General features: G+C 35.8%; 189 protein-coding genes and 4 tRNA genes (2 of these 193 running past the window's edge). 128 read left to right on the top strand and 65 right to left on the bottom strand.

From position 1 onward, the window contains the following. The 3 genes from rpoB to GQR60_RS01535 all read left to right on the top strand — a co-directional run. Nucleotides 1–1,296, top strand: the 3' portion of a protein-coding gene (rpoB, locus tag GQR60_RS01545) for a DNA-directed RNA polymerase subunit beta (RefSeq protein ID WP_124991240.1). The gene continues 2,517 nt to the left of window position 1, outside the view; only the last 1,296 of its 3,813 coding nucleotides appear in the window; its start codon lies off the left edge, out of view; its stop codon occupies nt 1,294–1,296. A gap of 81 nt (nt 1,297–1,377) precedes the next feature. Continuing rightward, nucleotides 1,378–5,643, top strand: a complete 4,266-nt coding sequence (gene rpoC / locus GQR60_RS01540; protein ID WP_124991239.1) for a DNA-directed RNA polymerase subunit beta' — start codon at nt 1,378–1,380, stop codon at nt 5,641–5,643. A 130-nt stretch (nt 5,644–5,773) separates the two neighbouring features. Further along, the gene (locus GQR60_RS01535) at nt 5,774–6,097 is read left to right on the top strand and encodes a DUF3467 domain-containing protein (RefSeq protein ID WP_124991238.1); all 324 of its coding nucleotides are present in this window, start codon (nt 5,774–5,776) and stop codon (nt 6,095–6,097) included. A gap of 51 nt (nt 6,098–6,148) precedes the next feature. On the opposite strand, the gene GQR60_RS01530 is transcribed toward GQR60_RS01535, so the two are convergent. Next, nucleotides 6,149–7,624, bottom strand: a complete 1,476-nt coding sequence (locus GQR60_RS01530) for a carbon starvation CstA family protein (RefSeq protein ID WP_124991237.1) — start codon at nt 7,622–7,624, stop codon at nt 6,149–6,151. Nucleotides 7,625–8,151: 527 nt separating this feature from the next. On the opposite strand from GQR60_RS01530, the gene GQR60_RS01525 reads away from it, so the two are divergent. The 12 genes from GQR60_RS01525 to GQR60_RS01470 all read left to right on the top strand — a co-directional run bounded on the left by GQR60_RS01525 (nt 8,152) and on the right by GQR60_RS01470 (nt 21,276). Continuing rightward, entirely contained in the window at nt 8,152–9,027 is an 876-nt protein-coding gene (locus tag GQR60_RS01525; protein ID WP_101308764.1) for an electron transfer flavoprotein subunit beta/FixA family protein, read from the top strand. 109 nt (nt 9,028–9,136) lie between these two features. Then, nucleotides 9,137–10,156 carry an electron transfer flavoprotein subunit alpha/FixB family protein gene (locus tag GQR60_RS20260; RefSeq protein ID WP_101308763.1) on the top strand — a complete coding sequence of 340 codons (1,020 nt, stop codon included), beginning with the start codon at nt 9,137–9,139 and terminating at the stop codon, nt 10,154–10,156. Between the two features lie 65 nt (nt 10,157–10,221). Then, nucleotides 10,222–11,937, top strand: coding sequence for an acyl-CoA dehydrogenase family protein (locus GQR60_RS01515; protein ID WP_124991236.1), 1,716 nt, complete (start codon nt 10,222–10,224; stop codon nt 11,935–11,937). A 259-nt stretch (nt 11,938–12,196) separates the two neighbouring features. Continuing rightward, nucleotides 12,197–13,231, top strand: coding sequence for an outer membrane beta-barrel protein (locus GQR60_RS01510; RefSeq protein WP_124991235.1), 1,035 nt, complete (start codon nt 12,197–12,199; stop codon nt 13,229–13,231). 159 nt (nt 13,232–13,390) lie between these two features. After that, a complete protein-coding gene (locus GQR60_RS01505) occupies nt 13,391–14,605 on the top strand; it encodes an OprO/OprP family phosphate-selective porin (protein WP_124991234.1) in 1,215 nt (404 codons plus the stop codon). 404 nt (nt 14,606–15,009) lie between these two features. Beyond that, complete coding sequence (locus tag GQR60_RS01500; protein WP_124991233.1) at nt 15,010–15,510, top strand: hypothetical protein; 501 nt, start codon at nt 15,010–15,012, stop codon at nt 15,508–15,510. A gap of 10 nt (nt 15,511–15,520) precedes the next feature. Continuing rightward, on the top strand, nt 15,521–16,297 hold the full coding sequence (locus tag GQR60_RS01495) for a Rossmann-like and DUF2520 domain-containing protein (RefSeq protein WP_191991577.1): 777 nt from the start codon (nt 15,521–15,523) through the stop codon (nt 16,295–16,297). An 86-nt stretch (nt 16,298–16,383) separates the two neighbouring features. Beyond that, nucleotides 16,384–16,911 carry a KdsC family phosphatase gene (locus tag GQR60_RS01490; RefSeq protein WP_124991232.1) on the top strand — a complete coding sequence of 176 codons (528 nt, stop codon included), beginning with the start codon at nt 16,384–16,386 and terminating at the stop codon, nt 16,909–16,911. Nucleotides 16,912–16,936: 25 nt separating this feature from the next. Continuing rightward, nucleotides 16,937–17,890 carry a UbiA family prenyltransferase gene (locus GQR60_RS01485; protein ID WP_124991231.1) on the top strand — a complete coding sequence of 318 codons (954 nt, stop codon included), beginning with the start codon at nt 16,937–16,939 and terminating at the stop codon, nt 17,888–17,890. Nucleotides 17,891–18,069: 179 nt separating this feature from the next. Beyond that, complete coding sequence (locus GQR60_RS01480) at nt 18,070–18,648, top strand: Maf-like protein (RefSeq protein WP_124991230.1); 579 nt, start codon at nt 18,070–18,072, stop codon at nt 18,646–18,648. 39 nt (nt 18,649–18,687) lie between these two features. Beyond that, nucleotides 18,688–19,047, top strand: a complete 360-nt coding sequence (locus GQR60_RS01475; RefSeq protein WP_101308754.1) for a four helix bundle protein — start codon at nt 18,688–18,690, stop codon at nt 19,045–19,047. A gap of 45 nt (nt 19,048–19,092) precedes the next feature. After that, entirely contained in the window at nt 19,093–21,276 is a 2,184-nt protein-coding gene (locus GQR60_RS01470; RefSeq protein WP_191991576.1) for a S46 family peptidase, read from the top strand. Between the two features lie 398 nt (nt 21,277–21,674). Here the strand turns inward: GQR60_RS01470 and GQR60_RS01465 are convergent, their stop codons facing one another. After that, nucleotides 21,675–22,409: an adenine nucleotide alpha hydrolase family protein gene (locus GQR60_RS01465; protein ID WP_124991229.1), complete on the bottom strand. Its 735-nt coding sequence runs from the start codon at nt 22,407–22,409 to the stop codon at nt 21,675–21,677. Nucleotides 22,410–22,819: 410 nt separating this feature from the next. Here GQR60_RS01465 and GQR60_RS01460 point away from each other — a divergent pair, with 410 nt between their 5' ends. The 10 genes from GQR60_RS01460 (at nt 22,820) to GQR60_RS01415 (ending at nt 31,206) form a co-directional block, all read left to right on the top strand. Then, complete coding sequence (locus GQR60_RS01460; RefSeq protein WP_156194338.1) at nt 22,820–23,167, top strand: DRTGG domain-containing protein; 348 nt, start codon at nt 22,820–22,822, stop codon at nt 23,165–23,167. Between the two features lie 5 nt (nt 23,168–23,172). Continuing rightward, the gene (locus GQR60_RS01455) at nt 23,173–23,586 is read left to right on the top strand and encodes an ATP-binding protein (protein ID WP_124991228.1); all 414 of its coding nucleotides are present in this window, start codon (nt 23,173–23,175) and stop codon (nt 23,584–23,586) included. 7 nt (nt 23,587–23,593) lie between these two features. Beyond that, nucleotides 23,594–24,961, top strand: coding sequence for a [Fe-Fe] hydrogenase large subunit C-terminal domain-containing protein (locus GQR60_RS01450; RefSeq protein WP_124991227.1), 1,368 nt, complete (start codon nt 23,594–23,596; stop codon nt 24,959–24,961). Next, the gene (locus GQR60_RS01445; protein ID WP_225441298.1) at nt 24,962–25,300 is read left to right on the top strand and encodes a serine kinase; all 339 of its coding nucleotides are present in this window, start codon (nt 24,962–24,964) and stop codon (nt 25,298–25,300) included. A 10-nt stretch (nt 25,301–25,310) separates the two neighbouring features. After that, complete coding sequence (locus GQR60_RS01440; protein WP_124991226.1) at nt 25,311–26,057, top strand: PHP domain-containing protein; 747 nt, start codon at nt 25,311–25,313, stop codon at nt 26,055–26,057. Beyond that, a complete protein-coding gene (locus GQR60_RS01435; protein WP_124991225.1) occupies nt 26,054–26,593 on the top strand; it encodes an ATP-binding protein in 540 nt (179 codons plus the stop codon). Before GQR60_RS01440 ends, GQR60_RS01435 begins: the two co-directional genes overlap by 4 nt. Before the next feature lie 26 nt (nt 26,594–26,619). Then, on the top strand, nt 26,620–27,012 hold the full coding sequence (locus GQR60_RS01430) for a (2Fe-2S) ferredoxin domain-containing protein (RefSeq protein WP_101308746.1): 393 nt from the start codon (nt 26,620–26,622) through the stop codon (nt 27,010–27,012). Nucleotides 27,013–27,032: 20 nt separating this feature from the next. Next, complete coding sequence (locus GQR60_RS01425) at nt 27,033–28,826, top strand: NADH-quinone oxidoreductase subunit NuoF (RefSeq protein WP_124991224.1); 1,794 nt, start codon at nt 27,033–27,035, stop codon at nt 28,824–28,826. Between the two features lie 23 nt (nt 28,827–28,849). Beyond that, nucleotides 28,850–30,613, top strand: a complete 1,764-nt coding sequence (locus tag GQR60_RS01420) for an NADH-dependent [FeFe] hydrogenase, group A6 (RefSeq protein WP_124991223.1) — start codon at nt 28,850–28,852, stop codon at nt 30,611–30,613. Between the two features lie 113 nt (nt 30,614–30,726). Beyond that, a complete protein-coding gene (locus tag GQR60_RS01415) occupies nt 30,727–31,206 on the top strand; it encodes an NADH-quinone oxidoreductase subunit NuoE family protein (RefSeq protein WP_101308744.1) in 480 nt (159 codons plus the stop codon). 151 nt (nt 31,207–31,357) lie between these two features. Here GQR60_RS01415 and GQR60_RS01410 read toward each other — a convergent pair whose 3' ends face one another. Further along, complete coding sequence (locus tag GQR60_RS01410; protein WP_124991222.1) at nt 31,358–32,362, bottom strand: Kelch repeat-containing protein; 1,005 nt, start codon at nt 32,360–32,362, stop codon at nt 31,358–31,360. A 278-nt stretch (nt 32,363–32,640) separates the two neighbouring features. Here GQR60_RS01410 and GQR60_RS01405 point away from each other — a divergent pair, with 278 nt between their 5' ends. The 4 genes from GQR60_RS01405 (at nt 32,641) to GQR60_RS01390 (ending at nt 37,387) form a co-directional block, all read left to right on the top strand. Beyond that, nucleotides 32,641–34,077 (top strand): DUF4270 family protein, encoded by a 1,437-nt coding sequence (locus GQR60_RS01405; protein WP_160463383.1) that lies wholly within the window; start codon nt 32,641–32,643, stop codon nt 34,075–34,077. A 34-nt stretch (nt 34,078–34,111) separates the two neighbouring features. Further along, nucleotides 34,112–35,395 carry a hypothetical protein gene (locus GQR60_RS01400; RefSeq protein ID WP_124991220.1) on the top strand — a complete coding sequence of 428 codons (1,284 nt, stop codon included), beginning with the start codon at nt 34,112–34,114 and terminating at the stop codon, nt 35,393–35,395. A gap of 208 nt (nt 35,396–35,603) precedes the next feature. Beyond that, nucleotides 35,604–37,037: a [FeFe] hydrogenase H-cluster radical SAM maturase HydG gene (gene hydG, locus GQR60_RS01395; protein ID WP_124991340.1), complete on the top strand. Its 1,434-nt coding sequence runs from the start codon at nt 35,604–35,606 to the stop codon at nt 37,035–37,037. A gap of 86 nt (nt 37,038–37,123) precedes the next feature. Continuing rightward, complete coding sequence (locus tag GQR60_RS01390) at nt 37,124–37,387, top strand: hypothetical protein (protein WP_124991219.1); 264 nt, start codon at nt 37,124–37,126, stop codon at nt 37,385–37,387. Nucleotides 37,388–37,421: 34 nt separating this feature from the next. On the opposite strand, the gene GQR60_RS01385 is transcribed toward GQR60_RS01390, so the two are convergent. After that, nucleotides 37,422–41,219: a sensor histidine kinase gene (locus GQR60_RS01385; protein ID WP_124991218.1), complete on the bottom strand. Its 3,798-nt coding sequence runs from the start codon at nt 41,217–41,219 to the stop codon at nt 37,422–37,424. Nucleotides 41,220–41,354: 135 nt separating this feature from the next. Further along, complete coding sequence (gene hydE, locus GQR60_RS01380) at nt 41,355–42,443, bottom strand: [FeFe] hydrogenase H-cluster radical SAM maturase HydE (RefSeq protein WP_124991217.1); 1,089 nt, start codon at nt 42,441–42,443, stop codon at nt 41,355–41,357. A 272-nt stretch (nt 42,444–42,715) separates the two neighbouring features. Between hydE and GQR60_RS01375 the strand changes: the two genes are divergently transcribed. The 9 genes from GQR60_RS01375 to GQR60_RS01335 all read left to right on the top strand — a co-directional run bounded on the left by GQR60_RS01375 (nt 42,716) and on the right by GQR60_RS01335 (nt 50,913). Then, nucleotides 42,716–44,773 (top strand): acetate--CoA ligase family protein, encoded by a 2,058-nt coding sequence (locus GQR60_RS01375; protein WP_124991216.1) that lies wholly within the window; start codon nt 42,716–42,718, stop codon nt 44,771–44,773. Between the two features lie 38 nt (nt 44,774–44,811). Beyond that, on the top strand, nt 44,812–44,961 hold the full coding sequence (locus GQR60_RS01370) for a hypothetical protein (RefSeq protein ID WP_154675792.1): 150 nt from the start codon (nt 44,812–44,814) through the stop codon (nt 44,959–44,961). Nucleotides 44,962–45,012: 51 nt separating this feature from the next. Further along, nucleotides 45,013–45,705, top strand: coding sequence for a hypothetical protein (locus GQR60_RS01365; protein ID WP_124991215.1), 693 nt, complete (start codon nt 45,013–45,015; stop codon nt 45,703–45,705). A gap of 62 nt (nt 45,706–45,767) precedes the next feature. Then, nucleotides 45,768–46,289: a flavodoxin gene (locus GQR60_RS01360; protein WP_124991214.1), complete on the top strand. Its 522-nt coding sequence runs from the start codon at nt 45,768–45,770 to the stop codon at nt 46,287–46,289. Between the two features lie 206 nt (nt 46,290–46,495). Continuing rightward, entirely contained in the window at nt 46,496–47,812 is a 1,317-nt protein-coding gene (locus tag GQR60_RS01355) for an aminotransferase class I/II-fold pyridoxal phosphate-dependent enzyme (protein ID WP_197092576.1), read from the top strand. 378 nt (nt 47,813–48,190) lie between these two features. Next, a complete protein-coding gene (locus GQR60_RS01350; protein ID WP_101308731.1) occupies nt 48,191–48,418 on the top strand; it encodes a 4Fe-4S dicluster domain-containing protein in 228 nt (75 codons plus the stop codon). A gap of 48 nt (nt 48,419–48,466) precedes the next feature. Further along, on the top strand, nt 48,467–49,552 hold the full coding sequence (locus tag GQR60_RS01345) for a 3-methyl-2-oxobutanoate dehydrogenase subunit VorB (RefSeq protein ID WP_101308730.1): 1,086 nt from the start codon (nt 48,467–48,469) through the stop codon (nt 49,550–49,552). Between the two features lie 3 nt (nt 49,553–49,555). Then, nucleotides 49,556–50,329: a thiamine pyrophosphate-dependent enzyme gene (locus GQR60_RS01340; RefSeq protein WP_124991212.1), complete on the top strand. Its 774-nt coding sequence runs from the start codon at nt 49,556–49,558 to the stop codon at nt 50,327–50,329. A 32-nt stretch (nt 50,330–50,361) separates the two neighbouring features. Beyond that, complete coding sequence (locus GQR60_RS01335; protein ID WP_101308728.1) at nt 50,362–50,913, top strand: 2-oxoacid:acceptor oxidoreductase family protein; 552 nt, start codon at nt 50,362–50,364, stop codon at nt 50,911–50,913. A 619-nt stretch (nt 50,914–51,532) separates the two neighbouring features. Here GQR60_RS01335 and nadD read toward each other — a convergent pair. The 6 genes from nadD to GQR60_RS01305 form a co-directional block, all read right to left on the bottom strand. Beyond that, nucleotides 51,533–52,108 carry a nicotinate (nicotinamide) nucleotide adenylyltransferase gene (nadD, locus tag GQR60_RS01330; protein ID WP_124991211.1) on the bottom strand — a complete coding sequence of 192 codons (576 nt, stop codon included), beginning with the start codon at nt 52,106–52,108 and terminating at the stop codon, nt 51,533–51,535. 21 nt (nt 52,109–52,129) lie between these two features. Further along, nucleotides 52,130–52,696 carry a guanylate kinase gene (gene gmk / locus GQR60_RS01325; RefSeq protein ID WP_124991210.1) on the bottom strand — a complete coding sequence of 189 codons (567 nt, stop codon included), beginning with the start codon at nt 52,694–52,696 and terminating at the stop codon, nt 52,130–52,132. Nucleotides 52,697–52,778: 82 nt separating this feature from the next. After that, nucleotides 52,779–53,657 (bottom strand): YicC/YloC family endoribonuclease, encoded by an 879-nt coding sequence (locus GQR60_RS01320; protein WP_191991575.1) that lies wholly within the window; start codon nt 53,655–53,657, stop codon nt 52,779–52,781. Between the two features lie 121 nt (nt 53,658–53,778). Further along, nucleotides 53,779–55,125, bottom strand: a complete 1,347-nt coding sequence (locus tag GQR60_RS01315; protein WP_124991209.1) for an MATE family efflux transporter — start codon at nt 55,123–55,125, stop codon at nt 53,779–53,781. A 53-nt stretch (nt 55,126–55,178) separates the two neighbouring features. Next, the gene (locus tag GQR60_RS01310; RefSeq protein ID WP_124991208.1) at nt 55,179–57,041 is read right to left on the bottom strand and encodes an ABC-F family ATP-binding cassette domain-containing protein; all 1,863 of its coding nucleotides are present in this window, start codon (nt 57,039–57,041) and stop codon (nt 55,179–55,181) included. Nucleotides 57,042–57,243: 202 nt separating this feature from the next. Then, the gene (locus tag GQR60_RS01305) at nt 57,244–58,101 is read right to left on the bottom strand and encodes a C1 family peptidase (protein ID WP_124991207.1); all 858 of its coding nucleotides are present in this window, start codon (nt 58,099–58,101) and stop codon (nt 57,244–57,246) included. A 464-nt stretch (nt 58,102–58,565) separates the two neighbouring features. On the opposite strand from GQR60_RS01305, the gene nth reads away from it, so the two are divergent. Then, entirely contained in the window at nt 58,566–59,228 is a 663-nt protein-coding gene (gene nth / locus GQR60_RS01300) for an endonuclease III (protein ID WP_124991206.1), read from the top strand. Between the two features lie 16 nt (nt 59,229–59,244). Here nth and zupT read toward each other — a convergent pair whose 3' ends face one another. Continuing rightward, nucleotides 59,245–60,063 carry a zinc transporter ZupT gene (zupT, locus tag GQR60_RS01295; RefSeq protein ID WP_124991205.1) on the bottom strand — a complete coding sequence of 273 codons (819 nt, stop codon included), beginning with the start codon at nt 60,061–60,063 and terminating at the stop codon, nt 59,245–59,247. A 176-nt stretch (nt 60,064–60,239) separates the two neighbouring features. On the opposite strand from zupT, the gene GQR60_RS01290 reads away from it, so the two are divergent. The 3 genes from GQR60_RS01290 (at nt 60,240) to GQR60_RS01280 (ending at nt 65,656) form a co-directional block, all read left to right on the top strand. Next, nucleotides 60,240–60,410, top strand: a complete 171-nt coding sequence (locus GQR60_RS01290) for a DUF362 domain-containing protein (protein ID WP_124991204.1) — start codon at nt 60,240–60,242, stop codon at nt 60,408–60,410. A 728-nt stretch (nt 60,411–61,138) separates the two neighbouring features. Continuing rightward, on the top strand, nt 61,139–64,237 hold the full coding sequence (locus tag GQR60_RS01285) for a SusC/RagA family TonB-linked outer membrane protein (RefSeq protein WP_124991203.1): 3,099 nt from the start codon (nt 61,139–61,141) through the stop codon (nt 64,235–64,237). Nucleotides 64,238–64,261: 24 nt separating this feature from the next. Then, nucleotides 64,262–65,656: a RagB/SusD family nutrient uptake outer membrane protein gene (locus GQR60_RS01280; protein WP_124991202.1), complete on the top strand. Its 1,395-nt coding sequence runs from the start codon at nt 64,262–64,264 to the stop codon at nt 65,654–65,656. Between the two features lie 122 nt (nt 65,657–65,778). On the opposite strand, the gene GQR60_RS01275 is transcribed toward GQR60_RS01280, so the two are convergent. Then, nucleotides 65,779–67,374, bottom strand: coding sequence for a YfcC family protein (locus GQR60_RS01275; protein WP_124991201.1), 1,596 nt, complete (start codon nt 67,372–67,374; stop codon nt 65,779–65,781). A gap of 401 nt (nt 67,375–67,775) precedes the next feature. Here GQR60_RS01275 and hutI point away from each other — a divergent pair, with 401 nt between their 5' ends. Both hutI and ftcD read left to right on the top strand, forming a co-directional pair. Then, complete coding sequence (hutI, locus tag GQR60_RS01270) at nt 67,776–69,029, top strand: imidazolonepropionase (protein ID WP_124991200.1); 1,254 nt, start codon at nt 67,776–67,778, stop codon at nt 69,027–69,029. Nucleotides 69,030–69,362: 333 nt separating this feature from the next. Continuing rightward, nucleotides 69,363–71,054 (top strand): glutamate formimidoyltransferase, encoded by a 1,692-nt coding sequence (gene ftcD, locus GQR60_RS01265; protein WP_191991574.1) that lies wholly within the window; start codon nt 69,363–69,365, stop codon nt 71,052–71,054. Nucleotides 71,055–71,698: 644 nt separating this feature from the next. Here the strand turns inward: ftcD and GQR60_RS01260 are convergent. After that, a tRNA-Pro gene (locus GQR60_RS01260) sits at nt 71,699–71,774 on the bottom strand. A gap of 180 nt (nt 71,775–71,954) precedes the next feature. Between GQR60_RS01260 and trxB the strand changes: the two genes are divergently transcribed. Further along, nucleotides 71,955–72,947, top strand: coding sequence for a thioredoxin-disulfide reductase (gene trxB, locus GQR60_RS01255; RefSeq protein ID WP_225441297.1), 993 nt, complete (start codon nt 71,955–71,957; stop codon nt 72,945–72,947). A gap of 112 nt (nt 72,948–73,059) precedes the next feature. Here the strand turns inward: trxB and GQR60_RS01250 are convergent, their stop codons facing one another. Beyond that, nucleotides 73,060–74,310, bottom strand: a complete 1,251-nt coding sequence (locus tag GQR60_RS01250) for an aminotransferase class I/II-fold pyridoxal phosphate-dependent enzyme (RefSeq protein WP_124991198.1) — start codon at nt 74,308–74,310, stop codon at nt 73,060–73,062. 167 nt (nt 74,311–74,477) lie between these two features. Between GQR60_RS01250 and GQR60_RS01245 the strand changes: the two genes are divergently transcribed. From GQR60_RS01245 to GQR60_RS01205, 10 genes are all read left to right on the top strand, one after another. Beyond that, complete coding sequence (locus tag GQR60_RS01245) at nt 74,478–75,281, top strand: outer membrane protein assembly factor BamD (protein ID WP_124991197.1); 804 nt, start codon at nt 74,478–74,480, stop codon at nt 75,279–75,281. Nucleotides 75,282–75,304: 23 nt separating this feature from the next. Further along, the gene (locus tag GQR60_RS01240) at nt 75,305–75,640 is read left to right on the top strand and encodes a DNA-directed RNA polymerase subunit omega (RefSeq protein WP_124991196.1); all 336 of its coding nucleotides are present in this window, start codon (nt 75,305–75,307) and stop codon (nt 75,638–75,640) included. 64 nt (nt 75,641–75,704) lie between these two features. After that, entirely contained in the window at nt 75,705–76,262 is a 558-nt protein-coding gene (locus tag GQR60_RS20025; protein WP_225441296.1) for a flavoprotein, read from the top strand. A gap of 53 nt (nt 76,263–76,315) precedes the next feature. Next, nucleotides 76,316–76,909: a phosphopantothenoylcysteine decarboxylase gene (locus GQR60_RS20020; protein WP_306597675.1), complete on the top strand. Its 594-nt coding sequence runs from the start codon at nt 76,316–76,318 to the stop codon at nt 76,907–76,909. A 59-nt stretch (nt 76,910–76,968) separates the two neighbouring features. Further along, nucleotides 76,969–77,874: a type IX secretion system protein PorD gene (gene porD / locus GQR60_RS01230; protein ID WP_124991195.1), complete on the top strand. Its 906-nt coding sequence runs from the start codon at nt 76,969–76,971 to the stop codon at nt 77,872–77,874. Between the two features lie 58 nt (nt 77,875–77,932). After that, complete coding sequence (gene recN / locus GQR60_RS01225) at nt 77,933–79,588, top strand: DNA repair protein RecN (protein ID WP_124991194.1); 1,656 nt, start codon at nt 77,933–77,935, stop codon at nt 79,586–79,588. 118 nt (nt 79,589–79,706) lie between these two features. After that, on the top strand, nt 79,707–80,546 hold the full coding sequence (locus GQR60_RS01220; RefSeq protein WP_101310539.1) for an enoyl-ACP reductase FabI: 840 nt from the start codon (nt 79,707–79,709) through the stop codon (nt 80,544–80,546). A gap of 173 nt (nt 80,547–80,719) precedes the next feature. Continuing rightward, complete coding sequence (gene cysC / locus GQR60_RS01215; protein WP_124991193.1) at nt 80,720–81,328, top strand: adenylyl-sulfate kinase; 609 nt, start codon at nt 80,720–80,722, stop codon at nt 81,326–81,328. Nucleotides 81,329–81,410: 82 nt separating this feature from the next. Beyond that, the gene (gene cysD / locus GQR60_RS01210) at nt 81,411–82,316 is read left to right on the top strand and encodes a sulfate adenylyltransferase subunit CysD (protein ID WP_101310541.1); all 906 of its coding nucleotides are present in this window, start codon (nt 81,411–81,413) and stop codon (nt 82,314–82,316) included. A gap of 55 nt (nt 82,317–82,371) precedes the next feature. Next, complete coding sequence (locus GQR60_RS01205; RefSeq protein ID WP_124991192.1) at nt 82,372–83,646, top strand: sulfate adenylyltransferase subunit 1; 1,275 nt, start codon at nt 82,372–82,374, stop codon at nt 83,644–83,646. 112 nt (nt 83,647–83,758) lie between these two features. Here the strand turns inward: GQR60_RS01205 and GQR60_RS01200 are convergent, their stop codons facing one another. Together GQR60_RS01200 and GQR60_RS01195 are read right to left on the bottom strand one after the other, a co-directional pair. Then, nucleotides 83,759–85,216 (bottom strand): OmpP1/FadL family transporter, encoded by a 1,458-nt coding sequence (locus GQR60_RS01200; protein ID WP_124991191.1) that lies wholly within the window; start codon nt 85,214–85,216, stop codon nt 83,759–83,761. Nucleotides 85,217–85,386: 170 nt separating this feature from the next. Further along, nucleotides 85,387–86,907: a hypothetical protein gene (locus GQR60_RS01195; protein ID WP_124991190.1), complete on the bottom strand. Its 1,521-nt coding sequence runs from the start codon at nt 86,905–86,907 to the stop codon at nt 85,387–85,389. A 101-nt stretch (nt 86,908–87,008) separates the two neighbouring features. On the opposite strand from GQR60_RS01195, the gene proS reads away from it, so the two are divergent. The 3 genes from proS to pepT all read left to right on the top strand — a co-directional run bounded on the left by proS (nt 87,009) and on the right by pepT (nt 90,621). Then, nucleotides 87,009–88,484, top strand: a complete 1,476-nt coding sequence (gene proS / locus GQR60_RS01190; RefSeq protein ID WP_124991189.1) for a proline--tRNA ligase — start codon at nt 87,009–87,011, stop codon at nt 88,482–88,484. 96 nt (nt 88,485–88,580) lie between these two features. Then, complete coding sequence (locus tag GQR60_RS01185; protein ID WP_124991188.1) at nt 88,581–89,264, top strand: hypothetical protein; 684 nt, start codon at nt 88,581–88,583, stop codon at nt 89,262–89,264. A 130-nt stretch (nt 89,265–89,394) separates the two neighbouring features. Then, entirely contained in the window at nt 89,395–90,621 is a 1,227-nt protein-coding gene (gene pepT / locus GQR60_RS01180; RefSeq protein ID WP_124991187.1) for a peptidase T, read from the top strand. Between the two features lie 46 nt (nt 90,622–90,667). On the opposite strand, the gene GQR60_RS01175 is transcribed toward pepT, so the two are convergent. Then, a complete protein-coding gene (locus GQR60_RS01175; RefSeq protein ID WP_124991186.1) occupies nt 90,668–90,982 on the bottom strand; it encodes a winged helix-turn-helix transcriptional regulator in 315 nt (104 codons plus the stop codon). A 136-nt stretch (nt 90,983–91,118) separates the two neighbouring features. Between GQR60_RS01175 and GQR60_RS01170 the strand changes: the two genes are divergently transcribed. The 6 genes from GQR60_RS01170 to tilS all read left to right on the top strand — a co-directional run bounded on the left by GQR60_RS01170 (nt 91,119) and on the right by tilS (nt 97,725). Beyond that, nucleotides 91,119–92,117: a YhdH/YhfP family quinone oxidoreductase gene (locus tag GQR60_RS01170; protein ID WP_124991185.1), complete on the top strand. Its 999-nt coding sequence runs from the start codon at nt 91,119–91,121 to the stop codon at nt 92,115–92,117. 276 nt (nt 92,118–92,393) lie between these two features. Next, complete coding sequence (gene dcm, locus GQR60_RS01165; protein ID WP_124991184.1) at nt 92,394–93,620, top strand: DNA cytosine methyltransferase; 1,227 nt, start codon at nt 92,394–92,396, stop codon at nt 93,618–93,620. Between the two features lie 57 nt (nt 93,621–93,677). Further along, nucleotides 93,678–94,196 (top strand): hypothetical protein, encoded by a 519-nt coding sequence (locus GQR60_RS01160; protein ID WP_124991183.1) that lies wholly within the window; start codon nt 93,678–93,680, stop codon nt 94,194–94,196. A gap of 86 nt (nt 94,197–94,282) precedes the next feature. Next, nucleotides 94,283–94,738 (top strand): cupin domain-containing protein, encoded by a 456-nt coding sequence (locus GQR60_RS01155; RefSeq protein WP_124991182.1) that lies wholly within the window; start codon nt 94,283–94,285, stop codon nt 94,736–94,738. Between the two features lie 293 nt (nt 94,739–95,031). Next, nucleotides 95,032–96,342, top strand: coding sequence for an aminodeoxychorismate synthase component I (gene pabB, locus GQR60_RS01150; protein ID WP_124991181.1), 1,311 nt, complete (start codon nt 95,032–95,034; stop codon nt 96,340–96,342). 60 nt (nt 96,343–96,402) lie between these two features. Beyond that, the gene (gene tilS, locus GQR60_RS01145; protein WP_124991180.1) at nt 96,403–97,725 is read left to right on the top strand and encodes a tRNA lysidine(34) synthetase TilS; all 1,323 of its coding nucleotides are present in this window, start codon (nt 96,403–96,405) and stop codon (nt 97,723–97,725) included. Nucleotides 97,726–97,779: 54 nt separating this feature from the next. On the opposite strand, the gene GQR60_RS01140 is transcribed toward tilS, so the two are convergent. The 5 genes from GQR60_RS01140 to GQR60_RS01120 form a co-directional block, all read right to left on the bottom strand. After that, a complete protein-coding gene (locus GQR60_RS01140; RefSeq protein ID WP_101310556.1) occupies nt 97,780–98,052 on the bottom strand; it encodes a hypothetical protein in 273 nt (90 codons plus the stop codon). A 288-nt stretch (nt 98,053–98,340) separates the two neighbouring features. Continuing rightward, complete coding sequence (locus GQR60_RS01135) at nt 98,341–99,876, bottom strand: acyl-CoA carboxylase subunit beta (protein ID WP_124991179.1); 1,536 nt, start codon at nt 99,874–99,876, stop codon at nt 98,341–98,343. 99 nt (nt 99,877–99,975) lie between these two features. Then, a complete protein-coding gene (locus GQR60_RS01130; protein WP_124991178.1) occupies nt 99,976–100,485 on the bottom strand; it encodes a biotin/lipoyl-containing protein in 510 nt (169 codons plus the stop codon). 23 nt (nt 100,486–100,508) lie between these two features. Then, the gene (accC, locus tag GQR60_RS01125) at nt 100,509–102,032 is read right to left on the bottom strand and encodes an acetyl-CoA carboxylase biotin carboxylase subunit (RefSeq protein ID WP_124991177.1); all 1,524 of its coding nucleotides are present in this window, start codon (nt 102,030–102,032) and stop codon (nt 100,509–100,511) included. Nucleotides 102,033–102,474: 442 nt separating this feature from the next. Then, nucleotides 102,475–103,806: an SO_0444 family Cu/Zn efflux transporter gene (locus GQR60_RS01120; protein WP_124991176.1), complete on the bottom strand. Its 1,332-nt coding sequence runs from the start codon at nt 103,804–103,806 to the stop codon at nt 102,475–102,477. Between the two features lie 240 nt (nt 103,807–104,046). Between GQR60_RS01120 and GQR60_RS01115 the strand changes: the two genes are divergently transcribed. Then, entirely contained in the window at nt 104,047–105,219 is a 1,173-nt protein-coding gene (locus tag GQR60_RS01115) for a hypothetical protein (RefSeq protein ID WP_124991175.1), read from the top strand. A gap of 85 nt (nt 105,220–105,304) precedes the next feature. Beyond that, on the top strand, nt 105,305–105,853 hold the full coding sequence (locus GQR60_RS01110; protein WP_124991174.1) for an FMN-binding protein: 549 nt from the start codon (nt 105,305–105,307) through the stop codon (nt 105,851–105,853). Here the strand turns inward: GQR60_RS01110 and GQR60_RS01105 are convergent. From GQR60_RS01105 to GQR60_RS01085, 5 genes are all read right to left on the bottom strand, one after another. Next, complete coding sequence (locus tag GQR60_RS01105; protein WP_124991173.1) at nt 105,850–106,416, bottom strand: manganese efflux pump MntP; 567 nt, start codon at nt 106,414–106,416, stop codon at nt 105,850–105,852. The genes GQR60_RS01110 and GQR60_RS01105 overlap by 4 nt on opposite strands. Nucleotides 106,417–106,521: 105 nt before the next feature. After that, nucleotides 106,522–108,654: a tetratricopeptide repeat-containing sensor histidine kinase gene (locus tag GQR60_RS01100; protein WP_124991172.1), complete on the bottom strand. Its 2,133-nt coding sequence runs from the start codon at nt 108,652–108,654 to the stop codon at nt 106,522–106,524. A 580-nt stretch (nt 108,655–109,234) separates the two neighbouring features. Further along, nucleotides 109,235–110,083 (bottom strand): carboxylating nicotinate-nucleotide diphosphorylase, encoded by an 849-nt coding sequence (gene nadC, locus GQR60_RS01095; protein ID WP_124991171.1) that lies wholly within the window; start codon nt 110,081–110,083, stop codon nt 109,235–109,237. 10 nt (nt 110,084–110,093) lie between these two features. Next, nucleotides 110,094–111,677 (bottom strand): L-aspartate oxidase, encoded by a 1,584-nt coding sequence (gene nadB / locus GQR60_RS01090; RefSeq protein WP_124991170.1) that lies wholly within the window; start codon nt 111,675–111,677, stop codon nt 110,094–110,096. 182 nt (nt 111,678–111,859) lie between these two features. Then, nucleotides 111,860–114,067, bottom strand: coding sequence for a bifunctional alpha,alpha-trehalose-phosphate synthase (UDP-forming)/trehalose-phosphatase (locus tag GQR60_RS01085; RefSeq protein WP_124991169.1), 2,208 nt, complete (start codon nt 114,065–114,067; stop codon nt 111,860–111,862). Nucleotides 114,068–114,169: 102 nt separating this feature from the next. Here GQR60_RS01085 and GQR60_RS01080 point away from each other — a divergent pair, with 102 nt between their 5' ends. Next, complete coding sequence (locus GQR60_RS01080; protein WP_124991168.1) at nt 114,170–115,981, top strand: glycoside hydrolase family 15 protein; 1,812 nt, start codon at nt 114,170–114,172, stop codon at nt 115,979–115,981. 72 nt (nt 115,982–116,053) lie between these two features. Here GQR60_RS01080 and GQR60_RS01075 read toward each other — a convergent pair whose 3' ends face one another. From GQR60_RS01075 to purL, 4 genes are all read right to left on the bottom strand, one after another. Then, nucleotides 116,054–116,425, bottom strand: coding sequence for a hypothetical protein (locus GQR60_RS01075; RefSeq protein ID WP_101310568.1), 372 nt, complete (start codon nt 116,423–116,425; stop codon nt 116,054–116,056). A gap of 450 nt (nt 116,426–116,875) precedes the next feature. Further along, nucleotides 116,876–121,069: a PKD domain-containing protein gene (locus GQR60_RS01070; RefSeq protein ID WP_124991167.1), complete on the bottom strand. Its 4,194-nt coding sequence runs from the start codon at nt 121,067–121,069 to the stop codon at nt 116,876–116,878. Between the two features lie 197 nt (nt 121,070–121,266). Beyond that, nucleotides 121,267–121,680, bottom strand: a complete 414-nt coding sequence (locus tag GQR60_RS01065; protein ID WP_124991166.1) for a hypothetical protein — start codon at nt 121,678–121,680, stop codon at nt 121,267–121,269. A 120-nt stretch (nt 121,681–121,800) separates the two neighbouring features. After that, the gene (gene purL, locus GQR60_RS01060; RefSeq protein ID WP_124991165.1) at nt 121,801–125,490 is read right to left on the bottom strand and encodes a phosphoribosylformylglycinamidine synthase; all 3,690 of its coding nucleotides are present in this window, start codon (nt 125,488–125,490) and stop codon (nt 121,801–121,803) included. Nucleotides 125,491–126,022: 532 nt separating this feature from the next. On the opposite strand from purL, the gene mce reads away from it, so the two are divergent. The 7 genes from mce (at nt 126,023) to GQR60_RS01025 (ending at nt 133,475) form a co-directional block, all read left to right on the top strand. Continuing rightward, a complete protein-coding gene (gene mce / locus GQR60_RS01055; RefSeq protein ID WP_101261400.1) occupies nt 126,023–126,427 on the top strand; it encodes a methylmalonyl-CoA epimerase in 405 nt (134 codons plus the stop codon). A gap of 35 nt (nt 126,428–126,462) precedes the next feature. Further along, entirely contained in the window at nt 126,463–128,019 is a 1,557-nt protein-coding gene (locus GQR60_RS01050) for an acyl-CoA carboxylase subunit beta (protein WP_124991164.1), read from the top strand. Nucleotides 128,020–128,031: 12 nt separating this feature from the next. Beyond that, nucleotides 128,032–128,382, top strand: a complete 351-nt coding sequence (locus GQR60_RS01045) for an OadG family protein (protein WP_124991163.1) — start codon at nt 128,032–128,034, stop codon at nt 128,380–128,382. A 5-nt stretch (nt 128,383–128,387) separates the two neighbouring features. Beyond that, nucleotides 128,388–128,810, top strand: a complete 423-nt coding sequence (locus GQR60_RS01040) for a biotin/lipoyl-containing protein (RefSeq protein WP_101310576.1) — start codon at nt 128,388–128,390, stop codon at nt 128,808–128,810. Between the two features lie 31 nt (nt 128,811–128,841). Then, nucleotides 128,842–130,476 carry a sodium ion-translocating decarboxylase subunit beta gene (locus GQR60_RS01035; RefSeq protein ID WP_225441295.1) on the top strand — a complete coding sequence of 545 codons (1,635 nt, stop codon included), beginning with the start codon at nt 128,842–128,844 and terminating at the stop codon, nt 130,474–130,476. A gap of 229 nt (nt 130,477–130,705) precedes the next feature. After that, nucleotides 130,706–131,932 (top strand): aldolase/citrate lyase family protein, encoded by a 1,227-nt coding sequence (locus tag GQR60_RS01030; RefSeq protein ID WP_124991162.1) that lies wholly within the window; start codon nt 130,706–130,708, stop codon nt 131,930–131,932. Next, nucleotides 131,889–133,475, top strand: a complete 1,587-nt coding sequence (locus GQR60_RS01025) for a citrate lyase subunit alpha (protein WP_225441294.1) — start codon at nt 131,889–131,891, stop codon at nt 133,473–133,475. Before GQR60_RS01030 ends, GQR60_RS01025 begins: the two co-directional genes overlap by 44 nt. A 53-nt stretch (nt 133,476–133,528) precedes the next feature. Here GQR60_RS01025 and GQR60_RS01020 read toward each other — a convergent pair whose 3' ends face one another. The 4 genes from GQR60_RS01020 to GQR60_RS01005 form a co-directional block, all read right to left on the bottom strand. Continuing rightward, complete coding sequence (locus tag GQR60_RS01020) at nt 133,529–133,753, bottom strand: (2Fe-2S)-binding protein (RefSeq protein ID WP_124991161.1); 225 nt, start codon at nt 133,751–133,753, stop codon at nt 133,529–133,531. A gap of 118 nt (nt 133,754–133,871) precedes the next feature. Next, complete coding sequence (locus GQR60_RS01015; RefSeq protein ID WP_124991160.1) at nt 133,872–134,651, bottom strand: HD domain-containing protein; 780 nt, start codon at nt 134,649–134,651, stop codon at nt 133,872–133,874. Between the two features lie 143 nt (nt 134,652–134,794). After that, nucleotides 134,795–135,592, bottom strand: coding sequence for a sulfite exporter TauE/SafE family protein (locus GQR60_RS01010; protein WP_124991159.1), 798 nt, complete (start codon nt 135,590–135,592; stop codon nt 134,795–134,797). 106 nt (nt 135,593–135,698) lie between these two features. Next, nucleotides 135,699–137,162: an aminoacyl-histidine dipeptidase gene (locus tag GQR60_RS01005; protein WP_124991158.1), complete on the bottom strand. Its 1,464-nt coding sequence runs from the start codon at nt 137,160–137,162 to the stop codon at nt 135,699–135,701. A 488-nt stretch (nt 137,163–137,650) separates the two neighbouring features. Between GQR60_RS01005 and GQR60_RS01000 the strand changes: the two genes are divergently transcribed. Further along, a complete protein-coding gene (locus tag GQR60_RS01000) occupies nt 137,651–140,866 on the top strand; it encodes a SusC/RagA family TonB-linked outer membrane protein (RefSeq protein ID WP_124991157.1) in 3,216 nt (1,071 codons plus the stop codon). A 23-nt stretch (nt 140,867–140,889) separates the two neighbouring features. Next, nucleotides 140,890–142,341: a SusD/RagB family nutrient-binding outer membrane lipoprotein gene (locus GQR60_RS00995; RefSeq protein ID WP_160463382.1), complete on the top strand. Its 1,452-nt coding sequence runs from the start codon at nt 140,890–140,892 to the stop codon at nt 142,339–142,341. Between the two features lie 243 nt (nt 142,342–142,584). Here the strand turns inward: GQR60_RS00995 and GQR60_RS00990 are convergent, their stop codons facing one another. The 3 genes from GQR60_RS00990 to GQR60_RS00980 form a co-directional block, all read right to left on the bottom strand. Beyond that, nucleotides 142,585–144,978: a TonB-dependent receptor gene (locus GQR60_RS00990; RefSeq protein ID WP_124991155.1), complete on the bottom strand. Its 2,394-nt coding sequence runs from the start codon at nt 144,976–144,978 to the stop codon at nt 142,585–142,587. Between the two features lie 118 nt (nt 144,979–145,096). Further along, nucleotides 145,097–146,749: a Zn-dependent hydrolase gene (locus GQR60_RS00985; RefSeq protein ID WP_124991154.1), complete on the bottom strand. Its 1,653-nt coding sequence runs from the start codon at nt 146,747–146,749 to the stop codon at nt 145,097–145,099. A 303-nt stretch (nt 146,750–147,052) separates the two neighbouring features. After that, a complete protein-coding gene (locus GQR60_RS00980) occupies nt 147,053–149,176 on the bottom strand; it encodes an HD family phosphohydrolase (protein ID WP_124991153.1) in 2,124 nt (707 codons plus the stop codon). A 189-nt stretch (nt 149,177–149,365) separates the two neighbouring features. On the opposite strand from GQR60_RS00980, the gene GQR60_RS00975 reads away from it, so the two are divergent. Then, a complete protein-coding gene (locus GQR60_RS00975) occupies nt 149,366–150,160 on the top strand; it encodes a C40 family peptidase (protein ID WP_101308880.1) in 795 nt (264 codons plus the stop codon). Between the two features lie 35 nt (nt 150,161–150,195). Then, entirely contained in the window at nt 150,196–150,630 is a 435-nt protein-coding gene (locus GQR60_RS00970) for an NUDIX domain-containing protein (RefSeq protein ID WP_124991152.1), read from the top strand. On the opposite strand, the gene GQR60_RS00965 is transcribed toward GQR60_RS00970, so the two are convergent. From GQR60_RS00965 to thrS, 7 genes are all read right to left on the bottom strand, one after another. Next, entirely contained in the window at nt 150,619–151,266 is a 648-nt protein-coding gene (locus GQR60_RS00965) for a WbqC family protein (protein WP_124991151.1), read from the bottom strand. The two genes, GQR60_RS00970 and GQR60_RS00965, sit on opposite strands and share 12 nt — an antisense overlap. A 104-nt stretch (nt 151,267–151,370) precedes the next feature. Then, nucleotides 151,371–152,759 (bottom strand): signal peptidase I, encoded by a 1,389-nt coding sequence (gene lepB / locus GQR60_RS00960; protein WP_124991150.1) that lies wholly within the window; start codon nt 152,757–152,759, stop codon nt 151,371–151,373. A 55-nt stretch (nt 152,760–152,814) separates the two neighbouring features. Next, nucleotides 152,815–153,528 carry a 4-hydroxy-tetrahydrodipicolinate reductase gene (gene dapB, locus GQR60_RS00955; protein WP_124991149.1) on the bottom strand — a complete coding sequence of 238 codons (714 nt, stop codon included), beginning with the start codon at nt 153,526–153,528 and terminating at the stop codon, nt 152,815–152,817. 232 nt (nt 153,529–153,760) lie between these two features. Beyond that, nucleotides 153,761–154,114 (bottom strand): 50S ribosomal protein L20, encoded by a 354-nt coding sequence (gene rplT / locus GQR60_RS00950; RefSeq protein WP_101308885.1) that lies wholly within the window; start codon nt 154,112–154,114, stop codon nt 153,761–153,763. 93 nt (nt 154,115–154,207) lie between these two features. Further along, nucleotides 154,208–154,396, bottom strand: a complete 189-nt coding sequence (rpmI, locus tag GQR60_RS00945; RefSeq protein WP_442358280.1) for a 50S ribosomal protein L35 — start codon at nt 154,394–154,396, stop codon at nt 154,208–154,210. A gap of 43 nt (nt 154,397–154,439) precedes the next feature. Beyond that, nucleotides 154,440–154,994 (bottom strand): translation initiation factor IF-3, encoded by a 555-nt coding sequence (gene infC, locus GQR60_RS00940; protein ID WP_124991148.1) that lies wholly within the window; start codon nt 154,992–154,994, stop codon nt 154,440–154,442. A gap of 21 nt (nt 154,995–155,015) precedes the next feature. Beyond that, nucleotides 155,016–156,968: a threonine--tRNA ligase gene (thrS, locus tag GQR60_RS00935; RefSeq protein ID WP_124991147.1), complete on the bottom strand. Its 1,953-nt coding sequence runs from the start codon at nt 156,966–156,968 to the stop codon at nt 155,016–155,018. 307 nt (nt 156,969–157,275) lie between these two features. On the opposite strand from thrS, the gene GQR60_RS00930 reads away from it, so the two are divergent. The 3 genes from GQR60_RS00930 (at nt 157,276) to GQR60_RS00920 (ending at nt 159,890) form a co-directional block, all read left to right on the top strand. Next, on the top strand, nt 157,276–159,489 hold the full coding sequence (locus GQR60_RS00930; RefSeq protein WP_124991146.1) for a S9 family peptidase: 2,214 nt from the start codon (nt 157,276–157,278) through the stop codon (nt 159,487–159,489). A 196-nt stretch (nt 159,490–159,685) separates the two neighbouring features. Further along, nucleotides 159,686–159,758: transfer RNA gene (locus GQR60_RS00925), tRNA-Gly, on the top strand. A 59-nt stretch (nt 159,759–159,817) separates the two neighbouring features. Next, nucleotides 159,818–159,890 (top strand) — tRNA-Gly (locus tag GQR60_RS00920). A 122-nt stretch (nt 159,891–160,012) separates the two neighbouring features. Here the strand turns inward: GQR60_RS00920 and GQR60_RS00915 are convergent. The 5 genes from GQR60_RS00915 to GQR60_RS00895 all read right to left on the bottom strand — a co-directional run bounded on the left by GQR60_RS00915 (nt 160,013) and on the right by GQR60_RS00895 (nt 163,716). Beyond that, nucleotides 160,013–161,302, bottom strand: coding sequence for a DUF3570 domain-containing protein (locus GQR60_RS00915; RefSeq protein ID WP_124991145.1), 1,290 nt, complete (start codon nt 161,300–161,302; stop codon nt 160,013–160,015). Continuing rightward, the gene (locus GQR60_RS00910; protein WP_124991144.1) at nt 161,287–161,514 is read right to left on the bottom strand and encodes a DUF4266 domain-containing protein; all 228 of its coding nucleotides are present in this window, start codon (nt 161,512–161,514) and stop codon (nt 161,287–161,289) included. The genes GQR60_RS00915 and GQR60_RS00910 overlap by 16 nt, the downstream gene beginning before the upstream one ends. Further along, nucleotides 161,492–162,550 carry an FAD:protein FMN transferase gene (locus GQR60_RS00905; protein ID WP_124991143.1) on the bottom strand — a complete coding sequence of 353 codons (1,059 nt, stop codon included), beginning with the start codon at nt 162,548–162,550 and terminating at the stop codon, nt 161,492–161,494. The genes GQR60_RS00910 and GQR60_RS00905 overlap by 23 nt, the downstream gene beginning before the upstream one ends. A 3-nt stretch (nt 162,551–162,553) precedes the next feature. Further along, nucleotides 162,554–163,000, bottom strand: coding sequence for a thioredoxin family protein (locus GQR60_RS00900; protein WP_225441293.1), 447 nt, complete (start codon nt 162,998–163,000; stop codon nt 162,554–162,556). A 167-nt stretch (nt 163,001–163,167) separates the two neighbouring features. Beyond that, on the bottom strand, nt 163,168–163,716 hold the full coding sequence (locus GQR60_RS00895; protein ID WP_124991142.1) for a hypothetical protein: 549 nt from the start codon (nt 163,714–163,716) through the stop codon (nt 163,168–163,170). 148 nt (nt 163,717–163,864) lie between these two features. Between GQR60_RS00895 and GQR60_RS00890 the strand changes: the two genes are divergently transcribed. From GQR60_RS00890 to kwaB, 14 genes are all read left to right on the top strand, one after another. Further along, nucleotides 163,865–163,948: transfer RNA gene (locus tag GQR60_RS00890), tRNA-Leu, on the top strand. A 286-nt stretch (nt 163,949–164,234) separates the two neighbouring features. Then, nucleotides 164,235–165,470 carry a site-specific integrase gene (locus tag GQR60_RS00885; RefSeq protein WP_124991141.1) on the top strand — a complete coding sequence of 412 codons (1,236 nt, stop codon included), beginning with the start codon at nt 164,235–164,237 and terminating at the stop codon, nt 165,468–165,470. Between the two features lie 279 nt (nt 165,471–165,749). Further along, the gene (locus GQR60_RS00880; protein ID WP_124991140.1) at nt 165,750–166,157 is read left to right on the top strand and encodes a hypothetical protein; all 408 of its coding nucleotides are present in this window, start codon (nt 165,750–165,752) and stop codon (nt 166,155–166,157) included. A 166-nt stretch (nt 166,158–166,323) separates the two neighbouring features. After that, nucleotides 166,324–168,648: an EcoAI/FtnUII family type I restriction enzme subunit R gene (hsdR, locus tag GQR60_RS00875; protein ID WP_124991139.1), complete on the top strand. Its 2,325-nt coding sequence runs from the start codon at nt 166,324–166,326 to the stop codon at nt 168,646–168,648. Nucleotides 168,649–168,936: 288 nt separating this feature from the next. Then, on the top strand, nt 168,937–170,574 hold the full coding sequence (locus tag GQR60_RS00870; protein ID WP_160463381.1) for an AAA family ATPase: 1,638 nt from the start codon (nt 168,937–168,939) through the stop codon (nt 170,572–170,574). A gap of 32 nt (nt 170,575–170,606) precedes the next feature. Beyond that, nucleotides 170,607–170,852 (top strand): hypothetical protein, encoded by a 246-nt coding sequence (locus GQR60_RS00865; RefSeq protein WP_124991137.1) that lies wholly within the window; start codon nt 170,607–170,609, stop codon nt 170,850–170,852. Nucleotides 170,853–170,857: 5 nt separating this feature from the next. Further along, nucleotides 170,858–172,342: a type I restriction-modification system subunit M gene (locus tag GQR60_RS00860; RefSeq protein WP_124991136.1), complete on the top strand. Its 1,485-nt coding sequence runs from the start codon at nt 170,858–170,860 to the stop codon at nt 172,340–172,342. Then, nucleotides 172,335–173,540, top strand: a complete 1,206-nt coding sequence (locus GQR60_RS00855; RefSeq protein WP_124991135.1) for a restriction endonuclease subunit S — start codon at nt 172,335–172,337, stop codon at nt 173,538–173,540. Before GQR60_RS00860 ends, GQR60_RS00855 begins: the two co-directional genes overlap by 8 nt. Before the next feature lie 9 nt (nt 173,541–173,549). Continuing rightward, a complete protein-coding gene (locus GQR60_RS00850) occupies nt 173,550–174,434 on the top strand; it encodes an ATP-binding protein (RefSeq protein ID WP_124991134.1) in 885 nt (294 codons plus the stop codon). Nucleotides 174,435–174,445: 11 nt separating this feature from the next. Beyond that, entirely contained in the window at nt 174,446–174,784 is a 339-nt protein-coding gene (locus tag GQR60_RS00845; protein ID WP_160463380.1) for an STAS-like domain-containing protein, read from the top strand. Next, nucleotides 174,777–175,316: a PIN domain-containing protein gene (locus tag GQR60_RS00840; RefSeq protein ID WP_124991132.1), complete on the top strand. Its 540-nt coding sequence runs from the start codon at nt 174,777–174,779 to the stop codon at nt 175,314–175,316. The genes GQR60_RS00845 and GQR60_RS00840 overlap by 8 nt, the downstream gene beginning before the upstream one ends. A 578-nt stretch (nt 175,317–175,894) precedes the next feature. Continuing rightward, nucleotides 175,895–176,773: a DUF3800 domain-containing protein gene (locus GQR60_RS00835; protein ID WP_124991131.1), complete on the top strand. Its 879-nt coding sequence runs from the start codon at nt 175,895–175,897 to the stop codon at nt 176,771–176,773. Between the two features lie 1,098 nt (nt 176,774–177,871). Beyond that, entirely contained in the window at nt 177,872–178,447 is a 576-nt protein-coding gene (kwaA, locus tag GQR60_RS00830; protein ID WP_124991130.1) for an anti-phage protein KwaA, read from the top strand. Next, a complete protein-coding gene (gene kwaB, locus GQR60_RS00825; RefSeq protein ID WP_124991129.1) occupies nt 178,447–179,406 on the top strand; it encodes an anti-phage protein KwaB in 960 nt (319 codons plus the stop codon). Before kwaA ends, kwaB begins: the two co-directional genes overlap by 1 nt. A gap of 46 nt (nt 179,407–179,452) precedes the next feature. Here kwaB and GQR60_RS00820 read toward each other — a convergent pair whose 3' ends face one another. The 11 genes from GQR60_RS00820 to GQR60_RS00775 all read right to left on the bottom strand — a co-directional run bounded on the left by GQR60_RS00820 (nt 179,453) and on the right by GQR60_RS00775 (nt 190,892). Next, nucleotides 179,453–179,776 carry a YegP family protein gene (locus GQR60_RS00820; protein WP_124991128.1) on the bottom strand — a complete coding sequence of 108 codons (324 nt, stop codon included), beginning with the start codon at nt 179,774–179,776 and terminating at the stop codon, nt 179,453–179,455. A gap of 112 nt (nt 179,777–179,888) precedes the next feature. After that, nucleotides 179,889–180,023, bottom strand: a complete 135-nt coding sequence (locus GQR60_RS00815) for a zinc ribbon-containing protein (RefSeq protein ID WP_124991127.1) — start codon at nt 180,021–180,023, stop codon at nt 179,889–179,891. A gap of 525 nt (nt 180,024–180,548) precedes the next feature. After that, nucleotides 180,549–180,827 carry a hypothetical protein gene (locus GQR60_RS00810; RefSeq protein WP_124991126.1) on the bottom strand — a complete coding sequence of 93 codons (279 nt, stop codon included), beginning with the start codon at nt 180,825–180,827 and terminating at the stop codon, nt 180,549–180,551. Between the two features lie 789 nt (nt 180,828–181,616). Continuing rightward, on the bottom strand, nt 181,617–182,414 hold the full coding sequence (locus tag GQR60_RS00805; RefSeq protein ID WP_124991125.1) for a cation transporter: 798 nt from the start codon (nt 182,412–182,414) through the stop codon (nt 181,617–181,619). Then, nucleotides 182,408–183,301: a cation diffusion facilitator family transporter gene (locus GQR60_RS00800; RefSeq protein WP_124991124.1), complete on the bottom strand. Its 894-nt coding sequence runs from the start codon at nt 183,299–183,301 to the stop codon at nt 182,408–182,410. The genes GQR60_RS00805 and GQR60_RS00800 overlap by 7 nt, the downstream gene beginning before the upstream one ends. Before the next feature lie 116 nt (nt 183,302–183,417). Beyond that, entirely contained in the window at nt 183,418–183,747 is a 330-nt protein-coding gene (locus tag GQR60_RS00795) for a P-II family nitrogen regulator (protein ID WP_124991123.1), read from the bottom strand. A gap of 10 nt (nt 183,748–183,757) precedes the next feature. Then, nucleotides 183,758–185,047: an efflux RND transporter periplasmic adaptor subunit gene (locus tag GQR60_RS00790; RefSeq protein ID WP_124991122.1), complete on the bottom strand. Its 1,290-nt coding sequence runs from the start codon at nt 185,045–185,047 to the stop codon at nt 183,758–183,760. A gap of 19 nt (nt 185,048–185,066) precedes the next feature. Then, nucleotides 185,067–189,407 carry a CusA/CzcA family heavy metal efflux RND transporter gene (locus GQR60_RS00785; protein ID WP_124991121.1) on the bottom strand — a complete coding sequence of 1,447 codons (4,341 nt, stop codon included), beginning with the start codon at nt 189,405–189,407 and terminating at the stop codon, nt 185,067–185,069. Next, complete coding sequence (locus GQR60_RS00780; RefSeq protein WP_124991120.1) at nt 189,404–189,889, bottom strand: hypothetical protein; 486 nt, start codon at nt 189,887–189,889, stop codon at nt 189,404–189,406. Before GQR60_RS00780 ends, GQR60_RS00785 begins: the two co-directional genes overlap by 4 nt. A 213-nt stretch (nt 189,890–190,102) precedes the next feature. Next, on the bottom strand, nt 190,103–190,405 hold the full coding sequence (locus tag GQR60_RS20310) for a DUF6660 family protein (RefSeq protein ID WP_370877215.1): 303 nt from the start codon (nt 190,403–190,405) through the stop codon (nt 190,103–190,105). Nucleotides 190,406–190,478: 73 nt separating this feature from the next. Continuing rightward, nucleotides 190,479–190,892 carry a Fur family transcriptional regulator gene (locus GQR60_RS00775; protein ID WP_124991119.1) on the bottom strand — a complete coding sequence of 138 codons (414 nt, stop codon included), beginning with the start codon at nt 190,890–190,892 and terminating at the stop codon, nt 190,479–190,481. 740 nt (nt 190,893–191,632) lie between these two features. Between GQR60_RS00775 and GQR60_RS00770 the strand changes: the two genes are divergently transcribed. From GQR60_RS00770 to GQR60_RS00690, 17 genes are all read left to right on the top strand, one after another. Further along, a complete protein-coding gene (locus GQR60_RS00770) occupies nt 191,633–192,205 on the top strand; it encodes an AraC family transcriptional regulator (protein ID WP_124991118.1) in 573 nt (190 codons plus the stop codon). Between the two features lie 95 nt (nt 192,206–192,300). Beyond that, nucleotides 192,301–192,669 (top strand): HYC_CC_PP family protein, encoded by a 369-nt coding sequence (locus tag GQR60_RS00765; RefSeq protein ID WP_124991117.1) that lies wholly within the window; start codon nt 192,301–192,303, stop codon nt 192,667–192,669. A 101-nt stretch (nt 192,670–192,770) separates the two neighbouring features. After that, complete coding sequence (locus GQR60_RS00760) at nt 192,771–196,577, top strand: efflux RND transporter permease subunit (protein WP_124991116.1); 3,807 nt, start codon at nt 192,771–192,773, stop codon at nt 196,575–196,577. 4 nt (nt 196,578–196,581) lie between these two features. After that, the gene (locus GQR60_RS00755; protein WP_124991115.1) at nt 196,582–197,814 is read left to right on the top strand and encodes a TolC family protein; all 1,233 of its coding nucleotides are present in this window, start codon (nt 196,582–196,584) and stop codon (nt 197,812–197,814) included. A gap of 11 nt (nt 197,815–197,825) precedes the next feature. Next, nucleotides 197,826–199,643, top strand: a complete 1,818-nt coding sequence (locus GQR60_RS00750; protein WP_124991114.1) for an efflux RND transporter periplasmic adaptor subunit — start codon at nt 197,826–197,828, stop codon at nt 199,641–199,643. A gap of 63 nt (nt 199,644–199,706) precedes the next feature. Next, nucleotides 199,707–200,525 carry an AlbA family DNA-binding domain-containing protein gene (locus GQR60_RS00745; protein ID WP_124991113.1) on the top strand — a complete coding sequence of 273 codons (819 nt, stop codon included), beginning with the start codon at nt 199,707–199,709 and terminating at the stop codon, nt 200,523–200,525. 4 nt (nt 200,526–200,529) lie between these two features. Next, nucleotides 200,530–201,057 (top strand): hypothetical protein, encoded by a 528-nt coding sequence (locus GQR60_RS00740; RefSeq protein ID WP_124991112.1) that lies wholly within the window; start codon nt 200,530–200,532, stop codon nt 201,055–201,057. 451 nt (nt 201,058–201,508) lie between these two features. Then, on the top strand, nt 201,509–202,015 hold the full coding sequence (locus GQR60_RS00735; protein WP_096432710.1) for a hypothetical protein: 507 nt from the start codon (nt 201,509–201,511) through the stop codon (nt 202,013–202,015). A 48-nt stretch (nt 202,016–202,063) separates the two neighbouring features. Then, nucleotides 202,064–204,403, top strand: coding sequence for a copper-transporting P-type ATPase (locus GQR60_RS00730; RefSeq protein WP_124991111.1), 2,340 nt, complete (start codon nt 202,064–202,066; stop codon nt 204,401–204,403). A gap of 24 nt (nt 204,404–204,427) precedes the next feature. Next, nucleotides 204,428–204,820 carry a DUF302 domain-containing protein gene (locus GQR60_RS00725; protein WP_124991110.1) on the top strand — a complete coding sequence of 131 codons (393 nt, stop codon included), beginning with the start codon at nt 204,428–204,430 and terminating at the stop codon, nt 204,818–204,820. Nucleotides 204,821–204,860: 40 nt separating this feature from the next. Continuing rightward, complete coding sequence (locus tag GQR60_RS00720) at nt 204,861–205,325, top strand: hypothetical protein (protein WP_124991109.1); 465 nt, start codon at nt 204,861–204,863, stop codon at nt 205,323–205,325. A gap of 182 nt (nt 205,326–205,507) precedes the next feature. Then, nucleotides 205,508–205,933, top strand: a complete 426-nt coding sequence (locus GQR60_RS00715; RefSeq protein ID WP_225441292.1) for a heavy-metal-associated domain-containing protein — start codon at nt 205,508–205,510, stop codon at nt 205,931–205,933. Nucleotides 205,934–205,967: 34 nt separating this feature from the next. Further along, the gene (locus GQR60_RS00710) at nt 205,968–206,339 is read left to right on the top strand and encodes a heavy-metal-associated domain-containing protein (RefSeq protein ID WP_124991107.1); all 372 of its coding nucleotides are present in this window, start codon (nt 205,968–205,970) and stop codon (nt 206,337–206,339) included. Between the two features lie 32 nt (nt 206,340–206,371). Further along, entirely contained in the window at nt 206,372–206,689 is a 318-nt protein-coding gene (locus GQR60_RS20305; protein ID WP_124991106.1) for a helix-turn-helix domain-containing protein, read from the top strand. A gap of 311 nt (nt 206,690–207,000) precedes the next feature. Next, nucleotides 207,001–208,821 (top strand): HAD-IIIC family phosphatase, encoded by a 1,821-nt coding sequence (locus GQR60_RS00700; RefSeq protein ID WP_124991105.1) that lies wholly within the window; start codon nt 207,001–207,003, stop codon nt 208,819–208,821. A 65-nt stretch (nt 208,822–208,886) separates the two neighbouring features. Next, nucleotides 208,887–209,078, top strand: a complete 192-nt coding sequence (locus GQR60_RS00695) for a hypothetical protein (RefSeq protein WP_317163666.1) — start codon at nt 208,887–208,889, stop codon at nt 209,076–209,078. 12 nt (nt 209,079–209,090) lie between these two features. Then, a complete protein-coding gene (locus GQR60_RS00690) occupies nt 209,091–209,318 on the top strand; it encodes a hypothetical protein (RefSeq protein WP_124991104.1) in 228 nt (75 codons plus the stop codon). Between the two features lie 469 nt (nt 209,319–209,787). On the opposite strand, the gene GQR60_RS00685 is transcribed toward GQR60_RS00690, so the two are convergent. Next, nucleotides 209,788–210,750, bottom strand: coding sequence for a glycosyltransferase family 2 protein (locus tag GQR60_RS00685; RefSeq protein WP_124991103.1), 963 nt, complete (start codon nt 210,748–210,750; stop codon nt 209,788–209,790). Between the two features lie 4 nt (nt 210,751–210,754). Beyond that, nucleotides 210,755–212,338 carry an ArnT family glycosyltransferase gene (locus GQR60_RS00680; protein ID WP_124991102.1) on the bottom strand — a complete coding sequence of 528 codons (1,584 nt, stop codon included), beginning with the start codon at nt 212,336–212,338 and terminating at the stop codon, nt 210,755–210,757. Nucleotides 212,339–212,729: 391 nt separating this feature from the next. On the opposite strand from GQR60_RS00680, the gene GQR60_RS00675 reads away from it, so the two are divergent. The 8 genes from GQR60_RS00675 (at nt 212,730) to GQR60_RS00640 (ending at nt 222,163) form a co-directional block, all read left to right on the top strand. Next, a complete protein-coding gene (locus GQR60_RS00675) occupies nt 212,730–213,482 on the top strand; it encodes a phosphatase PAP2 family protein (protein WP_124991101.1) in 753 nt (250 codons plus the stop codon). A 94-nt stretch (nt 213,483–213,576) separates the two neighbouring features. Then, a complete protein-coding gene (locus GQR60_RS00670) occupies nt 213,577–214,320 on the top strand; it encodes a phosphatase PAP2 family protein (RefSeq protein ID WP_124991100.1) in 744 nt (247 codons plus the stop codon). A 129-nt stretch (nt 214,321–214,449) separates the two neighbouring features. Continuing rightward, nucleotides 214,450–215,127 (top strand): response regulator transcription factor, encoded by a 678-nt coding sequence (locus GQR60_RS00665; protein WP_124991099.1) that lies wholly within the window; start codon nt 214,450–214,452, stop codon nt 215,125–215,127. Next, on the top strand, nt 215,124–216,374 hold the full coding sequence (locus tag GQR60_RS00660; RefSeq protein WP_124991098.1) for a sensor histidine kinase: 1,251 nt from the start codon (nt 215,124–215,126) through the stop codon (nt 216,372–216,374). Before GQR60_RS00665 ends, GQR60_RS00660 begins: the two co-directional genes overlap by 4 nt. Next, nucleotides 216,367–217,653 (top strand): TolC family protein, encoded by a 1,287-nt coding sequence (locus GQR60_RS00655; protein WP_124991097.1) that lies wholly within the window; start codon nt 216,367–216,369, stop codon nt 217,651–217,653. Before GQR60_RS00660 ends, GQR60_RS00655 begins: the two co-directional genes overlap by 8 nt. A gap of 52 nt (nt 217,654–217,705) precedes the next feature. Next, nucleotides 217,706–218,596, top strand: coding sequence for an efflux RND transporter periplasmic adaptor subunit (locus GQR60_RS00650; protein WP_160463378.1), 891 nt, complete (start codon nt 217,706–217,708; stop codon nt 218,594–218,596). Nucleotide 218,597: 1 nt separating this feature from the next. Continuing rightward, nucleotides 218,598–221,615, top strand: a complete 3,018-nt coding sequence (locus tag GQR60_RS00645; protein WP_124991095.1) for an efflux RND transporter permease subunit — start codon at nt 218,598–218,600, stop codon at nt 221,613–221,615. 86 nt (nt 221,616–221,701) lie between these two features. Continuing rightward, nucleotides 221,702–222,163: a PepSY-like domain-containing protein gene (locus tag GQR60_RS00640; RefSeq protein WP_124991094.1), complete on the top strand. Its 462-nt coding sequence runs from the start codon at nt 221,702–221,704 to the stop codon at nt 222,161–222,163. 182 nt (nt 222,164–222,345) lie between these two features. On the opposite strand, the gene GQR60_RS00635 is transcribed toward GQR60_RS00640, so the two are convergent. Then, nucleotides 222,346–222,975 (bottom strand): lipid-A-disaccharide synthase N-terminal domain-containing protein, encoded by a 630-nt coding sequence (locus GQR60_RS00635; protein ID WP_124991093.1) that lies wholly within the window; start codon nt 222,973–222,975, stop codon nt 222,346–222,348. Nucleotides 222,976–224,383: 1,408 nt separating this feature from the next. On the opposite strand from GQR60_RS00635, the gene GQR60_RS00630 reads away from it, so the two are divergent. From GQR60_RS00630 to GQR60_RS00595, 8 genes are all read left to right on the top strand, one after another. Beyond that, nucleotides 224,384–225,541: an RteC domain-containing protein gene (locus GQR60_RS00630; RefSeq protein ID WP_124991092.1), complete on the top strand. Its 1,158-nt coding sequence runs from the start codon at nt 224,384–224,386 to the stop codon at nt 225,539–225,541. 137 nt (nt 225,542–225,678) lie between these two features. Continuing rightward, nucleotides 225,679–225,972 carry a helix-turn-helix domain-containing protein gene (locus GQR60_RS00625; RefSeq protein ID WP_124991091.1) on the top strand — a complete coding sequence of 98 codons (294 nt, stop codon included), beginning with the start codon at nt 225,679–225,681 and terminating at the stop codon, nt 225,970–225,972. Further along, nucleotides 225,972–226,454, top strand: coding sequence for a hypothetical protein (locus tag GQR60_RS00620; RefSeq protein ID WP_124991090.1), 483 nt, complete (start codon nt 225,972–225,974; stop codon nt 226,452–226,454). Before GQR60_RS00625 ends, GQR60_RS00620 begins: the two co-directional genes overlap by 1 nt. Beyond that, nucleotides 226,417–227,103 (top strand): P-loop NTPase family protein, encoded by a 687-nt coding sequence (locus tag GQR60_RS00615; protein WP_124991089.1) that lies wholly within the window; start codon nt 226,417–226,419, stop codon nt 227,101–227,103. Before GQR60_RS00620 ends, GQR60_RS00615 begins: the two co-directional genes overlap by 38 nt. A gap of 1,195 nt (nt 227,104–228,298) precedes the next feature. Continuing rightward, nucleotides 228,299–228,661, top strand: a complete 363-nt coding sequence (locus GQR60_RS00610) for a hypothetical protein (RefSeq protein WP_124991088.1) — start codon at nt 228,299–228,301, stop codon at nt 228,659–228,661. Between the two features lie 19 nt (nt 228,662–228,680). Continuing rightward, nucleotides 228,681–228,995, top strand: coding sequence for a DUF4134 domain-containing protein (locus GQR60_RS00605; RefSeq protein ID WP_124991087.1), 315 nt, complete (start codon nt 228,681–228,683; stop codon nt 228,993–228,995). Next, nucleotides 228,995–229,291 carry a DUF4133 domain-containing protein gene (locus tag GQR60_RS00600; RefSeq protein ID WP_160463377.1) on the top strand — a complete coding sequence of 99 codons (297 nt, stop codon included), beginning with the start codon at nt 228,995–228,997 and terminating at the stop codon, nt 229,289–229,291. Before GQR60_RS00605 ends, GQR60_RS00600 begins: the two co-directional genes overlap by 1 nt. A 3-nt stretch (nt 229,292–229,294) precedes the next feature. Then, nucleotides 229,295–230,686, top strand: partial view of a TraG family conjugative transposon ATPase gene (locus tag GQR60_RS00595; RefSeq protein ID WP_124991085.1) — the 5' portion only. Its footprint extends 1,020 nt past the window's final position; the window shows 1,392 of its 2,412 coding nt (coding positions 1–1,392); its start codon is at nt 229,295–229,297; its stop codon lies off the right edge, out of view.

Here is a 230,686-nt window from a genome sequence, read left to right as displayed (position 1 = left end):
ATTGGAGCTACAGTTGAGCCTGGAGATATATTAATTGGTAAGATTACTCCAAAAGGTGAGTCTGACCCTTCTCCGGAAGAAAAATTACTTCGTGCTATTTTTGGTGATAAGGCTGGTGATGTAAAAGATGCTTCATTGAAAGCTTCTCCTTCATTACGAGGTGTAATTATCAACAAGAAGTTGTTTTCCCGTTCAATGCGAGATCGTAAATCCAAGCAATCCGATAAGCCGTTAATTGCTAAATTGGATGAAGAACTTGCTAATCAGATTCATGAGTTAAAGATTCGATTGGTAGATAAATTGTTTGTTCTGGTAAATGGAAAAACGTCTCAAGGGGTTAAGGATTACTTAAACGTTGATGTAATTACTAAGGGAGTTAAGTTTACTCAGAAGCTTTTGATGGATATCAACTACTTGGAAATTAATCCTAGTAAGTGGACTACCGATAAAGATAAGAACGATACAATTAAGAAATTACTGCACAATTACATCATTAAGTACAAAGAACTTCAGGGTGCTAATAAGCGTAAGAAATATAATGTTACCATTGGAGATGAAATGCCTGCTGGTATTATTCAGATGGCTAAAGTTTATGTAGCTAAGAAGCGTAAACTCCAAATTGGTGATAAAATGGCAGGTCGACATGGAAATAAAGGTATTGTGTCACGTGTAGTACGTGAAGAAGATATGCCTTTCCTTGAAGACGGAACTACGGTGGATATTTGTTTAAATCCATTAGGTGTGCCATCTCGTATGAACCTTGGTCAGGTGTTTGAAACTGTACTAGGTTGGGCAGGTAAAGAACTTGGATTGAAATTTGCTACTCCTATTTTTGACGGGGCAACTCTGGATGAAATAACTGAATATACTGATAGAGCTGGAGTTCCAGCCTTTGGTAAAGCTTATTTACACGATGGTGGTACCGGACTTAGATTTGACCAGCCGGCAACAGTAGGTATTATTTACATGCTGAAACTGGGTCACATGGTTGATGATAAGATGCATGCACGTTCTATCGGACCTTATTCATTGATTACCCAGCAACCTCTAGGAGGTAAGGCACAGTTTGGGGGTCAGCGTTTTGGAGAGATGGAGGTTTGGGCTCTGGAGGCCTTTGGTGCGGCTCATATCTTACAGGAAATCCTTACCGTTAAGTCGGATGATGTAGTGGGTAGAGCGAAAGCTTATGAAGCTATTGTTAAGGGTGATCCAATGCCTAGTCCTGGAATACCGGAATCTCTTAATGTATTATTACATGAACTAAGAGGTTTAGGGTTGAGCGTTAAATTAGTATAAGCCTTATTATAAAGCGAATGTTGGGTTTCCCGGCATTCGCCTTGCTTGAAACAAAATTGTTAATTTCCTAATTTTCAACATATGGCATTCAGAAGAGATAACAAAGTAAAGAGTAGTTTTACAAAAATCTCTATCAGTCTCGCTTCTCCGGAAGAGATCTTAGAAAGATCCAGCGGTGAAGTTTTAAAGCCTGAAACCATCAACTATCGTACTTATAAGCCAGAACGCGACGGATTATTCTGTGAAAGAATTTTCGGTCCTGTAAAAGATTATGAGTGCCATTGTGGTAAATACAAACGAATCCGATACAGAGGAATTGTTTGTGACCGATGTGGTGTTGAGGTAACCGAGAAAAAGGTTAGACGTGAGCGAATGGGACACATTCAATTGGTCGTACCTGTTGCCCACATTTGGTATTTTAAGTCGTTGCCAAATAAAATAGGTTACCTTTTGGGTTTACCTACTAAAAAGCTTGATTCTATTATTTACTACGAAAGATACGTAGTAATTAATGCCGGAATTAAAGCGGCTGACGGAATTAAATACCTTGATTTCCTTACAGAAGAGGAATATCTTGATATTATTGATGAACTACCTGCAGATCAACAGCATCTTGATGATGATGATCCAAATAAATTCATTGCTCAAATGGGTGCTAACGCTTTATTTAGCCTTTTAGCCCGTTTGGATCTAGACGCTCTTTCTTATGATTTGCGTCATAAAGCAAATACTGAAACTTCTCAGCAACGTAAAAATGAAGCTTTAAAAAGACTTCAGGTTACTGAGTCTTTCCGAGAATCACAAGGAGTAAATCGTCCTGAATGGATGATTGTTAAAGTTGTTCCTGTAATTCCACCGGAATTGCGTCCTTTGGTTCCATTGGATGGTGGTCGTTTTGCAACTTCCGATTTGAATGATTTGTACAGAAGAGTTATCATCCGTAACAATCGTTTAAAAAGACTTATCGAAATCAAAGCACCCGAAGTAATTCTTCGAAATGAGAAGCGTATGCTTCAGGAAGCTGTTGATTCATTATTTGATAATTCACGTAAATCAAATGCAGTTAAGACTGAAAACAACCGTCCGCTTAAATCACTTTCAGATTCATTGAAAGGTAAGCAAGGTCGTTTCCGTCAAAACTTATTGGGTAAGCGTGTAGATTACTCTGCACGTTCGGTAATTGTTGTTGGACCTGATTTGAAAATGCACGAATGCGGTTTGCCTAAAGATATGGCGGCTGAGCTTTATAAGCCATTTGTTATTCGAAAATTGATCGAACGCGGTATCGTAAAAACAGTAAAGTCGGCGAAGAAGATTGTTGATCGTAAAGATCCTGTTGTTTGGGACATTCTGGAGAATGTACTAAAAGGACATCCGGTTCTTCTTAACCGTGCTCCTACTCTTCACCGTTTAGGTATTCAATCATTTCAGCCTAAGCTGATTGAAGGGAAAGCAATTCGTTTGCATCCTTTAGCGTGTACTGGTTTTAATGCGGATTTTGATGGTGACCAGATGGCGGTTCATTTGCCTTTAGGTAATGAAGCTATTTTGGAAGCCCAAATGCTGATGTTGTGTTCTCACAATATTTTGAACCCTGCTAATGGTGCACCGGTAACTGTTCCTTCTCAGGATATGGTACTTGGATTGTATTACATTACCAAGGCACGAAAAGGTGGCAAAGGGGAAGGATTAAGTTTTTACTCAGCAGAAGAAGCGATGATTGCTTACAATGAAAAAGCAGTTGATCTTCACAGTCAGATTAAAGTAAAAGTTAAAGATCTAAATGAGAACGATGAATTAGTTGATACAACAGTTGAAACAACCATCGGTAGAATCATTTTGAATGAAGCAACTCCTCTTGGAGCAGGTTTTATTAATCAATTGATTACTAAAAAAGCACTAAGAGATATTATTGGATTTATTTTCAAGAAATGTGGTGTACATGCTTGTGCCAACTTCCTTGATGATATTAAAGATCTGGGATATCTTAAAGCTTTTGAAGGAGGATTATCATTTAACCTTTCTGATGTTACGGTACCTGAAGAAAAAGAGGCTTTAGTAGCTGATGGTTATGCTCAGGTAGAAGAGGTGTTGAGTAACTACAACATGGGTTTTATTACGAATAATGAACGTTACAATCAGATTATTGATATTTGGACGCATGTTAATGCGAACCTTACTCAAACTTTGATGACTCAGTTGGCTGATGATAATCAGGGATTCAACTCTGTTTATATGATGCTTGACTCAGGAGCTCGTGGATCTAGAGAACAGATTCGTCAGCTTGGTGGTATGAGGGGATTGATGGCTAAGCCACAAAAATCCGGTGCTACAGGAGGTCAGATTATTGAGAATCCAATTCTTTCTAACTTTAAGGAAGGTTTGTCAGTTCTTGAATACTTTATTTCAACTCACGGTGCTCGTAAAGGTTTGGCGGATACGGCTCTAAAAACTGCGGATGCTGGATACTTAACCCGTCGTTTGGTTGATGTAGCACAAGATGTTATTATCAATGAAGAGGATTGTGGAACCTTACGTGGTTTGACTACTTCTGCGATTATGAATCAAGAAGAAGTTGTAGCTTCATTAACTGAGAGAATTCTTGGTCGGACTACAGTTCATGATATTTTCAATCCTATTTCAGGAGAATTAATTGTTGGGGCAGGTGTTGAAATTACTGAAGAGATTGCTCAAGTAATTGAAAATTCTCCAATTGAAAAAGTTGAGATTCGTTCAGTTTTAACATGTGAATCTAAACGAGGTGCATGTGCGAAATGTTATGGGCGTAATTTAGCTACAGGTATAGCCGTTCAAAAAGGTGAAGCTGTTGGTGTTATTGCAGCTCAGTCTATTGGAGAACCGGGAACACAGCTTACGCTTCGTACTTTCCACGTTGGGGGTACAGCAGGTAACACTTCCGCAGAGAATTCTGTTGTATCTAAATACAATGGTTACGCTGTGTTTGATGAGTTACGTACTGTTGAGTACAAAAGTGAAGACAATAAAAAGTACGATGTCGTTATCGGTCGTTTGGCTGAATTACGTATTGTTGATAGAAGTACCAATATTACATTAACTACACATACAATACCATACGGATCTAAATTGTACATTAAAGATGGTCAGGATGTTAAGATAGACGATCTTCTTTGTGAGTGGGATCCATACAATGCAATGATCATTACTGAGTTTTCAGGAAAAGTTTCATTTGATAATTTGATTGAAGGGATTACTTTCAGTCAGGAATCTGATGAGGCAACAGGTTTTGCTGAAAAAGTAGTAATAGAATCAAAAGATAAAACGAAAAATGCCGGGGTTAAGATTTTAAATTCCAAAGGGGATGTTTTAAAATCGTACAATTTACCAGTAGGTGCTCACGTTTCTGTTTCTGAAGGTGAAATGGTTTTGGCAGGTCAGTCGTTGGTTAAAATTCCAAGAGCTGTTGGTAAAGCTGGTGATATCACCGGTGGACTTCCAAGGGTGACTGAGTTGTTCGAGGCACGTAATCCTTCTAATCCTGCTGTAGTTTCAGAGGTTGATGGAGAGATTAGTTTTGGAAAAATTAAGCGTGGTAATCGTGAAGTTATCGTTACAACCAAAGGAGAAGATGTTAGAAAGTATTTAGTACCACTTTCAAGACAAATTCTTGTGCAGGAGAACGATTATGTAAGAGCTGGAACTCCATTATCTGATGGTGCAACAACTCCTGCCGATATTCTTGCGATTAAAGGACCAACCAAAGTACAGGAATATATCGTGAATGAAGTTCAGGATGTATACCGTATGCAGGGTGTGAAGATTAACGACAAGCACTTTGAAATTATCGTTCGTCAGATGATGCGTAAGGTAATTATCGATGACCAAGGGGATACAAGATTCCTTGAAAAACAAATTATCGATAAAATGGCTATCATGGAAGAAAATGATGAAATTTTCGGTAAGAAAGTTGTTGTTGATGGAGGGGATTCTGAAGAATTGAAACCAGGAATGATTGTTACTTCCAGGAAACTGAGAGATGTTAACTCAGTATTGAGAAGAAGAGATTTGAAACTTGTTGACGCTCGTGATGCAATTCCTGCAACTTCTACTCAGATTCTGCAAGGTATTACCCGTGCTGCTCTTCAGACTAAGAGTTTTATCTCAGCTGCTTCTTTCCAGGAAACAACTAAAGTTCTTAATGAAGCTGCAATTAGCGGTAAAATTGATAATCTTGAAGGTTTGAAAGAGAATGTTATTTGTGGTCATCTTATTCCTGCAGGTACTGGTTTACGAGAGTACAGGGATATTGTTGTTGGCGCAAAAGCTGAATACGAAAAACTGTTAGATTCTAAGTCTAGAGAATATTAAGAGTTACTCTAAGTTATATAAAGGGTGTTTTCAATTTGAAAACACCCTTTTTGTTTATCTATTTAATCGGAATAGGGAATATTTTCATAATTTAGCAGGAAGACAAATTTTTTAATTATAAAAAACAATCATGAACGATAAAAAACAATCTAATCAAATAGATATTCAATTGAAGGAAGATGTTGCTCAGGGAACTTATTCAAACCTTGCCGTAATAACTCATTCCAGTTCAGAATTTGTTGTAGATTTTGTGAGAATTATGCCGGGAATTCCAAAAGCTGATGTTAAATCACGAATTATACTTACACCAGAACATGCAAAGAGACTGATGCTGGCTTTACAAGATAATATTCGAAAATTTGAATCGCTTCATGGAGCGATAAAAATTGAAGAAAACCACGGATCACAAGGTACTGTAATGCCTATGGGGTTTGGTCCTACAGGTGAGGCCTAGAAGTGATAAATTAATTTGAACCGGAAAACAGCTGCTGTTTTCCGGTTTTTGTCATTTGATTTGGCTTGTAGTAACACTAGTTGTTTTATTTTTTATTGATTTTTGATTGCTGTGAACAAGAAACCAGATAAATATTGAACTTGCTATGAATATTCCTAGCAGAATTCCTAATTGTGAGTCTATTGCAAGGCCTCCATTTTTGTTTGGTGCAACTAATAAATAGGTAAAGCATATTGCAGTCATAAATAAGGCTGGAATACTAAGGAGTAGATGATTTTTGCCTTTTTTAGCCAAATATACAGCGGCTGTCCATAACATAACCATAGAAAGAATTTGGTTGGATAAACCCAGATATTTCCAAATGGTAGAAAACTCAAGTTGAGACAGTATAAATCCAAGAGTGAATAGAGGTATCGATACTAACAATCTGTTTTTTATCGATTTTTGATTGTAGTTAAAGATATCAGCTATTGTAAGCCGGGCACTTCGAAATGCGGTGTCACCGGTTGTAATAGGGCAAGCAATTACTCCAATAATTGCAAATATTGCTCCCGTTTTTCCCAGCCAGGTATTGCATATTTCATTAACAATCCAGGCAGGATTGTGGCCGGAAGAGATTGTATAATTTAATTCACCGGTATTACCAAAGAAGTTCATGGCCGCAGTAGCCCAAATAATAGCAACGATTCCTTCTGCAATCATCGCTCCATAAAATACAGGTCGCCCAAAACTTTCCTTTTTCATACAGCGGGCCATCATTGGTGATTGGGTGGAATGAAATCCTGAAATGGCACCACAGGAAATTACGATAAACATCATTGGATATAGTATATTCTGTGTGGGATTTACATGAAGATTTTTTAATTCTCCAAATGATATCTCATTCAATATTAAAGCTCCTGTTGCACTTTTGAAAATCATTATACCAGCTATACTTACTGCCATCAGCAACAATGCGAATCCAAAAAGAGGATAAATTTTACCGATAATTTTATTAATTGGCAGTAGAGTAGCAAGAAGATAATATGCGAATATTCCATAAAGCCACCAGTTTAGACCACCTCCGGTAAAATCAGTGAGTAATCCTGCAGGACCGGTTACGAAAGCCACACCAACAAATAAGAGTAGTAAGATTGTGAAAATCCGTATAAAATTTTGAATGCCGGAGCCTAAATGTTTACCAACAATCTCAGGAAGGCTGGCTCCTTCGCTCCGAATGGAAAGCATACCTGAAAAATAATCATGGCTGGCTCCCATAAATATACATCCTAAAACAATCCAAATATATGCAATGGGTCCATACATGGCTCCTAAAATAGCTCCAAAAATTGGCCCCAAACCTGCAATGTTTAGAAATTGAATGGTAAACATTTTCCAGGTTGGCATGGGGATAAAATCAACACCGTCTTCCAGTCTAACAGCTGGAGTTTTAATTGTGTCATCAGCACCGAAAACTTGTTCGATAAATTTACCATAGAAAATGTATCCAAGTATTAATGCCAAGATTGCGCTTAAAAATGTAATCATGTTTTTGAATCTTATTTTTTAAACAAAATTAAAATGAAATACTATTTCATCGATAATAAAGTGTCATAAGTTGTAAATTTTTTTTTCCGGATATCCGAAAGGCGGATTGACAAAAGAAATTTGGATTCGAAGAGTTTTGGTTAAAATTGGTAATGAAATGAAATGTTATCATTGGTAAAATATAAAAAAATGTTGAATTATTTGTCATCGTAATGTTTGTGATGTGTGCTTAATGATTAATATATCAATGTGTTGCGACGATCCTAATTGTCACTAAGACTTGTTTTTTTTTGACGAATAGCACCTGTTGTGTAACTCGCAATCTAGATTTGTTTTAAGTACTCTAATCTTTATATTTGCTAATCTCTGATTTTGAGAAATTCAATCATTTTGGAGCAAACCTGAATAAGGAAATATTAATTAGTGATTTAATGATTTATTTAACTTGGAGAATTACGTATAGGTAGTTTGAAAATAAGTTTTTGTATAAATCTGAATTAGTTACAGATATTAAAATAGATATTACAATGAAAGGATTAAAAATTGTTGTTCTTGCTAAGCAGGTTCCCGATACCAGAAATGTTGGGAAGGATGCTATGAAAGCTGATGGAACTGTGAATAGAGCTGTATTACCAGCTATCTTCAATCCTGAAGATTTAAATGCACTTGAGCAAGCGTTGCGTTTGAAAGATAAGTACCCTGGGACAGAAATTACACTTTTAACTATGGGACCTGGCAGAGCCGCCGAGATTATTCGTGAAGGTCTTTACCGTGGTGCTGATAATGGAATACTTTTATCGGATCGTGCTTTTGCGGGTTCTGATACATTGGCAACTTCTTATGCTCTTTCTTGTACCCTAAAAAAAATGGGTAAAATTGATATTATTATTGCAGGTCGTCAGGCAATCGATGGAGATACCGCTCAGGTAGGTCCTCAGGTAGCCGAGAAACTGGGATTTCCTCAAATTACTTATGCTGAAGAAGTGGTATCAGCAGAAAAAGGGAAAATTGTAATTAAACGCCGTTTAGAGCGTGGTGTTGAGACTGTAGAGGGAACTTTACCTATGGTGGTAACAGTAAACGCCTCAGCTCCTGAGTGTCGTCCGCGAAATGCTAAATATGTAATGAAATACAAGCATGCAAGAGCTGTTTCCGAAATGCAGAATGCTGATGAAGATTACATCTTGTTGCATAACAACCGCCCTTATCTGAATATTGGCGAATGGAGTGTAAACGATATTGAAACTAAAGCAGAAGAGCTTGGTTTAACTGGATCTCCTACAAAGGTAAAAGCTATTGAAAATGTAGTTTTTCAAGCTAAAGAGGCTAAAGTTCTTGAGCCAACTGATGCTGATATGGGTGAATTAATGAAAGAATTAATCGCTAACCATACCATCGGATAGCAGTTAACAAGGTTACAGTTACCGGTTTCCAGTCGTCAGTTATTTTTGCACTGTACACTGTTTACTGATTACTGTTCTCTGTAAAAGTGGAATTTAAAAATTTGAAACCGTGAACAACGTATTTGTATATTGTGAAATAGAAGAGGGACAGGTTGCAGATGTAAGCCTTGAACTTTTAACCAAAGGTCGAAAACTAGCTGACGATTTAAAATGTGAGTTGGAAGCTATCGTAATTGGAGCTGACCTTAAGGGTGTTGAGAAGCAGATTATGCCTTATGGTGTGGATACCGTTTGGATTGCCAGTGATAAGCGTTTGTATCCTTACACTACATTGCCTCACACATCAATTATTGTGAAATTATTCGGGGAAGAAAAACCGCAGATTGCCTTGATGGGTGCTACAAGCATTGGTCGTGATTTGGGACCTCGTGTATCTTCAGCTCTTCATTCAGGTTTAACTGCTGATTGTACCAGTTTGATTATTGGTGATCATGAAGACAAGAAGAACAACAAAGTATATAAGGATTTATTGTATCAGATTCGTCCTGCTTTTGGAGGAAATATTGTAGCTACAATTGTCAATCCTGACTGTCGTCCGCAGATGGCTACTGTTCGTGAAGGAGTCATGAAGAAAGAAATTCTTTCGGATGCTTACAAAGGAAAAGTGAAACAGCTCGATGTTGAGAAGTATGTAAATGCTGAAGATTTTATAGTGAAAGTTATTGAGCGTCATATGGAAGCTTCAAAAGTAAACATCAAAAATGCAGGTATTATTATCGCAGGTGGTTACGGTGTAGGTTCCAAAGATAACTTCGATAAACTGTATGAATTAGCTGATGTTATTGGTGCAGAAGTTGGTGCTTCCCGTGCTGCTGTTGATGCTGGTTATGCATCTCATGAGCGTCAAATTGGACAAACAGGTGTTACTGTTCGTCCTAAACTATATATTGCCTGCGGTATTTCGGGGCAGATTCAGCATACTGCAGGTATGGAGGAATCCTCAATGGTTATTGCAATTAATACTGATAAGAATGCACCAATAAACAATTTCGCCGATTATATTATTACCGGTGATATTGCTGATGTGATTCCAAAAATGATTAAGCAGTACAAAGAAAACACTAAGTAAGAAACCTATTTAAGGTAATGGTGTTCGCTAATCGCTTTAATTTTTAACAAAAAACATCCAAAGAAATGGCTAATTTCTATAATGATAATGATGATTTGAAGTTCCACTTGGATCATCCTTTAATGAAAAAAATTGTTGCTCTTAAAGAGCGCAACTTCGAAGATAAAGAAACATATGACTATGCTCCTCTTGATTTTGAGGATGCAATGGATTCTTACGATCGAACACTGGAAATTGTAGGTGAGATTTGTGGTGATATTATCGATCCAAATGCTGAAAGTGTTGATCAGGAAGGACCAAGAGTTGAAAACGATCGTGTAATTTATGCAAGAGGAACTCAAGAGAATCATGATGCTTTAACAAAAGCGGGTTTGATTGGAATGAGTTTGCCTCGTGAGTATGATGGTTTGAATTTCCCGTTGGTACCTTACGTAATGGCTGCGGAATTGGTATCTCGTGCAGATGCTGGTTTTGCTAATATTTGGGGGCTTCAGGATTGTGCTGAAACAATTCATGAATTTGCTTCAAAAGAGCAAAAAATGAATTATTTGCCGCGTTTTGCCAAAGGAGCAACTGCAGCTATGGATTTAACTGAGCCGGATGCAGGTTCCGATTTGCAGGCTGTTCAATTAAAAGCTACTTATAATGCCAAAGAGGATCAGTGGTATTTAGATGGTGTGAAACGATTCATTACCAATGGTGATGGTGAGGTTGCATTGGTTTTGGCTCGTTCTGAAGAAGGAACCAATGATGGTCGTGGTTTGTCTATGTTTATTTACGACAAAAAGCACATGGCTGTTAAAGTTCGCCGTATCGAGCACAAAATGGGTATTATCGGATCTCCTACTTGTGAGTTGGTATTTACTCATGCTCCTGCCGAATTGGTAGGAGACCGTAAAATGGGATTGATCAAATACGTAATGTCATTAATGAATGGCGCGCGTTTAGGTGTTGGTGCTCAATCGGTAGGTATTGCAGAAGCTGCATATCGTGAAGGTTTGGCATATGCTAAGGAACGTCGTCAGTTTGGAAAGGCAATTATTAAATTTCCAGCTGTTTACGAAATGTTGACTAATATGGAGGCGAAGTTGAATGCTTCCCGTTCCATGTTGTATGAAACATGTCGTATGGTTGATGTTTACAAGTGTTACTACCATATCTCTCAGGATCGTTCTTTGGATAAGGATGAGAGAAATGAGATGAAGAAATACCAAAAAATAGCTGATGTACTGACTCCAATGTTGAAATTATTTGCATCGGAGTATTGTAATCAAATTGCTTACGATTCATTACAGATTCATGCTGGTTCGGGTTACATGAAAGATTACCCAATTGAGCGTTTGGTGCGTGATGCCCGTATTACGAATATCTATGAAGGAACGTCTCAGTTGCAGGTTGTTGCAGCTGTTCGCGGAGTTACAACTGGTCAGTATCTGGCTCAGATCAAAGATTACGAAGCTTCTGATTTAAACCCACAATTGGAGTATATCAGAACCATGCTTAAAGGAATGACTGAGCAGTACGAAATGGCAGTAGCCAAGGTTAGTGAGATTAATGCAACAGCAGATCATAACGATTTTATGGATTTCCATGCTCGTCGTTTGGTTGAAATGGCTGGTTATATTATAATGGGATATCTTACTTTATTGGATACAACCCGTGACGATAAATACCATGAGTCATGTGAAGTTTATGTGAAAATGGGTAAGTCGGTTTGTGCTGGTCACCTTGATTACATTCAAAACTCAGATTTGAAAGACTTAGGTATTTTCAAAAAATAAAACCTAAACAAATTATAGATAGCGGAAGTTCCTTAAGTGGGAGCTTCCGTTTTTTTTGTGTTTATCTACGCGAAGTAAAAGAATTACCCGTATTTACAAAAGTGTTTCAATCATGTTAATTTTTCGTTAAGCCGAATTAACGTTTATTTAAAACATTTAAGAGTGTGACTTCTTAGAAAGGAATTAGTTTTGCCGTCAGTTATTAAGAAAATGTGTCGACTTAATTGCAAAAAAATTACATACTACTAAAACAAACCAAATGAAAAGGAAAAAATTATTAATTGGTGCTATAGCATTATTCTTAGGATTTACTGCTACAGCACAGGATAAGGCAGATTTTACGCCATCAGGAGAAGTGAATGGTAAAGTGTTCTTTAACTATCATTACAATATGACTAAAGGAACAGAAAAAGAAAGCAGCTTCGAAATTAAAAGAGCTTACTTCGGATACGATTACAGTATTGCAAAAGGATTGAAGGCAAGTATTACTCTTGATGTTGATAAAAATGACGGCGGTAGTGATTATACAGCATTTCTTAAGAAAGCTCAATTAGAGTGGAAAGCTTCTTCAGCAGTAAAAGTTTCTTTAGGTATGATTGGTACCGTTCAGTTTTCAGATCAGGAAAGTTTTTGGGGATATCGTTACATCATGAAATCATTTAATGATGAATATGGTTTTGGATCGAGCGCTGACCTGGGGATTAAAGCAAATTTTAAATTAAGTGATTCTTTTTCTGCAAATGCATTTGTTATTAATGGTGAAGGATATAAGAAAGTGCAGGACGATGATGGAAAACAAAGAGTGGGAGCAAGTCTGATTTATCAGAATAAGGGTTTGATTGCAAAAGTATATGGTGATGTAAATTCAGCCAAAACAACAGTTGCCGGAGGAACAGAAAAAGATGTTACCGCTTCGGCTTTAGCAACATTTATTGGATATAAATTTTCAGATAAATTTAGATTGGCTGCAGAATATAACTTGTTGACCAATGGAACTAAGTATTCAAAGGTTTCAGATAATCATGATTTAGAAGGTATGTCGTTTTATTCAACCTATACTTTTGATAAGAAATGGGAAGTATTTGGAAGATATGATTACCTAACTTCTAATACTTTGGAGGGAGAAACTGAAAAATGGAATCTTTCTAATAATGGTAACGCTATTACAACAGGTGTTCAGTATGCGCCGGTAAAAGGTGTTAAAATGGCTCTAAACTATCAGGGATTTATGAAAAAGGATTCTGCTTCGGAAGACAACTCAATGGTATATGTAAATTTGGAGTTCAAATTCTAAGAGAAGAGATAGATATTATGATATTGAAAGACTGCCCTTGGGTGGTCTTTTTTGTTTTTGATTTAAACTCATCAGGTATTATTTATTATTAGTCTAATAAATCTATTTGTTAAATTTACATTCTGAAAAATACTGTACTAATCTTTACCAATACCTAAAATGAAAAAACACTATTTATTAATTTTTTGCCTGTTGCTTGTTGCAGGGAGTTTGTTTTCACAGGATGTTAATGATTTAAAGTTAAGAGTCGAAAAAGGATCCATACAAATGGCCACTGATGACGGACAGTTTAAATTTGGAATAGGAGGTCGTATATTTATGGATGCTGCAGCTTATTTTGATGATAAAACAGATTTGGGAAGTGGAAGTGAAATTCGGGATGCTCGTTTGCTTTTTAAGGCTACTGTTTGGAAAAACTGGGATGCAAAAATAAACATTGGTTTCGATGGAGGCAATGCTTCTCTTAAGGATGTATTTCTGCAATACAATATCAACACGAATAGTTTTTTTAGAGCAGGACATTTTTTGGAACCATTTGGAATCGAACAAACAGAGAGTTCCAAAACAATTAAGTTTATGAATTTTTCAAGTACTGTTGAAGCATTCAGGCCGGGGCGAAATTTAGGTGTTTCGTATGACAGATGGGGCAAAAATTATTATTGGGCTCTTGGATTGTTTGGAAGCGATACGGATAATTGGTCGGAAGGTGATGAAGGTTTTGGTTTGACTTCCAGATTCGTATTTGCTCCTATAAATGAAGATGGAACTATTTTTCATATCGGGATTTCGGGTAGCTATCGCAGTACAGATGAGGATGAATATTTAGGACGTGGGTATAATAAAACTGTAAAGTATAAATCGAGGGGTGCAACTCATATCGAAAGACGATCTTTTATTGATGCGGAAATTGAGCACGCTAAGGATCAATTCAAATATGGAATTGAATTGATTACATCTGGCGGACCTGTTGTTTTACAAGCTGAGTATATTAAAACTAAAGTGAATATTGATATGCCTGAATCGTGGGGAAATTATAATTTTATAGAAGAGTATAAGGCAAATGGTTATTATGCGCAATTGGGTTGGCTCATAAAAGGTGGTAATTATAAGTACAAAATGAAATCTGCTCGTTTGGCAAACCCAAAGCCAGGATCTATAGAATTACTTGCGCGTTATAATAAAACCAATTTAAATGATTCGGATTCGAATATCATGGGAGGAGAGCAAAAGGATATTTCTTTAGGATGTACTTGGTATGTAAATCACAATGTGTTGATGAAATTAAATTTTACGAATGTTGATTTAGATGAGAACGCATTGAATGGAGAAGAGAATTTTAATATGATTCAAACTCGCCTGCAGTTTTCATTCTAAACAAAGTTATTTCGAATTCTTAAGAACAAAAGCATAAGCCTGATTCACAATCAGGTTTTTTTGTTTCTTCATCCGGTTAAAGCTTGGTAAGATTTTATATGTTTTTTATTTGCTTTCTGGTTGTCATACCAATTTAATTTCAAAATAGACTTTAATTAAAATGAATTAATTTTTAGCTGTATCGAGGCAAAAAAGTAAAGCACAGCCATGTTACGATGCATCTTTTTTAACGAAGATATAGCTGAAAAGAAACATTTTATAAGGCATGTTTTGATGTTAATTTGGTATTATATAGCCTGTCTTTAATTTGTTTCGGAAGGACTTACCATGTTGGAATAATCTCTCTTTGTATGTGAAAATATCCTTGTCATGGACGTTTCATATTATCTATATATCTTTGCCGTATGGACAAAGAAAAAGCTGAGGAAGAAAAGCTGTTTATTCGCAAGATTTTCATTGATGAAATTGGTCGATTGCAAAAAGAAGGATTTTATTTCTTCTCATTTATAATGATGGGGCAGGCAATAGAGGCATTGGGATGTTTTCTGGATGATAAGCCTTTAAAAGCCAAAGCTCAATCCTCCAAGCGTTTTTCAAAATCTTTGAATATATTGATGGGAAACGATTATCGTGCTGTAAATAATGATCACTGGCTGTACGATAAGCTGCGCAATCAGTTAACTCACTCTTTTGTTCCAAGCAAATCCTTACTGCTTTGTTCGCGTAAAAATCAACCCGAAGGAGTTGAGCACCTGGAGCAATTAAACGATAGACTGGTTTTGGTTGCCGAAGATATGTATGAAGATTTGGTGAAAGGCTGTGAAAAGCTGTTTGGTATGATTGACAGGGGAAAAGTGCCCTTGAAACGTATTGCTGCATCACCGGAGGAATTGGGCATAATATAAAATCAGAAAAATGATTCGAAAAGTAGTAATGATTGGTGCAGGTAATTTGGCAACACAGCTGTCTCTTGCTCTTCATGAACATGGAATTGAGATTTTGCAGGTTTACAGTAAAACTGTTGAATCTGCGAAAGCTTTGGCCGGGAAATTGGACTGTTCGTTTACTATATCAGTAAAGAAAATAGAAAAGAATGCTGACTTGTATGTTTTTGCTGTAAGCGATAAGGCTTTACCGTCTGTACTTGATGAAATTTTGGTTCCCATAGGAAATGTTGTTCATACTGCGGGCAGTTTACCTGCGGATATTTTTGAGAACTATGCTGAAAATTATGGGGTTTTTTACCCTCTGCAGACTTTCTCGAAGGAGCGTAAGGTCGAATTTTCAAACATACCTATTTGTATTGAGTCAAATAGTTTGAAATTACGAACAGATTTAATTGAGCTTGCCGGACAGATATCAAAAAGTGTTCATCTAATTAATTCGGAACAACGAAAACAACTTCATTTGGCAGCGGTTTTTACTTGTAATTTCACCAATCATATGTATAGCATCGGACAAAAACTACTGGCAGAAAAAGATGTTGATTATGAATTGTTAAAACCTTTAATTCTTGAGACAGCTCAAAAGGCTTTGCAATTAGATCCGGTATCTGCGCAAACAGGTCCTGCAGTGCGTTTCGATGAAGAAATAATGTGTGCGCACGAGAAGGCGCTAAAACATTCTCCGGTGTTTCAAAAATTGTATAGATTTGTGAGCGAAAGCATCTATAAGATGCACAAAGGAAAATAAATTTGTTGTATTTGGAAGAAGAAAATGGGAAGTAGAATCGAATGTTTTTCTCACATCTCATATCTTGTTTCTCAATTTTAAATAAAATGGCGTTTTTTAAGGAAGATTTAATGAAAGTTTCTGCATTCATTTTTGATGTGGATGGTGTTCTTTCCAATGAGTGTATTGTTATCGATTCATCGGGAGAAATGTTGCGCACGGCAAATACAAAAGATGGATATGCTATTCAGTATGCAGTAAAAAAAGGCTATCCGGTTGCAATTATAACCGGTGGTGTTTCCGATGCTGTCGAAAAACGTTACAAAGGTCTTGGAGTTGCAGACATTTACATGGGATCGAAAAATAAGATTAAAGATTTTGAAGATTTTATCGCGAAATATGATTTGAATCCTGATCATATAATGTATATGGGCGATGATTTACCTGATTATGAGGTGATGAAAAGAATCGGAGTGCCGACTTGTCCGTGTAATGCTGTGGAGCAAATAAAGGCTATTTCCAACTATATTTCGGATAAAGAGGGCGGTTACGGTTGTGTTCGTGATGTAATTGAACAAGTATTACGCGCACATAGTAAATGGCTCGAAGCCGATACAAATATCCAAAGTATATAAAAGCAACCTTAACACAAACAGCCCAATGAACAGTTATCTGAAATTGATCCGATTACCTAATCTGATTATTATTGCACTGACCCAATATGTGATGCGCTATTTTATTATTCAACCTATTTTGGGAATTAATAGAATTAAGCTTCAATTAGCCGATTTGGATTTTGCAATATTGGTTTTTGCAACTGTTTGTATGGCTGCGGCAGGCTACGTTATTAATGATTATTTTGATACGAAAGCAGATCGAATCAATAAGAAAGATGTTATTGTAGGTAGAAAAGTTACGCGAAGAGTGGCCCTGTTTCTGCAACAGATAATTGCTGCAATATCAGTTTTACTGGGAGGGTATGTGTCTTATAAAATTGGTCACTGGCAATTTGTGTTCATCTTTTTTATGGGAGGAGGCTTGCTTTGGTTTTATTCAACATCCTACAAATATTACTTTTTATTGGGTAGCTTTTTAATTGCTTTTATTGTTGCCATTATTCCTTTTTTGGTTGTTATTTACGAGATTCCTCCGCTTATGAAAACTTATGCGGAAGTGTTAGTTGCCTCAAAAACCAATTTTAATTATCTATTGTATTGGGTAGGAGCCTTTTCTTTTTTCTCCTTTGTTGGTGTTCTAATTGCACAATTCATCAGAGATTTACTTTCCATAAAAGGAGACCGGGAAATTAACCGCAAAAGCCTGCCTATTGTAGTTGGTTTAAAGTGGTCTAAAATTATAATTATACTGCTTATACTATTTTTATCCGTATCTGTTTTTGGAGTTTGGTACCAGTTTTTAAATGCTCCAATGGATCAGATTACACCTTGGTATTTTGGCATTTTAATCATTTTGCCATTATTTTTATTGGCTTATCGGGTTTATCAGTTTTCGGAAGGAGACAAATTTAAGACTGGAATTTTTCTAATACGATTTGCCATTCTTGCTGGTATTTCCTATGCTTTTGTGGTAAACTATATAGTTCATAAATTATGAGTCTTGAATGATAAGTTATGAACGAAAACACTATTAAAGATAAATCTTTTCACTTTGCAGTTCGGGTAGTCAAGCTATACAAACATCTCTATAATAACAAGTGATTGGTATATGCATGGAAATCATAATGGCTGCATCCCATTTTATAATTTATAACTCATTATTTAGAATTAACAAGCATGCTGAATAATCTCAAAGATTATCAATTAATATTAGCCTCTCAATCGCCTCGAAGACACCAAATGTTGAAGGAATTGGGTTTGATTTTTGAAATAAGAACAAAAGAAGTAGAGGAGATTTATCCTGAAGGATTAATACCAGATCAAATTCCGGTTTACCTGGCCGAATTAAAAGCAAAAGCATTCGGGGCGGATTTTAAATCCAATGAGTTGGTGATCACAGCAGACACAATTGTTTGTGTTGATGATTGGATTCTTGGAAAACCAAACGACAGAGATGATGCTGTTAAAATGCTTAATGCATTGTCCGATAGATCGCACCAGGTAATAAGTGGAGTTTGCCTAATGAGTAAAGACAAGAAAATAAGCTTTTCTACAACTACCAATGTTCATTTTAAAGCCTTGTCGGAAGAAGAGATTGATTATTACATAGATAATTACAAACCTTTCGATAAAGCGGGTGCATATGGAATTCAGGAATGGATTGGTTTTATTGGGATTGACGGCATTGAAGGATCTTATTTTAATGTAGTGGGTTTACCTATTCAACGTCTTTATCAGGAATTGTTAAAATTTTAAACAGCACAACTATTACGAATTACGAAATTTAAATTACGAATGAAAAAAGATAATATCGTACAACAAAAAAGTTATCAATTTGCAGTTCGAATAGTGAAAACCTGTAAGTATTTACAACAAGAAAAAAAGGAATATATATTATCCAAACAGTTGTTACGATCCGGAACTTCAATTGGAGCTAATATTGAAGAAGCAATTGGAGGACAAAGTGAGAAAGATTTTTTTGCCAAGCTAACAATATCGTATAAAGAAGCAAGAGAAACACATTATTGGATCAGATTGCTTGGTGATACGGGTTATCTTACAAAAGAAGAATGTCAAAGTCTTCTAAGTGATACTGATGAATTGCTTAGAATAATTGGAAGCATCCAGAAAACGATAAGGGTACGTAATTCGTAATTGAAAATTCGTCATTAATAAACAACAACACAAAATATATTTATCATGATTAAAAAATTAAGTCTACTTCTCATGGCAGTTTTACTGTTTATGGGAACTCAGGTAAAAGCAGATGAGGGGATGTGGATTCCTATGCTTTTGGAAAAATACAATATCGAAGACATGCAAAAAGCCGGATTTAAGCTTTCTGCAGCTGATATTTATGATATTAATAAGGCATGTTTGAAAGATGCAGTAGTTGGTCTGGGACGTGAAGGAAGTCCGTTTCATCATTTCTGTACCGGAGAGCTGATCTCTGATAAAGGACTGATTGTAACAAATCATCACTGTGGTTACGGAGCCATTCAAGCTCATTCTACTTTAGAGCATGACTATTTAAAAGATGGTTTTTGGGCCATGAGTCAAGACGAAGAATTAGTTAATGAAGGAATAACAGCTTCATTTTTAATTCGTATGGAAGATGTAACTGCGCAGGTTTTGGATAGTATTACCGATGATACCAAGGAGGAGGTTCGTCAGAAAATGATTACCAGGCATATTAAGAAAATTCAGGATGCAACAGAAAAAGATTCGGACTATCGTGCGAGTGTTAAAGCCTTTTTTAATGGGAATCAATATTTTCTATCGGTATATGAGATATATAAAGATGTACGTTTGGTAGGTGCTCCTCCATCGGCAATTGGGAAATTTGGCGGTGATACAGATAACTGGATGTGGCCTCGTCATACGGGTGATTTTTCGATGTTTCGGATTTATGCCGATAAAGACAATAAGCCTGCTTCTTATTCAAAGGAGAATGTTCCAATGAAACCAAAGCAGTCATTCAAAATTTCTCTTAAAGGTGTACATGAAGGTGATTTTACGATGGTTTTTGGATATCCGGGAACTACAACAGAATACCTAACATCTGATGCATTGGATTTAATGACAAAGGTTGATAATCCACATAAAATCAAAATCAGAACAAAGAAATTGGATTTGATGAGAGCAGATATGGATGCTTCACCAATGGTTCGAATTCAATATTCAGCAAAATATGCAGGTGTTGCCAATTCATGGAAAAGATGGCAGGGTGAAATCACAGGTCTAAAGCGATTGAATGCAATTTCAAAGAAAAAAGAATTGGAAGAAAAATTTGAAACCTGGGCAAATAGCAGTGACGATTTGAAGAAAAAATATGCTGGAATTGTAGCAGAAATGGGAGCCTTGTACAAAGAGTTGACTCCAATTAGTCTGGCCCGCGATTATGCCATTGAGGCTGGTATTCGTGGCTCAGAAGCTGTGACTTTTGCTGTTAAATTTAAGAAACTGGCAAGTCTGGCCAAAAAAGATCAGGATCAGCTTGCTGGTCTTGTTGCTGAATTGAAAAAGTCGGGTGAGGAGTTTTTTAAGAATTATAACAATCCAACAGATAAAAAGCTTTTGGCTGCTTTGCTGAAAATGTATAGCGGGAACCTGACGGATGAATATCTGCCAAAAGAGATTGTAAATATCCGGGAGAAATACAATGGCGATTTCGAAGCTTATGCAGAGAAGGCAATGTCTAAATCGGTATTTGCTGACGAGAATAAATTGAATAATTTACTGGATAATTATAAATTGTCATTTGGTAAGCGTTTGACTAAAGATCCTATTTTTGTTTTAGCAAACAGCATTTACTTCTTTTACGAATCGGAAATTTATCCGGTTTACAGCAAAATCATTACAAAAACGACAAAGCTGCAACGCACCTATATGGCAGGTTTAATGGAAATGCAAAAAGATAGAACTTTTTATCCTGATGCTAACTCCACATTCAGAGTTCATTATGGAAAAGTAGCCGGATACAAAGCCCGAAACGCTGTAACTTACGATTATTATACCACATTGGATGGAATTATTGAGAAAGATAATCCTGAGATTTTTGATTATGATGTTCCTCAAAAGCTAAGAGACCTTTATCATGCAAAAGATTTTGGAAATTACGCAAATGCAAAGGGCGAAATGCCGGTTTGTTTTGCAGCAACCAATCATACTACCGGAGGAAATTCGGGCAGTCCGGTTTTAAATGCCAATGGTGAGTTAATCGGTTTAAATTTCGACCGCGCTTGGGAAGGCGTAATGTCTGATTTAATGTACGATCCTGAGATTTGCAGAAACGTATCACTGGATATTCGCTACGTATTATTTCTTGTCGATAAATTTGCCGGAGCAGGATATTTATTGGATGAGATGAATATTGTGGAGTAATTATTTCCTGAGGGATACAAGAAAAATGTATTTCTCTTGTTGTTTTATAAGAATTTCCTTGTACAGTACAAAGGGGTTTCCTTGCATTAGGGAGCCCCTTTCCCTTGTACAAGGAAGAGGTTGAGCGCAGTGCAAGGGAAGTCTTGAGTCTGGTGCAAGGGAGAACATGAGTCTCGTGCAAGGGAAAACTTGAATCTCGTGCAAGGGAAAAAATAATCGTTGCAGTAGAAAAATATTTGTGACAATACCAGAAGTATAACAAACAAAATAAAAGAGATTGCTTCAACAAAAAGTTCTATTTTATTGTGATACTGTACTTTTAAAATGGCCTCTTTTTTATTAGTCAGAATTCAAGTTTCGGAAATGAAATAAAGGGGGCATATCTGCAATGTATTTTATTAATTACAAGGCAAATAGTAGTCTTTCAATGGATTGATAAATAGGATCGGATTATCTTCTTTCTTGAGGATGCTTTTTAGTTGATTGGGGCCGGACCAGGACGCAATCCAGCCAGGATTACGATTCGACATGAGTACAATTAAATCTGAATTTAGATTTTTTGAAAATTGAATTGCCTTCCGGTTGATGTTTCTGCTTTTGCACTCCGTTTTAACAATTTTGTATTCGAACTTAAACTGTTCAAACATTTTTTTAGTGAAGAGCAATGTAGCCTTTATGGTGCGATGATAAGCTTCGGATTTTTCATTGGGAGCAATCAGATGAATGATTGCATTGTTGAATCTTCCAAAATAACTGGCCCAGATCATTTTCTCTTTACTTTCTTTTTTGTAATCTATGGGAACGATTATATTCTTGTATTCACAATCTGTATTTGTTTGCTCTGTTACCAGTATAGAGGGAATTTTTGCTTTCAGTATCCATTTGAAAATGGCATTTCGTTTCAGAAAATGAGTTAGTGATCCTATAGGGAATTGGGTTACAATAAAAATTGCATCCAATTCTTGAATGCTGAGATTGGGTTCCCGCTTGCTGTTTTTTAGTTCTATTATTTTGTAAGGGATTGACTGAAGATTAAATTTTTCAATCTGATAATGACTTATGGGGGGATGAGTTTTCCCCTTTAGTGTAGGGAAATTAGCAAAGGCAGCTTCCGCTTTAAAAAGTTTTGCCAAAGTGAAAGCATGTTTAATCGCGGCGTCAGAGCATTCAGGATCTTGAATTAAAACGAGTATATGTTGCTTCTTAATGCTCATAAATAGAGAAAAAAATAAGTAATTGAGTTCTTGTATTCTGCACTTGTATGCGAATATAACCAAAAAAAACTTGTCAGTTTGATTCTAAGACCTACAAGAATTTTGAACAATGGTATTGACATAAAATGCTTGCTGATTTATGATTGTATTGAAGTGTTGAAATTGAAATTTATCAAGATCTGTTTTGTCATTATGAAGTTATTTAGATTTAATATGTATTTTATTTTTTTGTGTCTATTCCGTTATATATCATTTATTAATCCTGCTCAAATACTTATCTTAGCACAGTCGGAATAGAATAAATGATAAACATAAGTTAGTACTGCGATATGGTGAAAGTGGCTGATCTGGTTGATAAACTTAATGCAAGTGTTATTTGTGGAAAAGATGATCTGAATCAGGACATAAGTTTTGGTTTTGCATCAGACTTGATGAGTGATGTACTAACTTTAGATACAGATAACCTACTCTTAATAACAGGGTTAAATAATCTTCAGACAATTAGGACATCGGAAATGTCTGACATTTCTTACATTTTATTTGTGAGGGATAAGAAGGTCTCACAGGAAATGAAAGACTTGGCTTGTGAGAATAATATTACGCTGATTGAATGCAGTTATTCAATGTTTAAAGCATGTTCTATTTTGTGTGAAATGGGTTTAGAACCAGTATATTAAAGGGGATGGTATTTACATTTTGTATTGAGGGTGGCAATTTTTCTAAAGCAGGATCAGCTTCCAGTGAAGTGAAAAAAATATTGAAGCAGTTGAATGTTGATTCGAAGATAATTAAACGAACTGTGGTTTCATTGTATGAGGCTGAAGTAAACGTGGTCGCACACGCTTTCGACGGAGACATGATTGTGGAAATATTTCCGGATAAAATTGCAGTGAGAATTGAAGATAAAGGACCAGGGATACCTGATATTGATAAGGCAATGGAAAAAGGCTTTTCAACAGCAACTCCTAAAGTCAGGGAAATGGGTTTTGGTGCCGGTATGGGATTGCCGAATATAAAAAAGAATTCAGATGAAATGAATATTAGTAGTAAAGTTAATGTTGGAACAAAATTAGAAATCGTTAACTATCTGAAATAAAAAGAAGATGGAGAAGGCTCATTTTTATCATGCTCTTAAAGTGGTTGAGAAGGCTTGCATTGGTTGTACGCATTGTATGAATGTGTGTCCAACTTCGGCAATCCGTGTGAAAAATGGAATTGCTGATATTAATAAAAATGCCTGTGTTGATTGTGGCGAGTGTTTAAATTCGTGTCCGGTTAATGCAATTATCGTTGAGCAGGATGACTTTTCTCAAATTTTCCATTATAAACAACGGGTTGCTCTTCTTCCAACCGTTCTTTTAGGGCAATTCCCTGATGACATTTCCGAAAAGCAAATCTACTCTGTTATCCTTGAGTTAGGTTTTACTCATGTATATGAGGTGGACGAAACTGCCGATATTCTTACGGAAGTTACTAAAACTTACATGCAGAAGCATCATCAGGAACGTCCGTTTATTTCCAGCTTTTGTCCTGCAATCGTTCGCTTAATTCAGGTTAAGTTTCCTGCCTTGGTTGAGCATATTATTCACTTAAAGCCGGTTATTGATATTTCAGCAATATTTTATCGTGAAAAACTAAAAAATGAAGGGTTTAGTGATGATGAAGTGGGGATTTTCTACGTGACTCCATGTGCGGCAAAAATTGCGGCAGTGAAAAGTCCTGTTGGTGAAGATAAATCTTTTATAGATGGTGTTATCAATATGGATTTCATATACAATAAAGTATTGCTCAGTATTAAGCAAAACAAATCGAAAGAGCTAAAATATGAGTTGAACAAACACATATCCAGAAGAAGCATTGGCTGGACATTAACCAATGGAGAAGCATCACAATATTCCGGCAGATGCTTGGCTATAGATGAAATTCATAATGTGATTGAGGTGTTGGAGAAGCTGGAAAATGAGGAGATAACTGATGTTGATTTCGTGGAACTACGGGCTTGCGACCATTCTTGTGCAGGTGGTGTTTTAACTACAGAAAATAGATTTTTAGCCATAGAGAGATTACGGAAAAGAGCAGATTGGTATCATCGCAATAAACCGATAATACTTGAGCCGAAGGAAATTGAAGAGTATAGACCATATCTGTTGGAGAACATTTCCATTAAGAGCATTGAACCCCGTTCAATTTTAAGTTTGGATACTGATATGATGGAGGCGATGAAAAAAATGGAGAAGATCAATCGCATTCTAAAAGTTTTACCAAGTATCGATTGTGGTGCTTGTGGTGCTCCGCGTTGTCAGGCTTTAGCAGAGGATGTGGTACAAGGAAAAGCCAAGATGACACAATGTGTTTTTTTACAGAAGATGCTGACAAAAGAAGGTTTGATTACTCCTCAGGAGTCTTTTGATATCTCAGAAAATACCTGGGGGGTAAAAAGATTCGAAAAGAAAAACATAAACGATCATTAAATGATGAAAGTACAAGACATAGTTGATAAGCTGGGATTAAAAGTGTGCAGTGGATCTGCGGGTTTGAATCGCGAAATTGAAGGAGGATATACTTCTGATCTTTTAAGTGATGTGATGGGAAACGCAGATGAAAATCAGGTTTGGGTTACTTTGCAAACTCATAAAAATATCATGGCAATTGCCTCTTTAAAGGAGTTGGCGGCAATAATTCTTGTGAAAGGATACGAACCGGAAACTGATGCTGCTGAACAAAGTAATTTAGAGGGAATCCCTATTCTTTCATCAGAGGAGGAGGCTTTTGAATTAACTGGGAAATTGTTTGAGATGTTGAAGAAGTAAATGAATTGAAATGAAAGTTTTTCGAGCTGATTTGCATACTCATACTGTCCTGTCTCCATGTGGAGATTTGGAAATGAGTCCTGTGAATATCGTTCGGATTGCAAAAGAACGTGGTGTTGACATTTTGGGAATAACAGACCACAATTCAACCTTGCATGCTGCATTAATCAGGCAGTTGGCAGAAAAAGAAGGAATTATGGTGATGATGGGAGCAGAGGTTACCACCAAAGAAGAAGTTCATTGTTTGTGCTTTTTTGAAACTGAGCACTTGCTTTCTGATTTTCAAATTTACCTTGATCAACATTTGCCTAAGATTCCAAATGATACAAAATACTTTGGATATCAGGTTGTGGTGAATGAAGAGGAGGAGATTGTACAGGAAATAGAAAATTTGTTGATATCAGGCTTGAATCAGGGAATCAATGAGGTGGAACAAAAAGTTCATGAACTTCAAGGTTTGTTTATTCCAGCTCATATCAATAAAGCACAAAATAGTATTATTAGTCAACTGGGTTTTTTGCCGCCGGATTTAAAAGTGGATGCTTTGGAAATTTCAATGCATATCACGAAAGATGAGTTTTTAAGTAAGAATGAATATCTGAAAGGCTATACTTTTATCCAAAGTTCCGATGCGCATTATGTCGATAATATTGGTAATGTTTGCACGAATTTCTTTATGGAAGAGTTGAGTTTTGCAGAAATAAGGAAGGCTTTGAGCTTGAAAGATGGTCGGAAAATTGAATTAGAGAAGGAATGAAAGACTTGTCATTGCATATACTGGATATCATCCAAAATTCGGTGAGAGCTGAAGCGTCCAATGTTGAGTTGGAGATCAGGGAGGATTTGGAAAAAGACATCTATTCAATTTTAATTAAAGATGATGGATGTGGAATGTCGGATGAAGTTCTGAGCAAAGTATTGGATCCCTTTTTCACTACCCGAACCACACGTAAAGTTGGATTGGGTTTATCGCTGTTAAAGCAAAGTGCGGAGCAAACAGGAGGTAAGTTGGAAATTCATTCTAAAGAGGGAGTTGGAACAGAACTTCAGGTTTTGTTTTCTCATAAAAATATTGACAGACCCGTGATCGGGGATATTGCCGGAGTTATAGTGTTGTTGGTGAGTGCAAATCCAAATATGGATTTTGTATATAAGCATCATACAATGAAGGGCGAATATATTTTTGACACAAAAGAAGTAAAAGAAATACTGGAAGATGTTTCGGTAACAGATCCAAATATTATGCAGTATTTGAAGGAATTAATAAACGAGAACCTAAACACAATAATATAAATTTTAACCTTTAATAATTTGAGATTATGGCAAAAGTTAAATCCCTTGCAGATCTGAAGAGAATGAAAGAAGAGCTTCAGTCGAAGATGGATCTTAGGGAGAAAAGCAACGATCCGGAAGGCCTTGTGCAGATTAAAGTTGCAATGGCTACATGCGGAATTGCCTCAGGAGCTAAAGAGGTAATGGAATTCCTTATTGAAGAAACAGCAAAAAGAGGAATTCGGACTGTAGTTACCCAAACCGGATGTATGGGATATTGCTATGCAGAACCTACAATTGAGGTTCAGATTCCTGGGAAAGAGCCCATCGTTTTTGGCGATGTAGATATTAAAAAAGCTGACCAAATTGTTGAAAAATACATTAAAAATGGTGAATTGGTCGACGGAATAATACCTGTAAACTACAAAACTCTAGACTAAATCTAAACGAAACAACAATTATGGAAAAGTACAAAATGCATATTCTTATTTGTGGAGGTACCGGCTGCCGGGCTTCTGCCAGTGAGGCTATTCAAAATAATTTGCAAGATGCAATTAAAGCCAAAGGACTTGAAGATGAAGTACAGGTTGTAATGACCGGTTGCTTCGGATTTTGTGAAAAAGGCCCTATTGTGAAAATTCTTCCGGATAATACTTTCTATGTGGAAGTAAAACCTGAAGATGCAGAAGAGCTGATTGAAGAGCATATTATTAAAGGTCGTAAGGTGATGAGATTGCTTTATGTTGATCCTGAGAATAAAGAAACGATTAGTGATTCGAAACACATGGGATTTTATAAAAAGCAAATTCGAATTGCGCTTCGAAATTGCGGTTTTATAAATCCTGAAAATGTTGATGAATACATTGCAAGAGATGGTTATGCAGCCTTAGGTAAGTGTTTGGCTGAAATGACTCCGCAGACGGTAATCGATGAGATTAAGGAATCAGGATTACGCGGACGAGGAGGAGGAGGATTCCCAACTGGTTTAAAATGGGAATTTGCAGCAAAAAATGAAGCTGATCAAAAATATGTAGTTTGTAATGCTGACGAGGGAGACCCCGGAGCGTTTATGGATCGTTCTATTCTGGAAGGTGATCCGCACTCGGTTCTGGAGGCTATGGCTATTTGCGGATACACCATGGGAGCTGATAAAGGTGTGATTTATATTCGTGCTGAGTATCCTTTGGCGATTACCCGATTAAAAGTTGCGATTAAGCAAGCTCGTGAATACGGTTTGTTAGGCAACGATATTTTAGGTTCCGGATTTAATTTCGATGTTGAAATGCGTTACGGAGCCGGAGCATTTGTTTGTGGTGAAGAAACTGCTCTGATTCACTCGATGGAAGGTCTTCGTGGTGAACCTACCGTTAAACCTCCGTTTCCTGCTGAATCTGGGTACAACGGAAAACCAACGAACGTAAATAATGTTGAAACCTTTGCAAATATTCCTGTTATCATTAACAAAGGAGCAAGTTGGTTCAATAAAATTGGAAGTGAAAAATCAAAAGGTACCAAAGTATTCGCATTGGCCGGAAAAATCAACAATGTTGGTTTAATTGAAGTGCCAATGGGAACTACTCTTCGCGAAGTAATTTACGAAATCGGCGGAGGTATTAAAGATGGTAAAAAATTCAAGGCTGTTCAGACAGGTGGTCCTTCAGGAGGATGTTTAACAGAAAAACATTTAGATACTCCTATCGATTTTGATAATTTGATTGCTGCAGGTTCTATGATGGGATCGGGTGGTATGATTGTTATGGATGAGGATGATTGTATGGTGTCGATGGCTAAATTTTATTTGGAATTTACTGTTGAAGAATCTTGTGGTAAATGTACACCATGTCGTGTAGGCAACAAGCGTCTTCACGAATTGTTGGATAAAATCACCCTGGGGAATGGAACTAGAGAAGATCTGGATCTATTAAGAAATTTGAGTACTGTAATTAAAGATACTTCTCTTTGCGGATTGGGACAAACATCCCCAAATCCGGTTCTTTCAACACTTGAGAATTTTTATGACGAGTATATTTCTCACGTAGAAGATCACAAGTGTGCAGCAGGGCAATGTAAGGCTTTAATGCAATATGTAATTGATCCTGAATTGTGTGTAGGTTGTACTCTATGCTCACGTAATTGCCCTGTTGATTGTATCGCAGGTGAACGTAAAGAAGCTCATGTCATTGATGCATCGAAATGTATTAAGTGTGGTGCGTGTATGGAGAAGTGTAAGTTTAATGCAATAAGCATACAGTAAGGAGGATCTTGAATATGGAAAAAATGATCAAATTAACCATTGATAAAAAACAAGTAGAAGTACCTCAGGGAACTACTATTTTGGAAGCCGCCAAAGGAATAGGTGTTGATATCCCAACTCTTTGCTATATGCACCTTGGTGATATGGGAATTGAACACAAGCCAGGCGGATGTCGAATTTGTGTTGTTGAAGTAGAGGGGCGTCGTAATTTGGCACCATCTTGTAATTCGAAGTGTGAGCAGGGTATGGTAATTCATACTCATAACATGAGAGTGCTAAATGCACGTAAAACTGTAATGGAGCTGATGCTTTCGGATCATCCATTCGATTGTTTGGTGTGTGCAAAATCAGGAAACTGTGATTTGCAGTCAACAGCTCAACAATTAGGTGTTCGTGAATTGCATTATAAAGGTGAGCAATCAACCTATAAAGTTGATTATTCTCCATCAATTATTCGCGATATGGACAAATGCATTATGTGTCGCAGATGTGAAACCATGTGTAACGATGTACAGACTGTTGGAGCTCTTTCTGCTGTAAACAGAGGTTTCCAATCTGTTGTTGCTCCGGCATTCGAAATGGATTTAGAGAAATCAACCTGTACTTACTGCGGACAGTGTGTTGCAGTTTGTCCTACAGGAGCTCTTACCGAAAAAGACCACACCAATCAGCTGATTAGAGATCTTGCAGATCCTAAGAAAACTGTTGTTGTTCAAACGGCTCCCGCTGTGCGTGCAGCTCTTGGTGAAGAATTTGGAATGGAACCGGGAACTTTGGTTACCGGAAAAATGGTTTCAGCTTTACGTCAGTTAGGTTTTAACAGTGTTTTTGATACCGATTTTGCTGCCGATCTTACCATTATGGAAGAAGGAACAGAATTATTGGATCGCTTAAAAAGACATTTAGATGGAGATAAAGATGTTAAACTACCAATTTTAACCTCTTGTTGTCCGGGATGGGTGAACTTCTTTGAGCATCATTTTCCTGAAATGAAAGATATTCCATCAACCGCACGTTCTCCTCAGCAAATGTTTGGCCCTATAGCTAAAAATTATTTAGCGAAAGAAATGGGAATTAAACGTGAAGACATGATTGTTGTTTCTATTATGCCATGCTTGGCTAAGAAATATGAATGTCAGCGTGATGAGTTTAAAGTTGACGGCGATCCTGATGTTAATTATTCGATATCAACCCGTGAGTTGGCTAACTTGATTAAGCAGGCTAATATGGATTTAAAAACTCTTCCTGATGAAGAATTTGATAATCCACTGGGTGAATCTACTGGTGCTGGTGTAATTTTTGGTGCTACGGGTGGTGTAATTGAGGCTGCTGCCCGTACTGCTTATGAAGTTTATACCGGAAAAACATTAGAGAATGTGAATTTTGAGGCATTGCGTGGTATGGAAGGCATTCGAAGTGCTACAGTCGATTTTGACGGACTGGATGTTAATATTGGTATTGCTCATGGTTTGGGGAATGCCCGTAAACTTCTTGAAGATATCCGCGATGGTAAATCGCAATATCATGCAATTGAGATCATGGCTTGTCCTGGAGGTTGTATTGGTGGTGGTGGTCAGCCATTGCACCATGGTGATTCTTCAATCTTGAAAAAACGTGCAGCAGCTCTTTATCGTGAGGATGAAGGAAAAGCTATCCGTAAGTCTCACGAGAATCCATACATTATTAAATTGTATGAAGAGTTCCTGGGTAAGCCATGCGGTGAATTATCTCATAAATTATTGCATACTCATTACTTCGATAAGAGTAAAGATATTGAGATTGAATAGTTTTAAATAGAAATGAGATTATAGTCCCGATAACTATCGGGATGAGTAATGAGAGAAAAGAAAAAACCTGAATCTCAAATCTTAAGTCTCACATCTAAAATCTTTAAAATATTATGGCAAAAATTAAATTAGCAAAATCCAAAGTGGATAAACTTGTGGAGATTTGCAAATCATTTGATAATGAAGGAAGCGAGTTGATTAATGTGCTTCATAAAGCTCAGGAGACCTTTGGGTATCTTCCAGCTGAAGTTCAGGAAATCATTGCCCGCGAATTGAACGTTTCTGTTGCTCATGTGTATGGTGTAGTTACATTCTATTCATTTTTCTCGATGGTACCCAAAGGTGAATTCCCAATTTCTATTTGTATGGGAACAGCTTGTTATGTTAGAGGTGCTGAGAAGGTGTTGGAAGAATTCAAACGTCAGTTGAGTGTTCCTGTTGGCGAAACTACCGAAGATGGTAAGTTCTCAATAAGCTGTTTGCGTTGCGTAGGAGCTTGTGGATTAGCACCGGTTGTTACTATCGGAGAACGCGTTTACGGACGTGTTTCTGCTGGTGACGTAGCTGATATTATTAAAGAATATCAAAAATAGAACCGGATTATAATTTTAAGCCTTCGGCCAATGGTCGGAGGTTTTTTATTATTGCAGATTTTTATTGTCAATTTAAATTATATCTGATCTTGAAGCAAAAAAAAACACTGCATTTTTTGCAGTGTTTTTAAATTAAATATTTTAAGATGATTTAGAAATTATCATCATCAGTTTCTTTCATAGTTGGATTGAATTCCCACATGTTGCTAAGGTAACCGTTACCGTAGCCAGTTACAATAAATCCTCTGTTGTTTAAAGAGAAACCAACAGCACCTTCTCTTACGCCAACTTCATATTCTAAAGATGTTTTTTCGTTCCAATCATCAGTTGCAGGGTTGTATTCCCATACCTCATTTGTATAAGATCCAGTTTTACCTGTAGCCACATAACCTTTGTTGTTAATCACAAAAGAAACAGCCTCAGAACGTTGTACATCTTCCCATTTGTTATCTTTATTCAAACTTTTTTTGGCTGTAAACCCTACTGCCGGATCAAATTCCCATACGTCATTGGCACTGCCTTCCCCTGAGATAATATAGGCTTTTCCATTAATAACAAAGCTGGTTGTATTTTTACATTTTTCGCCGTTGAAGTTAATTTTAGACCAAACTCCGTTCTCAAATTTGTAAAAATCTTTAAGAAGGCTTCTGTCTTCTCCTTCAAGGAAACCGTACCCTGTTCCAACATATCCAACGTTATTGATTGAGAATGCTACAGCATCTTGTCTTTTACTGCCAGGAAATTCGTTTGTTACTAAAGCCCAGGTTCCAATTTCGTTACCTTCAGCATCAACAGCTGGAGTATATTCATAAAAATCAGATAACCGCTGGTCTTCGTCATCTCTACCTGTACCTACGTAACCTTTACCGTTAGCTTCAAATGCAACAGCTTTCATTCTTGCTGTACCTGGGAAATCTGCAATTTTCTCCCAATCTCTTTCAATTGTATATTTGTAGAATGAAGTTAATGCATCTTTACCATTAAAACCTGTTCCAACATAAACAGCATTATCGATAACAAAGCTAACAGCTCCACTACGCTCAATACCTGGAAAAGTTGAGCTTTTAATCCAGTTTCCATCTAGGTTGTCACTGCTGCCACAGCTGGTTATAAATAGAGATAATGCGAAAAATGCAAATAGTAATCTTAGTTTCATTTGTTATGAGTTTATCAATAAATATTGTAATTATTTAACTTTAAAAAAGAAGAGAAAAAAGCATTCTCATCCGTATTGAGGACAAATATAAATAAAATTCAATAGGATTGTTTTTCTGTTCCTGAAAATATTAGGTTGTTTAGAAAAATTAACATTTAGAATAACGATATTTTATATACATTTGCGGGTTGTCTGACAATTTTAGTTACTTGTTGGCATATTTTTTTGTTCATGACTTATCTTTTTCCTATATGATTAGTAAACCGTATTTATTAAAAATGAGAAAACTTATTAGTATACTATTTGTTTCTGCTCTTTGGTTTTTTACCAGTTGCAATTCAGATACTTTTCAGGAACACGAGATTGGTGACAATTTAATTGATAAATCGACCGAAGTGCATTTAATAGACACATTTACTGTGCGAAGTGCAACTGTGAAATTAGATTCGTTACTAACTTCAGGTTATAGTAATGTTTTATTTGGAGGATACCATGATGAATTTTTTGGTGAGGTTAGCTCTGAATTTTATACTACATTAGGGTTGGGGGGTGCTTTTGAAATGGGAGCTGATGCAAATGGGAAGAAAAATGTAAAATTGCAATTTGACTCTTTGGTCTTTATAGGTTTTCCGGATACACGTTATTATGGAGATACCTTACAGGAACAAACAATTAGCTTTCATAAACTAAAGGAAGAAATCGATTTGCCGAATGGTCAGATTGGATTCTACGGGCATCATACTATTGCACATGATGAAGTTGCATTTGGAAGCGCGTCATTTTATCTTAAACCTAGAAAGCAGTCGGTAGAAATTAAGACAATCGGTGATAAAACGATACCTGAGATAGAGAGGGAAAGAGACGGTTTGCGTTTGAGGATAGATGATGCATTTGGTTGGGATATTATAAACCGGGTTAATGCGGATGATGATACGTTACAGAATATTTTCAAGTGGAGAAATTTTTTTAATGGAATGGTTTTGAAGCCAGGTTCAGAGAATTCAGCATTGTTTTCGTTTAAATTAGGGGCGCCGGGTATGAATTTACGTCTATATTTTACTTATGAAGGAGGTGATAGAGGTTATCATGATTTCCCGGTTATACTAGCTGCGCCCAGACAAGGAGAAAATGGTTTAGCATATTATAATTTTTCCAATTTTGTCTCCGATAAAAGTTCTACACCTCAAGATTTGGGACGAATTGTTGAAGAAACGGAAGAATTGAAATCGGAAGAGACTGATGACCTTGCATTTATTCAGGGAGGAATTGGATTTTATGCAAAAGTGAAAATTCCTTACGTTGAAAATTTAAATAACCTTGGTGTTACAGGTGGTGTGTTGAAATCTGAGTTGATTTTTTATCCTTTAGAGGGAAGTTTTGATAACTCCATTTTCAGGTTGCCATCATCTGCGATTAGTGTGTATGTTACAAACAGAGATAACAATAGAGTTATGGCGTTAACAGATTCAAGAGGTGCAGCTTTAAGGGCTGTATATAATAATTACACCGAACATAAAAATGAATCTTATTATTCTATCGATTTAACAAGCTATGTTAATGATATTCTTACTAATGGTCAGGACTATGAAGATGCTTTATTAATAGGTTTTCCTTATGAAAGTATTGGAAATACAATCGATCGGATGATTATTGAAAATGATCCTAATTCTGACTTTAGAATTCGCCTTAAAACAACTTACGTTGTACAAAATTAATTACCAAACGTTGAATAATATTAATTGCAATTATATGTGGAACGTAAGAATGAATACTAACTTTTTTAATTCTACCGGAAAAATTACAGCACTGCTTATTTTAGGTCTGTTACTAATAACTTCGAATGTTTTTTCTCAAAATAATACAAGCTCTCCTTATTCTTATTTTGGATTGGGTGAGCGAATGCAAAATATGAATGGAAATAGTGCTGCAATGGGCGGTGTTAGCTATGGTTATAAGAGAGGTGATGTTCTTAACTTAAGTAATCCGGCATCCTTGAGTAGTATTGACAGCTTAAAATTCCATTTTAATATTGGTACAACTTTTAAGTTTAGCAAATTAAATCAAGGGGATAAGAGTGATCACTTTAATGATTTTAATTTGTCGAGAATAGCATTTGGTTTTAAAGTTTCTCATAGATATGGAACAGCTTTATCTATTTCGCCTTATTCCAGTTTAGGTTATGATATCACCAAACGTGATAAAATACTTGGAGATTCAAGAAGTGTGATTAGATCCCTGTTAGGAACCGGAGGGCTAAATCAGTTTGTGTGGTCGAACGGAGTTCAGTTAAGTAAAGATTTATCATTGGGGGTAAATGGTATTTATTTATTTGGAAACAATACCCGAAGCGAAGATGTCGTAATTGAAGGTGGGGCTTCTACGGTTTATAGTGGAAAAACAGAATTAATATCTAAGGGCTTATATTTTAATTTGGCTTTGCAATACGAAAGAACCTTTGGAGATTATAAAATTAATTTTGGAGGTATGTATCAGCCGAACATTAGTGTGGATGCTAAAAAGATTACAAGTGTCTATGTTTCAAATAGTTCTGCAAGTAGATTTGAAGATGAGGATCGTGGAACTTTTGATGTTCCGGAAAGTTTTGGTGTGGGTTTTGGATTAAATAAGGGAAAACACCTTTGGTTTGGCGGCGATTATACTCATGAAAAATGGAGTGGAACAAGAATTTTTGATGAAGCTACGGATCTGGTTAATCGTGACAAGTTTAGTCTTGGAATGGAGTATAATGCCAATGATGGTTATGCAAGGAAATTCATAAAGAAAATGACTTATCGGATGGGCGGATTTTACGATAACGGCTATATAAAAGTTGGAGGTAATAATATTGACTCTTATGGGCTTAGTTTGGGACTTGGAATTCCGATGGCACAACAGAAAGGAATGTTGAATATAGCAGTAGAATTTGGTAGTACAGGAACCTTAAATAATAATATGGTTCGTGAAGATTACACGCGGGTAACAATCGATTTTAATTTGTTTGAAACTTGGTTTGTGAAGCGGAAGTATCAATAAAAAAAATGTATTAAATTATAGATAACCCAAGGTATTAACGACCTTGGGTTTTTTTATGGATTGAGAAAAGGAACAGAATAAATCTTAAACTCTAAATTATTATTGAATCAGAATAATAATGTTTAATTTTGATCTGGAAACTAACAAAATACATGAAAATACAGGGTCGTATATACTATCCGTTTTTCGTGACAATACAGCGCAAAACATGAAAATGATCTACAAACCTCAGGAGTATCGGATTAAAGATGAAAGGATGAAACCTTTTATTGATGAATCTGAAATTTGGGAGATTTTGGAAGAAGCCCAGCCAACCGAAGAAAATGTTCGTCGGATTATTCAAAAATCATTGGATAAGAATCGATTAAGCTTGCAGGAGACTGCCGTTTTGTTAAAGGTTGAAGATGAAAAATTAATCGAAGAGATTAAAGCTGGAGCAAGAACACTTAAGGAAAAGGTATATGGTGACCGTATCGTTATTTTTGCTCCTTTGTATATTGGGAATAAGTGTGTAAACAATTGTACATATTGTGGTTTTAGAGCCTCAAATATCAAACAAAAAAGGACAACCCTTGCGCACGAGCAAATTAAATCGGAAGTTAAAGCCTTAGAGGATTCTGGTCAAAAAAGACTGATTCTGGTTTATGGTGAACACCCAATGTACGATGCTGATTTTATTGCTGATTCAGTAAAAACAGTCTATGATGTGAAATCGGGTAATGGTGAAATACGGAGAGTAAACATCAATGCAGCTCCTCTTGATATTGAAGGGTTTAAAATAGTTAAGGAATCTGGGATTGGAACCTATCAGATTTTTCAGGAAACCTATCACCGGGAGGCATATGCTAAATATCACTTAAGTGGCAAAAAGAGAGATTTTAATTGGCGCTTAACTGGTCTTGACAGAGCGCAGGAGGCATTAATTGATGATGTTGGTATTGGTGCATTGTTTGGCTTGTATGATTGGAAATATGAAGTGTTGGGTTTGCTTCGTCATGTGAATCATTTCGAGGCTTGTTATAATGTTGGACCACACACGATCTCTTTCCCACGAATTAAAGCCGCTTCCGATTCTAATATTGATCCTGAATTTGAAGTTAGCGACAAGGATTTTGTTAGACTTGTTGCGATTCTTAGACTGGCAGTTCCTTATACTGGAATGATTCTTACAGCCAGAGAGTCAAAGGAAATCAGGCAAGAGGTAATTAAGCTTGGTGTTTCTCAGATTGATGCGGGTACTAATATTCAATTAGGAGGATATTCCGAAGATAATGCTAAAGAGCAAAAATTAGAACAGGAACAATTCGAAATTGGAGATCCCCGTAGTTTATCGGAAGTGATTGATGAGCTTCTGGAGAAAAAGTATTTGCCTTCATTCTGTACTGCTTGTTACCGGAAAGGTAGAACGGGGGAGCATTTTATGGAGTTTTCGGTTCCTGGTTTTATAAAACGGTTTTGTTCTCAAAATGCCATTTTAACTTTAGCTGAGTACTTGGAGGATTATGCCACACCAGAAATGAAAAAGAAAGGATATGATTTAATTGATGTGAAAATAGACGAATTGAAAGATTTCCAGAAAACTGAAGATTTGCACAAGCGCTTAGAGCTGGTTAAGCAGGGTGAGCGTGATCTTTATTATTAGCAAACTGAAAAGGATTTTGATTTTTGGAGATGAGATGTTTTTTGTAACTTGTTACTAATCCGTCTGATAACTCTAAATTCGTTCTTATGGAAACATCATCTATTTGGATATTTGGTATTCTTATCCGCGACAAGGAAAAAGAAGATGGTTGTGTACAGAAAATTCTTGTTCAATACGCAGATTCTATTAAAACCCGCTTGGGTTTATTCGATGTGGAACATCGGAAGAGTCATCCTCAAGGGTTGCTGTTGATTCAGGTGATTGGATCAGAAAAAGAAATGGAACGATTCGAAAAAGAAATTTATATGATTGAAGGAGTTGAAATTCAGCATATGATGTTTGAGTCGTAACGATTAAAAAAAGTCCGGTAATGCCGGACTTTTTTTAATTCGCTTTCTCCAGATCAATATAAAAATGAGCACCCTTGCCAGTCTCACTCTCACACCAAACTTTTCCTTTCATAGCTTCTATATATTTTTTCACAATGGATAATCCCAGGCCGGTTGATTTCTCTCCTGCAGTTGGTTTTGTACTTAAAATCTGGAATTTTCCAAATAGTTTTTTCTGATCTTCTATTGGAATTCCCGGTCCTTCATCACTAATAACCGATCTTACCATTTGTCCCTCTTCCCAAATTCGGATATTTATATTTTTATTAGAGGGAGAAAATTTTATCGCATTCGAAATTAAGTTTTCATATACTTGAGTCATATAGTTTCGGTCTACCATGGCATAGGCATCATAAACATCAAGCTTTAGCGTTAACTGTTTTCTTTTAAGATGATCTTTAAAGTTGAAATTTACAGCTTCTATTAATTTTTTAAGATTAGTTTTTTCCAATTGTAAATTGATATTTTTTGATTCAATCATTCCAATATCAAGTATTTTAGTAATCATGTTATTCATGCGTTGAAGGGCTTTTAGCATGAAATTGACATTCTCTAAATTTTCAGGATGATTGCTTTCCTCCATCTGCGATTTTAAATATTCTGTAATAGAAATGGTTGATGTTAAAGGATTTTTTAAATCATGAGCTATGATTCCAATCAAGTGATTCTTTTCATTATTTAGCTCTGTTAGTTCATTGTTTTTTTGTTCAATTTCCTCTTTTTTGATTTTAACCTCCTTGTTGGCTTTCTGCAATCTTCTGCTTTGAATTTCGATGTTTCGATACGATTGAGCATTTTCAATTGCGATGCTCGCATATACAGCAATATTTTGCAGCAAGGAAAGATGATATTCCTGAAATGCATTTTTAGCAAAACTTTGAACAGTAATAACTCCTGTAATTTTGTTTTTTATTTTTAAAGGCAAATAAATAACCGATTGAGGAGTACCGGTTTTTTCGATAGGTATAATTTTAGTAATGTATTTTCGGTATTCCTTTTCAAGATCAGATATGAATAATTCTTTGTCGTTTTTAAAACAATAAACAGCTAACCGAGTGTCATCTTCAAGAGCAAATTCTACCGAATCAAGATCTTTTCCCACTTCTTTAATTCTTGGGAAAATAAGGCAATTATTCGCTGCTTGGTAAATACCTATCCCAAAAATTGAAGCATCCATTAATTCATTTACCGACTCGTAAACCGTGTCAATTATTTTCTCAACAGATAAGCTGGCTGTAACAGCTTTACCTATATCATTCAAATGAATTAGATTCATATAGGATTTTTGAAGGTGTTGAGATTGTATCAGTATTTCATCTTTCTGGTTTTGTAAAACCTTATTTTTTGATTCAATTTCTGAGTTTTGAAGACTTATCTCTTGCGTTTTTTCTTTAACTAGTTTCTCCAGTTCTTTCTTTTTTTGCTGAATGTTTTGAATGCGAATTCTAACAATCAGGTAAATAGATAAGCCAATAAGCAGAAGACCAATGCTTCTGGCCCACCAGGTATTCCACCATGGCGGACTTATTGAGAATTTATATTCGTAGGCTTTGGGAGTCCATACTCCATCACTGTTTGATGCCTTAACTTTTAAAGTGTAATCTCCCGGAGGAATTCGAGAGTAAACAGCTTCATTTTTTGAGCTTATTGGTGACCAATCCTGATCCAGGCCTTCTAATTTCCATTGATATTTTACTTTTTCAGGTGCTTTGTAGCTGAGGGCTTCAAAATTAAAACTAAGATGGTTCATATCGTGAGTTAGTTTTAAATCCTGAGGAAGAGGAAACCATGAATTTACACCGCTAAGATATTTGCTGTATTTTTCATCTCTCCAATTCACCGTCTTGAAAAATAGTTTGATATCGGTAAGTTGAATGGTTGGTGGAATTTTGTTGATCTGATCTTTACTCGGATTGAACATCATTGCTCCGTTAATGGTTCCGAACCAAAGGTTTTTATTTGCATCGATATAATTACAACTTCCGTTGTTTTCAATACCAATAAAACCATCATATTTATTATAGTTTCTTATCGAAGATATTTCTCCAGATTTAGAGTATTCTACTTTATCAACACCATTCTGAACGCCGGCCCAAACAGTACCTTCTTTATCAGTAAGAATTGAGTAAACTATGTTAGAGCTTAGGCCTTTTTCAGAAGTTAGATAGGTCCAGTTGATACCGTCCCAAATATTGATGCCGCCACTAAATGTGGCAGCCCAAATTCGACCCAAAGAATCTTCTGTTACCTGCATCACCCATTTGTAATTCAGGCCATTGGTTTCATCAAAATTGATTACTTTTTCTCCATCATACATCGATAAGCCTTGGAAATGGCAAAACCAGGCCCGCTTTTTGGAATCTACATAAACACTGGTGATAAAATCAACCTTTAATCCATGACTCTGATTTGAAATCTGAGTTCTCTTTTTGTTTTTATCGATGTGAATAACGCCCATTCCTTGTGTTGTAAGCCATAATTCATCATCAACACTTAAAATGTCAATTACTCCGGTACCAATAGGAAGACCATAGCGTTCTGAAACCTCTTTAAATGAAGAACCGTTAAACTCAAATATGCCATTGAAGCCTGCCATTAATAATTTTCCGTTGGGAAGTTCATGAAAATCCCTAATGTTTAGCAGACCGGGATTGTCTTGCGGAGTAAAAGTCTTTTTGTGGTTTTTTCTGAATTGAACGACTCCTTTGCCGGCAATACTAAACCAGTAATTTTTTTTAGAATCTTGAAAAATTGCTCTGACAATATTTCCTCCAATATCATTAACAAAGCTGAGTGAAAGAAACTTGTTATCGCCATATTTTACCAGACCATTTCCATTGGTTGTAAGCCAGATATTTCCTGAATTATCTTCAACGATAGTATTGATAAATGGATTAATTAAGCCCCGACTGCCATCTATTATTTTTACATTTTCTCCATCAACCAAAACAACACCGGTTCCGCCAACACTAACCCATAATATTTGATTCGAATCAAGCATCATATTTCCAATGTTTAAGGGGGGTATTTCATCAGGTAATTTAATTTGGATCGGTTTTTTATTTTCAATTCTGTAAATTTTATTGCCATATCCAGGAATGAAATTTCGAAACCAAATCTGATTACTCGCATCCTGAAGTACAGGAATAATAATTTGATCAGCAAATTCAGGCAGATTGTTATAGTCAGATCTGGAAAGTTTTTCGTCTATGTAAGTGTAAAGCCCATTTCTGGTCGTGATGAATAAAGTTTTTTCATTATCCATGAAAATGGATAAAACCCGATTGTTTTTATTTAATTCCGGGTGCTTATCTCCAAAATCATAGAAATGCCCATTGTTGTAATGCATTAAAAATCTGTTGTTTTGATCGGCTCCAAGAGCCCATATTCTGCCTTTGTTGTCTTCAAGTATTTGAAAGTAAATTGCGTTTGGGAGACTGTCTTTTTTATCGTAATTATGGAACGAGACACCATTAAAACTGGAAATGCCAATACTGGTTCCTATCCATAAATTGTCTTTTGTGTCTTGCAGTAATGATCTGATATTGTTGTCGGCAAGACCATGAGTTTTGTTGTAGGAGAAAAATTCTTTGCCATTAAACCGGGATATTCCTCCTCCGTTTGTTCCCATCCATAGGTTTCCCTTTTTATCCTGAATTAAACTGAATACCTCAGATTGAGGCAGACCTTCTTCAAGAGAATAATTCTTAAAACTATATTGTTGAGCCTGACTAGGATTATTAGGGATCAAAGTCAGAAAAAAGGAAATTAAAATTGTAATAGAGTACCTCATGTATCCTTATTTTCGATATGGTGAAACTTAGTTAAGATACAATTTTTTTTTGAGGTAGTAAAGGCTTAAAATCAGGAACTGAGTATGTGAGTTGTTGGTTTTTCTTGAGCAAAAAAAAAGCGACTTAGGCCGCTTTTATTTGTTTTGTCGCTTTCGAAAATGTTGTGAATCTCCCCATTCTCCGTAGCCTATAACTCCATCTGCCATATTAATTCTGGCTTCCATGCAGTTGGTGCAATCATCCGCACCTTCATCAATGCAAGGCTTGTTTTGATAAAGTAAATAGTTTGCTCTTTCGGTGGTTGGTGTAATATTGGGCATAATAATATTGGCTCCAATTCGCAGTGCTTTTTCTCTTCCCAGTGGATCAATAGCCTGCAGGGCAGTGGCCGAAGCTATATTAATATCCTTCATCATGATTCTAAGTACAGCAATCATTTTTAGTGTAAGTCTGAATCTATCATTCAGGCTCATTAATTGATCTTTGTACTGATACATTGGGGTTTGATCGTGTTCAATAAATGGTCCCATGCCAACCATGTCGATATCAAACTTTTGCATAAAAAGCAGATCGTTGGCTAAATCATCGTAAGTCTGAAAAGGAATTCCAATCATCACTCCGGTTCCGGTTTGATAGCCAATTTCCTGAAGATATTTTAGACATTTCAACCTTGTTTCGTGTGAATGGTCTTCGTTGTTAGGGTGGATTTTATTGTAGAGCTCTTTATTGCTCGATTCAATGCGCAACAAATAACGGTGAGCACCAGCATCAAACCATTTTTGATAGGTTTCTTTTGTTTGTTCTCCTATCGAGATGGTAATACCGAGTTCATTATTACTGACTTTTTTAATCTCTTTTAATAAGTTCTCAATCCGATCAATAAATTTTTGGTCCGATCTTTCACCCGATTGCAATACTAAAGAACCATACTTGTTTTCGTAAGCAAATTTTGCTGCTTTCAGTATTTCTTCGTCTGCAATATCGTATCTGTTTACGGCGCTGTTGCTCGCACGAATTCCACAATAAAGGCAATCTTTTTTACAGATATTTGAGAATTCAACCAATCCACGGAAATGCACATTTCTTCCAACATATTTTAGTTTTGTTTCTGATGATTTCGCAAATAATGCTTTTTCATCTTCATCTTTCGATTGTAATAATCGAATAATATCGTCTTTGGTGAATTGATCTTGCATCAAGATCTGTTCAATACTTTTAGTCATTTGGAATTAGTTGCTTTTAATTCGGAAGTAAAATTACAGATAAAATTTTAGCTTTTTGTACCAAGTGATACAAAATGGATATTTGCATTGTAAACTCCGAATTTAATTGTTTTGTAATGCATTGATAAAAAAATGCTTATCTCAAATTTGCGAATTGTCAGTTTTTTACGTTAACGTTTGTTTTTGCTTACAGTTTGTTGGGTAAATCGCTCTTTTGGGAATAGAATATTATTATATTTGTCGCAAAATAGCAAAACACTAAACAACAAAAAATGATAAACGAACAGTTACTTAACCCTAAAAGTATTGTAGTTGTTGGAGGTTCCGATGATGTACAAAAACCAGGAGGTAAGGTCTTAAAAAATTTAATTGATGGTAATTTTAAAGGTGATCTTTATGTTTCAAATCCTAAAATGGACGAGGTTCAGGGAGTTGCGTCATACAAAGATTTGAAAGATTTGCCACAGGCTGATTTAGCAATTATAGCTATTGCTGCTAAATTTTGTCCTTCAACCATTAAATTTCTTGCTGAAGAAAAAAATACGAGAGCTTTTATTATACTTTCTGCCGGATTTAGTGAAGAAAACGAGGAAGGTGAGAAACTTGAAAAAGAGATTGTAGAGATCGTTAATTCAGTGGGCGGATCATTAATTGGTCCAAACTGTGTTGGCGTATTAAATTCTAATTATAATGGTGTTTTTACAACGCCTATTCCGAGTTTAGATTCCAAAGGATGTGACTTTATTTCAGGTTCGGGAGCAACCGCAGTTTTCATTATGGAATCTGGTGTTCCCAAAGGATTGTCTTTCTCAAGTGTATATTCTGTAGGAAACTCCGCACAAATGGGTGTTGAAGAGATTCTTAAATACATGGACGAGAGTTTTAATCCAGAAACAAGCAGTAAGGTTAAATTATTATATATCGAGAACATCGATAAGCCAGCTATGCTTTTAAAGCATGCTTCTTCTTTAATCCGTAAAGGTTGTAAAATTGCAGCAATTAAATCGGGTAGTTCGGAGGCAGGAAGTCGTGCAGCTTCTTCGCATACCGGTGCCTTGGCCAGTCCGGATGTTGCGGTTGATGCCTTGTTTAAAAAAGCAGGTATTGTTCGTTGCAAGGGGAGAGATGAGTTGGCAACGGTTGCCTCAATTTTTATGCACCCTGAGTTAAAAGGGAAAAATATTGCTGTGATAACTCATGCAGGAGGACCGGCAGTGATGTTAACAGACTCACTTTCGAACAATGGATTGGATGTTCCTCATATCGATGGGGCAAAAGCTGAAGCTTTGCTTGAAAAACTATATGCTGGATCATCGGTGGCTAATCCTATTGATTTTCTGGCAACAGGAACCGCACAGCAATTAGGAGATATTATTGATGCTTGTGAAAACGACTTTGATAATGTTGATGCAATGGCCGTAATATTTGGCAGCCCTGGGTTATTTCCAGTGTATGATGTTTACGATCTTTTGCACGAGAAAATGAAGCAGTGTAAAAAGCCAATCTATCCAATTCTACCTTCGGTAGTTAATGTTAAAGATGAAATTGAGCATTTTCTTGCTAAAGGACGAATTAATTTTCCTGATGAAGTAGTATTTGGTGACGCATTGGCTAAGGTTTATAATACGCCAAAACCTCAGGCAGAAGAAATTGTAATACCGGAAATTGATAAGCTTGCTATTCGTACGATTATTGATGAAGCTGAAAATGGTTATTTGAGTCCCGAACAGTTGCATAATTTATTGGATGCAGCAGGAATTAACAGAGCCAAAGAAGGTGTTGCCGATACTGAAGATGAAATTGCAGCTATGGCAAAAGAAATTGGTTTCCCTTTAGTGATGAAGGTTGTTGGCCCCGTTCATAAATCGGATGTTGGCGGTGTAACCTTGAATGTGAAAGACGAAGAAACTGTTCGTTCGGAATTCAGAAGAATGATGCAGATTAAAGATACTTATGCCGTTATGTTGGCACAGATGCTAAAGGGTACCGAAGTGTTTATCGGAGCAAAACGTGAAGAAAAATTCGGACACATGGTGTTGTGTGGTTTAGGAGGTATCTTTATCGAAGTTTTAAAAGATGTGAAAGCTTCATTGGCACCAATTGCTAAACAAGAAGCTCATGATATGATTCAAGGATTAAAATCTTATGGAATCATTAAAGGAGTAAGAGGACAGGAACCCGTTAATGAAGATAAATTTGCTGATGCAATTACTAGGGTGGCAGCTTTAATGAAAGTTGCTCCTGAAATTTTCGAAATGGATTTAAACCCTCTTTTAGGAAATAAAGAGGCCGTAGTTGCGGTTGATGCACGTATTCGAATTGAAAAATAATCCCGGATTTATTCGGAATAAAAACTTATAATTTTGTGATGAGAAAGTTGAAAGATCTAAGTTTAAATGAGAAGTTGATGATCAGTTTTGTGATAATCCTGTTATTAGGAATTGCTGTGAAATGGAATGGAGTAAAGGAAGGTTTTTTCAAAGGATGGAGTAAATACTCAGAACAAACAGATAAATAGTATGGATAGCATGGGAATTTCTCATGCTATTCGTTTAGAATAAAACGATACATGAAAAGACAGGATATTATTTTTGCCTTTGGCTTCATTCTTTTGTTTTTGCCGTTTTTTATTTCCCAAAGCGTTTTTGATTTCTATATCGACTTTAATAAGGCGCATGGAATGATGACCAGCTTTGTGAAATTTGCAGTTTTGGCAACATTAGGTGAACTTATAGGACTTAGACTAAGAACAGGGAATTATTATCAAGCCGGATTTGGAATATTACCACGAGCAATAGTTTGGGGATTTTTAGGATTGACCATTAAATTGGCTTTTGTAATTTTTGCAACAGGAACGCCAATTTTTTTATCCTATTTGGGTGTTCAAGGAGCTGTTGATGCAATGAAAGGCGATTTTTCTCTGGTGAAATTATTGGTGGCATTTGCAACTTCTGCTTGTCTTAATTTAATCTATGCACCGGTTATGATGACACTTCATAAAATTACCGACACGCATATTCTTGATAATGGAGGAACATTATCAGGATTTATGAGACCAATTCAGATTTCCAGAATTTTCATCAATCTTAATTGGGATGTTCAGTGGAATTTTGTCTTTAAAAAAACCATTCCTTTTTTTTGGATTCCTGCCCATACAATTACCTTTTTATTACCTCCTGATTTTCAGGTTTTGTTTGCGGCCTTATTGGGGATCGTTTTAGGGGTTTTACTTGCCATTGCAAGTTTGAAAAGTTCCAAATAATTTTAACTTTGTAAGAACGTTAAACACACAAACAAAATTGATATCACTAAACACTGTATCCTATGAGTAAAATTGGATTGTTTTATGGCCCGGAAGGTGGAAATGTAGAAAGAGTAGCTAAACTGCTTGCTGAAAAAATAGGTTTTGATAGAATTGTTGTTCATAAGGTTAAGGATTGTGAGGCTGAAGATGTAGCTCAGTATTCCAATATTATTATGGGGATTTCGACTCTTGGCAAACACAATTGGTCTTCGGATAATTCAGGAAACGATTGGGATATTTTCTTTCCTAAATTGAATGGATTAGATTTAAAGGGGAAAAAAGTGGCTCTTTTTGGTTTGGGTGATCATATTGCTTATGCAGATTTTTTCGTCGATTCAATGGGCGATTTGGCTGACAGTATCATATTAACCGGAGCCGAAATTGTAGGGCAGGTAAGCGATGAAGGATATGAATTTGGTGATTCTAGAGCTTTTAGAGAGGACAAATTTGTTGGTTTACCTTTGGATGAAGATTTTGAAGATGATTTAACCGAAGAAAGAGTAGAGAATTGGGTGAAATTAATTCTTCCTGAATTTGAATAATTAGAGGAATATAAATATTTAGGCTGACGGTTTACCGATCAGCCTTTTTTTTTGTTGGTTGTGACGATTCAGCATTTCGACAACGATTACTTTGTGTGAATTGTAATTATAACATTGTTATTAGTTTTAAATTGTAATGAATTTTCGTAAAATTGCAATGGTCAAAAATTACACTAATTTTTAATAAAATACTTAAACCAAAAATGATGAAAACCCCAATAAACTCTCAAATTGTTGATCAAAAACTTGCTTTGTGTGAGATTCATAAAATGGAGGATGCCACAATTCGTGATGTGGTTCGTGTTGTTAATATGATTGAAGAGGAAAGTGGCGAGAAGTTCATTCGCATGGAGATGGGAGTTCCGGGACTTAAGCCGGCAAAAGTTGGAATCGAAGCAGAAAAACAAGCTTTGGAAGATGGCGTTGCTTCTGCTTACCCTATGTTGGAAGGAGTAAGAGCATTAAAAGAGGAAGCATCAAAATTTGTGAAGAATTTCATGAATGTTGATATTGCACCTGAAGGTATTGTTCCGACAGTAGGTTCAATGCAAGGAGGTTATGCTGCATTTATGACCATAGGTAATTGTGATGCTAAAAAAGACACCATATTATTTATTGATCCAGGATTTCCGGTTCAAAAAACTCAGTTAGAGGTAATGAATCAGAAATATGAATCTTTCGATGTATTCAATTATCGGGGAGATAAGTTGAAAGCAAAACTGGAAGAGTTTTTGGTAAAAGGAAATATCGCGGGTATTATCTATTCGAACCCAAACAATCCGGCATGGATTTGTTTTAATGAGGATGAGTTGCAAATAATAGGAGAGTTGGCGAACAAGTATGACACAATTGTTATGGAAGATTTGGCCTACTTTGCTATGGATTTCCGAACCGACCTTAGTCAGCCCGGCGTTGCTCCTTATCAGCCAAGTGTTGCTAATTATACCGACAATTATGTGTTGATGATTTCCAGTTCAAAAGCATTTAGTTATGCTGGTCAGCGTATTGGATTGCTGTGCATTTCAAATAAATTATTTCACACGCGTTTCGAAAATTTAAAACCACGCTTTGGGGCTGATGAATTTGGTTATACTCTTATTTATAGAATTATCTATACTTTATCATCAGGAACTTCTCATTCTGCACAATATGCTTTACGAGCAATGTTAAAAGCGGCTAACGAAGGCAAATTCAATTTTATTGAAGAGGTTAAGGAGTATGGAGAGAGAGCCAAAATCATGAAAAAGTTATTTTTAGAAAATGGCTTTGAGTTGGTGTATGAGGGGGATATTGATTTGCCTTTGGCAGATGGATTTTATTTTACCGTTACTTATCCGGGTTTATCCGGGCCTGATTTAAATAAAAAACTATTGTATTATGGCATTTCAGCAATTTGTTTGAATGAAACAGGTAGTTTAAAAGAAGGACTTAGGGCTTGTGTTTCGCAAGTTTCCCGAAAACAGTTTAAGGTATTGGAGTCTCGGTTAAAAGAGTTTCATAAACACCATCAGATATTGGCTTAACAAATTGGTGCTAATGATGATAATAAGGAGAATATATTTGTTTGATAGATAGTAATTTGTGCGAAGTACAGATTAAAATTTCAAAATAACAGCACTTAAAGTTTTATGGATTTGTATTCATGAAACTTTTTTTTTGATGTATATTTAAATGTTAGAGAATTGATTCTCGTAACAATAACATTGTTTATGTCAGATTTCAATTTGTAAGCTACAATTGGATAATACAAATGAATTGTTACTTTAAGTTGTGATATTTATTTAGACTGATTGTAAATTTCTCAAAACCCTAATGAATCGAAAGCAGAATGGTGAAAAGTGCTTTTGATTTGTTACCTTTATCAAGTAAAATAAAATGTAATTCTTAATTCTAAATACGCTATGGCAAAATTCAAAGGCGCTATTGTTGTTGATACCGAAAAATGTAAAGGTTGTGGCTTATGTGTTGTAGCCTGCCCTACAAAGGTTATTGAACTTGCGCGCGACGTGAATGGCAAAGGTTATCATTATGCACATATGGCCAATGCTGATGCATGTATTGGTTGTTCAAGTTGTGGTTTAGTTTGTCCGGACACTGTAATTACCGTTTACAGAGTAAAAGCAAGCTAGACTAAGCTACCTTATTCTAAATCTGAAAAATTTATAAAAATATTTGTAATGGGAGACGTTCGTTTAATGAAAGGAAATGAGGTTATTGCTGAAGCAGCTATTCGCTGTGGATGTGATGGGTATTTTGGTTACCCGATTACTCCTCAATCCGAGATAATGGAAACCCTAATGATCCGCAGACCTCAGGAAGAAACAGGGATGGTGGTTCTACAAGCTGAAAGTGAAGTTGCGGCCATCAATATGGTTTATGGTGGAGCTTCATGCGGAAAAAAAGTAATGACTTCTTCATCAAGTCCTGGTATTAGTTTAAAAGCAGAAGGGATTACCTATTTAGCGGGTGCCGAATTGCCTGCTTTGATTGTTAATATCGTTCGTGGAGGACCAGGTTTAGGTACTATTCAGCCGGCTCAGTCAGATTATTTTCAGGCCGTAAAAGGTGGAGGTCATGGTGATTATAAATTGATTGTATTGGCTCCTGCATCAGTGCAGGAAATGAACGATTTTGTAGATCTTTCGTTTAAATTGGCCTTTAAATATTTAAATCCGGCAATGATTTTATCTGATGGTGTTATTGGTCAGATGATGGAAAAAGTTGAATTGTCAGATTTCAAACCACGATGGACTGCTGAGGAAATAAAAGAAATTTCAGGATCATGGGCTACTGTTGGTAAACCTGCCGATCGCGAACGGAATATTTCTACTTCTCTTGACTTGGATTCTGCTAAACAGGAAATATTCAATCATAAATTGCAGGCGAAATATCGCGCAATGGAAGAAAATGAAGTGAGATTCGAAAAGATTGCATGTGATGATGCAGAATATCTTTTTGTTGCTTATGGATCTAGTGCCCGTATCTGCCAAAAAGCAGTAGAGCAAGCTCGTGAAAAAGGAATTAAGGTTGGATTGTTACGTCCGATTACCCTCTTCCCATATCCTACCAAAGCGATTCAGGAAATGTTGAAGGATGTGAAAGGAATTTTATCCGTTGAGATGAGCGCAGGCCAAATGGTTGAGGATGTTCGTCTTGCCGTTAATGGTAAAGTGCCTGTTGAGCATTTTGGACGTTATGGTGGAATCATTCCTACACCAGAGGAAGTAGTTGAAGCATTGGAACAAAAAATTTTAGGAAAATAAGTTATGACAGCAACGACTGAAATCAACAAAATAATTAGCAAAGAGAATCTGGTTTATGGTAAAACCAGTGTTCTTTTGGATAATGAAATGCACTACTGTCCTGGATGTACTCATGGAGTAATTCATAAAGTAATTGCAGAGGTTATTGACGAGATGGGGATTCAGGATAAAACAATTGGTGTTTCGCCTGTTGGATGTTCTGTTTTAGCCTACAACTATATTGATATCGATTGGCAGCAAGCCGCTCATGGCCGTGCTCCTGCATTGGCAACAGCAACTTCCCGTTTGATGCCGGAAAAATATGTTTTCACTTATCAAGGTGACGGTGATTTAGCATCTATAGGTTGTGCTGAGATTATTCACGCTTGTAACCGAGGTGAAAATATCGTTGTGTTTTTCGTGAATAATGCGATTTATGGTATGACTGGTGGTCAAATGGCTCCAACTACATTGGAAGGTCAGGTTACTGCCACTACTCCTTACGGACGTGATTGTAAAGTCACAGGATTTCCAATGAAAATTACTGAAATGATTGCCATGTTGCCAGGTACACGCTTTGTAACCCGTCAATCAGCAGAAACTCCTGGAGCAGTAAGAAAATTAAAGAAAGCAGCTCAGAAAGCTTTTGAAAATACACGGGAAAACAAAGGATTATCTTTTATCGAGATTGTTGGTACTTGCAGTTCCGGATGGAAACTTTCACCAGTTAAGTCTAACGAATGGATGAAAGAAAACATGTTTCCATACTATCCGTTGGGTACATTAAAAGATGAGTAAAAATCCTTTTTAATCAATTAAACTGTAAAAAAATGACAGAAGAAATAATAATTGCAGGATTTGGTGGTCAAGGTGTACTTTCAATGGGTAAAATTCTTGCTTATTCCGGAATCATGCAAAATCAAGAAGTGTCTTGGATGCCTTCTTACGGACCGGAAATGCGTGGAGGAACTGCAAATGTAACTGTAATCTTAAGCGACGATAGAATTAGTTCACCTGTTTTGAAAAAGTTTGATACTGCAATCATTCTTAATCAGCAATCTATGGATAAGTTTGTGAATGAGGTGAAACCGGGTGGTACTTTATTATATGATCCAAATGGTATTACGCATCATCCGGAAAGAAAGGATATTAATATCTATAGAATTCCCGGAGCTGCTCTTGCTGCAGAATTAGGAAATCCTCAAACTTTTAACATGATTATTATGGGAGGCTTTCTAAAAGTGAAGCCAATCGTATTATTGGAAAATGTTAAAAAAGGTTTGGAGAAGTCTTTGCCGGAGCGTCATCATAAATTAATACCTTTAAATATTGAAGCAATTCAAAAAGGTAGCGATTCTGTTGAGACAGTTCACACTCTTTAAGAAATAACACAACAATACTAAAATAAGGATAGTAAAAGGAGAATTCCATACGGGATTTTCCTTTTTTATTTCACGATTGTAAGTAGGGGAGTTAATGTTTATTGTCGTTTAGGTATACATTGCTGATCATTTATATCTTGTCGCAGAAGCTTTTCTGCTAGATATAAAAAGCCTTGTTTTGTTTGAAATACCAGTTGATGAAGATGGTGTTTGGAGTCATTGTTTTCTTTTTATAAAATGTGATGAAATGAGCCATGAGAAGACTTTTATCACATACGAGGATGACTAAGCTGACAAGTTCCATGTGGCAATAAAAAACAAATTTAGACACATGAAACGTCCATGTATAAAGCTTTCTACACACATGAAATGATTATATGGTGACAAAAACTTAAAATTATAAACAGATGAAAATAACTGAAACTTTAATTTGAAATATCTTTGTAATTTTAAATTAATGCTTACCTTTGCACTCCGATTCGGGAGTGTAGTGGTTAGGCATGATGATCGTATCGGAATTTCCTTATGAATAGTATATGGTTTTAGGGTTAAAACTTCGTATTGGAAATCATTTTGGGTTAGATAAAAGGCTGGTGGGGACCAGCCTTTTTTCATTTTATCACTTTTCGTAAAAATGCATCTCCTTCAGGTAATTGTATGCCTTTTCGGGCATAAAATAAGGAACTTCTTTCTTCTCTTTTACAGCTTTACGGATGAAGCTTGAAGAGATTTCTATTAAAGGGGCATCTACAGTATGAATGTTGCCTTTTAAAGTAATGTCTTCGCTCTTGAAATTGGGACGAGGATAAATAAATAAATCATGATTTTTTAAAATTAACTCATGATTCTTCCATTTTGTGAAGTTTTTCAAATTATCAGAACCAATAATCAGGCAAAATTGATGAGACGGGTTCTTTTCTTTTAAATAAGTAAGAGTGTCGATAGTAAAAGAAGGTTGAGGCATCCCAAATTCAATATTTGAAGCTCTTAAATTGGGATATCGTTCAATGGCTCTATTTACCAATTCAAGACGATGGTAATCGGCTAAAAGACTGTTTTTTCTTTTGAAAGGATTGTGAGGACTAACCACAAACCAAATTTGTTCCATATCGGTGTATTCTGCCATGAAATTAGCAATAGCAAGATGTCCAATGTGTATTGGATTAAATGATCCGAAAAACAATCCTATCTTCATCCTTTTTTTTGTGTAATATGCTTATTTACTAAGAAAATTGTGCAAGGCTGTTTCAGCTTCAGCGAGAGCATCTTCCAGTTTATCGTTAACAATTACTTTATCAAACTGATCGGAAAAAGCTAATTCAAATTTAAACTTTTCAATTCGTTTGGCAATTACTTCATCCGAATCAGTATTTCTGTTACGCAATCTGTTCTCCAATTCAGTAATTGACGGAGGTTGAATAAAAATAGCTAATGCTTCATGTTTGTAAAATTTCTTGATATTTGTTCCACCCACAACATCAACATCAAATATTACGTTTTTACCTTTTTTTCTAATCTTGTCAACCTCACTTTTAAGAGTTCCGTAAAAGCAACCTTCATAAACTTCTTCCCATTCAAGAAATTCATCATTTTCGATTCTTGTTTTGAATTCTTCAACAGATAAAAAGTGATAGTCTTTGCCGTCTGTTTCATTGGCTCTTTTGGCTCTGCTGGTGGCCGATATTGAGAATTCTAATTTGAAATTCTGTTTTAACAGATGTTGAACTATTGTTGTTTTTCCAGATCCACTTGGAGCGGAAAATATGAATAATTTACCAGACATTTGATATTGAGTTAGAGAGATTAGTATTATAAAAAAGCGCAGAGTGACTAACCCTACGCTAAAATATGATTTATTGTAATAATTACAAGACGTTTAAAAGTTGTTCCTTTATTTTTTCCAATTCATCTTTCATGTCAATTACAATTTTTTGGATGTTGGAATCATTGGCTTTTGAACCCAGTGTGTTGATCTCACGCCCAATTTCCTGAGCAATAAAACCTAGTTTTTTGCCCTCAGAGTTGCCTGCATTTGATGTTTCTATGAAATATTTGCAATGGTTAGCCAAACGAACTTTTTCTTCTGTAATATCTAATTTTTCAAGATAGTAGATGATTTCCTGTTCGAAACGGTTTTTATCTACATTCTGTTTTTCAACAAAATCTTTAAGATTATCATTAATTCGGGTACGGACCGTTTCAATTCGGTCATTTTCATATTGAGGAACTTGAGTCAAAAGATTCTCGATATTTGCTATTCTGGCAAAAATATCTTCCTGAAGTGCATTCCCTTCTTGATTACGGAAATCCATAATTCCTGCAAGGGCAGTTTTAAATCCTTCAAAAATCAGGTTCCATTCTTCTTCGTCAAGCTCTTGATATTCTACTTTAAGAGCATCCGGCAACTTCACTATGGTTTGCAAAATAGGCTCTTTGTCTATTGCGATTCCAAGATCCTGAGCCAGCTCATTTAATTGCTTGTAGTACGCTTCAACAATAGGTTTGTTGATTTTTGTTTCTTTGTCAGTACCAACACTTTCAATGAAAATGGAAAGTTCTACTTTTCCTCGTTCCAGCTTATTTTTAATCTCATTCCTTATCACCAAATCCTTTTCTTTGTAAAGGTTTGGTATTCGGGTATTGATATCTAGTTGTTTACTGTTTAGGGATTTGATTTCGATTGAAACCTTTTTGTTTTCCAGTTCAAGAATGGCTTTACCAAAGCCTGTCATCGATATTAACATATTTGGGCTATTTATTTCGGCAAAGGTAAGGGTTTGAAGTGGATTTACCAATCAAATCCTTTAGAAGCTCGAAGTTGATTAATTATTAATTCTATTTAATTATTCGCAGATAAGATTCTGTTTATGAGTATTCCTGATGTGATACAATTGATTTTTTTTTCCATCGGCCAGTGCGGTAGTAAAGATATGAGAATATTGTTCCCATTGACCAGCCAATAGGTATTGACCACCAAATTCCGGTTTCTCCAATATGTGATGAAAGAAAATAGGCGCAGGGAATACGTATAAGCCAAAGGGAAAAGAGTGTGATAAACATCGGTATTAATGTGTCGCCGGCACCTCTTAAAACTCCATTGGTTGTGAACATTGTTGAGAACAGAAGATAGAATGAGCTCACTATGATCAGGTACTTTTCACCAATAGCAATTACATTTGCATCTGTAGTAAATAGTTTCATTAAGTGACTGCCAAATAGGATTATTATAGCCGTCATCATCAGGCAAAATACATTTGACATGATGAATGTAACCTTAAATCCTTGCCGAACCCGGTCAATTTTATTGGCTCCTAAATTCTGACCAACAAATGCAGCTACAGCCTGTGAAAAATTCATTGCCGGCATCATCGCCAAGGAGTCAATTCTTCCTGCAGCTGTGTAGGCGGCAATTACATCGGTTCCAAACGTATTTACAATTCCGAGTAAGGCCATCATTCCAAGAGCAACAAAAGTATGCTGAATCCCCGATGGAATTCCAATCTTTAAACTCGTGATGAATATTTCCTTATCAAAAACCAATTTGAAAAGTGAAAATTTAATGATGTTATGGTTTCGGTTTAAATAAATAATACCGGAAATAAATGCACCACTTTGAGCCAATACTGTTGCCCATGCTGCTCCTGCAATTCCCCATTTAAAAACCATTACAAATAACAAATCGAATATGATATTGAAGATAGAAGCCAGTATTAAAAAATAAAGCGGTGTTTTGGAATCTCCCAGTCCACGAAGGATTGAACTTGTTCCGCTAAAGCCAAAAAACATGATCATTCCGGCCATATAGACATTCAAATAGCTTGTTGCCTGAGGTATTAGTTCTACAGGTAATTGCAGTAAAAGAAAAAGATCTTTACTAAAATAGATTCCGAGCACGGAAACTAAAATACCGGCACCGAATAAAAACAGGTACATGGTATCAATTGCTCTTTTTACTTTATTGATGTCCTTTGCACCGTAAAATTGAGAAATTACGATGGAAAACCCGGAGCCGATTCCGATAAGTAAAGCAATTAAGGTGAAAATAATCGGAAATGATGCTCCAACGGATGCCAAAGCTTCTTTGCCCAAAACCTTCCCAACAATAATACTATCCACAATGTTATAGAGTTGTTGGAATACATTTCCCAACAACATCGGTAACGTGAAATTTAGTATTAGTTTGGTAACATTTCCTGAGGTAAAATCTTTCATTAAGTTTCTTGTTAGAGCTGTAGCGCTCTGCTGATTTTATGTGGTTCTGAGATTTAAGCGCGTTCGCTCAATTCCAGCCATCGGAATTCTTTTTCGTCAATTAATTCAATAACTTTTTCAATACGACTCGCTTTTTCCATCAATTCATCGTTTGATAAGTTTCCTGAACTCATGGCAATTTCTATTTCTTCTTTTTCAGATGTTAACGTTTCAATATCTATTTCCAGTTGCTCAAACTCTCTTTTTTCATTAAAAGATAATTTTTTTGTTGGTTCCGATTTTGGTTTTTCCTTTTTAGGTGTTGATAATTTTTCTGTTTTTTTGATTTCCTTTTCCTGCTGATCTAAAGAATCACGGTAAATGGTGTAATTTCCCGGGAAATTCCTGATGATTCCATTGCCTTCAAATACAAATAATTGATCCACAACTTTATCCATAAAGTATCTGTCGTGAGATACAATAATCAGACATCCGGAAAAACTAAGCAGATAATCTTCCAGAACATTCAAAGTCATAATGTCCAGATCATTGGTTGGCTCATCCAGGATTAAGAAATTCGGGTTTTTCATCAAGACTGTCATCAAATACAATCGTCGTTTTTCACCGCCGCTTAATTTAGCAACCTGATTGTACTGAGTTTTAGTTGGAAAAAGAAAGTATTCCAGAAATTGAGAGGCCGACATCATTTTTCCATTGCCTAAATCAATAGATTCTGCAATTTCTTTAATTACGTCAATGATTCTTTCATTCTCATTAATTGTAATGCCATCTTGCTTGTAGTAGCCGTAAACTACAGTTTCTCCAATTTCAATTGAACCTGAATCGGCTTCAATATTCCGGGTAATCATGTTTAAGAAGGTTGATTTTCCCGTGCCATTTTTACCTACAATTCCTATTTTTTCTCCCCTTTGGAATTTATAGCTGAAATCTTCCAGTATTTTTAAATCGCCATAGCTTTTATACAGACGATCCAGTTCCAGAATTTTATTTCCCAACCTTGCGGATTTAATATCTAAATCCATTTTTGTTTCTTTAAATCCAGAGCTTGCTTTTTTCTTGATATCCTCAAAGGCATCAACTCTGTACTTAGCTTTCGTTCCTCGGGCTTGTGGCATTCTCCGTATCCATTCCTGCTCAGTTTTCATTAGTTTTTGAGCCTTACCAACTTCAGCATTTAAATTCTCAATTCTCTCAGCTCTCTTTTCTAAATAGTAGGAATAGTTGCCTTTGTAGGTGAATATGGTATTGGACTCTATTTCGATGATTTCATTACAAACCCGATCCAGAAAATATCTGTCGTGAGTAACCATCAATAATGTGCCTTTCGATTTGTTAAGATATTCTTCAAGCCATTCTATCATTTCCAGATCCAAGTGGTTGGTAGGCTCATCAAGAATTAAGAAATCAGTATCAGTGATTAAAACTTTTGCTAATCCAACCCGTTTTTTCTGTCCCCCGGAAAGTTCGCCAATAATTTGATCGAAATTGGTGATTTTTAGCTTGGACAAGATTTGCTTTACCTTATTTTCGTAATCCCAGGCCTTGAATTGATCCATTTTTTCAATGATATCTGACATTGCTTCCTGATCATTTTCATTGATTATCCTTTCGTAGTCACGAATTACTGAAAGAACAGGATCGGTGGAGTTAAAGACTTCATTAAGAATTGTATTGCTGTTGTTGAGGTCGGGGTTTTGTTCCAGATATGCTATTTTTAAATCACTGCGAAAGCTGATATCTCCACTATCCTGACTGTCTAGTCCCGAGATAATATTTAAAAGTGTAGTTTTTCCGGTACCATTTTTTGCAATTAATGCAATTTTTTGTCCTTGTCCAACGCCAAAACTAATGTTTTCAAATAGTGTAAGCTCTCCGTAACTTTTGGTAAGGTTTTCAACCTGTAAATATGATATCATGTAATCTGTTCTTAAATTTTTGAAGCTCAAATTTACGAATAAGTACTGATACATTACTAATCTGTTCTTGAATTAGCATTAACTTGTGCAGGAGGGGGTGAATTACACTCGCAGAGAGAACTTAATTGAGCAAAAAAAATCCTGCTATTATGCAAATAGCAGGATGTAACTGACTTTGTTTCAATGACTACAATTTCAATTTTTATAATTCGTTTAATACATAGGCTTCCGACCATACTTTGGTCATGATGCTATAGGAAACCCATCCAAATCCATTGGTTCCCCAGTTTGTTCCCCAGGAGTTCATTACAAGAAAGGCACCTTTACTGTCGTCGTAACCCACAACACAATAACAATGTCCGCCGTAATTTCTAACTGTTTTGGTTTGGATCTGATCATAGCCCAAATAGTAAAACTGACGATAAACAGGTCCGCCAACAACAATTGGTTTGCCTGCAGCAAGTTGATCTTTAAATGCATCGACTGTTTTTGGCACGGTGTTATAGCTTGCTGCTTTGTAATTTGCTGCTTGTAATACTTGGTAATTGTCCGGATATACATCGCAGGAAATATCAGTGTACGGCATATCATTCCAAACACAAACTCCTTGGTCTACAACCAAATCTAAACCATCAGTTACGTAGGAGCCACTGGCACAGTCGGTAACTTTAATTTGATTGTAAATGTATTCAGGGCTGAAAATATTCACGCTATAGTTGTATGAACCACCATATAAAGCTTGCCAGCTAATACTTCTTCCAGCGTATCCAACTCCCCAGGAAACGCAAGATCCTTCTCCGCCTTGATTAAGAATTGGAGGACAGGAAAGATTTACTGAAAGTGGGTATGATTTAGTTGTGCTGATTTGTTTAGCACTGGGAATTTTATTGTATTGCTCAATTGGAAGCGGCAAATAACCCGAGTTTATGATGATATTTTCATCCTGGATTTGCTCTTGATTTGCAATCGAATCGTCGTTGCTATTACATGAAGGTGTTAAAAACAGGAAGCTCAATGCGAATACAGAGAGTAAGGTGATTCTGATTAAATTCTTTTTCATAAGTAAATTGTTAAAAGTTTGTAATAATGGTTTTGTAGTTTTATTGAAACAGTAAAAATATCAAGAGTATCAGTCTAATACCTTGCTGCAGTTTTAAGTTGGTGTGAATTTACGATAAAATGGTTATATGTAAAACTAATTGAGGGTGTCGAAATGTGATTTATTTCACATTAGTGTAAATTATATGATTGTTAGTGTATTTGTTGTGTTGTTTGGAAATGATGACAGGTATAATTAGGCCTTGTGATGATATGCGGTTTGATATTTTTTTGTTTTGCAGGAAGATTCATTAAATTTCACGCAATCGCAGAATTTTCAATAACAAAGAGGGGTTAATTCTTTGACTTTATTAAATTCGTATGATCCAAAGATGGATAAACGTCATTTTTATTTGAAAAACTTAATTTGAAAATAGGCATGATGGATTTACAAATTGAATATTGATCAGAAAGGATAAATTAGCTATGCGAAAGAAAGATAGATTTGAGAAGATAATATTATGGTTTAAAGAAAACATGCCGGCTGCAGAAACAGAGTTGAATTATTCAAATCCATATGAATTATTAGTTGCTGTTATCTTGTCTGCTCAATGCACCGATAAAAGAGTTAATATGATGACTCCGTTTTTATTTGACAAATATCCTACAGCTTTCGAATTATCTCATGCAAGTCAAGATGATATTTTCGATTTAATACGTTCTTGCTCCTATCCAAATAATAAAGCGAAACACTTGCTGGGGATGGCGAAAATGTTGGTGGCTGATTATAAAGAGATTGTTCCCGATGATATCAATAAACTGCAGAAATTACCAGGGGTTGGCAGGAAAACGGCAAATGTGATTGCTTCGGTAGTATACGATAAGCCGGCTATGGCTGTAGATACACATGTTTTTAGGGTTTCAGAAAGAATTGGTTTAACAACAAATTCGAAAACTCCCTTGGAAACAGAAAAGCAATTGGTGAAATTTATTCCAGAGGAATATATAGCGACTGCTCATCATTGGCTAATATTACACGGAAGGTATGTATGTGTAGCAAGAAAACCAAAATGTAAAGCTTGTGGGATTAAAGAGTATTGTAAATATTTTGAGAAGGAAGAAAATAAAAATAAAAAAGCCTCAACCTGAAGCTTTTAATGTCTGGTTATAAGAATAGGAGCAAGCTTAATGCCATAACCGCCATTCCAGCAATTAAGCCGTAAACTGCAATATGGTGTTCTCCATATTCTTCAGCTGTTGGTAATAACTCGTCTAAAGAAATGAAAACCATAATCCCAGCAACGCCACCGAATAATACTCCAAAAACAGTATTGTTTAAGCCTAAAAACGAATAGATTAAAACAAATCCGATTAGTGCGCCAACAGGTTCTGCTAATCCGGAAATGAAAGAGTAAAAGAATGCTTTTTTTCTACTGCCGGTAGCATAATAGATAGGTACCGACACTGCTATTCCTTCTGGAATATTGTGTATCGCTATCGCAACAGCAATTGGTATTGCAATCGTAGGGTCTGCTAATGCGGCAGCAAATGTTGCTAATCCTTCCGGGAAATTGTGAATTCCAATTGCAAGTGCAGAAAACATTCCCATTCTCATTAATTTCTTGTCCACAGGTTTTTCACCTTCAAGATCTTCTATCTTTTTCACCTCATGAGGATTCTCGAAAGAGGGTATCATTTTGTCGATAATTGCAATAAATAAAATTCCTCCAAAAAATGAGATAACTGTATACCAAGTACCGGTAACTTCACCATGATCAAGAATTAATGCATCTTTTGCCTTTTGAAATATTTCTACAAGTGATACGTAAATCATTACGCCGGCAGAAAACCCTAAGGAAAGTGCCAGAAATTTTGTGTTTGTACGTTTGGCAAAAAAGGCAATTGTACTACCTATCCCGGTAGCAAGACCTGCAAATAAGGTCATTCCAAATGCGATTGCAACGGTGTTAAATTCAAATTCCATATGTAGATTGCTTTTTTTTGGATTGATATATTATGGAATAAATATAGTGAATTATTTGGAATGTATCTAAATAGTATGTTGAGATGTTTACATCTTGTTTTAAGAGATGGCAAGTGGTAAATTTAATTAAATCAGATTGAGTTGATTAAATAACTTTTAATTTAAATAATAAAATTATGGCTTATATTATTTCAGATGACTGTACTGCTTGTGGTTCTTGTATAAATGAATGTCCGGTAGATGCAATTTCGGAAGGAGATATTTATGTTATCGATCCAGACACTTGTATTGATTGTGCTGCCTGCGCAGAAGTATGTCCGGTTGAAGCAATTTCTGAGGGGGAGTAAATATCATTATAAACTGTCTAAAGAGAGAGTTCATGATATCTGAGGTTCCCAAAAATAGGACGGATATAGAAAATTATGTGATTGAGTTCGGTATTTCTTACCGGACTCAATTCGTTTAAATGCGTCTTTATTATGAATTTATTGGAGAATATTTAAGAATAACATGTCATTTATGGTTTGTCAAAATAAGGTGAGGTAATTGTTTTATGAAGTTTGATAAGGTTAGTATTTACGTTTTTCTAACGAGAACCCTCCATCGATTATTAATTTCTCAAGAGTAAAGTTAATATAGATGGAGTAACAAGAGCTTGTAAATTATTCAAATTCTTTGTTGTACACTTAAAAGCAGATAAAATAAGTGGAAGAAGAAGATACAGTATGTGTTTCTTTGTTAAGAAAGTAAGTGTTTAATGTGTTTTGATTTGATCATAAGGTAGTTATGTGAGGAGTAATTTATAATATTTTTAAATCAGATAAGTTTTTATAGTAATTAATTGTTTTTGTAAATATTTTTATTATGAAAATTTGAAATGTCTTTATAATATAAGGATATGTATATTTTTAAATATCTGTACTGTTAATTGTTATTGTTGTTTTAGTTAGTTGAATTGTTGTACTACGTTGATTAATAGTACTTAACAAGTATAAAAAATTTCGCGAGATCGTTAAAATTTGTTAAATTAATCTCCGTTAACCACATGTATTTTTACTAACTAAAAATTTCTTTTATGAAAAAACTAACACTTATTGTTTGTGTTGTATTACTATCAATCCAGATAGTTAGTGCGCAAACAAGACAGGTTACTGGTATTGTCACCAGTGCCGATGATGGATTTGGTATGCCTGGCGTATCCGTCGTAATTAAAGGGACTACATCAGGAACAAGTACTGATTTGGATGGGAATTATTCTTTATCCACAAAATCAGGTGATATTTTAGTATTTAGTTTTGTGGGGATGACACCACAGGAAATTTCTGTTGGAAATCAGACCGTGATTAATGTAATTATGCAAGCCGAAGCAATAGGAATGGATGAGGTTATGGTTGTAGCTTATGGAGTATCCAAGAAATCTAGTTTTACTGGTTCGGCAGCAACAGTTAAAGGTGACGATATTTTAAAATCTTCTGCAACGAGTTTCGAAGAAGCTCTTCAGGGAAGTACAGCAGGGGTGCAGGTCGTTAGTACTTCTGGTCAGCCAGGATCTGCAACAACTGTTCGAATTCGTGGTATTGGTTCTATTAATGGTGTTGCTACTCCTTTATATATAATTGATGGCGTTGCAATTAATTCGGAAAATTATAGCCAAGTTGCTGATGCGACTAATTATGGAACCTCTGCGAGCCCACTTTCCTCTTTAAATCCTTCGGATATAGAGAATATAACTATCCTGAAAGATGCATCAGCTTCTGCATTATATGGTTCACGTGCAGCTAATGGTGTTATATTGATTACAACGAAACAAGGATTGTCTGGAAAGACCAAAGTTAACTTCTCTGCAAAATATGGCTTTTCTGATATGGCGGTTGATCAGCATAAAATAATGAATGCAGGGCAGTATTATAAAACATTTTTTGATTATTACTATGCTGAAAATGGCGGGGATGCTACAGCTGCTAATGCTTCTGTTATTAGTGATTTTAGCACTAGTGGAGCTACAATAAATCCATATAATATTGATAATCCTTATGGAGCAAATGGACAATTAGACCCAAATGCAAAGCTATTATATGATACAGATTGGAGAGATGAGGTTTATCGAATTGCTAAATCTGAAGAATATAATATTAGCGCTACCGGAGGTAATGACAAAACTAAATTTTATTTGTCTGCGGGATATTTGAATCAAGAAGGAATTGCAATTGGTTCTAGTTTTGAGCGACTTTCAACAAAGTTAAATGTTTCCAATGATGTAACAGATTTTTTTAAAGTTGGAATGAACAATACGATCTCTATTACAGAGCAGAAAACACCTCCGGGTGCTGGTGGTGGTGCTAGTCCTGTCAAATTTGCAGATTATGTATCTTCAGTGTATCCATTATATGTTTGGGAAGATGGAGTGAAAACTGATGAGTATAACTATGAAAATGCGGTTCAATTGGATTTCAATCCAGTAGCGTTAAGAAGTTTGGATAAATATACAAGTGAAACTTTTAGAGTATTATCTTCATCATTCGCTGAATTGAAATTTTTAAAGGATTTTAATTTAAAGACTCAAGTGTCTTACGATAGATCTGATTTAAAAGAAAATAGATTTTATAATCCGGAACATGGTAATGGAAAGTCTGTAAATGGTAGGGGAGATCGTTATAGTATTGTTGAAACTACAAAATCTATTACTAATACACTTAATTGGTCCAAGACGTTCAATGAGATTCACACAGTGGGTTTATTGTTAGGTCAGGAAGCAACAGAGACTAAGTATGAATTACTAAATGCTGAAGCAACAGACTTTGTTTTTCCTGGAACGGATGAATTGGTGGCTACTGCACAGCCTGTTACTGCACTTTCTTATTTTAGAGAAAAAGCTTTAAGTTCCTATTTTTCTCGTTTAAATTACGATTATGACGGTAAATACTATTTCAGTGCTAGTTTCCGACGTGATGGATCCTCCATTTTTGGATCTGATAATAAGTGGGGAAATTTTTGGTCTGTTGCAGGATCATGGAGAATGTCGCAAGAAGACTTTATGTCGAATTTGCAATGGGTCGATGATTTGAAAATTAGAGCAAGTTATGGTATTAATGGTAGCGATGCAGTTCGTGTATATGAACGATACATTGCTATGGCTCTTTTTGATTATGGTCAAAATTATGGTGGTAATGCTGGTATAGCTTTCTCTCAAATGGCAAACCCAAATTTAAAATGGGAGAAACTTACAGCATGGGATATTGCAGCGGAATTTCGTTTATTTAATCGTATTAGTGGTACTGTTGAATATTATAGCAAAATTTCTGATGGTCTGTTGTATGATCAAAAGTTATCATTTACGACTGGTGTTCCTACGGTAAAAACCAATATTGCAGAAATTGAAAATAAAGGTATTGAAATTGAACTATCAAGCGAAAATATGAGGAACAGTATTTTTTCTTGGACAACTAGTTTAAATTTTTCAGCAAACAAGAATAAGATTAAAAGTTTACCTGAGGAAAAGGTTATTGATGGTTCCAAAATCTGGGAAGAAGGAAGTGATCGCTACCAATTCTATATTCAAAAATTTGCAGGAGTTGATGCCACTGATGGATCTCCAACTTGGTATGTAGAGGATGAAGCTACGAAAGAGATTACTACTACGAAAGTTTATTCGAAAGCAACTAAATTTAAATCAGGATCTGCTTTGCCAGATTTTACTGCGGGTTTAAGAAATAATTTCGAATATAAAGGTTTTGATCTTTCTTTTATGCTATATTTTAGTATGGGAGGTAAGATTCTTGATTATACTGAGGCTGATCTATTACATATGGGATCTTCACCAGGAACTCAGTTATTAACAAAGGTGATTGACAAAGCTTGGAAAAAACCAGGTGACATCACTGATATTCCTCGATTTGAAGTGAATAACTCTTTTCAATTTCATGAAAGATCGACAAGGTTTTTGCACGATAACTCATTTGTTAGATTGAGGAATATAACTCTAGGATATGATGTGCCTAAGCAATTCCTTGAGCGCTATAAGCTTTCAAGTCTCAGATTATATGTACAAGGAGATAATATTTGGACATGGCAAAATCATAAGGGAATTGATCCAGAACAAAGTATCGCTGGAACATCAAATAATAACATGCCAAATATTAAGACTTTTTCATTTGGAGTGAAATTAGGATTGTAAGTATTAATTGAAAAAATTGAAGACATGAAAAATAGAATATTATTATTATTACTATTGACACTCCTGTTTGCTTCTTGCGGAGAGGATTTTCTCGAACTGACTCCATCCGAGTCGATTGAGGCAAGTGATGCAATGTCGACCCCAGCTAAAGTAAATGCTGTTCTTATTGGTGCATATGATCAAATGCAATACTCATATTATCTGCCATATTTTATAATGGAAGGAGATGTAAAGGGTGAGGATGTGTTTGTGAAAAGTTCTGGTAATTACGGAAGGCATGTAGAAACATATGCTTATACAGAGCTACCAACAATGTATTATTGTGAGGATGTTTGGGCGTATGCTTATAAGGTGATAACCAATGTGAACCTTGTTATAAATGGATTGGAAGCTGTTGATATGGATGAGGCTTCAAAAGTTCAATTAATTGCAGAATCCAGAGGGCTTCGGGGATATTCATATCTTAATATGATTCAGGCATATGCGATGCCATATGCTGTAGATCCTTCCGCCTTAGGAGTTCCTCTGATTCTTGAACCAGTATTGCCGTCCGATCCGGGACCTTCTCGTTCTACAGTTCAGGAAGTATATGCTCAAATTATTAGTGATTTGACTTATGCTGCAGAGAATCTTGTTGCATCAGAAAGTTATAGATTAACAACTGCCGCAGCAAAAGGATTATTGGCTCGTGCATATCTTAATATGGAGGATTGGGCAAATGCATCAAAATGGGCCAAAGAGGCACGTGATGGTTATTCATTAATGACAGCAGATCAATTACTGGAAGGTTTTCAGGATGATAGTAATTCGGAATGGATGTGGTCTTTGCGTTCCGTTGCTGATGATAATAATGGTTACCTGCATGTTGCTTCATTTTATGATGCACTAAGAACATTGGGGTATAATTCTTTTAGAATTGATGTTGATTTTCGTGCATTATTTGGAGCAGATGATACTCGTTTACAACAAATTGATGATGGTGTTTATTCAGGAGGACATGTGTCATTAAAATTTGAACATGTAAGTGGTTGGGTTATGGATCAAGTTTTAATGCGTGCATCTGAAATGTATTTGATTGAAGCAGAAGCAGAAGCGGAATTAGGTGCCGGCCATGAAACAGCGGCTCAGGACGCATTATTTGCAATTCAAAGTAGAGCAGATGCAACAGCAGTTAAGTCAACCAGCACAGGAGAAACACTAATTAATGAAGTATTGCTTGAGAGAAGAAAAGAATTATGGGGTGAAGGATTTCGTTGGTTCGATTTGAATAGACGAGGACTTAATGTGACCAGAACAAGTAGTTCGCATTGGGCATTGTTGGATTTACCGATAACAGATAATAAAAGACGTTGGCCGATTCCACAGGATGAAATTGATGCTAATCCTAATATGGTTCAGAACCCAGGGTATGCTAAATAGAGCTTATATAATTAGTTTTTTATATTGCTTTTAATGAAAGGATATCTCAGGACGGACATTTAAATTTTAAAGGGCCTCAATTCAAAATTGAGGCTCTTATTTATGCCTGAATAATTTTGCGGTTAAAACCCATTCAGTTCCATAGTAACGGTCGGAATCAACAATAATAAACCCAATAAAATCAGGATAGCCATAAAACCGCCGATCCATTTTACCCATTTGTTGTAAGGAATTTTGGCAACACCCAATACACCGATCAAAACACCGGAGGTTGGTGTAATCATGTTGGTGAAACCGTCACCAAATTGAAAAGCCATTACGGTTGCCTGACGCGATACACCAATTAAATCGGAAAACTGCGACATCATTGGCATGGTAAGAGCTGCTTTTGCTGAACCGGATGGAATGATGATGTTGATGAGGTTTTGAATTAGATACATCATGCTCACCGAAGCCATTTTTCCAAAATCATTCATCGATTGAGAGATGTAGTAAAGAATGGAATCGATGATGTGACCTTCTTTCAGAACGATTAGGATTCCACCTGCCAAGCCAACAATCATGGCTGCAGAAAGAATATCACGGGCGCCGTCAAGAAAAAGGTGGGTAATTTCGTTGGCTGTGTTATTGAAGGCAATACCTGAGAAAATTCCCATGGCAAAGAAAAGGGTGGCAATTTCCATGATGTACCAACCGTAGCCCATTACGCCGACAATCAGGAAGATAATTGTGAACAGAAGTAGGTTTAGGATATAAAAATGAACCGATTTGCGTAGTGTCATTATTCCTGAAATGGCAAAAAGAGCTGTGATAATTGGCAGTACCATAAAAGTACTTTCGGAGTTTCCGATTTTCAGGGTACTGACAGGATAGTAGTAGGAAAAGCCAATCATAGAAACCAAGAGAACGATATAGGTTAGCCATGCTGATTTTGGTGTGTAATATTTAATTGCCTCCATATCGGTATCGTGATGCTTTCTCCAGTATTCATCATCGGTGTAAACCAATGATTTTGCAGGGTTTTTGCGAACTTTGGCCGCATATCGTAAGATGAAAGCAAAACCGATAAAATTAATCACCACCCAACAAAATAATCGGTACTCGATACCCGAGAACAATGGTAAGTTCGATAATCCTTGTGCAATACCAATGGTGAAAGGATTTAAAAGAGCTCCGGCAAAACCAAGTCCGGCAGCAACAAAGCAGATGGCTACACCTACAATTGAATCGTATCCCATTTTAATGGCCATGGGTACAAATATAATGGTGAAGGCTATGGTTTCCTCACTCATGCCGAAGGTGGCGCCAAAAATGCTAAATATGAGCATAATTAGCGTGAGAATAATGTTGTTGACCCCAATTTTTCGGATCAGTTTATTTTTCTCCAGTTTCTTGGTGAATTCCAGAAAAGAGTAGATTCCAATATCGATAGATTTGCTCGCATTCATGATCCAGAAAGCGCCGCCAATAACGAGAATAAACATGATGATGTCGGCTTTATCAACAAATCCTTTGAAAAAAGAAGAGAATATTTCCCATGACTGACCCTGGCTTTCGATTTGTTGGTAGGAATCCTGTACAATAACCTCGCGGTTGGTTCCATTAACATTTACGGCAGTTCGTTCGAATTCGCCTCCGGGAATCAGCCACGTAAGAATGGCTGATAGAACGACTATTGCGAATACAATAACATAAGTATGTGGTATCTTTTTAAACATGATTTGTAGGTTTGTTGTAAGTTTTGATTGTTCTTGTAAAATTGAATGTGTAAAAATAGAAAAATATGAAGAGAATGGAAGCTTTGAATTTATTTTAAAAGGCAACTCGAAAAGGTTTGCAATTTGCTCTTTTTTCCCTAATATTTGCATTGTGATTTCTCAACTTTTTAGATTGTGAAAAGCAACAGATAGAAGTTGAGCAACTGAGCAATGATACAGTGCGTTAAGGATTGAAACGGATACCCCGAGTTGTGGTGGATTTTGTGGGGAAGAACGAGGAGTAGAAGTGAAAAGCCTGACCCGACCCAAGGAGGGAAACGCCCGGAAAGAAATATTGAGTTAAGAAAATATAGAGAATGGGAATTTCTCATGTCTCACATCTAATATCAAATATCTATAACATGAAGTTGTTAATAAGTAATATAAAAACATTAGTTCAGGTTGATACGGAAGCTCGTAAATGGGTTGCCGGAACCGATATGGCCAATTTGAATTGCATTGATGATGCCTACTTGCTGATTGAAGGCGATAGAATTACTGATTTTGGTAAGATGGAAGACATTCCTGACTTTGATGACAAGGAAGGTTTTGATTGCATTGAGGAGTATGACGCTACGGGAAGAATGGTTTTTCCTAGTTTTTGCGATTCGCATACTCATTTGGTGTATGCGGGAAGTCGCGAAATTGAATATTCCGATAAAATTAAAGGTTTATCGTACGAAGAGATTGCCAAACGTGGCGGAGGAATTTTGAATTCGGCCAAATTGATGCACGAAGCAACGGAAGAGGAGTTGTACGAATCGGCCATGGAGCGAATTCACGAGATTATTAGTTTGGGAACCGGAGCTGTTGAAATTAAAAGTGGTTATGGCTTAACGCTTGCCGATGAATTAAAAATGCTTCGCGTGATTAAGCGCTTAAAGGAATCAACACCGCTTACTATCAAATCAAGTTTTTTGGGAGCACATGCTGTGCCTGCTGAATACATAGGCAGACAAGCTGAGTATGTTGATATGGTGATTAATGAAATGATACCTTTGGTTGCTGCTGAAGATTTAGCAGATTATATTGATGTGTTTTGCGACAAAGGATTTTTTACGGTTGAAGAGACCGACCGGATTTTAAATGCAGGAATGAAACATGGCATGCGGGCTAAAATTCATGCCAACGAATTGGATTATTCAGGCGGAATTCAAGTAGGAGTGAAGTACAATGCACTTTCGGTGGATCATTTAGAGTTTGTTGGCGATGCCGAAATTGAAGCTTTAAAAGGATCGGAAACCATGCCTACAGTATTGCCCGGAGCGGCATTTTTCTTAAACATGGTGTGCTCACCCGTTCGCAAAATGATGGATGCAGGATTGCCAATTGCTTTGGCATCTGATTTTAACCCGGGATCGTCGCCATCGGGAAATATGAAGTTTATTATGTCGCTGGCCTGTATCAATTATAAAATGCTGCCACAGGAGGCTATTAATGCCACTACCCTAAATTCGGCTTATGCCATGGGCGTTGAGGATGAATTGGGAAGTATTGCCAAAGGGAAAATTGCTAATGTTTACATCACCAAAGAAATTCCTTCGGTGGAGTACATGCCCTATGCCTACGGAAGCAACCTGATTGATGTCGTGATTTTACGTGGGAAGGTGTTGTAGAAATAGATGTGAGAAATGAGATTGGAGATATGAGAGAGAAAATATCTCAATTTTTATATAACAGATTTAAATATAAACACCTCACCCTAAGCCTCTCCTGAAGGAGAGGGAACAGAGCAACAAACCGGCTCTAATACAAAAATGAAGAGAAGCCCCCCTTCGTCTTTAGGAGAAGGGGTTGGGGGATGAGGTGACAAGAATAAAATATTAAAAACAACGAACAGTAACAACCAGACAGAGAGTTATGATTAAGGAGCTTGTTGGGGAAGAATTGAGTTTTCTCGTTTCTCACATCTTATTTATCACATCTCATGTCTAATATCTATCACAACAATGAAAAAACTAATCGAATGTGTTCCTAATTTTTCTGAAGGGAACGACATGAATATCATTAAGCAGATTACCAACGAAATTGAATCTGTTGAAGGCGTACGTTTAATCGACGTTGATCCTGGGAAAGCAACCAACCGTACCGTAGTAACTATGGTGGGTACGCCCGATGAGGTTTGCGAAGCAGCCTTTCGGGCTGTAAAAAAAGCAGCCGAGTTAATCGATATGAGTAAGCACTCGGGTGCTCATCCTCGTTTTGGAGCTACCGATGTTTGTCCCTTGGTACCAGTTGCCAACATCAGTATGGAAGAGACTGTTGAGTACGCACACAAGTTGGCAAAACGCATTGGCGAAGAAGCAGGTGTTCCTGTTTATTGCTACGAAAGTGCAGCACGCACACCAGAACGTAAAAATTTAGCAGTTTGCCGTGCAGGCGAGTACGAAGCGGTTAAAGACAGAATTGGCACCGAGCAGTGGAAACCCGATTTCGGACCTGCCGAATTTACACCTGCAGTTGCAAAAAGCGGAGTAACTGCTGTTGGAGCGCGTAATTTTCTAATTGCTTACAATTTCAACTTAAATACCACCTCAACCCGTCGTGCCAATGCCATCGCATTCGATGTTCGCGAGCGTGGACGTACCTTGCGCGAAGGAAATCCGGCAACGGGAAAAATAGTGACCGATGAAAAAGGAAATCCGGTAATGATTCCAGGAACTTTAAAAGCGACCAAGGCAATCGGATGGTTTATTGAAGAATTTGGTGTTGCTCAGATTTCCATGAACATGACCGACCTTACGGTAACCTCTATTCACAAAGCATTCGACGAGGTTTGTGCCAAGGCTCAGGCTCGTGGTATTCGTGTTACCGGATCGGAGTTGGTTGGTGTTGTGCCCTTAAAAGCCATGTTGGATGCCGGTAAACATTACCTTCGCATGCAGGAACGCTCAACTGGTATTGCCGACCGCGAAATCATTAAAATCGCAGTTAAATCTTTAGGATTGGATGAGTTGTACCCATTCGATGCCGACAAAAAAATTATCGAGTACATCCTCGAAGACAAAGATCAGAAGAAATTGGTTGACTTAAGTTTAACCGATTTTGTAAACGAAACAGCTTCCGAATCGATGGCTCCGGGCGGCGGATCAATTTCTGCATACATGGGAGCTATGGGTGCCGCTTTGGGTTCAATGGTGGCTAACCTGTCGGCTCACAAGCCGGGATGGGATGATCGTTGGGAAGAGTTCTCCGATTGGGCTGAGCAAGGCAAATACTACCACAGCAAGCTGGTTCATTTGGTTGATGAGGACACCAACGCCTTCAACAAAATTATGGATGCCATTCGTTTGCCAAAGGGAACCGATGCTGAGAAAACTGCCCGTGCCGAGGCAATGGAAGAAGCCACTAAATTTGCTACCATGGTTCCGTTCCAAACCATGGAGCTTTGTTTGGGATCGATGGATGTTGCCAAAGCAATGGCTGAAATCGGTAATCCTAATTCGGTGACCGATGCGGGTGTTGGCGCATTAGTGGCTCGTTCGGGTGTGTTAGGTGCTTTTATGAATGTGAAAATTAATGCAGCTGATTTACAGGACAAAGCCTGGGCTGCCGATATCATCGCTAAAGGACAGGCAATTGTTGATAAAGCCATTGCTCTCGAGAACGAGATTGTAGCTATGGTAAACGCTAAAATTTAATACACTACATCATCATATTGGGGGATACGTTACGGCGTGTCCCTTTTTTTTAGGTCACGCCATGGCATGACCCTACTCATTTCATTCCCAATTGTTAATTATTTGGGGGGGTTCCCTTCGGGTCAGGTTTTTCGTTGAACTATACGGCTAGACTTCGTACCTCAGGCAATCCAATTTGAAGTGACCCCTAAAAGTTGGATGGTTATAAAATAAATTAATAAGATTGAGTTCGGTATAAAAGCAAAGCTGTTCTGTCGTTACCATCCAGATTGTAAAAAAGCCTCACACAACCTTTTCGGCTTGTTTAATGGATAAAACGCTCGAACTTGTGCCAGATATATCGGAGCAAAGTGTGCCACAGATTTCGGTCTAACTTGTGCCACTTTAGCTTGGAGGTATTTCGGAGCAATTTGTGCCGCTTTTGATAAAAAAGAATTATTTTATCGGAAATGTTCCGTCTTTCTTGGCTTTTCGGGTGTCTAAGTTGAGATTTATCGCTACCATAATTTGCACGTTTTTTGCACGTTTTTATACTTTTAAAGCTACAAAAAGCATCTTAAATCGCAATATCCATGAGAAAATAAGGCGAAAAAAAAAGCGGCTACTGTAGTTGTAACCGCTTGATAGTCATTAATCTTACATTGTCGGGGCGAGAAGATTCGAACTTCCGACCCCGCGCCCCCCAGACGCGTACTCTAAACCTGGCTGAGCTACGCCCCGATATTGTTGGCAACAAATATAGTTTATGTCTAAGAATTGTCAAAATGAAAACAGCTGAAAGATTCGAGTTAATTGATATGAACATCTACTTTTTCTATGAATAAACACACTTGTAGTTATCTAGATATTTTGTAGATTTGCTACTCGAAAACTTATTTAGAAACAGAATAATTAATATATATGGAATTTAAGTCAATGAATCTGAAGGATACCAATCCTTCTACACCTGAAGGGGATATGGAAAATGTAAAATGTCTGATTGTTGGATCTGGTCCTGCCGGATATACTGCAGCAATTTACGCCGCAAGAGCAAATTTGAATCCTGTTTTAATTGAAGGTTTGCAACCCGGAGGACAATTGACAACAACAACAGAGGTAGACAATTTCCCCGGATATGCAGATGGAGTTACCGGCCCGGTTATGATGGCTGATTTAAAAAAACAAGCGGAAAGATTTGGCACAGATTGTCGTTGGGGACTGGTAACGGAAGTAGATTTTTCTTCTTATCCTCACAAGATAATTGTTGATGGGAAGAAAATTATTATGGCAGAGACTGTTATTTTGGCAACAGGTGCTACCGCTAAATATTTGGGTTTTCCAACCGAAGAAAAATATATGGGCTCGGGAGTTTCAGCTTGTGCAACCTGCGATGGTTTCTTTTACCGTGGATTGGATGTTGCAGTAGTTGGAGGTGGCGATACAGCAGCAGAAGAAGCAACTTATCTGGCTGGTTTGTGTAAGAAAGTATATTTGATTGTACGTAAAGATTATTTAAGAGCTTCTAAGGCTATGCAGGATCGTGTTGCCCGAACAGAAAATATTGAAGTGCTTTATGAGCACAATACCAAAGAGCTTTATGGCGACGGTGTAGTGCAGGGGGCTAAGTTGATAAAGCGAATGGGAGAGGCCGATGAGACAGAAGTGGACATCAAAATAGATGGTTATTTTGTCGCAATCGGGCACACACCTAATTCGAAGATATTTAGTAAGTATTTAAAAACTGATGAGCAAGGATATGTATTGACAGAGCCGGATTCGACCAAAACAAATGTTCCCGGAGTGTTTGCAGCAGGAGATTTAAAAGATCCTCACTACCGTCAGGCAATTACTTCAGCAGGTTCAGGATGTATGGCAGCTATGGATGCTGAGAGATTTCTTTCTGAAAGAGAATAAATGCAAATTTTGTTAGATATAGATTACCCGATTACTTGTTAGTCGGGTAATTTTTTTTGCAAAAAAAAACGACATTCGAAAGAATGTCGTTTATATTGTATTGTTTAGAATGCTATTGATTAAAAATATCAGCAAATTTCTCATTGCTGTATTTACCATCTTTCAATTTTTTAGCAACCTCTTTAAATGCATTAACAGTGTACTCAACATCTTCTATAGTGTGTATTGCAGTAGGAATCAATCTAAGCAGTAATTGTCCTTTAGGAATTACAGGGTAAACAACGATAGAACAGAAAATATTGTAATTCTCTCTTAAATCCATAGTTACCTGAGTTCCTTCAGCCACACTACCAGATAAATAAACTGGTGTTACAGGAGATTCTGTTACGCCAATGTTTAATCCGGCTTTAGTTAAACCAGTTTGCAGAGCATTGGTTACGTTCCAAAGTTTCTCACGCAATTCAGGAGAGTTTTTAAGTAACTCCAAACGTTTAATAGATCCTTCTACGATAGGCATTGGCAATGATTTTGCAAAAATCTGAGATCTCATTGTGTATCTAAGGTAAGTACCAACTTCTTCGCTGCAGGCGATAAAAGCACCAATACCAGCCATTGCTTTTGCGAAAGTACTGAAATGCAAATCTACTTTGTCTTCAACACCAAAATGCTCAATAGTACCAGCGCCGGTTTTTCCCATTACACCAAAACCATGAGCATCGTCAACAAGTAAACGGAAATTGAAATCATCCTTAAGAGCACAAATTTCATCCAATTTACCAAGGTCACCAGCCATTCCGAATACACCTTCAGTAATTACAAGAATTCCACCACCGGTTTTTTCAGTCCATTTGGTAGCTCTGTCTAATTCTTTACGAAGATTATCCATATCGTTATGAGGATAAACGAAGCGTTTTCCAACGTGAAGTCTCAATCCATCCATGATACATGCATGTGATTCAGAATCATAAACAATCACATCATGACGACCAACCATTGCATCAATAATAGAAACCATACCTTGATATCCAAAGTTCAGAAGGAATGCATCTGGTTTTCCAACAAAATCAGCCAGTTGAGCTTCCAGCTCTTCATGACGGCTTGTTTGTCCGGACATCATACGAGCTCCCATTGGATAGGCTAATCCCCATCTTGCAGCAGCTTCAGCATCTTCTTTTCTTACTTCAGGGTGATTTGCTAATCCGATATAGTTATTCAAACTCCATGTCAAAACTTCTTTCCCACGAAATTTCATTCTTGATCCTATTTCACCTTCCAATTTAGGAAATGCAAAATATCCATGAGCTTGCTTAGCGTATTGCCCTAGATTTCCTCTTTTTGATGTAACTTTGTCAAATATATCCACAGTCTATGCTTTTTTGAAATGTTTTAATTGCAACTGTGCAAAAGTAATGTTTTTTGGAATTTTAGCAATAAATTATAAAGAATTGTATAATATGAGTGGAAAGTATCCTATTTTTCGCTTGAAAACTATATCTTTGCAAAATGCAAAAAAATAGAGTAGCTATACCTATGAGAAAAATTGTTTATGTTTTTTTACTGTTCGCCTTTATTTTAGGTGGATGCAGCGATTACCAGAAATTGCTAAAGAGTAACGATAATCCTTTGAAATATAAGAAGGCTGTTGAATACTATAATGCAGAGGAATATGTAAAAGCTGCAACTCTTTTTGAGGAGTTATTGCCAATTTATCGGGGAACAAGCAAAGCGGAAACAATCAGCTACTATATTTCTTACTGTTCTTATGGTTCGGGAGATTATATTTCTGCTGGATATTTCTTCAGGAATTTCTTGAAAACATTTCCGGATAGTCCATACTCAGAAGAGAGTTTGTATATGAGTGCATATTGCTACTATTTGGAGTCACCAAAACCAAGATTGGATCAGACATCAACAAAAGATGCGATTGATGCTTTTCAATTATACATTAACCGCTATCCGAATTCTACCAGAATTCCAAAGTGCAACGATTATATTGATGAGATGCAGGATAAGCTGGTGCTGAAATCATTCTTAAGTGCAAGAAACTATTATGACAGAGAACATTTTCCTGCAGCAATTGTTTCCTTGCAAAATGGATTGAAAGATTACCCTGGTTCTTCTTATCGGGAAGATTTAATGTTTATGTTGTTGGAATCTCGATATGAATTGGCCTTATTAAGTGTTGAAGACAAAAAAAGAGAAAGATACAATCTCGCAAAGGAAGAATATTTTTCTTTTGTTGATGAATTCCCTGAAAGTAAGTATCGAAAGCGTGCTGAAAAAATGATTGAAGGTATAGAAGCCTACTTGAGTAAGTTTAATACGAATATTTAAAATAGATCTAATTCTTTTATAGTATGGATTACAAGAAAACAAATGCAGCAAGTTCTACAATTACCCGTAACATGACTGAGTTAAGTGAAGAAGTGGGTAATGTTTACGAATCTGTAGTGATTATGGCAAAACGTTCTAATCAGATTGCTGTTGAACTGAAAAGTGAGCTGAATAAGAAGTTGCAGGAGTTTGCATCTTATACAGATAACTTGGAAGAGGTTTTTGAAAATCGCGAGCAAATTGAAATCTCTAAATATTACGAGAGATTGCCAAAGCCATCTTTAATCGCGGTTGAGGAATTTATTAATGGAGAAATCTATTACAGAAATCCTGCAAAAGAGGTACAAGCAGAAGATTAATCACAAAATAGTTTATTAGTTCCCTTTGCAGCAAAAGGGAACTTTTTATTTTTAAGTCTGATTTATGTTAAAAGATAAAAACATTATTCTTGGAGTTACCGCAAGTATTGCTGCTTATAAAGCGGCTTCTTTAGTGCGTTTATTGGTGAAAGAAGGAGCCAATGTAAAAGTGATCATGACTACCTATGCAAAGGAGTTTATTTCTCCTGTAACCATGGCCACCTTATCCAAAAATACCGTATTATCAGATTTCTTTAAGCATGATGATGGATCATGGAATAGTCATGTAGATCTAGGTATTTGGGCAGATTTATTGATTGTTGCACCAACTACGGCCAATACAATGGCTAAAATGGCGAATGGTATTTGTGATAATTTGCTTTTAACAACTTATCTGTCAGCCAAGTGTCCGGTTATTCATACACCTGCAATGGATTTGGATATGTTTAAGCATCCTGCCACATTGCGAAATATGGAAATTTTAAGATCCTACGGCGATTTGTTTATAGAACCTTCGAGTGGTGAGTTGGCTAGTGGACTTTACGGAAAGGGAAGAATGGAAGAACCGGAAATTATCGTTAAGAAAATTATCGAATTTTTCGAATCTAAAAAAAAAAACTAAGCAATAAGAAGATTTTAATTACCACAGGACCAACTTACGAAAAAATTGATCCTGTGCGTTTTATTGGTAATTTTTCATCCGGAAAAATGGGCTTTTCAATAGCCGAAGAATTAGCTTCCCAAGGAGCTCAGGTTATCTTGGTAAGCGGACCTACCTCTTTAAGTACTCAAAATCAAAATATAAAACGTATTGATGTTGTTTCTGCTCGGGAAATGTACGAGGCATCGTTACGGGCATTTCCGTCTTGCGATGGTGGAATTATGACCGCTGCAGTGGCTGACTTTACACCTGTAACAACAGAAAATACTAAGGTGAAAAGAGGAAAGGAAAATTATACCATAGAGCTTACTCCCACAAAGGATATTGCTGCATCTTTGGGTAACATTAAAACAATAAATCAATTTTTGGTCGGTTTTGCATTGGAGACAAACGATGAAGAAACCAATGCCAAATTGAAGTTGGAGAAGAAAAATCTGGATTTCGTAGTTCTTAATTCTTTGAATGATAAAGGTGCCGGTTTTCAGTACGATACCAATAAGATAACGATAATAAATAAGCGTGGAGAGTGTAAAAAGTTCGGGTTGAAAAGTAAAGCAGAGGTGGCAAAAGATATCGTTAATGAATTGATTGCATATTATGAAGAATAAATATTGGTTCACTTCCGTTTAAATTTTTAACTTTAGCTGTTAACTTTTGAAATCGAATTATGCGAAAACTCATTGTATTGCTATTTGCTTTTATCATCTCCATTCCTTTGTTTTCTCAGGAGTTAAGGTGTAATGTTCAGATTGTGAGTCAGCAAATCCAGGGAACCAATAAACAGGTATTTAGAACGCTTCAGACTGCGGTTTACGAGTTTATGAATACCACGCGATGGACAGATCATGTTTATAGTTACGATGAGAGAATTGAATGTACGATTCTAATTAATTTAACCAATCAAATATCTGCCGATGAGTTTAAGGGCTCCGTTCAGGTTCAGGTTAGCCGGCCAATATTTAATTCTTCTTACAATAGTGTATTGCTAAATTTTAAGGACGATGATGTTCAGTTCAAGTACGTAGAGTATCAAACTTTAGAGTTCAACGAGGCAACTACACCGACCAGTTTAACTGCATTGTTATCTTACTATGCTTATATTGTTTTAGGTTTGGATTACGATACTTATTCGATGGATGGCGGGAGTGTTTATTACGCAAAAGCTGAGGCGATTGTAAATAAGATGCAAAATTCAAATGTAAAAGGTTGGAAGGCTTTCGAAAGTAGGAAAAACAGATATTGGTTAGTCGAGAACATATTAAACAATGCTTATAGCCCGGTTCGAGAGTGCCTTTATCGCTACCATCGTTTAGGGTTGGATAATATGGCAGAGCGTTTAACTGAATCCAGAGCTGAAATAGCAGAAAGTTTACGATTACTTCAGAAAGCATATAGAACAAAACCAGGATCATTTATTCTTCAAATATTTTTTGATGCAAAAGCCGATGAGTTGGTGAATATTTTTTCAGAATCCTTTACGGATGAAAAGAAAAGGGTTTTTAATATACTCAGCGAAATTGATCCTGCCAATATTTCAAAATACAATAAAATAATAGGGCAAAAAGAAAAGTAATTCTATTTTAGGGATAAGCTTGTTTTGCCGAGTTACCATGATCATTTTTTAGATTCCTATGCTTCAATCCATATCAATTCAGAATTATGCTTTAATTACAAAGCTGGATATTGAATTTTCAGATGGTTTCTCAGTAATAACGGGAGAAACAGGTTCTGGTAAGTCAATACTTTTAGGAGCCTTATCCTTGGTTTTAGGTCAAAGAGCGGAGGTGAATGTACTTAAGGATAAAGAACAAAAGTGCATAATCGAAAGTTCATTTTCAATTGAAAGGTATCAATTAGAGAAGTTTTTTGCTGACAACGAATTGGATTACGAAAAGGAAACTCTGCTACGAAGAGAAATACTTCCTAATGGTAAGAGCCGGGCTTTTGTGAACGATTCACCTGTAAGTGTAAAAATTTTAAAAGAGTTAGGTTTGCGCCTGATTGATGTGCATAGCCAAAATCAGAATTTGGTGATTGGAAGTTTCGAGTATCAGGTAGGAATTGTAGATACTTATGCAGGCAATTCGGAGATCTTAAAAAAGTATCAAGAGTACTTTGATAAATTCCAAAAGCTAAAGCAGGAGTTGCGTAAACAAGAAGAATTGGCCGCCAAGGAAAAAGCTGATTTGGATTATTTTCAGTTTCAATTGGAGCAATTGCTCGATGCAAAATTAGTTGCCGGAGAACAGATTGAAATGGAAGCTGAGTTGGAAACTCTGACTCATGCCGAGGAGATTAAGTCGGGTTTGGTTAAAGCGTACGAAAATCTGTCGGAAGGTGAATTTCCAATTGTTACGCAGTTGAAAGAGGCGCGGAATGCAGTAGCTCAAATCAAAAACGTATTCCCGGATGCTGAAAGTTTTTTTGAACGACTGGAGAGTGCATACATCGAATTGAATGATCTTGCACAGGAATTGGATCGAAGTAATGAGTCTGTTGAATTGGACCCTTCAAGAATTGAATTTTTAAATCAGAAATTAGATGCTGTTTATTCCCTGCAACAGAAACATCATGTGAATTCTGTTGAAGAGCTAATTCAAATCAGGGAAGAATTGATACAAAAAGTGGATAAAATTGTTTCTGGTGATGATTTCATTGAAGATTTGAAGAAGCAATTAAAAGCGCAGAAAGAATTGGTTATTAAGTCAGCTAAAAAGCTTACTGATAGTAGGGTAAAGGTAATTCCCGCTATTGAGAAAACAATCGTTTCGCAGCTGGTTCAGCTCGGAATTCCCAATGCAAACTTTAAGATCTCTACACAGATTAAAGAAGATTTTCAGTATTTGGGATGTGATTATTTGAGTTTTCTGTTCAGTGCCAATAAGAATGGTCAGCTAGAGGAAGTGCAAAGAGTTGCTTCAGGGGGAGAGTTGTCCAGACTCATGTTGAGTATCAAGTATTTAATATCTTCGTCGACAGCATTGCCATCCATCGTTTTTGATGAAATTGACACGGGTGTTTCCGGTGAAATTGCAGCCAAAATGGGAACTATGATGAATAAAATGGCAGAAAATATTCAGGTAATCAGTATTACTCACCTTCCTCAGATAGCAGGAAAAGGAAAAAATCATTATAAGGTTTATAAGGCAGATGATGAGTTGGAAACCTATTCAAATATTGTACTTCTCGACCAGCAAAGCCGCATAGAAGAGCTTGCTAAAATGCTAAGCGGAGCTGACCTCACTCAGGCAGCTTTGGACAATGCTAAGGTGCTGTTATCTAATTAATTGTTTCACATTTTATCGAATTAAAGAATTTATTCAGTCTTAATTAATGAGCTTATTTAGGATCATTCTTAATTTAATGTGTTATCTTTGAAGCTGAAAAAAATGATAATTACTAAGTATGTCGTATAATTTATTAAAAGGAAAAAGAGGGATTATTTTTGGTGCCTTGAATGAAATGTCTATTGCATGGAAAGTTGCAGAACTTGCCGTGGCAGAAGGAGCTGAGATTGTTTTAACAAATACTCTTGTTTCCATCCGAATGGGTACAATTGATGAATTGGCTAAAAAATGTAATGCTCAGGTAATTCCTGCTGATGCTACAAGTCCCGAGGACTTGGAAGTGTTGTTTACAAAATCAATGGAGATTTTGGGTGGTAAGATTGACTTCGTTCTTCATTCAATTGGTATGTCGCCAAATGTTCGTAAAGGACTTGCTTACGATGAATTGAACTACGAGTACTTGAAAAAAACATTGGATATTTCGGCCATTTCATTTCACAAAGTATTGCAAACTGCAAAGAAACTTGATGCAATGGCTGAGTGGGGATCTGTAGTAGCATTATCTTATGCGGCGGCACAAAGAACAATGTACGAATACAACGATATGGCTGATGCTAAATCGATGTTGGAATCGATCGCCAGAAGTTTTGGTTACATCTATGGACGTGAAAAAAGTGTGCGTATTAATACTATTTCGCAATCACCAACAATGACAACTGCCGGTAGCGGAGTTAAAGGATTCGATTCATTAATTGATTTTTCGGAACGAATGTCGCCCCTTGGAAATGCTACTGCTGAAGAATGTGCGAATTATTGCATCACTTTATTCTCAGATCTGACAAAGAAAGTTACCATGCAGAATTTATTTCATGACGGAGGTTTCTCAAGTATGGGCATGAGTTATAGAGCTATGAGCCAGTACAATAAGAGTTTTAATCCTTGCGATTGTAAAGAATAATAAAAAGCTAAATATTATCTTTTGAATCCGGATTGAAAAATCCGGATTTTTTTTTGCGAAAAATCATGAATTCAAAAATGCGTAGATTTTTAAAATCTACTGATAATATGTACATTTGCCCTTACTTTTCAAAAATCAGAATTGTAAGAAAATAGCAAAACAAAAAATAGTTAATGACCACAAAGGCAACAAATATCCATCCTGTGTTTGATCGGATTTTAGGAAGGGAAGATAAAGAGGGGATTTTAAATCAGAATTCTAAGGTTATTTGGATGACTGGACTTTCCGGATCAGGTAAAACCACTATTGCTATCGGATTGGAGAAGGAACTTCAGAAAAGGGGGTTTTTAACCCAGATTCTTGATGGAGATAACATCCGAACAGGAATCAATAAAAATTTAGGCTTCTCGGAAGAAGACAGAACTGAAAATATCAGGCGAATTGCCGAGGTATCTAAGTTATTTCTGAATTGCGGTGTCATTACAATTAATTGTTTTGTGAGTCCTACTATTGACATTAGGGATGTAGCAAAGGAAATAGTTGGGAAAGAAGATTTTTTAGAGGTGTATGTAAATGCATCTTATAAAGTATGTGAAGAGAGAGATGTAAAAGGATTGTATAAAAAAGCCAGAAATGGGGAAATTGAAAATTTCACTGGCCTTGATTCTCCTTTTGAAGCACCTGAGAATCCTTTTTTGGAAATCAAAACCTCTGAAATGACGCCTGTGGAGTCGGTAGAAAAAGTTATTGAAGCTATTTTACCTCGGTTAATAAGAAATTAGTGAAGTTGAAAACTAAGTAGACTTTGTTGTAAATGACTGTTTCAATAAATAGTCCGTTAGAAAGCAAATAAAATATTTTCGAATGAAGGAATACAATATTAATCATTTAAGAGAACTGGAAGCTGAATCTATTTTTGTGATTCGTGAAGTTGCTGCTCAATTTGAAAATCCGGTCATGTTATTTTCCGGAGGAAAAGATTCTATTATCATGTTTCACTTGGCTCGTAAGGCTTTTGCTCCTGCAAAGGTGCCTTTCCCAATGATGCATATTGATACGGGACATAATTTTGCAGAAACCATCGAGTTTAGAGATATGCTGATGGAGAAAACAGGAACCCGTATTATTGTGCGTTACGTTCAGGACTCTATTGATCAGGGAAAAGTTGCAGAAGAAACTGGATTTAATGCCAGTAGAAATAAGTTGCAAACAGTTACACTCTTGGATGGTATCGAAGATTTAAAAGTAGATTGCGCAATGGGCGGTGGTCGTCGCGATGAGGAGAAAGCAAGAGCTAAAGAACGTTTTTTCTCTCATAGAGATGAGTTCGGTCAGTGGGATCCAAAAAATCAGCGTCCTGAATTGTGGAACCTGTTTAACGGGAAGAAACATATTGGAGAACATTTTAGAGTATTTCCTATTTCGAATTGGACTGAAATGGATGTGTGGCAATACATCTATCTTGAAAATATTGAAATTCCTAATCTGTATTTTTCACACGAACGTGAAGTGTTTCAAAGAAATGGAACTCTTTTGGCTAAAAGTGATTGCATACCAATGCGTCCAGGAGAAAAGACGGAGAAAAGAATCGTTAGATTCCGTACCATTGGAGATGCTACTTGCACCGGAGCTGTTGAATCGGAGGCACATTCTTTAGAAGAAATTATCGAAGAAGTTGCAGCTACAAGAACAACCGAGCGTGGAACAAGAGCCGATGACAGAAGGTCGGAAGCCGCGATGGAAGATCGTAAGAAAGAAGGATATTTTTAAAAATTGAATGTGAGGCTAAAAGCTTGAAGCTGGAGGCTAAGAGAAAAATATAGTTATGTCAGAGAAATCAGCAGGATATTTAGATATGGAACTTTTACGATTCACCACAGCAGGAAGTGTTGATGACGGTAAGAGTACCCTTATTGGAAGATTATTATATGATAGTAAGGCCATTTTCGAAGATCAAATGGAAGCTATCGAAATCAGCAGTAAAAAAAGAGGTGATGAAGAAGTCGATCTCGCTTTGTTAACAGACGGTTTAAGAGCCGAACGTGAACAAGGAATAACCATTGATGTTGCATACCGTTATTTTGCAACACCAAAACGAAAGTTTATTATTGCCGATACTCCAGGACACATTCAGTATACCCGAAACATGGTTACGGGTGCGTCTACTGCGAATGCCGCATTAATTTTGGTTGATGCACGTAATGGTGTAATTGAACAGACACTTCGTCATTCATACATCGCCAATTTACTGCAAATACCACATATTATTGTGTGTATCAATAAAATGGATTTGGTTGACTATTCGCAAGAGACTTACGATAGAATTAAGGCTGATTACCAAAAAACGATTGTTGATAAATTGAACATTAAAGATGTTCGTTTTATTCCTATCTCGGCAAAATTGGGTGATAATGTGGTGGATGCATCAACTAAAATGGATTGGTATTCCGGTACTCCATTGTTGGATCTTCTGGAAAATATTAAAATCGTTGATGATCGTAATCATGGAGATTCAAGATTACCTGTTCAGTATGTAATTCGTCCGCAATCGGATGAGTTTCACGATTATCGTGGATATGCCGGTAGGGTAGCAAGTGGTGTTTTTCATCCTGGCGATAAGGTTCGGATTTTACCTTCGGGAATTGAAACAACTATTGAGGCTATTGATTCTTTTACCGGAGAACAGGAGGTTGCTTTTACTCCTCAATCAGTAACATTACGATTAAGTGACAATATTGATATTTCAAGAGGAGATATGATTGTTGACGCGAATAATGTACCGAATGTTAGTCAGGAATTTGAGGCAATGCTTTGCTGGATGAATGAACGGGCTATGATGCCTCGTGGAAAGTATACAATTAAGCACACTACCAACGAAACCCGTTGTATGATTCGTGATGTGAAGTTTAAAGTTAATGTTGATACTTTGGATGAAGTAACAGATGATAAAGTAGTTGGGTTAAATGATATTGCGTGCGTATCTTTTAAGGTTGCCAAACCATTGTTTTTCGATTCGTATAAAAAGAACCGTTTAACGGGAAGTTTTATTCTTATTGATGAAGGAACCAATGAAACGGTTGCTGCCGGGATGATCTTATAAAATCCAATTGTTGGATTACAAGATGGCTGAGACAATTGTTTCAGCCATTTTTTTTGCAATAAAAAAGAGGTTGCTATAATAGCAATCTCTTTTAGATATAGTAGTAGTGTTCTTAAAATTTGAATCCAAAGGTCATTCGAACCTGATGGTTTGTATTGTTCAGGCTAACTATATCATTACTGCCTGAGTAAAGAACAAAATCTTCATCGTACTCTTTATATTGATAGGCCATATCGAAGAAGAAGTTGTTTTGTTTAATTCCAAAACCTGCAGAGTAAGTGTTGTAGCCTTCATCAATAAAACTCTTGTAAGGATCTCCGATTTTAGCGTATCCACCGCGTATACTTATATTAGGAGTAAGGCGGTATTCGGCACCAATTCTTAAATTAGAAGTTGAACGGTACGAGTCAGCAATGTCTTGATTTTCGTTCATTAAATCACCTGCATCACTGTCGTTAAATTCGGCATTAGAGTAATCAATCATTTCGTAATCCACGCTAAGTACACCTTTTTGGCCAAATAGGTAGGCCGCACTAAGAATTGTTCTAAACGGAGTTTCAAGATCGTAACTGGTTCTTGATACAAACTCCGATTTGAAGGCATGATATGCATCTCCGTCTTCAGGAAATGCATCAGGAATATTTGGATCAAATTCTGAACTTACTGATGTATCATAGGTTTCGTCAAGATTATAAAATGTAGGAGTATGAATTGCCGCACCCACTCTTAAACTGTTTGTGATTTTATAGATCGCTCCAAATTTAAAATTAACACCAACACCCGATGTTGTCATGTATTCATTAAAAGTAAATTCATTTAATGATGTAATGTTATCAGCAAGAGAAAATTCTGAATAAGAGGTTGTTGATTTGTGGTATAAATCTTGAATGCCAACAGTTGCTCCTAAATACAATTTGTGTCCGTAATTAGCACCAAAAGAGAGTACGTATTCACCAATGTATCCTTTCTCGTCAACACGTTTTTGCTGATCCATACGATCATTTCCGAAGAGTACCGATTGATAATTTAAATCATCATCATTGTTGATGAGATACGTATCGTAAGCAAGTTTTTCTTCAAAAGAGTACAGGTTGTCCGGAGAGTTGCCGGCGGCCAAATCGGCCCACTTATCAAGCAATGAAGTTCCTGAATTTAAATTGAATAAATATCCTTCACGATTGAAATTTGCAATTCGGTTGTAGCCAATTCCAAAGTTGAAATTTTGCCATCCTTTTTCAGGTGCTATTCTAGGAACATAACTAGCTACGTAGCCGACATTGCCTATGGTAAAACTATACTTATCTTCAGAAAAACCATTGTTTTTTGATTCAGTATATTCAATGGAAGGAGTAAATGTAAATTCAGAACTTCTGTAAACACCAATACCTGCAGGATTTATACTTAGGCTTGAAAAGTCGCCTCCTAAAGCGCCAAAAGCGCCGCCCATGGCGGTTGAACGCGCAGTTCCGTTAAATTCTTGTCTCGAATATTTTAGTGCATTATCTACACTCTGAGAATACGAAGTTCCTGCTATTAGGGACAAGATGAGCAAAAAAGTATATCGTTTCATAAAAAAGTATTTTAAAGTAATGTCTTGTGTTATTCTGATCAAAAGTTGCAACCATTCAATTAAGAGAGTAAGCTGAAAAGTTATATCAGATTTAGGGTGATCGTAAATTTGTTTTTGTTGGTTTTTTATATCCACCGGAGTATGGAGAACAAAACTCCGGTGATTATATTTTATCTTCTTCTTGTATTTCCCGAATTGCTTGAATTCGAACTTCCGCTTGATGATCTAGAGCTTCCACTTGATGATCTTATTGAACTTCCTGATGATCCGGAGCTGCTTCTGGAAGAGCGAACCGATGACCCAGATGATCTTCTTGTTCCGCTGTTACTGTAACTGGAATTGGATCTAGAAGAACCTGATCTGTATGATGGTCTGGACGAATTATTTTTCACTTTAGAATAAGACGATCTTGTCGACGATTTTGAATAATTCGATTTGTTCGAATTTGAAGATCGGTTATAAGAAGGTCGTGTATTCGTTTGTGGTTTATTATAACTTGGCGACGAACTTCTACGGGTATTAGAATAACTGTTTCTATTTTGATTGGTATTTCCGTTGGAATAATTACTTCTGGTATTTGTCCTTGTTCTTGTTGCAGGAGTAGTTCCATAAGTAGATCTTCTGCCTGATGTGCCATTTAATACAGTTCTTCTTGTTCCGTAAGAATTTCCATTGCCTGAGCTGTAACGAGCTGCAGCATTACTCCTTCTGATATCATTGGCAACTGAGCTTGTTGATCTTCTGCTTGTACTTACAGTACCAGCTTTCGTGCTTGAAGCCGCAGACCTTCGGGTTGAAGCCGATGCCGCACTTGCGTTTGTTCGTCTGGAGGCACTTGCATTAGTTGCAGTTCCTGCCTTATAATTATTTGATCTTCTTTTTCCATCATAAGTTGAAGAGGCATAATTATGATATCCGTGGTGGCCATAATATCCATGATGCCCGTAGTAACCATAGTGTCCATAGTATGGATAGTAGCTTCCGTAGTAGTGATTTGAGAATCCCCAGCCGAAATTCAAATCCCAATACCAGCTGTCGCCGAAGCCCATGTTAAATCCCCAATAGGAATTATAGCCATAGTTTCCGTATGGATAGTTGTAAGCAAACAGATTACCGTATCTCATTGTGGAATAATTATATCCATTGTAAAAGCGGTAATTTGTCCATGTTGGTGTCCACCATACATTGTTTCCGTCAACGTAAACATTCCAGTCAGGATCTCCGGCCAGCCACATGGCGGTATTGTAACCACTGTTATCGTAGTAACCAAATCCCTGAGGATACATGTCCCGTAAACGTTGAGCTTCTTCCTGATCCCGTTCCGAACCAGAAAATCCACCTAAGTAATAACCAGAATCACCTTCGTAAATCACTGTGTCAACACTACCAATTGACTCATCATTTAATATTTCGGTGTATTTTTGTTGTAATGCATCAAAATTACGATCATCAAGAGCTTCCGATTCCATGTTTGGATTGGTTTTTGTTGATGATTGTGTTGCAGTTGCCGGAGCTAAAGAATTGCTCTTTTGAACAGCAGGGGAATTGGCTTCAACTTTTTGAACTAATAAAGGAGCCTGATTAGGATTGTAATACAAATCATCTTCGTAAACCGCTGTTCCCATATAAGATGGGGAGCAACTGGTTGCAAAGAATGCTGTAATGAGTAGAATTTTTAAATAGGTTTTCATCGCTTGTCCTCCAATAATGAATTATCTAAGATTATTTTTTACTTTTGTAAGGAATTATAACTACCCTAAAAGTAGCAAATACCATACCAAAACGATATATAATGGCAAAAGTTTTAACCAGTAGAAGCGAAAATTACTCGCAATGGTATAATGACTTGGTGATCAAGGCAGATTTAGCAGAAAACTCTCCTGTAAGGGGATGTATGATTATTAAACCTTATGGCTATGCTATTTGGGAAAAGATACAGGCTCAATTGGATAAAATGTTCAAGGAGACAGGTCATCAAAATGCATATTTTCCTCTTTTAATTCCTAAATCATTTTTGAGTAAGGAAGCTGATCATGTGGAAGGTTTTGCAAAGGAATGTGCAGTGGTAACTCATTACCGTTTGAAAAATGATCCGAACGGAAAAGGAGTGATTGTTGATCCGGATGCTAAGTTGGAGGAAGAGTTAATTATTCGGCCAACTTCTGAAACGATTATTTGGAGTACTTATAAAAACTGGATTCAATCGTACCGCGACTTACCAATTCTTTGTAATCAGTGGGCGAATGTTATGCGTTGGGAAATGCGGACCCGTTTATTTTTGCGTACATCAGAATTTTTATGGCAAGAAGGCCATACGGCACATGCAACTAAAGAAGAGGCATTGATCGAGACCAAACAAATGGTTGATATTTACGGTGAATTTGCCGAGAAGTGGATGTCTGTTCCTGTGTTAAAGGGACATAAAACAGAATCTGAGCGTTTTGCAGGAGCATTGGATACTTATTGTATTGAAGCCTTAATGCAGGATGGTAAAGCTCTTCAAGCTGGAACATCTCACTTTTTGGGACAGAATTTTGCAAAAGCATTTGATGTGAAATTTACTAACAAAGAAGGCAAAGAGGATTATGTTTGGGCAACTTCATGGGGTGTTTCAACCCGTTTAATGGGTGCTTTAGTTATGGCTCACTCCGATGATAATGGCTTGGTACTGCCTCCAAAACTGGCTCCAATTCAGGTTGTGATTGTACCCATCTACCGAAAAGCTGAAGAGCTCGAAAAAATATCAGAAACTATAAATCCTATTGTAGCAAAACTAAAAGCCAAAGGCATTTCAGTTAAATTCGATGATAGCGATAATCGCAAACCGGGATGGAAATTTGCTGAATACGAATTAAAGGGTGTACCTGTTCGTTTGGCAATTGGTGCCCGCGATTTGGAGAATGGAACTATCGAGTTGGCCCGTCGTGATACCCTAACAAAAGAAACAGTTTCTATTGAAGGTGTAGAAGATTTGATTGAAAATTTAATGGAAGAAATTCAGAATAGTATTTTCCAGAAAGCATTAGATTTTAGAACAGAAAAAACGACTAAAGTGGATACTTACGAAGAGTTTAAGGAACTTTTGGAAAGCAAAACCGGATTTTTCCTTGCTCACTGGGATGGTACAGCCGAAACAGAAGAGAAAATTCAAACGGAGACAAAAGCAACTATTCGCTGTATTCCTTTCGAAGGAGATGGAGAAGAAGGGATTTGTATGGTAACAGGAAAACCTTCAAAACAACGTGTGGTATTTGCAAAATCCTATTAATTAAGAAAAGTTAAATGTAGATATTATCAAACAGTCATCAGGTATCTGATGACTGTTTTTTTGTATATTTACTTTTCAATTCTAAACAATAACACAATGAATATCTTAAACACAAAAGCTGCTATACTCTCAACAATTATGGACAAAGCTTCATTAAAGCAAGTTGTTTATAAAAATACCAAGGAGATATTTGAGGAATTACGGGCTGTAGTTGAAAATTTAATTGAAGAGTATAATTCAGAATTAGGAGAGGTTGATGAAAATATACTTCTTTCTTTTGAGGACAAAGGAGAATTTGAATATCAAATTAAGATTGCATCCGATATTTTGGTTTTTAGTTTGCATACCAATGTATTTCAATTCAACAGAGATCATAATGTGTGGAAGCAAGCTTACGTGAAAACAGATCCTGATAATGCTTACTCAGGCATTATCAATGTCTATAATTTTTTGGCCGATTCTTTTAAATATACTCGATATGAGGATTTAGGATATTTGGTTGCCCGAATTTTTATCAACAGAGAAAAGCATTACATTGTTGAGGGGAAAAGACAATTGGGTTTGCTGCAAACGGATTTATCGGTTTCTACTGCCGATCATGATAACCTGCGAAACATTGTGGAAACTGCCATTAATTATTCTTTGAATTTCGATTTATTGGTTCCTCCATACGATAATGTGAAGATCATGTCAGTAGGACAGATGTTCGAGAAAATTCAGAATGCAAGAATACCAACGGGTAAACGATTGGGTTTTCAGTTTAAATCCGATGATGTATAACAGTTAAGATTCGCAATAAGAAAACAGGAATCAAATTCATTTTCAAACATCATTTTAGTAATATTGCAACGCTTCACCAAATAGTTTTAGGAAGTGGTTATGTGTGCATTTTTTAATATAAACACCAGATATGAGTGCCTTAATAGAAAAATTTATACGATACGTAAAATTCGATACTCAATCGGATACCGAAACCGGGTTAACTCCCAGTACACCCGGACAAATGTTTTTGGCAAAAGAATTGACCCGGGAATTGGAAGAGATGGGATTGGAAAATATCAGTCTTGACGAGAACGGATACATTATGGCTGTTCTTCCTTCCAATTTGGATCATGAAGTTCCTGCCGTAGGTTTTGTAGCTCATATGGATACAAGTCCTGATTTTTCTGGAAAACATGTGAAGCCTCAGTTTTGGGAAAACTACAATGGCGAAGATATTGTTTTGAATGAAGAAAAGGATATCGTGATGAAAGTTGCTGATTTTCCGGAATTGAAAAAATACAAAGGTCAAACGATAATAACAACGAATGGCATTACGCTGTTGGGGGCGGATGATAAAGCGGGTGTTGCAGAGATCATGACTGCGGTAGAATATCTTACCGAACATCCTGAAATTAAACACGGTTCTGTTCATATTGGCTTTACGCCTGATGAAGAAATTGGAAAAGGGGCTGATTTCTTTAATGTGAAGAAGTTTGGAGCTGAGTTTGCTTATACGCTTGATGGTGGTGAAATTGGCGAGTTGCAGTATGAGAATTTTAATGCTGCATTTGCAAAAATTAGCTTTCAGGGCCGTAATGTTCATCCAGGAATGGCGAAAGACAAAATGATTAACTCGATGTTGATTGCCAATGAATTTCTTACACGTTTACCTGTAGATGAAGTGCCCGACAAAACAGAAGGTTACGAAGGCTTTTACCATTTAATTTCTATGGCGGGAAATGTTGAGAATTCAAACCTTCAATACATTATCCGCGATTTTGAAATGAAGAAGTATGAAGAGAGAAAACAATTTGTACAATCTCTTTGTGATGAATTTTGTGAGAAATATGGTGAGGGAAGTGTAAGCCTGGAAATAACCAATCAGTATTACAATATGCGTGAAAAAATTGAGCCGGTGAAATACATTGTTGATATTGCTGAAGAAGCAATGAAGCAAGTAGGAGTTGAGCCAATGATCATTCCAATTCGTGGAGGAACTGATGGAAGCCGCCTTTCCTATATGGGTTTACCTTGTCCGAATATATTTGCCGGCGGACATAATTTCCATGGAAGATTCGAATACGTTCCGGTAGAATCAATGGAAAAATCGGTAGAAGTAATTCTGAAAATTGTAGAATTAATTTCGAAACGATAACAGAATAAAGTATACAAAGAGAAAGGCAATCGTTTGGTTGCCTTTCTTATTCCATTAGTTTTTCGAACATCCTTCCGCCTAAAAACATGGCTTTTAAAATGGGATGTATCTCTTTTCCCAAATCGGTAAGGCTGTATTCCACTTTAGGCGGAACTTCAGGGTAAACCTTACGGATCACCAAACCATCCTCTTCCAATTCTTTTAGGTTTTTGCTAAGCATTCTGTCGCTGATGTCCGGCAAAAGTTTCACCAATTCATTGTACCGTTTGGTTCCTTGTATCAGATGCAAAATGATGGTTGCTTTTCGTTTTCCTTTAACGAAATTGATAAATGTATCTATTGGACAATCTCCTTTTTTCAAAATAAAAAAGTTTTTACGCGTTGATAATCAGCAATTACGAACAAAATGTTAGTAGCCTGCCAAAGTGTAAGTTCTTGATTAGTAATAAAAATGCTTGTATCTTTGGTACAAGATAAGAATTAAATCAGGATAAGATATGGATACAAAAAGAGAATTTAAAGCACTTCGAATTTACGAAGAAGAAGGGAAATACATTCGAAGAATTGAAAAAAGGAAAATTGAAGATCTTCCGGATGGAGAGGTAATTGTGAGAGTGAAGTATTCTTCTTTGAATTTTAAAGATGCACTTTCTGTATCTGGAAATAAAGGGGTGACACGAAAATATCCGCATACGCCGGGTATTGATGCTGCAGGAGTTGTGGAATATTCAGCGAGTGAAAGGTTTAAAGCCGGCGATGAAGTAATTGTAACCAGCTACGATTTGGGCATGAATACCGATGGTGGTTTTGCAGAATATATTCGGGTGCCGGAATCTTGGGTTGTTGCAATGCCAAAAGAATTGGACTTTAAACAAGCCATGATTTATGGAACTGCTGGATTTACAGCTGCTTTATCGGTGTATCGCTTGTTGTCAGCAGGACAAACTCCAAAAATGGGGCCGGTAGTGGTTACAGGAGCCTTAGGTGGAGTGGGTAGTATTGCTATTAGTATATTGGTTAGTTTAGGCTTTGAAGTAATTGCGGCGACTTTCGAAAACAGTGGTGGTGAAGATGAATTACACGAATTAGGTGTTGCTAGTCGCATTAGTAGTGAAATTACCGATGATCAATCGGGAAGACCATTATTAAAGCCACTTTGGGCTGGAGCCATTGATGTTATTGGTGGAAATACTTTGCATACACTTCTTAAAGCTTGCAAACCATTGGGAAATGTGACCTGTTGTGGTAATGTTGGCTCAGGAGATTTAGCAATGACGGTTTACCCGTTCATTCTAAATGGAATTAGTTTAATTGGTATTGATTCTCAGAATTGCCCAATGGAATTGCGCCAAAAAGTTTGGAACAAGTTGGCTTCCGATTGGAATGTTTACAGCAACAAAGAGCAGGTTATTGAGTCATCTTTAGAAGAATTGGATACCTATATTGATTTAATGTTGGCAAAGAAGAGTCGCGGGAGAGTTATTGTGAAACTATAGTTTTTTAAATATTAAAAGAAAAAAGGCAGCCAATTGGTTGCCTTTTTTGATTTAAAAGCAAATTTGTCTTAGAGGTCTGTAGTAAGAGAGTGCTTTTAATGTATTGTTGTTGGCAATACAAGTCAAATATTTAGCAGAAGAATAGTGATAAAAAAAATAGTTAATCATTTAAAAGTATTGATTATGCAAGTGATTGAAACATTGGAGTCAAGAGTTTTCAGTCTGAAAGCAACTATTTTTTTGTATCTTGCCCCCTAAATTATTGAGGAAATTAGAATGAGTTCAATTCAGGCAATAAGTATAGATAATTTGGGGAGGGATAAATCCCAGCTAAAGCTTGTTGAAGAGGCTGAAAACAAAGCCGTTTTAACTCATTATCTGCATAATTATCAAAATGGTGTGAAAAAGCACTATGAAAAGGATGCTCTGTTAACTCTAAATAATTACTTGGAATGCGAACAGCAAAGCGATAATTTCCCTGTTTTGCTTGAAAATACATTACAACAACTCTTATCTGAAGTTGAAAATGTACCATTCCCAACTCCAAAAAACTACAAGTTTAAATTTATTGATCTTTTTGCCGGTATTGGCGGGTTTAGACTTGCATTGCAAAATGTTGGAGGGAAGTGTATCTATACCAGTGAGTGGAATAGTAATGCTAAAAAGACTTATCGTGCGAATTTTGGAGAGGTACCGTTTGGAGATATAACCAAAGAGAAAAATAAAAATTACATTCCCGATCAATTTGATATTTTATGTGCGGGCTTTCCTTGTCAGGCATTTTCAATTGCCGGGAACCGAAAAGGTTTTGCTGATACCCGGGGGACTTTATTTTTTGATGTGGAACAAATCATTGAAAGGCATCAGCCTAAGGTTGTTTTTCTGGAAAATGTTAAAAATTTGGTTTCCCACGATAAAGGAAATACGTTTAAAGTAATTCTTGAGACTTTAGAAGAAAAGTTAGGATATAAAGTGTTTCACAAAGTTTTAAACACAGCAACACATGCAAATGTTCCTCAAAACAGAGAGCGGATTTTTATTGTAGCTTTTGATCCGAATCAGGTTGAAAATTATTTGAATTTTGAATTTCCCGAAGAGATTAAATTAACAAAGACCATTCACGATTTTATAGAAAAAGGGAAGCAGGATGATATTTATTATTACAAAAAAGATCATAAATATTACCCGGAACTGGAGAGATCAATGATATCGAAAGACACAATTTATCAGTGGCGTAGGGTTTATGTGAGAGAAAATAAAAATAATGTTTGTCCGACCTTAACTGCAAATATGGGTACCGGCGGACATAATGTGCCGCTTATTAAAGATGATTTTGGAATCAGAAAACTTACACCAAAAGAATGCTTTGCATTTCAAGGCTATCCTGTTCATGATTATATCTTGCCCAAGCTAGCGAACAGTAATTTGTATATGCAGGCAGGTAATTCAGTTACAACAAGCTTAATTGAGCGAATCGCTAAGCAAATTTGTATGGTTTTATGATATCATTTGCAGGAAAATAATTAATGAAAACGAATACATATATTGAATTTTGCCAAGATGAATAAAGTACTTTTAAATCAATTAGTTTATTTTAAAAGAGTAAATATCCCTAAATATATAGAAGCTAATATTCAATCAATAGCACTAAAGCATCTTGAATTGTCTGATATGGGCAAATTAAGGGATAGAATGGAAGGGCAGCTATATTATAGTCGGTTGAGAGATGATATATTCTCAGAATATGCTTTTGAGAATATAATTGGTCTGAGGAAATTTGATTGGGATAAACGAACTAAAAAAAATTACAAGAGAAAAAAGTATGTTTTCGAAAATAAGACTCTGAATTTAGTTTTATTCGCGGGCGATTCGTTACCAAAATTCAGTGCTGATCATGTAAGTAATTGCATTTTTGTTCATGTTAATACAGATAGTCGTGTTCTTTTAAGTGGTTTGGCAACAAAGAGTATGATTGATGAAATGACTGTTGAACAGGATTCAAAAATAATTGAGTTTGCTGATTTTAAAGGTTTATTAGAGTACAATTCAATGGAGGAGTTAATCATGAAGATGGAATAAAATGTTATTCTTATTACTTTAGTCTTTAATTGATATTTTGACAAAATACTCGTTTGTATTAAGAAGGTAAATCAAAAAAAATAGGAATGAAAGAAGTTGAAAAGCTATCAGAAAGTACTAATTACAGTGCAGTTAATTTGGGTGATTTAAAAGATATAATGGATTACTCTCTAATACATCCTGCAAGTAAAAACTTAATAGAAGGCAAAGTTTTTTTAAAAGATGCGACTAAAGCAACCGGCACTGAAATTTCGTTTAATTCGCTTCCACCGCAATCTGAGCAATCTTATTTTCACATTCACAGAAAAAATGAAGAAACCTATATAATTATTAAAGGTTCTGGTTTTTTTCAAGTGGACGAAGATTGTTTTAGTATAAAAGAAGGAAGTACAATACGGGTTGCACCGCAAGGGAAACGTGGTATCCGTAATTCTTCTAACGAAACAATGATATATATGGTAATTCAGTCTAAAGAAAATTCTTTGGAAGAGCATACTGTTGCCGATGGAGAAAGGGTTCCTGTTGAACCAAAATGGAGATAAGAACAAATAAGAAATTGTCTAAAGTTGGTGATGGCGCGATGAAAATTCTTCGTAAGCCATATTGCTGATGATAATGGGACAAAAAGCCAAAAAATATCTTCTACGCAAGATGTAGAAGCCGTCCAAACAAAAAATGTCTTCTCTGAATTTCAGAGAAGACATTTAAACAAAATGATCATATTTAGTTTCAGGAAGATCTCCTAAAATTAATATTCACTTCATATCGTATAGCAGTATTTCTTCTATTTTGTAAAGAGAAGAGATTCTACGCATCTTTTCTTTAAATTTGCCACATGCGAAAAAGGATTACTTTCCACATATCCGACACAACAAAATTTAAAGAACAATTGCTTTTTTGGAGCAAGAAGTTTCAGTGCGTATGTATTCTTGACAGTCACGAAGTGAATTTGAAGGAGAATTCGAAAATGGAATACAATACATACGAGTTGGTTGCCGGCATCGATGCCCTTCAAATTATTGAACCGGAGCAGAATTGCTTCGATAGCCTAAAAGCTGAGATTGATTTTGCTAAAGATTGGTGGTTTGGTTATTTGGGTTATGATCTTAAAAATGAGATTGAGAATTTAAGTTCAGACAATCAGGATGGACTGGACATTTCGCAAATGAATTTTTTTCGTCCGTGTTGGGTGTTTCTTTTGGATGTGGATACTTTATTGGTTCATTATTTCGAAGAGGAATTTTCCGAAGAGGATATTTATAATTTGGTCATGAATATTCAGAATATATCTGTACCAAAAGAGAAAGAGGTTACTGTTGCGGAAATAAAATACAGAATCAGCCGGGAAGAGTATTTAAAAGCAATCAGGCAATTGAAGGAACACATCCGAATAGGCGATATATACGAAGTCAATTTTTGTCAGGAATTTTATGCGGAGGATACTTATATCCGGCCAAGGCAAATGTTTCGAAAATTAATGAAGGTTTCGCCTACGCCATATTCATGTTTTTACCGAATGGGAGAGAAGTATTTGTTATCGGCAAGTCCGGAACGATATCTTAAAAAAGTGGGGCGGAAAATTATATCTCAACCCATTAAGGGAACAGCTAAAAGAGGTGCGAATGAAGAAGAAGATAAGTTCATTAAAGAGAATTTATTTTCTGATGCTAAGGAGAGAGCCGAGAACATCATGATAGTGGATTTAGTTCGCAACGATTTGTCGAGAACTGCAGCAAAGGACTCTGTGATTGTTGAGGAATTGTGCGGTATTTATACATTTCCGCAGGTTCATCAAATGATATCTACCATAGTTTCGGAGCTGAAAGAAGATGTTCATTTTGTAGAAGCAATTCGTCAGACTTTCCCAATGGGATCGATGACCGGTGCGCCTAAGGTTAGAGCTATGAAATTGATTGAGAAATACGAATCAACCAAAAGAGGACTGTTTTCCGGAGCAGTTGGTTATGTCACTCCTGATGGTGATTTTGATTTTAATGTGGTAATTCGAAGTATTCAGTATAATGCAATGAACCATTACCTGTCTTTTATGGTTGGTGGGGCTATCACCATGCAGTCAAATCCTGAAAAGGAATATGAGGAATGTATGTTGAAGGCAAAAGCCATTATGAAAGTGTTAAAAGAGTAAGGGATTTTTTATCTTTAAACTTTGAGCAAAAACTCATTGGTTACAATTAAATACTATTTGATGCAACGTAAAATTGTTCGTTTTGTAGAAGAGGAAAATTTATTTTATCGCGACGAAAAAATCTTGGTTGCGGTAAGTGGTGGAGTAGATTCCGTTGTTTTGCTTGATCTTCTTTGCAAAATGGAAGTAGAGTGTGGGGTTGCTCATTGTAATTTTCATTTGCGGGACGAGGAATCAGATGGCGACTTTGAGTTTGTGAAGAATTTGGCCAAAGAGAAAGGTTTGGCGTTTTACTCGATAGATTTTGACACTAAAAAGTATGCTGCGGAGAATAAAATTTCTATCGAAATGGCTGCTCGCGACCTGCGTTACAATTGGTTTGAACAGGTAAGAGAAGCTTCTGAATACAAATACATTGCTGTTGGCCATCATGCTGATGATGTTGCAGAAACAGTGCTGATAAATTTAGCTCGCGGGACGGGGATTCATGGTTTATCGGGAATTAAGCCGAAGTTAGGTAAGATTGTGCGTCCACTGCTGCCATTTCCGCGTAAGCAGTTGCTTGAGTATGCAAAAAAGAATTCTATTGATTTTCGTGAGGACAGAACAAATGCGGAAACCGATTATGTGCGGAATAAAATCCGCCATCAGATAATGCCTGTATTGGAGGAGATTAATCCGGCCATTCGTGCTACCATGACCGAGAATGTGCAGCGTTTTCGTGAAGTAGAACAGATTTACAACAGGGTAATTGAACAGAACCGTTTGCACTTGGTTTTTACACGGGAGAATCAGTTGTTAATTTCAATTCCTAAGTTGAAAGAGCTTTTGGCTCCTGTGTCTCATTTGTACGAACTGCTTTCTCCATATGGCTTTCATCATCGTGATGTTCGCAAAATTGCGGAATCTATTCATGGAATTTCCGGTAAGTTGTTTTCTTCGGCAAGCCATCAATTGTTGCGCGATCGGGAATATTTAATTCTTACGGAGATTTCAGAAGGAAATAATAATGAATATTTAATTGCGGATGAGGAAGTTAAACTTAAATTACCAGTAGAGCTAAAGATTTCATTTTTGGATCGAACGCCCGGATTTCAATTCCCCAACAGCACTAAAATTGCCTGCTTTGATGCGAATAAACTTCAGTTCCCGCTTCAGTTGAGGAAATGGAAAGAAGGAGATTATTTTCATCCTATCGGTATGAAGGGTAAGAAGAAGATTTCCGATTTCTTTATCGATCAAAAGTTCTCTCTTCAGGAGAAAGAGAACACCTGGTTGTTGTTGTCAGGCACTAAAATTGTATGGGTTGTTGGGCACCGCATGGATGATCGATTTAAGATTACAGGCAACACCACCAAGATATATCGATTGGAGTTGGAGTAGCTTCTAAAAAGAACTTGTCCATTATTGAACAAGCTCTTTTGTTTAGTCTTAGTTTTAAGCCTCAACTTTTTGAAGTAAGCTTTCTTTTAAATTTTTGAGTAATGCTTTTTTTACTTTGCGTGGTTTTTCAGCACTAATTTCTTCCAGAGCAATTAGTGCAAGATTACCAATTTCGAAAAGACCAACAGGATTTTTGTCGAAGTTGTAGCTGCCAATTACATACTCTAATTTTGATTTAAGTTCGTTGTATGCATCGTTTCCAGGTTTATTCAAACATTCCAATGCTTCCTGACAAACATCTCTAAGTTCTTCATTTTTAATATCCATAGCTTTCGGGTTAAATCGTTAATATCTATCTAATTTACGAAATCATTCATTTATTAGAGTTATTTGTATGTTAGCTTTTTATTTCTAATTTATATAGATCAATATTTACCTTGTCGAAATTGTTTTCGTCATTGATAAAAATCGTTTGCACTATTGATAAATGAAGTTGTAGGGGTGGTTTTTCAGTATTTTATAGTTTGTGCTTACTTCAATTTACGGGTAAATCTTAAAAAGAGAAAGCACAGCTAATAGCCGTGCTTTTCTTTAAAAGTGTGTTATAATTTTAATTTACAATGGAATGTTACCATGTTTTTTCGGTGGATTCTGTTCGCTTTTGTTTGCACACATATCCAAAGCCTGTACCAATTTGTGGCGGGTTTGTTTGGGTTGAATAATTTCATCAATATATCCCAATTCTGCAGCTTTGTACGGATTGGCAAACTTATCACGGTAATCTTCAATAGCATCTGCTCTTTCCGATTCTGTAAGTCCTTTGTGCATAATATTAACAGCTCCTTCGGCGCCCATAACGGCAATTTCGCCGGTTGGATAGGAATAATTAATATCTGCCCCAATGTGCTTCGAAGCCATTACATCATAAGCACCACCGTATGCTTTACGGGTGATTAAAGTTATTTTTGGCACAGTGGCTTCTGCGAAAGCATATAATAGCTTAGCGCCATGCTTAATAATACCACCAAATTCCTGAGCAGTTCCCGGAAGGAAACCAGGCACATCCACGAAAGTGATTAAAGGAATGTTAAAAGCATCGCAGAAACGCACAAACCTGGCTGCCTTAACAGAGCTGTTGATATCTAAAACGCCAGCCATAAAAGCTGGATTATTAGCTACAATTCCCACGGGTTTTCCGCTCAATCTGGCAAAACCAATGCATATGTTTTGTGCATATAGCGGCATTACTTCAAAAAAGTTGTGATCATCTACAACCGTCTCGATAATATCTTTGATGTTGTATGGTTTGTTGGGATCAACAGGAACCATAGTTTGAAGTTTCTCATCTTCGCGGTGAATATTGTCGGTACAAGGCTTTATTGGCGGATCTTCCATGTTATTTGACGGAAGAAAACCAATCAGCTCACGAAGCATCATCATGGCTTGTTCGTCGTTATCGGCAGTAAAATGCGCAACGCCACTTTTAGAATTGTGAGTTATTGCTCCACCTAGTTCTTCTTTGGTAACTTCTTCGTGTGTAACTGTTTTTATCACATCGGGTCCGGTTACAAACATATAACTTGTATCCTTCACCATCATAATAAAATCGGTAAGAGCAGGAGAGTAGACTGCACCGCCTGCACATGGACCCATAATGGCAGAAATCTGCGGTATTACTCCGGAACCTCTTACATTCTGATAAAAGATATCAGCATATCCGGCTAAACTCTGCACGCCTTCCTGAATTCGGGCTCCTCCTGAGTCATTCAAACCAATAATAGGAGCGCCCATTTTCATGGCTAATTTGGTGATTTTAACAATTTTATCGGCGTTGGCACTACTCAACGAACCACCAAAAACAGTAAAGTCCTGGGCGAAAACATAAACCAAACGACTATCGATTTTGCCATAGCCACAAACAACACCATCGCCAAGTATTTTGTTTTTCTCCATACCAAAATCGGTAGAACGGTGCGTAACCATTTTGTCTACTTCCACGAAAGTTTCGGGATCCATAAGATCCATGATTCTCTCTCTGGCAGTTTTTTTACCACCAGCATGATGTTTTGCAATTCTATCTTGTCCGCCACCAGCTTCGGCGGCTTTATTTAATTCTTCAAACTTTTTAATTTTGTCTTCAAGTGTCAACATTTCTTTATAATTATAAATTTTGAATGATAAATTATGAATATCTTTTCAAGTTGGGGAATTCATAAGTTAATACCCATAATTGTTAATTCGTAATTTTACTTAGTCAATAAACACTAAAGGTTGATTTCCGTCGATGATATCCTCTTCATGAACATAGATTTCTTTTACAATACCATCTTTCATGGCTTTGTATTCGCTCTCCATTTTCATTGCTGATACAATAATTACGGTGTCTCCCTTTTTCACTTCGCTTCCCAATTCAACAGGAATCTTTACTACTTTTCCCGGCATTGGTGAGGTGATTGTACTCTCTGTTGCTTCAAGGTTACCCGAATTTCTTGCTTGCAGATATTTGGTTTCAGCATCGATAATTTCCGCATCATAGGAATGGTAAAATGTGTTGACTGAATACTTTTTTGAAGAATCAGTTTCAATTAATTCCACATTATAGGAGCGACCTTTATATAGAACGGAGTACACGCCATTTTCAACCTGCAGCATATCCAGATTGTACTCTTTTGAGTCAACCATTATTTTGATTTGATTTCCCTCTTCGGCTAAAAGTTCAACTTTTGCCAAGCGTTCGCCCAATTTTATTTCAATTGCCATTTTATTATTTTTTTGTTTGTCCTTTAGTTTTCACTTGCTCTAAACATTCCCCTTCTGCGTCCAAATTCTTTCCACTTGCTTTGCAGTGATGATTTTGGACAAATTTGAGTGTTTTTCAGTTTGTTGTGATAATTGATAAAGGCGGTAACTATGGCCAGATCTTCAAAAGACTGCTTTGCTTCATCAGAAGCAAGAAGAAAATCTTTGTTATTTTGAATAAAGTGAGTATCGTAGGTGCCGTTTCTAAAGTCAGGGCAATCCATTATTTTTTCAAGATATTTGATTGAGGTTTTTACGCCGGTAATTTTGTATTCGAAAAGTGCCCGCCGCATTCGTTCGATCGCTTCCTCTCTTGTTTTGGCCCAAACAATTAGTTTGGAAATCATTGGATCGTAATGAATTGGAATTTCATATCCTTCATAAACGTAGCCGTCGGTTCTAACTCCTAAGCCCATTGGCTCGGTAATGTGGGTAATCACACCCGGACTCGGCATAAAGTTATTATCGGTATCTTCCGCATAAATTCTGCATTCGATTGCATGTCCGAACTGAAAAATATCTTCTTGTTTCATTTTCAATTCTTGTCCTTCGGCAATTAAAATTTGTTGTTTCACAAGATCGTATCCGGTTACCCTTTCGGTGATAGGATGCTCGACTTGTAATCGAGTATTCATTTCAAGGAAATAGTAGTTGTGATCATTATCTACCAGAAACTCAATGGTGCCTGCTCCATGATAATTAACTGCTTTAGCGGCTGCAACAGCATGTTCTCCCATTTGAGCTCTTAACTCAGAAGTCATTAGCGGAGAGGGCGTTTCTTCTACCACTTTCTGGTGTCGTCTTTGAACGGAGCATTCTCTTTCGCAAAGATGAATTACATTGCCATGTTTGTCACCAAGGATCTGAAACTCGATGTGATGAGGAGAAGAAATGTATTTTTCGATGTAAACAGCGTCATCACCAAATGATGCCATGGCTTCCGATTTAGCAGCTCTTAGCCCTTCCAGAATATTCTCTTCTTTGTCGATCATTCGCATTCCTTTTCCACCACCTCCGGCTGAAGCTTTAATCATTACCGGTAAACCAATTTCCCGAACCGTTTTAAGTATTGTCGATTCATCTTTTAGGTTTTCTTTAGTCCCCGGAACTACAGGAACACCACTCTTAATCATGGTTTGTCGAGCGGTAATTTTGTCCCCCATTGTTGCAATTACTTCGGGAGTTGGACCTATAAAAATGATACCTTCTTTTTCGCAGCGTTTTGAAAATTCAGCATTTTCGCTTAAAAATCCATAACCAGGATGAATGGCGTCAGCCTTTACCAGTTTTGCTGCGTTTATTATTTTATCAATATTTAAATAACTTTCGGCTGATGTGGCAGCTCCGATATGAATTGCCTGATCGGCATATCGCACATGCATAGATGTTCGATCGACATCGGAGTAAACAGCAACAGAAAGAATTCCCAATTCTCTGCATGATCGCATAACACGCAGAGCAATTTCTCCTCGATTTGCAACAAGGACTTTTGAAATCTTCTTGATCATATTTTGGTCTTCGTTTAAAAGCCTGTAAAGGCTTTGTTTTTAATCAACTAATCCATCTGATAGTTAGAAAAATATTTTTCCAAAAAGAATAATATACAGCATGGATGTGTTGTAGAACATCTAAATGTAATCAAAATTTCGAAGTTTTCAAGTAATTAAATATAAAGATGTGTGCATGTGATGATCATAAATCACACATGCTTTGGCGTGATTAAATTAACTGAAGATCAGCAGTTTGCGGGGGTAGTGTTTGGCAGTGTGAGAATTTCAGTTCAAAAAAATCGTAAAATGGGTGAAAACCGCCAATTATGTTGCAGAACAAGGATTGTATTTGTAAGAAATTATGGAATTTAAGCAATAATATGCATGAAAACGAGGAGTTTTTAAGTCGTATTTACAAATATTATTTTTGCCAAATGAATATTTGAAACCGGAGAGTGACTTAGTTTTTGTTTTTCACCTCTCCGCCAAATTCGAAACCAAGGCTTTCCAGTTCTTTTTTTATGATTTGTAAATCGATATTATTTCCCTCTAACTGCAAAAGTTTTTGTTCCAGATTTACTTCTGCCAGAGTAATGTTTTTCATGGCTCCAATGTGTTTTTCCACACTGTTTTTACAATGATTACAGCTCATCCCATTCACTATTACCAGTTTTTTATTAACAGCTATTTCAGGATCAGTTGATTTAAGCTTGTTTTTGCCGGAAATATATTTTTGTAAATAGCCATTGATAATCAATAGAACTAATGCAATACTGCTTCCCCATCTTAGCCAGTCGGGAAGCATCCAATGTCCTTCATGTGCCCCCATATGATCATGCAATGCGCCCATAGTAAACCATTCTCTGGGGAAAACATTATCGATTAACAGTCCAAAAAGCAGTGCGCCGGTAACAATTGACAGTAAGTAGGACCACATTGTTTTTTTGCCCAGAACTTTATTTAGTACGGTAATGGTTGCGGCATTGGTTGCCGGACCGGCCATTAAGAATACCAAGGCAGCACCGGGAGAAATGCCTTTCATCATTAGGATAGCAGCCACTGGTACCGATGAAGTTGCGCAAATATACAGAGGGATAGATGCCACAAGAATTACCAGCATACCAATAAAATCATTTCCAATATAAGCAGAGAAAAAATCGTCTGGAATTAGTACTGAAATTACAGCAGCCAAAAGAAGTCCAATAATTAACCACTTCGAAATGTCCTGCAGAAAATCTACAAAAGCATATTTGAACATGGTATAGAGTGGTGATTTTTTCTTTTTAGTTTCTGTATTGCATTCTCCATTACATCCGCAGTCCGATTCTTTTTCGGTAGAGCAGCAAGAATCCGTGTTTTGTACGGGAATTTCCTTCTCATCTTTATCAAAATGATTGGTGAGCATTCCGCCAAACAGTCCGGTTAATAATGCTATAAAGGGACGAATGATTGCAAAAGGTAAGCCTAATAAGGAATAAGTAACTAAAATTGAGTCTACACCAGTTTGGGGAGTTGAGATCAGAAATGATACAGATGAACCTTTGGAAGCGCCGCTCTTATAAAATGAAATACCGGTAGGGATAACTCCGCAAGAGCACAATGGAAGTGGAATACCCAGAAGTGCGGCATATAAAACGGATTTTCCGTTTTTCTGACCTAAATATTTGTCGATAAATTTCTGCGGAAATGCTACTTTCAAAATTCCTGCAAATAAAAAACCAAGCATTAAGTAGGGGGACATCTCGTTTAAGATATCTATAAAATCTATAAAAAACTGATTGATATATTCCATAGTTGAGCTTCTCTTTAGTATCCGAAATGCTATAAGTAAATAGCGAATCCGGAGCTTTTTCAGACTCAAAAGTATTAAAATATTGGATATATATATAGAGTATATCAGTAATAAAAGAGCTGACAGTCTAAAAATACCAACATGTAGGTATTTATGCTTATTGAGACTTAGTCTAATTTAGCCGTCGAAATAATGCTTGTTATTCGAGCAGAAAAACTAAAACCTAATTGTTTTAAACTGATGAAAAAAGGATTACTATTTGTGGCTGCGATTGCTGCGTTTTTTGCAGCAAAAGCACAGGATGCTCAGGAATCAAAAAGTATTGGAACAACTATTTTGGACAGAGTTAAAGATGAGAAATTAAGTATTGGAGGTTATGGTGAGGTTCATTACAATCAGCAAATTAGTGGTAATACCCGTTACAATGGAAATATGGATGTTCATAGAATGGTATTGTTCTTTGGATATCAATTTAATGATAAGACTTCGTTTGTTACCGAAATTGAATACGAACACGTAAAAGAGTTGTACGTTGAGCAAGCATTTCTAAACTATAATGTTCGTCCAAACACAAGTTTGAGAGCCGGTTTAATGTTGGTGCCAATGGGTATTGTAAACGAATATCACGAACCAACTACTTTTAACGGCGTGGAGCGCCCAAGTGTAGATAACAGAATTGTTCCAACTACATGGCGCGAAATCGGGGTCGGACTTAGCGGGCGTATGCCTTCATTTCCTTTAAAGTATCAATTGTATGTAATGAATGGTTTTATTGGATACAATGGTACGGGTGTTCTTAGAGGTTCTGATGGATTTAGAAAAGGCCGTCAGAAAGGCGCTGAATCTACATTTACATCACCTTCTTTATCTGCTAAATTGGATTATTACGGAGTGAAAGGCTTAAATATTGGTTTGGCAGGATATTTCGGAAAAACTCAGTCATCTGCCTTTAATGGATTGGATAAGAATGATGATTTTGCTGAGGAAGTTGCAGATTCAACACGTGTTGGAATAAGCATGTTTGGAATGGATGTTCGTTACAAGGTGAACGCTTTGCAGTTAAAAGGTCAGTATATTCATTCTTTTATCAGCGATGTGGCAGCGTATAATGATAAAACAGGTAAGGATCTTGGAAAGCAAATGCAAGGTTACTATTTAGAGGCAGGATATGATTTATTAGATGGAAAAGAGCAGGCTTTGGTTCCATTTGTACGCTACGAAAATTATAACACACATCACAAAACGGCTGGGAATATGGTTGCAAACAAAGCTTACGACCGGGAAGAGGTATTCTTTGGGTTAAGCTATCATTTGGCAAAAGGTGCTGTTGTAAAAGCTGATTACCAAATGTCAAAAGACGGTAATGATGAGAAAAAGAATTTTGTGAATTTTGGTGTAGGCGTTTGGTTCTAGAACTAAAACAATTAAAATATTTTACTTCAAGGCATTTTGGGTTTCCATTGTGCTTTGAGGTTTTTCAAGTAAAGGAGATTTGTTGATGAAAAGATGGATAAATATTATTCAGCTAGTAGTTATTTTTGTTTTGATTCATGGAACATTTGCTGCAAATGCAAGTGAATTCCCTAAATCCATACAGAAAAAAATAGATAAAGAAGTTCAAAAAATATTCCCCGTTGAAGATTTGATAATGGACGATATTGACAATCTAAATCTGGATGTTTTTAATTGTGAAGGGGTAAGGGATTTACATTTGAGTACACTAAAGAAGGCGGATAAATTAATGGGATTTGCTTGTTTTGCATCATCAAAAGGGAAGAATGATTTTTTCGATTATATGGTTCTGTTCAATGAAAATCTCGAAATTCAAAAAGTAGTGGTACTAATCTACAGATCTTCCTATGGCGGCGAAATTATGGCTAAATCGTGGTTGAAGCAGTTTATTGGGAAGATAAGAGGAGAGGAAATGGAATTTGGAAAAGATATTGATGGGATTTCCGGAGCCACAATTTCAGCTCCGGCAATGGCTAAGGGAGTAAAATCTGTTAGCTTGCTTTTAAGTGAATTGAAAGCAAACGGGAAAATTTAGATTTGAAAAAATAAATCTTCAATCAGAATTCTTAGTCCAATAAGAATTAGAACAATGCCTCCAATTACTTCAAAGCGTTTACTCATTTTACTGCCAATTTTTTTACCCAGCAACATTCCAAGCATGCAAACAATGAATGTTATTATGCCTATTATAATTGCTGGAAACCAAATAACAACATCAATAAGAGCAAGGCTTAAACCTACCACCAAAGCATCTATACTCGTTGCTACAGAAATACCGATAAGGACGAACAGTTTTAATGGATTAAATGAGCAATCCTTTTCTTTGGCAGTTATGCTTTCATAAATCATTTTACTACCCATTCCTGCGAGTAGAAAAAAGGCGATCCAATGATCAAAATCTTTGATTAAATCCCTTAATTCCCATCCGGTATACCAACCAATTATTGGCATTCCTCCTTGAAAAACAGCAAGAAAAACAGCAATTTTAACTGCTTGAAAAAAGTGAATTTTTTTAATAGCTAAACCACTGCACACCGATGCGGCAAATGAATCTACAGATAGTCCAAGGCCAAGAAGAAATATGCTTATTAATTCCATGTAATCGTAATTTTAGGACTGCAAAGATATATGCTTCCTACTTAAGAGGCGAAAAAAAAGCAATTTCAGATAAAGAAATTTCCTATTTAAAAGTATTCTAAGAAGTTAAGCCGATTTTAAGGAGAAAATGAACTTGCTTCCTTTATTTTCTTCACTTTCAACCCAAATTTCACCGCCGTTTCTCTTCACAAATTCTTTACAGAGAATAAGACCCAGACCGCTTCCTGTTTCTTCTTTAGTGCCGGTAGTTGTAAAGTTACAATCTAATCGGAAGAGCTTGTCCTGATTGTTTTTACTAATTCCGATACCACTATCTTTTACCGAAAGATGAATAAAATCACCATCTAATACCGAAGACAGGAATATTTCGCCATTTTCATCTGTGAATTTTAATGCGTTGCTAATTAGGTTTCTAATTATGGTGTTTACCATGTTTATATCACCAAATGCTACCGTGTTGGGTTGTATATCTGAAAATAATTTTATTGATTTATCTGCAGCTTTTAATTTGAAAAGAGCAAGATTGGATTGAATTAATTCATATAAATCAATTTGAGTTGGTGTAAATTCAAGGATTCCACGTTGATCATTAGCCCATTGTAAAAGGTTTTCAAGTAGTGTAAATAAACTGTTTGCAGATTCATTAATATTGGCATTATACTCTTCTATGATCTCTAAATCTTTTCCTTTCTTTACTTCCGATTTTATCAGTTCCGAAAATCCTAATATGGCGTTAAAAGGTGATCTTAAATCATGTGCAATTATTGAAAAGAACTTATCTTTTGTAGCATTCATGATTTTTAATTTGGAATTAGAATCTTCCAATTTGCCATTTATATTCTTTATTTGGTTGTTTATCTTAATTTTAGAGCGAAATAGGATAATTATTAGAAGGATAACAGCAAGCGCTAAAAAGGAGAAAATATAAAGGTATTTTGCTCTCATTTTTTCTTGTTCCAGTTTTTCTTGAGTAAATTGGTTTTTCACTCTTAAAATTTCATTCTCTTTCTCTTTTTTTTCAGAATCAAACTGCGTTTGAAGTTCAACTATCTTATCTGTTCTTGATTTTTGTTGTATGCTATCCTTAAGAGAGTTGTATGCTATCATGGAGGAATAGGCTTTTTGGTATTTCCCTGTTTTATTGTAATATTCAGCAAGGAGTTTCAATAAATCACTTCTTTTACCTTTTATCTTTAATTTCTTAGTTAAAGAAATTCCTTCTTCAAGATATTTATATGCCTGATTGAAATTACCTAAGCTAAGGTGTATTTGAATTAAGGTCTCCAAATTATAAATAATCTCAGTATCAAGTTGTAATTGTCGATTGGTAGATAATGATTCGCGCAGGAATACAATTGCTTTATCTGTATTCCCCATTTTAAAATAATTTTCACCAATATTATTCAGACACAATGCAACGCCTGCTTTATTATTTTCTTTCTTATTTATTGCGAGACTTTTTTCGTAAAATTTTAATGCTTTATTAAAATTTAAATCGTTTTGGTATATAATTGCTAAATTATTGTAAAGAACTGATAGAGTGTCTTCATCCTTTAGCTCTATCGCGATTTCCATAGCTTGATTGTAATAGGATATTGCCTTTTCCCTTTGATGTTCATCGGCATAAATATTTGCCATACTAATGAGAATACTAAGCTTAGTATTCTTGTTGTCCTGTACTTTATTATATTGAAAGGCTTCTACATATTTGCTTAGTGCTAATTCAAAATCTCCTCTTTCATAGTACACTTGTCCAAGCCCGATAAGATTATTAATTTTATTTTTGTTATTCTTGATTGCCTCGCTTATTTCAAGAGATTTATTGTATTGGGCAATTGCACTGTCGTATTTGCTGGCTAATACATAATAGTATCCTAAACAGGAATGTACTCTGCCAATACTTAAAGAATCATTTATTATATATGCGATTGATTTGGCTTCATCAAGGACTTCTTTTGCATTTGTCAGATCTCTGTTCACAGAATAATTGTAAAAACATTCAATCTGCGAATTGATGATCAATTTTTGGTTATTACTCTTTAGAGATAGTTGCAGCGCTTTATTTGCAAAATAGATTGCACTATCAGTTTTTACCGTATAGTACGTTCTTGATTTGGTTAGATATCGTTCTATCTTAATACTATCCTGATTCTTTACGTCATCTGAAACCCTATTTGCAAATAGAGTGTTGGAGAACGAAATATAAAAAAGCAAAACAAGTGGTAGGGGAAATTGCATTGTGGTTTTGGATCTTAAGTTTGGATGCTATTATTAAATCGGATTGTTTTAATTGTTTAGTTGAGGTTTTTTGTGGTATTGTTTATTCATAATTGTCTAATAATGAGTCGAAATATAGTAATATTAATTAGAATAATTTTGACTGAAATAATAGTATTATTATTTTGATAGATGACAAATAGAGTGTATTAGACACTTTATTTTTATTTTGTAAAAAAGTGTTTTGAATTGGATAAAGATTGTGAGTAATACGTATTCAATTTCTGATATATTTTTTGATAATAGATCGATTTAGTTGAAATTGGCTCAGGGACTTTATGCCTTTAATTGGTAGTGTTTAAGCACTTTGAGAAAAAAAATAAAGTTGGAATTCCTTTGTTGATGTGTAAATTGATTTTGAATGGCAGAGAGTTTATTATTTAGATCAATTATAAATTACAAACTCATACAACAGACACAATTCGTAAGAAAAAATGGATTGCTTTTTTGCCGCGCCTTTATTGTGTTCGAATATTTTTGCAGGAAAAAATATTCACACTCAAATTTTTAATATTTCTTCCTGTAATACTTCTTTGGAATACTAAAGAATAATGTTTTGACTGATATCTAATGCAATTACAGAATGGGTGAGAGCACCAATTGAAATAAAGTCTACTCCTGTTTTGGAAACTCCGGCAATCCTCTCCAAATTCATATTTCCAGATGCTTCAATCAAAGCTTTGCCATTAATGAAGTCAACAGCTTCTTTCATTAATTCATTACTCATATTATCGAGCATGATGATATCTGCGCCTGCAGTAACAGCTTCTTTAACTTCATCTAAGTTTGTTGTTTCTACCTCCACTTTAATATCCGAAGGAATTGCTTTACGAACCTGTTCAACAGCGGAGGTAATGCTGCCGGCAATCTTAATGTGATTGTCTTTAATCATTACCATATCATATAAACCAATGCGATGATTGGTTCCTCCTCCCATTTTAACTGCATATTTGTCGAATGTCCGTAAGCCGGGAACTGTTTTTCTTGTATCCAGTATTTTCACCTTTGTCCCTTTAGCTTTGGCAACATATTTAGCTGTTTCGGTAGCAATACCCGACATTCTTTGCAGTAAATTTAAGGCTAGTCTTTCGCCGGTTAAAAGAGCCCTGAATGTTCCTTTTATTTCAAGAATAACGTCTCCTTTTGATACTCGGTCACCATCCTTAATTTTTGGATTCCATTTTAAATTTGCATCCAATTTACGAAACACCATTTCGGCAATATCCAAACCTGCAACTATTCCATCAGCTTTAGCGGTCATACTTGCAGTCGCGGATGTATTTTCGGGTACTATATTATTTGTGGTAATATCACCACTTCCTATATCTTCCTGAAAAGCATGATTAATGATGAGTTCAATTTCCTGAACGTTGAATCCTGATTCTTTCATATTTGATAATTTAATCTTGAGATCGATGATCTACAGGAACAAAATAAATTTCTTTATTAATTTGTTGAATCGAGTGGGTAAGGAATCTTGATTTTTCTTTTGGGAAATCTTCTCTGTAATGACCTCCGCGACTCTCTTGTCTTGCCAATGCTGCAGTGGTTAGCAGATGACATACTGTTATAAGGTTTTGCAAACGAACACTGTAATATTCATAAGCTTCAAAAGGGAAATTGTTTTCAATTAATTCTAAAAGTGAAATAACTTCCTTCAATTCTGTATGGTTTCGTACTATTCCTGCCTTTAAATTCATCTCATTTGCAATTTCATTGCAATGATTTAGGAATGATTGTTCCAGATCTGTATTAATATGCAGTTCGGTCTGATTCAAGGGAAACGGATCGGTAAGCAAAGTAGTTTCCCTGGCATGATCGACAGCTCTTTTACCAAATACCAAACATTCAAGCAATGAGTTTGAAGCAAGTCTGTTGGCTCCCATAACTCCTGATGAAGCTATTTCCCCACAGGCATACAGTCGCGATATATTGGTTTCAGCGTGTATTCCGGTTTTAATTCCTCCAACCATATAATGCGCTGCAGGAGCAATTGGAATTTCCTGAGTCATATCAACGCCTGAAGATTCGCAATTTTTATTAATAGACGGGAACCGATTTTTTATTTTCTCTCCATCAAGATGTTTAAGGCTAAGAATCACATGATTGCTTTGACTTTGTTTCATCTGATTGAAAATGGACCGGGCAACGATATCGCGGGGAGCTAATTCGGCTAAAGGATGAATTGCCGACATAAACCGTTCTCCTTTTGAATTTATAAGATGAGCACCTTCACCACGAACAGCTTCGCTAATCAGAAATGTATATCCTTCCTTAGAATAAAACGAACTGGGATGAAACTGAATGAATTCCATATCCGCTACTGTAGCACCGGCCTTATAAGCCAGGTTTATTCCATCGCCAACTGTAGTGTGCGGGTTTGTTGTTCTTTGATAGACCGCAGAAGCTCCGCCCGAAGCAAGAATTGTATTCTTAGCTTCAATTAGGAGATTGGTATTGTTGGTGATATTGTAGCTTTTTGCTCCGGCACAAATTTTATTTTCAACAAGCAATTCAAAAACCATATGGTTTTCAAATATTTCTATATTGGGATTATTCACTACCTGTTTAATCAAAAAAAGAGTCATTTCTTTTCCTGTTGAATCACCACCGGCATGAAGAATCCGCCTTCGGTGATGCCCTCCTTCAAGTCCCAAAGCCAGTTTGCCGTTCTCTTTATCGAATTGCATGCCCAAATCGATTATGTCCTGAATACGATCCGGCCCCTCGTTAACGAGAATTTCCACAGGAATAAGGTCACACAAACCACGACCTGCGGTTAAAGTATCTTCTAAATGATATTGAGGAAAATCTTCAGGATCGGTAACAGCAGCAATGCCTCCTTGTGCGTAGTAAGAATTGCTAACATCAATCTTCGATTTTGTTAAAATGGCAACTTTCCCAAAGCGGGAAGCATAGTAGGCTGAATATAAACCAGCCAGTCCACTTCCGATTACTAAATAATCGAACTGTTTGTGTAGCATTATTAAAAATCTTGGTTCGTGCGAAATTAGGGAATTTCATTTTATTTCGTTGCAAAATTATACGAATTTTAAAGAACAGGAATAGTATTCGTTGATTTTTTGTGTGATAAAGCTCTTTTAAAATACATGAAAAGCTAAAAAAGGCGGTAAATGAGAATTTACCGCCTGCTATTAGCTTCTAATTATTTAATGAATTCCGAAAGTAGTTTTCGAACTGAAGCAACAGATTCAACTTTGTATTTTGCTGCTGTGTTTTTAAGTCCAACCTTTATGGTATGAGTCGATTCCGGAAGTTCACGGAACATGTATTCATCAGTCCAGTCGTCTCCTATGGCCATCACGAAATCGAAATCTTGGTTTTTAAGAAATTGCATAGCGGCAATCCCTTTGTTTATCCCGCCACTTTTCACTTCTATTACTTTATTGCCTTCTAATATTTCGAGGTTGTGATTGGCGATCATTGTGGTTAACTCGTCCCGAAGCTCATTTGCTCTAAGTTCTCCTTGTTCAGGTTCTGCTTTTCTGAAATGCCAAACCAGAGAATAATTTTTTTCTTCGATAAAAGACCCTGGTGTTTGGTCAACAAAGGTTTCTAAAGTAGGACGAATATTTGGTTTCCATATATCCGAAGCATTGCTTAGCATTTTCCACTCTTTTTGATTTTTTCTAAGCCAAACACCATGTTCAACAATCAAATTGATTTTGTGTCCGTCAAACCATTTCTCCAGACTAACTCTGTCCCTGCCACTTATAATTGTAATTACATTACGAGGATCTTCTTCCAGTTTGAAAAGAATTTTATGAAGCTCTTCATCCGGTTTTGCATCATTTGGATTCGATCTGAAGCCGGTTAAGGTTCCGTCGTAGTCAAGGAATATAGCCCTGCTTTCTGCAGAATGGTATTTCGAGCTAAGATTTTCCATGATTTTACTATTAATTTTCTTCGCATAGAAGGAGTTTTGTATTTTTTCAACTTTTGCTAAAGATTTTACAAACTCACTGGACCATTTGAAAACATCATATCGTTTTATCCTATCCTGAAGAAAGATCATCCGTTCCCGCTGCTCATCAAGCGGCATGATTAAGGCCTGATTAATAGCACTTGCAATTTCATTAATATTGTTGGGATTAATTATCAGAGCTTCCCCCATTTCTTTGGCAACACCTGCCATCTCACTTAAAATGATAACACCTGTTCTATTTGTTCTTGATGCTACATATTCTTTCGCAACCAGATTCATTCCATCGCGCACAGGTGTTACCAGAGCAACATCACATGAACTGTACAATTCAATCAGGTTTTCGAAGGGTAGCGAACGGTAAAAATACCAAACCGGCGTGTAGTTAATACTCCCGAATTTACCATTTACAGTTCCAACCAATTCATCCACCTCTCTCTTAAGGTTGATATAGTGTTCCACGGTTCCACGGGATGGTACCGCAAGCATTATCAGTGTTACTTTGCCTATAAATTCAGGATAATCTTCTAAGAATTTTGAGAAAGCCCGTAAGCGGTTTGGAATTCCTTTCGAGTAATCCATTCGATCGATCGAGAGAATTAGCTTTCGTTCAGGTGAAACCAGAAAATATTTTTCCAGCTCACGATGAAGCTTCGATTTTTCCTGAAGCGGCTTTTGAAATGTTTGATTTGCAGCATCTCTAAATTTATCGTAGTCAATTCCCATTGGAAAGGAATCAACAAGTATAATCCGGTCTTCGATGTGAATTTGGTTGAATGAAATCTCGTACCCCATTAAACGACGCACCGAACTGCAAAAATGTCTTTGATAATCGAAAGTATGAAAGCCTATCAGATCAGCACCCAGAATGCCTTGTATCAATTCTTTTCTCCATGGCAAAATTCGAAAGACTTCAAAAGAAGGAAAGGGGATGTGGAGAAAAAAACCAATGGTAACACCAGGTTTTTTTGATTTTATCATTTCAGGAACCAGTAATAATTGATAGTCGTGAATCCAAATGGTGTCACCTTCCTCTATAGTTTCCAGTGCTTTATCAGCAAATTTTTGATTCACGCTTACAAAAGCGTCCCATAATTCATGATCGTAATCAATATATTGCGCGAAATAATGAAATAGCGGCCAAATAGTCCGGTTACTAAAACCATCATAGTACAAGTCTATTTCCTGTTTCGACAGATGAACAGATATACAATCTTCTTTAATTAATTCTTCTTCAATTTTTGCAGTTAATTGATCATCAAGATCATCGCTTGGTAATCCCGGCCAGCCAATCCATTTTCCATTGTATTCTTTGTAAACCGACCTCATACCTGTTGCAAGCCCGCCAACACTCGGAATTAATTCGATGTTGTCATTTTCTACGTTAATACTAAAAGGGAGTCTGTTGGAGACAATGTGAATTCGATTCATAAAAAGGAAATTTAAATTTTGGTTTAAAAACAGTCTAAAGTCATGGAAAATCTTTATTTTCCGTGGAGTTTTTATGGTTAAGCTCTAAAATAGCATTTTTTTATGAAGAATTTAAATTACGGGGTAATAGGAAATTGTAGAAGTGCGGCACTGGTTTCGGAAAAGGGGTCGTTGGATTGGGTGTGTTTGCCACAATTTGATTCATCTTCGGCATTTGCTAAGTTGTTGGATAAGAGTAAAGGTGGTAGTTTTGAAATTTTACCTGAGAGTGCAACAAATATTACACAGGAGTACCGAAAAAATACAAATATTTTAAAAACAAGATTTGAGTGTATCGATGGAGTTTTTGAAGTTTTGGATTTTATGCCCAGATATGTAACAGAGAAAAATGATTACTACATGCCTCCTGATGTAGTTCGTTTTTTTCGATTGGTTTATGGAAAACCAAAGTTTCGGATTAAATACAATCCTCAACTGGATTATGCCCGAAATACAACTAAAAATAAATTGTCCAGTGAGAAATTTATAAAATCGTATACAACATCAGGTAATTACGATTCTTTGTATTTGTATTCCAGTTTTAAAGGTTCTGATATATTGAATCAGGAAGTCATTGAATTGGAAAAAGATGAATTTTGCGAGGTTAGTTACAATCAGAAGTTACTGGAACAAACACTTGACCGAATTTATTTGAAATTACAGCGCACAAAAACATATTGGCTGAATTGGAGCGAAAAAACCAAAGTACTGCCTAAATATAATGAAGAATCCAATCGAAGTGCATTGGTTTTGAAATTGTTAAGTTATCAAAAAAGTGGAGCCGTTCTTGCTGCATTAACAACATCTTTACCCGAAACAATAGGTGAAGTTAGAAATTGGGATTATCGTTTTTGCTGGATTCGTGATGGTTCTATGGTTGTTAAGATTCTCACCCAATTGGGACATTATAATGTGGCAAAACGATACCTGAATTTTATTATGGATATTATTCCTGAGAAGAATGAGAAAATTCAGATCATGTATGGTATTAATGGTGAGAAAAAGCTTTCGGAATTCGAGTTGGAACACCTTGCAGGTTATGAAGGATCGAAACCGGTTCGCGTTGGGAATGCTGCCTACAAGCAAAAACAGAATGATATTTATGGAATTTTGGTGGATCTGATTCATCAGCATTTCGAAATGTTTGAAAATTCTCTCGATCATAGTGAGGAATTATGGACCATTGTAAGAAGCATTGTGAAGGTTGTAGAGGAGAATTGGAAAAAGCCGGATCGGGGAATTTGGGAAATTCGTGGTAGAAGTCTTCATTTCACTTTTAGTAAAGTGATGTGCTGGGTGGCTTTCGACCGGGCGGTTAAAATTGCAACTCTTTTGAAGCGCGATTATTATGTGGGGAAGTGGACCATTCTTCGACATTCGGTGAAAGAAGATATCATGAAAAAGGCCTGGAGTGAAAAGAAACAGGCGTTCACCCAATTTTATGGTTCTGAGGATATGGATGCATCTGTATTGTTAATGGAGAGTTATGGTTTTATCAATGCCGCAGATGAGAAGTATAAATCGACAGTACTAACCATTCAAAACGAATTGGAACATGATGGTTTAATGTATCGTTATAAAAATAAGGACGATTTTGGGACGCCAAAGTCAGCTTTCACAATTTGTTCTTTCTGGTTGATAAACAGTTTGTATAAAATTGGCAAAAAGAAGGAGGCAAAACAGAAATTTGATAAGTTATTAACCTATTCAAATCACTTGGGTTTGTTTGCTGAGGATATCGATTTTGTTTCGAAACGAATGCTAGGTAATTTTCCACAGGCCTATTCCCACTTGGCGATTATCGAAACAGCATTAAATTTTTCAGATTCTACTTTCGATGATGAGGATAGTTTGTTGGATCAGTTGAGTAGTTAAGAAAATTTTAAATGATTGTTTGAACAGCACCATATTGACATCGGTTATTTGGTGCTGTTTTTATTTTCTGATTTAACCTTTCAGTAAACTGATTACCTCTTTTAAGGTTTTGTTTTCGTTTTCGAGTAACTCGATTCTTTTTTTAAGGCCATCTACTTCTGCATCTATCTGAGATAGTTCCATGCCTTTTTCTACAGCCTTTTGTGATTGATTCTCTCTCTCCAGTCTATTCGCAATTTCCTGAAAAATATTTAATTCAAGAGCCTGACAGATACTCCATAGTCTGTTTACCTGAAGTGTTGATCTGTCCAGTTGTTGGTGAAGTGAAATAGGGCGGATATTAATTTTTCGTGCTAACCAGCTTACCGTTAGGTTTCGTTTCGATAAGTTTTGTCGAATCATTCGGTGAATGCTGAAGGGGATTTTTTCTGATTTTGGGTTCATGCGTATGTGGCGGGTTTAAAAATTAATATTCTTCCTGATTCAGTTCATCCGTTTCTTTTACAGAAATTGTAAACCTAAGAGCAAATATGCTTCCTACAAGTATAAAGTTAAACCTTATAGATAGTAAAATCAATAGTTTAGTCATTAAAATACATCCTTTATGATGTAAAAAACGTAATAATTTAAGTAATAAAGATAATATGAGATGTAAATTACCTATCAGATTAGGTAAAAAGATAATAAAAGATGTAAAAAACGATTTACAGTAAGTAAAATACCTGATTTATGATGTAAAATTCATCATGCAGATAGTAAAATATATATCAGGAGATGTAAAATACGTCATAAGGGGTATATCGTGTCCAGCTAAGAAGCTTTGTTGGTGTCTGAGGAGAAAAAAGAGCTTGCCGAATTACGACAAGCTCTCACTAAAATATCTATTTGATCTTCTTATTTCACCAATAGTTTTCCCTTGTATATTTTTTCGCCCGAAAGGTTGATGATATGTACACCGGGTTTCAATTGTTCCCGGTTTATAATCACGTTGTTTCCTGTAATATTTTCAATAATCCGAACCACACGGCCACTGGCATCCACAACCACCAACCGGTATTTCTGATTGGTTTTGTTAGGGAAGACTACATTACTTTTGTACACCAGTGGGTTAGGATATATCATTAGCTTTTCAACTTCTTCGCCCAGTTCATTAATTGCTGTAGCCATCTCAACGGTTATATAATTTTCTTTGGTATTGGTATTGGTATTGGTATTTGATGTACCATTTGTGCCGTTTACCGTTAATGTTACGTCATAAATCCCTGCTTCACTATATGATACAGTAGGATTCTGCAATGTATTATCGTCAGCAGTACCACCTGCAAAATTCCATTCCCATGATGCAATTGCGCCTGTTGATAAATCAGTAAAGCTAATATTGTCTGCTGTTGTTGTGGTAGTTGAGTTTACGGTAAAATCAGCCTTCAATGGAGGTGCAATATTTTCTTCATATCCAACTAATGCTTTAATGGCTAATGCTGAATTGGCAGCATAGATACTTCCATCCGAGAAACTTTTCCATTCACCTTCATAGGTAAGGTAGGCTGAATTGTCCCAAGTAATATCTCCATCTAAAGGAAGATGCCAAACAGCAAATGTATCAACAGGATTTTCATAAAAGACTTCGTAGCCAACAAAGAAACTAGAGTTGACTTCAATTGGAGAGTCAAGAATAATTTCATTAAACTGGCGGGCCTGCAGTTCAGAAAATGCAATTTCTTTTGAATAAATTTCAGTTTCGGGTATGCTTTCACCATTCCAAATTTTGATTGCAATTTTAGGATCTGAAGATTGTGCTTCTACAAAAACCGGATTCAGCTGAATACTTCGTACAACGTTTAAGTTAGGATTAACCATCTCAAATTTCTCAGCAAATTGAGACATGTTATAATTGTTGTGTCCGGATGTATATCCCCAAGTTAAAGAATAAATGGACAATTTTGATTCATCTTCAGCTGAAATATTGTAAAGTAAAGTATCATCAAAATCGTCAGGATCAAGAACTGTAATGTATCCAACTTTTGTTTCTGTATCATTATACTCATTATCGCTGATAGTAAGCGTCACGTCAAATGTACCAACTGTATTATATGTAATTACAGGATTTTGTTCTGTTGAATTGTCTGGTGTTCCACCAGGGAAACTCCAATTATAATTTAGATCAGAGCCTGTACTTTGATTCGTAAAAGAGACTTGTGTTCCAACATTAACATTTGTTGTATTCGCAATAAAATTAGATTTAACAGATTTAACAACTATTGCTGAACTGATTTCCTGGGTAGTTTCTCCTGCAGCATTTGTAGCAGTTAAGCTAACTTTATAAACGCCGGATGTGTTGTAAGTAATTCCACGCGGATGTTCGTCGGCGGAAGTTGTTGTTTCTGCTCCTTCAAATGTCCATTCCCACTTGGTAAACCCATCGCCAATACTTCTGTTCATGAAATCAACTGCTTCTCCTATTTGAATAGAATCTTTTGTCATTCCAATTAGTGCAACAGGAGCAGCAGAGCTAAAATCATCATCAGCTGTAAATACCCCATTACCATGAGTTGCAACAGCAAAGAATCCATCTCTGCGAGCTTTTATCATTGAAACAACGCTGGTTCCGATTTGGTTAATTGCTTGCTGTGTCCAGATTGTAGAACTTCCCTCAAGTTTTGTTGTACTGTACAAACCGGTACTGGTACCTGCATAATAGGTAGTGTCAGTTGGTGAAACCATGTAAGCTACTGAGCGGATGGACGGACCATTATTCTCACCATTTATTTCTTCCAGATTTCCACTTACAGGAGTCCAGGTGGTTCCCCCATCGGTAGTACTAAATATACTTTCAATTCCGTAATTGGAAAATCCGACCAATACTTCATTCGCATTTAAAGGGTTTGCATCAATAGAAATTACATTTCCAGCTGGCATATTTGTTCCTGTAATGTCATTTTTTTTTGCCCATTTCGAGTGCGAATTTTCAATTTTATAAACTTTTCCTGTTGATGTTCCATAATACAGAATGTGAGCAGGGAAGGTTGAGGATTCCATTGCTGATACAGTTCCGCTTGCTTTTGATATTTCCAGTTTTTCCCAATTTATATTGGCTTCATTGGATTGTAGTTTTGGAATTTCAAAAATATTGGAATTTCTCCAGATGTATTGTCCTGCAGCATAATATAAAATTTCACTGTTGTTGGCATCCTCAACAAATGGATTGATAAACAATTGTCCGGTTGCTCCCTCAGGATCAACACGGGTCCAATAGTAACTTGCCTCATCTGTTACGTTATTTTCAAGGTAAGTGGTGCCGCTTTGTGAAGAAGAGTAAATACTGGTACCTAAATTAAAAATACTGCAGTAACTGCCGTCGCCTGACCCCCAGGCTAACCAATCTTTATCAGGATCGGAAGTTTCAGCAAGCCAGGTACCGTTGTCCTGAAATCCGGAAAGCAATACTTTGTTTGTTCTAATATCGTTATCAACAGCGACTGTATAAGCTTGTGTTGTTAGGTAGCCATTGTTCAGAAATTCCCAATCAACAGGCATGCTTTTGTCTCCTGCTGTTTCAGAAAATGTATCGTCTGTTTGTTTATAGTTGTTAGTAATGCTAATTCCACCATCGTGTCCGCATAGTAATGTTGCATTATCATTCTTAAATACTAATGCATGTACATCCGGATGATGATTTGGATACTGACTAATATTATTTTCGGTAGCGTAGCCTCCGATCCAGTAGGTTTTTGATTCATCGGTCGATTTCCCAACACTTAAAGGACTTGCTTTTGTTGCAAAAGCATCATCGGAACGAAGCAGATTAGTGCCGCCGATAAATACCATATTTTCATTATCCGGAGCAACTTTTATTACCATATTGTAAGACCCCTGTGAGTTGTAACCATTTACATCTGTGTCCCCGTCGCCACCTTCCGGTAGATTTTGTGACCGGTCTACCCATGTTGCCGGAGTTGTTGCGGCAGGATTATAAGTCAATTTCCAAAAACTGTGATCCTGAAAACCTGCTCCTATTGTTTCACCTAAAATATAAACAATATCATTGGTTGTATTACTTGGTGCATGTGCTAGTACCACTCTGTTATAATCTGCAGGAAATCCACTAGGAGTAATGTCTTCCCAATCATTTAAATTTCCTGTTACCGATCTGTAGATTCCTTTTGTTGTACCATCGGCACTTAAAGAAGTGTACTTAATCCCGCTGGGAGTACAGATAATATCTTCATAATAGGAATCTGATTCGATAACATCAGTCCAGCTGGTCCCTCCATCCGTTGAGCGCTTAATTCCATCTGATGTTGCAACATATACATCGCTGTTGATAGGATCAATACAAATATTCCAGGCATAATCAAAAGCATCATATATTTCAGATGTGTTGGAAGCAGTAGAGGTTAAAGATGTCCAGCTGTCGCCGTTATCGGTAGATTTAAACAGTCCGTTTCCCCGGTAAGGGGCACTACCTGCCGATGCTGAATTACCTATTAGTTCTCCGGTTGTATAATACCAGATTGCAGTGTTGTTTGGATCTTGTGCAATAGAAGTTACACTAGGGTGGTCTTCAAGCTTTGTTGTTCGGGTCCAACTAACACCGTTATCGGTTGATTTCCACATTCCGCCGGTTGTTCCTCCCGCTAATATTGTATTTCCTGTTGCATCATTCATGTCAATAGCTAAAGCTCTGGTTCTTCCGCCAACATTTCGAGGTCCGCTATTGATATAGCTTAATCCTCCTGTTTTTAATCTGCTTTGCAAACCTGAGGCTGAAGAAAGGACATATGCCTTTTCCAGTTCTTTAATGTTTAATGGGATCTGTCCTGTAAGAGGATTTTTCAGTAGATTTCTTTCGTACAAGGCTCTGGCAATAGGATCATCCGCACGTTTTGGCTTTCCTGCTTCTTTGTCCGCAATTTTAGCCAACTTTCTTTTGTTTAATGTGGGATTGGTTAAATCATTGTACGTTTTTTCGGTTATTACGATATTTTTCACTCCTAGTGTAGAGTGCTTTTGTGCTGTTAGTTTTTTATTTTGCGCAAGTATTGGAAAAGAAATCGCTATTGCGAGTAGTATGGTGAAAATTGATTTCATGTGTTTTGATTATTTAATGCCGAATACGTGCAAATTAAGTTTTCTTATCAAAGAGGAAGCAGACATATTACGTTTTCCTAACTTATTTGTTAGTTGAAAAGTAATTTTTATTTCCAATTTTTAAATTACAATTGGGGCTGTTCTCCTGTATTCTAGGAACCAATATGAATAAGATAAGGACTAAATTGAAATTAATTTTATTGTTTTGTTTCTGATTTATAATCTACCAGTTTGTAAAGGGGTGTGTTGTGTACTCCTTCGATGCTGGATATTAAACAAGAAATGCTTTTTGCAGATTTCAAATTAATAAATTGTTGTTCTGTAATTTTTATTTGAATGCTTTGTTCCTTCTGGAAAGTCGAAGTAAAGCCTGCACCATAAGCTTTTATGGAAATCACTTTTCCGTTTAGCAGGAATTTATTGTTCTCTGATAAAAATTTAAAGTCACTTATTACAAGAGAACAAGTACCGGGGGCAATTTGTTTTTCAACGGGGATTCTTTTTTCCTTTTGGATTGAGTCTTGCGTTTTTTCAGTGGAAGCAAGTTTATTAGGTGGGGCACACGCTAATGTTAATCCCAGAATGGCAATAAGGGGTAAAAAATGTTTCATATACGTTGTGATTTCGTTAGTTGTCACAAGTTATGAAAAATGTATTAGTTTTTACCTTGTACTTAAGCAAAAAAAAATACCCCCTTGAAAAGGAGGTATTCAATATTTAAGTTATTGATATTATTTGTGTTCCATGATCCATTTTTTCGCATTTACAAATGCTTCAATCCATGGTGAAACTTCGTCATCAATGCGGTTCTCATTGTAATGAGCCCAGTTCCAAGGGTAAGTTGCTCTTTCCAGATGAGGCATCATTGCTAAATGGCGACCATCATTTGATGATATCGCAGCTGTTGCAAATGGCGAGCCGTTTGGATTGGCAGGATACTGATCAATGTTGTATCTCATAGGAATCTGATACTTGTCTTGTCCGTATGGCAAATCAAATTTACCTTCCCCGTGAGCAACCCAAATACCTAATTTACTTCCGGCCAAAGACGAAAGCATAATTGAGTTATTTTCTGGAATTGATACACTTACAAATCCCGATTCGAATTTGTGTGATTCGTTATGAAGAAGTTTTGGATGTTTTTCATGATCAGGATAAATTAATCCCAGTTCAGAAATTAACTGACATCCATTACAGACTCCAAGACTTAAAGTATCCTTTCGGGCATAGAAATTATCAAGAGCTTTTTTAGCTTTTTCATTGTAAAGGAAAGCTCCGGCCCATCCTTTTGCAGAACCCAACACATCGGAGTTAGAGAAGCCTCCAACAAAAACAATCATGTTGACATCAGAAAGATCTTCACGTCCGGCAATCAAATCAGTCATATGAACATCCTTAACATCCATTCCTGCCAAATGCATCATCCAGGCCATCTCACGATCTCCGTTTACACCTTTCTCACGAATAATAGCAGCTTTAACACCTGATTTTTCTTTTCTTTTTGGATCAATTCCGAATTGTTTAAATTTCCCTGTGAAGTTCTCATCGAATTTGAATTCCAGTTCATTCTCTTTGTAAGATTTGAATCTTTCCAAAGCCAATTCTTTGCCTGATTGATTTCTATCCAAAAGATAAGAAGTTTTGAACCAAAGATCACGTAAGGATGCTATATCAAGATCAAGAGTCTGATCATCTTTTGATATTTGCATCTTTCCTGCCTCGCCAAGAGTTCCAATTACATGGAATTTAATTCCTTTACCGGCAAGATCCTTTGAAATAGTTTCAAGATCTTTCACCTGGAAAATAACACCTGGGTTTTCGCTAAACAATACTTTAACCAAATCGCTTTCGTCAATCGATGAAAGATCAATATCAGCACCAAGTCTGTTGTCTGCAAAACACATCTCCAACAATGCTGTAATCATACCACCAGCTGAAATATCGTGACCGGCAAGTACTTTGCCTTCCAATATTAATTGCTGAAGAGTTTCAAATGCTTTTGCAAAATATTTTGAATCCTTAACATCAGGAGTCTGTGTTCCTAATTTATTTACAATCTGAGCAAAACTGCTTCCTCCCAATTGGAAATCATCTTTCGAGAAATCCATATATATTAAATGAGAACCAGCTTCGTTTTTCAGAACCGGAGAAATCATTTTATTGATGTCGGTTATTTCGCCAACAGTTGAAATGATAACTGTTCCAGGAGAATAAACAACATCGTCTTTTCCATATTTTTGGGTCATGGAAAGTGAATCTTTTCCTGTTGGGATATTGATTCCCAATTCAATGGCAAAATCACTAATTGATTGAACAGCCTGATACAAACGGGCATCTTCACCGGCATTTTTACAAGGCCACATCCAGTTTGCAGATAATGAAATGCCTTTAAGTCCCTGTTCAATTGGAGCCCAAACCATATTTGTTAATGATTCGGCAATAGATAGGCGACTGCCATTTTCAGAGTTTACCAAAGCTGCAATTGGTGTATGACCAATAGATGTAGCAATTCCTTTTTCGCCTTGAAAATCAATTGCAACGGCGCCTAAATTATTCAATGGCAATTGAAGCGGGCCCGCACATTGCTGCATGGCTATTTTTCCAGTTACCGACCTGTCTACCTTGTTGGTTAACCAATCTTTGCAGGCAACAGCCTCTAATTGAAGAACATTTTCGATGTATTCTTCTATTTTATTACCATCATATTTAACAGCTTCAAATTTTTCATTCAAAGTTGTATCTGTTAAGACAGTTTTTGGTGGTTTTCCAAACATTTCCGAAAGACCAAGATCAATTGGATTTTGTCCGTTTTTTTTATCCTCAAAAGTGAATCTCATATCACCGGTTGTTTCGCCAACCTGGTAAATTGGGGCTCTTTCTCTCTCTGCTATGCGGGTTAAAAGGGCAACATCCTTTTCTTTAATAACCAATCCCATTCTTTCCTGAGACTCATTTCCTACAATTTCTTTAGCCGAAAGAGTAGGGTCACCAACAGGAAGGGCATTCAAATCAATTTTACCGCCGGTTTCTTCAACTAGTTCTGATAGGCAATTTAAGTGTCCGCCTGCTCCATGATCATGAATAGAAACAATAGGATTCTCATCGATTTCGGCCATTGCCCGAATTGCATTACAAACTCTTTTTTGCATTTCAGGATTTGAGCGCTGAACAGCATTTAACTCGATAGAGTTTGTGAATTCACCGGTTGCAACAGAGGAAACGGCTCCACCGCCCATTCCAATTCTGTAGTTGTCACCACCTAAAAGAATTACTTTATCGCCTTTTTCAGGAACATCTTTTTGAGCTTGTTCGAATTTGCCATAACCAATTCCTCCGGCCTGCATAATAACTTTATCGTAACCGTATTTTTTATTGTTTTCGAAGTGTTCGAAAGTAAGAACAGAACCACAAATAAGAGGCTGACCAAATTTATTTCCGAAATCACTGGCTCCGTTCGATGCCTTAATTAAAATTTCTTCAGGAGTTTGATACAACCATTTTCTGGCATCAGTAGCATTTTCCCATGAACGGGAAGCTTCCAGTCTAGGATAGGAAGTCATGTAAACAGCAGTTCCAGCCATAGGAACTGAAGCTTTTCCTCCTGCAATTCTATCTCTAATTTCACCACCAGTACCTGTTGCTGCACCATTAAATGGTTCAACAGTAGTTGGGAAATTATGTGTTTCCGCTTTAAGAGAAATTACAGTGTTAATGTCTTTGGTTTGAAAGAAATCTGCTTTATCATGAGTAACAGGAGCAAACTGTTCCATTTTAGGTCCTTCTAAAAAGGCACAATTGTCTTTGTAGGCAGATACAATTCTGTTGTGATTTAATTGGGAAGTTTTTTTAATCAATTGGAAAAGTGAAGATTCTTTTTCTTCACCATCAATAACAAACACTCCGTTAAAAATTTTGTGACGACAGTGCTCCGAATTAACCTGAGAGAAACCAAACACTTCGGAATCAGTTAATTTTCTGCCGATTTTTTCTGAAACTCCATTTAAATAATCAATCTCTTCACTGCTGAGAGCCAAACCTTCTTTTTGGTTGTATGCAGCAATGTTTTCAATATTTATAATTGGTTCCGGTTGCTTTTCAATGGTGTAGATGTCTTGACCAATTTTTTTATAAAAAGCTTGCAGCATAGGATCGTATGCTGCTTTTTCGTTTTCCGATTTATGAAATTCTTCAATGCGCAAAATTCCTGAAATTCCCATGTTTTGGGTTATTTCAACAGCATTAGTACTCCAAGGAGTAATCATTTCCTTTCTTGGGCCAATAAAAAATCCCTCTATCTCATCTTCTTGAATTTTTTCGGCATCTCCGAATAGCCAGGAAAGCTTTTCAAAATCCAATACATTCAATTGGTTAGTTGTCTGAACAACAAAGTGTACTTCGTCTTTTTTGAAGAATAGTATCATCTTAGAGTCTACTTATGAAATTTATAATAATGGTTGAAACCTGTTTCAAAATGCAAATATAGGTAAAAGACTTTACACAATGTAACAAAAAGGATCCTCTAAGCTTGTAGAATTCTTCTTTGCTCTTGAATGCAAAAAAAGTATGAAATGAGAATTGTGTGAAATAACAGTTGTGGACGTGGTTTTTTGTACGGATTAACTAAAAAATCATGAAAATATATTTGTGTTCGAATATGTTGAGGAATAGTAAAATATATTTCTGTTTTATCGGAAAAGAGATTTTCTTTGATCTCGCAAATGTCAGGAAGCGTTATATGAGTTCGCCTAATTATGCAAAGGTTTGCGCAGTGTGAATTCTAAATAAGAATTTAGAAAAGTAGTTTTTTTGTTATTTGTTTGATTGTTAGGAGGAAAGTGAGAACTTGCAGTTTTTAATACATGTTGAAAAACAACTTTTATAATGTTACAGATCATTGATTACCGTTTTTCAAATCGATATTTTTGTAACCTTATAATTTAAAATATATCTATAATGAAACCATCCCATATTGAACATATCGGTATAGCCGTAAAAAGTTTAGAAGAAGCAATTCCATTCTACGAAAAAGTATTAGGATTAGAATGTTATGCAGTTGAAGAGGTAGTTGATCAGAAGGTTAAAACAGCTTTTTTCAAAGTTGGAGATACCAAAATTGAGTTGTTGGAATCAACAGATCCAGAAGGTCCGATAGGTAAGTTTGTTGCGAAAACAGGTGGAGGAATGCATCACATGGCATTCGCAGTAGAAGATGTTCAGCAAGCATTAACTGATGTTCAGGAAGCTGGTTGTGAAGTAATCGATAAAACACCACGTAATGGTGCCGAAGGTTTAAAAATTGGATTTTTGCATCCAAAATCAACTCAGCGTGTGCTGACTGAAATTTGTGGCAATAAATAAGGAATACTCAATAAATAATAATAACTCAATTAGTTATGGCTAGTCAGGATAAAATTAAAAAGTTAATTGATTTAAGAGCAGAGGCTAAGCTTGGTGGAGGTGTGAAAAGAATAGAATCTCAACACAAGAAAGGCAAGTTTACAGCTCGTGAAAGAATCGATATGCTTCTTGATGAAGGAAGTTTCGAGGAATTTGACATGTTTGTATCGCACCGTTGTACTAACTTCGGTATGGAGAAAACGAAATTTTTAGGCGATGGTGTTGTTACCGGTCAGGGAACAATCGACGGACGTTTAGTATTCGTATTCTCTCAGGATTTTACTGTTTTTGGAGGATCGTTATCTGAAACTTTCGCTCAGAAAATTTGTAAAATCATGGATATGGCAATGAAAATGGGTGCACCGGTTGTGGGTCTTAATGATTCAGGAGGAGCTCGTATTCAGGAAGGTGTAACTGCTTTGGCAGGTTATGCTGAGATTTTTCAGAGAAATATTATGGCTTCTGGTGTAATTCCTCAGATTTCAGCAATTTTCGGTCCTTGTGCGGGTGGTGCTGTTTATTCTCCGGCTCTTACCGATTTCATCATGATGACAGAAGAAAAGTCGTACATGTTTGTGACTGGACCTAAGGTTGTTAAGACGGTTACCGGTGAAGATATTTCTGTTGAAGATTTAGGTGGTGCTAAAATGCATGCCAGCAAATCAGGTGTATCTCACTTCATGGTAGAAGATGAAGAAGAAGGTATCATGATTGTTCGTAAGTTGTTATCTTACATGCCATCAAATAACTTGGAAGAAGCTCCAATTACAGCTTGTTCAGATCCTATTGATAGAATGGATGATATCCTCAATGAAATCATTCCAGCAAATCCGAACATGCCTTATGACATGAAGGATGTAATTTATTCGATTGCTGATGATGCTGAATTTTTGGAAGTTCACCGTCATTATGCAAAGAATATTATTGTAGGTTTTACTCGTATGGGAGGAATGTCTGTAGGTGTTGTTGCCAATCAGCCTAGTTTCCTTGCTGGTGTACTTGATATTGAGTCTTCAAGAAAAGCGGCCAGATTCATTCGTTTCTGCGACTGTTTCAATATTCCAATTTTAACTTTGGTTGACGTTCCTGGTTTCTTGCCTGGATCAAGTCAGGAATTTGGTGGTATCATTACTCATGGTGCGAAATTAATGTTCGCTTATGGTGAAGCTACAGTTCCAAAAGTAACTATTACTCTAAGAAAATCTTACGGTGGTGCTCATGATGTAATGTCTTGTAAGCAACTTCGTGGTGATTTGAATTATGCATGGCCTACAGCTGAAATTGCTGTTATGGGAGCAAAAGGTGCAATCGAAGTACTTCACGGAAGAAAAATGGCTGAATTAAACGATGCTGATAAAGCTAAGTTTATTGCAGAAACTGAAATTGAGTACAACGAAGCATTTGCTAATCCATACAATGCAGCATCATATGGTTATATCGATGATGTAATTGAGCCACGTAATACACGTTTCAGAGTGATTCGCGCATTCCAGTCTCTTCAGACTAAGAAGCAAATGAATCCACCTAAAAAACATTCTAATATTCCATTATAAAAAAAACGTTCTATGTTAATGAATATTTTATCTATAGGAAGTCAAGGTGGATGGACTGTTGCCATTGTAGGTTATTCCATTGTATTTATTGCATTGGTACTACTGGTAATTGTTTTTGTCAATCTGCCGAAACTCTTACATCTTAACTTAAGAAAAAAGTTGGTGAGAGAAGGTCGATCTGGCTCTGAAACTGATGATTTAAACATCGAGGGAGGTGTTAATGCTGCTATTGCAATGGCCTTGCATATGCACTTTAACCAGAATCACGATGATGAAAGCAATATCATTACAATTAAAAAAGTTACTAAGAATTATTCTCCATGGAGTTCTAAGATTTATGGAGTAATGAATCAACCAAGATAAGCAAGATGAAGAAGTTCAAATTTACAATACGAGGGCAGGAATACGATGTTGAAATCAAAGATTTTGAAGGATCGAATGCCAAAATTGAAGTGAACGGAACGAGTTATGATGTTGATGTGCATGTTGCAGATAAATCATCAAAAACTCCAAGATTGGTTCGCAAGCCGGTTGTTAACAAACCTGGTGAAGGTAGCATCAAAAAAAGTGGAGGCGGAGCTTCAACAGTTAAGGCACCGCTTCCGGGTAGTATTATTAAAATTAACATTGCAGTTGGTGATTCTATCAACCCGGGAGATACTCTTTTGGTGATGGAGGCAATGAAAATGGAAAATAATGTGTTAGCCGAAAAAGGAGGAACCGTTAAAGCCATAAAGGTTGCAGTTGGCGATAGCGTACTTCAGGATGACGTACTAATTGAAATAGCATAACATCTCAAGAATAAAAGGCAAAAACTATATAATGAGAAAACTTTATTCATTGGTATTCTCAATGATTTTGGTAATGGGGTTAGCTTTTAACTCCATTGCTCAAAAATCATCGGATACCGCAGAAAAATTAACAACGGGAAAATGGGTTAATCATGAAGATGGTTATATTCCTAACCCGGTTGGAAATTCCGATATTACTGTAAAAAGATATAAAATTTTCGAATTCAAAAGTGATAAAACATTTATCATGGATTCGGTAAAGCAACGTTTTACTGGTAAGTGGAAAGCAGAAGGGGAAAATGTTATAATGACGTTTAATCCACAAACTGTAACACACTTGCAAAAAAATATTGATCCGAACTCTAATTCGAATAGTTATCTTACAACTTCAGAAATTCTAAATCTTGGTTCGCGTATAGCCAAAGTAGATGGTGAATTTCTTAGGTTTGCTAACTCTAGTCTTGATTGTGAAAATAATTCAGGCGCGGTAGTTGGATTAATGAATTTTTACGAATTTACTGGTTTTGCGAATGTTACAGGAGGTAACTTGCTGATGGTGTTGATCGGTTTGTTTTTTATCTTTTTAGCCATTAAATACGATTATGAGCCTCTGTTGCTGATTCCAATCGGAATGGGTGTAATTATTGGTAATATTCCTATGTTTCAGGCTGTAGATTTTAATTTGAAATTAGGAATTTATGAGCCTGGATCAGTAATGAATATTTTATATTCGGGTGTAGTTAGTGGCTGGTATCCTCCATTAATATTCCTTGGTATTGGAGCTATGACTGATTTTTCATCTTTAATTAGTAATCCTAGATTAATGATTTTGGGTGCAGCAGCTCAGATTGGTATTTTTGTTACCTTTTTGGGAGCTCTTTGGTTGGGTTTTGCGCCACCGGAAGCGGGTGCAATTGGAATTATTGGTGGTGCTGATGGTCCTACCGCAATTTTCTTGTCATCGAAACTGGCCAATGGAATGAATGTGATGGCTAATGGAGAAACGGTTAAAAATCTGATTGGACCTATTGCAATTGCAGCCTATTCGTATATGGCTTTGGTTCCGGTAATTCAACCTCCGATTATCAACTTGTTAACAACTAAGAAAGAGAGAAAAATTAAGATGAAGCCACCACGTGCTGTGTCTCGTCTTGAGAAAATAATTTTTCCTATCATTGGATTGTTGTTAACTGCATTTATTTCTCCAACAGCATTGCCTCTTTTGGGTATGTTATTCTTTGGTAACTTATTAAAAGAATCAACAGTAACCAATCGTTTGGCTGATACGGCAAGTAATGCGTTAATTAATACAATTACAATTTTATTGGGAGTTACTGTTGGTGCTTCTACGCAGGCTGATGTTTTCTTAACTAAAGATTCGATCTTAATTTTCGGATTGGGTGCAGCTTCATTTATTGTAGCTACAGCTGGAGGTGTGATTTTTGGTAAAATTATGAATTGGCTTTCGCCAAAAGATCGTCCTATTAACCCAATGATTGGAGCCGCAGGAGTATCGGCAGTGCCGGATAGTGCTCGTGTTGTTCAAACAATGGGGTTACAAAATGATCCAACCAATCACTTGTTGATGCATGCTATGGCACCTAATGTTTCCGGTGTTATTGGCTCGGCAGTGGCAGCTGGTATTTTATTGAGTTTCTTGATGTAATAAACATCAATACAGATATTGTAAAGGGTTGTCGGTTTCGACAACCCTTTTTTTGTTTGTTCATGAACTTGAGTACTGTCATTTTTTTTTCACGTCTAAAATGTTATATTTATATACATTAATTGATCAGATGTAAAATGGTAATAAAGGAGTGGTGGGAACTGATTATTTAGGTTCTTGCTTCTCCTTTTTTTCTTTGGAAATTTTGTCGATCTAAATCTCATTCATTATGGAACTTGGAGAACAAATTAGCAGGTCTGGAAATTGTGATTCTAATAGCAAAGGAGATTGTTGTATTAGTATTGAGTTAAAACAATCCGGAGGTGTAGATTTTGAATTGGAATCAAAGGTGAAAGTTTTCTACGGAAAATCAATCGAAAGGCTTTGTAGATCAATACTTGCTTTCTTTTCAGTTGAGAATGCTGTTATTGCAATTAAAGATAATGGGGCATTGCCTTATGTTATCGCAGCACGAATCGAGTCGGCAGTTAAACAATTAATTGTATCTGAAAAAGAATTTCTCTTCGATTTTCTCACAGATAATTTATATCAGTCAAATAAGGATCGATTTCGGTTTTCCAGGCTGTATCTGCCCGGAAACACGCCATATATGATGATAAATGCAGGTCTTCATAAACCTAATGGTATTATCCTTGATTTGGAAGATGCTGTTGCTGTCTCTAAAAAGAATGAAGCAAGATATATCGTGAGAAATGCTTTGCGTTCTCAGAATTTCAACGGTGCAGAGAGAATGGTTCGAATTAATCAAGGAGAGTTAGGTATTGAGGATTTGGCCTTTATTGTGCCTCACAATGTACATGTAATTTTGGTGCCAAAATGTGAGTTTGCTGCTGATATTTATAAGATTGAAGAAGAAATCAGAAGAATTAAGAAACGCGAAGATTTGATACAGGATATTTTTTTGATGCCAATCATTGAAAGTGCTCTTGGAGTTGAAAATGCTTATGAAATTGCAGCTTCATCACATAATATTGTTGCTGTGGCAATTGGTCTTGAAGATTACACGGCAGATTTGGGTGTTCAGCGAACCAATGCAGGCACAGAATCTTTGTATGCAAGAATGCGGGTTGTGAATGCTTGTCATGCAGCTAAAATTCAGGCAATTGATTCTGTTTTTTCAGATGTAGGGGATATGGAGGCATTGGCTGAAAATGTAAAAAGGTCGAAATTATTGGGCTTTCAAGGGATGGGCTGTATTCATCCCAGGCAGATATCAGTAATACATGAAAATTTCGCACCAAATTGGAATGAAATCGAAAGGGCAAAGAAAATTGTGAATGCTTTTCATGAATCAGAGAAGAATGGGCTTGCAGTTGTATCTGTTGGAACAAAAATGGTTGATCCTCCTGTGGTAAAAAGGCAGTTAAAGGTACTTGAATTAGCAATTAATCTTGGAATACTATCAAAGGATTGGAGGAGCAAATATGTCGGTTAAATTGATTGAAAATGCTGTCGGACGAATGGTTCCGACAGAAATTAATGGTCAGAAAGCAATTCCTTATATGGGAATTGGAAAATTTATACCTAAGAAGAGAAAATATAATTCTTATATCTCTACCAATGCTGAGTTTCCTGCCGATGGTAATAAAAAAGTAAAGAACTTAAAAGAAGCCTTACAAAAAGCAGGTTTAGCTAATGGTATGAGGATTTCTACTCACCATCATTTTAGAGATGGAGACTTGTTGGCCAACATGGTGTTTGATATTGCGCATGAGATGGGGGTAAAGGATCTAATTTGGTTTCCGTCAGCATCATTTCCTTGCCATGAACATTTAATTCCATATTTGGAAGATGGTACTATTTCCCGTATTGAGGGAAGTATGAATGGCCCTTTAGGTAAATATTGTTCTGAAGGCAAAATGAAGGGTGTAGCTGTTTTGCGTTCTCATGGAGGAAGGTATCAGGCTATTCAGGATGGAGAAGTTCATATTGATATTGCCGTTATTGGTGCCGCTTGTGCTGATCCTTTTGGAAATGCAAATGGACTTAACGGTAAGTCAGCTTCGGGTTTACTCGGATTTGCTTTGGCTGATTCTCAGTTTGCAGATAAGGTAATTGTTGCTACGGATAATATGGTCGCTTTCCCTTGTGTACCATGGCAAATTCAAGGAAATTACGTCGATTTTACTGTTGAAATGGATCAAATAGGTATTCCAGAAAAAATCGTTTCAGGAACAACGCAAATTACCAAAAGTCCGGATCGTTTATTAATAGCAGAATTGACTGCACGATTTTGTGAGGAAGCAGGAATCATTAGGGATGGATTTTCGTTTCAGGCTGGTGCAGGAGGAACGTCACTTGCCATTGGTAAATTTTTTGGCAGGATCATGAAAGAGAAAGGTATAAAAGCCAGGTTTGCAAGAGGTGGCAGTAACAAATACTTGGTTCAGATGCTTGAAGAAGGTCTTGTAGAATACATATTGGATGGTCAGACTTTCGATTTGGAAGGAGTGAGATCTATGCGGGAAAATCCAAATCATGTGTGGACCAGTCCTTTCACAAGTTATAATTATCACAGCAAAGGGAATTTTGCAGGAATGGTTGATGTTGCAATTTTAGGGGCGACTGAGGTTGATGTTAATTTTAATGCAAATGTAGTTACACATTCGGATGGTTATTTGCTGCATGGCATCGGTGGTTGGCAAAATTGTTTGTTTAGTAAGACTGTCATTTTACCCATACCGCTTTTCCGAAATAGAATTCCGGTTGTTAGGGATGAGGTAACAACCATTTGTGGTCCGGGAGAATTAATAGACGTTATTATAACCGAAAGGGGAATTGCAATTAACCCTTTGCGTAAAGATCTGTTTAGAAAGTTGAAGGAAAGTAATTTGCCTATTAAATCTATCCACGAATTAAAAAGGGAAGCAGAAGAAATATGCGGTATTATGGAAAAATGTGTTTTATCCGACGAGATTGTAGCGGCTATAAAATGGGTTGATGGAACCGTTATTGATGTTGTGAGAAAGGTTTTATAGGAAGAAATATTAAATCCAAAAAAGAAGCTTCGGGATTTCCGAAGCTTTACTATTTACCAAAGTTTAAATTTATTTTGTGTTGAATTTTCTACTTTCGCTGCAATTTTAGGAACTTCAATATCTAATATGCTGTTGATGTAACTAATACATTTTCCGCAACCGGTATTAGCTCCGGTGTACCTTCTTATTTCTTCAATTGTAGTTGAATTTCTCTCATGAATTGCCTTATCTATGGTTTTTCTGTCTACCATCTGACAGTTACAAACTATATCCCTCATTGTTTTTTGCTCTTTTAATAATAATCTGCTGTAAATATATACATTATTCAATTTAAACCATCAAGTCTGAGAGTGTTATTTTAAATGATTCTAGATAAGATTGAAGAGGAATGGTTTGTTACAGCTGATTTTCAAGGTATATTTTCATCTGCCTGTACATGTCAATTACAAGATCTTTTTTAGGTAAAGTTTCGAATATTTGTTTTAAGTAAGTTTTTTCACTTACTATTTTAAAGCTCTTTTTATACTTAAGGTCAAAAATTAAAGACATCTGATAAAGCTTTAGATCGTTGAGTGTTAGTACATCTTTAAAGTCAACATGTTTCTCGTCAATAATGCATTGATAAAGCTTTTTAGAAATTTCCGGTTTATCCGATAATTCCATTTCGAGTCTTTTATTACTACCCTGTTTGTTGTTTGAATAATAATCAGAGACAACATGAAGTATATCTATTTTATCGGCATCTCTTAAAATTTGAACAAAAGGCAAAAGCTTAGGATCAATTGATTTTGGAATAAGTGATTCATTGTGGTTTCTAATACTTTCAATTACCACATTCGTTTCTTCCTCTGTAAGCTCCGATAGAATATTGTTTTCGGTGATGGTTGAAATTCCGAGTTGGATATGATTTATTTCTTCTGTGTCGGAGAATGTACCAAATTTTGTCAATTGTTCAAATCTACCAACATCATGTAACAATGCAGAGATTTGCGCCAAAATTACATCAGACTCATCTAAACCTGATTCTTCACCAAGTTCCTTAATTAAATTAGCTACACGAAATGAATGATTTCGTTTCAAATTAATATTAGACTTAATCTCTTCGATTTCATTTTCAAAACCTGCAACATAGCTGTTAAACCATGTTTCTATACTATTGTAGACTTCTTGCTTCACTTCTTAGTCATTAAAAATTGCCCACAAAACTACTCTTTTTATCTAATTTTGGAAAGGAATTTGGAGAGTATTGGTTTGTGAAAAATTAACACATATAAGACTACTTGATCAATGCGTTGTATTTCGCTGTCAATGGATTCTAATTAAAGATGAAATAGGTTTAATGATCGGATACAAAATATGAGAATGATAGACATTAGTATCCATCTAATGAAATTGGCACCCCAATTTACGGCAAAGTGAGACGCTGTATAACCACCAAATACATTACCTATAGCTGCAATAGCACCAATACCATAATGTATTTGATCATTCATCATGAAAACGATCAAAGCAAAGGGACTGTACAGTAAAACAATAAATACTTTTAAGGCATTTGCTTTAATCAGGTCGTAACCCATTTCCAGAACCAATATACCTATTAAAAAAATCCCTACTCCGATATGAATAAATCCACCATATATCCCAATTATAAAGAAGATTGCGAATTGCTTGAATCCAAATTTTTTATTTTGAAGAATTTTAGAACCGGCAAGCCATCGATTTGGTTTGAAAAACAGTAAGCCCCCCATTATTAGCATCACTCCAGCTATTAATATCTCAAATAGATCCTTGTTAATACTTATAGCAATTTGCGCTCCTAAAACAGATCCAAGAACTGTAGGTAAGGCTGGAAGAACTCCCTTTTTTAGTTCTAAAACATTTTGTTTTTTGAAATTATAAGTGGCAGCAAGTGTTTGCATAATCACACCAAATCGAATTGTTCCATTGGCCAGTGGAGCCGAGAGGCCTAAAAACATAAATAGGGAATAGGAGATTACGGTTCCACTTCCAGCAATTGTATTAATAAAACCCACCATAAATCCTGCCAGCAAAAGTAAACATATAATGGGAAAGGAGTAAATGTCCATTTCGTGAAGGTTAGCAAATAGTTCAGTCATGCCACTTGTTCTATAATAAATGGATTAATTGATTGAAGGTATAAAAAAAACGGCAATTCTGAATTCAGAATTGCCGTTATATGGTGTTGAAGAGGATAGATCTCTTTTACTTTACAGGAGCGTTTTTGAGGATATCAAGAAGGTGTTTCCAAAACTTATCTACCGTTTCAATATTAATTTTTTCATCAGGAGAATGTACATCTCTGAGTGTAGGGCCAAATGAAATCATATCCATATTTGGATATTTCTCAAGAAAAAGGCCGCATTCAAGCCCTGCATGAATAGAACGGACAACAGGATCAATTCCAAAGAGTTTTTTGTAGGAATCTACAGCAACAGTTAGTATTTCTGATGAGGGGTTTGGAGCCCAGCCCGGATATCCATCAGAATGTACTATTTTTGCATTTGCCATAGTCAGACAAGTGCCGACCATTTGAGCGATATTGTATTTTTCACTATCTACATCACTTCTTTGCGATGTGGTAATTTGAATTTTATTGTCGTCTGAAAATTTAACAGATGCCAAGTTTGTTGAAGTTTCAACCATTCCAGGTATTTTCGAACTCATGGAAAAAACTCCGTGCGGACACGCGTAAATTGCATCCATTAGGTTTGAAGAGCTTTCTTCATCAATAACAAATGTTGGTTTGTCGGTAGATTCAAGAGAGATTTTTAACTTAGGCTCAGTAATTTTCCAAACCTCTTCCATTTCTGACGCATAAATATTCAAATCAACTCGAACATTCTCTTTGAACTCAGAAGGTAGCGTAATAATAGCGTAGGCCTCACGGGGAATAGCATTTCTTAAATTGCCACCTTCAAAACAGGCAATACGAATACCATATTTCTTATTTATTTGCCAAAGAAAACGATTCAAAATTTTGTTTGAATTACCACGACCTTTATTAATTTCATCACCTGAATGTCCTCCAAGAAGACCTTTTACATCAATTCGTACTGAAAAATGCCCATTTGGAACATCTTCCTTGGTATATTCTATTGTTGCCAGGGTATCAATACCTCCGGCACAGCCAATAAATATTTCACCTTCATCTTCAGAATCAAGATTTAATAGTATTTCTCCATTAAAAAAGCCTGATTGCAGGGCAAATGCACCAGATAGCCCTGTTTCCTCATCTACAGTAAAGAGACATTCAATAGGCCCATGTTCAATATTGCTTGAGGTCAGAAGTGCCATTTCTGCAGCCATTCCGATGCCATCATCGGCACCTAGTGTTGTTCCTTTTGCTTTTACCCATCCATTATCAATCAAGGGAATTATAGGATCCTTATTAAAATCATGAACTGTTTCATTGTTTTTTTCGCAAACCATATCCATATGTGATTGTAAAACAATCGTCTTTAGGTTTTCTTTTCCAGGAGTAGCAGGTTTGCTGATTAACACATTTCCAATCTGGTCTCTCTTTGTTTGTAAGTTGTGCCTTTTGCCAAACTCCATCAAAAAGTCGATTATTCGATCTTCTTTTTTTGAAGGTCTTGGAACTTGACAAATATCTTCGAAATATTTCCAAATTTCCGTAGGCTGTAATTCTGCGAGTATTTTTTTCATGTTGTTTAATTTTTCACCAAATGTAGCAAATTATGAATTTTGTTGAGGAATGTCATTCAATTTTTCGAGAATGCACATTTTATGTTTTTTTTAATACCCCTTCATCTGATATGACACCATGTGTGGTTTATGTGTGTTTTTAATCAGGTTGATTGTTATATTTTGGGGGTGTCGGCTAAAATTTTGAGTTTATCATGTTGTTTTCAAAAAAAAACATATTTTTTTTATTTTTTTTGAATTTAATATGTTGTATCCTTTTTTTATAAGCTATAGTGTTGATTTTTAAAAGTAAATAGACAACACTTCCAATTGAATTATTTACGTAACTCCCCGAGAAACACATTAAAACATGACATAAGTCATAACTTGATCAAGTGTTAAAAGTGTGTTAATTTTTGTTAAAAGCTTTTTTAATGCTATTTTTAGGATCTAGAATTACCATTAACCATTTTGCATCTTTACTTAATTACTAACTAAAAAGTTTTTTTATGAAAAAAATGATTGGACTATTTGCATTACTCATTTTTATGGGAATGCAATTAGTAAATGCGCAAAGCAAGCAGATTTCTGGTATTATTACCAGTGCTGAAGATGGTCTGGGCATGCCCGGAGTATCCGTTGTTTTAAAAGGTACTACAATTGGTGCCAGTACTGATATTGACGGACGATATTCCTTGGAAGCTAAATCAACAGATGTATTGTTGATTAGTTTTGTTGGTATGGTTACCCAGGAAATTAAAGTTGGTGACAAAACTGTCATTAACGTTGTAATGGAAACTGAATCCATTGGTATGGATGAAGTTGTCGTTACGGCATTAGGCGTTACTCGTGAAAAAAAATCACTTGGTTATGCTGTTACAGAAGTAAGTGGCGAGAGCATGAGCGAAGTTAAGGAAACCAATATTGTGAATTCCCTTTCAGGTAAGGTTGCTGGTGTTCAAGTTCGTCAGGCAAATACAATGGGTGGTTCTGCAAATATTGTGATTCGTGGTTCTGCTTCAATTACTCAAAACAATCAGGCCTTATTTGTAGTAGATGGTGTACCTATTGATAATAGTAACACTAATGATGCTGATCAGACAGATGGTTGGGGTGGTTATGACTATGGAAATGCAGCTGCGGATATCAATCCTGAAGATATTGAGTCTGTATCTGTTTTGAAAGGTGCTGCATCAACAGCTTTGTACGGTTCTCGTGCAGCTAATGGTGTGATCTTAATTACTACAAAAAAAGGAAAGAGTCGAAAAGGTATTGGTGTAACAGTTAACTCTGGTATTACTTTCAGTACTATTAATAAAGAGACAATGCCAGAATATCAGTATGAATATGGTGCTGGTTATGGTCCTTATTATGGACCTGATGAGGATGCTTATTTTAATGAGGCAGATTTTGGGAATGGCGTTCAATTAGTTGTTCCTACAATGGAAGATGCTTCATGGGGTGCAAAGTTTGATCCAAACTTGATGGTTGTTCATTGGGATGCTTTAGACCCTGCTGCAGATAATTATGGTGAAGAGCGTCCATGGGTTGCTCCTAAATCGAAAGTTTATGATTTTTTTGAAACAGGAATAAAGTATGTGAATAGTGTTGCTTTAGAAGGTGGTAAAGAAGGTTATAACTTTAGATTGGCTTATACTAATTCTGATGAAACAGGTATTCTTCCAAACAGTTCGATTAAAAAGAATAGTCTTTCATTTAGATCGAGTTATGAATTAAACGATAAATTAACTGCTGAATTTAGTGGTAACTTTGTGAATACTAAAGGAAAAGGTCGTTATGGAACAGGTTATGATGATAATAACCCAATGCAGAATTTTGCACAGTGGTTCCAAACCAATCTTGATTTTGGTAGAATGAAGAATAATTATCTGGCTCCTGATGGTGATCAGCGTACATGGAATGCTAAAAGTCCAACAAATCTTGATCCTATTTATGCAAACAATCCTTATTGGACTCGTTACATGAATTACGAGGATGATGAGAGAAACAGACTTTTTGGTTATGCTTCATTAGATTACAAATTTAATGACATGTTCTCTTTGACTTTCAGAACTTCTATGGATTATTATAGTGAAGAGCAGAATGAAAGAATAGCTGTTAATAGTAATTCTCAATCTGAGTTCTCAAACTACAGAAGAACTTTTAGAGAATTGAATACCGATTTAATGTTGAAATTCAAAAAACAAGTTAATGATTTCAGCTTAAATGGTCTTGTAGGTATCTCAAATAGAGATAATGAAAGTTCTGATATTTTCTCTTCAACGTCTGGAGGCTTAATTGTTCCTTTATTGTATACTGTTGCAAATTCTACAGTAGCAACATCTCCTACTGAAAATCTTTACGAAAGCAACATAAATAGTGCTTATGTTAATTTTTCTGTTGGTTATAAAAACTTTGCTTACTTAGAAGGATCTATTCGTGTTGATGAGTCTTCTACTCTTCCTGAAGATGAGAACAGTTATTTTTATCCTGCTGTTTCTGCAAGTTTAATACTTTCAGAACTTGGTGGATTAAAAGACTTAAGTTTCTTGTCATTTGCAAAACTTCGTGCTAATTATGCTGAAGTTGGTAATGATACACAACCGTACAATTTAAAATCTACTTATACTAAGAATGTGAACTGGGGTAACAATGCTCCATTTTCAGTAAATAGTACTCTTCAGAATCCTAAATTAAAATCAGAAAGTACTGAGAGTTACGAGGTGGGTTTAGAAGCAAATTTCTTTAATAGCCGTATTGGATTTGATCTTGCTCTTTATAAAGCAAATTCATTTGATCAGATTATGCCGGTAAATGTTTCTTTTGCTACGGGTTATTCTCAGGCATATGTTAATTCTGGTGAAGTGGAGAATAAAGGTATAGAACTTGGTATTAATGCATCTCCAATTAGAACAAATGATTTCTCGTGGGATATGAATATCAATTGGGCTAAGAATAAGAATGAGGTTAAATCTTTGTATGCAGGAGTTAATAATGTTTTGATTACTTCAGCATGGGATATCACTCTTAATGCAGCTGTTGGACAGCCTTATGGTGTGCTAAAAGGCACCGACTTTGTTTATACTAACGGTAAAAAAACAGTTAGTTCAAGTGGATACTATTTAAAAACAGATGAGACTGATGAAGTTATTGGTAATATTCAGCCAGACTGGAATGCCGGTATTACTAACACATTTAGCTACAAAGGGTTTTCTCTTCGTACATTAATTGATGTACAACAAGGTGGTGATGTTTATTCTGTTGATCGTAAGTATGGTTTAGCTACCGGTTTGTATAAAGAAACTGCTGGTTTAAATTCATTGGGTAATCCTAAGCGTGATGCAGTAGCTGATGGTGGTGGTATTTTACATGCCGAAGCAGTATACGCAGATGGAGCACAAAACACTACTTTTGCAAGAGCAGATTCTTGGGGTGGAGATCAGTATTACGGAAGAACTCCTACTGCAAGATACATTTATGATGCTTCATACGTTAAGTTGAGAGAAGTTGCGTTATCATATTCTCTTCCTAAGAGTATTCTTGGTAAAACATTCTTAACCAAAGCTGTAGTTTCAGCAATTGGACGTAATTTATTAATTCTACATAAGAATACTCCTGGTTTTGATCCTGAAACTGGTCAGAGTTCTGGTAACAAGCAGGGTATTGCCAACTCTTCTTACCCAACAACAAGATCTTATGGATTTAACATTACATTAGGATTCTAAATTAACTTATGAAAATTGACCAAATGAAAAAAATAAAATATATATTGATTGGCGTCCTATTGATGGGCGTGGGGTTCTCTTCATGTGAGCTGGATGATAACATCAATCCAAAGAGAGCTACGGAGGTTCCTGTAGGAACACTATTTACAGCAGCTCAGCAACAATTTGTTGCGCAATACGATAATATGAGTGTAAACAGAAATATATCTCGTTTATTGGCTCAGTATTGGATGGAAACTACTTATACTAACGAAAGTCGTTATGATTTTCAGGATCGGGGTATTCCAGATTCTTTCTGGGGTGAGATGTATCGTGATGTATTGATGGATCTTAATGAAGCATCTATGATTATTGATGCTGCGGGATATACTGGTGGCCTTGCTGATATAGCTACTAATCAGAAAGCGATTATCGAAATTATGACTGTTTACACTTATGCTGTATTGACTGAAACATTTGGAGATGTACCTTATTCTGAGGCTTTGGTGGGATTGGATAATACTCTTCCTAAATATGATGATGCTGCAACTATTTATGCAGATCTTTTTGTTCGTTTAGATGCAGCATTGGCCATGTTTGTTGATGAGGCTGATTCTTTTGGAGATTCAGATCTACTTTTTAGTGGTGATATTGATAAGTGGAAAACTTTGGGCAATTCGTTGAAGCTTAGAATGGCTATGAGAATGGCCGATGTGCCGTCTTTTGATTCTAAAACGAAAGTTGAAGCTGCTATAGCATCTTCGAATGGCATTTATAGTGCTAACTTAGAAGGAGCTTTCTTTGCTTACATTGGAACAGATCCTTATGTGAACACAATTTATCAGGGTTATTTTATTGATAATCGTTCGGATTATGTTCCTTCTAATACATTGATTGATATCATGAATAACTTGAATGATCCTAGACGTGCCTTATGGTTTACTCAAGTTGGTGGTGAATATAAAGGTTTGACTTATGGTTTAACTGCCGGTGGTGCTTATGCTAGTTTTTCACACTTTACTCCAATGTTCTTTGAGCCTACTTTAGAGGTGGTTTTAGCAGATTATTCAGAAATGGAATTTTTCTTAGCTGAAGCTGTTGAAAGAGGTTATTCTGTTGGTGGTACTGCAGAAGAGCATTACAACAAAGGTGTTACTGCTAGTATTCTTTATTATGGAGGTACTGTTGCGGATGCTACTGCATACTTAGCTCAACCATCTGTTGCTTATTCGACTGCTGCTGGTACATGGAAACAGAAAATTGGTACCCAGAAATGGTTAGCAATGTATAACAGAGGTGTAGAAGGTTGGGCTGAATGGAGAAGATTGGATTTTCCTGTGTTAAATGTACCTGAGGAATTAAATTATGGTGATATTCCTGTTCGTTACCCATATCCTTATGATGAGAATGATAAGAATATTGATAGCTATACTGCCGCGGCTGCAGCTATTGGTGGTGATAAAGCAACGACTAAACTTTGGTTTGACGTAAATTAAATAAAATTTAAAATATTGAAGGAGCCGGACTTTTGTTCGGCTTTTTTTTTGATTAATACCGAAAATAGTGGTTGTTGTAAGAATTAGAAATTGTGATAATAATTTTTAATTCGAGCTAAAATTATGTTGTTGTATTGGAAGTAATCTAGTCATGTATTTTGATTTACTCATGTCAATTATTGAGAGGTATAGATGATTACTGTGTTGTAGATATTGAGATAATTGTAATTGACTATTGCTATTTTAAAGCCCATAAGAAAGCCCCAATATAAAATTCCTGCTACTAGCACTAATTCCAGATGAATAAGGTCGGTATCGCTTATTTAAGATGTTTTCCACACTTATATTAGCAATAAGCTTTTTGCTTATTCTAATTTCATTGTTAAAGCTTACAATCATCCAGGAAGGGGAGTAGGGCATTCCATTTTTGTCTTTTGCATACAAATAGGCTTTGTCTCTTTCTGTATCAGCAAGATTCTTATAGCTGATTTCATCATTAAATTCAAGGCTTAGTTTTGATGTTAAGTGTTTCGAATTATAGGTTAACGACGTATTTCCAAATAATGGAGGAACATGTCGTACAGGGGTGCCATCTTTGTATTTCCCTTTTGTAATCGTAAAACTTGTATTGGCTGAAAAATGATCAGTTAACTTCAAAATTGCGCTGAAGTTACCTCCCCATATCTTTGCATTATCTGCATTTACGATGGCTTGAATTGAGCTTTCCTCGCCGTCATAAATTAGATTAGTTTGTCCGTTGTACGAAAATTCTTTCCTAACCATGGCCTTATCTAAGAAGGAGTAGAATCCATTTAAGTCAAGGAACAAGGTGTTGAAAAAATTTTTGCTCAGGTTTACTTCAAAATTATATACTGTTTCAGGTTTTAAATTCTTGTTCGGAACAACAACTTTTCCTGGTTCCGAATCAAACACTTTTGCAACATCATCAATATTTGGAGTTCTGAATCCTGATGTAGCATTTATTTTGAGCGACCATCCTTTATTGGATAAATGACTTATACCGATACCACCATTTACTGCACCAGAGGAAAGATTTAAGTTATCGAAAGGAAAATTGTAAAAGCGATTGTCCAGATTAGATGTTATCCAAACATGAGAATATCGTATTCCTGTATTTAGTATCCATTTTGAGTTTAATTTCCATTTTAAGTTGGAGTAGAATGCCAAACTGGTATACTTGGAATTATCAGGGTAACGACTTGATGTTTCTAACTTTTCATTGGAAAAAATATTCGTGTTATTTCCGTAAGAATTTAATCGGTTGTGAGTCCATTCACTCCCATAAAACAATTGAGAGGACGAATTTATTTGCTTTTCAGCATCAGCATTTACTGAATATATTTTAAGATTCTCTTCTCTGTTAGTCAGTGTTGAAGAATTGAATTTCCTACTATTTCTACTTTCCTGATAGTTTTGATATCCAGCTATTACTTTAAAAGAATTATATAGAAATGTTGGTTTGGAATTATTAATTTTTAAAGAATGCAATTGAAGTTTTTGAGGGCCGTAATACCATTCAGCATATTTTAACTGACCACCTGAATATTGTATTAATCGGTCGTATCTCGGAATGTTTGATGTTTCGGAATGTTGAAAATTGTATTGAAAATCCATTGTTTCTGAAGCTTTGAAACGTATTTTTTGCAATACATTGATCTGGGAATAGCCACTGTGTTTTTGATTTTCAGGATTTGGATTTTGGATTATTTCATCTGTGCCATTTCTGCTGATAACATATTGAGGTCGCATGTAATCATCCGGACCGTGTTTTCCCATTTTTAGATCCGAGAAATCAGAATAGCTAACACTACCTGCTAAACTCAATTTGGAAGTCCCAAAATTGTATTTGCCATGATTCATTACTTCATTATTAGCAGATGAATATCTGGATTTGAACGAGAAGTTAATATTGGGGACTTCAGAAGTTGAAAGACGCGGTTTAATCGTGTGAAAATCCATTACGCCGCCAATTGCATCACTTCCATAAATAATAGAGCCTGGTCCCAAAATTACTTCAGCCGATTCAAGACTGTTTGGATCAATATTGAGTACATTTTGAAGGTTACCACTTCTGTAAATGGCATTGTTGAGACGGATACCATCCAATACAATGAGAACTCTGTTGGCTGCAAATCCTCTGATCATTGGACTGCCTCCTCCTAATTGGCTTTTTTGAATATAAACCTGATTACATTCCTTTAATAAATCTGCACTGGTTTGAGATGTACTTTGTTTTATCTGGTCTTTGTTTATTTGTATCACCTTTATTGGTATCTCATTACTATTCTCTTCCCATTTATTAGCAGATACCACGACCTCGGATATTGGGAATATGTTGGATTGTAAGGAGATAATAAATAATTTATTTTCTATTTCTGAAAAAGTAAACTGAAGATTTTTATAAGAAGGATGTTGAAAGTGAATAAGTTTGTTTTTTGAGAAGCCAGCCAAGCTTGCTTCTCCCATGTTGTTTGTTATTATTGATTTTTCCGAATCAAATATGTATACATTTTCTATTGGTTTGTGAGTTTTCGAATCGGTAAGTTTAACTATTTGAGCAAATGTGCTCATGTTGTAGAGAAGTGAAATAATTATACAAAGAAATAGACGGATCATTTGTGTATGATTTTCAGAATTTAGTTTAGAATTCAAATATATGATAAATATTTCATCTGCGGAATGGAAATAAAAAAAGGCATCTTTATGATGCCTTTTTTTTTATTAAAAATGAGAATTAATTACTCGAAATAATAACTTTTTCACCCTGATCGTAAACGAGATCTTTAGGAACTTTAGCCCTTTGAATTCGATATAAGTCTTGTAATAGTTCATTATGAATAAACCCCTTTGTTTTAATTAGCTGATCAGCTGTTTCATAATCACCATTTCCTTCTATTTCAAGAACTAATTTTGATAATGATTCTATGGCCTTTTTCATTTTGTAAAAATTAACCTTGTAAGTGCCACTCTTTGGGTTGTATTTAAAGGCCTCATTTTCTTCGAAATAGTAAAATCGAATCATATTGGCAACCCCTTGCGAATCCTTCACTCCAAAACGAATAGATCTAAATACATCAGCCATATAGGTAACGTAATTATCCATTAGTTCAACATCCTCAATTTGCCCCATATCAGTTAGTTGTCCAAGAAAAAACATTCGAAGCACATCATTTTTCACTTCATTTATTACATTGTAATGTTCTTTTAAAGCTTCTTTTACGCTTCCTTTCCCATTTATAGTTTGTGAGATTCCAAGTCCATCACTTATTTCATAAAAAATTGTGTTTAAAAAAAATGACTTAAATGAAACATGCTTGCGCTGTTTTTCTTCGATAACTAAATTCGTGATCGGTTGAAGAATTTGTTCAAATTTGGCTTGCATTACATTCTTGAAATGTAATTTTTTAGCACTGGTAGTTATACTGTTGCCAATAGGAAGGTTCAACCCAATTAGTTTATTACCAGCATTACAATAACCCGAATTGTATAAAACATCATAAATTACTATTTCTGCCGATTCGGAGGGTGTTTCATTTTTATATTCATCAGAAACAGGAAGGCTTTTTTGTAAATAAGGAAGTAGTAAAGAGTATTTCTCAACATCCTTGGTCCATTGTATATTTCTTAACAAAATAAATGCGCCGTAGGAATATTTTGTCCAGATAAAATGATCTTCAGTATTAGAAATAGGTCCTGCAATAAAATCAATTGGATTGGTTTTCAGATTCATCCACAAATGATCACTTTTCTCGAAATTATCTGAAAGTAAATCTTCAGCACGTTGCAAAAGGTATTCCTTAAAATCTTTAGTTTCGCAGAGCTCTGCGGCACTTTGTAAGGCTGAAACAGCATTATTTATGTGACTTTGATAAGCTATGTGGTAAGGTAACACTTTTAGCAATCCATTTTCGGTACGGGTTAATGTTGTGTATGCGCTGTATTTATTGTCATTTTTTAAAGAGAAGAATTCTTCCTGAGTTATATCGTCAGGAAAAAAACCAATTCCTAAGGGACGAGGAGGAAAATCATCGGTGAAGGGAGCAAATCCATCTAAACGATCCCATGGACCATAATTGATCATTGCATACTCCCTCATGTCTGGATCAGTAATCTTATTTAAAAGTTGATTTTTATCACCATATGCCTGCAACCAATAAATTTCATCAATTTCATTTGATACTCTTATTAATTGAGAAAATAGTTTTATTTGATTTGCAGTGAGATTGCTTAAATCGGCAGAGAGTTGAACTTTTACATAGTTTGCCAATTTCCGTTTCATTACAGAGTCGTATTTTTCTTTCTCTTCAGTTTTTTTATTGGGTTGGCAGGAAAAAGCAAATACGATCGAAATGATGAGTCCAAATAAAATTATCAGTTTCCGATTCATAACAATAAGGGTTTGAATTTAAAATACTGTGATTAGCTTATATTAATTTTATGCTTCCTTAACAAGTGAATATGGATAAGTCGTTTGAAAACGATTTGAAGAATACTCTTAGTCATAAGTTACAAAAAAATGAATAGGAAAAAAAAAGAAATTCAAGATGTTTGTGTGTGTTTAATAGCCATAAAATTAGATGTTTATGTTCTGTTTGTTGGTTATGGGTACTGCAATTTTGATTTCAACCTATTGTCAGGCAATTGAAAATAGATTGAAATCAAATTATTGAGGAAACAAGGTTAAAATTTTTTATTCATTCTCTTTTGGATACTCAATTCGCGCATGATAAACGTTAATAAGAGCATTTGTGAAAATTTCTTTGATCTGATTGATATTTTTAAAAGTTATATCAGCATTTTGGAAACGGTTTTCAGCAATTTGCTTGTCAATTATTTTGTCGATAAGAGCACGTATCGTTTCGGGCGTTTTTTCTTTTAAACTCCGCGACGATGCTTCCACTGAATCTGCCATCATTAATACTGCGGTTTCTTTGGTGAAAGGATCCGGACCTGGATAGGTGAATTTTTCTTCATCAATTTCCTTGTCAGGATATTTATTTTTAAATGAGGTGTAGAAATACTGAACTCTTCCGGCACCATGATGGGTTTCAATAAAATCTATAATTAGCTGAGGAAGCTTGTGTTTCTTCGCAATTTTAACCCCAAATTTAACATGATCTGTTATAATCTGAGCACTTTTATCAAAATCTAATTTATCATGAGGGTTTGAGTTGGTTAGTTGATTTTCAATAAAATAAGCTGGGTGTTTCATCTTTCCAATATCATGATATAAAGCTCCTGTGCGAACCAGCAAAGGATTTCCTCCAATTTTGTTGATAGCAGCTTCGGCCAAATTGGCTACCTGCAGGCAGTGTTGGAAGGTTCCTGGTGAGTGTTGCAATAGTTGGCGTAAGAGCGGATGATTTTGATTCGAGAGTTCAATAAGAGTTACATCCGAAAGAAAACCAAATAGTTTTTCGAAAATGTATATCAGTGAGTAGGAAAATGTTATAAATAAGCCGTTTATGGCAAAGAACATAAAGTTCACCCATTTTATATCAGCGATATTTGACTCTTGAGTTATGGCAAATGCAAAGTAGACAATACTATAAGTTAAGAAGGTAATGATTCCTGTTAATACCAACTGTCCACGACGCTCTAATCTTGGGAGGCTGTAAATTGCCATAATACCAGCTGAGAGTTGTAGGAATACAAATTCAAAGCCATTTGGAGCAAGAAATCCGGTAAGTAAAACCGTTATTATAAAAACAAAGAGGGCAGTTCTGCTATCCATCAGCGTTCTCACAACTATTGTTATTAACGCGAACGGAATGATGTAGATATTAACTTTAGTAAATTTAAGAACAAGAGTTGTTAGTGCAACATAGAGCAGTACAAATAAAAGTATAAATAGTAATTTTTTGTTGTCATGTAAAATCTGTTTTCTAAAATTTCGCAGATAAAGAAACAGCAGAAGGATGCATGAAATAATTAGCATACATTGTCCGATTACAATTAAATAATGGTTCTGCGACGATCCTAGTATATTTTCATAATCTTTTTTTAGTGATTCCAAAACAAGAAAAGTGTGATCATCTATAACATCTCCAACAAGAACAATCCGGGTTCCGGATTCTATAATACCTTTTGAAAGGGATACCATGGACAACATGCTGGCTTTAACCTGTTCAGACATTGCTGCATCGTAAAACAGATTAGGCAAAAGATAAGAATCAATGTTTAATTCCTGAATAAAACTCTGATATGCTGAAGAGGGAAAATCTGTTTTTAATTGATTTGAAATAAATTGATATGCACTTTTGGGTGTATATATATTTTCAGTAGGAACAACTTCGTTTAGATTATTTACCGATTTATTTATGAAATCAGGGCGTTTGAAGCCTAATTCTTTCTGTTCATTTTGAAAATCGGCGATTCCAAATTCATAAATTTTACTGAGATTAAGAATAAGGTATTCTTTGAGTCGTAAGAACTCTTTTTCCGTAGTTTGGTTGGAATTATTTAATTTTTTATACGAGCCGGATTTTGTGAATTGACTCCATTTCTTGTCAAAATCAGAATTGAATTTGTTCGTAATTTCTGTAATTACAGCAGTGTCTTTTTTAAAGAAAGGATAGAATTTATTCAAAATACTGTCCTTCTCCTGCGAAATTTCACTATCTGTTTTTAAAAGAGCAAAATCAAAAGGGGCAATTAAGGTTTCGTGCATCCATGGTTTTCCTTTTTGGTATTCGTATTTGAAGTTGCCAATATTGGGAAACAATAGGGTGATGAGAATAATGGTCATTGATGTAATCAAAAACCTGTAGATGTTGTTTAAATTCTGTCGAATCCACCTGAAGTATTTACTCATTTCTGTTTGCTATTTGTGAGTGCGGTTATTACTGAAATTCTGTTTATAAAAATAATGTAATATTTTGTGCTTGAAAACTATTCCTTGTTTCTTTTAGAAGACTTATTTTATTGGCAATTTTGTGAAACCAAATGTAAAAGCATAATTTTATTCTTTATATTTGGTTTGAATGCTAAAATAGAACAATAAATGAATTACGGAATTTCCGATCTAAGTATTATCCCAGTCCGAAAAGAACCGGCTGAACGAAGCGAAATGGTGACTCAATTATTGTTTGGGGAACATTTTGAGATTCTTGAAGAGAATGAAAACTGGTCAAAAATCAGATTGGCATTTGACAATTACGAAGGTTGGGTGGATACTAAAATGATTACTGCGATTGATGAAGAACTTTTTCAGATTTTAAATAAGGAGCTTCAGGTTGTAGCTAATGATACGTTTAATTTGGTTTTTCAGGAACAGGATTACTCCAATAAATTGATTGTACCTGGAAGTTCATTTCCATTTTGTGATTTGGAGAAGAAGTCATTTAGAATTGCCGATAAGGATTATTTCTATCAAGGCAAGGTTTCTGAAAATTCTTCTGCCGAACACTTGCGTGATTCAATAATCGAAAGTGCGTTAAAATATTTTAATTCACCCTACTTATGGGGAGGAAGAACTCCGTATGGAATTGATTGTTCCGGCTTAACCCAAATTGTTTACAAGCTAAATGGGATTGTATTGCCAAGAGATGCAAGTCAGCAGGTTTTAATTGGAAATACGCTAACTTTTGTAGAAGAGGCTTTGCCAGGCGATTTGGCTTTTTTTGATAACGAAGAAGGGAAAATTACTCATGTTGGTATTATTTGGGATCGGCATAAAATTATACATGCTTCGGGCAATGTCCGTATTGATAATGTAGATCATCAGGGAATATTCAATGTTGATAAAAAGCGTTACACGCACAAGTTAAGAGTGATTAAAAGAATTATTAACGAGTAGATTCGATTCAGTAACAATTTTAGGAATCCTGTTATATGTACACTTACCAATATCCACGGCCGGCACTAACTGTAGATTGTGCTGTTTTTTGCAAATCCAATAATGTGCTTTACGTATTGCTAATTCAAAGAGCCAATCCTCCATTTCAGGATATGTGGGCGTTTCCTGGTGGTTTTGTTGATATGGATGAAGAGATTGAAGTGGCAGCCTATCGGGAACTAAAAGAGGAAACGGGTTTTGTTGGCTTTGGTTTAGAACAATTCAGGACGTATGGAGCTGTTGACCGTGATCCCCGGGGAAGAACCGTATCGATTGTTTATACTGGAACAATGATGTCCGATGAATTGCCGGTTGTTAAGGGAGAAGATGATGCCAAACAAGCAAAATGGCAAGCTGTTGAAAAATTGCCACCTCTGGCTTTTGATCACGATCTTATTATGTCAGATCTGCTGAAACAACTACAAATTTGAATTGATTGATTCAAGGTAGCTTAGACTGTCTGGTCCCAAATTGAAAATTAAATCTAAAATACTCAGATTCTCAATAAAACCATATTTGTCTCCAAACACTTGTGTGTATTTTCTTGCTGTGAACGAGTCGTCTGTTTCTAATTTTGAAACTTTAGGGTGTATCTTTTCCCGGAAATCATCATATTCAGATGTACCAAAATCAATAAAGTCCTCAGAGAATTTAATAATTGGGTCAATCTCAAGAATACCAAATATTTCTTTCTGAATTTCATTATTGTATTCAAGTAAAAAATCCCATTTTTGAGTGAAGAAGCGCTCTAAATCATCAATATAATATTCATAAAAAGGAGAAGATTTGTAAGCCGCCTCAATTCCTTTCCAGTGCAATTTCTGCCAATTGGTATCATATGATATCTTAACATCTTTAGTAAACACCTTTTTATTTGTTGCCTTTACAACCGGAACAGATAGAGGTAAAACACCATTTGCTCCATAGATATTGCAGCGGTTTCTGTACGATTGTTTTGAATAATGCTCCCATTGTTCAATTATGATTTCAGGGTATTGAATTAATTTACAGTAATATTGAATGGGTGCAAAAAAAGATGTTGTCAGTAAGGCTTTGGAGTTTTTCATAGATTATTTTGAAGCTGTTGAAACGTAAGCACAAAAATAGAAAAATAAGGAAAAGAAAAAGACACCGCAGTGGGTGTCTTTCATATAATTTTAGTCTTAGCCGATTAGTGAATCCATTTAAAAACTCTGTTCCATCTGATTTTGCTGAAAGCAGTTTTGTCTTTATCCAATGAAAGCCATATAAATGAAGCCTTTCCTACAATGTGATCTTCAGGAACATATCCCCAGTATCTCGAGTCGGCTGACATGTGTCTGTTATCACCCATCATCCAATAGTAATCCATTTTAAATGTAAATTCTGTTGCAATTTTTCCATTGATATAAATGGTAGAATCCTGAACTTTTAAATCATTACCCTCATAAGCATTAATAGCTCTTTCATACAAAGGAAGTGTTTCCAAATTAAGGGAAACTGTTTGTCCTTTTTTAGGAATAACTAATGGTCCAAAATTGTCTCTGTTCCACGTGTAATGGTCACTAAAAGGGAAAACATCTTCAGAAATACCTTGAGTTGAATTTCTTCTAATAATTGAAACAACATTGCTCAATTTTTTCAATTCTTCAACTTTACTAAGCGAGAGAGGAAGATTGTAATCAGATCCTCTGTGGTCAATATCTGCTTTGGCAATGTTTAGTTCTTCCAGTTTTCTTGGATTGATAGGAGTTCCATTTGTGCGAACAACATAATTGTACTGCATATCCTCAATTTTGTCCTGAGGTTTACCATTAACATGTAATTCACCATCGATGCACAATAGAGTATCTCCCGGAAGTCCTACACATCGTTTGATGTAGTTCTCTTGTTTGTCTACCGGACGAGTAGCTATTTCTGTGTTTTGAGCCAGATACTTTCGTGCCATATCAATATATTTTTTCTCTGACTGAAGAGTCCGTCCTTTTTTCATGTCATCAGACATAAATTGATCACCTATACCTCTTAAATTTGTGTAATAGTCTGGGTTTTCTCGGCCTACGATAATAGTATCACCGGCAGGGAAATTGAATACAACAACGTCGTTTCTTTTCACTTCGCTGATACCGGCAAGGCGTTTGTAAGGCCATTGAATCCATTCCAGATACGATTTAGTTGATTTGGTTAATGGCATTGTGTGATGCGCAAAAGGAAAGGATAGCGGAGTGTTTGGGATTTTTGGCCCGTATGCTACTTTGCTCACAAAAAGATAATCTCCTACCAACAAAGATTTCTCCATTGATGAAGTAGGAATTGTATATGCTTCAATAAAGAACATTCTTATAATGGTTGCAGCAACAACTGCAAAAATAATTGCGTCAACCCATTCTACTGTTGCACTTTGTTTTTTTACACCTCTTTTTTTCCAGAAAGCCCAATGTACTTTTTTACTGATGTATACATCAAAAAGGATGGGAAGGCCCAAAATCAGCCAGTAATTACCTATCCAAATAATCATCAAAAGGCAGATGATTAGAGCTATTGAAAATTTAAACCATTTGTTTTTTAGTATACTGCTCATTCAATTTTTTTTTAATGATTACTTAATTTCTTTTTATTCCAGCTGTTGTGCTGAACTATAGTTTTAAAAGATCTTTCATACAAAAAAAACCTTTCTTTTCAGGCATGAATTCTGCGGCTAACACAGCACCAAGAGCAAAGCCTTTTCTGCTATAAGCCAAATGTTGAATGCTGATCTCATCGACTTCAGAGTGCCAGGTGATGGAGTGTGTGCCAGGAACGGAACCATGTCGTTTAGCAAATATGCTAAGTTCGTCTTCCTTCATACTAGCAGCTTCAATCCATTTTGTTTTTTTGGGATGATTTTCAATAATACCCTCAGCTAAAGTAATTGCCGTTCCACTTGGCGAATCTAACTTGTGAATATGATGAATCTCTTCCATGTCAGCATTGTATTCGCTAAAAGGCGCCATTAGTGCCGCTAGTTTTTTATTAAGTTCGAAGAAAAGATTTACTCCTAAACTAAAATTAGAGGCATAGAAAAAACCACTTCCTAACTGACATTTTTCTTTAATTAAATCTATTTTATCCAGCCATCCTGTTGTGCCAGATACAACGGGTACGTTTGCTTCAAAGCAAATTTGATAGTTGCCAAAGGCTGAATCAGGATTTGTAAATTCAATTGCAACATCAATATTTTTAAGGTTCTCAGTATGCAAATCGGCTTGATTTTCCTGATCAATTATTAATCCTATTTGATGGCCTCGGCTTAGTGCAATTTGTTCAATTTCCTTGCCCATTTTTCCGTAGCCAATAAGTGCTATTCTCATGTGTGGTTTTTTAAGGAGCTTGTATGGTTAATAGTATTACTCCTGCTTAATGATTTCAAAAATAATAAATCCAAGGCATATTAAACTACCGGAAGTGGATTATTGTGCCATTTGAAAATGCTTTTTCGATAATCAGTATAAAGACCCCATTAAGCATTTGGATTTAGGAGATAAACAAAAAAAAACGGGATTGTACAAAACAATCCCGTTCTAAAGTAAATAATTTATAATATTATTTAGCTGTTTGTGCTTTTCCAACAACAGCTTTAAATGCTTCAGGATGATTCATTGCTAAATCAGCTAAAACCTTACGGTTAATTTCGATGTTAGCTTTATGCATCAAACCAATCAATTGTGAATATGACAAACCTTCTAGTCTGGCAGCAGCATTAATACGCTGAATCCACAATGCTCTGAAGTTTGATTTCTTCTTTTTTCTATCACGATATGCATACTGCATACCTTTTTCCCATGTGTTTTTTGCTACCGTCCAAACGTTAGCTCTTGCTCCAAAGTTACCTCTGGTTTCTTTTAAAATCTTTTTTCTTCTAGCTCTTGAAGCTACAGAATTTACTGATCTAGGCATTGTTTTTGTTTTTAGAATGTTAGCGTTCCATTTAAGGACTCTTTTTTTGCTAAATCACCCGGTTAATAAACTTTAAAAATCAAATACTGATTTTTACAACATGTTAAGCATTAACTTAACATTTTTCTGGTCTGCTTTATTTACAGAACCAAAGTAAGTAAGATTTCTCTTTCTTTTAGTGCTTTTTTTAGTCAAAATATGACTTTTAAAAGCGTGCTTTCTTTTGATTTTTCCAGATGCAGTCAAAGTAAATCTTTTCTTTGCACTGCTATTTGTTTTCATCTTAGGCATTGTACAACTAATTATTGATTATATATAAATTACTTTACTTTTTCTTTGGTGTTAAAAACATGGTCATACGTTTTCCTTCTAATCTTGGCAGTTGTTCAACTTTACCAAGCTCTTCAAGATCCTGAGCAAATTTTAATAAAAGAATCTCACCTTTGTCTTTAAAAAGGATTGACCGGCCTTTAAAGAAAACATAAGCTTTTACCTTCGAACCTTCTGTTAAGAATTTTTCGGCATGCTTTAGTTTAAAATTGTAATCATGTTCGTCGGTGTTTGGTCCGAAACGAATTTCTTTCACTACAACTTTAACCGTTTTAGCCTTCAATTCCTTTTGTTTCTTTTTCTGTTGATAAAGAAACTTTTGGTAATCAGAAATCTTACAGACTGGTGGATCGGCATTTGGTGAAATTTCAATTAAGTCTAATCCTTGATCTTCAGCAAATTTTAATGCTTCAGCAATAGAATAAACTCCTGGTTCTACGTTCTCTCCAACAACGCGAACGCTACGTGCCCTAATTAATTTATTAATTTTGTGTAGAGCTTCTTGAGGTTTTCTTGGCCCCCTGTTGTTTTTATGTTGAAATCCAGCTATGTCTAGGTCCTCCTAATTAAGTTAATATTGTTCAATAGAAGATATTTGATCTTCTACTTCTTTATTTATAAAATCTGTAAATTCCTGAATGCTTTGAGAACCCAAATCACCTTCTCCTTGTCTGCGAACAGAAACTGTACCTTCGGTTGCTTCCTTTTCGCCTACAATTATAAGATATGGGGTCTTTTTCAACTCACTATCACGGATTTTCCGACCAATTTTCTCGTTGCGATCATCTAATACGGCGCGAATATCGGAATTATTTAACGAATTTAAAACTTTTTCGGCATAATCGTTATATTTTTCGCTAATTGGCATAATTACAACCTGTTCAGGTGTTAGCCATAAAGGGAATTTACCACCGGTATGTTCCAGTAAAACGGCAACAAATCGTTCCATAGAACCAAATGGAGCTCTGTGAATCATGATCGGGCGATGTTTCTGATTATCGCTTCCAACGTATTCTAACTCGAAACGTTCCGGTAAGTTGTAATCAACCTGTATGGTTCCCAACTGCCATTTACGGCCAATTGCATCTTTAATCATAAAATCGAGTTTCGGACCATAAAAAGCGGCTTCGCCATATTCAACAACGGTATTTAAGCCTTTTTCTTCAGCAGCTTCTATAATAGCCTGTTCTGCTTTATCCCAATTCTCGTCACTACCAATATACTTTTCACGTTTTACTTTATCGCGTAAAGATATCTGAGCAGTGTAGTCTGTAAAGTTTAGTGCTTTAAAGATAATGAAAATGATATCGATAACTTTCTTGAATTCATCTTTCAATTGATCTGGTGTACAGAACAAGTGAGCATCATCTTGTGTGAAACTTCTAACACGGGTTAAGCCGTGCAATTCTCCACTTTGTTCGTAGCGATATACAGTACCAAATTCGGCATATCTAACAGGCAGATCTTTATATGAACGAGGTTTGAATTTGTAAATTTCGCAATGATGCGGGCAGTTCATTGGTTTTAGCAGATATTCTTCTCCTTCTTGAGGAGTTTGAATTGCCTGAAATGAATCTTCACCGTATTTTTCGTAATGACCTGACGTTTTATACAAGTTTATGTTTCCAATATGAGGAGTAATAACCTGCTCGTATCCAAATTTTTTCTGTACGCGTTTCAAGAAAGTTTCTAAACTTTCTCTTAACTGTGCACCTTTTGGTAACCACAATGGCATTCCCTGACCCACATTTTGAGAGAAAGTGAATAGTTCCATTTCTTTCCCAAGTTTTCTGTGGTCGCGTTTTTTGGCTTCTTCCATCATTATCACGTATTCATCAAGGTATTTCTTTTTAGGGAAAGTAATTCCGTAAACACGTGTAAGCTGCGGGCGTTTTTCATCACCTCTCCAGTAAGCTCCCGCAATAGAGTTTAATTTGATGGCCTTAATATAGCTGGTGTTAGGCAAGTGTGGTCCTCTGCACAAGTCAGTAAAATTTCCTTGTTTGTAGAAACTGATGGTGCCGTCTTCCAGATCATTGATTAACTCCAGTTTGTATTCTTCGTTTTTTTCTTTAAAAAACGAAATAGCTTCTTCCTTGGTAACATCTGTACGCTGATATTCACTCTTGTTTCGAGCAAGTTCGAGCATTTTTTGTTCAATTTTAGGAAGATCTTTATCGGAAAGAACCATTCCGTTTCCTAAGTCAACATCATAATAAAAGCCCATTTCAATAGCCGGACCAATACCAAATTTCACTTCAGGATATAATGCCTCCAATGCTTCTGCCATAAGGTGAGCTGAGCTATGCCAAAACGCATACTTACCTTCAGCATCATCCCAAGTATGTAATTTAATGTTTGAGTCTTCGTTTATTGGACGAGAGATATCCCAAATTTCATTATTTACAGTTATAGATAAAACTTCTTTGGCAAGGCTGTTACTTAGACTTCTGGCAATACCAAGGCCAGAAATCCCTGCTTCAAACTCTTTTACAGAATTATCCGGAAATGTAATTTTAATCATTATATAATTTTAAAAATTTGTTTTTTTTATTCAATCCACAAAGATATAACTTTCTCCTTAATTTTCAGATGAATTTGCTTGCCAATATTTGTGTGTTGTAAGAATAATGTCTGAAATTTTTTACGGTTTTATTCTTAACAGTTGGAAGCGGAGTAGTCTTTTTACCCGATAAGGAAGAATGACAATTAGTGAAATCTAAACAAATGATGCGTGATAACAAATAATTATCAAGTAGTAATTTTTCTTTTCTGTAAAAAAGTGGAATCTTTGAGAGATTAATAAACAACCGATACTAAAATTTAAAATTATGAAGATAAGTCGACAGATATTAACTTTCTGCATCCTTATGTGTTTTGGTTTTTTGTCTTTTTCACAGACTGAAAATCAGAAGATAAGCATGGAGGATTTGATGCTTAACGGCACTTTTAGTCAGAAATCTGTTCAAGGATTACTATCGATGAAAGATGGTATTCATTACACAACATTAGAAGAAGGTGGTACTAAAATTGTGAAATACAGTTATGCTACGGGAAAGGTTGTAGATACTTTGTTGAATTTGAATCAAATAAAAGATGTGGAAATAAAGAGCATTAATGAATATGAGTTTAGTGCTGATGAAAGCCGTATTCTATTAATGACAAATCCGGAGCGCATATACCGACGTTCTTTTACTGCTGATTATTTTGTGTTCTCTTTTAAAAACAGAGAGTTGGTTCCTTTGTCGAAGAATGGAAAGCAGCGTTTGGCTACTTTTTCGCCGAATGGCAATCGGATTGCTTTTGTTCGTGATAATAATCTGTATATTCATAATGTTTTGTTTGGTTCTGAAATTAGAATCACAAAGGATGGGGAATGGAATAAGATACAAAACGGAACACCAGACTGGGTTTATGAGGAAGAGTTTGAATTTAACAGGGCTTTTGAATGGTCTCCCGATAGTGAGTTTCTTGCTTATATGAAATTTAATGAAGGCGATGTAAAGATGTTCAATATGAACAAATTCGAAGGTTTATATCCACAGATAAAAGAGAATGCTTTGTATCCCGAAAATTATACTTATAAATACCCAAAAGCAGGAGAGAAGAATTCAACGGTTGAGGTGTTTGTTTATAATATTGAAGACCGAATTACGAAAAGAATGGATGTGGGTGAGGAGAAGGATCAGTACATTCCCCGCATTAAATGGACTCAGGATCCTAAAATGCTAAGTATTTATCGATTGAATCGTCATCAGAATAAATTGGAACTATTGCTTGCTAATGCTAGAACCGGTAGTTCGAATATAATGTATACACAAGAGAATAAATATTACATAGAGGAAGGGAATTTTGATTATTTAACCTATTTGAATGATGGAAAGCATTTTATTTATTTGGACGAGAAGGATGGATTCAATCATTTGTATTTGTATGACATGGCCACGGGTAAATCGGTACAGCAAATTACAAATGGAGATTGGGATGTAACCGATTTTTTAGGCTTTGATGAAAAAAATCAGGTTTGCTACTATCAATCTGCCGAAGTATCACCAATGGATAGAAATGTTTATTCCGTAAAATTAAATGGAACAGCAAAAAAATTACTAACTCCTGAGAAAGGAACTAATAATACTGTTTTTAGTAACGGATTTAAATATTATATCAATTATTTTTCAAGTGTTACTCAGCCAAATACTGTTAGTTTATTTAATAGTAAGGGTAAAATGATTCGGGTATTGGAAAGCAACGATGAGTTGGTTGCCAAATTAAAGGAATATCAGTATTTGCCAAAAGAATTCACAATGCTTCCGGCTGCTGATGGAATGACGATGCTGAATGCATGGATGATAAAGCCATTTAATTTTGATCCTTCGAAAAAATATCCTGTAGTAATGACACAATATAGTGGGCCAAACTCACAAAGTGTTCTTAATTCTTGGAGTTTTGATTGGTATCAGTATTTAGCTCAGGAAGGATACGTTGTTGTTTGTGTGGATCCTAGAGGTACAGGTGCCCGAGGACAAATGTTTAGAAAATGCACCTACATGCAATTAGGAAGGTTGGAATCAGACGATCAGATATCCGCAGCCCGTAGTTTGGCTAAGGAAAGCTTTATAGATGAAAATAGAATAGCTATTTGGGGATGGAGTTATGGTGGCTTTATGTCTACTCTTTGTTTAGAGAAGGGAAGTGATGTATTTGCGGCTGCAATTGCCGTTGCTCCGGTAACGAACTGGAGGTATTACGATTCTGTATATACCGAGAGATTTATGAGAACACCTCAGGAAAATCCCAAAGGATACGATGATAATTCACCAATTAATCATGTTGATAAATTGAAAGGATCACTGTTGCTTTGCCACGGAACGGCAGATGATAATGTTCATATTCAGAATACATATGAGTTGACTGAACGTTTGGTGCAGGCAGATAAGCAATTTGAAATGCAGGTGTATACCAACAGGAATCATAGTATATATGGTGGGAAAACAAGATTGCATTTGTATAATCGATTCAATAAGTTTTTAAAAGTTAATTTATAGTCGGTAAAGTGGCGTATGAATTGGGAAGAGGAAATTGGTTTTGATGATTTCCTCTTTTCTTTTGCTCAAATAGTCAGTTTTTTAGCTGTGTTTGTATTCTTTTTTTTGATATTTTTTTTTGAAAACCTCTTGTCAAAAGCATTGGAATATCTATATTTGCAACGCTGATGTTAAGAGCAACGGTTCTTATTAATATGCGAGAATAGCTCAGTTGGTAGAGCACAACCTTGCCAAGGTTGGGGTCGCGAGTTCGAGTCTCGTTTCTCGCTCAACGATTATTGAAGTTTATCCTTTTGTTCAGTAATCAGGGTTTTGTTAAAAGGGAAATGCGAGAATAGCTCAGTTGGTAGAGCACAACCTTGCCAAGGTTGGGGTCGCGAGTTCGAGTCTCGTTTCTCGCTCAGTTGAAACTGTTTCATCAATATGGAACAGTTTTTTTTATGCCCTATTTTTGAATTAAAAAAAAATGGACTACTTATAGAAGCAGTCCATTCACTATTAAATTGGTATAATATATCAGTTGTTAGAATGTGAATCCAAAATCTAAGCTAACTAACCAGGCATTTAAACCATCACTTCGGTCATAGTAGGCAGTTCGCAATCCAATTCTTTTTAATTGACCAGTTTTATTTTTCCGCAGAGGAGATTTAAAATTGCAAATTCCCATAACCGGTGAATATTGAAAGCCAACACCAACTTTATAGCTGTTAAAATCCGATAAATCGTAATCCGAAGTATAAAATTCAGGGGTGTTTGATGCGCTGGCTTGTCCGAACTTATAAAAATCATCAGCAGCAGTTTGATTGTGATATCTAAAAAACGGCGAAACGATAAACGATGGACTTACCGTCATTGGAAGTTCTATGCTTGCCGTGTGAGCTGAGATTCCCCATGAATCAGAATAGTATCGATAGAAGGTTTTTAATCGGATAAAATCGCTTAAATAGTAGTTCCATCTTATCGAGATAGGGATTTTGGTTCGACTGTCATCAAGATGTTCTATATGACTCCTTGTTGCCAACTCATTTTTGTTATCTGCAAAAGCAAAAGCATCATCAAAAAATACCCGGTGAAATGGAGTGGATAACAGTCCGCTTTGTGAAACTACTTCCATTGAAAATAAGGCCTGTGAACGTTTATTGATTACTTGAGAGTATGATAAGCCAAATTTTAAGGTTGCACGCACGTCATCTTTAAGATTTGCACTGCTAGTACCTCTTAATTCTGTAGGATAAAGTAATTTCCATTTATCGCTCATATACAATCCATCAATGGTAAGAGATCTGTTCTGATCTTTAGAATTGATGGTGTATGAACCACCTGCATGATATGAGCTAACATCAAACTCCTGCGAGAATCCGGCTAGAACGCTGTAAGCATTGCCCGAATTAGCTAAAGTGTGGGAATAAGATGCATTAATATGAGCTCTTGCATCCATGCTCGAAGCAGATGTTTTGTGAGTGTCGAAGTAATCGATATTGTCAGTCGAAGCTGAGGAATAGATATCAATACCAAAATTTAAACCCAGACTCGATAAGGAATCAACAGGAATGTGAACCACAAAGCTTGGGGCTACATTAGTTAATTCTTCGGTTCCTTGTCCGCCGGTAACAGGAGAATGATCGCCATCCTGCTCGTAGTAGTTAAGCAGGAAATCCACTTCGGTCTCTTTGTAATCTTCCGATGATTTTACTTTTTTACGACTGTTTTCTTGTTTGTCGTCGATGCTATTTTTATCTGTTTGGGCATTTGTTACAAATGTAACTGACAATAGCAATAGTAGGGATAGAATAGTCTTTAGTTGCATCCGCATCCTCCTCCTGATTTTCCTCCATTGGCACCTGCCGCACCTTCGCGGTAAGCCTGAAAGTTTGATTCGTAAACTTCAAGTTTTTTGGCCTGAAGTGCCATTTCTTCATCATTTAAATAGGTTTTTTGATAAGCTGCTACTGAAACACAGCTGTTCATTGCAATCATCGCAAATAAACCCATGATGATTAAGTTAATTTTCCTTTTGTTTTTCATTGGTTTCTCCAATTTGTATTTGATAATTATTTTTTTTGTTATTGTTCTGATATTCCAGTTTTAAATTGCTTGAAGTAATCAGTTTTTGATCATCAGTAACTAGAATGCACTCAATACCATTTAAACGGTTGATTAATTCAAGTCCATTGTCTTTTCCTAAAACAAAAACAGAGGTTGCCAGAGCATCAGCCAGTTCTGCATTGGGACAAATAACTGTAACACAGCTTAAGCCCTTCACAGGATAACCGGTTCTTGGATCGATAATATGACTGTATTTTACACCATTGAATTCAACAAACTTCTCATAGTTTCCTGATGTTACAACGGCTGTTTCTCCAATTGTTAACCAGGAGTAAATCTGGTTTTTGTTCTTGGGGTTTGTGATACCAATTTTCCAATCTTTACCACCTTCATCTTTTCCCCAGCTAATTAAATCTCCTGATGCATTTACAAGTGCTCCGTCTAAATTCATTTTCGCCATCAATTCAAGAGCCTTATTTGCAGCATATCCTTTACCTATGGCTCCAAAGCCTATTTTCATTCCTGCTTTTTTTAGGAATACGCTGTGTTTTTCTTCATCAAGAATAATGTTTTTGTAATTTATTTTTGAGACTGAAGCAGTAACAGATACTGAGTCGGGCATGCTTTTCATACTGCCGTCAAATTTCCATATTTTATCCATTGAGGCGTAACTAATATCAAAAGCACCATGGGTAAGATTAGAAATTTTAATCGATCGACGAATCAAATTGAAAAGTTCCTGATCGACCACAACGGGTTTGATTCCAGCATTGGCAATTATTTTACTGGTTTGTGAATTTGCATCCCATGATGAGATTAGGAGCTCAATTCGTTTAATTTCATCAATACCTGTTTTTATGGCCAGTCTGGCTTGATTTTCATCACTTGTTACAGCTGTCATTTCAAAACGGGATCCCATCAGTAACAATACTTCGGTATACGATTTATTATTTTGAGATGAAGCTGAAAGCAAGACTCCTGTCAACAGAAACAGTAAAATGCCAAATTGTTTCATACTTTACTGTGTGATAAGAGATTGGATGTGATCAATGTATTCTTTTGGTGATATTTTTTTGTATCCGGTTTTCCCGATGACTTTTGCATCCGAATTCATTAGAATGACGGTTGGGAATTGCCCTTTTGAATTGTAGTTGGCGGCTAAAGATTCATTAACCGCAGTTTGCTCTTTCGATAATTTATTTTTCTTCAATCTAGGGAAGTCTACATCTAGGATGACTAAATTTTTTTCTGCAAATTTTTTGAATTCATCTGTATTTAAAATTGTTTTTTTTAGCAGAATACAGGATCTGCACCAATCCGAACCAGAGAAGTTAAGGAATATGGTTTTATTTTCAGTTTTTGCTTTTTGCAAGGCTTCTTCCAAATTGTTTTGTGCCATTGCGGATGCACCATAGAAAAATGTTAAGCAAATAAACAGTAGTGATGTTTTTAAAAGATTATTCATAAAAATAATTATTTATTATAGGTAATAGATGCTTTAATTTCAGTATTTATTTTTAATAAATCAAATCTATGAAAAATATGTCTTGTGCGATGTATTTTAATTGTTAAAAGATGCAAAAAGATATATATTTAGATTACAACTGTTGTTAGTGGTGAAATTTAAAGCATCTACAGGCTAACGCCGTTGTTGTGTAAAATGCTTTTAACCTCGTTTCCAATTACTGATTTAAGGAGAGAAACTAATTTATCAATTTTATCATTGTTAATATCCAGAAGACCAAGAAGTATATAGGCTGAGTTGCGGTCTATGGGAGCATCTTTTACTAGTTCTATTAAGATTTTGGCTCCGGAGCTATATTCTTTGTTGGATATAACAGATAGGTTTACGAAAAATTGACTTGCTGTTCGTATTACATCTCCTTCTTCTTCAACTTGAATAAAAGGAAACAAAGCCATAATCGCTTTTGGTTTATTTTTTCGGATGGAAGCACTTAAAGCAGTCAGCATTTTAATTCTTTCAACACTGCTGGTGTTCGACTGAAGGTGATCGTACATTTGGAACAGAACAGGGATCATCTTTTTATTTTGACTTTCGCCATATAAAAAACAGGTTCTGAATGTCATCACTTGAAATTCATTTTTGTCTAATTCATTCCATTTTTCAGGTTGAATTGCCAATTTATCTAAGTAGGAGTAATCCTTTTTATTTTCTGCCATGTGTCTGTAGTAATATCTTGCAAAGATAGAAAATGAATTTCATCTCCAAAGAACAATGAATAATGGGTGATTAATTTTATTTAGAAATTTTATGAATGTTTAATTTCGCTTTGCATTTGTATCTTTTTTGTTAATTTTGCTAGCCCTTGCCCAGGTGGCGGAATTGGTAGACGCGTCAGCTTGAGGGGCTGGTGGCCGTATGGTCGTGAAAGTTCGAGTCTTTTCCTGGGCACCCTATTATTGTTAGATAAAATTAAAAGCGCTTATTCTCAAGGGATTAAGCGTTTTTTTGTTTCTTGAAAATGCCATTTAAAGGCAAATAAAAGCATGTTCTCAGGGACAAAATCGAGACCATAGATTATGTTATAAAAATGGTCTCGCTGAGGTGTAACTCACTGTAGGTGAATGTTTAAAATGATGCAAATTAGTTTATTTTAGTGTTTGAAATAGGCTTTTTTTGTGTAAATTAGAGATGATTGTTTCATAAGTCGTCGTTAACTATCAATTAAACAGTGATTATGAGAGTTGTAATTGTTTTTTTAATACGAAAAAGTAGACCGAGATTAGATGGGAAAGCTCCTGTCTACTTGCGTTTCACAATGGATGGCCGGAGGGTTGAATTGTCAACAGGGATTTTTGCCTCAAAAGAGGAATGGGATGAAGTTGGTCAAAAATTCCGTGGTAATACTAGTTCTGCTCAAGTGATAAATGCCAAACTGAATAAAATTAGAACTGAAATTTATGACATTTACAATCAGTTAAAATCAGGTGGTGATGAATTTGATGTTATCAACATCAAAAATAAATTTCTGAAAATTGATATTAAAAAAGATGTCGGAATATTAGAGGTATTTGATTATTACCTTGAAACAATGCTTGCAAAATTAAAGCGAGGGTATTCTATAGAAACCTACAAGCATTACAAATCCTCCCGAAATCGGGTTGCTGAGTTTATCAAATATAGAATTAAAAGGAAGGATTATTCTTTAGATAAGATTGATTATAAATTTTTGGAGGCGTTTGATCAATATTTGAAAAATAAATACAAGGTGCATCAGAACACGGCATGGAATTATCACAAACATTTCCGAAGGGTTTTGAATCTTGCCATTTCTCTGGACTATATTGAGAAGAATCCCTACGGAAAATACAAGGTCGCCTTGGAACCTACCCATCGTGAATTTTTAACTCCGGATGAGTTGGACAGAATTGAGAAATTGGAAATTGAAATGGAACGATTAAAAATTGTTCGTGATTTATTTGTTTTCTCCTGTTATACTGGTCTTTCCTATGCCGATATGACAAAATTAAGTAAGTCGCATCTACAAACAGGTACTGATGGTAAAGAATGGATTGTTATTGACCGGAGCAAGACTAATACCAGATGTAGAATTCCTATTCTCATGAAAGCGGCTGAAATACTTAAGATATACGAGGATTACCCGACGGTTTATGATACCAGTAGAGTATTGCCTCGTTTAACGAACCAGAAATTAAATAGTTATTTGAAGGAATTGGGTGATATGTGTAAGATCCGCAAAAGTATTACCATGCATATGGCAAGACATACTTTTGCAACAACGGTCACCTTATCTAATGGGGTACCCATAGAAACAGTTTCGAAGATATTAGGCCATACTTCATTGAAAACAACACAGATTTACGCAAAAATAGTAGATCAGAAAATTTCGGAGGATATGGATAACTTACAGTTGAGATTGGAGGAGAATAAACAAAAGTCGAAAGGAGTTTAGCTTTTTGAGAAAATCCAGATCTTCTGTTGTGACAAACTTACTTCAGGACGAGATAGTATAAAATTCACCTAATATAATTTAGTGTCAATACTTAGATTTTATATTATAGCACACTCGAAGCAATAGCTAATATATTAACTGGAAAAGATCTTTATCTGTGTGTTTAGCTAATATTTTAGCTGTATGTGTTCCGTATCAACTACACCAACCGAAGTCAGTGAAGCCTTGATAGAACGTCATAAGGCTTTGTGCAAGCAATTAAATTTGTCTCAGTCTGAGATGGCAGAACGCTCAGGAGTATCATTAGGAAATCCTCAAAATGAGAAGGAAAAGCTCATTAGGGAGATTCTCAGCCAACTTCCTCAAATCACCAGGGAAATGCACCTTTTTGTGAAATCATTGGATGCACATAGCCAAAACATTAACCACTGGCTCAAAACGATCACTCCCGAAATCCCTCAAGAGAATATCCATTTGTACAGACGTAGCACTGCTGCGTCTCAAAAAAATAGCACTGCTGTATCTCATAAAGGAAGTACCGCCTCATCTCAAGCAAATAATAAAAGAGAATCATCAAAGGAATTCAAAGAGAAAATCCTCGAAAGCTTTAATCACTATGCCCGTACTTTTCAGCTAATACATAGCACCAGGCAAAATCTTAATTTTACAATTCAGAATTTATTTTGAACTTGTATGTCTATTCAAAATCAATAAAAAGCTTATCAACAGGCATCTTAGGCTGTTATAAGGAAGATGATATTTATTAATTGAATTCTAAACAATCTAATTTATGTAAGCTTTATAAATAGATTTCTCACTATCTTTGTTCTCTTCAGAATAAAAATAATTCGCCATGCACATCAGTGAAGCCGACACAAGAGCAAAGTTTATTGATCCCGAAATTCAAAAAGCTGGATGGGAAAATTTTGTAATACGTGAACACTATTTTACCGATGGTCGCAAATTAGTGGGAGGAAAAAGGGGGAGAAGATTATTTGTCGATTATCTACTAAGGTACAAGAATACAAATCTTGCAATTATTGAAGCCAAACGTCTGGATAAACATCCAACCGAAGGATTACAACAAGCTATTAATTATGCACAAAAGTTGAATGTGAAGTTTGTATTTGCCACAAATGGTGAATCTGTTTACGAATTCAACATGCAAACAGGAAAAGGAAAATATATCGAAAACTTTCCTACTCCTGAAGAAATTTATAAATGTACTTTCTCAAACCTAACATCTGAAAAAGAAGAATTACTATCTGTTCCCTTTTATCTTACAGGTGATAAACAACCACGATATTATCAGGAAAATGCAGTTAATAGGGCAATTGAGGCAATTACAAATAACGAAAAACGTATACTCTTAACTCTTGCAACCGGTACAGGAAAAACTTTTATTGCCTTTCAATTGGTTTACAAACTGATTAAAAAACGATGGAATCTTGATAAGGCTGATAGAACACCTAAAATTCTAATTCTTGCAGATAGAAATGTGTTAGCAGATCAAGCAATAAATACATTTAACGATCCTTTTGAAAAAGACTTGGTGAAAATTGATGGATCCGAAATTAAGGCCAGAAATGGTAAAGTTCCTACCAATGCACACATCTTCTTTGCCATTTACCAAGCTATTAGCGAAAAAGAGAACATTGGAGGATACTACAAACAATATCCCAAAGACTTTTTTGACCTTGTAATTATCGATGAGTGTCATAGGGGAAGTGCTAATGAAGAAGGTTCATGGAGAGCGATATTGGATCATTTTGAATCTGCTATCCATCTAGGATTAACAGCTACTCCAAAACGAAAAGACAATATCGACACCTACGATTATTTTAAGAAACCCGTCTATCAATATTCCTTGAAAGAGGGTATTAACGATGGTTTTCTTAGTCCTTACAAAGTGAAGAAGATCAGAACAAATATCGATTCTTACATTTACACAGATGACGATTTGGTATTAATTGGTGATATTGATAAAAAGAGAATTTACAAAAAGAAGGATTACAATAAAAGCATTATCATATCTAAACAAGTTGATCTGATAGCTCAAGCAATCATAGCAAACATCAGACCAATGGACAAGAGTATTATTTTCTGTGTAGATCAGCCTCATGCACTTAACATGAGAGATGCTATTAATAAATACAAAAAGATAAGTGATCCTAACTATTGTGTGCGAATTACCAGTGATGAGGGAAAAGATGGACGAGAACTATTAGAACTTTTCCAGAATAATGACAGGGACATCCCCGTAATTCTCACATCCTCCCAAATGTTGACAACTGGTGTTGATGCCAGAAACGTACGAAACATTATTCTAGTGCGTGAAATCAACTCAATGGTCGAGTTTAAGCAGATTGTTGGGCGAGGGACACGACTTTTCGAAGGAAAAGATTTTTTTACAATTATCGATTTCTCAGAGGAAGCTACTGATAAATTTTACGACCCTCAATGGGATGGACTCTCTGAAGAGAAAGAAGTAGTTCAAACTCCTTGTGGCGATCCTAATGAAGGAAAAATAAAAGATGGTTCTGAAGGAGATCTTAATGAAGATGAAAATAGGGAAAAAACACAAAAACCGAAGAAAATAGTAGTTGAGTTATCCAATGGACGCAAACTGAAAGTGATCGACGTTGAAATTAGATACATCGACGAAAGTGGAATTCCATTAACAACGAATCAATTCTTAGAAAAATTAATTGGGATTATCCCAAATCTATACAATAGCGAAAAACAACTTAGAGACTTGTGGTCAAAACCAGAAACAAGAGAAGGGTTACTGCACAAATTAGCTGAATTAGGAATTGCAGAAGAACAACTTAAAACATTAAAAGAATTGCTTGAAGCTGAAAATAGCGACATATTCGATGTTTTAATGCATATCTCCTATTCTAACGACATTATAACTCGTAAGCAAAGAGCTGAGAAAGCTCAAGATAACGAACCATTTTTCGAAATCTATCAAAATTTAAAAGCTCGCGATTTCCTAAAGTTTGTTTTAGATAGATACGAGAAGGATGGCATAAAAGAATTGAAACGCGATAAGCTAGCTGATTTGGTTGAACTTAATAAACTAGGAACAACAAAGGATGCCGCTAAAGTTTTTGGAGGCATTAACGAACTGATTGAAGCTTTTTACAAGCTTCAGGAACAATTATATTCAGCGTAAATTATGATCGATATAGATTTTGAAAAAATACATTGGGTCAATGTAATTAAAACAAAAAGAGGACAAGACTGGGCCTATTTCGATGATTATTCTGCAACGCAAAATGTGTTTCCCATTCATTGGAGCGATAAGCAAAAAGATTATGCTGTAAAACCACTACTAGGGGATGTTATATTATTGTGTCAGAACTACAACGGACAGGGGATAAAACTTACACATTTAGTTCGGGTTGTAGATGATGCTCCATTTACAGATGAGGAATACCTTGCCGAATACCAGACGGCAAGAATGGTGAAATTAATTTGTCGAACCAAGCTTATTGCAAATGGAATCGGGGTCAGTTATTCCTTTCGTCATTTCATCCATTCAATCGGAATGTTGGACTCATCAAGAAAAAAGGAAGTTATTCAAAAAGAGATTTATAAACTTTTTAATCTAGATTATTGTTCTACGTTTCGAATTTCCGCAAAGCAGAATAATACGTTAGTAAATCTTCCTCCAAATAAAATTTTTAATCAATCACAAAGAATATCCAAACAGTCAAATGTAATAACGCTCATTGGTGAAAATGGAAGCGGGAAATCAGCAATATTAGAAAGTATTTTTAATTCATCTCTGTATGCAGAAGAAAAACGTTTTATTTGTTTTTCTTCCGGACAAAATGAGATTTACTCTAAAATTTATAATAAAATACTTCTGATCAATAAAGTAAGCTTACTTAGCAAAAATAGGGTAAACTCAATTAATTTTGAAGATGAAAAATTTGATGTTCCTGTTAAAGCATTTTACTTTGACAAGTCATGGATAAGACTACTGATTTTCTTTGCCAAAACCTTTTACCCAAAAGGTAAGGTGAGCAAATTCATTGACTCTAAAACCTCAAATGGAAACGATAATAAAATAATACTAGAACTCCCTTTTCGGATTGATTGGAATTTTGTCACGAAAGTTCGTCTCGAAAGAGAACGAGAAGAACATGGTCAGTTTTCCGAGTTTTTACAAACAAAATTTTTCAAGAAATTAACTTGGTTATTAGAAAACATTTTTGATAATGAATACGATTATCAAGCCCCTATTCGAAAAACGACATCTTCTCTATCAATAGAAAAAGCTCTTAAGGTATTTCAGGAAAAATCTTCAGACCTTGTTTTTAACTTTTTCTGGTTAGCTTCCTCAGGAGCTAAACCTTATTTTGATCTATCCAATACTCAATTAAAATTCAACGATATTGAGCTTGATGATTTGAGCGATGGTGAATTTCAACTACTTGCAATTTATGCCTTAATAGACCATTTTGACAATGCAAATACAGTATTTCTTTTCGACGAAATTGATTCTCATCTTTATTTTCAAAACATTGAAAGATTATGGCATTCTCTTTCTTCTCTTAAAGCCAATGTAATAACAACGACACACATTTCAGATTCAATTCTGCACAACAATTTTTGTGATATCAAATTAGTCAAAGAAGGAAAGGTGGAACAGGAATTAACTCTGCGAGAATTAGCCAAAAGGCTATCCTCTGTTGTGGGAAACAACAAGTTTGAATACCAACTAGTTAGAAGAATTAAAAATATTGTACTCCTTGATCACGAAGACGATTGGGTTATTTTTAAAAAATTAGTACAGAAGAAAACCGAAGAAGATGTCGAAAAAATATTCAGTCAAATAGTTCCTTTTCAGAGGTCTTCAAGTTATAACAACGACAGTGAAATATTTGGGAAAGGAAAATTAATGTTTGTTGAAGATTTTAAGGAACATTTAAATGAAACTGAAGTCGAGACACAAAATTTCTTCTTAATTTGCGACCGCGACAAACTTTCAAAAGGATCAATAAGTAAAGATCTTCAGGTAAAGATAAATAATTTAAAGAGGTTAAAAACTTTAATGGTATCAAAACACATTTACTTTGCTGGCAAAGATTAGAAATCGAAAACTACCTGCTAAGTATCTCCATGTTGGCGAAAAATAATTTACTAAATACCCTTCAGGAAAAGTTCCCTCGCTTAATACTCGAGAAAAATGATAACCTCGATAATATCGCAGATATTGAAGAGTTTGATGCAAAAAAATTATTACATCCATTATATAAACCCGAAGGTTTTGACGAATCACTTCTGAATGAAATAATCGACTTAATCCCTAAAGAAGAAATCTCTGAGGACATTCTTAAGATGTACATTTTTTTAAAAAATAATATTTAAACCGAATGCAACTACAACAAAAAATAAATAGAATCACCGATATACTTCGCCGTGATGATGGAATCAGCGGTGCCATGCACTATACTGAACAAATTTCATGGATTCTTTTCCTCAAGTTTCTTGATGATTTCGAAGAAGAAAAACAAGACGAGGCTCAATTAAACGGAACAGAATACAAAAGAGTAATCGCCGAAGAATACCAATGGAAAAAATGGGCCTGTCCAAAAGATAGTGAGGGGGAATTTGATATAAAGAATGCAAAAACAGGTAAAGACCTTACTTCCTTTGTTTACTCTAACCTATTTCCTTATTTAAAAAGTTTCAAGGAAAATATTCTCGATAGAAAATCCTTAAAATATAAAATTGGAAACATTTTTGAATTTCTAGATAATAAAGTTGCTAGCGGACACACTTTACGTGAAGTCCTAGACATCATAGATTCTCTAAATTTCCAATCACAAACAGAACTGTTTGAATTGTCACAAGTTTACGAAAACCTTTTGCAAGGAATGGGGAACGATGGTGGTAATTCTGGTGAATTCTACACTCCTCGTCCTGTGGTTAAGGCAATGATCAACTGCCTAGACATTCAACCAGGAGAAAGCATTTACGATGGAGCTGCAGGTTCCTGTGGTTTCCTTATCGAAGCTTTCGAACACATTAAAGAAAAATACAATGGGAAACTAAGTACTGAACAGTGGCGCTTTTTGCATGAGGATACATTCTATGGTAACGAAAAAACACCACTTGCATATATCATGGGCATGATGAACATGATATTGCATGGTATTGAAAGTCCAAATCTATACAAGCAAAATACCCTTACAGCCAATATCCGCGACATACAGGAAAAAGACCGATACAATATTATCTTAGCGAACCCACCATTTGGGGGTAAAGAGAAGCCACAAATACAGCAAAATTTTCCAATTGCCAGCAATGCAACTGAATTGTTGTTTTTACAGCACTTTATGAAGTCGCTTAAGCAAGAGGGAAAAGCGGCTATTGTTGTGCCCGAAGGAGTATTGTTCCAAACAGGAAATGCCTTTGCAAAAGTAAAGCAAGAGCTTTTGGAGAACTTCAATCTGCACACCATACTAAGTTTACCTGCAGGTGTATTTTTGCCTTACAGTGGAGTAAAAACCAACATTATCTTCTTCGACCGTAAAGGATCTACATCAGAAATCTGGTACTACGAGTGTGTTCCACCACAAAAATTAACCAAGAATAAACCCGTACAAAACGAGCACCTTGCCGAATTTGTGGAGTTATTTACCAAGCGAAGTGAAACTCAAAATTCATGGTTGGTAAAAGCAGATACACTTGTTGGAAATAGCTACGACATATCTGCGAAAAACCCAAACAACAATACAAAGGTAATTCATTTAGCACCTACGGATATCATTGATAATATAAAACAAAATGATGCCAAAATCACCCTCCTACTAAACGAAGTTGAATCCATTTTAAAGGAGGGGTACGATGAGTAAATTACCGCTAGGGTGGAAAGTATATTCTTTAGAGGATATAAAGGTTAAAAGTGAAATAGGTCTTGTTAGAGCCATAAAGGATCAAGATCATGATAAAGAATATAGGTATATTAAAATGAATAATATTTCTATTGATGGCAAGTTGAACATAGAGAATGTTGTCTGTATTAACGCTTCTCAAGAAGAAATAGACAGGTATTCACTTGTTAAAGGTGATTTACTATTTAATACACGTAATAGTGTTGAGTTGGTTGGTAAAACTGCTCTTTTTGATTCTAATGATAAAGAGATTTTGTTCAACAATAATATCATGCGTCTTCAATTTAAGGATTCAATTTTGCCTTATTTTATTAATTATGCCTTTAAAGCATATGTGATTCAAAATCAACTAGAAAACTTTAAAAGTGGGACGACAAATGTAAGCGCAATCTATTATAAAAACCTGAAAACCCTTCAAATTCCATTGCCTTCCTTCCCAGAGCAAAAACGAATCGTATCCAAGCTCGATGCCCTTTTTCAGCGCATCGACAAAAGCATTGCCCTGCTCCAAGAAAACATTCAACAAACAGAAAAGCTCATGACTAGCGTCTTAGATGAAGTGTTTATGAAAAATATAGATATGATAGAGATATTTAATTTTGTTGATAAAGCTTCGACTATTAATCCAAAGAAAGCACAAGATGTAAATTTCACATACATTGATATTACATCAATTAATAAGGATATACATGTAATTGAAAATCCTAAAACATTAATTGGTAAAGATGCCCCAAGCCGTGCTAGAAAAAAAGTACAATTAGGAGACGTTCTTTTTGCGACAACTCGTCCAAACTTGAAAAATATAGCTATGGTTACTGTAGGTTATATCAATCCTGTTGCCTCTACAGGTTTTTGTATTTTAAGGGCTAAAAAAAATATTGATAACGAATTCCTTTATCATTGTCTTTTATCTGATCAGATTCAACAGCAAATAATACCTTTAATCAGAGGTGCACAGTATCCAGCAATTTCTGATAAAGATTTGTTAAAATGTAAAATTCCTAATTTAAAATATCAAGAGCAAATTCAAATAAAGGAAAAACTAAATAGTCTACGCTATCGTCAAAATAAATTGACTAAAGAACAACAAACCAAACTCACCAATCTAAAAGCCTTAAAAGAGAGTTTACTTGATAAAGCATTTAAGGGAGAATTATAGATATTTAAGATGACATTACAAATTCCAAGAGAATTACGAACAAACATATACGGGTTCGAAGAGTTGAACTTATTATTAGAAAAAACTGAGGTTTTTCGTAACTCTACCATTGACCTTGATTTTTCTAAAAATATATGGTTTGATGCAAATCTTTGTGCAATTTTAGCTGCAGTAAAAAGTCATTCAGAAAAATATGGAAATAAGATCAATGTTAAAAACTGCAGTCAGTACTTACACCGGATATTGCAGAAAAATCATTTTCTAAATGAATTTGGATATGAGCCAATTCATGACCAATACGGAACAACCATAAAGTTTATGAGCTATCTCCCAAATGAAGAAAATCTTTTCAAACAATATCTGGACAATGAACTTTTAGCAAAAGATAGTATGCCAGGTTTTTCTATTCAGCTACAAAAAAAAATGAATGAAAGTATTTTTGAGATATTTGAAAATGCAATCTTTCATGGTAAAACGAACGAAGTCTATACTTGTGGTCAATATTTCCCAAGACATCTTCCTCCTCACATTGAGTTCACTATAGTTGATTTAGGACGCACCATACAAGCAAATGTTGGTGAATATTTAAATAAGGCAATCATTGCTAAAGATGCAATAGAATGGGCTGTGGAGAAGGGGCACACAACTAAAACTGGTGATACGCCCGGGGGCTTGGGCTTGAAGTTAATTCGAGAATTTCTTAAGTTAAACAAAGGACAAATACAAATTGTATCTGGAGATGGTTATTGGTGTGAAAATAATAATACTATCTTTGCACAATCTATGAAAACATCCTTTCCAGGTACAATCATAAGTTTAAATATTCGAATTGACGGTGAATCTTATTGCTTAAAATCAGAACAAAAGAACCTAACTGAGGAGGACATATTCTAATGAAAGAAAATATGATAAAACTTATTGATGTTCTAAATTCACCTGCCGCTGTTTCATCTGGTGGAGGTCAAAAAGTTTTCGAGATGATTGACCAATCATTTCAAAAAAAAGAAACTGTAATATTAGATTTTAATGGAATTAGCTTATTAACTTCTGCATTCCTTAATGCCGCAATAGGCCAATTGTACAATAAATACAACAGTGATATTTTAATCAAGTTGTTAAAGTTGGAAAACATTTCTAACACTGACAAAATGTTGTTAAAACAAGTTGTTGAAAGAGCTAAGGAATATTTCAAGAATAAAGAATCACAAGACTCTATTTATAAAGATTCGCTAGGTGATGAATAAAATAGATATTACTACTTACCAACCAAAATCTACGGACAAATTCTTTTTCGATAACAATGTGTGGATGTACATTTTCTACCCAATGGGCAATTATAACAAATTGGCAATAGATAAATATTCCGAATTTCTTGGCAAAGTCCTAGATGTTGGTGCACGAATCTATGTTTGCTCTCAAATCTTATCTGAATTCTATAATTCTTGCTTACGCTTAGATTTTAATCTTTGGAAAGATGAAGACTCAAGTAGAAGAAAGTCTCAATTTAAAAGAGATTTTCGACCGATTGAACGTTGCAAAGAAACGAGTAAAATACTTGCCATGTCAATAGAGAGCCAAATCGTTGGTGCAAGTATCAGAATAGATGATTCTTTTTCGAAAATAGATATTCCTAACATTATGGAACGTGTTGGAGAACTAGACTATAATGATAGTTACTTTGTTGAACTTTGTGAAAAAAATGATTTGACTATGGTAAGTCATGATCGTGACTTTCTAAAAGTTAAAGAAGATATCACACTTGTAACATTGATCTGAAATAGGATATCCTATGATGATTCTCCCGCTCCCTCCGCTAGCGCAAACTTATAACTCATGTTCTGCGCAAGCATTTAAATAGAGTTCTCTCCTTGTGCTACTATGAAAAGAGACTAATATTTTGGAAACAATCCCGCTCCCGTAAATTTATAATTTACACGTAATGAGTTTAGGATTTTTAATACTGAACATTTTGCAACAGGGAATATGAAAGAAGCGAAAAAATTGAGTCACCTTTTAAGTGTATTTGAATAAAAATGATAATTTCGCTTGCGATTGGAGTGTATGGAAATAGTCATAAATAACATCGTAAATTTAAAAAGAGGAGTCCCCCCCGAGGTCCGGCACCTCACAAGCCAATCCTATTATTGGCCGTATTTGAGTCTTTCGAAAAAGGAGGGATCATTAGCAAGTGGATTGATCCATCAGGAGAACTATTAGTGCGTTTCAGAAATATTTGGGATCAATTGGTACATATTGATCATACGTCCAATTTCTCTGCCATTTTTTCACTCTGAAAGCGTAATTTTAAAATCATTAAAAAACTGAATTCATCGGTATTATTTTTAACTTTGAATATGCAGGATGTATTTTACATATTCACAGATGAATCTGGTCAGGATGCCGATAATCGTTTTGGCTGTATTGCAGCAATTTCAGGGACAAAAGAAAATGCAGAAGTTTTGAATTCAGAATTACAAAAAGTTCTCTCCAGCTATTCCAAAAAGGAAATAAAATTCAAGAATATCAAAAATAGCAACTCTGTTAAAATTGCCAGCGAATTCTTCGAAATTTGTATAAAATATCTATTGGGCAACAAAATCAAAATTCATGTCTTAGTCTGGGACAAACAAGATGCCAGGCACAAGGTTCAAAATCGTTTAGACAACGAAAATTTAAAACGTATGTATTACAAATTAATGAAATACATTCAGGAAGATTGGCATCACAAAGGGAAATGGTGCTTTTATCCTGATGAATATTCCGCAATTGATTGGAGAAAAGATATCGTGCTATTTCTGGAAAATACACCTTTAGGTGAACCAAAAGATAAAGAGCATTTACTTTTCGAAGAAATGTATAAAAGCTATTTTGCCAAATTTAAAACCGTCAAAGAATTAGAATCGCACCAATATCCTATCATTCAATTGGCTGATTTATTCGCGGGTTTAGTCAGGACATCTCGCCAAAACCCGAATTTTTACACTTGGTATAAAGAAAATGAGAACACTGACCAACACCTACTCTTTCCTCAGGAGGAAAACACAAAAGTAAGTAACAGTATGCTTCCTAAATTTAAATTAATGAAAGAATTAAAATTCTTAGCATCGAACTCAAAACTAGGCATCAACTTAAGTAAGAACAAATACTTTACCACTTTTAATAAAAAAAATAACATCGTCTTTTGGCATTACAAACCCACCCATGAATTAGATAAAGCCCCTACATATTTCTAAGAATTACATGATCGGTTTTTATCGCTTCCAGTGCGGAATGGAGTATTTTCTTTCAAATGTTTAAACAGCATTATAGTGATTTTATAATGTGTATGGCTTTTGTTATTTTAGAGAGAGACAATTAAACCTCAGCTCCCCGCTGGTGCGAGATTGTATCTCGTATCGTGCGTAGCAGAAAAAACTCCCGCAGATCTGCAATCTGCGGGCAACAAGTTCAGGATTTTCAATCCCATTTAACACCAAATAGGGCACAGTATTCACAGGAAACATCGGATTCCAATCACCCCGTCAGTGGCTTTTCGCCCTGACGGCGGTTTTCAATCCTACCTGTAATTGCAGGGAGGAACAGCTTGTCCCGAAATTCGGGAACCTGGCAATCTGTTCAAAATCATACTCCCCCAAATTTGTAATCCGTGGCCAAAGAGTTCTGGATTTTTAATCCATACAAAATAACCTCGTCAGTGTCTTTTTTCAGAGTTTAAAATAAATTCAGATTTATTAAATTCAAACTATACCCGGAAAGGTATAAATCAACCCCTTGAAAATGATTTCATACCCGATAAGGTATAATTTCCAGCTCTCTCAAATTTGTAATTTGCAGGCAACGAGTTTTCGATTTTCAATCCCCTTTTAACACCCAATAGGGCACAGTATTCATAGGAAACATCGGATTCCAATTCACCCCGTCAGTGGCTTTTCGCCCTGACGGCGGTTTTCAATCCTACCTTTAATTGCGGGGAGGAACAGCTATTCCCGAAATTCGGGAACCTGGAAATCTGTTCAAAATTTTGCGCCTAGCCCCCTCAAATTTGTAATCTATGGGCAAATAGTTCGGGGTTTTTAAGCTGTTCTGTACATTCTCGAAACCAGGCTAAGTCTGAAACAACACCATGATAAAGAGGATGTAATTAATAAATCCAATTAAATACAAGAGATGAGTTACTATTTTCTTAGTTCTCATCGTGTTATTTTATGTGTTAATTATTAGAATTGGTCATTTCTAAATTACTATTAATCACAATTGGCAAACTTGACACATTTGGCAAGTAAATTTATCAGTGAAATTCATTACTTTGTATTTCACTAAATAAATATTTAATGCTGAGAAAAGTCGGTCTGTATATTTTATCACTTTGGTTACTGTTTCTATTTATTACAGTGCTGACTATTGACATCCCTATCAATTTTGGAGAAGGTGCTGAATTTGTAGGCTTAATTCCTCTTCTTTCCAATAATATTGTTGCTTTTACTTCTATCGTACTACTATTTGTTGGAGTCGGGGTGTTTCGTTATTTCAGATTTACATTGAAAGGTTCTACTCATATTCCTTTCGAAATAACAAAGGTAGAGAGTATCAATTATGAGCATCTTACCTTTTTAGCTACTTATATTATTCCATTAATTTGTTTTGATCTGGAAAGTGCGAGATACTTAATTATCCTTGTATTATTGTTGGTATCCATGGGAATGATTTACATTAAAACAGATTTGTTTTACGCCAATCCCTCTCTTGCTCTTTTGGGTTTCCATATCTATAAAGTGGATGGTAATTTCAAGGGTGACAGGCAAAAGCAAGGAATAATTTTACTTAGTAGAGCAAGATTGACACAAAATCAGAAAGTGAAATATATCAAATTAGATGATAGAATTTTTTACGTAAAACCTGTTTTATAATGACTAAAGAAGAATTGTTAGTAGGACTCGAGTATTTTTACAATGGAGCTCCAATTGGTATTACCGTTTATGCAATACTTAAGGATCAGGAAATTCCTAAAAAATTAGATATTGAAGATGTGGCTTTACCGAATCTTCAGGAAATCTTTTTGCAAAATATAAATGAGAATATAATCTCCAAAGAGGAATTAGATGTATTGAAACTCTCCGATTCTGACGAAAGGAAAAATGTGATTTATGAATACGATCTGGAAGTTCCTGAAGAATTGAAAGCTTTGAACCAGATAATCGAGAATGAAGACATTCCTGCCTTTAATTTTAAAAGCGACAATTTTTCAGATGTAAAAGCCTTACTAATAGAGATTGGTGATAATGAGAATCAAATTGTTCTTTATAAGAAAATGGCTACGGTAAATGTTTTTGGACGCGCAAGCTATTTCCTGAAAAAGGCAAAAGAGCGATTTGAACAGATTAATGATGAATTTATTCGAATAAGTTCGGGGTTTCAATTGATGAAATATAATGATACGCTTTTTGTTATTGATCTAAGTACCATTGAAAAATTCTTTGGTTTTCACGATGTAATAATTAAAGAAGCAGAGGCTAGCATGGAGGTAATTGAACAACTGGGTATATTGGAAAATCCTGAGGCACTTAAAGAGTTGGTAAGCGATATCTCATTTGCCAGAAAATTGACTAAGGTTGCCACTTCATCACCAGTGTTAAGAAAACATATTCCTAATGCAGATATTATTGCATTTGCATCTTCGTATCCAGCATTAAAAAATAAAATGCGGCTTAATGCGGATCGTTCAAAATTTAATTTAGATACAAGAGTTTCAAAAGATTTATTTATAAAGCTTCTAAATGATGATTTTTTGACATCACAACTTACTAAATTATATTATGAAAGTTTAGCAAAAGATGGTGTCGAAGAGAATGAAACTCCTGTTGAATAAAAAAAAATTGTCTCCTTTATGGAGACAACTTCTTGTAGTAATCCGTTTAGCTTAAATCAACGATAGGTGCATTAGGTGCGTTCTGTTTTACAGAAGAAATACCGTTTTCTCTTCCTTGTTCACTGGTATAACTTTCACTTCTACCAATAATTTCACCATTACTAGCCTTGAGATTAAATGTATAGGATAACCCATTTTTTTTTCGTTCATAACGGGAATCGTCTGGCGCATTTTCTTTTACTGAAGCGATACCGTTTTGGCATCCCTGTTTGCTTGTGTAGCCTTCACTAGCTAAAATAATTTGACCATTACTAGCTTTCAATCTAAAGTAGTATTGGGAAGTCTTAAAAATTTCAAATTTTGAACTCATTTCAACTGATTTTAAAATAATTAACTATTCTTGACCAAGTTTCAGGTCCAGTCAAATAACCTTAAAAATCAACACGAAGCAATTAAATACTTCGTGTTGGGCGATTGATGATTTACGGTCTATACTCTGTATGACTGCATTTTGGACAAGGAGGAAGTGTATCCGTCCTGTCATCCAAAACTACTTTTTGGCCACATTTTTTACAAGTATATGTTCCTTTTCCTGGTTTTTCTCCGGTACTTGACATACTATATGTTTTTAAAAATAAAAAATGGAAGGGGCTTACTTCCAGCAGTTACGATTTCTTTTTTTATTCAGTCTAAAATGATACTTTTGTATCGCTAAAAACAAATGTCATTTATGACAAGCAGCAGACCCTCATAACTTTTGAGGTCTGTTATCTTTCGTCAAAAGTCTTGCCAAGTATTATGAAAATCAAAGTAGAATAGTGTACGCTTTGATGAATGTTTCGTAAAGCAAGGTGATTTAACACTAATAGTTATGTCAAGGGCATGTATTGTTGGTTCGTTTAAATGGCAGGATATGAATGCTCTGTCATGACATTGTTTCTTCTCAAATAAAAAGGTCTGATAATCTGTAAATTAACGAGGTGTAAAAATTAATACAGCTCCTGCAGCTTTGTAATCTGCAGGCAAAGCGTTCAGGATTTTAAATCCCCATTTAACACCAAATAGGGCACAGTATTCATAGGAAACATCGGATTCCAATTCACCCCGTCAGTGGCTTTTCGCCCTGCCGGCGGTTTTCAATCCTACCTGTAATTGCGGGGAGGAACAGCTATTCCCAAAATTCGGGAACCTGGTAATCTGTTCAAAATCATGCGCACAGCCTCAGCTCCTGCAGCTTTGTAATCTGCGGGCAAGGAGTTCCGGATTTTTAATCCCCCAAAATAACCTATCAGCGTTTTAAATAAATTTAGATCTATTAAATTCAAACTATACCCGGAAAGGTATAAATCTCCCAACTCCCGAAAATTTGATGGCACATTAATAATATTGGGTACGGCGAAGCCCTCACCGCATATAATCATTAATAGGTAGGGAGTTTAGAGTTGATGAAAAAGCATTACCCTTATAATATTTATCATTCTGGGCTGTTTTTGAAGCGGAAAAATCATCACTAACTTTAAGGAGGATTTTAAATCTCTTTAGTCATGGAATCAATTTAAATAACCCGCAAAGAATTATATGACCTGGTATGGTCTAAACCAATAGCTCAACTTTCGAAAATTTATAGTGTTCCTGAATCAATACTAAGGAAAACATGTCATGAGAATGATATACCTCTTCCTGCAAATGGCTATTGGTCCAAACTAAAATTCAAAAAGACCCTTGTGATTGAGGAGCTGCCTAGTCAGGTTAATTACAAACAAAAGATTGTCCTAAATTATCAAGTTAGGAGTAAGCGACTAAAAGTGGAAGATGATGAAGAGAAAGATCAAGGTGAGGTCTTAAGGTCTGAAGAACTTGAAAACCTTAAATTCATAAAGCCTAAATTTTCAACAAGTTGGGGTTTTATTGTTTTTAGGTGTTGCCGTATTTGTTGCCGTTTTATCTTTTTACCCCCAAAAGAGCAGTAAAAAATTGGTGTGCACTAGTAATAAAAAAAATATTCGTTTGATTTTTTAAATATGATATTTTGAGGTAGTAGCCCCAACAGAACCTAAAACGAAAAACTTTGAACATTATTAACTTAGTGGTGATTGAGCGTTTTAATGTCCCCTTATTTTGTCCCCCTCTGTAAATATTATTTGTTCATTAGGACTGAGCTGTCAATCTAATAACTATTTTAAAGCCTCTGAGATTCGATTATTTCATAATTAGTTCCCCAACTTTAAAATCCTAAATGCACCCCTTACTACTATTAAAAACACAATCGAACCAACTATCAAATCAGGATACTTTGATTGAGTAAGTAAAACCATAAATCCTGCAAGAATTACACCTCCATTTATTATCACATCATTGGAGGTAAAAATCATACTAGCCTTCATGTGAGCTTCATTACTTTTTGATTTTTGTAGAATATATAAACAGGCTAAATTTGCTATTAATGCAAGGATTGAAACGCCAATCATTATTCGATAATCAGGCATGGTTTCAGAACTGATAAACCGCCTGGTTACCTCAATAATACCTAGAAGGGCTAATGATAGTTGAAAATATCCACTTAATCGGGCTACTTTCTTTTTCCGTAAAACCGTTGAACCAACAGCCCACAGGCTTAATCCATAAACGAATGAATCTGCCAACATATCTAAAGAATCTGCCACAAGACCCATTGATTTAGAAAATATTCCGGTGGTCATTTCTATTACAAAGAAGACAAAGTTGATTATCAGTACCGACCAAAGAAGTTTCGATTGAACACCGGAACTTTCGATTACAACTTCACTCTCTTTTATTGTTGTAGTATTTGAAAGTTTTGCCCCTAAATTAAGTTCCTCTAATTGACTTGTTATCTTTTGATTTTCTGCTGAATGATATACAGTTAGATTTCTGTTTTCAATATCAAAGTCAAGCCTTTTAATTTCTGGAAGTCCATCTAACTTCATTCGTATTAGGTTTTCTTCTGATGGACAATCCATTTTCGATATGTGGTATTCTGATTTTAACATTCCTTGCAATTTAATTGAATATCTTCTTTTTCTATTTGTAAAGTCAAATGGTTTATGTTGTATTTCTTTGACAAAATATCCTGAATATCCTTTAGTAGTTGGTCTGGATTAGAGTTGGGAGCAATCAAATGAGCAGATAAGGCATTTTCTGTGGTACTCATTGCCCATATATGTATATCATGCAGGCCTTTAACTCCATCCTGGTCAAGTATCGTACTTTTCACTTCATCTAATTTTATATTCTTGGGTACCGCATCAAGGGCAAGTCTTATGGATTCAATAAATAGTTTCCAGGTACTCCACATAATCACGAGTATTATAATAAAACTCATAATCGGGTCAATCCAATTCAGTCCGGTTTTTACAATCAATAGTCCTGAAATTACTACGCCTAATGATACACCGGCATCGGCTGCCATATGAAGAAATGCACCCTTTATGTTTAAATCGTCTTTCTGTCCTTTTAGAAACATAAGGGCAGTAATGGTATTAATTAATACCCCAATTCCAGCTACAATCATTACTTGCGTACCCGCAACTGGCTCCGGGTTATTTAATTTACCGATTGCACTCCAAGCAATTGCAATTACAGCTCCAAAGAGCAAAAAGGCATTTAGCACTGGAATTAATATGGTTGTTTTTTTGAAGCCGTAAGTAAACCTGCCTTTTGGTTTTTTTGTAGCTAACCAAATAGCAAACCATGCAAAAATCAGACTAAGGACATCGCTTGCATTATGTCCGGCATCTGCCAAAAGAGCTGAGGAATTAGCAATTAAGCCATAAAATACTTCTACAAGTACAAAGAGTATGTTTAAGCTTATGCCAATACTAAAAGCTTTGTTGTAATTGGGTTTATGTGAATGTTCGTGACTATGATTATGTGCCATAAATTAGTATTTTAAATTAAGCATCTTTTTGTTTTATTCCTATAAATATAAAATTTCATAACCCAAAGTATTAAAATACAGGTTGCCAAATCACAGGCAACCTGTATTATATATAATTAATCTTCGACTGTTAATCCTGTTTTTACCCGAAAAGCTTTTTCAACATCTGACACATAAATAATTCCATCTCCTGGATGTAATGTTTTCCCCCATTCTGAAATAATACTAACGATAGTGTCAACATCTTCTTTAAAAACTACCATCTCAATTTTTGCAATGGGACTGTCTGTAACAGAAAATTTTTGCGAAACAGATGCGTATTCATCCTGAAATTTTCCGATTCCTTCAGCCAACGAAATTGTTGCATTCTCAAAGCCTTTTTCTTTAAATTGTTGAATAATTTCATTCACTTTATTTGGTCGTATAAATGCTTTTATTTCTTTCATGATTCTAATTTTAATGGTTATGTTCAGTTTCTTCTTTACCCATGTCCGATAGTAAATAATATGCTGCGTTCATTACAATTTGCGTATTTTCCGGTAATGAGTCAATCAGTTTTATTTCGGTATAACCTTCATCTTTAAGACCAGTGATAACCTCTACCATGCGGAAAGTCATTTCACGGTTCTCATCATTTAATTCGTTGGCATGCTCATCATGGTTATGACCCTCGTCGTTATCATTGTCATGATTTGCCACCTCTTCATGACTTTTATTTCCTTCATCGTGTGCATCATGCTCTTCCATTGATTCCTTGTCTAATACAAAAATGAATGACTTGGTACCTTCGGTTACGATAGCATCATTGGGTAATGTGCGTGTATATTTCTCATCGGTATGTAAATGACCCGAGATATACATACCCGAAATTAAACCAGAGACCTTTTCATTTATATCAGCATGAATATGTACTGCCCTTGATTTGGCTTCAAACTCTTTTCCGATAGCAAAGACGGTAGCAGTTAATTCTTCATCAGGACGATTTGAAACAGTAAAATGAACCTTTTGACCTTCTTTTACAAGATGAACGTCTTTTTCATAAATCATAAAGTCGGCATGAATGGCACTATTATCGGTTATTTCAAAAAGAATATCTTTTGCATCAACATAAGAACCTACTCTGATATTTATATCATTAACAAATCCATTAATGGGTGAAAGAATATTTACAGTATTCGAAATAATCCCTTCTTCAATTTTATCGGGTGAGAGATTAATCAATTGCAAACGAGATTTTAGTCCGGCGTACTTTGCTTTTGCCGTGTTGTATTCTGATTTTACTTGTTGGTAATCTTTACCTGCTCCAACATTGTTTTCAAATAATTCTTTCTGACGTTCGTATTCTTTCTCCAAGTACTCCAGTTTATTTGCGACTTCTGAAAACTCTTCTTGAAGAATTATATAATCTGGATGTTCAAGAATAGCCAGGAGCTGCCCTTTAGACACTTTATCTCCATGAAACACCTTAATGCTTTTCACATTCCCTCCAATTATTGCGGTTACATCCGCACTGCTAGATGGAGGAACTTCAAGTTGACCATTGGTTTTTACTACAGTGGTTAAATTTCGCATTAAGAAACTACCTAGTTTCAGGTTAAGTGCATCACGTTGGTTCTTTTTTAATATAACTACACCTTCTGCGCCATGCTCTTCATGTTCTTCCCCTTCATGACCTTTATTATTGCTTGAATTACATGACATCAAACTTGCAATGGCTATAAATGCTATAAATATTTTTGTTTTCATTATATTCTTGTTTAATAGATTATTTACCTGTTATAAATTTTAATTGAGCAGACAATTCAAAATACTCTACTTGTTGCTTGAAAAAATCCTGTTTTGTTTTGATAGCCATTTCCATGTTCTGAATAAACTGGATATAATCAATACTACCTAGGCGATACGCCAGATTGGAGGCCTGAATTTGTTCTTCTGCTAATGGTAATGCTTCCTTTTGATAGTAATCTAGAACTTCTTGTAAAGTAAGATATCTACTAATCTGTTGATTATATCCTGCTTTTATTTCCAGTTTCTTTTGCTCGTATTGCTGACCTACAATCTGCATATTTATTTTTGTAGCCTTGGTTTTGCCTGACTGGGAAAAGAACAATAAAGGAACAGATATTCCCGCTTCCCATCCATAAAAGCCTGAGTTGCCATCAACTGATTGCAATTTATATTCCAAATTTAATTTAGGTAGAAAATTAGACCTTTCTGCTTTCCAAGCTGATTCTGCAACATCGATGCCAGTTGAGTAATAATTTAACATCGGACTACCATTTAAGGAATCTCTCGCTGAAATAATATCAAAAACATGCTTTTCCAAATTCAGAATATTAACATCAAATACATTAGGATATAAAAGGTATTGATTTAGAATTTGCAAGCTTGCATAATAGTTACTTTCAGCTTTCTTAATATTCACCTGCAATTCTTTGTATTTGGCCGATGCCGAAAGATATTCAATTTTAGAAGTGGCCTGAGTCTTGTATCTTAACTCCGCAGCTTTCTGGAAATTTGCGTACAAGCTATCAAGCTGTTTGAAAAGCTGAAATTGTTGTTTGGCATAGACGGCATTGTACCATGCCATACTCACATCACGAGCCAATGAATATTCGGTAAGCTTCTGTCCCGATTCAGCTTGTTGTGTTCGGGCATTGGCCAATTTACTTTTTGAATAAATACCAAATACATCGATATCCGACTGAGCAATTCCTAATTGGTTTTGAACTCCTGGCATGCCATTTCCCACTTCTTCCTTGCCTGTATAAACTGAAGTGCTTCCAAAATCATAAGCCGTAGCTTTCAGAGCTTTTTGTTTATCAACCTCCAATTGAGCAGCTTTTATTGAAGGATAATTCTCCTTTGCCCTTTCTATTGCTTGTTGCAAGTTTATTGATGAATCTTGAGCACTAAGTTCATTTGGAAGAACTGAAAACGTTACAATCATTAATACGGCTAAAACAGCTGTTCCTACTTTAGGTAGTTTAATTGTTTTTTTACCTGATTCAACATACTTATATAAAATCGGCAGTACAATTAGCGTAAGTAAAGTAGATGTGAGCATACCTCCAATTACAACAGTTGCCAAAGGACGTTGTACTTCAGCTCCTGCGGAAGCAGATATTGCCATTGGCAAGAATCCTAGAATATCCGTTGAAGCAGTCAATAAGATTGGTCGGATACGTCTTATCGACCCCTTCTTAATGATATCGTTGATGTGAAGTTTGCCTTCCGCTTTAAGTTCGTTAAATCCACTAATCAATACTAATCCATTGAGGACCGCTACCCCAAACAGGACAATAAAACCGACTCCTGCAGAAATACTTAAAGGCATATCCCTTAAAAACAATGAAAATATTCCACCTACAGCTGCAAAGGGTACTGCAACATAAATCATAAGCGTTTGCTTGAATGATTTTACTGCAAAAAACACCAACATAAATATTAAAGCCAAGGCAAGTGGAACAACAAGAGTCAACCTTTTGGTAGCTCTTTCCAGATTTTCAAAAGCTCCCCCGTACCGAATATAATAACCAGTAGGGAGTTCCAATTTTTCATCTAAAGTAGTTTGGATTTCCTCCACGAGCGACTTAATATCCCTGTCTTCAACATTAATCCCTACATAGGTACGCCTGTTCGTATTGTCGCGACTAATTTGCATCGGACCCGGCTGATAACTTATTTCAGCAACTTCCTTTATTGGAATTTGATTTCCATCTTGTAAAATGACATATAAGTTTCGAATATCATCTATACTTGTTCGGTGTTCTTCATCTAACCTTACAACAAGGTCAAACATTTTTTCACCCTCATAGATGCTTCCTGCAACACCACCACTAAATGCAGTTTCGATAACGGTATTAAGTTCAGTAATATTTAAACCATACCGTCCCATCTTATTACGGTCGTAATTTACAGTGATTTGTGGCAGTCCTCTGGTTGCTTCAGCTTTAACAGCAGCCACACCATCAATACCTGCCACTAAGCCTGCAATTTCTTCTGCTTTATCCGCAAGAATGTCTAAATCATCACCGTAGAGCTTAATGGCTAAATCTTGACGGATTCCTGTTAATAATTCATTAAAGCGCATTTCAACAGGCTGGCTAAATTCATAATTGATACCGGGCAATACACTCACTTTTTCTCTTACTTTATCAATTAATTCCTTTTTTGATTCAGCCCGAGTCCATTGGTCTTGTGGAGTTAGTATTACAAAAATATCAGCAATATCTATCGGCATGGGATCCATTGGTAGGTCTGCCACCCCAATTCTACTTTGAATACTTTCAATTTCATCGGGGAAATTCTCCAGGACAATTTGCTCCAATCTTGTTGAAGTTTTTGTAACCTCAGTTAACGAAGTTCCGGGTTTTAAAAATGCTTGGAATGCAAAATCCCCTTCATCTAGTTTCGGAATAAATTCGGCTCCCATTCTCGTAAACAAAAAACCGCCTGAGATTAGTAATACCAAAGCAATTGCAATTACAATACGGCTTTTATTAAGTGCCCAATCAATTACAGGGCTGTATATCTTTTCGAGTTTTCCAATAAATTTATCACCCCATGATTTTTTATCGGTTTTAGGTGGTTGAAGAAATGAGGCAGCCATCATAGGTATGTATGTAAGACACAATACGACAACACCCAACACGGCAAAGCCGAATGTCATGGCCATTGGGATAAACATTTTTCCTTCGACACCTTGTAGAGCTAAAACAGGGATAAAAACAATCAAAATGATTAGCTGTCCGAAAAATGCTGAGTTCATCATTTTACTTGCTGAATTATAGGCGATCTCATTACGTTTGGGTTCGTCGAGCTTTGTTCCTATAAGATTTTTTCTATGAAGGTAAAAAATCATACTTTCAACAATAATGACTGCACCATCGACCAATATTCCGAAATCAAGAGCTCCCAAACTCATCAGGTTTGCCCATACCCCAAAAAGATTCATCATGATAAAAGCAAATAATAATGCCAATGGAATGGTTGATGCGACAATTAACCCGCCTCTTAGATTACCCAAGAATATTACCAGGACAAAAATTACAATTAGAGCTCCCAATGAAAGGTTTTCTGCAACAGTCGAAGTTGTACTTTTAATAAGCTTGCTACGGTCGAGAAAAGGTTTTATTATTACGCCCTCAGGAAGTGATTTTTGAATTAAGGCTATTCGTTCTTTTACCGCTTTAATAACATCGTTTGAATTTTCCCCTTTAAGCATCATCACAATGCCACCAACTGCTTCACCTTTTCCATTTTTTGTAAATGCTCCAAAACGGACAAAACTACCGTATTTAACTTCTGCTATATCCCTTACAAATATTGGTTGACCGTCAGTGTTTGCGACTAAAGTATTTTTGATATCATCAATTGACCTCATTAATCCTTCGCCCCTGATAAAATTAGCCTGAAAGTTTTTTTCGATATATGCCCCACCTGTATTTTGGTTATTGGCTTCAAGAGCATCAAAAATATCAGTAATTGTTAGTCCCATACTGCGTAGCTTGTCAGGATTAACAGCAACCTCATATTGTTTACTTCTACCACCAAAAGAGTTAACCTCCACAACACCCGGCAACATAGCCATCTGGCGTTTCACAATCCACTCCTGCATGGTTCGGAGTTCCATGTCGTCATAAACGGTATCGAAACCTTCTTGTACTTCAAGTGTGTACTGATATATTTCTCCTAAACCGGAACTGATCGGAGCCATGAAAGGTTCTCCAAATCCTTCGGGGATTTTTTCTTTTACTTCAGCTAAGGCTTCACTTACCAATTGTCTTGGTAGATATGTTCCCGCACTTTCTTTAAATACTATGGTCACAACTGACAGCCCAAACCTCGATACACTTCGTATCTCAGTAACATCAGGGAGGTTTGCTACAGCCAATTCTACCTGATAGGTTACGAACTGTTCAATGTCTTCTGTACCTAAATTGGGGGCAGTTGTGATGACCAATACCTGATTGTTTGTAATATCGGGCACAGCATCAAGTGGCACTTTGTTCATGGAATATATTCCACCTATAATCAGACCGATAGTCATCAGCCAAATTAGTGCCTTATTCTTTATCGAAAAGGATATAATACTATTTATCATTTCATGTTTGTTTTACTTGTTTTAGCGATATAAAAATTTTTGAAATTCTCAATGTTTTCAAAATAAACCAACATCGGTTGGTTCTTCTCTTTTAAGCCTACTATAGCATCTGATTTACAGATGATTTTATCTGAATATGCATCAGTAACAAAAGCAACCTCTCTATAATGGTTAATAAAGTGTTGATTGCACCTTGAACTACAAATATAGAATGCTTTGTTTTTATGCATAATTTTTGAACTTTCATGATATTGCAATCGATTATCACTCATACAGACCAATTCTTTAGGAACTTCCTTGCGATACAATGCAAATTTTTCATAGGCATATTTTGTATCGCACCCATAAGTATAAAAAACAAGGGTCAATATTAGAGTCAGAAGAAGCAAACTAAAGCTTATTAACATCGTTTTGTTAAATTGCTTGTTTTCAACAATTTGCTTTTCCCTCAATTGCTTTTTATTTAGTTTTCTTGAAGCCATAGAACCAAATAATTACTTTTAGATCAATATTTTTTTTGATATTTATTAAGTTAAAGCTGGATAGGAAATCCAACTTTTTATTGCAATAATTCTTATAGGATCTTGAACATGATTATACTTAGAACGGATCATATTTTTATGAAATGAATAAATACAATTCGCTAAGACACAAGAATTGCTCTCATGCCCTCCGAAAGAGGAAATAAAACTGAACTAAACTTTGGGAGGTCGAAAGAATGAAATGATACATTTCCTTTCTCTGAGAACTAATGAAGGTGTTATTAGATTAAAACCTACAAAATCGTTTTGTAATGCATTATAGTATACAACAGGTTGAGAAACTGTTTGACAACAAACGCAAATACAAAAAGGAGAACATAAATCAACATCGATCGGTTGACTATGACTTTGTTCTAGTAACACCAAGTCAACAGAAACTTTATCAGCAGCATCAGCACAAGCCACGGTCGTTAAAACCATTACATATATTGATAATATGGCTGCTATAAATTTCATCTTTTAATAATCAGTTGCTTTAATTGCACATTGACAAATGTAAGACAAAATTTGTGCAACTGAGTTGCAAAAGTTATTTTTTACAATTAAAACAGATCCCTTTTACAACCATATTCACACTTTTAAGCAAAAAACCATAAGGAAGATTAATATCCGGAATTTGAATTTCATTTAAACAATAAGTTTGATTGCATTTTGCACAAAGAAAATGCACGTGTAGATCTTCCGGGTAGCAGTTGCATTTTTCATGGCACAAAGCATATTTAACCGCTCCAGTTCCATCCTCAATGCTATGGATTAGTTTATTTTCTTCAAAGGTTTTCAAAGTCCTGTAGAGGGTCGCCTTGTCAGCTTTTTCAAATTTCTGCTCTAACTCAGGCAGACTAATAGCTGTCTTTTGATCGATCAAAACCTGTAAAACCAACTGTCGCATAGCAGTTGGTTTAATGTTCCTTGATTTGAGTTTGCGATCTAATTCCTTATTCATCCTATCCAATATTAAATTGTAGGTAATGACTCAAAGGTAACAATTTAGCATAGGTGCTGCAATGTGCACTTGGGTTTAGTCTTATTTTTTGAGGGGGAAAATAAAATAATTGGGAATAACTATCCGTTAAAAATTTCCATTTCACTAGGGAAATAAAGCCTTATAGGGAATCACATCCTATTAATGAATGCCCCCCGTAAATTTGTAATTTGCGGGCAAAGCGTTTTGGTATAGTAATCCTATTGGATAAAGAAAAAAATGAAAAGGAAAAATGGCGTTCTCTCCTCGGGCCTCGGCAAAAAGTTTGCCAGGGGTTCCAAAATCCTTTTGGTCGTTCCGCTTGTTTTCCAAATTGGCTCTATTTCTTTAAGAAAGGAGCTGCACAACCAAAAGGAATTTATCACAAAATAGCTGTAGATTTAATAATTTAGGAGTCCCACTTTTGTTGGGGCTCCTAATTGTTTTTAACTGCAATACTAAAATCCGGTAAGTTTATTCTCTTTATTGCTCTGCAATTAAAGTTATAAAATCCGTCTCTAATTAGTTTTATTAGTATAATCCTTCATATTATAAAGTTGATCCTTTTAAAAATGCAATAAAATTTCTTCTGCTTAGGTTGATACTGTCTCAATAGTTTTTCTTACTTTGTTTATTTAGTAATGCATCACAATATGGATGATCTTAATTATTAATAAATTCATTTTTGTGGTACGTAATTGCATATGATTAAAACTTAATAAATGGAAAAAGGTAGAATTCACATTAAGAACATGGTGTGTCCTCGATGCATATCTGCGGTAAAAGATGTTCTTGAAAGATTGAATATTAAGTATATTGAGATTGAACTTGGAACTGTTCTTTTTCAGAATGCAATAAACGAATTGGAGTGCAGTGAACTTAAAAAGGCTTTAAATGAGATTGGATTTGAATTGTTGAATGACAAAAAAGCCCAATTGATTGAACAGGTTAAGAACGAAATTATTAAAATGGTACACCACCAGGAATCATCCGAACATTTGGGGAATTTAATAGAGTACTTGCCAAATGCCATAGGGCATTCATATTCATCTTTAAGCAAATTATTCTCTGAAATTGAAGGAACTACCATTGAAAAATATCTAATTCTTCAGAAAATTGAAAAAGCAAAAGAGTTACTTTTTTATGAAGAGTTAAACGTTAGCGAAATAGCCTACCAATTAAATTACAGCTCAAGTCAGCATTTCTCTCGTCAATTCAAATCCATAACTGGGCTAACTCCCAGAGAGTTCAGTAAGAATAAGAAAATAGGACGAAGCCCTATTACAGAGGTGTAAATCTAAGTAAATCCCAAAATTGTGCACATTTTTTAAAAAATTATACACACTAATTGGATAAACTATTTTTAAATTTGTGTTATAAATTAATTTCAATGCTGAAAAAATTCATTCATACATTACTTGCTTTAGTTTTATTTGTTGTTACAACAGGTATGACTATCTCTACACATTATTGTGGAGGTAATGTAAAGGATGTGTCTTTTTTCTCAGCACCTCAGTCATGTTGTGATATTCCGGAAGGATGCTGTCACGATGAGGCTTTTACAATTAAAATTGAAGATGATTTTTCTATTTCATCTTACACTTTTGATTTCTCTCAATTAGAGATTGTTTTACCAATTTCAATTGAATTAATCGAGCTGGAGGCTCCAGTCAAGGCAATAGGATATATTTTCAGAAATTCTATTCCGCCACCCAAAATTCAAACCGTACTTTCTCGCTTGCAGAATTACAGATTATGATTTGTAACTTATCTTTATAAGATGCGTTAGAATAGCTATGCCTTATAGTTTCTGACGTATCAGGTATTTTAAAGTTAAGATTAAATCATAATTGAATAACTATGCTTAATAAGATTATTCGTTTTTTCCTTGAGAATAAACTAGTTACTTTTTTGGTGCTAATTGTCATGATTAGCTGGGGAGTTATAAATTCTCCTTTTGGTTGGGATACCGGTTTTTTGCCAAGTGATCCTGTGCCTGTTGATGCAATTCCAGATATTGGTGAAAATCAACAAATTGTATACACGGAATGGCCGGGAAGATCTCCTCAGGATATTGAAGATCAGATCTCCTATCCATTAACAACATCTCTTTTAGGGATTCCTGGTGTAAAAACCATTCGTAGTAACTCCATTTTTGGCGTTTCAAGTATCTATATTATTTTCGATGAGGGGATTGAATTTTACTGGAGCAGAACTAGAATTCTGGAAAAACTAAATTCCCTTCCTGCCGGTACGCTTCCTGAGGATGTATCTCCCGCTTTAGGACCAGATGCAACGGCTTTAGGTCAGATTTATTGGTATACCTTAGAAGGAAGAGATAAGGATGGAAATCCTGCAGGTGGTTGGGATCCGCATGAACTGAGAACCATTCAGGATTTTTATGTTCGTTACTCTCTTACATCAGCAAAAGGAGTTGCCGAGGTTGCTTCCATTGGTGGTTTTGTAAAAGAATATCAAGTAGATGTTGATCCTGATGCTATGAAAGCGCATGGTGTTACTATTAGTCAGGTAATGGCCGCTGTTAAAAATAGTAATCTGGATATTGGAGCCCGAACCATCGAGTTCAATAAAGTAGAATACTTAATTCGAGCTTTAGGATATATTAAAAGTCTGGAAGACATTGAAAAAAGTGTTGTTGCCGTTAGAAATAATGTACCTATTAGAATAAAGGATGTTGCCAAAGTTAATTTTGGGCCTGCAACTCGCCGTGGAGGATTAGATAAAGGTGGAGCCGAAGCAGTTGGGGGTGTTGTGGTGGCAAGATATGGCGCAAATCCTTTACACACTATTGAAAGTTTAAAAGCAAAAATTGCAGAAATTGAACCTGGTTTGCCATCAAAAACATTGGCTGACGGTACCGTATCTAAAATAACAATTGTTCCTTTTTACGATCGAACAGGATTGATTAAAGAAACCCTGGGGACACTGGAAGAAGCTATTTCCTTGGAGCTTTTGATCAGCATTTTAGTGGTTATTGTGTTAGTGCTAAATCTCAGGGCTTCTTTCTTAATATCTAGTTTGTTGCCACTTGGAGTATTGATCACTTTTATTGCCATGCGTCAGTTTGGAGTCGATGCCAATATTGTTGCCCTATCTGGTATTGCGATTGCAATTGGTGTTATGGTTGATGTGGGGGTAGTATTTACCGAAAACATTATCAGGCATGCCGAGGCGGTTGAAAATGTTGGTGCCAAGGGGCGAAGGCTTTTGGAAATTGTTTATACTGCTACAACTGAAGTTGCAGGTGCGGTTGTGACAGCTTTGGCAACTACCATCATAAGCTTTTTTCCTGTATTTGCGATGGAGGCTGCTGAAGGGAAACTGTTTAAACCACTGGCGTATACCAAAACCTTTACCATGCTGGCGGCCTTGCTGATTGGTTTAATTATTATTCCAACATTGGCACATCTGGTATTTTCTATTCGTTTTGATAAAAATAAATATTCTAAAATTTGGAACAGCCTGATTATTGTGGCAGGTATCGTTTTGTCGATTGTTTCGGGGAACTACGTCGCGCTTGCTTTGGTTGCATATGGCTTAAATGGTTTATTTGCCGATAAGTGGGTTGAGTCGAAAAAATCATGGGTGAACCTAATTAATATTGCAATTACAATTGTGGTAGTAGTCTTTTTCTTAACAAAGGCCTGGTTGCCACTAGGAGCAGAGAATAGCCTGTTTGAAAACTTCTTATTTGTAATCGTTATTGTAGGAACAGTATTGGGAGCACTTTCTTCGGTAGTATTGTTTTATGCTAGAATATTAAAATGGTGTTTAGATAACAAATGGAAATTTTTATCTTTTCCGATTTTAATCGTTGTATTTGGTATCTCAGTTTGGCAGGGTTTTGATAAAATGTTTGGTTTTATGCCTGATTTTGTTCAAAATACCAGCGTTTATAAAAAATTGGATGCTTCTATTCCAGGAATAGGTAAAGAGTTTATGCCTTCGCTTGATGAGGGATCATTCTTATTTATGCCTACAACAATGCCACATTCAGGCATACAGGAAAACCTTGATGTAATTGCCATTCTTGACAAGAAGATTAATTCGATTCCAGAGGTTGAAAGTGTAGTTGGAAAATGGGGGCGGGTAAATTCGGCTCTCGATCCGGCACCAACCTCGATGTACGAAAATTTAATTAATTACAAATCGGAGTATATGCTGGATGAATTCGGACATAGAATGCGATTTAAAGTCAACAAGGAAGATGCATTTGTGTTGAAGGATGGTTCTACATTTAATCCTAAGGAAGAGGAAGTTCGTTCAATAAATAAAGAAAATCTGATTGAAGATAAGAATGGAGAGTATTTCCGACAATGGCGTAAAGAAATAAAATCACCAAATGATATTTGGGATGAAATAGTCACACAAGCCTCAATTCCTGGTCTAACCTCTGCTCCTAAATTGCAGCCAATCCAAACACGATTGGTGATGTTACAAACCGGGATGAGGGCCCCAATGGGAATTAAAGTTTTTGGTCCCGATTTGGAGTCAATAGAGAAGGTTGGATATGAGATTGAAAAGCACCTAAAGCAGGTAGAAGGGGTGCAGGCAATGTCTGTTTTTGCCGATCGTGTGGTTGGGAAACCTTATTTGGAGCTGGAAATTGATCGGGATGCTATTTCGCGATACGGCATTTCAATTAAGAATTTGCAATCGGTAATTAGTAGTGCTATTGGAGGAATGCAATTAACCACAACGGTTGAAGGAAGAGAACGATTCCCTGTTCGCTTGCGTTATGCAAGAGAGTTTCGCGATAATCCTGAAGATTTAAAGAAGATATTGATTCCAGCATCGGGTGGAGCTCAAATCCCATTAGGCGATTTGGTAACCATTAATTACATCCGAGGTCCTCAGTTGATTAAAAGTGAGAATACATTTTTAGTTGGATATGTAATCTTCGATAAAAAAGAAGGTTTTGCAGAAGTTGATGTGGTTGAAAATGCACAGGACTACTTGAAAGAAAAACTTTCCGAGGGCGAATTTGAATTGCCTGCAGGTGTTAGTTATGTCTTTACAGGTAACTACGAAAATCAAATTCGAGCTACAAAAAAATTGATGATTGTTGTCCCAATATCATTATTGGTCATTTTTCTAATTCTTTATTTCCAATTTAAATCTGTTGTGTCAACGAGTTTGATTTTCACAGGAATAATTGTTGCCTTGTCGGGCGGGTTTATAATGCTTTGGTTGTATGGTCAGCCTTGGTTTATGAACGGTGAGTTAGGTGGCATTCATCTGAGGGATTTGTTTCAGGTACGAACCATAAATCTAAGTGTCGCCGTATGGGTTGGATTTATTGCTCTTTTTGGAGTGGCAACGGATGATGGAGTTTTGATCAGTACTTATATCATGCAATTGCAGGAGAAAAAAGCTCCTAAAACAGTTCAAGAGGTACGCGATTTGGTTCTTGAAGCTGGTTCAAAAAGAGTTCGACCTGCAGTTATGACAACTGCAACGACCATTATTGCACTGGTTCCAATCCTAACATCAACCGGAAAAGGTTCCGACATTATGGTACCAATGGCAATACCTCTGTTTGGAGGAATGACAATCGAGGTGTTAACCATGTTTGTTGTGCCTGTTCTGTACAGTATGTGGCAAGAATCGAAGGTGAAGAAGGAGTTAAAAAAACTAAAGGAATAGTATCATGAGAAAAGTAAATATAATTATCACAGTCCTGTTTCTTTTGACTTCCTCTGTTGTTTTTGGCCAACAGGAACTGTCATCTTATTTGAAAACAGGAGCAGAAAACAATCCGGGATTGCAAGCCCGATTTAAAGAGTATATGGCGGCTTTAGAGGTAGCACCTCAGGTGAAAGCTTTGCCTGATCCTCAGCTCGCATTTGCTTATTTTATTAAGCCTGTTGAAACAAGAATGGGACCTCAGGAATTTAAATTCTCAGCTTCGCAGATGTTTCCGTGGTTTGGAACACTAAAAGCAAAAGAAAATATTGCTATTCAAAATGCAAAAGCAAAATATGAGGTTTTTCAGGATGCTAAATCAAAACTGTTTAGTGATATCAGTGCAAACTATTACAACATCTATTTTAATAAGAAAGCGATCTCTGTCACCAAGGAGAATCTTGAAATTCTAAGTGCATTTCGAAAGTTGGCTATTATCAAAGTAGAGGCAGGTTTGGTTTCTGCTGTTGATGAGTATCGAATTGAAATGGAAATTGGTGATTTACAAAACCAATTGGATCTTTTAACAGATAAGCAGCAGGTGTTGGAAATTGCTTTTAATAAGCTCTTAAATGCTGAGAAATTAAATGTGGTAAATACACCCGAAGTATTGTGGGAAGATGACATTCCTTTTGCGAAAGAAGTTTTGTTGGATTCTGTAAAAAGCAACAATCATAAATTGCTGGGAATTGCTCTTCAGCAAGAGTCTTTAAAATACAGAAAGGTATTGGCCGAAAAGCAAGGCAAACCTAGTTTTAATTTAGGTTTTGATTATACCATCGTTGGAAAGGGAGATAATAATTTGGCTGGAAAAGATGCCTTTATTTTTCCGAAAATTGGGATTACAGTTCCTCTTTACCGGAACAAATACAAAGCAATGATTAATGAAGTTGTTTTGCTGGAAACCGCCAAAGAAATGGACAAAGCCAATACATTAAACATGTTGGAATCCATATTCGAAAATTCATGGAAAGATTATAAAGATGGACACAGAAGAATTGCTTTGTACAACGCTCAGTTGGAATTGGCCAATATATCTTTAAATCTGTTGGAAACCGATTATGCAACAGGGAATAAGAATTTCGAGGAAATTTTAAGAATGGATAGAAAAGTTCTCAAATACAATTTGGAGCTGGAAAAAGCCAGGGCAGATAAACAAGCTGCAATTGCATTCATCAACTACTTAATGGGTAAATAAATCGTTCTGTTATGAAAAAAATAATCAATAATATAAAAGAGAATTACAAGTTAGTAATTGCAGTTTTGGTGATTGGAGTTGTTCTTGGACTCGTGTTTTCTGGATCGTCTGATAAAACTGCAACACCTTCGAATGGTATCGAAGGGCACGAAGGACACAATCATGAATCTGAAGATCCAACGACCTGGACATGTTCAATGCACCCACAGATTAAGCAGGACAAGCCAGGGAAGTGTCCAATTTGTGCTATGGATTTAATACCTCTTACTACTATGCAATCAGCAGGAGATGATATCGATCCGAATGAAATTGTTATGTCTGAATCTGCAGCAAAATTGGCTGACATTCAAACCATGATGGTTCAATTTGGAGTTCCTGAAAAATCAGTTCGTTTGCAAGGTAAAATTCATGCCGATGAAAGAAATATATCAGAATTAACAGCTCGTTTTGGAGGTCGAATTGAAAAATTATTTGTCAATTTTACTGGACAAACTGTGCGTAAAGGGGAAAAACTGGCTACCATTTATTCTCCAAATCTGGTAACTGCACAGCGTGAATTGTTAGAGGCAATTAGTTTTAAATCTACACGTCCTTCACTTTATAAAGCATCTAAAGGGAAACTTAAATTGTGGGATCTTACCGATAAGCAAATTGAAGATATTGAGAAAAATGGAGAACCAATGTTATACTTTGATATTCTCTCTCCAATCTCAGGAACTGTTACCATGAGACATGTTGCGATTGGGGATTATGTGAAGGAAGGAACAAAATTATTCGAGGTGGTTGATTTATCAAGACTTTGGGTGATGTTGGATGCTTACGAAAGCGATTTGCCTTGGGTGAAACTGAATGATAAGGTGGAATTTACCGTGCAGGCAATACCGGGTAAGAATTATGAAGCTAAGGTAACTTATATCGATCCATTTATTAATGGAAGCACAAGAGTTGCAAAAGTACGAGCAGAAGTGTCCAATAAGAGTCAACAGCTTAAACCTGAGATGTTTGTGAATGGCGTGGTGAATTCAAAAATCGCTGAGGATTCACGCAGAATATTAATTCCAAAATCATCTATTCTTTGGACAGGTAAAAGAGCTGTGGTTTATGTGAAAGTTCCGAATCGGGAAACACCATCATTTTTGTATCGAGAAGTTGTTTTGGGCCCGGAAGCAGGAGCATTCTTTGTTGTAAGTGAAGGATTACAAGAAAATGAAGAAATAGCAATTAATGGAGTCTTTAAAATTGATGCTGCATCTCAGCTAATTGGACTTCCAAGTATGATGAACCCAAGTGGTGGAGCAGGTTCTACTCCTCATGATATGTCCAAAATGGATATGGGAGCTTCCAAAAAAGAGAAGAATACAAAAGTCGATTCTAAATCTGTTGATACAAAGTTTAAGAGCCAACTGACATCAGTATATAAGGCATACTTGAACATGAAAGACGGGTTTATTGATTCTGATGCAGATAAAGTTAAGAAAACAGCCAGGCTGGTGAAAGAAGATTTGAATAAGGTGGATATGGCTCTGTTAAAAGGAGATTCTCATATGCTTTGGATGGACGAATTACCTACTTTGAAAACATCTATTGACAAGATTCTCAAATTTGATGATATTAAAAAACAAAGAGAGGCATTTGTAACTTTTAATCAAGCGTTCTATAATACGGTAAAAGCCTTTGGATTAAATAAAGTGACTACCTATTATCAATTCTGTCCTATGGCTAATGATAACAAGGGTGCTTATTGGTTCAGTAATTCTGAAGAAATCAAAAATCCATATTTTGGAGAAGATATGATTGGGTGTGGTGAAGTTAAGGAAACCATTAAATAAGGTTTTATAAAAAGGAGGGAGTGGGAACTCCTTCCTGAATTTCAATCTTAAAAATAGTTGGTCATGAATATTATTAAAATCACAAATATCCAAATAAAGAACAAAGAGTTGTTCATTCACGCATTTGTTGGTCTGTTAATCGGCTTTTTTATTCTGCATCCAATAAGTATGGCTATTTATTGGTTCGACACAAATGGAGCAGAGTATAGTTTGAGAAACCTTGGAAAGGTAACTACTGATAGTATGTTGCATGCTTTTAGTTTTCATATGATTGGAATGGCAATAGCTTTTTCTTTTCTGGGAGCCTTAATAGGTTTAGGATCCGGATTATACTACAAATCACTAAAAAGAAAAGATGGACTGTTGCATGGAAAAAGGAAGTTACTGGAGCAGAGTATTCCCATACTCATAAAAGAAGGTGAAAGCGATTTTGTTGAATTCAAGTCTTCTTTAAGACATGATTACCGACAGGTTAAAACGAATAAGAATCTGGAAATGGTCATAATGAAATCAATTGCAGGATTTTTAAATGCCAATGGGGGAACATTACTAATTGGTGTGAATGATTTTGGAGAAGTGCTGGGGCTCGATAATGACTACTTTTCTTTGAAGAAGAATGATAAAGATGGTTTTCAGCAGAGGCTTATCACCTTGGTTTCTAATACTTATGGTAAAAATATTTGTGCTTTTTTAAACATTTCATTCCACACTATAAATAAAAGAGAAATATGTATTGTGGTCATTCAACCATCTATAGGGCCAGTTTATCTTAATGAAAATACTCGAACGATTTTTTATTTAAGAACAGGTAATGTCACAAATCCTCTGACTACTAGCGAAACAGTTAGGTATCTACAATCAAGACAAATCATTAAAAATTAAAATTATGAAAATAAATACGTTATTAACCATTCTTCTGCTTTTTATAGCTACAGTTGGTTCTACCCAGATTAAATATGAAGCAAAAATTGATTCAAAATACAAATCCATTCAGTTGGATGACGGATCTTTTAAGTATGTGAAATATGATAAGAAAAAGCAAACTATTTTCATCTATAATATTGATAACACCCTTTGGAAAACTGTTATGCTACCTCTGCCTAAAAACCATCTTTTAGATGAGGTTAAATTAATTTCACAAACAACTTTCAATAAAGACGAAAAAGTTGAGGTTGTATATTCTTGTTTGGAATTTACAGTGCCAGATAACTTTGAAGATCCTAATGTTGACTATAGTAAAGTCAATTTTACACTAAACGTAATCACCGAAACAGGGGAATCCTTGTTAAAGGTTGATAACAGTAATATGATGGAAATAATCCATACAAAAGGACAAACCAAAATGCTTATTTACAAACATGTTGGAGAGAGTTTTAATAATAATGATGAAACTCTAATATATAACCTACCATAATTTATAGTTATGAGCGCCATTAGATGTTTTGAATTCCATGCTGATCTGGATTTGACTTTATTTGAAATAAATTCAATTAACATTCTATTCTCTGGAATAGAAGAGGTTAGAAAGGTTGTTTGTTCAGAAAATAGAATACAGTTATTCTACGATTCATCGACAATTAGTATAATGGAAATGGAACAAATAATTTCAGATTTAGATATTAAAAAGGAACCAGTAATTGCTGGGTATAGTAACGGATCTCGGCTGTTCAGCTTTCTAAAGGGATTTTTTTTAAAACTGTAGAGCTTAGGTTTTTCATAGTTTGGTGACGTGTTTAAATGGAGGTTTGGACACTTGGGTTTTATTTTTGATCAGATGGGATCAGACCTTGCTAGAGTATTTTATTCAAATTGGCTTGATTCCATCTATCACCAACTAAATATTTAATCATTAAAAAAGGAAAGTTATGAAATCAAAAACAATAGTAGCGGTACTGCTTAGTTTGGTCATTTTTGTTGCTTGCGGCAAAAATGATGATGAGCAGTTAAATGAAATTACAGGAAAATATACTGGAACTTTATCAGTGAAAAGTTTAGTGAAATCGGGATTATCTTCAGATGATCACGCGTATGCAGATGTAATGATTATTGGTGACCAAATTCAGATTCATTGTTCTGGAGGAGAATTAGACACAACATTTATGCTTGATTATTACCAGCATAGTGATAGTGTTTTCGTTTGCCACACAGGAGAGGAATTTGAACAAATCTATGGTCATATGAAAGGCGAAAATCATATGGCAGGTGGAATGATGAGTGACCTTCAGAATGGAGAAACAGAATGGATGCATCATTTAAGTGATGAACATGAGGAAGACGATGAGCATTTTGGAAATTTCGATATGCGACACAATACCTTTAACTATTTATTTAAAATGAGTGATGGAGACTACCAATTTATGGGTACTAAATAGGCTTTAAGAGGTTTGTACATCAATTGAAAATAAATAATACTATACACTATGGAAAAGAAGAGTAAAAAGGATCCTGATTGTTGTTCGGGGCACGCTAAAACAGTGGATACGATTCATAAGGTTTATTCTTGTCCTATGAAGTGTGAACGTGAAAAGGTGTATTCCAGTGAAGGACGTTGCCCGGTTTGCAACATGAATCTTAAGGAAGTAAATATAGATCTGAATCATGTTCATGACAGGCATGAAAATATTCAGAACACACACTCAGAAGCAAATGGTAAATATTTTTGTCCGATGCATTGTGAAGGAAATAAGATGTATGAAAAATCGGGTGATTGTCCTGTATGTGGCATGCATCTGGTGGCTGCAGAGGTTGAGGGGGCTGACGACGACACTACTTATGAAGTGATGAAGCGTAAGTTTCGCGTTGCACTTTTTTTAAGTATTCCGGTTTTCATTATTGCCATGTCGGAGTTTTTCAGTTTTTTGAATTTGGATCTAATAGCTACTAAATATACTTGGGGATGGGTTGAATTTGTTTTAGCAACACCTGTTGTTTTTTATTCCAGTGGAGAGTTTTTTATCCGTGGATGGAAATCCATTCGAACATGGAATCCAAATATGTGGACATTGATACTAATAGGTGTAGGTAGCGCTTATATTTTTAGTGTAATTGCACTCCTTATGCCAGGTATTTTTCCTGATCAGTTTAAGGATTCGGTGGGGAATGTTCATTTGTATTTTGAAGCAGCCGCTGTTATATTGACTTTGGTTTTGCTTGGGCAAATGCTTGAACTGAAGGCACACAGCAAAACTAACTCTGCAATAAAAGCACTTCTTAATCTGGCACCGCCTATTGCTCGTAGGGTCAATAATGGCGAAGAAGAGGAAATTCCACTTGAAAATGTACAGGTTGGTGATATTTTACGTGTAAAACCAGGAGAAAAAGTGCCGGTGGATGGAATCATCATAGCAGGAACAGCTTTTATTGATGAAAGCATGATAACAGGAGAACCTATTCCTTCTGAAAAATATAATAATGATAAAGTTACAGGTGGAACAATTAATGGTAAGACTTCTTTCGATTTTAAAGCAGTGAAGGTTGGTTCCGACACTTTATTATCTCAGATTATTGAGATGGTAAATGAAGCAAGTCGTTCTCGGGCACCAATCCAAAAACTTGCAGATGTGGTAGCCAGGTATTTTGTGATTACAGTTATTGCTATATCACTGCTTACTTTTGTTATTTGGGCGGTATGGGGACCTGAGCCAGCCTATGCATATGCTTTTATAAATGCTGTTTCAGTACTTATTATTGCTTGTCCCTGTGCATTGGGTTTAGCAACTCCAGTTTCAATAATGGTTGGAACCGGACGGGGTGCTCAGTCTGGTGTCTTGGTGAAAAATGCCAGATCGATTGAAGAAATGAATAAGGTAGATATTCTAATTGTCGATAAGACAGGTACGATAACAGAGGGAAAACCTTCTTTACAATCCTATGAATCCTTCAATAAATTAACAAATATCGAGATTCTTCAGTTGGCAGCATCTGTTGACACCTACAGTGAGCATCCGGTTGCTGAAGCCATTGTAAAGGGAGCGAAAAAAAGCGACATTGAATTTTTACAGATTGAAAGTTTTGAATCTGTTACCGGTAAGGGAGTTAAGGCTGAATATCAGGGAGTGAGAATTGGATTGGGCAATAAACGTTTGATTGAGGATTTTGGTCTTAGTCTAACTAAAGAACAGGAAAATATATCAAGTCAAAAACAATTGGTTGGTCAAACTGTAATGTATTTGATTGTAGGTAGTCAGGTGGAAGGAATCATTAGCGTTTCGGACAAGATTAAGCCAACTTCAATTGACGCGATTAAAAGACTGCAAAAAATGAGCGTAAAGGTATTGATGTTGACTGGTGACAATGAGAATACCGCTAAGGCTGTATCTCGAGAATTAAATCTGGATGGATACGTGGCAGATTGCTTACCGGAAGATAAATACAATAAGGTAAAAGAACTGCAAGAAAAAGGTCACATCGTGGCAATGGCTGGAGACGGGATTAATGATGCACCTGCTTTGGAACAGGCTAATGTAGGCATTGCTATGGGAACAGGTACCGATATTGCCATGCAGAGTGCCGAAATAACTCTGATTAAAGGTGATCTTAATGGTATTGTTCGTGCAAGGGAGTTAAGCATTCAGGTAATGAGAAATATTAAACAAAATCTATTTTTTGCCTTTGTTTATAACGCTTTGGGGATTCCTATTGCCGCAGGTATATTATTTCCATTTTTCGGTATTCTTCTTAGTCCGCTAATTGCGGCTGCAGCAATGAGTTTTAGTTCAGTCTCTGTAATTACAAATGCTTTGCGTTTAAGGAAAGTTTAATATTCACATAAAAATAAAAAAAGGATGTCGTACTATAATTCCAAAGCACTGAATTCAAATTTCGAAAAAGTAGAGGCACAAGTTAGAGAATCGCTGCACAAGGTGGGATTTGGGATTCTAACCGAAATTGACATTCAACAGAAACTCAACGAGAAGTTAGCTGTCGAATTCCATAAATACAAAATATTAGGTGCATGTAACCCCAAGTTTGCTTACGAGGCTCTAAAATTTGACAGCAGGATTGGAACGATGTTACCTTGTAATGTTATCATTCAGGAACTTAATGACGGTAAAATTGAAGTTGCTGCAATCAATCCAATAGCCTCGATGAGTGCCGTTAATAATGAGGATATTGAAAGGGTTGCAATAGAAGTGTCAATACTTTTAAACAAGTTTATAGCTTCTCTTGAAGATTAGGTCAACTATTAAAAGGGGTAATGGTAAAAGGGGATAAATCATGAAAAAAATAAATAGTAAGAATAAAACTAAGATTCGATTAGAAAGTAAAAGCAGAACGAGAGGATTGCTACTGTTGGGAGGAATAATAGTAATTGCAGCTATAGCATTATATGGTCCTCAATTGAATAGTAAATCAATTCCTGAAGTAATTAATTATTCATCTTTTGAGGGCGAAATTATACCTGATAGTATAATCTGTATGGTGAGAGGTGATATAAAAAGTAAAGGTAGTTTGCCAATTCAAATTGGAGCTAAGACTTATTATGGTTGTTGTGAGAAATGCTTGTTGAAGCTGGAGCAAAATATAGATAATATTCAATATGCAGTTGATCCGGTATCAGGTCAAACGTTTAGCAAAGCAGATGCCATAGTAAGGCAAGATCCGCAAGATCATAAAAGAGTATTGTTTTTTAAGTCAGATGAGACTTATGATCAGTATTTGAAATTAATTAATAAAAAATAAGCTGATCTGTAATGGCTTTAATTCTAGTGTCATATTGGATTATTTAGCCTGTTTTGCACTGCCGGATTGTTGCAAGTATAAAAGAGAATCAGTAAAAAAATGGATGTTGTAAGTAATAAATAATTTAAAAATTAAAGAAGATGAAAATTAAAGCAATTTATATTGTATTAGTAATGGCCTTTATGAGCTCAGGATCAGTGTTTGCACAAAATAATGCTGAGAAATTTAAAGTTTCCGGTAACTGCGGAATGTGCGAGACAAGAATTGAAAAAGCTGCGTTAGAAGTGGATGGCGTATCTGTTGCCGACTGGAATAAAGAATCACAAATGATTGACGTGACTTTTGACAGCTCTAAGACAGACATCCATAAAGTGCATATGGCAATAGCAAAAGCAGGTCACGACACTCAAATGCATAAAGCGAAAGATGAGGTTTACAACAAACTACCAGGATGTTGTCAGTATGAAAGAGGTGCTCTTACACAGGCAACTAGTCATGAAGGGGATGATCATTCAACTTGCAGTCATAAATTAGAAAAGAAGGATTCAGATCATTCAGAGTGCACTCGTCCAAATAAGAAGAAAAGTGGCTCTTGTTGCAATAAATAGTTAAATGAATTAGTAACGATAAAAATTAAACATTATGAAGTTAAAATTAGTAGGATTAATCGGATTGTTTTTAGTGAGTAGCCTTGGTTTATCAGCTCAGGAAACTACCAAAAAATTTAAAGTATTTGGTAATTGTAGTATGTGCGAGAATCGTATTGAAAAAGCGGCTTTAGCTGTTGATGGAGTATCATTAGCAGATTGGAACAAAGAGACAAAAATGATTGAAGTTGCTTTTGATACTGCCAAAACAGACATTCATAAAGTGCATATGGCTATCGCCAATGCGGGCCATGATACTGAAATGCATAAAGCTAAAGATGAGGTTTACAATGAACTTCCCGGATGTTGCAAATATGATCGTGCTAAGAGTAAAATGGAAGGTCACGAAGGACATAGTCATAATTAGAAAAAAGGAATTTCTTAAGGCTCGTTCTGCAAATGATGAGCCTTAGGATAAATATTGTTTTGATGATTTTTAAAACAGTATTCTTAAAGTGCTTTAAACTTGAAGTAATAATAATTTGCCTTAAAATGGGAAAAATAAGGAGCGATTTGGGGATACAGATTAGGCAAGTAAGGATGTCAAAAAAGATGACACAATCTAAATTGGCCGAACTTATGGGATGTAATCAAGAATACATTTCAAAGATTGAAAATGGATTAGTGAATACAACAGTTGAATACCTTATTCATATAGCCAATGTGCTAGAGCAAGATTTGAATTGTAACTTTATACAGAAGAGCGATGTGTATTGAGATGAAAGTAATGGAAACTTTCCTTGGTCAGATATAAAAAAATGACATTTTGGATACCGAAACGAAACAAGTGTCCCAATTGGTTTCGCTTTATTTCCACCCATCCAAGTTTATTTCCATTAGTGTTTTTTATCCTAGTTATCAGCCTTGACGGTAAAAGTGAACTTATGGAGGTTTTCATATACCTGTTTCCCTCTTTTATGGATGAGGTGTGTTATTGTATAGTAAACACATTCATTTGAGGGGAATATCTATGAAAATGTAAAGATGGTTGATGTTGCATGAATTGTAATTTTTAAAAACTAAATGTGATGGATGTTGTTAAGCTTGTGATATGGGATTTGGATGATACGTTTTGGTCTGGAACACTTTCAGAGGAAGAGATTACTCCCATACAGTTCAATATTGATTTGGTGAAAGAATTGGTGGAGCGGGGAATAATGAACTCGATTTCTTCAAAAAACAACCAATATGAAGCAAAAAAGAAACTTCAGGAATTAGGGGTTTGGGATTATTTTATATTTCCTCGAATAAATTGGCAACCTAAAGGGAAGAGTGTTAATAGTATCATAGAGTTGGCACAGTTACGACCTCAAAATGTGTTGTTTTTGGATGACAATCATTTAAATTTAAAAGAAGTGAAATTTTATAATGATGCCGTGTGGGTTGAGGATCCTAATTTCATTTTTAAGATTACCGATCATGATGCTTTTATTGGGAAAGAGGATAAAGAACACAGTCGTCTTCATTATTATAAAATCTTAGAGAGAAAAAATCAGGAACGAACTAATTATTCTGATAATAAAGAGTTTCTTCAAACGTCAGGGATTCAACTTGCGTTTATCAGCGAAGTTTTATCTGGTAAGGGCCGGATATTCGAATTGATTCAAAGAACAAACCAAATCAACTATACGAAAAAGAGGATTGCCGAACATGAGCTTGATGAACTCCTTGAAAATACAGATTACGAATGCAAAATGGTTCGGGTAAAAGATCGTTTTGGAGAATATGGTATTGTCGGTTTTTATGCTCTGCAATTATCTACAAACAGACTGGAGCACTTTCTCTTCTCATGCCGTGCAATGAATATTGGATTAGAACAATTTGTTTATGCACATTTAAATTATCCTGAAATTATTAGAGTTGGGGCGGTTACTGCAGAACTGACCAAAGAACCTAAGCCTGATTGGATAATCGTATCAGAGGATTGGAAGCAGATTATTGATGAGGATAATGAAACGAAATCTATTCGCTTATTACTGAAAGGAGCTTGCGATCTGAATCAAATGCTGCATTATTTGAATTATAAGAATTTGAACTTACAGTCGGAATTCAATTTTGTGAATGTAAATAATCATCCTGTACCACAAGCTCATTCATTCATATTATTACAATCGGGAATTGTTAGTGATACTACAAAGTCATACCTAATTGATAAATTGCCTTTTTGGGATGAATCGATTTTTTCCACCAGCGTATTTGAACAGGAGTATGATGTACTGGTATATAGTCTGCTTGCAGACTACACAATGGATTTGTACAGCTCAAAAAGAACCAATGCTCTTGTACCTTATGAAAGTTATTCTGATTTTATAAATGAAACGAAAGAACAGTTTGTTTCACGTTGCAAAAGGCATGGTTTTGTAGGTATGGATGGAGATTTTTACGATGATTTTAAAAGTGATTTTACATTTCAGGGACAGATTAGTCCTGAGGATCTCAGAAATAATTTGGTGAGTTTGAGGAGTCAAATAAGCAAACCAATCATTTTTATTAATGGAGCGGAAATAAGCAGTCCGAAAAACAATGCATCAGAATTCGGAAAGGCACAAGATCGACACAAAATACTAAACAAAGTATTGGATGATTTTTGTGCTGAACATGACAATGCATTCTTGTTAGATGTGAGAAAGTTTGTAAATGATGAAGATATTAATCATAGCATCCGACATTACAAAAGACATGTGTACGAGTTAATGGCTCAGGAACTTATTCGAATTGTAGGCGAAATAAGCAAGGTTGTATATAAAAGGGATGAATTTAGGTTTAAATTTAAAAAAATATCAAAAATCGTTTATGAAAATGCCAAGGATATTTTTTTAAAATTTAAAAGGGTATTATTGGCTAAATGAAATTTAAGGCTCTATAAATTGATTTAAAACAAATTGCAAAAGCCATAAAGCTATCCAAAGAAACAATGCGTACTATTCGTCAAAATCTGTTTTGGGCATTCATTTACAATGTAATAGCCATTCCCATTGCAGCAGGAGTACTGTACCCCTTCAACGAATTTCTTTTGAATCCGATGATATCAGGAGCGGCCATGTCTCTGATTTACATGTCAGTACTTATTAATAGTTTGAAATTAAGAAAATATTCAATCAATTAAAAAAGGATAGTAATGGATTTAAATAAGATAACTATAGTTAATACCGGTATTAGATTCTTATTAGTTGCATTTTGGGCTGATAAATTTCTTCCAGTCAAACGAAAGGTAGCACATGCATCATTATCTTCAGGAATGGAAGCTAAAGCAAATAGCATTTCCCTAACTAATTTTTTAAACCGGAAGGGATTCTGTTCAAGTTCTTCATTTGATATCAGACGTGATCAAGTTAAATGTAATTAGGGAGGATCATAATTTTCATTTAGGTATCCGAATAGGTGTCTAGTTTGGGAGCTGTTTGCGTAACATAATGAAAAATAAAAATATATAAACCAACTTACAGATAACACTTTGAGTTGGTCTTTGTGTTATAAATAAAGTGGAGCTGAAGGGAGTCAAGGTTCGGGAGTAAGTGTTTGTAAATGAGTACTAGGAGGTTTTTGGTGTCCGAATAGGTGTCTGGATTTAGTTTTTTAATGAACTAGAATATTTCTTCATTTTAGGGTCTTATTGTAAAATAAATAGTGGAGCATAGCCAAAATATCCAGAAATGGCACCAAACCATTACTCTCGAAATTGAATGTGCTTTTGTATAAAACAAGGGTAGTAACGTCTCTATACTGCACCAATGAAAAATCACTACAGGAATCAAAAGAAGAGATCGTCAATTACATTAAGCTCAGCATGCAACTCTTTATCTTATCTATAAGGCTTAAGATCTTTCGTTCAACATCTCTTTATTTGTGCATGAGATTACACTTCTAATTTTAAAGGGTTTTTTTTGTTGTGCCTCATAGTAAGTTCTCATTTGTATTTCAGAAATAATACCAATTGTAACCAATTGAATTCCTCCTACAACTAGCAACAATCCTAGAATCAGTATTGGTTTACCCCAAATGTCTTGGCCCATTACTTTTAGTACTAAGAGGTAAATGTTTATCAAGGCGCCAATTGAAAATATAAGTATCCCAATACCACCAAAAATATGCATAGGTTTTTGCATATATCGAGTAAGGAAAACCATCAGGATTAGATCGCTGATTACTTTAAAAGTTCGTAAGATATTGTACTTTGTTTTTCCATGAATTCGGGAATGATGCTTCACCGAAACTTGAGTAATACTGGCTCCATTTGCACTAGCAAGTATTGGTATGAATCTGTGTAATTCACCATATAATCCCAATTCTTTAGCTATCTCATTTTTATATACTTTTAGAGTGCATCCATAGTCCTTTATGTTTATTCTTGTGAATAATCGAATAAGGTAGTTTGCAATTTTACTTGGTATTAATCGTAAAAATAAACCATCTTTTCGTTTGTTTCGAATTCCTGCTACTAAATCCCAATCTTCAGATTCAGCAAGATCCAACATCATTGGAATATCAGAAGGATCATTTTGTAAATCCCCATCTAATGTAACAATGTATTCTCCTGTAGCGACTAAAATACCAGCTGCCAAAGCAGAACTTTGACCGTAGTTTTTTCGAAGTTGAACTAAAATGAATCGATCATCCTTGATTTGTAGAATATTTTTTCGTGTTTTATCTGTTGAGCCATCATCTACAAAAATTGCTTCATATTCATATCCAGATAATGCTTTGATAATCTGTTCATGCAAGGGTGCAATGTTTTGTTCTTCGTTGTAAACACAAATAACCAAACTTAGTTTTTTCATGGTTTCATTTATTTACATGTTTATTTTTTAGGATAACTGTGATTCTATTTTCGAAAATGTCTTTTTGTTCAAAGGCAATGAATGCGAAATCAGAATAATCGACATTTTGCAAGCTCTTTTTTGTGGAGATAACACATGCGTTTGAATTTTTTAGCAGAAATTCTCTTATGTTTTGGATATTTTCGAGTGGATCAATTTTTTTCTTTAGGTAAAAGGGATAGGATGGATTAAATTTTCTAAAATATGCAGTAGGCTCATTTTTATCAATTATTGGAATTGACATTGTTACTGGGTTTTGTTTTTGTATTTGATTGAAAACGATATTCGAAATGCCAAACGAAACGATAATAAAGGAATACCCAATTATTGGGATTATAGTTTTCCCATTTTTTCTTTTATATAGAATTAATGCGATCGAACTACCTATTACTCCCGTTAATAGAAATACCAATTGTGTCTTAAATTGTGCAAGATAATTTTCAAGGTGTAATGCAAAATACCCAGTTGTTACAATTAGTATAGAAAGCATAAATAGAGCAATGAGTTCAGGGGCTAATTTGCATTTTTTAAAATTGGCTATGAAAGCACCCAATACAATTGCGACAAAAGGATAGCTTAATGCCGTATAATTGGGCATACGAGTTGAGGATGTCATGAAAAAACCAGTAACAATTGCCCCAGCAGTAAGTGCGAACAGTACTACATTTTGTTCTTTTCGTCTTATTATTTGGTAGGTTGCTCTGGGAAGAAAAACCGAAAAGGGAAATAAGCCAAATAAAATAAAAAAAGGAGCCATTAAAAAGGTGCCTCCATGACCTTCCTTGGTATTTGAAAATCGCTCAAGGTTGTGCTCTAAAAAAAATCCCCGAGTCCATTCTCCATTGGTTTCACGATCGACTAAAAAGTACCATGGTAAACCAATTAATAAAACGATAAGCAAGCCCAGTAAAGGTTTTAATTTAATTATTGTTTTAATATTTAAATTTCTATTAATCAGCAAATAAAGCAGCATAATCAGTCCGGGCAATAAAATAGCAATAGGTCCTTTTGACAGAAGGCCAAGCGCAAGACAAAAATACATTCCAATTGCATATGTCCATTTGTTGTTCTGAAGGCATTCAAAAAATAAAAAGAGCGAGGATGTAAAAAAGAAAATGAGGTAAGGATCGGGCACCGACATATGAAAGAGAACCCCATAATGAAGAGATGAAAGAAGTACTAGTGATGTGCACCATGCAATTTTAATTCCCAACCATTTTTTTGTAAAAAAGTAAGTGGTAAACAATGCTAAACATCCAAAGATAAGCGAGAAGAGGCGAGCTGACCATGGAGAAACTCCAAATATCTTATAAGATAATATCATGAAGAAGTAATGCAGAGGGGGTTTGTCGGTGCGTAGTTCGTAATTAAATGTTGGAACGATTAAATTTCCTCTTTCCAGCATTTCTCTGGCACATTCAGCATTTTTGGCTTCATCTAAAATATAAATAGAGCCATTAATCCCTACTGTTGAAATGAACAGATATAACAAAAAAATCAGAAAAGGAATTCTGACTTTAATTGGGATCTGTTTTTTAAGGCTAATCATTTATTAAATTTTAACTAACAAATACAAATAGTCGTGAAATCTGATATTAATAGAATGTAAAAGAGCAATTTTGGGTTAAGGAATTATATCAATACGATCAAGTATAGTGTCTTAAGTTTTATAAAGTGTCAGTTAATCAGAAACTTATACTACTAAATGTAAGGCAATGTTTTTGTTTTTGCAAAAACTTAAAATAATAAGGAAAAAGAATTCCTAACTCACCTGTCCTTATTCTGTCTCGTCAAGTTTATATCAATATCTCAACTTTAAATTTCCTTTAGATTTCATACCTACTTTTAATATGATTAAGGATCTGCTTTGTTTCAGAACTTTAGAAATAGTCAAAAATGAAAATCTATAAATACTGTATTAACTCAAATTTTCAAAAAATATGAGATTTTATTTTCTTTTTCTACAGTTTCTTCTTCCTCCTTATCTTTTTGCAAATTATCAGGTAAGTGATACCCTTACTAAAGAATACAAGTATGAATACGAACATAATTTAAATCTAAAGAACACTGCTTTTCCACTTGGTTTACTTACTCTTGGATTCTTTGGAATCGAAAGCGATGGTATTCAATTCGTGAATAAAAAAATTAGAAATGGAGTAACAAGAAGTAACGATAAACACTTAAACGTAGATGATTTTTTACGACATGCCCCTGGTGTTGCTGTATATGTAAATAATTTATTGGGTATAAAAGGGAATAATAATTTGAAAAATCAATTGCTGATACATGCAACTTCATTGCTAATTATGAGTCAAAGTGTTTCTGTATTAAAAAAAGAGACACACGTCAAAAGACCTGATGGTGGTTCCTATACATCTTTCCCATCTAGCCATACGGCTTTGGCCTTTGCTAATGCAGAATTTCTTTGGCAGGAGTACAAAGATGTATCCATTTGGTATGGAATTGCTGGATATACTTTAGCCAGTTCTGTTGGGGTATTAAGGATATGGAATGATAAACATTGGACAACGGATGTGTTGGCTGGTGCCGCAGTTGGGATTTTAAGTACAAAATTAGCCTATTTCGTTCACGAAAAGGTTTCAATAAAACTAAACAAGAAAAATAAATCAGTAGTTATTTTTCCACATTACAACACAAAGCAATTAGGACTTAGTTGCTCAATTACACTTTGAAAATTTGTTCAGGAGTATTCCCGTTGTTAAATTAAACCTTAATTAAAATAGCTTTTGAATCGGTAAAATTCAGAATTAATTAAAACAATACATTATGAGATTTATACTATTTTCAATTCTCTTTATCCCTCTCAACCTGTTCGCAAGTAACCAAAGGAAGGATAGCCTGCAATATAAATATGAATACGAGCATAAATTAAATTTAAAGAACACAGCTATTCCGCTGGGTTTAATTACTCTTGGAATTATTGGAATTGAAAGTGATGGACTAAAAATATTTAACTCAGAAGTACAAGAAGAAGTGACAGAAAATATTGATCGACGATTTTCCATTGATGATTTTATGCAGTATGCTCCTGCAGGTGTGGTTTATGCGAACAACTTACTGGGAGTAAAAGGCAAACACCGTTTTTCAAATCAGTTGTTAATACAAGGAACTTCTTTGTTTATTATGGGCGCCGTTGTCAACTCTCTTAAATATACAGCCAAAGTGGAAAGGCCTGATCATTCTGGATTTACATCTTTCCCATCGGGACACACGGCCATGGCTTTTGTTAATGCGGAACTGCTTTGGCAGGAATACAAGGATGTTTCTGTTTGGTATGGAGTTGCGGGTTATACGCTGGCTACCTCAGTAGGTATATTTAGAGTTGTGAATAACAAGCATTGGGTGACTGATGTTGCGGCAGGAGCTGGAATCGGGATATTGAGCACTAAAATATCTTATCTGATTTATGAAAAAATCCTGACCCGAAAAAAGAACAGAAAACAAACTGCCCTTGTGATGCCATTTTACAATACAAAGCAAATTGGTCTTAGTTGTTCCATTACATTTTAAGACTTTTGGTAGTGGGATTTAGTTGTTAAAGAAACATTAACGTTTGGTTTTTATCACAAAAGCTTATTCGTAATTTTTGGATACCTTTCAATTCCAATTTGAGATAGAATAAATTAGCAAATATGATTTATGAAGATTCTTATTATAGAAGATGAGCTGGAATTGCAAGGGATAATTAGCAATTATCTTAATCAAGAGAAATACATCTGTGAATCAGCCGATAATTTTCGCAAAGCAGACGAGAAATTATCCATTTATCAATACGATGTAATTTTATTGGATATCGGTTTGCCCGATGGCAACGGATTAAATCTACTTTCAACAATAAAAAAGCATCAATTAAAGGGAGGGGTAATCATTATATCTGCGAAAAATTCAACGGGCGATAAAATTGCCGGTCTGGATCTGGGTGCTGACGATTACATGACCAAACCCTTTGAGTTATCGGAATTAAATTCAAGAATTAGAGCCGTAATAAGAAGGCGCCAGATGAATGGCGATAATATTATAGTGTTTAATGAAATTAGCATCAATACCAACAGTAAAACAGTTTTGGTAGACCATAAAGAGATCGCTTTTACAAAAAAGGAATATGATTTGCTTTTATTTTTTCTAATTAATAAGAACAGAGTTCTTACCAAGGAAGTGCTTGCTGATCATTTATGGGAAGATAATATCGATTTGGCTGTAAGTTTCGATTTTATTTATACTCACCTAAACAATATTCGAAAAAAAATAAGGAGTGCCGGTGGTTGCGATTATATAAAAACAATATACGGTATGGGATATAAATTTACAGACTTATGAAGTTTTTGGATAAAATTAACCGGAGATATCTTATTCTGCTAAGCATTATATTGGTAATAGGCTCTTGTGCCGGATATTTTGGGTTGAGATATATTATTGTGATCGAAACAAAAGAGTCTTTGGTGAATAAAGAGCTTCTAATAAAAGCACACATCTCCGAATTTAATGAAATACCCAATCTGTATCCCATTATCGAATTAAAAAAAATAGATCAAGCATCCAATAAAAGTCCAGAATTTAAAGAGATTGAAATCTTCAATGAGATTGAAGATGAATTAGAACCCTTCCTGGAATATTCAACATATGCACAAATAAATGGTTCTAACTATTCTATAAAACTGCGTCAGTCCATTTTCGAAACGGAAGATTTGGTACTTATTCTGGTCTTTACTTTAGTGGTTATTCTTTTAGTTTCATTCGGAATTTTATTTCTGATTTCAAAAAAAATAAGTCGTACAATTTGGGCTGATTTTGAATACAATTTACTTCGAATTGAGAATTTCAATTTTACGAAAAGAGACAATTTTCAACTTCGAAGATCGAATACTGAAGAATTTGACCGGTTATATAAGGTAATTGAAAGGCTTACGGCAAAGCTTGAGTCCGACTACCTTTTGTTAAAGGAATTTGCCGAAAATGCCTCGCATGAAATTCAAACTCCTATTTCGATTGCGCTTTTAAATCTGGATGAAATTTTGCAACAGGAATTTGATGAAAAAACATTTAATAAGGTTTATTCTACGATCAATTCGTTAAAAAGGCTTTCTTCTTTGAACAGTAGCCTTATTCTTCTTGCCAAAATTGAAAACAGACAATTTGTTGCCGATCAGGAAATCTCATTTCATCGAATGAGTAAGAAGAAAGTTGAGGAGTTTAAACCGCTTTTTGAATCCAATGAGCTGAAGGTCGAGATTAAGTTCAGTCATGATTTTTGTAATAAACTAAACGAAACTCTGGCCGAACGACTGTTCAATAATTTGTTTTCTAATGCCATTAATCACAATAACAAAGGAGGAACGATTCAGATTGTAATTTGCGAAAATGAATTTAAAATTTGCAATACAGGTTCGGATCATCTCTTAACCAATGAAACTATTTTCGGACGGTTTACCAAGGGGAGCTCCAAATCCTATGGTTTAGGACTGGCAATAGTTAAAAATATTTGCGATACCAATAATTTGCAAATTAAGTACACAAAAAACGGAATGCATTGTTTTAAAATCTGTAAAAATAAAGAAAATGGATAAAATTAGAATTTTGTGTGTGTTAATTTTGATGACCCCATTACTTCTTAATGCACAAACCCGGGACTTAAACTATTACCTTGAACAGGCAAAAAAGAACAGTCCTCTGATTCATAAAAATAAGAATGAAAACTTAATTTTGGATTTGGATTTAAAACAGGTTCGTGCCATTTTAAGACAACCGGAAATCAGCATCGAAAGCAATGTTTTACTAGCACCCATTATCTCCCACAATAATAATTCATACAATTTGGAACTAATATCTAATGGAGCTGATCATTACACTGGATATGATCTGGCGCTTACTGATGGAGGACAATATCAAGCAGGAATTTCGCTTAAACAACCAATTAACACTCGCTTTAAAGTTAAGTCATACACTAAAAAAACTGAAATCGATAAACGAATTAATGAGAATAATATTGATTTAAATATTCATGAGTTAGAGCTTCTTATTGGTTCACAGTATCTGCTGTGTTTAAAAACAAAGCAACAGGCACAGAATAGTTTGTCTCTGGAAAATCAAATTGCCGATCAGGTAAGTGTTATGCGAAAACTGATTGAAAATGGCGTTTACAAACTATCCAACTTAATGCTGTTGCAAATTGAACAGAGCAATTTTGAAGCTGAGCGAAAAATATTTCGTTCAGAATATACAAGCAACCTTTACGACTTAAATTTGTTGTGTGGAATAAAAGATACTGCTAATGTTGAGATACAGGATTTTCGCTTTGTTATGGAATCCAAAAATAAAGGTGATAATAAATTTTTACGCTCATTCATGCTGGATAGTCTCAATGTTTTGTCAGAGCAACAAATTTACAATCTGAAATATAAACCTCAATTGTCTTTTTATGCCAATGCAGGTTTAAATGCTGTTTATCAACCATCATTTGACCGTCTGGGGTTTAGTGCAGGATTAAGTCTTAGCTGGACGATTTTTGACGGTCATCAGAGTAGATTACAAGGGCGAAAAGCGGAAGTAAATCTGAATACCATCGAATTTGAGAAGAATAATGTAATCAATCATGCTGATATTAGGAAATGTAAGATTATGGCTCAAATCCAATCCTTGGAAGAAAGGGTGAATATGATATCGCAACAATTGGAGAAATACGATATTCTGGTGGAGACCTATAACAGAGAACTTTCACTTGGCGAAGTATCTATTATGGATTTGAAAAATTTACTAAGAGATCTTGCCGTGAAAAAGAATGAACTGCTAACCTTCAGTATGGAAAGACAAGCTTTAATTAATAGGTATAATTATTGGAATTATTAATATTCGGTTTATGCTAAATTTCATAGATCTTCAAATTGTAAATCACAGACAAATGAGAAAACTAATTCTAATTTCTTTACTAATTTTTTCAAATATAATCCTTTTCTCATGCAGGCAGAAAAGCAGTAATTCTAAAACACGAAATCCAATAATATCAGTTAAAACAACGTCAATATCACAAGGAGATATTGAAAAGTACGTTGATTTAAATGGAAAAGTGGTTTACCTGAAGAAAAACAAAATAACCGCACCTTTCTCGGGATATATAACTCGTGTTGCCACGGAGTATGGAGATATTGTTAAGAAAAATAATCTTCTATTTGAGATGCAAACCAAGGAAAGTAAAGCTTTAAATAATACACTTGGCAAAGTGGAGATTTTAGCCCCTTCCGATGGTGTTATTAGTGAATTAAATACAAATGAAACAGGCACTTTTGTTACCGAAGGAGACTTATTATCTACTATTGTTGAGAACAGCAAGATACTAATTCAGCTAAATGTTCCCTACCAGTACAACGGCTTTTTAAAGACCGTTACGAGCTTTAAAGTGATGACCAGCGATGATAATTGGTTTTACGCAAGACTTTTTAAAATTATTCCCTCTGTAAATGAAATCAATCAAACTCAGATCGTTTTATTACAGCCAATTGAAAAATCTCAATTGCCCGAAAATTTAAATGTTACAGTAAAGTTTATCATCGAAAAAAAAACCAATAGCCTATTGGTTTCAAAAAAAGCAATTCTAACCAACCAAAAACAATCTAACTATTGGGTGATGAAAATTACTAAGGACAGCCTGGCTGTAAAAATACCAATTGCAAAGGGGATAGAGAACGATAGTGTTGTTGAGATTTTATCGAAAAATATAAATTTAGACGATGTGATTATTTGTGAAGGTGCATATGGTTTATCGGATAGTTCAATTGTAAGAATTTCGAAGTAACATGGAGAAAATATTTGTCAGATTTAAGAGTCCTATAGCAGTTATTTTATTACTCATATTAATAGGAGGAGGGTTTTCCTATCAAAGTATGAAGACCTCATTATTTCCGAATGTGACGTTTCCGAAAATAAAAATAATTGTTGACAATGGCGAACAGCCAGTAGATAAAATGATGGTTGCGATAACCAGACCAATCGAAAATGCAATTAAAAAAGTTGAGAATCTCAATTTAATACGAAGCATTACGAGTATGGGAAGTTGTGAAATCTCTGCTTTTATGAATTGGGATTCGGATATCGATTTGGACAAACAACAGGTGGAATCTCAGATTGCACAAATTAAAAATAGCTTACCCAGTGCCGCGCAAATTACCATCGAGAAGATGAATCCATCCATACTACCGGTAATTGGGTATTCGATTCAGTCGGATCAAAAAAGCCAGGTGGAACTGAAAAGGATAGCTGAATATATTGTGAAACCTTATCTGTCTAGAATTAAAGGGGTAGCGGCGGTTGATGTAATTGGCGGGAAAGTAAAAGAATACCGGATTGTATTGGATGAGCAAAAACTCAATTTGTTAAGAATCAGTCTTCAGCAAATTAGCAGTGCATTGCAACAAACCAATTTCATAGAATCAAATGGTTATACTGTAGATTACAAGCGTTTGTATTTAACGGTTACCGATGCCAGCATAAAAAATAAAGAACAACTTGAGAATTTAGTGTTGTTTAACGATGCTGTTCGTAGCATTAAAGTCTCAGATGTTGCAAATGTAGAAATTGCTGAGCGCAACGAATATGTAAAAATTAAAGCCAATGGCAAGGATGTTCCACTGATTGCAGTCTTAAAGCAACCGAACAGTAATCTTATGGATGTGTCGGATCAGGTGGCAGAGAAAGTTAGTGAGCTCGCAAAAATATTACCCGATGACGTGATTTTGACATCCTACTACAATCAGGGCGATTTTGTAAATAGGAGTATCCACAGTATAATTGATGTGCTTTGGATTGGATTGTTATTGTCGATTGTTGTTGTAATTGTATTTTTACGTTCGGTAAAATCAAGTACTGTTATCCTCATAACCATTCCGCTCACACTTACGCTTACCTTTATTATTTTATCAGCCATTGGTTTCGATTTTAATATCATGACCATTGGAGCCATTGCCGCTTCTATTGGATTAATTATTGATGATGCGATTATTGTGGTTGAACAAATCCACCGCACACATGAGGAATTTCCTGATCGGAAACCGAATGAGCTGGTTGGTAAAGCCATCCGTTTTCTGTTTCCATCAATGGTAAGTTCTTCGCTCAGCACAATTGTTATTCTTATTCCCTTCGAATTAATGACCGGTGTGGCTGGTGCTTACTTCAAAATTTTGACTGAAACCATGATGATAACATTGCTTTGTTCCTTTGTTATTACCTGGCTTGGCTTGCCTGTAATTTATTTGCTGTTGTCTAAAAATAAAGGCTTGGGTAAACATTATGAGAGTAAGCATTCCACACATCAGTGGATTCGTTTCTTTCTTACAAAACCATATATCAGTATTCTGTTTTCGCTGCTGCTTATTTTGAGTATTGTATGGATCATGCCAAAACTTTCCACAGGTTTTTTACCGGAAATGGATGAGGGATCAATTGTATTGGATTACAATTCGCCTGCAGGAACATCTCTTGAAGAAACCGACCGAATGCTAAGCGAAGTGGATAAAATTATTGAATCCATTCCCGATGTAAAAACCTATTCCAGACGAACAGGAACACAAATGGGCTTTTTCATTACAGAATCCAACCGGGGCGATTATTTGATTGAATTAAAGAGCAACAGAAAAAAAACAACCGAAGAGGTTACAGATGATATTCGTTCTGTGGTGGAGCAAAAAGTGCCGGCCTTAAATGTTGATTTTGGGCAGGTTATATCTGATATGCTTGGGGATTTAATGAGTAGTGTTCAACCCATCGAGATAAAGATTTTTGGTGATGATCACGACAAACTAAAACTTCTTTCGAAACAAATTGCAGATAGTCTGGAAACTGTTAAAGGAACAGCTGATGTATTTGATGGAATTGTTGTTGCAGGACCCATCCTTCGAATTTTCCCCAAAGAGGGCAAATTAAAACAATTCGGACTTAGTGCCTCTGATTTGCAGGCGCAGTTGGAAACCCATTTGACTGGAACTGTTATTGGAACAATTCAGGAAGAGGAGCAACTCACAGATATCCGGATGATTTTTCCAATGAATAATAAAACAGCAATTGAAAAAATAAAGGACTTTACTATTTGCATTCCTTCAGGTACTTACCTGCCAGTTAAAACATTTGCAGATTTTGATATACAAAGCGGCGTGTCGGAAATAGAGAGGGAGAACCTTCAAACAATGGGGGTTGTAACGGCTCGTTTAAATAACCGGGATTTGGGAAGCACAATGAAAGACATCAAAATTAAACTGGCGGAAATTAATTTGCCTCCTTCCTATCAGATTACCTATGGCGGCGCTTATGCCGAGCAGCAAAAATCGTTTTCTGAACTTCTAAAGATATTGATTGCTGGAGGGTTGATGGTTTTTACTGTGGTGCTGTTCATGTTTAAAAAACTGGCAATTTCCCTTGTCGTTCTTTTTATAAGTGTTCTTGGAATATCAGGCAGTTTAATTGCCTTGTATTTTACCGGAACTCCTCTAAATGTAGGTAGTTATACCGGGTTGATAATGATTATTGGCATTATAGGTGAAAATTCAATTTTTACCATACAGCAGTTTTATTCTGAATTAAAAAATACTTCTGTCTCTGAAGCTTTATCCTATGCTATTTCAACTCGGCTTCGTCCTAAATTAATGACTGCATCGGCAGCGGTAGTTGCCCTTAGTCCATTGGCTCTGGGGATTGGTACAGGAGCTCAAATGCATCAACCACTGGCAATTGCTGTAATTGGTGGATTAATTATTGCCTTGCCTTTGTTGCTCATCGTGTTGCCAGGCTTGTTAAACCTGATACTAAAAAAGCAAGTGTCGTAATTTTTTTTGCAGGCAGATAATAACTTCAAGATTTCTTTAGATTATGGACTTATCTTGATCATGTTATTAATTTAAAATAGATCAAAATGAAAAATTTACTTTTAGTGATTGTTGCTATTGCAATAACTTCAGTGTCCGGTTGTGCACAAAATAAAAAGGCCGTTCCGAATCAGGTTAAAACCGCTTTTGCTCAAAAATTTCCAGATGCATCGAATGTAAAATGGGATAAAGAAAACGATGCAGAATGGGAGGCTGAATTTAAGATGTCGGGAAAAGAATATTCTGCAAACTTTAACATGGAAGGAGTTTGGTTAGAGACAGAATTCGAAATTAGTTCAAATGAAATTCCAGATCAAGTTAAATCTACAATAGAAAAAGAATTTTCAGGATATAAAATTGAAGAATCTGAAATGTCGGAAACTGCAGATGGTAAGTGCTATGAATTTGAATTGAAAATGGGTAAAACCGAAGTTGAAATAGCCATTAACTCAAAAGGCGAGCTGATCAAGAAAGAATCGATAGAAGAAGATAAGAATGATGAAGACTAGAAAAAAGGAATACTTTCTTTAAGGAAGTCGTTCCGCAACCAACAGGCACTTTGGTGCAAAACTACTACATATTTACTGCTTTAGGAGTCTCAATCTTTTTGAGGCTCCTAATTGTTTTTATTAAGCTCATTTATATGGACCGCGACGGAGTTGCACAAATTAACAGTTTTGTAATTAAACTATTATGACAATATTTTACTTTTTTTAATTAGAATAATATTTCGGATATAGATGATTGTGCCAAGACCTTGCCCCATGAGTAGTACGGGATCTTTTCGATAAACGGCATACGATAAAATCATAATAGCCCCTATCAAACTGATTACCCAAAAGCCTAAAGGAAGTATAGATTCTCCTTCTCTTTCAGAATAAATCCACTGGTAAATAAAACGAAATGTGAAAATTAACTGACCTAAACTTCCCCATATCAAGAGCCAAAATGGAATGTCTTGATTGTAGAACAGAAGAAGAATTTTGCTTTCGTAATTGATTGCCATATAAGTAAAAGCAATGATTGGACTTAGTAGACAAAAAACTCGACTCAAAAGAGGGAGTTTTTTCCAATTCCCTTTTAATTGTAAATTTCGAATGTAAATAAAGTAAGTAATAACCTGCCCCAAGATAATTGCGAAGTCGTTTCTTAATAAACCATATAAGAATAACAACCAAGAGGCAAGAATGCTTAGTTGCCAAAATAGAGTTGGTGAAAGAGATTTCTTTGCATTTTCCGATTTGATCCACTGAACAATTAGACGACCTGCAAATAAGCCTTGAGCTAAAAACCCTATTCCGTAAATAAGTGTATCGTTCATTATCCTTGTTCTGAAATTAATAATTAATATTCCTGATTTTTCATCCATCTGCACGTGAAACAATCAATAAAAGGTTCACTAAATATAATAAACAAATGGTATTGATGTCCTCTTATTATCCAACAGACCCTAAAATAGAGAAATGTGGCTTCTTAATCTTCATTCCCATTGCTGTAAGAGTAATGTACCCTTTCAACGAATTTATTATGAATCCAATGTTTGTATGGGTATATATGTCCATGATTACCAATCCCTGTACCTATTAGTGGTTTGAGATTAAGAAAATATTCAATCAATTAAAAAAGGATAGTAATGGATTTAAATAAGATAACTATAGTTAATACCGGTATTAGATTCTTATTAGTCGCATTTGGGGCTGATAAATTTCTTCCAGTCAAACGAAAGGTAGCACATGCATCATTATCTTCAGGATTGGAAGCTAATGCAAATTGATTTGGTGTTCGTGAATGTTTTACATTTAGCATTTCCCTAACTAATTTTTTAAACCGAAAAGGATTCTGTTCAAGTTCTTCATTTGATATCAGACGTGATCAAATTAAATGCAATTAGGGAGAATTATAATTTTCATTTAGGTATCCGAATAGGTGTCTAGTTTGGGAGCTGTTTAGATAATTCAATGAAAAATAAAAACCAGCTAATAGACAACACTTTGAGTTGGTTTTTGTATTGTAAATAAAGTGGAGCTGCAGGAAATCGAAAATTAAAAACAAGTGCCTTTATTTGATTCCGATTGAACCTACAATTCACCTCCCATCAATTCATTTATTTCTTTTGAGATGAATGTGCCCAATCCATCACCTCTAAAATTTCGGGTAGAATGCTCTTCTGCCTAACGGAAATGCTCAAAGATTATTTTCTATTTTTTCCATTCCAATTTTTTATTAAAGTGCTTGGCTAAATATTTTTTTGATTTCCATAGAAAATTCGAAAAACACAACAAAGTCTTCTTAATTATCGAGTAAATTCCTGAAATTCAATTTCAGAAAAAATCTTCTATGCTTCTGATTAGGTTTGGTCTTGCATCAGAATCAGCTTGACAACTCGTTTTAGGTCTTAGCACATTTGAATTGGCAAGTATTTCGGATGGGGCAGTCAAAATAAAATTGAATTAGAATCATGAAAATATGCTGATCTGTTGTCGGTAATTCTGATTCAATGATTCAGTATCTGTATTATTGAATCAGATAGTAATTCTTTATGTTGTTTTAAATGGAATGAAGTGAAAATCTAAAACCCTGATCTTCAGATTGTTCGATTGGTTTTTTTATTTTTGCATTGAATTTAATGTTTTGGTATATTTATAACTACAGTATGATATTTATGGTGTTCGTTTTGAGCTGAAATGTTAATTGAAATAACTGATTGTATAATTATAAATATATGAAATATGTTTACAGAAGAGATTTTTTTCAGGCTAATAACAGAATTGACAAAGGCTGTCGTTGTTTTCGAGAAAAATGAGGTTGGGTATAAGCTCTATTTCGACAATCATTTAAGTTTTAGCGAATTCAAGCATAATGTGAACCATTTGTATTGGAATTTCATTCGTGAAGTTCGAAATAATTTATACAGTTTCAAAACGAACGGGGAGGTACGTTTATATCTGGATATGTTAATCCATATTTTTGAAATGCTGGATGAGCAGATTGGTGAAAATCCAGATTTTGTAAATCCATCCCCAAATTATAAAATAGTAACTAAAACCATTAATCGTTTAGAGTGGATTCATATACATCCTGAAGATCTGTCGCAAATGGGGGCCTGTTTTCAACTGCAAAAGGACATCATTCAAAAATCATCCAAATTCATTCGTGTTTTTCGTAAAAATTGCAGGAAATCAGAAGTTTATCTGTTAGGTCCTGATGCATCCTGGCTGAATGAAATGAAAGAATTCTATCCTCATATGACCAGGATAAAGGATGTATTGCCAATGCACAAATTACTTCCTGATAAAATTTACTTTCTGCATGAAGAACGGCAAAGGTTATCTTTGGAATATCTGGGGAAAGGTGAAGATATTTATTCCTCTCCGGCGAATATGTATTTTGAGGTAAAAATTGAGACCTACAGGGGATTGCTTTGTGAATCCCAATATAGTGATTTTAAAGGGGTGGATTTCAAAGACCAAGAGATGAAGGTTTTGTTTCTGGAAATGCACTCGATCCTGGATCAACCCAATTCTTCTGCATTTTTGCAGGATTTAAAAAATGATTTGAAGAAAATGATTGAAAAGTTTAAACTCCTTTCCAATGGCAGTAAGCAGGAGAAAAGCTCCAGTAATTCTCCTGTTAAATTGAGATGGACAGACAAGAAAGTGGCATTGGTTGAGCTTATTTATGCTTTGTTTTGTTCGAACTCTCTTAATGATGGTGATGCGGAAATCAGGGAAATCACCGAAGCATTTGAAAATTTGTTTTCTGTGGATTTGGGTGATGTTTACCATGCTTTCTCAGAGATTCGTGGCCGGAAAATAGAACCAACAAAATTTTTGGATTTGTTGAAAGATTCACTGCTCAATAAAATTAAAGAATTCAAAGACAACTAATTGATGAAAAAATAAAAAAAAGAGACCTGTTTCTGAAAATAATTCTTTCCCAAGTTGGGAGCATCTTGGGATAAAATATTTTTTAAAAATCGCAACTTGAGGCGTAAGTTATTTTGTGTCATTTTAAAAAATAAATTATGCCTGCAGAAATTATTACCACAGATGATTTGAAAGAGTTCAAAATTGAGCTGCTGGATGAATTCAAAGCGATCCTGAAACAGCAGAATGGTCTGCCAAGCAAGAAATGGCTAAAATCTCACGAGGTTCAGGATCTATTGGGAGTATCACCGGGAACTTTACGATCCATGAGAATCACGGGAGGCTTGAACCACACCAAAGTCGGACGCGTTATTTTTTATGATTTGGAAAACATTAAAAAAATGCTGGAGAAGAATCAGGTGCAAAATGGATTTCCTCTAAGATCTCATTGATGAACTACATCCGGCATCTCAATGGATTTTTTCAAAGACTGGAACAGGATGAACGAATGACTGCCTATCACATTAGTCTGTATTTGTCCTGCTTCCAGATTTGGAATGTGAATCGTTTCAGAAATCCTTTTTCGGTGGACCGCTTTCAGATGATGAGGCTCTCCAGAATTGGATCCGTAAACACCTATGCTCGCTGCATAAAAGAATTGAATCAGTGGGCTTATATTGAGTATTTTCCTTCAGCCAATTTACATTCCGGCAGTCGCATTAGCTGTATCAGATTTGATATCGCAACTGATACTGGAACTGATACCGGAACTGATACCGGAACTGATACAGCAAGTGATACACTTTTAATAAACATTACAAACAAAAACAAACAAGGGAATCCGGAAAGTTTTAAAAATGAAAGAAGGAAAAATAGAAACGAAAAAAACCGATTGAATGCCAGTCTCGACAAAGATTATTCAGAACCCTTATGAGGATGTAGCCAAGCTGAAGGGGGAAAGCTACCAGTTCGATTTTCCGGTCTGCCTGAATTGGCTCGAGAAGGTGGGCAGGAAGCAATTTGGTTCCCATTTTACCATTCATAGGGAAGATGTTGGATTGATTTACAAACTGCTGGTTTATGCCATTGGTGATGAGCTAAATTGTAAAAAGAAGGGACTCAACTTACACAAAGGAATTCTATTAACAGGACCAGTTGGCTGTGGGAAAACCTCCTTGATGAGACTCATTAATCAGTTCTTTCCTGCAGCCAGACAATTTCAAATGAAATCTTCCCGTGAAGCGAGCTTTGAGTTCGAACGGGAAGGATACAAGGTGATCAGCAGGTATGGGAATACTTTTCTGCACAGCATAGGAGGTAGGATTACATCGGGAATCATCTGTTTTGATGATCTGGGTGTGGAACAAAGTCAAAAGTACTATGGGAATGAATGCAATGTGATGGCTGAAATCCTGCTTAGTCGTTATGATCTTTTCATGCAAAAGAGAATTGTGACCCACCTGACAACAAATTTATCGGCTTCAGAGTTGGAAGCACTTTATGGGAACCGCGTTCGCAGCAGAATGCGGGAATTGTTTAATCTCATTGCATTTGAGAAGACTTCCAAAGATAAAAGGCTCTAGTTTTTACCCCTCATGGGAAAGGCCTGTTCCTTTTATTCATTTCAGCTTGCATTATTCTCACACGTATACTCTGCCGTGTGAAGTAAGTATTTGCATGTCTTTTCGGAAAAAGCCTTTCCCATCCCTCCAGTAAGAGCATCCCCTTCATTTCATTCCAGTTCTGCACTTGCTTTTTCCTGCCTTCAGGAAGAAGCTTTTTGTTGTTGACAACTCAATGGTATCTGCCTGGATATTTAAGGCTTGAGGCCTGTGTGCCGGCCTGTTTGGCTCAGCTTTTTATCAGCTCCCATGCTGTTTGCTGCGCTCATCTTAGGGAAGCTGATTTTACTTCTTTTCCAAACAAGCCTTGGACACTCCGCAGCAAGAGCATCCCCTGCATTTCATTCCGGTTCTGCACTTGCTTTTCCCTGCCCTCAGGAAGAAGTTTTTTCTTGTTGTTAATTCAATGGTATCTGCCTGGATATTTAAGGATTGAGGCCTGTGTGCCGGCCTGTTTGGTTCAGCCTTTTATAGCTTCCCTGCTGTTTGTTTCGCTCAGCTTAGGGACGCTGATTTCGTGGCTTCTTCAAACAAGCCTTGAACACTCCGCAGTAAGAGTATCCCTTGCATTTCATTCCAGTCCTACACTTCCTTTCCCAAAGCTTTAAAGAGATTGTTTTGGTTTAAAAATCAGTCAAAGTAAAGACAAAAAGAAAGCCCAATATAGCCGATGACCCCGCAGGCTTCCCCCTTTTAAAATACAAGGCCAGGCTTTGTGCCACAGGTAAATTGTGTTTTTAGCTGGTTCCCTATTTTTTATTGAGCTGTGGCAGCCTTGTATTTTAGCCTGTCATCGGCTGGCGAATTGACTTTCTTTTCTTTTTTTGACCGTTTTTTCTCTTCTTTTTTTGAAAAACAAAAACAAACAAACAAACAAATAGAAATAAATAGAAGCAAACAGAAACAAACAGGAGCAAGTTGAGTGGTTTAACAAGTCAACTTGGGATGGAAGATGATTTTTTGAGGTCAATTAAGATGAAAATAGATCAAAACCCTACAAATCACCTGATTTTTATTAAACAATAAAAAACTCCCAAGTTGGGAACAACTTGGGAGTTTTCTGTATTTGAATTCCAGATATTTATCCTGTCGATTCAAAGGGGATTCTCTTTGTTTCGAGTAATTATCAGATGGTTTAACAAAAACAGATAAGCATATGTTTGGATTCGATCACATCAGTTGGGCCGGTTTTTTGAAATTCACGGCCTTTGTTTTGATTACATGGTATCTGGGATTCATGGTTTTGGCCTGGTTGAAAAGCAGGCTCAAGGATCAGCAGATCCAGTTTGAAGATCAGTCGGAAGATGATTTTCAAAGACAGGAGTTTCAGCCCATACTGGTCTCAGCAAAAGATTTTACCACAGAACTGATTCCACCTCTTTCCCTGTCGGAGATTTCACCCATGGTCACCATTCAGGAAGAGATGGGCATGGATGAAGGTTACGAGCTGGATGCTTTTCTGCAGCCTGATGAATCCATTCTTTCTGAAATTTTGAATCAAATTCAATATGAACAGTAAGTACTAAAAATTAGTTTCCATGAAAAAAATCAATTTGAAAATTGATCAAAAGGGCACGGCTCTTTTGGTTGGGATGCTCTGCATGGCATCACTTGTTTTGGGTCAAAGTGCAACCGGAATTGATCAGGCTACCAGTGAAATCAATTCCTATGTGGATCCGGTATCCAATCTGATCATTGCCATTGGGGCAGTGGTGGGATTAATTGGAGGCGTTCGCGTCTACATCAAATGGCAAAGCGGGGATCAGGATACTCAAAAGGCCATCATGGGATGGTTTGGAGCCTGTTTGTTTTTAATTCTGGTAGGTGTTGTCATCAAGGCTTTCTTTTCCTGATGGACAGCTATCAAATACAAAAGATAGACACCAGCTTGTATGTAAAAGGCTTTTCAGGTGAATTGGTTTATTTAGCTCTGTACACCATCATCGGTACCTTTATCCTGTTTGTTTTGCTGTACATACTGGCCGGTGTTTTTCCTGCTGTAGCCATCTGCTGCCCCTCATTTTTTGTCATTCTCTATCGCCTGAACCGAATCCAGAAAAAATACGGTCACAAAGGCTGGAGCAAAAAGAAACATGCCAAAAAACTACCTCAGTTTATCACCGTGAAAAGAAGAATCTGTCAAAGCTAAGTCATGAATGTAAAATCAATAGAAAAAAGTCTGCCGGTACTGGGCTTCAATGGAGATTTTTTAATTTCCAACAACCTGGATCTCAGTTTTGGTTTGAAACTGCAGCTGCCGGAACTTCTCTCCTGCAGTCAGGAAAAATTATACCTGCTGCATGATACCTTTCAGCGCGTGGTAAACCTTTTGCCGCAAGACAGTCTTTTGCACAAACAGGATTTCTTTTTTGTGGAGAAATTTAAGGCAGAAGAGTCTGCAGCTGGCAGCAAAGCATCAAAACTGGATGAAAGTTATGGAACTCATTTTACAGGAAGAGAGTACCTGAGACATGAGTGCTTCCTTTACGTCAGTCTGCTCAACAAAGGTCTTTTGAAAAATTACCTGTCTTCCTCTCTGATCTTCTCACAGAAAGTGAGGCAGGCAGATCAGTACCGAAGTGAAAAAGCGCTGGAGCTCCGGTCCAATTTGATGGCTCTGTTTTCCCAATCGGGCATTTCCTGTGATGTTATCAGCCGGGAGCAGGCCGTCGGAACGGAAGAATCTACGGGACTCATAGAATCCTATCTGACCCTTAATTTTCAAAGGGAAAATACCGTACTGGGCGGAATTGATTTTCGGGACCGGCTGAGGGTGATGGATCAGTTTGTGGAAATCCTGAGTCTGAGTGATTACTCTCATGTCCCTTCCCTTGTAAAACCTGTGGGCGGACATCCCGGGACGGAATTGCCCTGTTCTTTTGTCTATCCGCTGACCTATCACCTGCCGTTTTCCCACATCACCAACCAGTTCATCTACATGCCTGGACAACAAGAGGTGAAAGCCAATCTGGAGAGTAATTACAAGAAAATTTACAGCCTGTCCCGTTTCTCCTCCGAAAACAAAATAAATTCTGGACTGATCGAAAACTTTCTGGATACGGTACAGACTTCGGGAGAGAAAATCGTGAAAACGCATTTCAATGTGATGGTGATGGATCAGTCCATCAAAAGGCTCAAGCAAAACAAGAGTGAGTGCAGTTCTGCTTTCTCACTCATGAACTGTTTTCCCTACCAGCATACCTTTGATTTGCCCCTGCTGTTTTTTTCCTGCCTGCCGTTTTCCACCCAGCTGCCGGAAACGGAACTTTTCATTACCCAGGTTCCTCAGGCCTGTTGTCTGTGCAATTTTGAAGGGGAGGTGAGCAATTCCAATTCGAAATTTACCCTTCAGTTTTCCAATCGTCAGGAGGGCTGTCCGGTGAAAATAGATCTTTCGGATGAACCCATGGAAAAGCACCTGATCCACAACCGGAACAAACTCATCATCGGCGGATCAGGATCCGGGAAATCATTTTTCACCAATCACCTTTTGCGCCAATACGCTGAGAGTGGTAACTGTCATGTGGTGCTCCTGGATGTGGGC

It is taken from the genome of Labilibaculum euxinicum (assembly GCF_009795715.1).
Taxonomy (GTDB): Bacteria; Bacteroidota; Bacteroidia; order Bacteroidales; family Marinifilaceae; genus Labilibaculum; species Labilibaculum euxinus.
This window is presented reverse-complemented; position numbering and strand designations above follow the sequence as displayed.

Excerpts from the sequence above, each read along its gene's own strand:
- rpoC (WP_124991239.1), top strand. The coding sequence starts at position 1,378 with ATGGCATTCAGAAGAGATAACAAAGTAAAGAGTAGTTTTACAAAAATC.
- GQR60_RS01535 (WP_124991238.1), top strand. The coding sequence starts at position 5,774 with ATGAACGATAAAAAACAATCTAATCAAATAGATATTCAATTGAAGGAA.
- GQR60_RS01530 (WP_124991237.1), bottom strand. The coding sequence starts at position 7,624 with ATGATTACATTTTTAAGCGCAATCTTGGCATTAATACTTGGATACATT.
- GQR60_RS01525 (WP_101308764.1), top strand. The coding sequence starts at position 8,152 with ATGAAAGGATTAAAAATTGTTGTTCTTGCTAAGCAGGTTCCCGATACC.
- GQR60_RS01515 (WP_124991236.1), top strand. The coding sequence starts at position 10,222 with ATGGCTAATTTCTATAATGATAATGATGATTTGAAGTTCCACTTGGAT.
- GQR60_RS01510 (WP_124991235.1), top strand. The coding sequence starts at position 12,197 with ATGAAAAGGAAAAAATTATTAATTGGTGCTATAGCATTATTCTTAGGA.
- GQR60_RS01505 (WP_124991234.1), top strand. The coding sequence starts at position 13,391 with ATGAAAAAACACTATTTATTAATTTTTTGCCTGTTGCTTGTTGCAGGG.
- GQR60_RS01500 (WP_124991233.1), top strand. The coding sequence starts at position 15,010 with ATGGACAAAGAAAAAGCTGAGGAAGAAAAGCTGTTTATTCGCAAGATT.
- GQR60_RS01495 (WP_191991577.1), top strand. The coding sequence starts at position 15,521 with ATGATTCGAAAAGTAGTAATGATTGGTGCAGGTAATTTGGCAACACAG.
- GQR60_RS01490 (WP_124991232.1), top strand. The coding sequence starts at position 16,384 with ATGGCGTTTTTTAAGGAAGATTTAATGAAAGTTTCTGCATTCATTTTT.
- GQR60_RS01485 (WP_124991231.1), top strand. The coding sequence starts at position 16,937 with ATGAACAGTTATCTGAAATTGATCCGATTACCTAATCTGATTATTATT.
- GQR60_RS01480 (WP_124991230.1), top strand. The coding sequence starts at position 18,070 with ATGCTGAATAATCTCAAAGATTATCAATTAATATTAGCCTCTCAATCG.
- GQR60_RS01475 (WP_101308754.1), top strand. The coding sequence starts at position 18,688 with ATGAAAAAAGATAATATCGTACAACAAAAAAGTTATCAATTTGCAGTT.
- GQR60_RS01470 (WP_191991576.1), top strand. The coding sequence starts at position 19,093 with ATGATTAAAAAATTAAGTCTACTTCTCATGGCAGTTTTACTGTTTATG.
- GQR60_RS01460 (WP_156194338.1), top strand. The coding sequence starts at position 22,820 with ATGGTGAAAGTGGCTGATCTGGTTGATAAACTTAATGCAAGTGTTATT.
- GQR60_RS01455 (WP_124991228.1), top strand. The coding sequence starts at position 23,173 with ATGGTATTTACATTTTGTATTGAGGGTGGCAATTTTTCTAAAGCAGGA.
- GQR60_RS01450 (WP_124991227.1), top strand. The coding sequence starts at position 23,594 with ATGGAGAAGGCTCATTTTTATCATGCTCTTAAAGTGGTTGAGAAGGCT.
- GQR60_RS01445 (WP_225441298.1), top strand. The coding sequence starts at position 24,962 with ATGATGAAAGTACAAGACATAGTTGATAAGCTGGGATTAAAAGTGTGC.
- GQR60_RS01440 (WP_124991226.1), top strand. The coding sequence starts at position 25,311 with ATGAAAGTTTTTCGAGCTGATTTGCATACTCATACTGTCCTGTCTCCA.
- GQR60_RS01435 (WP_124991225.1), top strand. The coding sequence starts at position 26,054 with ATGAAAGACTTGTCATTGCATATACTGGATATCATCCAAAATTCGGTG.
- GQR60_RS01430 (WP_101308746.1), top strand. The coding sequence starts at position 26,620 with ATGGCAAAAGTTAAATCCCTTGCAGATCTGAAGAGAATGAAAGAAGAG.
- GQR60_RS01425 (WP_124991224.1), top strand. The coding sequence starts at position 27,033 with ATGGAAAAGTACAAAATGCATATTCTTATTTGTGGAGGTACCGGCTGC.
- GQR60_RS01420 (WP_124991223.1), top strand. The coding sequence starts at position 28,850 with ATGATCAAATTAACCATTGATAAAAAACAAGTAGAAGTACCTCAGGGA.
- GQR60_RS01415 (WP_101308744.1), top strand. The coding sequence starts at position 30,727 with ATGGCAAAAATTAAATTAGCAAAATCCAAAGTGGATAAACTTGTGGAG.
- GQR60_RS01410 (WP_124991222.1), bottom strand. The coding sequence starts at position 32,362 with ATGAAACTAAGATTACTATTTGCATTTTTCGCATTATCTCTATTTATA.
- GQR60_RS01405 (WP_160463383.1), top strand. The coding sequence starts at position 32,641 with ATGAGAAAACTTATTAGTATACTATTTGTTTCTGCTCTTTGGTTTTTT.
- GQR60_RS01400 (WP_124991220.1), top strand. The coding sequence starts at position 34,112 with ATGTGGAACGTAAGAATGAATACTAACTTTTTTAATTCTACCGGAAAA.
- hydG (WP_124991340.1), top strand. The coding sequence starts at position 35,604 with ATGAAAATGATCTACAAACCTCAGGAGTATCGGATTAAAGATGAAAGG.
- GQR60_RS01390 (WP_124991219.1), top strand. The coding sequence starts at position 37,124 with ATGGAAACATCATCTATTTGGATATTTGGTATTCTTATCCGCGACAAG.
- GQR60_RS01385 (WP_124991218.1), bottom strand. The coding sequence starts at position 41,219 with ATGAGGTACTCTATTACAATTTTAATTTCCTTTTTTCTGACTTTGATC.
- hydE (WP_124991217.1), bottom strand. The coding sequence starts at position 42,443 with ATGACTAAAAGTATTGAACAGATCTTGATGCAAGATCAATTCACCAAA.
- GQR60_RS01375 (WP_124991216.1), top strand. The coding sequence starts at position 42,716 with ATGATAAACGAACAGTTACTTAACCCTAAAAGTATTGTAGTTGTTGGA.
- GQR60_RS01370 (WP_154675792.1), top strand. The coding sequence starts at position 44,812 with ATGAGAAAGTTGAAAGATCTAAGTTTAAATGAGAAGTTGATGATCAGT.
- GQR60_RS01365 (WP_124991215.1), top strand. The coding sequence starts at position 45,013 with ATGAAAAGACAGGATATTATTTTTGCCTTTGGCTTCATTCTTTTGTTT.
- GQR60_RS01360 (WP_124991214.1), top strand. The coding sequence starts at position 45,768 with ATGAGTAAAATTGGATTGTTTTATGGCCCGGAAGGTGGAAATGTAGAA.
- GQR60_RS01355 (WP_197092576.1), top strand. The coding sequence starts at position 46,496 with ATGAAAACCCCAATAAACTCTCAAATTGTTGATCAAAAACTTGCTTTG.
- GQR60_RS01350 (WP_101308731.1), top strand. The coding sequence starts at position 48,191 with ATGGCAAAATTCAAAGGCGCTATTGTTGTTGATACCGAAAAATGTAAA.
- GQR60_RS01345 (WP_101308730.1), top strand. The coding sequence starts at position 48,467 with ATGGGAGACGTTCGTTTAATGAAAGGAAATGAGGTTATTGCTGAAGCA.
- GQR60_RS01340 (WP_124991212.1), top strand. The coding sequence starts at position 49,556 with ATGACAGCAACGACTGAAATCAACAAAATAATTAGCAAAGAGAATCTG.
- GQR60_RS01335 (WP_101308728.1), top strand. The coding sequence starts at position 50,362 with ATGACAGAAGAAATAATAATTGCAGGATTTGGTGGTCAAGGTGTACTT.
- nadD (WP_124991211.1), bottom strand. The coding sequence starts at position 52,108 with ATGAAGATAGGATTGTTTTTCGGATCATTTAATCCAATACACATTGGA.
- gmk (WP_124991210.1), bottom strand. The coding sequence starts at position 52,696 with ATGTCTGGTAAATTATTCATATTTTCCGCTCCAAGTGGATCTGGAAAA.
- GQR60_RS01320 (WP_191991575.1), bottom strand. The coding sequence starts at position 53,657 with ATGTTAATATCGATGACAGGCTTTGGTAAAGCCATTCTTGAACTGGAA.
- GQR60_RS01315 (WP_124991209.1), bottom strand. The coding sequence starts at position 55,125 with ATGAAAGATTTTACCTCAGGAAATGTTACCAAACTAATACTAAATTTC.
- GQR60_RS01310 (WP_124991208.1), bottom strand. The coding sequence starts at position 57,041 with ATGATATCATATTTACAGGTTGAAAACCTTACCAAAAGTTACGGAGAG.
- GQR60_RS01305 (WP_124991207.1), bottom strand. The coding sequence starts at position 58,101 with ATGAAAAAGAATTTAATCAGAATCACCTTACTCTCTGTATTCGCATTG.
- nth (WP_124991206.1), top strand. The coding sequence starts at position 58,566 with ATGCGAAAGAAAGATAGATTTGAGAAGATAATATTATGGTTTAAAGAA.
- zupT (WP_124991205.1), bottom strand. The coding sequence starts at position 60,063 with ATGGAATTTGAATTTAACACCGTTGCAATCGCATTTGGAATGACCTTA.
- GQR60_RS01290 (WP_124991204.1), top strand. The coding sequence starts at position 60,240 with ATGGCTTATATTATTTCAGATGACTGTACTGCTTGTGGTTCTTGTATA.
- GQR60_RS01285 (WP_124991203.1), top strand. The coding sequence starts at position 61,139 with ATGAAAAAACTAACACTTATTGTTTGTGTTGTATTACTATCAATCCAG.
- GQR60_RS01280 (WP_124991202.1), top strand. The coding sequence starts at position 64,262 with ATGAAAAATAGAATATTATTATTATTACTATTGACACTCCTGTTTGCT.
- GQR60_RS01275 (WP_124991201.1), bottom strand. The coding sequence starts at position 67,374 with ATGTTTAAAAAGATACCACATACTTATGTTATTGTATTCGCAATAGTC.
- hutI (WP_124991200.1), top strand. The coding sequence starts at position 67,776 with ATGAAGTTGTTAATAAGTAATATAAAAACATTAGTTCAGGTTGATACG.
- ftcD (WP_191991574.1), top strand. The coding sequence starts at position 69,363 with ATGAAAAAACTAATCGAATGTGTTCCTAATTTTTCTGAAGGGAACGAC.
- trxB (WP_225441297.1), top strand. The coding sequence starts at position 71,955 with ATGGAATTTAAGTCAATGAATCTGAAGGATACCAATCCTTCTACACCT.
- GQR60_RS01245 (WP_124991197.1), top strand. The coding sequence starts at position 74,478 with ATGAGAAAAATTGTTTATGTTTTTTTACTGTTCGCCTTTATTTTAGGT.
- GQR60_RS01240 (WP_124991196.1), top strand. The coding sequence starts at position 75,305 with ATGGATTACAAGAAAACAAATGCAGCAAGTTCTACAATTACCCGTAAC.
- GQR60_RS20025 (WP_225441296.1), top strand. The coding sequence starts at position 75,705 with ATGTTAAAAGATAAAAACATTATTCTTGGAGTTACCGCAAGTATTGCT.
- porD (WP_124991195.1), top strand. The coding sequence starts at position 76,969 with ATGCGAAAACTCATTGTATTGCTATTTGCTTTTATCATCTCCATTCCT.
- recN (WP_124991194.1), top strand. The coding sequence starts at position 77,933 with ATGCTTCAATCCATATCAATTCAGAATTATGCTTTAATTACAAAGCTG.
- GQR60_RS01220 (WP_101310539.1), top strand. The coding sequence starts at position 79,707 with ATGTCGTATAATTTATTAAAAGGAAAAAGAGGGATTATTTTTGGTGCC.
- cysC (WP_124991193.1), top strand. The coding sequence starts at position 80,720 with ATGACCACAAAGGCAACAAATATCCATCCTGTGTTTGATCGGATTTTA.
- cysD (WP_101310541.1), top strand. The coding sequence starts at position 81,411 with ATGAAGGAATACAATATTAATCATTTAAGAGAACTGGAAGCTGAATCT.
- GQR60_RS01205 (WP_124991192.1), top strand. The coding sequence starts at position 82,372 with ATGTCAGAGAAATCAGCAGGATATTTAGATATGGAACTTTTACGATTC.
- GQR60_RS01200 (WP_124991191.1), bottom strand. The coding sequence starts at position 85,216 with ATGAAACGATATACTTTTTTGCTCATCTTGTCCCTAATAGCAGGAACT.
- GQR60_RS01195 (WP_124991190.1), bottom strand. The coding sequence starts at position 86,907 with ATGAAAACCTATTTAAAAATTCTACTCATTACAGCATTCTTTGCAACC.
- proS (WP_124991189.1), top strand. The coding sequence starts at position 87,009 with ATGGCAAAAGTTTTAACCAGTAGAAGCGAAAATTACTCGCAATGGTAT.
- GQR60_RS01185 (WP_124991188.1), top strand. The coding sequence starts at position 88,581 with ATGAATATCTTAAACACAAAAGCTGCTATACTCTCAACAATTATGGAC.
- pepT (WP_124991187.1), top strand. The coding sequence starts at position 89,395 with ATGAGTGCCTTAATAGAAAAATTTATACGATACGTAAAATTCGATACT.
- GQR60_RS01170 (WP_124991185.1), top strand. The coding sequence starts at position 91,119 with ATGGATACAAAAAGAGAATTTAAAGCACTTCGAATTTACGAAGAAGAA.
- dcm (WP_124991184.1), top strand. The coding sequence starts at position 92,394 with ATGAGTTCAATTCAGGCAATAAGTATAGATAATTTGGGGAGGGATAAA.
- GQR60_RS01160 (WP_124991183.1), top strand. The coding sequence starts at position 93,678 with ATGAATAAAGTACTTTTAAATCAATTAGTTTATTTTAAAAGAGTAAAT.
- GQR60_RS01155 (WP_124991182.1), top strand. The coding sequence starts at position 94,283 with ATGAAAGAAGTTGAAAAGCTATCAGAAAGTACTAATTACAGTGCAGTT.
- pabB (WP_124991181.1), top strand. The coding sequence starts at position 95,032 with ATGCGAAAAAGGATTACTTTCCACATATCCGACACAACAAAATTTAAA.
- tilS (WP_124991180.1), top strand. The coding sequence starts at position 96,403 with ATGCAACGTAAAATTGTTCGTTTTGTAGAAGAGGAAAATTTATTTTAT.
- GQR60_RS01140 (WP_101310556.1), bottom strand. The coding sequence starts at position 98,052 with ATGGATATTAAAAATGAAGAACTTAGAGATGTTTGTCAGGAAGCATTG.
- GQR60_RS01135 (WP_124991179.1), bottom strand. The coding sequence starts at position 99,876 with ATGTTGACACTTGAAGACAAAATTAAAAAGTTTGAAGAATTAAATAAA.
- GQR60_RS01130 (WP_124991178.1), bottom strand. The coding sequence starts at position 100,485 with ATGGCAATTGAAATAAAATTGGGCGAACGCTTGGCAAAAGTTGAACTT.
- accC (WP_124991177.1), bottom strand. The coding sequence starts at position 102,032 with ATGATCAAGAAGATTTCAAAAGTCCTTGTTGCAAATCGAGGAGAAATT.
- GQR60_RS01120 (WP_124991176.1), bottom strand. The coding sequence starts at position 103,806 with ATGGAATATATCAATCAGTTTTTTATAGATTTTATAGATATCTTAAAC.
- GQR60_RS01115 (WP_124991175.1), top strand. The coding sequence starts at position 104,047 with ATGAAAAAAGGATTACTATTTGTGGCTGCGATTGCTGCGTTTTTTGCA.
- GQR60_RS01110 (WP_124991174.1), top strand. The coding sequence starts at position 105,305 with ATGAAAAGATGGATAAATATTATTCAGCTAGTAGTTATTTTTGTTTTG.
- GQR60_RS01105 (WP_124991173.1), bottom strand. The coding sequence starts at position 106,416 with ATGGAATTAATAAGCATATTTCTTCTTGGCCTTGGACTATCTGTAGAT.
- GQR60_RS01100 (WP_124991172.1), bottom strand. The coding sequence starts at position 108,654 with ATGCAATTTCCCCTACCACTTGTTTTGCTTTTTTATATTTCGTTCTCC.
- nadC (WP_124991171.1), bottom strand. The coding sequence starts at position 110,083 with ATGAAAGAATCAGGATTCAACGTTCAGGAAATTGAACTCATCATTAAT.
- nadB (WP_124991170.1), bottom strand. The coding sequence starts at position 111,677 with ATGCTACACAAACAGTTCGATTATTTAGTAATCGGAAGTGGACTGGCT.
- GQR60_RS01085 (WP_124991169.1), bottom strand. The coding sequence starts at position 114,067 with ATGAATCGAATTCACATTGTCTCCAACAGACTCCCTTTTAGTATTAAC.
- GQR60_RS01080 (WP_124991168.1), top strand. The coding sequence starts at position 114,170 with ATGAAGAATTTAAATTACGGGGTAATAGGAAATTGTAGAAGTGCGGCA.
- GQR60_RS01075 (WP_101310568.1), bottom strand. The coding sequence starts at position 116,425 with ATGAACCCAAAATCAGAAAAAATCCCCTTCAGCATTCACCGAATGATT.
- GQR60_RS01070 (WP_124991167.1), bottom strand. The coding sequence starts at position 121,069 with ATGAAATCAATTTTCACCATACTACTCGCAATAGCGATTTCTTTTCCA.
- GQR60_RS01065 (WP_124991166.1), bottom strand. The coding sequence starts at position 121,680 with ATGAAACATTTTTTACCCCTTATTGCCATTCTGGGATTAACATTAGCG.
- purL (WP_124991165.1), bottom strand. The coding sequence starts at position 125,490 with ATGATACTATTCTTCAAAAAAGACGAAGTACACTTTGTTGTTCAGACA.
- mce (WP_101261400.1), top strand. The coding sequence starts at position 126,023 with ATGAAACCATCCCATATTGAACATATCGGTATAGCCGTAAAAAGTTTA.
- GQR60_RS01050 (WP_124991164.1), top strand. The coding sequence starts at position 126,463 with ATGGCTAGTCAGGATAAAATTAAAAAGTTAATTGATTTAAGAGCAGAG.
- GQR60_RS01045 (WP_124991163.1), top strand. The coding sequence starts at position 128,032 with ATGTTAATGAATATTTTATCTATAGGAAGTCAAGGTGGATGGACTGTT.
- GQR60_RS01040 (WP_101310576.1), top strand. The coding sequence starts at position 128,388 with ATGAAGAAGTTCAAATTTACAATACGAGGGCAGGAATACGATGTTGAA.
- GQR60_RS01035 (WP_225441295.1), top strand. The coding sequence starts at position 128,842 with ATGAGAAAACTTTATTCATTGGTATTCTCAATGATTTTGGTAATGGGG.
- GQR60_RS01030 (WP_124991162.1), top strand. The coding sequence starts at position 130,706 with ATGGAACTTGGAGAACAAATTAGCAGGTCTGGAAATTGTGATTCTAAT.
- GQR60_RS01020 (WP_124991161.1), bottom strand. The coding sequence starts at position 133,753 with ATGAGGGATATAGTTTGTAACTGTCAGATGGTAGACAGAAAAACCATA.
- GQR60_RS01010 (WP_124991159.1), bottom strand. The coding sequence starts at position 135,592 with ATGACTGAACTATTTGCTAACCTTCACGAAATGGACATTTACTCCTTT.
- GQR60_RS01005 (WP_124991158.1), bottom strand. The coding sequence starts at position 137,162 with ATGAAAAAAATACTCGCAGAATTACAGCCTACGGAAATTTGGAAATAT.
- GQR60_RS01000 (WP_124991157.1), top strand. The coding sequence starts at position 137,651 with ATGAAAAAAATGATTGGACTATTTGCATTACTCATTTTTATGGGAATG.
- GQR60_RS00995 (WP_160463382.1), top strand. The coding sequence starts at position 140,890 with ATGAAAAAAATAAAATATATATTGATTGGCGTCCTATTGATGGGCGTG.
- GQR60_RS00990 (WP_124991155.1), bottom strand. The coding sequence starts at position 144,978 with ATGATCCGTCTATTTCTTTGTATAATTATTTCACTTCTCTACAACATG.
- GQR60_RS00985 (WP_124991154.1), bottom strand. The coding sequence starts at position 146,749 with ATGAATCGGAAACTGATAATTTTATTTGGACTCATCATTTCGATCGTA.
- GQR60_RS00980 (WP_124991153.1), bottom strand. The coding sequence starts at position 149,176 with ATGAGTAAATACTTCAGGTGGATTCGACAGAATTTAAACAACATCTAC.
- GQR60_RS00975 (WP_101308880.1), top strand. The coding sequence starts at position 149,366 with ATGAATTACGGAATTTCCGATCTAAGTATTATCCCAGTCCGAAAAGAA.
- GQR60_RS00970 (WP_124991152.1), top strand. The coding sequence starts at position 150,196 with ATGTACACTTACCAATATCCACGGCCGGCACTAACTGTAGATTGTGCT.
- GQR60_RS00965 (WP_124991151.1), bottom strand. The coding sequence starts at position 151,266 with ATGAAAAACTCCAAAGCCTTACTGACAACATCTTTTTTTGCACCCATT.
- lepB (WP_124991150.1), bottom strand. The coding sequence starts at position 152,759 with ATGAGCAGTATACTAAAAAACAAATGGTTTAAATTTTCAATAGCTCTA.
- dapB (WP_124991149.1), bottom strand. The coding sequence starts at position 153,528 with ATGAGAATAGCACTTATTGGCTACGGAAAAATGGGCAAGGAAATTGAA.
- rplT (WP_101308885.1), bottom strand. The coding sequence starts at position 154,114 with ATGCCTAGATCAGTAAATTCTGTAGCTTCAAGAGCTAGAAGAAAAAAG.
- rpmI (WP_442358280.1), bottom strand. The coding sequence starts at position 154,396 with ATGAAAACAAATAGCAGTGCAAAGAAAAGATTTACTTTGACTGCATCT.
- thrS (WP_124991147.1), bottom strand. The coding sequence starts at position 156,968 with ATGATTAAAATTACATTTCCGGATAATTCTGTAAAAGAGTTTGAAGCA.
- GQR60_RS00930 (WP_124991146.1), top strand. The coding sequence starts at position 157,276 with ATGAAGATAAGTCGACAGATATTAACTTTCTGCATCCTTATGTGTTTT.
- GQR60_RS00915 (WP_124991145.1), bottom strand. The coding sequence starts at position 161,302 with ATGCGGATGCAACTAAAGACTATTCTATCCCTACTATTGCTATTGTCA.
- GQR60_RS00910 (WP_124991144.1), bottom strand. The coding sequence starts at position 161,514 with ATGAAAAACAAAAGGAAAATTAACTTAATCATCATGGGTTTATTTGCG.
- GQR60_RS00905 (WP_124991143.1), bottom strand. The coding sequence starts at position 162,550 with ATGAAACAATTTGGCATTTTACTGTTTCTGTTGACAGGAGTCTTGCTT.
- GQR60_RS00900 (WP_225441293.1), bottom strand. The coding sequence starts at position 163,000 with ATGAATAATCTTTTAAAAACATCACTACTGTTTATTTGCTTAACATTT.
- GQR60_RS00895 (WP_124991142.1), bottom strand. The coding sequence starts at position 163,716 with ATGGCAGAAAATAAAAAGGATTACTCCTACTTAGATAAATTGGCAATT.
- GQR60_RS00885 (WP_124991141.1), top strand. The coding sequence starts at position 164,235 with ATGAGAGTTGTAATTGTTTTTTTAATACGAAAAAGTAGACCGAGATTA.
- GQR60_RS00880 (WP_124991140.1), top strand. The coding sequence starts at position 165,750 with ATGGCAGAACGCTCAGGAGTATCATTAGGAAATCCTCAAAATGAGAAG.
- hsdR (WP_124991139.1), top strand. The coding sequence starts at position 166,324 with ATGCACATCAGTGAAGCCGACACAAGAGCAAAGTTTATTGATCCCGAA.
- GQR60_RS00870 (WP_160463381.1), top strand. The coding sequence starts at position 168,937 with ATGGTGAAATTAATTTGTCGAACCAAGCTTATTGCAAATGGAATCGGG.
- GQR60_RS00860 (WP_124991136.1), top strand. The coding sequence starts at position 170,858 with ATGCAACTACAACAAAAAATAAATAGAATCACCGATATACTTCGCCGT.
- GQR60_RS00855 (WP_124991135.1), top strand. The coding sequence starts at position 172,335 with ATGAGTAAATTACCGCTAGGGTGGAAAGTATATTCTTTAGAGGATATA.
- GQR60_RS00850 (WP_124991134.1), top strand. The coding sequence starts at position 173,550 with ATGACATTACAAATTCCAAGAGAATTACGAACAAACATATACGGGTTC.
- GQR60_RS00845 (WP_160463380.1), top strand. The coding sequence starts at position 174,446 with ATGATAAAACTTATTGATGTTCTAAATTCACCTGCCGCTGTTTCATCT.
- GQR60_RS00840 (WP_124991132.1), top strand. The coding sequence starts at position 174,777 with ATGAATAAAATAGATATTACTACTTACCAACCAAAATCTACGGACAAA.
- GQR60_RS00835 (WP_124991131.1), top strand. The coding sequence starts at position 175,895 with ATGCAGGATGTATTTTACATATTCACAGATGAATCTGGTCAGGATGCC.
- kwaA (WP_124991130.1), top strand. The coding sequence starts at position 177,872 with ATGCTGAGAAAAGTCGGTCTGTATATTTTATCACTTTGGTTACTGTTT.
- kwaB (WP_124991129.1), top strand. The coding sequence starts at position 178,447 with ATGACTAAAGAAGAATTGTTAGTAGGACTCGAGTATTTTTACAATGGA.
- GQR60_RS00820 (WP_124991128.1), bottom strand. The coding sequence starts at position 179,776 with ATGAGTTCAAAATTTGAAATTTTTAAGACTTCCCAATACTACTTTAGA.
- GQR60_RS00815 (WP_124991127.1), bottom strand. The coding sequence starts at position 180,023 with ATGTCAAGTACCGGAGAAAAACCAGGAAAAGGAACATATACTTGTAAA.
- GQR60_RS00810 (WP_124991126.1), bottom strand. The coding sequence starts at position 180,827 with ATGATTATATGCGGTGAGGGCTTCGCCGTACCCAATATTATTAATGTG.
- GQR60_RS00805 (WP_124991125.1), bottom strand. The coding sequence starts at position 182,414 with ATGTTAAAATCAGAATACCACATATCGAAAATGGATTGTCCATCAGAA.
- GQR60_RS00800 (WP_124991124.1), bottom strand. The coding sequence starts at position 183,301 with ATGGCACATAATCATAGTCACGAACATTCACATAAACCCAATTACAAC.
- GQR60_RS00795 (WP_124991123.1), bottom strand. The coding sequence starts at position 183,747 with ATGAAAGAAATAAAAGCATTTATACGACCAAATAAAGTGAATGAAATT.
- GQR60_RS00790 (WP_124991122.1), bottom strand. The coding sequence starts at position 185,047 with ATGAAAACAAAAATATTTATAGCATTTATAGCCATTGCAAGTTTGATG.
- GQR60_RS00785 (WP_124991121.1), bottom strand. The coding sequence starts at position 189,407 with ATGATAAATAGTATTATATCCTTTTCGATAAAGAATAAGGCACTAATT.
- GQR60_RS00780 (WP_124991120.1), bottom strand. The coding sequence starts at position 189,889 with ATGGCTTCAAGAAAACTAAATAAAAAGCAATTGAGGGAAAAGCAAATT.
- GQR60_RS20310 (WP_370877215.1), bottom strand. The coding sequence starts at position 190,405 with ATGAAATTTATAGCAGCCATATTATCAATATATGTAATGGTTTTAACG.
- GQR60_RS00775 (WP_124991119.1), bottom strand. The coding sequence starts at position 190,892 with ATGAATAAGGAATTAGATCGCAAACTCAAATCAAGGAACATTAAACCA.
- GQR60_RS00770 (WP_124991118.1), top strand. The coding sequence starts at position 191,633 with ATGGAAAAAGGTAGAATTCACATTAAGAACATGGTGTGTCCTCGATGC.
- GQR60_RS00765 (WP_124991117.1), top strand. The coding sequence starts at position 192,301 with ATGCTGAAAAAATTCATTCATACATTACTTGCTTTAGTTTTATTTGTT.
- GQR60_RS00760 (WP_124991116.1), top strand. The coding sequence starts at position 192,771 with ATGCTTAATAAGATTATTCGTTTTTTCCTTGAGAATAAACTAGTTACT.
- GQR60_RS00755 (WP_124991115.1), top strand. The coding sequence starts at position 196,582 with ATGAGAAAAGTAAATATAATTATCACAGTCCTGTTTCTTTTGACTTCC.
- GQR60_RS00750 (WP_124991114.1), top strand. The coding sequence starts at position 197,826 with ATGAAAAAAATAATCAATAATATAAAAGAGAATTACAAGTTAGTAATT.
- GQR60_RS00745 (WP_124991113.1), top strand. The coding sequence starts at position 199,707 with ATGAATATTATTAAAATCACAAATATCCAAATAAAGAACAAAGAGTTG.
- GQR60_RS00740 (WP_124991112.1), top strand. The coding sequence starts at position 200,530 with ATGAAAATAAATACGTTATTAACCATTCTTCTGCTTTTTATAGCTACA.
- GQR60_RS00735 (WP_096432710.1), top strand. The coding sequence starts at position 201,509 with ATGAAATCAAAAACAATAGTAGCGGTACTGCTTAGTTTGGTCATTTTT.
- GQR60_RS00730 (WP_124991111.1), top strand. The coding sequence starts at position 202,064 with ATGGAAAAGAAGAGTAAAAAGGATCCTGATTGTTGTTCGGGGCACGCT.
- GQR60_RS00725 (WP_124991110.1), top strand. The coding sequence starts at position 204,428 with ATGTCGTACTATAATTCCAAAGCACTGAATTCAAATTTCGAAAAAGTA.
- GQR60_RS00720 (WP_124991109.1), top strand. The coding sequence starts at position 204,861 with ATGAAAAAAATAAATAGTAAGAATAAAACTAAGATTCGATTAGAAAGT.
- GQR60_RS00715 (WP_225441292.1), top strand. The coding sequence starts at position 205,508 with ATGAGCTCAGGATCAGTGTTTGCACAAAATAATGCTGAGAAATTTAAA.
- GQR60_RS00710 (WP_124991107.1), top strand. The coding sequence starts at position 205,968 with ATGAAGTTAAAATTAGTAGGATTAATCGGATTGTTTTTAGTGAGTAGC.
- GQR60_RS20305 (WP_124991106.1), top strand. The coding sequence starts at position 206,372 with ATGATGAGCCTTAGGATAAATATTGTTTTGATGATTTTTAAAACAGTA.
- GQR60_RS00700 (WP_124991105.1), top strand. The coding sequence starts at position 207,001 with ATGGATGTTGTTAAGCTTGTGATATGGGATTTGGATGATACGTTTTGG.
- GQR60_RS00695 (WP_317163666.1), top strand. The coding sequence starts at position 208,887 with ATGCGTACTATTCGTCAAAATCTGTTTTGGGCATTCATTTACAATGTA.
- GQR60_RS00690 (WP_124991104.1), top strand. The coding sequence starts at position 209,091 with ATGGATTTAAATAAGATAACTATAGTTAATACCGGTATTAGATTCTTA.
- GQR60_RS00685 (WP_124991103.1), bottom strand. The coding sequence starts at position 210,750 with ATGAAAAAACTAAGTTTGGTTATTTGTGTTTACAACGAAGAACAAAAC.
- GQR60_RS00680 (WP_124991102.1), bottom strand. The coding sequence starts at position 212,338 with ATGATTAGCCTTAAAAAACAGATCCCAATTAAAGTCAGAATTCCTTTT.
- GQR60_RS00675 (WP_124991101.1), top strand. The coding sequence starts at position 212,730 with ATGAGATTTTATTTTCTTTTTCTACAGTTTCTTCTTCCTCCTTATCTT.
- GQR60_RS00670 (WP_124991100.1), top strand. The coding sequence starts at position 213,577 with ATGAGATTTATACTATTTTCAATTCTCTTTATCCCTCTCAACCTGTTC.
- GQR60_RS00665 (WP_124991099.1), top strand. The coding sequence starts at position 214,450 with ATGAAGATTCTTATTATAGAAGATGAGCTGGAATTGCAAGGGATAATT.
- GQR60_RS00660 (WP_124991098.1), top strand. The coding sequence starts at position 215,124 with ATGAAGTTTTTGGATAAAATTAACCGGAGATATCTTATTCTGCTAAGC.
- GQR60_RS00655 (WP_124991097.1), top strand. The coding sequence starts at position 216,367 with ATGGATAAAATTAGAATTTTGTGTGTGTTAATTTTGATGACCCCATTA.
- GQR60_RS00650 (WP_160463378.1), top strand. The coding sequence starts at position 217,706 with ATGAGAAAACTAATTCTAATTTCTTTACTAATTTTTTCAAATATAATC.
- GQR60_RS00645 (WP_124991095.1), top strand. The coding sequence starts at position 218,598 with ATGGAGAAAATATTTGTCAGATTTAAGAGTCCTATAGCAGTTATTTTA.
- GQR60_RS00640 (WP_124991094.1), top strand. The coding sequence starts at position 221,702 with ATGAAAAATTTACTTTTAGTGATTGTTGCTATTGCAATAACTTCAGTG.
- GQR60_RS00635 (WP_124991093.1), bottom strand. The coding sequence starts at position 222,975 with ATGAACGATACACTTATTTACGGAATAGGGTTTTTAGCTCAAGGCTTA.
- GQR60_RS00630 (WP_124991092.1), top strand. The coding sequence starts at position 224,384 with ATGTTTACAGAAGAGATTTTTTTCAGGCTAATAACAGAATTGACAAAG.
- GQR60_RS00625 (WP_124991091.1), top strand. The coding sequence starts at position 225,679 with ATGCCTGCAGAAATTATTACCACAGATGATTTGAAAGAGTTCAAAATT.
- GQR60_RS00620 (WP_124991090.1), top strand. The coding sequence starts at position 225,972 with ATGAACTACATCCGGCATCTCAATGGATTTTTTCAAAGACTGGAACAG.
- GQR60_RS00615 (WP_124991089.1), top strand. The coding sequence starts at position 226,417 with ATGCCAGTCTCGACAAAGATTATTCAGAACCCTTATGAGGATGTAGCC.
- GQR60_RS00610 (WP_124991088.1), top strand. The coding sequence starts at position 228,299 with ATGTTTGGATTCGATCACATCAGTTGGGCCGGTTTTTTGAAATTCACG.
- GQR60_RS00605 (WP_124991087.1), top strand. The coding sequence starts at position 228,681 with ATGAAAAAAATCAATTTGAAAATTGATCAAAAGGGCACGGCTCTTTTG.
- GQR60_RS00600 (WP_160463377.1), top strand. The coding sequence starts at position 228,995 with ATGGACAGCTATCAAATACAAAAGATAGACACCAGCTTGTATGTAAAA.